Annotated in this window: 180 protein-coding genes, 4 tRNA genes and 3 pseudogenes; 108 read left to right on the top strand and 79 right to left on the bottom strand. The window is 70.6% G+C overall.

What is annotated here, in order from left to right; all coding sequences use genetic code 11:
• Nucleotides 1-311: 311 nt before the first annotated feature.
• Nucleotides 312-989, bottom strand: coding sequence for a response regulator (locus tag J2Z30_RS38810; protein WP_044572955.1), 678 nt, complete (start codon nt 987-989; stop codon nt 312-314).
• Nucleotides 990-2,171 carry a histidine kinase gene (locus tag J2Z30_RS38805; protein WP_044572953.1) on the bottom strand — a complete coding sequence of 394 codons (1,182 nt, stop codon included), beginning with the start codon at nt 2,169-2,171 and terminating at the stop codon, nt 990-992.
• Between the two features lie 154 nt (nt 2,172-2,325).
• Between J2Z30_RS38805 and J2Z30_RS38800 the strand changes: the two genes are divergently transcribed.
• From J2Z30_RS38800 to J2Z30_RS38785, 4 genes are all read left to right on the top strand, one after another.
• Nucleotides 2,326-2,637 carry a hypothetical protein gene (locus J2Z30_RS38800; protein ID WP_209469017.1) on the top strand — a complete coding sequence of 104 codons (312 nt, stop codon included), beginning with the start codon at nt 2,326-2,328 and terminating at the stop codon, nt 2,635-2,637.
• 119 nt (nt 2,638-2,756) lie between these two features.
• Nucleotides 2,757-4,334, top strand: coding sequence for an alpha/beta hydrolase (locus J2Z30_RS38795; RefSeq protein ID WP_044572947.1), 1,578 nt, complete (start codon nt 2,757-2,759; stop codon nt 4,332-4,334).
• Nucleotides 4,335-4,649: 315 nt separating this feature from the next.
• Nucleotides 4,650-5,849, top strand: coding sequence for an SMI1/KNR4 family protein (locus tag J2Z30_RS38790; protein ID WP_052701465.1), 1,200 nt, complete (start codon nt 4,650-4,652; stop codon nt 5,847-5,849).
• Nucleotides 5,850-6,124: 275 nt separating this feature from the next.
• Nucleotides 6,125-7,048, top strand: coding sequence for a CPBP family intramembrane glutamic endopeptidase (locus J2Z30_RS38785; protein WP_078956789.1), 924 nt, complete (start codon nt 6,125-6,127; stop codon nt 7,046-7,048).
• A gap of 159 nt (nt 7,049-7,207) precedes the next feature.
• Here J2Z30_RS38785 and J2Z30_RS38780 read toward each other — a convergent pair whose 3' ends face one another.
• Together J2Z30_RS38780 and J2Z30_RS38775 are read right to left on the bottom strand one after the other, a co-directional pair.
• Nucleotides 7,208-7,756: a potassium channel family protein gene (locus tag J2Z30_RS38780; protein WP_044581711.1), complete on the bottom strand. Its 549-nt coding sequence runs from the start codon at nt 7,754-7,756 to the stop codon at nt 7,208-7,210.
• A gap of 107 nt (nt 7,757-7,863) precedes the next feature.
• Nucleotides 7,864-9,249, bottom strand: coding sequence for a DUF6777 domain-containing protein (locus J2Z30_RS38775; RefSeq protein ID WP_044572940.1), 1,386 nt, complete (start codon nt 9,247-9,249; stop codon nt 7,864-7,866).
• 354 nt (nt 9,250-9,603) lie between these two features.
• Between J2Z30_RS38775 and J2Z30_RS38770 the strand changes: the two genes are divergently transcribed.
• Nucleotides 9,604-10,488 (top strand): universal stress protein, encoded by an 885-nt coding sequence (locus J2Z30_RS38770; protein ID WP_044572939.1) that lies wholly within the window; start codon nt 9,604-9,606, stop codon nt 10,486-10,488.
• 138 nt (nt 10,489-10,626) lie between these two features.
• Here J2Z30_RS38770 and J2Z30_RS38765 read toward each other — a convergent pair whose 3' ends face one another.
• Entirely contained in the window at nt 10,627-11,652 is a 1,026-nt protein-coding gene (locus tag J2Z30_RS38765; protein WP_044572937.1) for a 6-phosphofructokinase, read from the bottom strand.
• A gap of 230 nt (nt 11,653-11,882) precedes the next feature.
• Here J2Z30_RS38765 and J2Z30_RS38760 point away from each other — a divergent pair, with 230 nt between their 5' ends.
• The 4 genes from J2Z30_RS38760 to J2Z30_RS38745 all read left to right on the top strand — a co-directional run bounded on the left by J2Z30_RS38760 (nt 11,883) and on the right by J2Z30_RS38745 (nt 14,956).
• Entirely contained in the window at nt 11,883-12,047 is a 165-nt protein-coding gene (locus J2Z30_RS38760) for a hypothetical protein (protein ID WP_020870122.1), read from the top strand.
• Between the two features lie 162 nt (nt 12,048-12,209).
• Complete coding sequence (locus tag J2Z30_RS38755) at nt 12,210-13,043, top strand: RNA polymerase sigma factor SigF (protein ID WP_044572936.1); 834 nt, start codon at nt 12,210-12,212, stop codon at nt 13,041-13,043.
• Between the two features lie 188 nt (nt 13,044-13,231).
• Nucleotides 13,232-14,062 carry an RNA polymerase sigma factor SigF gene (locus J2Z30_RS38750; protein ID WP_044572934.1) on the top strand — a complete coding sequence of 277 codons (831 nt, stop codon included), beginning with the start codon at nt 13,232-13,234 and terminating at the stop codon, nt 14,060-14,062.
• 66 nt (nt 14,063-14,128) lie between these two features.
• Entirely contained in the window at nt 14,129-14,956 is an 828-nt protein-coding gene (locus J2Z30_RS38745; RefSeq protein ID WP_044572931.1) for a hypothetical protein, read from the top strand.
• An 88-nt stretch (nt 14,957-15,044) separates the two neighbouring features.
• On the opposite strand, the gene J2Z30_RS38740 is transcribed toward J2Z30_RS38745, so the two are convergent.
• Nucleotides 15,045-15,245, bottom strand: a complete 201-nt coding sequence (locus tag J2Z30_RS38740) for a hypothetical protein (RefSeq protein WP_044572929.1) — start codon at nt 15,243-15,245, stop codon at nt 15,045-15,047.
• 211 nt (nt 15,246-15,456) lie between these two features.
• Here J2Z30_RS38740 and J2Z30_RS38735 point away from each other — a divergent pair, with 211 nt between their 5' ends.
• Nucleotides 15,457-15,945, top strand: a complete 489-nt coding sequence (locus J2Z30_RS38735; protein ID WP_044572926.1) for a MarR family winged helix-turn-helix transcriptional regulator — start codon at nt 15,457-15,459, stop codon at nt 15,943-15,945.
• Nucleotides 15,946-16,073: 128 nt separating this feature from the next.
• Entirely contained in the window at nt 16,074-18,584 is a 2,511-nt protein-coding gene (locus J2Z30_RS38730) for an MFS transporter (RefSeq protein WP_459179198.1), read from the top strand.
• Between the two features lie 68 nt (nt 18,585-18,652).
• On the opposite strand, the gene J2Z30_RS38725 is transcribed toward J2Z30_RS38730, so the two are convergent.
• Nucleotides 18,653-18,883, bottom strand: a complete 231-nt coding sequence (locus tag J2Z30_RS38725; protein WP_044572921.1) for a hypothetical protein — start codon at nt 18,881-18,883, stop codon at nt 18,653-18,655.
• 30 nt (nt 18,884-18,913) lie between these two features.
• On the opposite strand from J2Z30_RS38725, the gene J2Z30_RS38720 reads away from it, so the two are divergent.
• Entirely contained in the window at nt 18,914-19,765 is an 852-nt protein-coding gene (locus J2Z30_RS38720; protein ID WP_044572920.1) for a YceI family protein, read from the top strand.
• 18 nt (nt 19,766-19,783) lie between these two features.
• Here the strand turns inward: J2Z30_RS38720 and J2Z30_RS38715 are convergent, their stop codons facing one another.
• The 6 genes from J2Z30_RS38715 to J2Z30_RS38690 all read right to left on the bottom strand — a co-directional run bounded on the left by J2Z30_RS38715 (nt 19,784) and on the right by J2Z30_RS38690 (nt 28,811).
• Entirely contained in the window at nt 19,784-20,602 is an 819-nt protein-coding gene (locus tag J2Z30_RS38715; protein ID WP_044572918.1) for a TetR/AcrR family transcriptional regulator, read from the bottom strand.
• An 81-nt stretch (nt 20,603-20,683) separates the two neighbouring features.
• A complete protein-coding gene (locus tag J2Z30_RS38710; protein ID WP_044572915.1) occupies nt 20,684-22,207 on the bottom strand; it encodes an MFS transporter in 1,524 nt (507 codons plus the stop codon).
• A 160-nt stretch (nt 22,208-22,367) separates the two neighbouring features.
• Entirely contained in the window at nt 22,368-24,680 is a 2,313-nt protein-coding gene (locus tag J2Z30_RS38705; RefSeq protein ID WP_044572913.1) for an ArnT family glycosyltransferase, read from the bottom strand.
• Entirely contained in the window at nt 24,677-25,975 is a 1,299-nt protein-coding gene (locus J2Z30_RS38700; protein WP_044581710.1) for a bifunctional glycosyltransferase family 2/GtrA family protein, read from the bottom strand. The genes J2Z30_RS38705 and J2Z30_RS38700 overlap by 4 nt, the downstream gene beginning before the upstream one ends.
• Before the next feature lie 26 nt (nt 25,976-26,001).
• Nucleotides 26,002-28,068, bottom strand: coding sequence for a sensor histidine kinase (locus J2Z30_RS38695; protein WP_052701464.1), 2,067 nt, complete (start codon nt 28,066-28,068; stop codon nt 26,002-26,004).
• A gap of 5 nt (nt 28,069-28,073) precedes the next feature.
• Nucleotides 28,074-28,811, bottom strand: coding sequence for a response regulator transcription factor (locus J2Z30_RS38690; RefSeq protein ID WP_044572909.1), 738 nt, complete (start codon nt 28,809-28,811; stop codon nt 28,074-28,076).
• A gap of 170 nt (nt 28,812-28,981) precedes the next feature.
• Between J2Z30_RS38690 and J2Z30_RS38685 the strand changes: the two genes are divergently transcribed.
• Nucleotides 28,982-29,854: an LLM class F420-dependent oxidoreductase gene (locus J2Z30_RS38685; protein ID WP_044572907.1), complete on the top strand. Its 873-nt coding sequence runs from the start codon at nt 28,982-28,984 to the stop codon at nt 29,852-29,854.
• A gap of 201 nt (nt 29,855-30,055) precedes the next feature.
• Here J2Z30_RS38685 and J2Z30_RS38680 read toward each other — a convergent pair whose 3' ends face one another.
• Complete coding sequence (locus J2Z30_RS38680; RefSeq protein WP_044581708.1) at nt 30,056-30,922, bottom strand: amidohydrolase family protein; 867 nt, start codon at nt 30,920-30,922, stop codon at nt 30,056-30,058.
• A gap of 158 nt (nt 30,923-31,080) precedes the next feature.
• On the opposite strand from J2Z30_RS38680, the gene J2Z30_RS38675 reads away from it, so the two are divergent.
• The gene (locus J2Z30_RS38675; RefSeq protein WP_308280228.1) at nt 31,081-31,791 is read left to right on the top strand and encodes a hypothetical protein; all 711 of its coding nucleotides are present in this window, start codon (nt 31,081-31,083) and stop codon (nt 31,789-31,791) included.
• 75 nt (nt 31,792-31,866) lie between these two features.
• On the opposite strand, the gene J2Z30_RS38670 is transcribed toward J2Z30_RS38675, so the two are convergent.
• Together J2Z30_RS38670 and J2Z30_RS38665 are read right to left on the bottom strand one after the other, a co-directional pair.
• Nucleotides 31,867-31,940: transfer RNA gene (locus tag J2Z30_RS38670), tRNA-Met, on the bottom strand.
• A 69-nt stretch (nt 31,941-32,009) separates the two neighbouring features.
• The gene (locus J2Z30_RS38665) at nt 32,010-32,543 is read right to left on the bottom strand and encodes a hypothetical protein (protein ID WP_044572900.1); all 534 of its coding nucleotides are present in this window, start codon (nt 32,541-32,543) and stop codon (nt 32,010-32,012) included.
• 207 nt (nt 32,544-32,750) lie between these two features.
• Here J2Z30_RS38665 and J2Z30_RS38660 point away from each other — a divergent pair, with 207 nt between their 5' ends.
• Nucleotides 32,751-33,230 (top strand): hypothetical protein, encoded by a 480-nt coding sequence (locus J2Z30_RS38660; RefSeq protein ID WP_044572897.1) that lies wholly within the window; start codon nt 32,751-32,753, stop codon nt 33,228-33,230.
• A 50-nt stretch (nt 33,231-33,280) separates the two neighbouring features.
• Here the strand turns inward: J2Z30_RS38660 and J2Z30_RS38655 are convergent, their stop codons facing one another.
• The 4 genes from J2Z30_RS38655 to J2Z30_RS38640 form a co-directional block, all read right to left on the bottom strand.
• The gene (locus J2Z30_RS38655) at nt 33,281-33,961 is read right to left on the bottom strand and encodes a response regulator transcription factor (protein WP_044572894.1); all 681 of its coding nucleotides are present in this window, start codon (nt 33,959-33,961) and stop codon (nt 33,281-33,283) included.
• Nucleotides 33,958-35,295 carry a sensor histidine kinase gene (locus J2Z30_RS38650; RefSeq protein ID WP_044572891.1) on the bottom strand — a complete coding sequence of 446 codons (1,338 nt, stop codon included), beginning with the start codon at nt 35,293-35,295 and terminating at the stop codon, nt 33,958-33,960. Before J2Z30_RS38650 ends, J2Z30_RS38655 begins: the two co-directional genes overlap by 4 nt.
• A gap of 206 nt (nt 35,296-35,501) precedes the next feature.
• The gene (locus tag J2Z30_RS38645) at nt 35,502-37,829 is read right to left on the bottom strand and encodes an MMPL family transporter (RefSeq protein ID WP_044572889.1); all 2,328 of its coding nucleotides are present in this window, start codon (nt 37,827-37,829) and stop codon (nt 35,502-35,504) included.
• A 716-nt stretch (nt 37,830-38,545) separates the two neighbouring features.
• Nucleotides 38,546-39,124: a hypothetical protein gene (locus tag J2Z30_RS38640; protein ID WP_044572887.1), complete on the bottom strand. Its 579-nt coding sequence runs from the start codon at nt 39,122-39,124 to the stop codon at nt 38,546-38,548.
• 325 nt (nt 39,125-39,449) lie between these two features.
• On the opposite strand from J2Z30_RS38640, the gene J2Z30_RS51155 reads away from it, so the two are divergent.
• Complete coding sequence (locus J2Z30_RS51155; RefSeq protein WP_281062803.1) at nt 39,450-39,581, top strand: hypothetical protein; 132 nt, start codon at nt 39,450-39,452, stop codon at nt 39,579-39,581.
• Nucleotides 39,582-39,657: 76 nt separating this feature from the next.
• The gene (locus J2Z30_RS38635) at nt 39,658-41,109 is read left to right on the top strand and encodes an amidase (protein ID WP_044572884.1); all 1,452 of its coding nucleotides are present in this window, start codon (nt 39,658-39,660) and stop codon (nt 41,107-41,109) included.
• A 170-nt stretch (nt 41,110-41,279) separates the two neighbouring features.
• Here J2Z30_RS38635 and J2Z30_RS50230 read toward each other — a convergent pair whose 3' ends face one another.
• A complete protein-coding gene (locus J2Z30_RS50230; protein ID WP_505011431.1) occupies nt 41,280-41,435 on the bottom strand; it encodes a hypothetical protein in 156 nt (51 codons plus the stop codon).
• Between the two features lie 606 nt (nt 41,436-42,041).
• Between J2Z30_RS50230 and J2Z30_RS38630 the strand changes: the two genes are divergently transcribed.
• Entirely contained in the window at nt 42,042-42,488 is a 447-nt protein-coding gene (locus J2Z30_RS38630) for a hypothetical protein (RefSeq protein WP_052701463.1), read from the top strand.
• On the opposite strand, the gene J2Z30_RS51915 is transcribed toward J2Z30_RS38630, so the two are convergent.
• The 4 genes from J2Z30_RS51915 to J2Z30_RS38610 form a co-directional block, all read right to left on the bottom strand.
• Complete coding sequence (locus J2Z30_RS51915; RefSeq protein ID WP_372453379.1) at nt 42,478-42,897, bottom strand: HIT family protein; 420 nt, start codon at nt 42,895-42,897, stop codon at nt 42,478-42,480. The genes J2Z30_RS38630 and J2Z30_RS51915 overlap by 11 nt on opposite strands.
• Before the next feature lie 2 nt (nt 42,898-42,899).
• Nucleotides 42,900-43,340, bottom strand: coding sequence for a TIR domain-containing protein (locus J2Z30_RS38620; protein ID WP_044572883.1), 441 nt, complete (start codon nt 43,338-43,340; stop codon nt 42,900-42,902).
• Between the two features lie 279 nt (nt 43,341-43,619).
• On the bottom strand, nt 43,620-44,504 hold the full coding sequence (gene ribD, locus J2Z30_RS38615) for a bifunctional diaminohydroxyphosphoribosylaminopyrimidine deaminase/5-amino-6-(5-phosphoribosylamino)uracil reductase RibD (RefSeq protein ID WP_052701462.1): 885 nt from the start codon (nt 44,502-44,504) through the stop codon (nt 43,620-43,622).
• Nucleotides 44,504-46,051 carry an NsdA family TPR-like regulatory protein gene (locus J2Z30_RS38610; protein WP_209469016.1) on the bottom strand — a complete coding sequence of 516 codons (1,548 nt, stop codon included), beginning with the start codon at nt 46,049-46,051 and terminating at the stop codon, nt 44,504-44,506. Before J2Z30_RS38610 ends, ribD begins: the two co-directional genes overlap by 1 nt.
• Before the next feature lie 135 nt (nt 46,052-46,186).
• Between J2Z30_RS38610 and J2Z30_RS38605 the strand changes: the two genes are divergently transcribed.
• The 5 genes from J2Z30_RS38605 (at nt 46,187) to J2Z30_RS38590 (ending at nt 49,089) form a co-directional block, all read left to right on the top strand.
• The gene (locus tag J2Z30_RS38605) at nt 46,187-46,648 is read left to right on the top strand and encodes an ATP-binding protein (RefSeq protein ID WP_063791103.1); all 462 of its coding nucleotides are present in this window, start codon (nt 46,187-46,189) and stop codon (nt 46,646-46,648) included.
• Complete coding sequence (locus J2Z30_RS52170) at nt 46,645-46,929, top strand: DUF7848 domain-containing protein (RefSeq protein ID WP_063790941.1); 285 nt, start codon at nt 46,645-46,647, stop codon at nt 46,927-46,929. The genes J2Z30_RS38605 and J2Z30_RS52170 overlap by 4 nt, the downstream gene beginning before the upstream one ends.
• 195 nt (nt 46,930-47,124) lie before the next feature.
• Nucleotides 47,125-47,523 (top strand): hypothetical protein, encoded by a 399-nt coding sequence (locus tag J2Z30_RS38600; RefSeq protein WP_044572875.1) that lies wholly within the window; start codon nt 47,125-47,127, stop codon nt 47,521-47,523.
• 310 nt (nt 47,524-47,833) lie between these two features.
• On the top strand, nt 47,834-48,307 hold the full coding sequence (locus tag J2Z30_RS38595) for a hypothetical protein (protein ID WP_044581704.1): 474 nt from the start codon (nt 47,834-47,836) through the stop codon (nt 48,305-48,307).
• A 122-nt stretch (nt 48,308-48,429) separates the two neighbouring features.
• On the top strand, nt 48,430-49,089 hold the full coding sequence (locus J2Z30_RS38590; protein ID WP_044581703.1) for an HAD family hydrolase: 660 nt from the start codon (nt 48,430-48,432) through the stop codon (nt 49,087-49,089).
• Here the strand turns inward: J2Z30_RS38590 and J2Z30_RS38585 are convergent.
• Nucleotides 49,070-50,353, bottom strand: coding sequence for a helix-turn-helix domain-containing protein (locus tag J2Z30_RS38585; RefSeq protein WP_044572873.1), 1,284 nt, complete (start codon nt 50,351-50,353; stop codon nt 49,070-49,072). The genes J2Z30_RS38590 and J2Z30_RS38585 overlap by 20 nt on opposite strands.
• A 204-nt stretch (nt 50,354-50,557) precedes the next feature.
• Here J2Z30_RS38585 and J2Z30_RS38580 point away from each other — a divergent pair, with 204 nt between their 5' ends.
• The gene (locus tag J2Z30_RS38580; RefSeq protein WP_044572870.1) at nt 50,558-50,929 is read left to right on the top strand and encodes a DUF6415 family natural product biosynthesis protein; all 372 of its coding nucleotides are present in this window, start codon (nt 50,558-50,560) and stop codon (nt 50,927-50,929) included.
• 1,206 nt (nt 50,930-52,135) lie between these two features.
• On the opposite strand, the gene J2Z30_RS38575 is transcribed toward J2Z30_RS38580, so the two are convergent.
• A complete protein-coding gene (locus J2Z30_RS38575; RefSeq protein ID WP_063790939.1) occupies nt 52,136-52,576 on the bottom strand; it encodes a GntR family transcriptional regulator in 441 nt (146 codons plus the stop codon).
• A 143-nt stretch (nt 52,577-52,719) separates the two neighbouring features.
• On the opposite strand from J2Z30_RS38575, the gene J2Z30_RS38570 reads away from it, so the two are divergent.
• The 8 genes from J2Z30_RS38570 to J2Z30_RS38535 all read left to right on the top strand — a co-directional run bounded on the left by J2Z30_RS38570 (nt 52,720) and on the right by J2Z30_RS38535 (nt 59,806).
• Nucleotides 52,720-53,058 carry an SCO3933 family regulatory protein gene (locus tag J2Z30_RS38570; RefSeq protein ID WP_014053770.1) on the top strand — a complete coding sequence of 113 codons (339 nt, stop codon included), beginning with the start codon at nt 52,720-52,722 and terminating at the stop codon, nt 53,056-53,058.
• On the top strand, nt 53,055-53,261 hold the full coding sequence (locus J2Z30_RS38565) for a hypothetical protein (RefSeq protein ID WP_052701461.1): 207 nt from the start codon (nt 53,055-53,057) through the stop codon (nt 53,259-53,261). The genes J2Z30_RS38570 and J2Z30_RS38565 overlap by 4 nt, the downstream gene beginning before the upstream one ends.
• On the top strand, nt 53,258-54,649 hold the full coding sequence (locus J2Z30_RS38560) for a zonular occludens toxin domain-containing protein (protein WP_044572856.1): 1,392 nt from the start codon (nt 53,258-53,260) through the stop codon (nt 54,647-54,649). Before J2Z30_RS38565 ends, J2Z30_RS38560 begins: the two co-directional genes overlap by 4 nt.
• Nucleotides 54,650-54,698: 49 nt before the next feature.
• Entirely contained in the window at nt 54,699-55,379 is a 681-nt protein-coding gene (locus tag J2Z30_RS38555) for a DUF2637 domain-containing protein (protein ID WP_044572853.1), read from the top strand.
• A 133-nt stretch (nt 55,380-55,512) separates the two neighbouring features.
• A complete protein-coding gene (locus tag J2Z30_RS38550; protein WP_044572850.1) occupies nt 55,513-56,976 on the top strand; it encodes a YuiA family protein in 1,464 nt (487 codons plus the stop codon).
• Nucleotides 56,967-57,155, top strand: a complete 189-nt coding sequence (locus tag J2Z30_RS38545; protein WP_372453377.1) for a helix-turn-helix domain-containing protein — start codon at nt 56,967-56,969, stop codon at nt 57,153-57,155. The genes J2Z30_RS38550 and J2Z30_RS38545 overlap by 10 nt, the downstream gene beginning before the upstream one ends.
• On the top strand, nt 57,155-58,429 hold the full coding sequence (locus tag J2Z30_RS38540) for a site-specific integrase (RefSeq protein WP_044572845.1): 1,275 nt from the start codon (nt 57,155-57,157) through the stop codon (nt 58,427-58,429). Before J2Z30_RS38545 ends, J2Z30_RS38540 begins: the two co-directional genes overlap by 1 nt.
• A 588-nt stretch (nt 58,430-59,017) precedes the next feature.
• A complete protein-coding gene (locus J2Z30_RS38535) occupies nt 59,018-59,806 on the top strand; it encodes an NUDIX domain-containing protein (protein WP_078956785.1) in 789 nt (262 codons plus the stop codon).
• On the opposite strand, the gene J2Z30_RS38530 is transcribed toward J2Z30_RS38535, so the two are convergent.
• A complete protein-coding gene (locus J2Z30_RS38530) occupies nt 59,790-60,920 on the bottom strand; it encodes a helix-turn-helix domain-containing protein (protein ID WP_209469015.1) in 1,131 nt (376 codons plus the stop codon). The genes J2Z30_RS38535 and J2Z30_RS38530 overlap by 17 nt on opposite strands.
• Nucleotides 60,921-61,437: 517 nt before the next feature.
• On the opposite strand from J2Z30_RS38530, the gene kilB reads away from it, so the two are divergent.
• From kilB to J2Z30_RS38445, 18 genes are all read left to right on the top strand, one after another.
• Nucleotides 61,438-61,896 carry a plasmid transfer protein KilB gene (gene kilB, locus J2Z30_RS38525; RefSeq protein ID WP_052701460.1) on the top strand — a complete coding sequence of 153 codons (459 nt, stop codon included), beginning with the start codon at nt 61,438-61,440 and terminating at the stop codon, nt 61,894-61,896.
• Nucleotides 61,897-61,987: 91 nt separating this feature from the next.
• On the top strand, nt 61,988-62,167 hold the full coding sequence (locus tag J2Z30_RS38520; protein WP_044572843.1) for a hypothetical protein: 180 nt from the start codon (nt 61,988-61,990) through the stop codon (nt 62,165-62,167).
• Between the two features lie 122 nt (nt 62,168-62,289).
• Nucleotides 62,290-62,496, top strand: coding sequence for a hypothetical protein (locus tag J2Z30_RS38515; protein ID WP_044572841.1), 207 nt, complete (start codon nt 62,290-62,292; stop codon nt 62,494-62,496).
• A 226-nt stretch (nt 62,497-62,722) separates the two neighbouring features.
• Nucleotides 62,723-62,860: a hypothetical protein gene (locus J2Z30_RS38510; protein WP_209469014.1), complete on the top strand. Its 138-nt coding sequence runs from the start codon at nt 62,723-62,725 to the stop codon at nt 62,858-62,860.
• A complete protein-coding gene (locus tag J2Z30_RS51150; protein ID WP_281062802.1) occupies nt 62,850-62,972 on the top strand; it encodes a hypothetical protein in 123 nt (40 codons plus the stop codon). The genes J2Z30_RS38510 and J2Z30_RS51150 overlap by 11 nt, the downstream gene beginning before the upstream one ends.
• Nucleotides 62,973-63,123: 151 nt before the next feature.
• The gene (locus J2Z30_RS38505; RefSeq protein ID WP_044572839.1) at nt 63,124-63,438 is read left to right on the top strand and encodes a hypothetical protein; all 315 of its coding nucleotides are present in this window, start codon (nt 63,124-63,126) and stop codon (nt 63,436-63,438) included.
• The gene (locus tag J2Z30_RS38500) at nt 63,435-64,319 is read left to right on the top strand and encodes a GGDEF domain-containing protein (protein WP_063790937.1); all 885 of its coding nucleotides are present in this window, start codon (nt 63,435-63,437) and stop codon (nt 64,317-64,319) included. The genes J2Z30_RS38505 and J2Z30_RS38500 overlap by 4 nt, the downstream gene beginning before the upstream one ends.
• Nucleotides 64,319-65,356, top strand: a complete 1,038-nt coding sequence (locus tag J2Z30_RS38495; protein ID WP_044572838.1) for a DUF2637 domain-containing protein — start codon at nt 64,319-64,321, stop codon at nt 65,354-65,356. The genes J2Z30_RS38500 and J2Z30_RS38495 overlap by 1 nt, the downstream gene beginning before the upstream one ends.
• Nucleotides 65,353-65,721, top strand: a complete 369-nt coding sequence (locus tag J2Z30_RS38490) for an RRQRL motif-containing zinc-binding protein (RefSeq protein WP_044572835.1) — start codon at nt 65,353-65,355, stop codon at nt 65,719-65,721. The genes J2Z30_RS38495 and J2Z30_RS38490 overlap by 4 nt, the downstream gene beginning before the upstream one ends.
• 81 nt (nt 65,722-65,802) lie before the next feature.
• Complete coding sequence (locus J2Z30_RS38485) at nt 65,803-68,085, top strand: cell division protein FtsK (protein ID WP_044572832.1); 2,283 nt, start codon at nt 65,803-65,805, stop codon at nt 68,083-68,085.
• 141 nt (nt 68,086-68,226) lie between these two features.
• Nucleotides 68,227-68,478 carry a hypothetical protein gene (locus J2Z30_RS38480; RefSeq protein ID WP_044572829.1) on the top strand — a complete coding sequence of 84 codons (252 nt, stop codon included), beginning with the start codon at nt 68,227-68,229 and terminating at the stop codon, nt 68,476-68,478.
• 28 nt (nt 68,479-68,506) lie between these two features.
• Entirely contained in the window at nt 68,507-68,701 is a 195-nt protein-coding gene (locus J2Z30_RS38475; protein ID WP_044572827.1) for a hypothetical protein, read from the top strand.
• Between the two features lie 20 nt (nt 68,702-68,721).
• Nucleotides 68,722-68,922 carry a hypothetical protein gene (locus J2Z30_RS38470; RefSeq protein ID WP_044572822.1) on the top strand — a complete coding sequence of 67 codons (201 nt, stop codon included), beginning with the start codon at nt 68,722-68,724 and terminating at the stop codon, nt 68,920-68,922.
• Nucleotides 68,919-69,176 (top strand): hypothetical protein, encoded by a 258-nt coding sequence (locus J2Z30_RS38465; RefSeq protein WP_044572821.1) that lies wholly within the window; start codon nt 68,919-68,921, stop codon nt 69,174-69,176. The genes J2Z30_RS38470 and J2Z30_RS38465 overlap by 4 nt, the downstream gene beginning before the upstream one ends.
• Before the next feature lie 109 nt (nt 69,177-69,285).
• On the top strand, nt 69,286-70,170 hold the full coding sequence (locus J2Z30_RS38460; protein ID WP_044572819.1) for a bifunctional DNA primase/polymerase: 885 nt from the start codon (nt 69,286-69,288) through the stop codon (nt 70,168-70,170).
• On the top strand, nt 70,167-71,327 hold the full coding sequence (locus tag J2Z30_RS38455; protein ID WP_044572818.1) for an AAA family ATPase: 1,161 nt from the start codon (nt 70,167-70,169) through the stop codon (nt 71,325-71,327). The genes J2Z30_RS38460 and J2Z30_RS38455 overlap by 4 nt, the downstream gene beginning before the upstream one ends.
• Nucleotides 71,324-71,539 (top strand): helix-turn-helix domain-containing protein, encoded by a 216-nt coding sequence (locus tag J2Z30_RS38450; protein ID WP_044572817.1) that lies wholly within the window; start codon nt 71,324-71,326, stop codon nt 71,537-71,539. Before J2Z30_RS38455 ends, J2Z30_RS38450 begins: the two co-directional genes overlap by 4 nt.
• Nucleotides 71,536-72,690 (top strand): site-specific integrase, encoded by a 1,155-nt coding sequence (locus J2Z30_RS38445; protein ID WP_044572816.1) that lies wholly within the window; start codon nt 71,536-71,538, stop codon nt 72,688-72,690. Before J2Z30_RS38450 ends, J2Z30_RS38445 begins: the two co-directional genes overlap by 4 nt.
• 81 nt (nt 72,691-72,771) lie before the next feature.
• Here J2Z30_RS38445 and J2Z30_RS38440 read toward each other — a convergent pair.
• A tRNA-Arg gene (locus tag J2Z30_RS38440) sits at nt 72,772-72,844 on the bottom strand.
• 327 nt (nt 72,845-73,171) lie between these two features.
• A tRNA-Ser gene (locus J2Z30_RS38435) sits at nt 73,172-73,262 on the bottom strand.
• A 286-nt stretch (nt 73,263-73,548) separates the two neighbouring features.
• On the opposite strand from J2Z30_RS38435, the gene J2Z30_RS38430 reads away from it, so the two are divergent.
• Nucleotides 73,549-73,998 carry an SSI family serine proteinase inhibitor gene (locus J2Z30_RS38430; RefSeq protein WP_078956784.1) on the top strand — a complete coding sequence of 150 codons (450 nt, stop codon included), beginning with the start codon at nt 73,549-73,551 and terminating at the stop codon, nt 73,996-73,998.
• 213 nt (nt 73,999-74,211) lie between these two features.
• On the top strand, nt 74,212-78,912 hold the full coding sequence (locus tag J2Z30_RS38425; protein ID WP_078956783.1) for a hybrid sensor histidine kinase/response regulator: 4,701 nt from the start codon (nt 74,212-74,214) through the stop codon (nt 78,910-78,912).
• A 322-nt stretch (nt 78,913-79,234) separates the two neighbouring features.
• Here the strand turns inward: J2Z30_RS38425 and J2Z30_RS38420 are convergent, their stop codons facing one another.
• The 6 genes from J2Z30_RS38420 to J2Z30_RS38395 form a co-directional block, all read right to left on the bottom strand.
• Nucleotides 79,235-80,890 carry a long-chain fatty acid--CoA ligase gene (locus J2Z30_RS38420; RefSeq protein ID WP_044581694.1) on the bottom strand — a complete coding sequence of 552 codons (1,656 nt, stop codon included), beginning with the start codon at nt 80,888-80,890 and terminating at the stop codon, nt 79,235-79,237.
• 206 nt (nt 80,891-81,096) lie between these two features.
• Nucleotides 81,097-81,627 carry a SigE family RNA polymerase sigma factor gene (locus J2Z30_RS38415; protein ID WP_044572814.1) on the bottom strand — a complete coding sequence of 177 codons (531 nt, stop codon included), beginning with the start codon at nt 81,625-81,627 and terminating at the stop codon, nt 81,097-81,099.
• Between the two features lie 156 nt (nt 81,628-81,783).
• Entirely contained in the window at nt 81,784-82,635 is an 852-nt protein-coding gene (locus J2Z30_RS38410; protein WP_044572812.1) for a DUF1906 domain-containing protein, read from the bottom strand.
• Between the two features lie 53 nt (nt 82,636-82,688).
• Nucleotides 82,689-83,855, bottom strand: coding sequence for a lipid-transfer protein (locus J2Z30_RS38405; RefSeq protein ID WP_044572810.1), 1,167 nt, complete (start codon nt 83,853-83,855; stop codon nt 82,689-82,691).
• Nucleotides 83,852-84,361 carry a MaoC family dehydratase gene (locus J2Z30_RS38400; protein ID WP_044572808.1) on the bottom strand — a complete coding sequence of 170 codons (510 nt, stop codon included), beginning with the start codon at nt 84,359-84,361 and terminating at the stop codon, nt 83,852-83,854. The genes J2Z30_RS38405 and J2Z30_RS38400 overlap by 4 nt, the downstream gene beginning before the upstream one ends.
• Nucleotides 84,362-84,426: 65 nt before the next feature.
• On the bottom strand, nt 84,427-85,431 hold the full coding sequence (locus J2Z30_RS38395; protein WP_044572804.1) for a bifunctional MaoC family dehydratase N-terminal/OB-fold nucleic acid binding domain-containing protein: 1,005 nt from the start codon (nt 85,429-85,431) through the stop codon (nt 84,427-84,429).
• 708 nt (nt 85,432-86,139) lie between these two features.
• Here J2Z30_RS38395 and J2Z30_RS38390 point away from each other — a divergent pair.
• A complete protein-coding gene (locus J2Z30_RS38390) occupies nt 86,140-87,300 on the top strand; it encodes a bifunctional DNA primase/polymerase (RefSeq protein ID WP_044572802.1) in 1,161 nt (386 codons plus the stop codon).
• A gap of 473 nt (nt 87,301-87,773) precedes the next feature.
• A complete protein-coding gene (locus tag J2Z30_RS38385) occupies nt 87,774-88,571 on the top strand; it encodes a hypothetical protein (protein ID WP_044572799.1) in 798 nt (265 codons plus the stop codon).
• A gap of 187 nt (nt 88,572-88,758) precedes the next feature.
• Here the strand turns inward: J2Z30_RS38385 and J2Z30_RS38380 are convergent, their stop codons facing one another.
• Complete coding sequence (locus J2Z30_RS38380; protein ID WP_044572797.1) at nt 88,759-89,085, bottom strand: helix-turn-helix domain-containing protein; 327 nt, start codon at nt 89,083-89,085, stop codon at nt 88,759-88,761.
• Between the two features lie 250 nt (nt 89,086-89,335).
• On the opposite strand from J2Z30_RS38380, the gene J2Z30_RS38375 reads away from it, so the two are divergent.
• From J2Z30_RS38375 to J2Z30_RS38365, 3 genes are all read left to right on the top strand, one after another.
• Complete coding sequence (locus J2Z30_RS38375; RefSeq protein WP_308280226.1) at nt 89,336-89,785, top strand: hypothetical protein; 450 nt, start codon at nt 89,336-89,338, stop codon at nt 89,783-89,785.
• 185 nt (nt 89,786-89,970) lie between these two features.
• Entirely contained in the window at nt 89,971-91,500 is a 1,530-nt protein-coding gene (locus J2Z30_RS38370; RefSeq protein WP_078956782.1) for an MFS transporter, read from the top strand.
• 85 nt (nt 91,501-91,585) lie between these two features.
• Entirely contained in the window at nt 91,586-91,876 is a 291-nt protein-coding gene (locus J2Z30_RS38365; protein ID WP_044572794.1) for a hypothetical protein, read from the top strand.
• Between the two features lie 89 nt (nt 91,877-91,965).
• On the opposite strand, the gene J2Z30_RS38360 is transcribed toward J2Z30_RS38365, so the two are convergent.
• From J2Z30_RS38360 to J2Z30_RS38350, 3 genes are all read right to left on the bottom strand, one after another.
• Entirely contained in the window at nt 91,966-92,475 is a 510-nt protein-coding gene (locus tag J2Z30_RS38360; protein WP_209469012.1) for an SRPBCC family protein, read from the bottom strand.
• Between the two features lie 152 nt (nt 92,476-92,627).
• Nucleotides 92,628-92,714 (bottom strand) — tRNA-Ser (locus J2Z30_RS38355).
• A 39-nt stretch (nt 92,715-92,753) separates the two neighbouring features.
• Nucleotides 92,754-94,364 (bottom strand): S1C family serine protease, encoded by a 1,611-nt coding sequence (locus J2Z30_RS38350; protein ID WP_044572790.1) that lies wholly within the window; start codon nt 94,362-94,364, stop codon nt 92,754-92,756.
• Nucleotides 94,365-94,595: 231 nt separating this feature from the next.
• Here J2Z30_RS38350 and J2Z30_RS38345 point away from each other — a divergent pair, with 231 nt between their 5' ends.
• The 3 genes from J2Z30_RS38345 (at nt 94,596) to J2Z30_RS38335 (ending at nt 97,415) form a co-directional block, all read left to right on the top strand.
• Entirely contained in the window at nt 94,596-95,429 is an 834-nt protein-coding gene (locus J2Z30_RS38345) for a glycerophosphodiester phosphodiesterase (RefSeq protein WP_044572787.1), read from the top strand.
• Nucleotides 95,430-95,569: 140 nt separating this feature from the next.
• Nucleotides 95,570-96,262: an ATP-binding protein gene (locus J2Z30_RS51910; protein WP_372453376.1), complete on the top strand. Its 693-nt coding sequence runs from the start codon at nt 95,570-95,572 to the stop codon at nt 96,260-96,262.
• Nucleotides 96,263-96,446: 184 nt separating this feature from the next.
• On the top strand, nt 96,447-97,415 hold the full coding sequence (locus tag J2Z30_RS38335; protein ID WP_044572783.1) for a DUF5926 family protein: 969 nt from the start codon (nt 96,447-96,449) through the stop codon (nt 97,413-97,415).
• Nucleotides 97,416-97,941: 526 nt separating this feature from the next.
• Here the strand turns inward: J2Z30_RS38335 and J2Z30_RS38330 are convergent.
• The gene (locus tag J2Z30_RS38330) at nt 97,942-98,616 is read right to left on the bottom strand and encodes a bifunctional DNA primase/polymerase (RefSeq protein ID WP_044572780.1); all 675 of its coding nucleotides are present in this window, start codon (nt 98,614-98,616) and stop codon (nt 97,942-97,944) included.
• 604 nt (nt 98,617-99,220) lie between these two features.
• Between J2Z30_RS38330 and J2Z30_RS38325 the strand changes: the two genes are divergently transcribed.
• A complete protein-coding gene (locus tag J2Z30_RS38325) occupies nt 99,221-100,837 on the top strand; it encodes a GAF domain-containing SpoIIE family protein phosphatase (protein WP_372453375.1) in 1,617 nt (538 codons plus the stop codon).
• Nucleotides 100,838-101,015: 178 nt separating this feature from the next.
• The gene (locus J2Z30_RS38320) at nt 101,016-102,512 is read left to right on the top strand and encodes an aminopeptidase P family protein (protein WP_044572779.1); all 1,497 of its coding nucleotides are present in this window, start codon (nt 101,016-101,018) and stop codon (nt 102,510-102,512) included.
• A 244-nt stretch (nt 102,513-102,756) separates the two neighbouring features.
• On the opposite strand, the pseudogene J2Z30_RS51905 reads toward J2Z30_RS38320, so the two are convergent.
• Nucleotides 102,757-103,074, bottom strand: a pseudogene (locus J2Z30_RS51905) (carboxymuconolactone decarboxylase family protein); the annotation flags it as partial.
• Between the two features lie 47 nt (nt 103,075-103,121).
• Here J2Z30_RS51905 and pdxR point away from each other — a divergent pair.
• On the top strand, nt 103,122-104,606 hold the full coding sequence (gene pdxR, locus J2Z30_RS38310; protein WP_044572777.1) for a MocR-like pyridoxine biosynthesis transcription factor PdxR: 1,485 nt from the start codon (nt 103,122-103,124) through the stop codon (nt 104,604-104,606).
• A 69-nt stretch (nt 104,607-104,675) separates the two neighbouring features.
• Here the strand turns inward: pdxR and J2Z30_RS38305 are convergent, their stop codons facing one another.
• Entirely contained in the window at nt 104,676-105,179 is a 504-nt protein-coding gene (locus J2Z30_RS38305) for an ATP-binding protein (protein ID WP_044572775.1), read from the bottom strand.
• A gap of 201 nt (nt 105,180-105,380) precedes the next feature.
• On the opposite strand from J2Z30_RS38305, the gene J2Z30_RS38300 reads away from it, so the two are divergent.
• The 9 genes from J2Z30_RS38300 to J2Z30_RS38260 all read left to right on the top strand — a co-directional run bounded on the left by J2Z30_RS38300 (nt 105,381) and on the right by J2Z30_RS38260 (nt 115,622).
• Entirely contained in the window at nt 105,381-106,199 is an 819-nt protein-coding gene (locus J2Z30_RS38300) for a hypothetical protein (protein ID WP_044572772.1), read from the top strand.
• A 96-nt stretch (nt 106,200-106,295) separates the two neighbouring features.
• Nucleotides 106,296-107,045: a YcnI family copper-binding membrane protein gene (locus tag J2Z30_RS38295; RefSeq protein WP_372453374.1), complete on the top strand. Its 750-nt coding sequence runs from the start codon at nt 106,296-106,298 to the stop codon at nt 107,043-107,045.
• Between the two features lie 143 nt (nt 107,046-107,188).
• Nucleotides 107,189-107,848: an SCO family protein gene (locus tag J2Z30_RS38290; RefSeq protein WP_044572769.1), complete on the top strand. Its 660-nt coding sequence runs from the start codon at nt 107,189-107,191 to the stop codon at nt 107,846-107,848.
• Nucleotides 107,848-108,345: a copper chaperone PCu(A)C gene (locus J2Z30_RS38285; RefSeq protein WP_052701458.1), complete on the top strand. Its 498-nt coding sequence runs from the start codon at nt 107,848-107,850 to the stop codon at nt 108,343-108,345. The genes J2Z30_RS38290 and J2Z30_RS38285 overlap by 1 nt, the downstream gene beginning before the upstream one ends.
• 6 nt (nt 108,346-108,351) lie before the next feature.
• Nucleotides 108,352-110,634, top strand: coding sequence for a copper resistance CopC/CopD family protein (locus tag J2Z30_RS38280; RefSeq protein WP_044572767.1), 2,283 nt, complete (start codon nt 108,352-108,354; stop codon nt 110,632-110,634).
• A complete protein-coding gene (gene efeB, locus J2Z30_RS38275) occupies nt 110,631-111,872 on the top strand; it encodes an iron uptake transporter deferrochelatase/peroxidase subunit (RefSeq protein ID WP_044572765.1) in 1,242 nt (413 codons plus the stop codon). The genes J2Z30_RS38280 and efeB overlap by 4 nt, the downstream gene beginning before the upstream one ends.
• Before the next feature lie 130 nt (nt 111,873-112,002).
• Nucleotides 112,003-112,938, top strand: a complete 936-nt coding sequence (gene pheA / locus J2Z30_RS38270; protein ID WP_044572763.1) for a prephenate dehydratase — start codon at nt 112,003-112,005, stop codon at nt 112,936-112,938.
• A 582-nt stretch (nt 112,939-113,520) separates the two neighbouring features.
• Nucleotides 113,521-114,798: a serine--tRNA ligase gene (gene serS, locus J2Z30_RS38265; protein WP_044572760.1), complete on the top strand. Its 1,278-nt coding sequence runs from the start codon at nt 113,521-113,523 to the stop codon at nt 114,796-114,798.
• Nucleotides 114,795-115,622, top strand: a complete 828-nt coding sequence (locus J2Z30_RS38260; protein ID WP_308280225.1) for an HAD family hydrolase — start codon at nt 114,795-114,797, stop codon at nt 115,620-115,622. The genes serS and J2Z30_RS38260 overlap by 4 nt, the downstream gene beginning before the upstream one ends.
• A 67-nt stretch (nt 115,623-115,689) precedes the next feature.
• Here J2Z30_RS38260 and J2Z30_RS38255 read toward each other — a convergent pair whose 3' ends face one another.
• On the bottom strand, nt 115,690-116,139 hold the full coding sequence (locus J2Z30_RS38255) for a phospholipase (protein WP_044572758.1): 450 nt from the start codon (nt 116,137-116,139) through the stop codon (nt 115,690-115,692).
• Between the two features lie 198 nt (nt 116,140-116,337).
• Nucleotides 116,338-117,342 carry an Lrp/AsnC family transcriptional regulator gene (locus tag J2Z30_RS38250; RefSeq protein WP_044572756.1) on the bottom strand — a complete coding sequence of 335 codons (1,005 nt, stop codon included), beginning with the start codon at nt 117,340-117,342 and terminating at the stop codon, nt 116,338-116,340.
• Between the two features lie 152 nt (nt 117,343-117,494).
• On the opposite strand from J2Z30_RS38250, the gene J2Z30_RS38245 reads away from it, so the two are divergent.
• From J2Z30_RS38245 to J2Z30_RS38230, 4 genes are all read left to right on the top strand, one after another.
• A complete protein-coding gene (locus tag J2Z30_RS38245; RefSeq protein WP_044572755.1) occupies nt 117,495-119,039 on the top strand; it encodes an MFS transporter in 1,545 nt (514 codons plus the stop codon).
• Between the two features lie 386 nt (nt 119,040-119,425).
• Nucleotides 119,426-120,175: a phage protein gene (locus tag J2Z30_RS38240; protein ID WP_044572753.1), complete on the top strand. Its 750-nt coding sequence runs from the start codon at nt 119,426-119,428 to the stop codon at nt 120,173-120,175.
• Between the two features lie 110 nt (nt 120,176-120,285).
• The gene (locus J2Z30_RS38235) at nt 120,286-120,996 is read left to right on the top strand and encodes a FadR/GntR family transcriptional regulator (RefSeq protein ID WP_044572750.1); all 711 of its coding nucleotides are present in this window, start codon (nt 120,286-120,288) and stop codon (nt 120,994-120,996) included.
• Between the two features lie 66 nt (nt 120,997-121,062).
• Nucleotides 121,063-122,391 carry a CynX/NimT family MFS transporter gene (locus J2Z30_RS38230; protein ID WP_044572749.1) on the top strand — a complete coding sequence of 443 codons (1,329 nt, stop codon included), beginning with the start codon at nt 121,063-121,065 and terminating at the stop codon, nt 122,389-122,391.
• A gap of 200 nt (nt 122,392-122,591) precedes the next feature.
• Here J2Z30_RS38230 and J2Z30_RS38225 read toward each other — a convergent pair whose 3' ends face one another.
• From J2Z30_RS38225 to J2Z30_RS38190, 8 genes are all read right to left on the bottom strand, one after another.
• Nucleotides 122,592-123,320 (bottom strand): ABC transporter permease subunit, encoded by a 729-nt coding sequence (locus J2Z30_RS38225; protein ID WP_044572747.1) that lies wholly within the window; start codon nt 123,318-123,320, stop codon nt 122,592-122,594.
• 15 nt (nt 123,321-123,335) lie between these two features.
• Entirely contained in the window at nt 123,336-124,262 is a 927-nt protein-coding gene (locus J2Z30_RS38220) for an ABC transporter ATP-binding protein (RefSeq protein ID WP_044572743.1), read from the bottom strand.
• Nucleotides 124,259-125,158: an ABC transporter permease gene (locus J2Z30_RS38215; RefSeq protein ID WP_044572740.1), complete on the bottom strand. Its 900-nt coding sequence runs from the start codon at nt 125,156-125,158 to the stop codon at nt 124,259-124,261. The genes J2Z30_RS38220 and J2Z30_RS38215 overlap by 4 nt, the downstream gene beginning before the upstream one ends.
• A complete protein-coding gene (locus tag J2Z30_RS38210; protein ID WP_078956781.1) occupies nt 125,148-126,242 on the bottom strand; it encodes an ABC transporter ATP-binding protein in 1,095 nt (364 codons plus the stop codon). The genes J2Z30_RS38215 and J2Z30_RS38210 overlap by 11 nt, the downstream gene beginning before the upstream one ends.
• 115 nt (nt 126,243-126,357) lie before the next feature.
• The gene (locus J2Z30_RS38205) at nt 126,358-126,921 is read right to left on the bottom strand and encodes a hypothetical protein (RefSeq protein ID WP_044572735.1); all 564 of its coding nucleotides are present in this window, start codon (nt 126,919-126,921) and stop codon (nt 126,358-126,360) included.
• 176 nt (nt 126,922-127,097) lie between these two features.
• Nucleotides 127,098-127,682, bottom strand: coding sequence for a PspA-associated protein PspAB (gene pspAB, locus J2Z30_RS38200; protein WP_044572731.1), 585 nt, complete (start codon nt 127,680-127,682; stop codon nt 127,098-127,100).
• A 3-nt stretch (nt 127,683-127,685) separates the two neighbouring features.
• Nucleotides 127,686-128,594, bottom strand: coding sequence for a zinc metalloprotease HtpX (gene htpX, locus J2Z30_RS38195; protein ID WP_044572729.1), 909 nt, complete (start codon nt 128,592-128,594; stop codon nt 127,686-127,688).
• A 125-nt stretch (nt 128,595-128,719) separates the two neighbouring features.
• Nucleotides 128,720-129,628, bottom strand: coding sequence for an LLM class flavin-dependent oxidoreductase (locus tag J2Z30_RS38190; protein ID WP_044572727.1), 909 nt, complete (start codon nt 129,626-129,628; stop codon nt 128,720-128,722).
• A 114-nt stretch (nt 129,629-129,742) separates the two neighbouring features.
• Between J2Z30_RS38190 and J2Z30_RS38185 the strand changes: the two genes are divergently transcribed.
• Nucleotides 129,743-130,624, top strand: a complete 882-nt coding sequence (locus J2Z30_RS38185; RefSeq protein ID WP_209469011.1) for an HAD hydrolase family protein — start codon at nt 129,743-129,745, stop codon at nt 130,622-130,624.
• Nucleotides 130,625-130,723: 99 nt separating this feature from the next.
• On the opposite strand, the gene J2Z30_RS51145 is transcribed toward J2Z30_RS38185, so the two are convergent.
• The 6 genes from J2Z30_RS51145 to hisC form a co-directional block, all read right to left on the bottom strand.
• Nucleotides 130,724-131,572, bottom strand: coding sequence for a hypothetical protein (locus J2Z30_RS51145; RefSeq protein WP_044572726.1), 849 nt, complete (start codon nt 131,570-131,572; stop codon nt 130,724-130,726).
• Between the two features lie 752 nt (nt 131,573-132,324).
• Nucleotides 132,325-134,067 carry a sensor histidine kinase gene (locus J2Z30_RS38170; RefSeq protein WP_078956780.1) on the bottom strand — a complete coding sequence of 581 codons (1,743 nt, stop codon included), beginning with the start codon at nt 134,065-134,067 and terminating at the stop codon, nt 132,325-132,327.
• A gap of 412 nt (nt 134,068-134,479) precedes the next feature.
• Entirely contained in the window at nt 134,480-138,469 is a 3,990-nt protein-coding gene (cydD, locus tag J2Z30_RS38165; RefSeq protein WP_044581684.1) for a thiol reductant ABC exporter subunit CydD, read from the bottom strand.
• 19 nt (nt 138,470-138,488) lie between these two features.
• Nucleotides 138,489-139,490 carry a cytochrome d ubiquinol oxidase subunit II gene (cydB, locus tag J2Z30_RS38160; RefSeq protein WP_044572725.1) on the bottom strand — a complete coding sequence of 334 codons (1,002 nt, stop codon included), beginning with the start codon at nt 139,488-139,490 and terminating at the stop codon, nt 138,489-138,491.
• Between the two features lie 28 nt (nt 139,491-139,518).
• Nucleotides 139,519-141,156: a cytochrome ubiquinol oxidase subunit I gene (locus J2Z30_RS38155; protein ID WP_044572723.1), complete on the bottom strand. Its 1,638-nt coding sequence runs from the start codon at nt 141,154-141,156 to the stop codon at nt 139,519-139,521.
• A gap of 306 nt (nt 141,157-141,462) precedes the next feature.
• Nucleotides 141,463-142,542, bottom strand: a complete 1,080-nt coding sequence (gene hisC / locus J2Z30_RS38150) for a histidinol-phosphate transaminase (RefSeq protein WP_044572720.1) — start codon at nt 142,540-142,542, stop codon at nt 141,463-141,465.
• A gap of 406 nt (nt 142,543-142,948) precedes the next feature.
• On the opposite strand from hisC, the gene J2Z30_RS38145 reads away from it, so the two are divergent.
• The 5 genes from J2Z30_RS38145 (at nt 142,949) to J2Z30_RS38125 (ending at nt 149,062) form a co-directional block, all read left to right on the top strand.
• Nucleotides 142,949-144,049, top strand: coding sequence for a LacI family DNA-binding transcriptional regulator (locus J2Z30_RS38145; protein ID WP_044572718.1), 1,101 nt, complete (start codon nt 142,949-142,951; stop codon nt 144,047-144,049).
• A gap of 231 nt (nt 144,050-144,280) precedes the next feature.
• Entirely contained in the window at nt 144,281-145,561 is a 1,281-nt protein-coding gene (locus J2Z30_RS38140; RefSeq protein WP_078956779.1) for a metallophosphoesterase, read from the top strand.
• 191 nt (nt 145,562-145,752) lie between these two features.
• Complete coding sequence (locus J2Z30_RS38135; RefSeq protein WP_044572716.1) at nt 145,753-146,601, top strand: hypothetical protein; 849 nt, start codon at nt 145,753-145,755, stop codon at nt 146,599-146,601.
• A 133-nt stretch (nt 146,602-146,734) separates the two neighbouring features.
• Nucleotides 146,735-147,889, top strand: coding sequence for a serine hydrolase domain-containing protein (locus tag J2Z30_RS38130; RefSeq protein ID WP_044572714.1), 1,155 nt, complete (start codon nt 146,735-146,737; stop codon nt 147,887-147,889).
• 300 nt (nt 147,890-148,189) lie between these two features.
• A complete protein-coding gene (locus J2Z30_RS38125) occupies nt 148,190-149,062 on the top strand; it encodes a BRO-N domain-containing protein (RefSeq protein ID WP_044572712.1) in 873 nt (290 codons plus the stop codon).
• Between the two features lie 202 nt (nt 149,063-149,264).
• Here J2Z30_RS38125 and J2Z30_RS38120 read toward each other — a convergent pair whose 3' ends face one another.
• Together J2Z30_RS38120 and thiC are read right to left on the bottom strand one after the other, a co-directional pair.
• A complete protein-coding gene (locus tag J2Z30_RS38120) occupies nt 149,265-149,735 on the bottom strand; it encodes a hypothetical protein (RefSeq protein ID WP_245388920.1) in 471 nt (156 codons plus the stop codon).
• A 110-nt stretch (nt 149,736-149,845) separates the two neighbouring features.
• Nucleotides 149,846-151,615: a phosphomethylpyrimidine synthase ThiC gene (gene thiC / locus J2Z30_RS38115; protein ID WP_044572706.1), complete on the bottom strand. Its 1,770-nt coding sequence runs from the start codon at nt 151,613-151,615 to the stop codon at nt 149,846-149,848.
• 181 nt (nt 151,616-151,796) lie between these two features.
• Here thiC and J2Z30_RS38110 point away from each other — a divergent pair, with 181 nt between their 5' ends.
• Complete coding sequence (locus J2Z30_RS38110; protein WP_044572703.1) at nt 151,797-153,278, top strand: YibE/F family protein; 1,482 nt, start codon at nt 151,797-151,799, stop codon at nt 153,276-153,278.
• 72 nt (nt 153,279-153,350) lie between these two features.
• Here the strand turns inward: J2Z30_RS38110 and J2Z30_RS38105 are convergent, their stop codons facing one another.
• The 3 genes from J2Z30_RS38105 to J2Z30_RS38095 form a co-directional block, all read right to left on the bottom strand.
• On the bottom strand, nt 153,351-153,788 hold the full coding sequence (locus J2Z30_RS38105) for an SsgA family sporulation/cell division regulator (protein ID WP_044572700.1): 438 nt from the start codon (nt 153,786-153,788) through the stop codon (nt 153,351-153,353).
• Between the two features lie 422 nt (nt 153,789-154,210).
• Nucleotides 154,211-154,405 carry a DUF5326 family protein gene (locus J2Z30_RS38100; protein ID WP_044572698.1) on the bottom strand — a complete coding sequence of 65 codons (195 nt, stop codon included), beginning with the start codon at nt 154,403-154,405 and terminating at the stop codon, nt 154,211-154,213.
• A gap of 227 nt (nt 154,406-154,632) precedes the next feature.
• Nucleotides 154,633-154,950, bottom strand: coding sequence for a cupin domain-containing protein (locus J2Z30_RS38095; protein WP_044572695.1), 318 nt, complete (start codon nt 154,948-154,950; stop codon nt 154,633-154,635).
• 77 nt (nt 154,951-155,027) lie between these two features.
• Here J2Z30_RS38095 and J2Z30_RS38090 point away from each other — a divergent pair, with 77 nt between their 5' ends.
• The 5 genes from J2Z30_RS38090 (at nt 155,028) to J2Z30_RS38070 (ending at nt 158,901) form a co-directional block, all read left to right on the top strand.
• Complete coding sequence (locus tag J2Z30_RS38090; protein ID WP_020870012.1) at nt 155,028-155,408, top strand: phage holin family protein; 381 nt, start codon at nt 155,028-155,030, stop codon at nt 155,406-155,408.
• A gap of 24 nt (nt 155,409-155,432) precedes the next feature.
• On the top strand, nt 155,433-156,017 hold the full coding sequence (locus tag J2Z30_RS38085; protein WP_044572692.1) for a low molecular weight protein-tyrosine-phosphatase: 585 nt from the start codon (nt 155,433-155,435) through the stop codon (nt 156,015-156,017).
• Nucleotides 156,014-157,228, top strand: a complete 1,215-nt coding sequence (locus J2Z30_RS38080; RefSeq protein WP_245388919.1) for a cystathionine gamma-lyase — start codon at nt 156,014-156,016, stop codon at nt 157,226-157,228. Before J2Z30_RS38085 ends, J2Z30_RS38080 begins: the two co-directional genes overlap by 4 nt.
• A gap of 197 nt (nt 157,229-157,425) precedes the next feature.
• Nucleotides 157,426-158,322 (top strand): LysR family transcriptional regulator, encoded by an 897-nt coding sequence (locus tag J2Z30_RS38075; protein ID WP_044572689.1) that lies wholly within the window; start codon nt 157,426-157,428, stop codon nt 158,320-158,322.
• A gap of 42 nt (nt 158,323-158,364) precedes the next feature.
• Nucleotides 158,365-158,901 carry an NUDIX domain-containing protein gene (locus J2Z30_RS38070; RefSeq protein WP_044581681.1) on the top strand — a complete coding sequence of 179 codons (537 nt, stop codon included), beginning with the start codon at nt 158,365-158,367 and terminating at the stop codon, nt 158,899-158,901.
• Between the two features lie 815 nt (nt 158,902-159,716).
• Here J2Z30_RS38070 and J2Z30_RS38065 read toward each other — a convergent pair.
• From J2Z30_RS38065 to J2Z30_RS38055, 3 genes and pseudogenes are all read right to left on the bottom strand, one after another.
• Nucleotides 159,717-160,418, bottom strand: a pseudogene (locus J2Z30_RS38065) (pyridoxamine 5'-phosphate oxidase family protein); the annotation flags it as partial.
• 91 nt (nt 160,419-160,509) lie between these two features.
• Nucleotides 160,510-162,060: a globin domain-containing protein gene (locus tag J2Z30_RS38060; protein ID WP_078956778.1), complete on the bottom strand. Its 1,551-nt coding sequence runs from the start codon at nt 162,058-162,060 to the stop codon at nt 160,510-160,512.
• A 351-nt stretch (nt 162,061-162,411) separates the two neighbouring features.
• Nucleotides 162,412-163,044 (bottom strand): HAD family hydrolase, encoded by a 633-nt coding sequence (locus J2Z30_RS38055; RefSeq protein WP_044572685.1) that lies wholly within the window; start codon nt 163,042-163,044, stop codon nt 162,412-162,414.
• A 162-nt stretch (nt 163,045-163,206) separates the two neighbouring features.
• Here J2Z30_RS38055 and J2Z30_RS38050 point away from each other — a divergent pair, with 162 nt between their 5' ends.
• The 3 genes from J2Z30_RS38050 (at nt 163,207) to J2Z30_RS38040 (ending at nt 164,831) form a co-directional block, all read left to right on the top strand.
• Nucleotides 163,207-163,713 (top strand): hypothetical protein, encoded by a 507-nt coding sequence (locus tag J2Z30_RS38050; protein ID WP_044572684.1) that lies wholly within the window; start codon nt 163,207-163,209, stop codon nt 163,711-163,713.
• Between the two features lie 67 nt (nt 163,714-163,780).
• Entirely contained in the window at nt 163,781-164,260 is a 480-nt protein-coding gene (locus J2Z30_RS38045) for a MarR family winged helix-turn-helix transcriptional regulator (protein ID WP_044572681.1), read from the top strand.
• 115 nt (nt 164,261-164,375) lie between these two features.
• Nucleotides 164,376-164,831, top strand: a complete 456-nt coding sequence (locus J2Z30_RS38040) for a GNAT family N-acetyltransferase (RefSeq protein WP_044572676.1) — start codon at nt 164,376-164,378, stop codon at nt 164,829-164,831.
• A gap of 32 nt (nt 164,832-164,863) precedes the next feature.
• On the opposite strand, the pseudogene J2Z30_RS51900 reads toward J2Z30_RS38040, so the two are convergent.
• Together J2Z30_RS51900 and J2Z30_RS38030 are read right to left on the bottom strand one after the other, a co-directional pair.
• Nucleotides 164,864-166,106 (bottom strand): annotated as a pseudogene (locus tag J2Z30_RS51900) (SGNH/GDSL hydrolase family protein).
• Nucleotides 166,107-166,499: 393 nt separating this feature from the next.
• On the bottom strand, nt 166,500-167,888 hold the full coding sequence (locus J2Z30_RS38030; protein WP_044572674.1) for a serine hydrolase domain-containing protein: 1,389 nt from the start codon (nt 167,886-167,888) through the stop codon (nt 166,500-166,502).
• 117 nt (nt 167,889-168,005) lie between these two features.
• Here J2Z30_RS38030 and J2Z30_RS38025 point away from each other — a divergent pair, with 117 nt between their 5' ends.
• The 3 genes from J2Z30_RS38025 (at nt 168,006) to def (ending at nt 169,626) form a co-directional block, all read left to right on the top strand.
• Nucleotides 168,006-168,437, top strand: coding sequence for a MerR family transcriptional regulator (locus J2Z30_RS38025; RefSeq protein ID WP_044572669.1), 432 nt, complete (start codon nt 168,006-168,008; stop codon nt 168,435-168,437).
• Nucleotides 168,438-168,495: 58 nt separating this feature from the next.
• Nucleotides 168,496-168,834, top strand: a complete 339-nt coding sequence (gene trxA / locus J2Z30_RS38020; protein ID WP_044572667.1) for a thioredoxin — start codon at nt 168,496-168,498, stop codon at nt 168,832-168,834.
• Nucleotides 168,835-168,987: 153 nt separating this feature from the next.
• Nucleotides 168,988-169,626, top strand: coding sequence for a peptide deformylase (gene def, locus J2Z30_RS38015; protein WP_107073324.1), 639 nt, complete (start codon nt 168,988-168,990; stop codon nt 169,624-169,626).
• A gap of 24 nt (nt 169,627-169,650) precedes the next feature.
• Here def and J2Z30_RS38010 read toward each other — a convergent pair whose 3' ends face one another.
• The gene (locus tag J2Z30_RS38010) at nt 169,651-170,262 is read right to left on the bottom strand and encodes a class I SAM-dependent methyltransferase (RefSeq protein ID WP_044572662.1); all 612 of its coding nucleotides are present in this window, start codon (nt 170,260-170,262) and stop codon (nt 169,651-169,653) included.
• Nucleotides 170,263-170,361: 99 nt separating this feature from the next.
• Nucleotides 170,362-171,840 (bottom strand): replicative DNA helicase, encoded by a 1,479-nt coding sequence (dnaB, locus tag J2Z30_RS38005; RefSeq protein ID WP_044572660.1) that lies wholly within the window; start codon nt 171,838-171,840, stop codon nt 170,362-170,364.
• A 460-nt stretch (nt 171,841-172,300) separates the two neighbouring features.
• Between dnaB and J2Z30_RS38000 the strand changes: the two genes are divergently transcribed.
• Nucleotides 172,301-173,641, top strand: a complete 1,341-nt coding sequence (locus J2Z30_RS38000) for an MATE family efflux transporter (protein ID WP_044572657.1) — start codon at nt 172,301-172,303, stop codon at nt 173,639-173,641.
• Between the two features lie 180 nt (nt 173,642-173,821).
• Here J2Z30_RS38000 and rplI read toward each other — a convergent pair whose 3' ends face one another.
• From rplI to rpsF, 4 genes are all read right to left on the bottom strand, one after another.
• Nucleotides 173,822-174,268 carry a 50S ribosomal protein L9 gene (gene rplI / locus J2Z30_RS37995; RefSeq protein WP_044572654.1) on the bottom strand — a complete coding sequence of 149 codons (447 nt, stop codon included), beginning with the start codon at nt 174,266-174,268 and terminating at the stop codon, nt 173,822-173,824.
• 18 nt (nt 174,269-174,286) lie between these two features.
• Nucleotides 174,287-174,523 carry a 30S ribosomal protein S18 gene (rpsR, locus tag J2Z30_RS37990; RefSeq protein WP_003978893.1) on the bottom strand — a complete coding sequence of 79 codons (237 nt, stop codon included), beginning with the start codon at nt 174,521-174,523 and terminating at the stop codon, nt 174,287-174,289.
• A gap of 85 nt (nt 174,524-174,608) precedes the next feature.
• Entirely contained in the window at nt 174,609-175,196 is a 588-nt protein-coding gene (locus tag J2Z30_RS37985) for a single-stranded DNA-binding protein (RefSeq protein ID WP_037954647.1), read from the bottom strand.
• 83 nt (nt 175,197-175,279) lie between these two features.
• Nucleotides 175,280-175,570, bottom strand: a complete 291-nt coding sequence (rpsF, locus tag J2Z30_RS37980; RefSeq protein ID WP_020869989.1) for a 30S ribosomal protein S6 — start codon at nt 175,568-175,570, stop codon at nt 175,280-175,282.
• Nucleotides 175,571-175,799: 229 nt separating this feature from the next.
• Here rpsF and J2Z30_RS37975 point away from each other — a divergent pair, with 229 nt between their 5' ends.
• From J2Z30_RS37975 to J2Z30_RS37965, 3 genes are all read left to right on the top strand, one after another.
• On the top strand, nt 175,800-176,117 hold the full coding sequence (locus J2Z30_RS37975; protein WP_044572649.1) for a hypothetical protein: 318 nt from the start codon (nt 175,800-175,802) through the stop codon (nt 176,115-176,117).
• Between the two features lie 118 nt (nt 176,118-176,235).
• Nucleotides 176,236-177,354: a lipid II:glycine glycyltransferase FemX gene (locus J2Z30_RS37970; RefSeq protein ID WP_044572646.1), complete on the top strand. Its 1,119-nt coding sequence runs from the start codon at nt 176,236-176,238 to the stop codon at nt 177,352-177,354.
• 66 nt (nt 177,355-177,420) lie between these two features.
• Nucleotides 177,421-178,452, top strand: a complete 1,032-nt coding sequence (locus J2Z30_RS37965) for an alanine racemase (protein WP_044572639.1) — start codon at nt 177,421-177,423, stop codon at nt 178,450-178,452.
• Between the two features lie 34 nt (nt 178,453-178,486).
• Here the strand turns inward: J2Z30_RS37965 and J2Z30_RS37960 are convergent, their stop codons facing one another.
• Nucleotides 178,487-179,971, bottom strand: a complete 1,485-nt coding sequence (locus tag J2Z30_RS37960) for a glycosyltransferase family 87 protein (RefSeq protein WP_044572636.1) — start codon at nt 179,969-179,971, stop codon at nt 178,487-178,489.
• Between the two features lie 213 nt (nt 179,972-180,184).
• Nucleotides 180,185-182,869 carry a transglycosylase domain-containing protein gene (locus tag J2Z30_RS37955; RefSeq protein ID WP_044572634.1) on the bottom strand — a complete coding sequence of 895 codons (2,685 nt, stop codon included), beginning with the start codon at nt 182,867-182,869 and terminating at the stop codon, nt 180,185-180,187.
• A gap of 357 nt (nt 182,870-183,226) precedes the next feature.
• Between J2Z30_RS37955 and J2Z30_RS37950 the strand changes: the two genes are divergently transcribed.
• The 3 genes from J2Z30_RS37950 (at nt 183,227) to J2Z30_RS37940 (ending at nt 186,492) form a co-directional block, all read left to right on the top strand.
• The gene (locus J2Z30_RS37950; RefSeq protein ID WP_044572631.1) at nt 183,227-183,937 is read left to right on the top strand and encodes a PadR family transcriptional regulator; all 711 of its coding nucleotides are present in this window, start codon (nt 183,227-183,229) and stop codon (nt 183,935-183,937) included.
• Between the two features lie 49 nt (nt 183,938-183,986).
• Nucleotides 183,987-185,069: an inositol-3-phosphate synthase gene (locus J2Z30_RS37945; RefSeq protein ID WP_044572628.1), complete on the top strand. Its 1,083-nt coding sequence runs from the start codon at nt 183,987-183,989 to the stop codon at nt 185,067-185,069.
• A gap of 85 nt (nt 185,070-185,154) precedes the next feature.
• Nucleotides 185,155-186,492 carry an MFS transporter gene (locus tag J2Z30_RS37940; protein ID WP_044572624.1) on the top strand — a complete coding sequence of 446 codons (1,338 nt, stop codon included), beginning with the start codon at nt 185,155-185,157 and terminating at the stop codon, nt 186,490-186,492.
• Nucleotides 186,493-186,498: 6 nt separating this feature from the next.
• Here J2Z30_RS37940 and J2Z30_RS37935 read toward each other — a convergent pair whose 3' ends face one another.
• Nucleotides 186,499-187,989: a CCA tRNA nucleotidyltransferase gene (locus tag J2Z30_RS37935; RefSeq protein ID WP_044572621.1), complete on the bottom strand. Its 1,491-nt coding sequence runs from the start codon at nt 187,987-187,989 to the stop codon at nt 186,499-186,501.
• 180 nt (nt 187,990-188,169) lie between these two features.
• Between J2Z30_RS37935 and J2Z30_RS37930 the strand changes: the two genes are divergently transcribed.
• The 7 genes from J2Z30_RS37930 (at nt 188,170) to trxA (J2Z30_RS37900) (ending at nt 197,961) form a co-directional block, all read left to right on the top strand.
• The gene (locus J2Z30_RS37930) at nt 188,170-190,527 is read left to right on the top strand and encodes a DUF6049 family protein (protein WP_044572618.1); all 2,358 of its coding nucleotides are present in this window, start codon (nt 188,170-188,172) and stop codon (nt 190,525-190,527) included.
• A 48-nt stretch (nt 190,528-190,575) separates the two neighbouring features.
• Nucleotides 190,576-192,954 (top strand): murein biosynthesis integral membrane protein MurJ, encoded by a 2,379-nt coding sequence (gene murJ, locus J2Z30_RS37925; protein ID WP_044572614.1) that lies wholly within the window; start codon nt 190,576-190,578, stop codon nt 192,952-192,954.
• A gap of 110 nt (nt 192,955-193,064) precedes the next feature.
• The gene (locus J2Z30_RS37920; RefSeq protein WP_044572612.1) at nt 193,065-194,780 is read left to right on the top strand and encodes a protein kinase family protein; all 1,716 of its coding nucleotides are present in this window, start codon (nt 193,065-193,067) and stop codon (nt 194,778-194,780) included.
• Between the two features lie 36 nt (nt 194,781-194,816).
• Nucleotides 194,817-195,506 (top strand): RNA polymerase sigma factor SigM, encoded by a 690-nt coding sequence (gene sigM, locus J2Z30_RS37915; protein ID WP_020869976.1) that lies wholly within the window; start codon nt 194,817-194,819, stop codon nt 195,504-195,506.
• A complete protein-coding gene (locus J2Z30_RS37910) occupies nt 195,503-196,486 on the top strand; it encodes an RsmA family anti-sigma factor (protein WP_044572610.1) in 984 nt (327 codons plus the stop codon). Before sigM ends, J2Z30_RS37910 begins: the two co-directional genes overlap by 4 nt.
• Nucleotides 196,487-196,638: 152 nt before the next feature.
• A complete protein-coding gene (gene trxB, locus J2Z30_RS37905) occupies nt 196,639-197,589 on the top strand; it encodes a thioredoxin-disulfide reductase (protein ID WP_020869974.1) in 951 nt (316 codons plus the stop codon).
• A gap of 42 nt (nt 197,590-197,631) precedes the next feature.
• Nucleotides 197,632-197,961: a thioredoxin gene (gene trxA, locus J2Z30_RS37900; protein WP_014061966.1), complete on the top strand. Its 330-nt coding sequence runs from the start codon at nt 197,632-197,634 to the stop codon at nt 197,959-197,961.
• A gap of 74 nt (nt 197,962-198,035) precedes the next feature.
• Here trxA (J2Z30_RS37900) and J2Z30_RS37895 read toward each other — a convergent pair whose 3' ends face one another.
• Entirely contained in the window at nt 198,036-198,653 is a 618-nt protein-coding gene (locus tag J2Z30_RS37895) for a GNAT family N-acetyltransferase (protein WP_037954609.1), read from the bottom strand.
• Nucleotides 198,654-199,017 lie beyond the last annotated feature (364 nt).

The raw sequence follows: 199,017 nt of genomic DNA, 5'->3' as shown, positions 1-199,017 counted from the left end.
TGGCCGTCTGTCTATCTGGGCCCTCACCCCGACGCCGAGGAAAACCCCCGGATCAGGCGGAACCCGGTACACCACTTCCAAAGACGCAACCCACTTTGTCCCGGTCTCCGGAAGAACCGCAGGTGAAACGGGTCACGCGGATAGGTTCAAATCCCACCGCTACCGCTCTCACACCCCTCTGGTCTGTGGAAACGCAGGGCAGGGGGTGTTTTGCGCGTGGACGTGCCCACCAGTCGTGTGGACACGTCACGGCAGCGGCTCCGCGACCCGCCCCCTCGGCGCGGCGTCGGCCTCCCGCTGCTCCCGGCTGGTCATTCCTCCGCGTCGCGGACCAGGAGTGCGATCTGCACCCGGTTGTCGACCGCCAGCTTGGCGAACAGGTTGCCTATGTGCGCCTTGACGGTCGCGACGCTGATGTGCAGCCGCGCGGCGATCTCCGGGTTGCCCAGTCCGTCCGCGATGGCCCGAGCGGTATCGAGTTCTCGTTCGGTCAGTGTGGACAGCTGTTTCCGTGCGGCTTCGCGGGATGAGTCGCGAGCGTGAGAGGAGTGCGGGCTGGTGGCTGCGGCGATCACCCGTGCCGTGGCCGCTGGAGAGAGCACGGGGTTGCCGTCCGCGACGGTCCGCACCGCGTCGAGGATCCGCAGCGGTTGGGTGTCCTTGAGGACGAACCCGAGTGCTCCGGCGTGCAGTGCGCCGAGCACCAGATCGTCGGAGTCGAATGTGGTCAGCATGAGCACCCGCGGCGGCGCCGGTCGGGTGAGGAGTTCCCGGGTCGTGCTGAGACCGTCGCGGCCGGGCATCCGCACGTCCATCAGGACGACGTCCGGCCGCTGCTCGTCCACCACGGTGATCGCGGCGTCCCCGTCGGCCGCTTCCGCGACGACGGTCAGGTCCGGTTCGCCGTCGATGACGAGCCGCAGCGCCATGCGCACCAGCTGGTCGTCGTCGACGATGACGACGCGCACCGGCTCCCGCTCGGTATCCACTCATGCTCTCTTTTCGTGGGTGGGGTTCGGCCAGGGTAGTCGCGCGGTGAGGAGGTATCCGCTGTCGGGTGTGGGGTGGTGGTCGAGTTCCCCGCCGGCGAGGGTGATGCGTTCGGTGAGGCCGAGCAGACCGAACCCCGATGCCGGTGGTGGTGCGGTTGCCCTGGTGGCCGGGGAGTTGTGGACGCTGACGTCGAGGTTGTCGCCCGCTGTTCCTTCGAGGGTGATGTGTACGTACGCGCCCGGGGCGTGTTTGGCGGCGTTGGTCAGGCCTTCCTGGACGATCCGGTAGCAGGTGCGTCCGGCGGCGTCGGACGGGGTTCCCGTCACGGTGGTGGTGAGCGTGACGTCCAGTCCGGATGTGCGCGCGTCGGCCACCAGGTCGGGGATGCGGTCGAGGGAGGGTTGGGGTGGTTCCGGGCGGCCCGGGTCGGCCCGGAGCACCCCGAGGACGTCCCGTAGTTCTTCCAGGGCCTGGTGGGAGCCGTCGGCGATGCCGCGGACCAGCACGCGGTTCTCCTCGGCTGTGAGGTCGCCGCGGTGGTCCAGCACTCCGGCCTGCATGGCGACCAGGGAGATCCGGTGCGCGAGTACGTCGTGCATCTCGCGGGCGATCCGGTTTCGTTCCAGGGCCCGCGCCTGCGCCGCTCGTGCGGTCTGTTCCCGTTCCGCGCTCTCCGCCCGGTCCCGCAAAGACCGCAATTCGACGCGCCGCGCCCCGATGGCCATGCCCATGGCCACCGCGATGCCCGCGGTCAGTGCCGGGAAGGTGAGTTCGAGCCACCACGAGTCGGACGAGCGCTGGAGCGGGTAGAGCCCACCGGAGAACTGTGACGCGGTCACCAAAGCCAGACCGACGACCCCGCTCTCCACCGGACGGCGACGCGTGGAGAGCGAGACCAGCGCCAGAAACGCGGCGCCGGTGGCGAGTGCCGACGCGGTCGAGGCGATCGCGACCGTCATGGCGACGGCGAGCGGGAACCGCCGCCGCCACAGAAGCGCCGTCAGACAGCCGAGAGCCACCAGCGGATCACCGATGAAGAACCACGAGCCCGTTTCGCCCGTCTGACCCCGCAGGGCCACACCGATGGAGAGCCAGAGCGGTATCCCCACTGTCGCGGCCGCCACCAGCCGCCATGTCTGCTGCCACCACCCGAGCCGTGGCGCGACGTCCGTGTTCACCTGGCCAGTATCGCGATTCCGTGCGGCCGGTGCGTCAGCCCCGGGGGCTGATGCGCCCTCGACCAGAGTCGCATCACCACCCCGTCTTCGGTCGGAGGCGATGCGAGCCGCCGGGCTGATGTGCCTGCTGGGCCGCCCGAACAGACTCGTGTCCGTGCCGAGACGACCGAACACCAGGCGGAGAAACGCGATGCGCAAGGGTGGCTATGTGGCCCTTGAGGCGGTCGGGATGGTGATCACGGTCCTGGCCACCCAAGCGATGATCCGCGCTTTGCTCAACCCGGACTCCGAGCCGCTGTGGGGCGCCCTCAACGGGGTCCCCGGCGGCCTCACCGGCCAGCTGATCCTCCTCGGATTCATCGCGCTCGTCGCCATGGTGTCCGGTGGCTGGGCACACACCCGCAAGGAACCGACCACCGAGCAGGCCGGTAATTCCGGGGGAATCCACGACCGCGGAACGACCTGACGCCCATCCGGACGACAGACCCGCACCTACGGCATGTGCGCCGACGCGCCCCGGCTGCCGCGGGCCCGCCCGTTCCGGCGCCCCCGTGTGCCCCCATGCGCCCCTCAGGAGAACATCAGATGCGTAGAAAAACCCTGTCCCTCACCCTCGCCGCGACCACGGTGGCGGCGACCGCGGTGGCGCTGACCGTGATTCCGGAAGTGTCGGTGGCGACGCCGGACACGGCGGCGACGACGCAGGACACCGTGCGGTGGGGCCCGTGCTCGGAGAAGGCCGACTCAGCCCGTAAGGCCGCCTCACCCAGCAAGGCCGCCTCAGCCGATAAGGCCGCCTCAGCCCGTAAGGCCGCCTCATCCCGTCTCGAGTGCTCGACACTCAAAGTCCCGCTGGACTACCGCGATCCCGGCGGCCGTCAGATCGAGATCGCGATCTCCCGGCTGGCGAGCGAGAAACCCTCGCAACGCCGCGGCGTGCTGCTGACCAATCCAGGCGGCCCCGGCATCACAGGACTCGGCTACCCGGCCGTTCTCGCCGCCTCGAAGCTGCCGCAGAAGGTGCTGGACTCCTACGACGTGATCGGCTTCGACCCGCGTGGCGTCGGCCGCAGCACGCAGGTGACCTGCGACCTGACGCCGGCACAGCGGAGCCGCGGCAACTTGCCGCCGTACGCCCACACCGCGGCCGATGTCACGCGGGCGGCGGGGAACGCGCGGACCATCGCCGAGCAGTGCGCCACCTCGCGGACGGCGTGGATGCTGCCGCACACCACCACCGCGAACACCGCGCGCGACATGGACCGGATCCGGACGGCGCTGGGCGAGCGGACCCTCTCCTACCTCGGCGGTTCCTACGGCTCCTACCTCGGTGCGGTGTACACGACGCTGTTCCCGGGGCGCAGCGACCGGATCGTGCTCGACAGCAATCTGAGCCCCGGCGGTTACGACGTCACGGCCACGCGGTCGCTCGCCCGTGGAATGGAGGACCGGTTCCCGGACTTCGCGGCGTTCGCGGCCGCGCACCCCGAGTACGGCCTGGGCACCACACCGCAGCAGGTGACCGCGAAATTCTTCGAGCTCGCGAAGCGGTTGGAGGCGAAGCCGGTCCGGGGCATCGACGCGACGTTGTTCCGCGGAATCACCTTTGACCGCCTCTACAGCGATGCGTCCATGCCCTCGGTGGCCGAGATGTGGCAGGCACTCGACAAGGATCGGCCGCTGCCGCCCGACACCCCGCCGTCGATGGAGAACATGGAGAACTTCATGTCCGCCCGTTTCGCTGTGACCTGTGGCGATTCGCGCTGGCCGGGGACGGTCCGGGAGTATCAGCGCAATGTCGCGGTCGACCGGCTGAGGTACCCGATGCTGGGCGGGTCCGCGGCAAGCATCGGACCGTGCGCGTTCTGGCCGGACGAGCGGGTCGAGCCGCCGGTGCGTATCGGTGACCGGGGCCCGTCGAACGTGCTCATGGTGCAGAACGAGCGCGACCCGGGGACACCGCTGGCCGGCGCCAAGAAGCTGCGGCGGGCATTCGGAAAGCGGGCCACGATGGTGACTGCCGACCAGGGCGGGCACGGCGTCTACCCCTTCGGCCTCAACATGTGCGCGAACGACGCGGTGACGGAATTCCTGACCACCGGGCAGCGCCCGGCGCGGGACCTTGCCTGCGCGGCGGAGCCTGACGCCAGCCCAACCACATGAGTTCTCAGAGGCCTATGGGAGGTACATCCATGCCACCTCCTCGGCGACCCCGGCCTCGAGTCGGCGGCCACGGCTGCGCCACCCCGATACCCTGGCCGATCCCGCACTGTTGGAACGAGCCGTCGCCGCCAACAGCGCGGGCGCGACGTCGAGGGCTGGACAGGTCAGGTCGGGGCGGGGCGGGGCGGGGCGGGGCGGACAAGAGCGGTACCGCCCCGTAGTCCGGTCGGACGCGTAACCGCGTAACCGCGTAACCGCGTAACACCGGGGAACAGCGACGATGTAGGTCCGACCATCCGATCCGGAGGACCACACGTGACCTTGGACATCGCCGCGTTCACCACCCCCGGCCCGGAACGGTCGCCCGCGTCGCTCCCCGTCGACTGGGCGGCGGTCGAGGCGTGGCTGGGGGTGGCGCTGCCGGACGACTACAAGCGGTTGGCCGACGCCTACGGGCCGCTGGACTTCGGCCAGTTCGTATGGATCCACGTGCCGTGCGTCCAGGCGGAACGCTTCGACTACGGGAACTGGCTGCGCGACACGCACCGCGAGGCCCGTATCGAGAGCCGCGAGCTGCCGGAGTCGGAGCGGCCGGCCTTCCACCCGGCCCCCGGCGGACTCCTCGCCTGGGGCGAAACCCGCGGGAGCGACGTGCTGTTCTGGGACACCTCCGTCTCAGAGGATCCCAACGAGTGGACCGTGGTCGTCCTCCACACGGGCCCCGTCCCCGGCAGCGGCCTCCTCCCCTGGCACCGGTACGACCTCACACTCACCGGCTATCTGCGGCACATGGTCCGTGAGACCTGGGAACTCCCCTCCCCGCCCGGCCCCTTGATGGGCCCGCTGCCCGGCACCGTCGCCCGCACCGCCTTTCTGCCGGAGGCCGGGCCCTGGACGCCGCCCGAGCCCACGGTTCCCCGCCTCACCGACGCCGAACGCCACGCCGCCCTGGAAACCGGCACCGGGCTGGATGCCCTGCGCCTGCTGTCCCCGCCCCCCGAAGCGCCGTACCTGGGCGGCGGCACCTGGGAGGGGCTCTTCGAGGAGCTGGGCACGCGGCTGCCACGGGAATACGTGGCCCTCCTGGACCTGTACGGCGCCGGGTGCTGGAGCGGCTGGCTGCGCTTCCACACTCCGCTGCGCCCGGCCGGACTGGGCTTCGCCCGGCACGTCGAGTCGACCCTGGACGGCTACGGGCAGCTCAAGGAGAAGTACCCGGAGGACTTTCCCCTCGCGAGGTGGCCCGAGCCCGGCGGCTTTCTGCCCTTCGCCAACTCCATCGACGGCGACTACCTGGGCTGGCTCACCGACGGCGACGACCCCGACGGCTGGCCCCTCATCGTCTGGCCCCGCCACGCCAGGCAGGACCGGCCGTGGGACCGCGGCCTCGTCGACGCGCTCCTCGCCTGGCAGCGCGGCACCTTCGCGACCGCGGGGCTGGCAGCGCTGGACGAGGACGACGACCCCGTCGAGTGCGCGGGGTTCGAGCCCTGGGACGACCGCGCCTACTGGTGAGCCACCCGTTCGCGGGATCAACGGTGTGCTCGTTTCCGAACAGCGCCGTGGAAGGCCCCCCTTGGGACGGACGTACGGCTCGACGTGTGCTCGCCCACGGGGTGGGCCCGGTCACCGCGCAGGGCTGAACCGTCCCGGCGCACCTGACCCGGTGTCCCCCGTACGAGCTACACGCGATTGTCCACCTCGGGGTCACGTTCCAGGGTGCCCCCTGCTCATAGCGTTCCCATCGATGCAGGGGCGGCCGGGCCGCTGGTCAACGAGGGAGAAATGTCATGTCGCTCTGGAACGCACGGGCAGCGCAGTGGGTGAAGCGCCAGTTCTCGCAGTCACCGTTCGAGCCAACGCGCCGGGTGTGGCCGACCGGGGTGCGGCTTGCGGTGATGGTGGTGCTGTTCATCCTGGTGACGGGGTTCGCTGCGGGGATGAGGGGCGTGGCGGGCGACAACCCGGTGCTGTCCCTGCTGTTCGGCGCGGCGGCCGTGGCGATCGCCCTGACGGTCTACGCGGCGGCGGTACGGTTCCTCGAACAGCGCCCCGCGTCCGACCTGGACACCACCGTGGCCGGGTCCGGCCTACGCATCGGCATCCCCATCGGCCTCGGGCTCTTCGTCGCGACGTTCGCGTTGATCGCCCTCTTCGGCGGATACAGCACGAAGGGCGGGGTGTCCGTCGGCGGCGCGGTGACCCTTTTCGGGATGATGGCGGGGGTCGCGGTCGTCGAGGAACTCCTCTTCCGCGGCACCGTCTTCCGTCTCGTCGAGAATCTCGCCGGTACGCGGGGTGCGTTGGCCATCTCGGGCCTGCTGTTCGGAGCGATTCACCTGGTCAACCCCGGTGCCACCGTGTGGGGCTCGCTGGCCATCGCCATCGAGGCCGGCCTGATGCTCGGCGCCGCCTACGCGGCCACCCGCACCCTGTGGCTGCCGATCGGCCTGCACTTCGCCTGGAACTTCGCCCAGAGTGGCATCTTCGGCATCACGGCCTCCGGCAACGAGGACATGCCCGGCGGCCTGGTCCACGGCGTGCTGTCCGGCCCCGACGTGATCAGCGGAGGCGGCTTCGGTCCGGACGCCAGTATCTTCGCCATCCTCGTCTGCGCCGTCCCCACGGTCGTATTCCTGAGCATGGCCAAGCGTCGAGGCCGCCTCTACACCCGCCGCCAGCTCCAGTCCGCGAGGACGCCCGCATTCTCCTGACCACCGCGGCCGTCGCGGCCACGGACCCCGGCCACCGACCCCGGCCACCGACCCCGGCCACCGATCCGAAGAGCGCCTACGGAAGATTTCCGTAGGCGCTCTTGCCTTGCGGTACGGCAACGACTTTCTGAGCGGTTCGCTTCGGCGGGGGCACGGGCCTCAGCTCTGCTCTCCCGGTCGGGGTTCCCCGTAGCCGCGTGTGAGATCGTCGCCGCCGCCGTGCCGTCCGCCGCGCGAGGCGATCATCCCCTCCAGGCGATCGAAGCGTGCGTACAGCGCCTCGGCGTCCGCCGAGAGCCGCCGCTCACCGCCGAGGAGGCGGTCATGGGCCGCCTGGGTCAAGCGGTGCTGCCGCTTCTGTTCGCGGCCGACGAACCAGGCGGCGATGGCCGCGGTGATCATGCCGTAGGCCGTGATGCCGACGAACATCACCACGCAGGCGATCAACCGCCCCCAGAGCGTGACCGGGTAGAAGTCGCCGTAGCCGACCGTGGTCGCGGTTTCGACCGACCACCACAGGGCCTTGGGGTAGCTGGTGAGGTTCGCCGAGGGGGCGCCGCGCTCGGCCGCCACGGCGGCGTACGAGCCGAGCAGCATGGTCACGCCGAGGACGAGCGTGGCCACGACGGCCGCCTGGGTGTGCAGCGGCCGGTCCGCGCGGCCGAGCAGCAGCCTGACCGTCCTGGTCAGGAACGCGGGCAGAACCATGGTCACCATGCTGCCGCCGGACGGTGCGCGGAGCGCGCCCGGCGTCCGTTCGGTTGCGCCGAACGGACGCCGTCACGGCCGGGCCGGGGCCGGGGTGGCCCCGGTGGTCAGGGGCCGGAGGGGGGCGGCTGCTGCGGAGGCTGTTGCTGGTTGGGGTCGGGCTGGGGCTGCTGGGGCGGGGGCTGGTTCGGGGGTGGTTGGTTGGGCGGGGGCTGGTTCGGAGGGGGCTGGGGCGGCGGAGGCGGGTTCGGCGGGGGCTGGTTCGGGGGCGGTTGGTTGGGCGGCGGCTGGTTCGGAGGGGGCTGCGGCTGCTGCTGCTGGCCCGGATCCGAGGGCTGGTCCTGGGGCTGCTGCTGCTGGCCGGGGTCCGAAGGCTGGTCCTGCGGTTGCTGCTGGCCCGGATCCGAGGGCTGATCCTGGGGCTGCTGCTGCCCCGGATCCGACGGCTGGTCCTGCGGCTGGTCCTGGGGTTGCTGCTGCCCCGGATCCGACGGCTGGTCCTGCGGCTGCTGCTGGCCGGGGTCCGACGGCTCGTCGGAGGGCTGCGACTGCTGCGAGGGGGTGCCGGACGGGCGCTCGGTCTCCAGTGGGGTGAACCGGTCCGACGGCTTCATGGTGACCTTCGGCGCCTCCCGCAGCCGCGGGGCGTGCTGCTCGCCCGGCATCGCCAGGAACGAGGGGTAGTCGGCGCGGGCCAGCACCGTGTCCCGCGGGTCGCCGCTGCCGTCGCCGTCGCCGAGTGGGCGCTTCAGCAGCTCGGCCTTGCCGATCCCCACCAGGACGAGGTGCTTGGCGTTCTTCGTGGCCGGCCGGATGACGGTCACCGTGCTCCGTGAGAAACCGTTCCACTCGGGCCCGGTGAAGGTCGGCTTGGCGTTGCGCGGCGGGGCCGAGACCTTTACGGGATTTCCGGAGTCGCACTTCACGACGGGCAGACCGCGCTCATCGACGAAAACCGCCGTTCCGGCCTGGAGAACGGCGGACACCGGCTTCACCCCACCGCGGTAGCCGTAGGTCTTCGCGTAGGTGTCGGAGCGCAGGGTGACGCTCGTGAGCCGGTTGACGAAACCGGGGATGCCGTCGGGCGAGATGTGCTGGACCTTGCTCCAGGCGGCGCCCTTCCGCTTGTCGGCGTCGAGGTCGTGGAGCAGCCCCTGCCGGTCACAGGGCTGCCGGTTCCGGACGCCGGCGTAGAGACCGGGGGTGTTGCCGCGGAAGGCACGGCCTCCGTTGGAGGGCGAGACCACGTGTTTGTGGTCCCGGCCGACGGAGGAGGTGAACGCGGGGACAGAGGTCTTTCCGACGGGTTCCCGCCGGTATTCGACCGTCGAGGCGTATCCGGCGGCTTCCCCCGGCACCTCTTTGGAGGCTTCCCCGGATGCCTTTCCGGAGGAGGAGACCATCCCAAGGACCACCACGACGGCGACCACGACGACGAAACCGACGACGAATGCTGAACGACGCGAGGTGAGGTGCCATGAGATCGAGCGCATTTCCGTCTCCTTCCCTTACCTCGCCCCCATCCTGCGCTCGCTCCGCACACCCCCGCTTCCCCCGAAACCTTGACATCTCACCCCACTTTCGGGGGGCTTGGGCCGTGTTTGCCCGTCGCCGCTCGCAGAACCGCCCCCGGTCCGGGGTGCACCCGGACCGGGGGCGGTCACTACCCCTCGCGGTCTGTGCGCGGCGAACCTCCGACCATGTCGGATCTTCGTCACGTATCTAGACTAAACGGACGCGCTCCATTTGGCAGCAGAACGGACAGGAGATACGGACCTGAGTGACGGATCCGACTGCCGGATTCGATTGACGGATCCGACTGACGGACGGCAGCCGAGGAGGACCCGATGAGCGGCCCTGTCGTGGCGGGGGTCGACGGCTCCCGGCGCAGCCTTACGGCGGCCGAGTGGGCCGCGCGGGAGGCGGCGCGGCGCGGAGTCGCGCTGCGCCTCGTGCACGCCTGTCCGCCGCTGCCGCGCAGGGTCTCGCCGGTGCCCGGGGTGGACGCCTGGCAGAACGTGGGCGAGCAGATGCTCGGGCAGACCGTGGCCGACTTCCGGGCGCGCCTTCCGGAGCTCGGGATCGACGGCGAGCACACCGACTCCGAACCGGCCGAGGCCCTGCTCACGGCCGCCGCGAGCGCCGGGCTGCTGGTGGTCGGGGCCCGGGGCTGGGGCGGCTTCGAGGGGCTGGCGGTGGGCTCCGTGGCACTGCGGGTGGCGGCGATGGCGGACTGCCCCGTCGTCACGGTGCCGGATGAGCGCCGTACGGGCGCCGGGTGGGACGGTACGGATGCGGACGAGGTGCAGCTCGGCTTCGACGCGCACGCCCCGGCGGAGGCGCCGGCCGCCTTCGCGTTCCGCGCCGCCCAGGAGCGGGGCGTCCCGCTGCGGGTGGTGCACGCCTGGGCGCTGCCCCCGGCCTCCCCGTCGGCCTGGATGCTCACGGTGCTGGAGGAGGACCGCGCGATGTGGGAGGACCAGGAGAGCCAGGTGGTCTCCGACGCCCTGCGGCCATGGCGGGAGGGCTGCCCCGAGGTCGCCGTGGTACCGGATGTCGTTCTGCTCAATCCGGCGGAGGCACTGGTCAGAGCCTCGGAGCGGGCCGGGCTGCTGGTGATCGGACGCCGTACGGCCACCCGGCCCACCCAGCTGCGGCTGGGGCCGGTGGCCCATGCGGTGCTGCACCACGCCCACTGCCCGGTGACGGTCGTACCGCACCCCGGGCCCTGAGACCGCCCCTCCCGCGCGCCGAGGCCTGAGCCCGCCCCTCCCGCACCCCGGAGGCTTGAGCCCACCCTCCCCGCGCGCCGGAGGCCTGAGCCTGCCCTCCCCGCGCGCCCGGAGCCCGCACCCCAGTCCCGCAGGCGCTCAGCCGAAGAACACCCCGAATTCCGAGTACAGCGCGGGATCGACGCCCTTGGTGCCCACCGTGGCCTCCGCGAGCGGTATCCGCACGATGTCCGTGCCGCGCAGCGCCACCATCGTGCCGAAGTCCCGGTCCTTGACCGTGTCGATCGCGCGCAGCCCGAAGCGGGTGGCCAGCCAGCGGTCGAACGCGCTGGGCGTCCCACCGCGCTGGATATGGCCCAGGACCGTGGTGCGGGCCTCCTTGCCGGTGTGATCGGCGATCTCATGGGACAGCCACTCGCCGATACCGGACAGCCGGACATGGCCGAACTCGTCCAGGCTGGAGTCCTTGACCACCATCTGGCCCTCCTTCGGCACGGCCCCCTCCGCCACCACCACGATCGGCGCGTATCTGATCGTGAAGCGGTTCTCCACCCAGGCGCAGACCTGGTCGATGTCGAAGGGCTGCTCGGGGATCAGGATGACGTTGGCACCGCCCGCGATGCCCGAGTGGAGGGCGATCCAGCCGGAGTGCCGCCCCATGACCTCGACGACCAGGGTGCGGGTGTGGGATTCGGCGGTGGTGTGCAGCCGGTCGATCGCCTCGGTGGCGATATTGACGGCGGTGTCGAAGCCGAAGGTGTAGTCGGTGCCCGCCACATCGTTGTCGATCGTCTTGGGCACCCCGACCACCTGGATGCCCTCGTCCGCCAGCGCCGCGGCGACCCCGAGCGTGTCCTCGCCGCCGATCGCGATGAGCGCGTCCACCTCGTACTCGGCGAGCGTCCGCCGCACCCGGTCGGCCCCGCCCTCGCCGGCCAGGGGGTTGGTCCGGGAGGAGCCGAGGATGGTGCCGCCGCGCGGCAGGATGCCGCGCACGGCCGGGACGTCCAGCGGCACGATGGCTCCTTCGAGCGCGCCGCGCCAGCCGTCCCGCACTCCGACGAACTCGAAGCCGTGGACCTCCACGCCCTTCCGGACGATGCCGCGGATCGCGGCGTTGAGCCCGGGGCAGTCACCGCCGCCGGTCAGCACACCGACACGCATTTCCGCTCCCTCCGCCGACGGCGCGAGCCGCTGCCGTCGCCGCTCCTTCCGGCGCCACTCTTGCCACCCCCCTTTCTCCAGAATCCACCCATATGTAGCGCGGTGCCCACAGCGGCGTAGGGGTGTCCCCACAACACCGGTCTGTTCATCCGACTGATACGACTGATGCGCCAGAGGTGTGGATAGACTCTCGCAACTGCACAAGGGCACAGCGGGGAGAGGCAGCACAGATGGCCCAGGCGAAGAAAATCGTGCTCTATATGCTGATCGTCTTCGTGCTGTACACGATCATCAAGACGCCGGCTCGGGCAGCCGACCTCGTCCAGGTCGGTTTCGAGGGCATATCGGACGCCGCCAAGAGCGTCGGCGAGTTCATGACGGAACTGACCAACTAGCCTCGCGCCCCTCCCGTTCCCGCCCTCGAACCCATGCCCTCATTGGTCCCTTATCGGGCGATTTCTCCACCAACACGTGGTAAAGCGGTGCTTGCACACAGTGCACATGTCTTGTGATGCTATGACCGCTTTTGCCGGGTGAGTACATCGTGAAGGGGTGGCGTGACCGTGTCGGCCCGTACCGCGCCCAGAACCCCGCCCCAGGGCGATGGCGGCAGCGAAAGCGGCAGAAGCCGCGGGGCTGACGCCAGAGCGCTCACCCAGGTGCTCTTCGCCGAGCTCTCTGACCTCACCCCCGGAACCCCCGAGCACGCCCGCGTGCGCGCCGCGCTCATCGAGGCCAATCTGCCGCTGGTCCGCTACGCCGCGGCCCGCTTCCGCAGCCGCAACGAGCCCATGGAGGACGTGATCCAGGTCGGCACCATCGGCCTGATCAACGCGATCGACCGATTCGACCCGGACCGCGGGGTGCAGTTCCCGACCTTCGCCATGCCGACCGTCGTGGGCGAGATCAAGCGCTACTTCCGCGACAACGTCCGCACCGTCCATGTCCCGCGCCGGTTGCACGAGCTATGGGTACAGGTCAACGGCGCGACCGAGGATCTGACCGTGCTGCACGGCCGCTCCCCTACGACGGCCGAGATCGCCGAACGGCTCAAGCTCGGCGAGGAGGAGGTGCTGGCCTGCATCGAGGCGGGCCGTTCGTATCACGCCACCTCCCTGGAGGCCGCCCAGGAGGGCGACGGACTGCCCGGTCTCGTCGACCGGCTCGGCTACGAGGATCCCGCGCTCGCCGGAGTCGAGCACCGCGATCTGGTGCGCCATCTGCTCGTACAACTGCCCGAGCGCGAGCAGCGTATCCTTTTGCTCCGTTACTACAGCAACTTGACGCAATCTCAGATCAGCGCCGAGCTCGGTGTCTCCCAGATGCATGTGTCCCGGCTGCTGTCCCGGAGCTTCGCCCGGCTGAGATCCGCGAACCGGATCGAGTCCTGATCCTTGCGAGGGACCTCCGCCCCGGGGCCTCAAGGCTGTAATGTCGACATGGCGCTACAGCGTGTTGCCGACATGTGACATTCTGCAGGAACCGCGTTTGGCGCGGCCCGACCTCCGGTATTCAGGGGGAGGCTGCGTCGGACGCGAACCGCGCAGCTGGGATCCGTCCGCGACCTCTAGGGGGTGGCATGTCCGTAGAACTGGGCAGCTCGAAGGTGCTCAACAACGACGCACCGCTCATGCCTGACGACTGCGACGCCATCGACACCCGCACCCTCTCCCGCTCCCTCTTCCTGCGGCTCGCCACACTCGACAAGGTCAGTGCGGAGGCCGGCTACGTCCGTGACACCCTCATCGAGCTCAACCTCCCGCTCGTCCGTTACGCGGCGGCCCGGTTCCGCAGCCGTAACGAGCCGATGGAGGACATCGTCCAGGTCGGCACCATCGGCCTGATCAAGGCGATCGACCGCTTCGACTGCGAACGCGGCGTGGAGTTCCCGACGTTCGCCATGCCGACCGTCGTGGGCGAGATCAAGCGGTTCTTCCGCGACACCAGCTGGTCGGTGCGGGTCCCGCGGCGGCTGCAGGAGCTGCGCCTGGCCCTCACCAAGGCCAGTGACGAGCTGTCGCAGAAGCTCGACCGCTCCCCGACCGTCACCGAGCTCGCCACGGCGCTGGGCGTCTCCGAGGAGGACGTGGTCGACGGGCTGGCGGTGGGCAACGCCTACACGGCCAGCTCGCTGGACTCCCCGTCCCCCGAGGACGACGGCGGCGAGGGGTCGCTCGCCGACCGGCTGGGGTACGAGGACAGCGCGCTGGAGGGGGTGGAGTATCGCGAGTCGCTCAAGCCCCTGCTGGCCAAACTGCCGCCGCGCGAGCGCCAGATCATCATGCTGCGCTTCTTCGCCAATATGACGCAGTCGCAAATCGGCGAAGAGGTCGGGATCTCCCAGATGCATGTCTCCCGGCTGCTCACCCGGACCCTGGCCCAGCTGCGTGAGGGCCTGATCTCGGACTGAGCCGCCACTGGCCGGTCCCCTGCCGGATCCCTGTACACCTGACGGGCCGTCAGCCACACTGGCCCGATGCGATACGCATGGAGCCGGACAACGGGCCGCCGAGGCACGGCAATCGCCTCCTCGGCGGCCGCGCTGTGCCTGGGGGCACTCCTCAGCGGCTGCGGCGGTGGCGGCGACGGCTATGTGGCCGCCGGTGCGGCCGGACCCGACGGCCAGCGGACCGCGAACGCCGTGCCGCCCAAGGGCGACGTCGACCTGGTGCCCCTGGACGAGGGCGGCACGGACAACGATCGCGACGGTAAGGACGGCACGGACGGGCAGCGCGATCGGGGCGCGGCCGGACCCACCGCCACCACGGACGGCAGAACGGACGGACCGGCCTCGCGGGCGCCCTCGGCATCCGCGAAGGCCCCCGACCGCGCGGACGGCCCGGACGGCCCGGACGGCGGGAAGAGCGGCTCCGGGGCCCCGGGACGTACGGACGACGGCCCCAAGGGCGGCGGCGGACCCAAGGGCGACGAACCCGGCAAGCCCTCGCCCTCCGGCTCCGGTTCGGACCCCTCCGGCACCCCCACGCCCACCGGACCGGCCGCCCTCAAGGTCGGCAAGCCGGAGCGCACGGCGACCGATGAGCGCTGGTGCGAGAAGGTGAAGGTCGAGTTCCGTAACACCGGGGGAGCGCCGGTCGCCTCAGGCACCGTCACCTTCGGGACGCATGTGATCGACGCGCTCGGCATCGACTGGGCCACGCTGGAGTCCAAGGAAGAGCTGCCCGCGCCGATCGGCGCGGGTCAGAAGAAGGAGAAGACCTGGACGGTGTGCGTGGACGACTGGCGGGTGCCGCTGGGCATGCATATCGAGACACAGGACATCTCGGTCAGCTGGAAGCCGTAAGGCCGGCCCGGCAGCCGTAAGGGGCGCGGGAGCTCAGGGCTCCCCGCGGGAGCTCAGACCCCCGCGGTAAGCGTCAGGGCTTCGTGGCTCAGCCCAGCGCCAGCCAGGCCACCGCCGCGACGATCACGACCGCCGCGATCACACCGACGATCAGGCCGACGCGCGAACCGCCGCCCGATCCGGTGGACGTCTGAGGCTGCCGGGTGCCCTCGTCGACGAAGGCGCGGAACATCTGGGTGGAGCCGGACGGGTCCTGGTTCCCGTTGGGGCTCTGGGGGTTGTTCGCCATGAGCCCCGACCCTAGCGAACGAGCGGATTCCGGGACACCCCCGGGTCTCAGCAGCCCCTTGCACCTCAGCCGCCCCGCTTGACCGACTCCAGGGCGACTCTTTAACGGCAATTTACCGCCCAGACCACCCTTTCATTTGCCTGTAGCAACTAACTTCTTCTATGGTTGCCTTAAGCAACTGACCATTCCGACCAATCCCACTGGGGGTGCCGTGGCCGCGCAGCGCCACTATGAGGAGCTGGCCCGGCAGCTCAGCGGCATCGGCACCGTCAAGCGCGGGCTCGGGCGCGTCCTGCCGGCCGACTGCCCGTCGGGCTCCGCCGTCGTCCTGATGCTCCTCGACCGCTACGGCGAGATGCGCATGAGCAAGCTCGCCGAGCTGCTCGACATCGACATGTCGGTGACCAGCCGGCATGTGGCGCATGTCGCGAACCGCGGCTGGGTGGACCGCACGCCCGACCCGCTCGACCGGCGGTCGCGGCTGCTGAGCATCAACCCCAGCGGTCGAACACTGCTCGGTCAGGTCTCCGAGCGCTACACAGACGCGCTCGCCAGCTGTCTGAGCGACTGGTCGGACGAGGACGTCGACCGCCTCAATGAACTTCTCGCCCGGTTGCGGTCGAGCTTCGGGGACACCCGTTCCCGGGCTCTGCCGCAACAGGCGGAGACCAGCATCACCCGTACACCTTCGCAACGTTAAGGAACTTCATGGCAACGACCACACCGGACGGCGGTGTGCGGGGACCCGCGGGGCACCCCGCCCACGCCAAGCACGGCGGAGGAGGCCACAGAGGCCAGCACGGCCACGACGCGGACGCATCGACGCCGATGACCCACCGGCAGATCATGGAGGCGCTCTCCGGGCTGCTGCTGGGGATGTTCGTCGCGATCCTGTCGTCGACGATCGTCTCCGCCGCACTGCCCAAGATCATCGCTGACCTCAACGGCAGCCAGTCCTCCTACACCTGGGTCGTCACCGCCACCCTGCTGGCCATGACGGCCACCACGCCGCTGTGGGGCAAGCTCGCCGACCTCTTCAGCAAGAAGCTGCTGGTCCAGATAGCCCTGGTGATCTACGTCGCGGGCTCCGTGGTGGCCGGTCTGTCGCAGAACCCCGGCATGCTGATCGCCTGCCGCGTGGTGCAGGGCGTCGGCGTCGGCGGTCTGTCCGCCCTCGCCCAGATCGTCATGGCCGCGATGATCTCCCCCCGGGAGCGCGGCCGGTACAGCGGCTACCTCGGCGCGACCTTCGCCGTCGCGACCGTCGGCGGTCCGCTGCTGGGCGGCGTGATCACCGACACCGAGTGGCTGGGCTGGCGCTGGTGCTTCTACGTCGGCGTGCCGTTCGCCGTCATCGCGCTGATCGTCCTTCAGAAGACCCTGAAGCTCCCCGTGGTGAAGCGGGACGTCAAGGTCGACTGGGGCGGCGCCTTCTTCATCAGCGCCGCGGTCTCGCTGCTGCTGATCTGGGTGACCTTCGCGGGCGACAAGTACGACTGGATCTCGTGGCAGACCTACGCGATGGTCGGCGGCTCGATCGCACTCGGTCTGATCTTCCTGCTGATCGAGTCCAAGGCGAGCGAGCCGATCATCCCGCTGCGGCTGTTCCGCAACAAGACGATCACCCTCGCCTCTCTGGCGTCGCTCTTCGTCGGTATCGCGATGTTCGCCGGAACCGTCTTCTTCAGCCAGTACTTCCAGCTGGCGCGCGGTAAGTCGCCCACCATGTCCGGCGTCATGACCATCCCGATGATCGGCGGCCTGTTCATCTCCTCGACCGTCTCCGGTCAGGTCATCACCAAGACCGGTCGCTGGAAGGCATGGCTGGTCTGCGGCGGTGTGCTGGTGACGGCGGGCCTCGGTCTGCTGGGCACCATCCGGTACGACACCCCGTACTGGCACATGGCGATCTACATGGCGCTCATGGGCCTCGGCATCGGCATGATGATGCAGAACCTGGTGCTGGCCGCCCAGAACCAGGTGGCCCCGCAGGATCTCGGCGCGGCCAGCTCCGTCGTCACCTTCTTCCGCTCCCTGGGCGGTGCGGTCGGCGTCTCGGCGCTCGGCGCGGTGCTCGCCAACCGGGTCACCCACTACGTCAAGGACGGCCTGGCGGAACTCGGCCCCAAGGGCGCCGCGCTGGGTCACGGCGGCACCGGCGGCGGTGGCATCCCCGACGTGCGGGCGCTGCCCGAGCCGATGCGCACGATCATGGAGAGCGCCTACGGGCATGGTGTCGCGGACGTCTTCCTCTTCGCCGCCCCGGCCGCGTTCCTCGCCTTCCTGCTGACCCTGTTCATCAAGGAGGTCGCCCTGAAGACCAACTCCGGCACCCAGCAGGCCGCCGGGGCCACCTCGGACACCCCGGCCGCCGACGCGGCCCCGGCCGACACGGTGGCGGCCACGGCCACCCTCGGGCAGGTCGCCGACCTCGAGCCCGCCCTCGTGGGCGCCCCGGCCGCCGAGCCGGACGCCGCCGGTGCCCTCGCGGCCACCGCCCCGCAGACGGCCACCGCTCCGCAGCGCCTTACGGCCTTCGCCTCCGCCGGGGGCGACGGCGCGGACCGTCAGCCCCGGCAGGGTGTGCACGGCTTCGTGCGGAACGCGGAGGGCGGCCCCGTCGCCCGCGCCGCGGTGACGCTGATCTCGCTCGCCGGGCGGCAGCTGGGCCGATCGGTGGCGCACCCCGACGGCTCGTACGCCCTGGACGCGCCGGGTTCCGGCTCGTACGTCCTGATCGCGGCGGCCGACGGCCACCAGCCGCAGGCGTCCACGGTCGTGGTCGGGGACGAGCCGCTCGGCTTCGACATCGTCCTGTCGGCCACCAGCGGTCTGGTGGGCAGCGTGCGCGGTGCCGCCGACGGCCGGCCGGTGGAAGCGGCGATGGTCGTGGTCACCGATGTCCGCGGTGAGGTGCTGGCCACCGGGAAGACCGGTGAACAGGGCGACTTCGGCTTCGAGGAACTGGTCTCCGGGACCTTCACGGTCGCGGTGAACGCGCCGGGCTACCGGCCCGCGGCCCTGCCCGTCGAGGTGGGGGCCCAGGGGCTGACCCGGGTGGAGATAGCGCTGCAGGCCGGCGCCCGGGTGCAGGGCATAGTCCGGGCCGGTGCCGACCGGCGGCCGCTGCCCGACGCGCGGGTCACCCTCGTGGACTCGGCCGGGAACGTGGTCGCCACCGCCACCACCGGTGAGGACGGCGCGTACGCCTTCACCGACCTGGACGCGGGCGACTACACGGTCATCGCGAGCGGCTACCCGCCGGTCGCGGGGGCGCTGACGGTCTCCGGGCCCGGCGTCGACGGCCACGACGTGGAGCTCGCCCACCCGGGCGAGTGACGGAACCCCGGGCCCGGGGCGCGCAAGAGCGGAGTCGCGCCCCGGCCCCGGTCCGGGCGGCGGATTTCTCAGCCGGACCCGGAACCCGGATCCCGGCGGCGGTGTAGTGAAGGCAGGGGACGGCCTGACACCGCCGCCCGGATCCGGCGCACAGACCCGACGAGTACCACCAGCACGGCAAGTACCACGAGCACGGCAAGCACGACCACCAGCACGGCAAGCACGACCAGCACCACGAGTACGAACAGCGCGACGCGCACGACCAGCGCGCCGGGCGACATGAGCGACACGAGCAACACGGCGACACCCGAGCGGGAGCGAAACGCGGCATGACGACCACAGGAGCAGGAGCAGGCGGGGGAGCGGGGCTGCGGGCCCGGATCCACACCCGCGACGGCTGGGCGGTCCAGCACGCGGTGCTGACCGTCACCGATATGACGGGTGCCCAGGTGCTGCGCGCGCAGGCCGACACGGACGGCGCCGTGCGGACCGACGGGCCGCTGCCGCCGGGGCCGTACACGATCATCGCCACCGCGGTCGGCTATGCCCCGGTCGCGTCCACGGCGATCGTCACGGCCTCCGGGCGGGCCGACGTGGGCACGGTGGTACTGGCGCGCCAGGGCGGGGTGGAGCTTCCGCCGCCCGGGGCGTGGACGATCGACCCGGCGCATTCGACGGTGGCCGCGGTCGCCCAGCACCTGGGGATCTCCAGCGTCCACGGCCGGTTCACCGAGTTCGGCGGGCGGATCGAGGTCGCCGAGGACATCGAGAAGTCGCGCGTCGAGGCGGTCATGCGGGCCGCCAGCATCGACACCGGCAACACGATGCGGGACGGCCATCTGAAGTCGCCCGACTTCCTCAATGTGGAGGAGTTCCCGGAGCTGACGTACCGAAGCACGCATCTGAGCGCGGCCGGGGCCGACCGCTGGACGGTCCATGGCGAGCTGTCGATGCACGGCGTGGTCCGGGACGTGGACCTGGACCTGACGTACCTGGGCACGGGCCCCGACCCCTGGGGCGGGGTGCGGGCGGCCTTCCGGGCCGTCGCCGAGCTGCGCCGCGAGGACTTCGCGATGAACTACAACCAGGTGGTCGCGGCGGGCATCGCGGCGATCGGCACCACCCTGCGGGTGGAGCTGGACATACAGGCGGTGCAGGGCGAGCAGCTCCCCACGGCCTGACCTGCCCGCCACCGCGCGCTATCGGTCCCTCAGGGCTTCGATACCGGCGATCGCGAGGTCCAGGGCGAAGGTGAAGTCGCGGTCCTGCATCTCCTGGACCGTGGTGCCGCCGCGAGCCTCCATGATCTTCCGCGCCTCGTCGAACTCCATACGGTCCTCGACCGTGCCCATCATCTCGTGGAACAGCTCGTCCTGGGTGACTCCCGCCGCCCGGCAGCGGGCGAAGAAGCGGCCCTCGATCGTGCCGAAGCCGTAGACGAACTGGTAGACGAGGGCCAGCGCGCTGGTGATCCTGTCGTCCGGCAGCCCGCTGTTGCGCATCACGGCCAGCGCGGCGTTGTTGAAGACCACCGCGTTGGGCCCGATGTTGAGGTACTCCCCCAGCAGCGCCGCCAGCCAGGGGTGGCGCACCAGCACCCGCCGGTACTCGGAGGCGACCTGGCGCAACTGCTCATGCCAGTCCCGCGGCTCGGCCGGGGCGTACTCAAGGCCTTCGATGGAGCCGACGGCCTCGACGGAGCCGACGGCCTCGACGGAGCTGACGGCCTCGATGGGCAGCGCTATCTCGCCCATGGCCGCGTCGAGGGCGAGTTCGAGCAGATGATCCTTGGTCTCCACGTACCAGTAGACCGACATGGCGGTCACCCCGAGCTCCGCCGCGAGCCGTCGCATCGAGAAGCCCGAAAGACCCTCGGCGTCCAGCAGCCGCATCGTCGCCGCGACGATCTTCAGATGGTCGAGCCCGACGGGCTGCTGGTCGCCCTTGCGCTTGGGGGTTTTACGCTCGGAGAGCCAGACGCTGGACCGTGGGGGAACGGTGCGGCTGCCGGTTGCCATGGCGGCGCCTCTCTTTCTCCGGTGCGCTGGCGCCACATATGACCCGGGACCGGGCACGCGGCACCTCACTACTTGAAGATGCTATGCCGCCGGGGCCTCCTGTGAAGATCGTTCAGCCCTGCTGAGCAGCAGTGCGGCCAGCACTCCACCCGCCAGCACGGCCGCCGCGCCGACCAGCTGGCTGGTCTCCACACCCGAGGCGAAGGCGTCCGCGACGGCCTCGCGGTCCTCGGGGGTACGGGCGGCGGCGAGAGCGGCCGGGAGCGAGCCCGCTCCGGTGGCGACGGCGGGCAGCAGCGAGCCGAAGCGGGAGTTGAGCACGGCGCCGAGGACCGCGACACCGAGCCCGTTGCCGCATTCGGTGAGCGTGCCGTTGACCCCCGCGCCCACCCCAGCCTTCTCCGGTGGGATGGCCGACATGATGGCGTTCGCCATCGCGGGCATGGCCAGCGCGATACCGGCCCCCATCACCACCAGCCCGAAGAGCATTCCGCCATAGCCATCCGCACCGAGCGTCGCGATGGCGGCGAGACCGGCCGAGAGCAGCACCATCCCACCGACGATGGTCACCGGGGTCCCGAGCTTGGGCAGCAGCCGCGCGCCGACACCGGTGAGATTGAGCACGACGATCACCAGCGCGAGCGGCGCGGTGCGCAGCCCCGCGTCCAGCGCGTCATAGCCGAGCACGAACTGCAGGTGCTGGGTGAGCAGGAAGAGCGAACCGCCCATCCCGAAGGCCACCAGGATGCCGCCCGCCACCGCGCCCACGAACCGGCGGTCGCGGAAGAAGTGCATATCCAGCATCGGATACGGAATATGACGCTCCCACAGCGCGAATCCGGTCATCACGGTGATGCCGATGAAGGCGGACAGCAGCACCCGGCTGGAGGTCCAGCCGTGCTCCGGCCCGGAGATGATCGCGAAGACGATGCCGGTCATGCCGACCGTGGACAGCAGCGCGCCGAGCAGATCGGGGCGGTCGCTGGTCGGCGCCTTCGACTCCGGCACCAGCCAGACCACGGCCACCAGCCCGAGCAGCGCCACCGGGATATTGATCAGGAAGATCGAACCCCACCAGAAGTGCTCCAGCAGCGCGCCGCCGATCAGCGGCCCCGCCGCGAAGCCGAGCGAGCCGACCGCACCCCACAGCCCGATGGCCTTGGCCCGTTCGCCCTCGTCGAAGACCTGCACCACGACGGCGAGCGTCGTGGTCATCAGCAGCGCCCCGCCGATGCCCATACCCGCGCGGGCGGCGATCAGCTGGCCGGGATCCTGCGCCATCGACGCCGCGAACGAGCCGATGCCGAACAGGGCGAGCCCGGCGGCCAGCAGCTTCTTCCGCCCATAGCGGTCGGCGGCGCTGCCCGCGGTGAGCAGCAGCCCCGACTGGACCAGCGAATAGGCATTGATCATCCACTGGATCTCGGCCGTGCGGGCATCCATCTCCCTGGCCAGCGAGGGGACCGCCACATTGAGGATCGTGTTGTCCAGCAACACGGTGAGCTGGGCCAGGCAGATCACGGCGAGGATCAGCCAGCGCTGAGGATGGCCACCCGGGGACTGATCGAGTGGCGCGGAGGCGGCGTCAGCGGTCGAGACCGTCATGGGGACTCCAGGCGGGCTTATACGGTGTATGACGATGAGCTGGGCCTTACACCGTACAAGTGGCGCTGTACGCTGTACAGCGAATTATGTGCGCGCGTCGCATACGCGTACGGGCCGGTGGCCGCGGGGTGAACCCGCGACCACCGGCCCGTACCTACGTCTACGCCTTCTGAGTCAGGTCATAGAGCGTGGAGCCGCCCACGGTGACCTTCTTGTAGGTGGCCTCGATCCAGGAGGTGATCTGGGACGAGGTCCCCTGGCCGCCACCCGGCCCGCCGCCCATGCCGGTGCCCGAGGAGATGAAGTAGTGGATCCTGCCCTGCTTCACATACTCCTTGAACTGGGCGAGCGTCGGGGACGGGTCGCTGCCGTTGAAGCCACCGATGGCCATCACGGGTTTCTCGGTGGCGAGTTGGTAGCTCGCGGCGTTCTGGGAGCCGATCGCCGCGGCCGCCCAGGTGTAATCGTCGGCGTTCTTCTCCAGCTTCGCCTCCACGTCGGCGTCGACCTGCTGACCGTCGAGCAGTCCGCCCATACCGCCGCCACGGCGACCGCCCTCGCCCATGCCGCCGCCGGGCAGCATGCCCGGCCGGCCGTTCTGCCCCTGGCCGCCCTGGGAGTTGCCCGTGCCGTTGCGCGGGGACTGGCCACCGCCCGGGAAGCCCCCGCCGGGGAAGCCGTTCTGGCCACCACCCGGCTGACCGCCACCGGTGCCACCGCCGGTGCCACCGCCCGGCATGCCCTGCGGACCGCCCTGGCCCTGACCCTGCTGGCCTTGTCCCTGCTGGCCCTGACCACCCTGGCTGCCCTGCCCCTGCTGGCCCGCGCCCTGGCGTCCGTTCTGCATCCCCGGCGGACCGCCCCGGCCGCCGCCCGGGAAGCCGCCACCGGGGCCGCCCATACCGCCCGCCACCGACGGACCGGCCGTCACGATGGAACCGTGCTTCGGGGTGTCCACCGTGTTGAGCGTGTACGCGACCGGCCCGGCCAGCCCCGCCGCGAGCCCGAGTCCCGCCGCGGCCAGCGCCGCCCTCCGGCCCAGGCGCGCCGTCAGCAGCAGCCCGGCCGCCGCCGCGAGCCCGCCGATCAGCACCGCCCAGCGCAGCCAGGGGTACCAGTCCGGCGACCGTCCCAGCAGGACGTACGACAGGTACGCGGTGACCGCGACCGTCACGGCCAGCACCGCCGAGGCCGCCGCCCCCGCCCGGCCGCCTTCGCTCCACCGCTCCCACAGCAGGGCCGCGCCCATGCCCACGAGCGCCGCGATATAGGGCGCCAGCGCGATGTTGTAGTACTGGTGGAAGATCCCGGACATGAAGCTGAAGGTGGCGAACGTCATCAGCAGCGCCCCGCCCCACACCAGGAAGGCCGCGCGCCGGGTGTCGGTGCGCTTCGCCCGCCAGGTCAGCCAGATCCCCGCCGCCAGCAGGATGAACGCCGCGGGCAGCAGCCAGGCGATCTGACCGCCCATGTCGGAGCCGAAGAGCCGGTCGATCCCGGTATCGCCCCACCGGCCGCCACCGCGACCGCCCGGACCGCCCGGACCGCCCCCGCCGACGCTGCCGGTCTCATCGCCGTTGATCCGGCCCAGACCGTTGTAGCCGAAGGTCAGCTCCAGGAAGCTGTTGTGCTGCGAACCGCCGATGTACGGGCGCGAGGACTCCGGCCACAGCTCGACGATCGCGACCCACCAGCCGCCGGAGACCACCATCGCGAGCCCCGCGAGCAGCAGCTGCCCGATCCGCCGGCCGAACTTCGCCGGGGCGCACACCGCGTACACCACCGCGAGCGGCGGCAGGATCAGCCACGCCTGAAGCGTCTTGGTGAGGAAGCCGAGGCCGAAGCAGACCCCGGCCAGCACCAGCCACTTGGTGCGCGCGTCCTCCAGGGCGCGCAGCACGCAGTAGACGGCCGAGACCATCAGCAGGCACAGCAGCGCGTCGGGGTTGTTGAAGCGGAACATCAGCGCCGCGACCGGGGTCACCGCGAGCGCCGCGCCCGCGATAAGCCCGGCGGCCGCGCCGAACCTGCGCCGTACGGCCGCGTACAGCACCCCGACCGTCGCGACGCCCATCAGCGCCTCGGGGGCGAGGACCGCCCAGGAGGAGAGGCCGAAGAGCCGCACCGACAGGGCCATCGGCCACAGCGCGGCCGGGGGCTTGTCGACGGTGATGGAGTTCGCGGCGTCGGAGGAGCCGAAGAAGAACGCCTTCCAGCTCTCGCCGCCCGCCTGCACGGCGGCCGAGTAGAACTGGTTGGCGTAGCCGGACGCGCCCAGGCTCCACAGATAGAGCACGGTGGTGGCGGCCAGCAGGGCCCACAGGGCGGGCCGCGCCCAGCGCGGGTCCTCCGGCCGTCCTCTCCAGGCCCGCGCCAGGCGCGAGCCACCGGGCACCCGCGGCCCCGGCCGGGGAGCGGCGGCGGGGGTCGGCGGCGGTCCGGCCTCGCGGGTGCCGTAGTCGTAGGTGGTCATCGATCGGTCCTCGGGTCGTGGGCGGTCGTGGCCCCGCTGTCCGACGGGAAGACCCAGGCCCGGAAGAGCAGGAAGCGCAGAACGGTGGCGGCGAGGTTCGCCGCGATCAGCACGGCCAGTTCGGTGCCGTGCGAGGCGGTGCCGGGGACGGCGTCCAGGGCGGCGAGGGAGCCGCTGGTCAGCACGAGGCCGATGCCGAAGACGACCAGCCCCTGGGCCTGGTGGCGCATCGCGCGGTCCCGGCCGCGTACGCCGAAGGTGAGTCTCCGGTTGGCCGCGGTGTTGCCGAGCGCCGACAGCAGCAGCGCCAGCGCGTTGGCCACCTGCGGGCCGGTGCCCATCCGGAAGAGGGAGTACAGCAGCAGATAGACCAGTGTGCTCAGCGCGCCGACCACACAGAACCCGACCAGCTGGCGGGCCAGGCCCTTCGGCACCCCGCTCAGCTCCCGGTCGCGCGGATCGTCGCCGAACGGACGGCGCACCCGGTCCAGCGGCAGCGCACCGGTGGCCAGCGCGCGCCCCACCCGCCACACACCCTTGAGGTCCTCGGCGGCCGTCTTCACGATGTGGACCGTGCTGTTGGGGTCGTCCACCCAGTCCACCGGCACCTCGTGGATGCGCAGCCCGGCCCGCTCGGCCAGCACCAGCATCTCGGTGTCGAAGAACCACCCGGTGTCCTCGACCAGTGGCAGCAGCCGCTCCGCGACGTCCTTACGGATGGCTTTGAATCCGCACTGGGCGTCGGAGAAGCGGGCGGCCAGGCTGCCCCGCAGAATCAGGTTGTACGCCCGTGAGATGAACTCCCGCTTGGGCCCGCGCACCACCCGTGAGCTGCGGGACAGCCGCGATCCGATCGCCAGGTCGGAGTGCCCGGAGATCAGCGGGGCCACCAGCGGCAGCAGCGCCTTGAGGTCCGTGGACAGATCGACGTCCATATAGGCGAGCACGGGCGCCTCGGACAGCGACCACACGGTGCGCAGCGCCCGCCCCCGCCCCTTCTGCTCCAGCCGGACCGCCGTCACCTCCTCGATGCTCTCGTCCAGGTAGGCCGCGAGGTCGGGCGTGCGGTCCGTACTGGCGTTGTCGGCGATGGTGATCCGGAAGCCGTACGGGAAAGTGCGGGCCAGATGGTCGTGCAGCCGTCGTACGCACCGCTCGAGGTCCGCTTCCTCGTTGTAGACGGGGATGACGACGTCCAGCACCGGACGGCCGCGGACGACCGTCACCGGCCCGCGCACGGGCAAGGTTTGGAGAGGTGTCTCGGGCGGAGCCCCGAGAGGGGTGTCGGTTCGCATGCGGTCGACGGTCGCGAGCCGCGCTGTCACGGCTGTGTGGTCAGCCTGTGGCCTGCCTGTGAGTCCGTTACGCCCCGGTGAACGACCCGGTGCACGGGCAGGTGGACGCCGAACACGGTGCGTCCTGGCACGCTGTCCACCGTCACCCGTCCGTCGTGCGCGGCCACGACCGCGTGCACGATGGCCAGGCCGAGCCCCGTACTGCCCGCGGCGCGGGAGCGCGAGGCGTCGCCGCGCGCGAACCGCTCGAAGACATGCGGCAGCAGCTCGGGCGGGATGCCAGGACCGTCGTCCTCGATCTCCAGCGAGACGTACGAGGGCGGCTGCGGCGGGCCGAAGGCCCCGGCGGCGCGGGCGGCCGCGTACGGGGAGCCGTAGGGCGGGGCGTAGGGCGGGACGTACGGCTCGGCGGACGCCTGGGCGTACGGCGAGCCGCGCCCCTTACGGTGCCCATGGGGCCCACCGGGCCCGGCGGCCCCAGGGGGAGGTCCGTAGGGCATCCCGGGGGACGCCCCTGAGGGCACCCGGTAGGAGACGCCGTAGGACAGGCCGTACGGCGCCGGATACGGCGAGGGGTACGGCGACGCCTGCGGCCCGCCCCACAGCACCCGCGCCGTGACCGTGGTACCGGCCGGGGTGTGCGTCCGCGCGTTGGCGAGGAGGTTCACCAGCACCTGGCGCAGCCGGGCGTCGTCGCCGAAGACGACCGCCGGTTCATCGGGCAGCTCCAGCCGCCACTCGTGGTCCGAGCCGACCGCCCGCGCGTCGCTGACCGCGTCCACGACCAGCGGGGACAGATCGACCTCCGCGCATTCCAGCGGCCGTCCCGCGTCCAGCCGGGCCAGCAGCAGCAGATCCTCGACCAGCCCGGTCATCCGCCCGGCCTCGGACTCGACCCGGCCGAGGGCATGCCGGGTGTCGGGCCCGATCTCCTCCCGGCCGCGCCGGGTCAGCTCGGCGTAGCCGCGGATCGAGGCGAGCGGCGTACGGAGCTCATGGCTGGCGTCGGCGACGAACTGCCGCACCCGCGTCTCGCTCTCCTGTCGGGCCGCGAGCGCCGACTCCACATGGCCGAGCATGCGGTTCAGCGCCGCCCCCACCTGGCCGACCTCGGTGCGCGGATCGGCCTCCGAGGCCGGGACGCGCTCGCGCAGCGCCACCTCGCCGCTGTGCAGGGGGAGTTCGGAGACCCGGGTCGCGGTCGCCGCCACCCGGCGCAGCGGGCGCAGCGAGATGCCGACCATCGCGGCCCCGGCGATCCCGGCCGCGACCAGCCCGGCCGCGGCCACACAGACCTCCACGAGGATGAGGGTGTTGACCGTCTCCTGCGTCTGGTCGAGCGGGAAGGCGAGGATGATGCCGCCATCCCGGTGGTCCGGCTGGGCCACCGCCCGATAGCCGCCGAGGCCGGGCAGATCGATGGTGTGCACGTCTCCGTCCAGGGGGACGGCGGCGATCGCCTTCTGCTGACCGCTGGTCAGGGGGTCCACCCGGCTCTCGGCGTCGATCTCGTTCGTCATGGGCGAGTCATTGCTCTTGCCCGACCTGGAGATCTCGCCGTCCTGGCCGAACCGCGCCCCGACCGTGCCGATGGGCTGACCGGGCGAGGCGACGAAGAGCACATCGTCCCGGGGGAGCTCGCGCTCCGGTCCCGGCTTGTTCAGGAACCGCCCGACGGACGCGCGCAGATCGTCGTCCACCTGGCCCTGGAGGTACGACTGCAGGGCGAGGGTCGTGACCGAGCCGATCACCGCGCAGACCACCGCGATCAGCGCGACGGCCGAGACGACCAGGCGGGTCCGCAGGGACCAGGGGCGGCGCCCGGCCCGCTGAGCGCGCCCGGCCCGCTGAGCGTTCCCCGCCCGCTGAGCGCGTCCCGACCGCTGAGCGCGTCCCGACCGCTGGGCGCGCCGGGCGTGCGCGCGCCCCCGCGCCGCTCCCGCGCCCTGGGGCGGCTGGGAGGCGCCGGGTACCCCGGGGGGACCGGCGGCACCGGGCATCCCGGAGGCGCCGGACGACTCGGGGACGTCAGGCATGCCGTCGGTGCCGGGCATGTCGGGGCCCCAGGGCGGCCGGGGCGGGGGATGCGCCACGGTGTCTACTCCCCAGGCTTGATCAGATACCCGGCGCCCCGCCGGGTGTGGATCATCGGGCTGCGCCCGGCGTCGATCTTGCGCCGCAGATACGAGATGTAGAGCTCGACCACGTTGGCCTGGCCGCCGAAGTCATAGCTCCAGACCCGGTCGAGGATCTGCGCCTTGCTGAGCACCCGGCGCGGATTGCGCATGAGATAGCGCAGCAGCTCGAACTCGGTCGCGGTGAGATGGATCTCCTGTCCACCGCGCGACACCTCGTGGCTGTCCTCGTCCAGGATCAGATCGCCGACGGCCAGCACCGACTCACTGCGCGCGGCCGCCGCCCCCGACCTGCGCAGCAGCCCGCGCAGCCGGGCGACGACCTCCTCCAGGCTGAACGGCTTGGTGACGTAGTCGTCGCCGCCCGCCGTCAGCCCCGCGATCCGGTCCTCCACCGCGTCCCGCGCGGTCAGGAACAGCACCGGGACATCGGGCAGTTCGCGGCGCAGCCGCCCCAGCACCGCGAGCCCGTCCATATCGGGCAGCATGATGTCCAGGAGCACCGCGTCCGGGCGCAGCTCTCGGGTGATCCGGATCGCCTCCGCGCCGTCACCAGCGGTGCGCACCTCCCACCCCTCGTAGCGCAGTGCCATCGACAACAGGTCGGCGAGCGCCGACTCGTCGTCCACAACCAGCACCCGGACGGGGCTCCCGTCGGGGCGCAGCAGCTCGGTACGCCCATGAGGCGAGGTCGGCATCATGACCTCCACCCTCGGATCGGGCCCTGAGAGGTCCCTTTCGGCCGCCTGTGAATTACCTGAGAATCCTGTGGAGGCGGGACGAGACCGGCCGGGAGGCGGAACAGCGGAAAACCGGGGAACAGCTGCGGGGGCCACGGAATAACCGGAAGGACTCTCCGGCTTCCCCCTGTATGACTTCTCGTCCCGCACTTGGCAAGATCGGCATCTGGACCGCGGCCCTGAAGCTGGATGTCGCCCCATCAGAGCAGGTCAGCGAGGCAGTGGCCGAGCTGGACGAGCTGGGGTACGGCGCCGTCTGGCTCGGTGGCAGTCCCAGCCCGGATCAGGCCGGAGTCCTGCTGGACGCCACCTCCCGGATCACCGTCGCGACCGGAATCCTGAGCATCTGGGACCACGAGGCGGCCTACGTCGCCGAGCGGCACACCGCGCTCAACGCCGCCCACGACGGCCGCTTCCTCCTCGGCCTCGGCGTGAGCCACAGCGCGCTCGCCGGTGAGCGCTACAAGCGCCCGTACACGGCGATGAAGGAGTACCTGACCGCGCTGGACTCCGCCCCCGCCCCCGTCCCCGCCGCCCAGCGGGTCCTGGCCGCGCTCGGCCCCAAGATGCTCGAGCTGTCCCGCGACCGCGCGGCCGGCGCGCATCCGTACCTCGTCACCCCGGAGCACACCGCCAAGGCCCGCGACGCCCTGGGCAAGGAGGCCGTGCTCGCGCCCGAGCTGAAGGTCGTCCTCGACACGGACCTCGAGCGCGCCCGCGCCACCGCCCGCGACTACCTCGGCCGCTACCTGGCGCTGCCCAACTACACCAACAACTTCAAGCGGCTGGGCTTCGAGGACGCGGACTTCGCGGACGGCGGCAGCGACCGTCTCCTCGCCGCCATGTACGCGCTCGGCGACGCGGAGACGATCCGGGCGCGCGTGGACGAGTTCCTGGCCGCGGGTGCGGACCACATCGCGATCCAGGTGGTGAGCGACGGCCAGGGCCTCCCCCGCGAGCAGTGGCGCACGCTGGCCGAGGCGCTGCCGCTGGACAAGAGCTGACCGATCCCAGCAGCCTCCTCGCCCGGCGCCGACGCGGGCACCGGGCGAGCCCCATATCCAGGACAGCCGCGCTCTGTCCACAAGGGGCGCATCAATGGGCGCGCCAATAGGCACATCAATAGGCGCATCAATAGGCGCATCAATGGGCGCATCCGGAGCAGCCACGACCCGTCATACACAACCCGTCATATACACAACCCGTCATATCCCGAACAGCCGCGCCGCGTTCCCGTAACACACCCCGCGCAGCCACTCCTCGCCCTGCCCGACCCGCGTCAGCGCGTCCAGCGCATGCCGGTATCCGTAGGGGATGTTGGGGAAGTCGCTCCCGAACAGCACCCGGTCCCCCAGAGCGGCCAGCCGCTCCCGCTCCGACCGCGGAAACGGCCATCGGCTCTCGGTGAAGTCGGTGAAGGCCATCGTGGTGTCCAGGTGGACCTCCTCGTACCGCTCCGCCAGCCCCAGGAAGTCCGCGTACTCCGGCAGCCCCATATGCGCGATGACCAGGCGCAGCCGAGGATGCCGGGCCAGCACCCGCCCCACCGGCTCCGGTCCGGTGTACTTGCCCGGGTGGGGCCCCGAGCCGCAGTGGATGACGGCGGGCGTCCCGCTCTCGGCGAGCATGCCCCACACCGGGTCGAGCAGCTGGTCGCCCGGGTCATACGCCCCCACCTGCACATGGGCCTTGAACACCCGCGCCCCGCCCTCGAGCGCCGTGCGCACGTACCCCTCCACCCCGGGCTCGGGGAAGAAGGTCGCGGTGTGCAGACAGTCGGGCGTACGGGCGGCGAAATCGGCCGCCCAGTCGTTCAGCCACCGCGCCATGTCGGGCTTGTGGGGGTAGAGCATCGAGGTGAAGGCCCGCACCCCGAACGCCCGTAGCACCGCGAGGCGTTCGTCCTCCTCCTCGCGGTAGGTGATGTGCCAGCGGGGCTCGACGGCGTCGAAGAAGGCCCAGACCTTGTCCAGTACGCGCTGGGGCATGAAGTGGGTGTGCACATCGATGAGTCCGGGCAGCCCGAGCTCCTGCCAGAACCGCTGCACCGACACCACGGCGGGATCGTCCATACGGATCACGGTAGTTGCCCCGGGCGTATTGCTACAGCCTCGTCCCAAGCTCGAGCCCCGAGTTGATCACAGCCTCGACCAGTGGTTTTGTCACGCCCATGATGATCTGCGGTAGCAAGATCACCACAAGGGGAACCGAGAGGGTGAACTGACGCTCCGTGACCGGCGTATCCATCTACGGCAGTCACCACCCGCTCGACGTCGTCACCGACCCACCATCACCAACCACCGGGGGACCGTCCATGCTCAACCGCCGCCCGCCTCGCGCCGCCGCCCGATCCGGGACCGCTCTCGTCTGCGCCCTCGGCGTCACCCTCCTCGCCCTCGCCACCGCCGGCTGCGAGGACGACACCGCCGCGTCCGGCCGACGGCAGCCCGCGACCCGCGCCGACATGGCGGCCGACAGCGACGGCGGCAAGACCCTCCGGCTCGGCGAGCCCACCTCGGTCACCTACAAGCGCGGCTCGGACCATATGCGCGGCGCCCTGCGGGTCACGGCGGTGAGCGTGCGCAAGGGCACCCGTGCCGAGCTGAGGACGGCGGGTGTGGAACCGTCCGACGTACGGACCACCCAGCCGTACTACGTCACCATGACCTTCGAGAACATCGGCGAGAGCTCCCTCCACTACCCCTTCCTCAACACCCCCACCGGGCTCGAGGACACAGGCGGTGTGGACGACCAGCCGCTCATCACCGGCGACACCGAGGTGACGGCCTGCCCGGGGAAGGACCCGGACGACTTCGCGGTGGGGGCGAAGATCTCCCTGTGCAAGGTGTTCCTGGTGCCCAACGGCATACGCCCGTCGGTGGTGACGTACAGCACAGGCGATGACACCAAGCGCCCGGTGGGCTGGAAGGCCACGCGCTGATGGCGGCGGGGCCCTCGGCGTGACCGAACGACCGAGGGCCCGGCACTGAAGAGTGCCGGGCCCTCGATACCTGAGTAGCGGGGACAGGATTTGAACCTGCGACCTCTGGGTTATGAGCCCAGCGAGCTACCGAGCTGCTCCACCCCGCGTCGGTAGACGTAACTGTACGTCGTTCTCCCCGCTAAGGGAAATCCATACCGCCGCCTCCGGCCGACCACTCAGAAAAGCGCCTCGACCAGGGCCGAAACAGCACCGACGACCGCCCCGTACCCAAGGACCGTCAGCAGCGGCCAGGGAACGGGACGGGGAACGAGCACCCGCCAGTGGAAGCCGTAGTCCCGGTACTCGGCCATGCCCTCCGTCCCGGGCAGCACCATGAACCGGGGCTGGACCGTGCAGAACAGCCACCAGTCCAGAACCACCAGGTCAAAGAGGATGAGGGCGAGCCAGATCAGACCCCCGAAGACGAACGCGCGCCAGAAGCCGAGCCCGCCGTCGGTCCGACCGTGCAGATCGACCATCCCGGCGACCGGCACAGCGATGAACACCACCGCGTTCAACGCCCCCATGACCCCGGCCGTCCGCTTCCCCCGCGCACTTTGCGCGCCATAGCGCTCCCGGATCGCGGTCGGATAGTCGTCGACCAGCGCGTCCCTGGCCACCAGCAGTCCGCCGACGATCACTGCGGCGAACAGCACCACCAGCACAAGAGCGCAGGAAAGACTCACCCCGACCAGCTGCCACCAGCTCATGGCACCGCAGCATAGGGCAGAAAATTAGGCTTGCCTAACCTAACCGCGGTCGGAAGCCACTCCGCAACCACTCCACTCCGACGGCCCGTCCGGGCATTAGCGGAGCGTTAGCCGTACGGCGGTGGATCAACAGCGGTGACCGACAGCCTTGTTCTCACGAGCCGGAACCACCACGTCGCGAGACACCATGCGAGAACGGGGAAGACCATGTCGCACCGCACCGCCCTCCGCCACAACCGCCACGCCCGCAAGGCCGCCGCCGCCATGATCATCGCGGTCGCCGCGCTCGGGCTCACGGCGTGCCAGGACGGCGAGACGGACTCCTCGTCCTCGTCCCCGTCCTCACCCTCCGCCTCGGCGAGCGCCCCGCAGTCCTCCGCACCCACGGCGAAGGACCAGGACCAGGCCAAGGACACCGCCAAGGGCACCCCCAGGAAGCCTGGCATGAGGTGCACGAACCAGATCGACTACGCCGGGGACTCCAGGGACAACGCCACGATCAACTCCATCGGCAACGACACCGGCTACTGCCCGCCGATCCAGAAGGAGGAATCCTCCAAGGGCACCCTCAGGAAGGGTGACATGAAGTGCACGGACCAGATCAACTACGCGGACGACCACAGGGACAACGCCACGATCAACTCCATCGGCAACGACACCGGCTACTGCCCGCCGATCGAGAAGTGAGCTCCTGCCGTGACGCCGGTCGGCGGCCACGGCCACCGTCACGGCCACGGTCACGGTGTGGGCGGAGTCGCCCGTACCAGGCCCGTCTGGTAGGCGATGACCACCAGTTGGGCGCGGTCGCGGGCGCCCAGTTTCGTCATCGCTCGGTGAACGTGGGTGCGCACGGTCAGCGGGCTGAGCGTGAGGACCTCGGCGATCTCGGTATTGGACCGGCCCTCGGCGGCCAGGCCCATCACCTCGCGCTCGCGGACGGTGAGCTCCGACAGGCGTTGCGGAGGCGCGAGGTGGGCGTCGGGGGCGGGAGACATGAGGAAGTTCGTGATGAGGGTGCGGGTCGCGGCGGGTGACAGCAGCGCCTCGCCGGAGGCGACGGTGCGCAGCCCGGCCAGCAGGGTGTCGGCGGTGACGTCCTTGCCGAGGAAGCCACTGGCACCGGCGCGCAGCGCCTGGGCGACGTAGTCCTCGGTCTCGAACGTCGTCAGGATGAGGACGCGGGTGGCGGCCAGCTCCGGGGCGGCGCAGATCGCGGAGGTGGCGGCGAGACCGTCCGTGCCCGGCATCCGGATGTCCATGAGGACGATGTCGGGGTGGTGGGCGCGGGTCAGCTCCAGCGCCTCCGCGCCGTCCGATGCCTCGCCGACCACCGTCATGTCCTCGCAGGAGTCGATCAGAATCCGGAAGGTGGCCCGCAGCAAGGTCTGGTCGTCGGCGAGCAGCACCCTGATGGTCATGACTTCTCTCCTCCCGCGGGAGCGTCCGTGGCGCCTACGGACGCTTCCGCCGCTTCGGACGCTTCAGGTGCTTCGGGCGCTTCGGATGCTTCGGATGCCGAGGGCTGGAGCGGCAGCGCGGTGGTGACCTCGAAGCCGCCTTCCGGGCGGGGTCCCGCGCAGAGTTCGCCGCCGATGGTGCGGGCGCGTTCACGCATGCCCATGACGCCGAAGCCCCGGCCCGGCACAGCCTTGGCGGCGTCGGCGGCATCGGCGGCATCGGCGGTGCCGTCGGTGTCCGGACCGTCATTGCTGACCGTGATCAGCAGGCGTGATCCGGAGTAGGCCAGACGTACCTGTGCGGAGTCCACGGCGGCGTGCTTGGAGACGTTGGTGAGCGCCTCCTGCACGATCCGGAACGCGGTCAGGTCCACCCCGGGGGAGAGCGGGCGGGGCTCCCCTGTCGTACTGACCGTGACGGCGAGTCCCGCGGACGCGCACGCCGAGACGAGCTCGGGCAGCCGAGCGAGGCCGGGAGACGGCTCCAGCGACGCGGAGGCCGGGTCGTCGCATCGGCGCAGCAGTCCCAGCGTGGCCTTCAGCTCGCGCAGCGCGGAGGACGTGGTGCCGGTCAGATCGGTGAGTATCTTCTTCGTCTGCTGCGGACTGGTGAGCGCGAGGTGAGCGGCCGTACCGGCCTGCGCGTTGGCCAGGGCCATGTGGTGGGCCACGACGTCGTGCAACTCGCGGGCGATGCGCATGCGCTCCTCGGTGACGCGCAGCCGTGCCTCCTCCTCCCGGGTGCGCTCGGCGTGTTCGGCGCGGGCCTGCACCGATGCCAGGTAGGCGCGCCGCAGCCGGGTCATGTTGCCGGCGGCGAGCGGCAGCAGCAGCCAGAAGAAGGGGCCGATCGTCCGGAGCACCAGGGACAGGCTGTCCATGGAGTCGGAGACCGCTGACGCGACCATCAGCGCCGCCATGCTGGTGACGCCGAAGACTCGTGTGGTCTTGCGGTCGGTGAGCGTGGCCAACCAGTAGAGCGCCGCCATGACGGGCCCCAGCAGCAGGGGGGTCAGCAGGTACCCCAGCGAGATCGCGATCACGGTGCAGACCGCGGTCACGACGACCGCGGTGCGCGGATGGCTGCGGTACTTCAGCAGGGCGAGGCAGGACACGCCCATGAGGGCGGTGGCGGTCCTGTCCTGGTCGGGTGGGTCGGCGCCGGGCAGGGTGAGGTTGCTGCCGAGGGCCGCACAGCCCATCAGCGACAGGACGAGCACCACGTCGATGACGTGGGGGTAGCGGTCGGCGTACTGCTCGAAACGGTCCGTATAACGCTCAAGGCTGGTGCTCATCGGCTGGGCTCTCCGCTCGCTGCTGTGGGCCATCGTGACCGATTCGGCGCTCTGTGGGCCACCATGACGGATTCGGCACTCCGTGAGACACCGTGACCGTTTCGGTGCTCCGTGGGCCACCGTGACCGTTCCCGCGCGGACCGCCGCCGGGGCCGCCCGTGTCGTTCGCCACGGGCGGCCCCGGTGGGGGCGGGGCGGGCGGTCGATCAGGTGCGGGCCACTTCCAGGCCGGTCGTCCCGGCCGGTTCCGATCCCGATCCCGATCCCGATCCCGATCCCGATCCCGACCCCGAATTCGGTCCCGACCCCGAATCCGATCCCGATCCCAAATCCGATCCGGATCCCGCCCCGCGGCCGAGCGCCTCGCCCTCCACATCGACCCTGGGCAGCAGCCGGTCCAGCCACTTCGGCAGCCACCAGGCCTTGTCGCCGAGCAGGGCGAGCACGGCGGGCACGATCGCCATCCGTACGACGAAGGCGTCGAACAGGACGGCGGAGGCGAGCCCGAACCCGATCATCTTGACCATGGAGTCGCTCTCGCCGACGAACCCGGCGAACACCGCGATCATGATCAGCGCGGCGGCCACCACCACGCGCGCGCTGTGCCGGAACCCGGATGTGATCGCCTGGCCGGGCCCCTCGCCGTGGACGTACGCCTCCCGCATCCGCGAGACGAGGAACACCTCGTAGTCCATGGCCAGGCCGAAGATGATGCCCACCAGGAAGATCGGCATCAGGCTCATGATCGGGCCGGTCTGCTCCACGCCCAGGAGTCCGGCGCCGTGGCCTTGTTGGAAGACGAGGACGACCACGCCGAGGGAGGCCAGCACCGACAGCAGGAAGCCGAGGGCCGCCTTCAGCGGGACGAACAGGGACCGGAAGACCACCAGCAGGAGCACGATCGCGAGGCCCACCACGACCACCAGGTAGGGGACCAGCGCGGCCTGCACCTTGTCGGAGACGTCGATGTTCAGCGCGGTGGTACCGGTGACCTCGAAGGTCGCCCCGGTCTCGGACTCGACCCCGGGCCGCTCACCCCGGATGGTCGTGACCAGGTCCTTGGTCCTTTCGTCGGTCGGCGCCGTGGACGGCACGACCTGGAAGACGGCCGTGTCACCGGCTTCGTTGAAGCGGGCCGGGGAGACGGAGACGACACCCTCGGTGCCGCCGATCTCCTTCGCGACCGCGTCGGCGGCGTCCTTCGGGTCGGTGTCCCCCTTCGCGTCCACGGCCTTCGCGTCCACTGCCTTCGCGTCCACGACGACGGTCAGCGGCCCGTTGAAGCCCGGCCCGAAGCCCTCGGCGAGCGCGTCGTAGGCCCGCCGCTCGGTGGTGGAGGTCGACTTGGCCTCGTCACCGGGCATGCCGAGCTGCAGATCCGTCATCGGCATCGCGAGGGCCCCGAGGCCCACCACGCCGAGCAGCAGCACGGGCAGCGGACGCCGCAGCACGAACCGTGCCCAGCGGCTGCCCCCGTTGTCCCGGGTGCCCTCCTCCTCGATCCGTCCGCTCCTGCGGGCCCGCCGCCGGAGCACGGCGTTCGGCCAGAGGCCGAGGAACGCCGGGACCAGCGTCAGCGCGACCAGTACGGCGACGACGACCGCGCCCGCCGCGGCCAGGCCCATCCTGGTGAGCATCGGGATGCCGACCACCGCGAGTCCGGCCAGCGCGATCACGACGGTGAGCCCGGCGAACACGACCGCGGAACCGGCCGTGCCGACCGCCAGACCGGCCGCCTCCTGCGGCACCCGGCCCTTGGCCCGCTCCTCGCGGTAGCGGGAGACGACGAACAGGGCGTAGTCGATGCCGACCGCGAGACCCAGCATCATCGCCAGGGTGCCGGTCGTCGTGGACAGGCCCAGCGCCTCGGACAGGGTCAGGATGGTGGCCATGCTCACGCCGACGCCGATGATGGCGGTCAGCAGCGGCAGCCCGGCGGCGGCCAGCGAACCGAAGGTGATCAGCAGCACGACGGCGGCTATCGCGACACCGATCACCTCGGCCGCACCGCCGGGCCCGCCGCCGTCGTCCATCGCGCTTCCACCGGCCTCGACGGTCAGCCCGGACTCCTGGGCCGTGTGAATGGCCCGTTCCAGCCGGCTCTTGCTGGCGTCGGTGAGGTCGTTGGCGGCGACCTTGTAGGTGACCGTCGCGTACGCCGTCGTGCCGTCCTTGCTGACGGCCTTCGCCTGGAACGGATCGACGGCGCTCGCGACCTGAGCCCCGTCGCCCAGGTTGGCCACGGCCTTCTCGACGGCCTGCCTGTTCTCGGTGGCGGTGACCTTCTCACCGCCCGGCGCGACGAAGACGACCCGGGCGGTCGCGCCGTCGGCGGAGGCTCCGGGGAAGCGCTGTTCCATCAGGTCGAACGCCTTCTGGGACTCGATGCCCGGCATCGAGAACTCCTCGTCGGAAGCCCCCGAGGCCTTGAGGGCGCCCAGCCCGACGGCGGCCAGGACGGCCGCCCAGACCAGGGCGACGTACCAGCGTCGCCGGAAGGCCAGACGGCCCACTTGGTAAAGGAATGTAGCCACGACAGGAGGTCTCCACATCTGGTGCCGACTGTCCGCATCTGGTGCCGACTGTCCGCCCAGGCTCTCCGGGAGCGGGCCGCCCTGTCGTCGTGCGCCTGCCGACATTTCGCGCTACTGAGAACGCAGTACCTACCGGCCGATCGGATCCACCGCTGGTACGACACACCCGCCCGGGTCCTCGCCGAATTCTGTTTCTCGCGGCCCTTCCAGGGGAATGATCTTTAACAGTGCGGGACTATTTCCGTGAGATGGGGGGCCTCTCATGAGCGGTACGTCACGGTCAGATCAGAACGGCACGGAGGCAGGGGACACCGCGCCTGAGCCGGAGCGTCCGAAGGTAAAACAGATCGCGCTCATACCGGCCTCGCAGGCGCCGTTGCCCGAGCGCGGCCGCGGGGGTTTCGGGGATGAGCAACGCGACCACTCCCACTCGCTGCAGGCCAAGATCGACAGGGGGGAGGAAATCCCCACTCCCGGAAGCAGGGCGGGCAGCGAAGAGCGCGATATCCATGAGGAGGAGTGGCGGGCACACGATCGCAGCGGCCCCTACGGACAAAGGCGTCGCCGCAGGAATTGACGCGGCCCGGCCGCGCCGCCAAGAACCGATACAGCATTTCCGGCGTGCGTGATCGCGCAGGCACGCGCGCCCGGCGGGCGGAGGCCTGCCGGGCGCGCGGAGTGCGGACTGCGGAGTGCGGAGTGCGGAGTTCCGTGGCTTACGGGTGGTACTTCTCCTCGACCGTCTCGGCAGCGCCGGACTTGGGGTTCATGGTGACGCGGACGGTCACGCTGTTGGTCTTCGCGGCCTTCTCCAACTGCTCCACGGTGCACTTGGAGGTGCCGTAGCCGTCGTCGCCGACGGACACGGTGCCGCCGTCGTCGGAGCAGATCGAGGCCGCGCCGAGGATCCGCGTGGCGTTGGAGACCAGGAACGCCTGCTCCATGCCGCCGCTCTCGGGCTTGATGGTCATCTTGCCGGGCGCGAGGTACTTCAGCGTGCCGACGTACATGCGGTGGTTCCCCGCGTTGGCGCCGCCGCCGTTGCCGCCGCCGTTGCCGCCGCCGTTGCCGTTGCCGCCGCCACCGTTGCCGCCGCCCTGGCCCTGCGAACCCGAGCCGTCCGAGGAGGAGCCGCTGGTGGGCTGGGCCGAGGCCGAGGAGCCGGAGGAGTCGGCCCCGGAGTCGTCCGGCCCGCAGGCCGTGGCTCCCAGACTCAGTGCCGCGGCCGCGACAAGGGCGGCGGCGATACGGCGGCCGGCGCGGCCGCGGAAGCGGTTGGTGGTGGTGGTGTTCATCGTGACCTCGCGTTGCTGTGTTCTGTCGTCTCGCTCCCGGACGACAATCAGCTTCGAAGATCGCGTTGGCGTTCTACTAAGATCGCGTTGGCGTTCTGCTAACGGACAACTAATACTGTTCAGCCGCCGCTCCTCCAGTGACCCCGAGGTCAGGACCCCACTGGGGTCTCATGCCGTGGCGTACCCGCGACAGGCGGGTGATCAGGGCCGCGTCACGGCCGACGGTGCAGCGGATACGAGGCCTTCCGGCGGTCACGGCCTTCGCGATCACCCACGCCGCGTCGTCGGCGGGCCTGCCAGGTTTTCACCGACCGGCGCCCCGGCCGTGATCCACGCGGCGGAACGCACCCAGGACGAGTTCCTCGCCATCGTCGGTGACCTGGTCGGCGAACAGCCCGCCGGCTGGCCGGGGGCGGCCGACGGTCGGGCGAATCGCCTGTGGCGCAGCGGAACATGATGAGCATTGAGGCATCCACCCCATTGTGCGAAGCGGCATTTTATGGCCTGTTCCAGAGGCCGATACGGTCGGATTCATGGAGTGGAATTTTCTGACGGCAGAAAAACTCACGGCTGCTTTGCGCGCCGGTGAAGTGACCTCGGCGGAACTGACCGACGAGGCGATCGCCCGTATCGAGCGGGACGACAAGGCGATCAACGCGATCTGTGTGCCGGACTTCGACCGTGCACGGTCCGCCGCGCGCGATGCCGACCAGGCGCGCGCCCGCGGTGAGGACCGGCCGCTGCTCGGCATTCCGGTGACGGTCAAGGAGTCCTACGACATCGCCGGACTGCCCACGACCTGGGGCATGCCGCCGCACCGGAACTACCTGCCGGCCGAGGACGCGGTACAGGTATCGCGCCTCAAGGCCGCGGGCGCCGTGGTGCTCGGTAAGACCAACGTGCCCATGGGGCTGCAAGATATACAGAGCTTCAACGAGATCTACGGCACCACTAATAACCCCTGGGATCACGGTCGTACGTCGGGCGGTTCCTCCGGCGGATCGGCGGCGGCCCTGGCGTCCGGATTCGGCGCGCTGTCCATCGGCTCCGATATCGCCGGTTCATTGCGCACCCCCGCACATTTCTGCGGTGTCTACGCACACAAGCCGACACTCGGACTGGCGGCGAGCCGCGGCATGGTCCCGCCGACCGCACCGGCCCTGCCGGCCGAACCCGACCTCGCCGTCGTCGGCCCGATGGCACGCACCGCCCGCGACCTCACACTCCTGCTCGACATCATGGCCGGACCGGACCCGCTGACGCTCGGTGTGGCGCACGAGGTGACACTGCCGCCCGCGCGCCACGAACGACTCCGCGACTTCCGAGTCCTGGTCCTCGACGACCATCCGCTCATTCCGACCAGCTCCGCTGTGCGGGCGGGCGTGCACCGGGTGGCCGACGCACTCACCGACGGCGGCGCCCGCATCGAACGCCACAGCCCGCTCCTGCCGGACCTGAGCGAAGCCGCGATCCTCTACACACAGTTGCTGTTCTCGGGCTTCAGCGGACGTTTCCCCCTCGAAGCGTACGAGCAGCTGCGGGCCCACGCCGCCGGACTGGACGCGGACGACCACAGTCTCGATGCGGCGCTGCTGCGCGGCATGGCGTTCAGCCACCGCGACTGGATCCAGGCGGACAGCCGTCGCGAGCTCCACCGCCACGGCTGGCGCCGGCTCTTCGCCGAGTTCGACGCCGTGGTGTGCCCCATCACGCCCACTCCCGCGTTCCCCCACGACCACAACCCCGACCTGAGGGCACGCCGGATCGACATCGACGGCACCGACTACCCGTACCTCGACCAGCTCGTCTGGGCCGGCCTGGCCACCATGCCCGGCCTACCCGCCACCGCCATACCAACGGGCGGGTCCCCCGAGGGCCTGCCGGTGGGAGTACAGCTCATCGGCCCGATGCACGAGGACCGCACCCCACTACGGCTGGCCGAACTCCTCGAGCAGAAGATAGGCGGCTTCCAGGCCCCGAGGTAGGGCGTAAGCAGGCCCTACGACCTGAGTGACCATCGAGAGCAAGGCGCAAGTCACGACGAGAGCCCCTTCCGATAACCGGAAGGGGCCTCTCCGAGCTGGTGCGCACTCGGCAGGCACTGACGTGCCAGTTGGACACGTCAATCCCTAGGAAGAGACCCGGTCCTTCCGGATCAGACTCCGGTGTAGCGGTAGACAGCTCCGACGGAGTTGACGTGCCACACGGTCCCATCAGCGGCAACACCGTTGTCAACCGCACTACCCGGGATGCCGATCCACGGGCTGGCGTCGTAGCCCGTGTAACGGTAGATCTGCCCCAGGGAGTTCACCCCCCACGCCAAGCAGAGCGAACGCGAGAAGGAACAGCCTCCTGGCACTGTTCCATCCCACCGCACCAGCAGAGTGATCACGCCGAGAGCTGATGTCACCGCATACACAAGAGGCCCCTTCCGATGATCGGAAGGGGCCTCTGAGCTGATGCGCGCTCGGCAGGATTCGAACCTGCAACCTCTTGATCCGTAGGTTCGGGCAGGGGGCTGGTGGGGCGCCGGGTGACCTCTCCGGCAGGGAGTCACGGCAAGCGGCTGACCGGTCGTGTGTGCCCTCGTTGATGTCAGCGTTGATGTCAACTGTCGCCGCCAGTGGCCCGAACTGCATGCAGCGCTTGCCGTTCAGAGATTGGCGTACGAACCAGTCCGAGCGATCCAATCTTCTCTGCCTCTTCAAGGCCTGCGCACGGCGTGGGCACACGCCGCCTCTGCGGCGCGGCCTGCTTCCTTACTTCCCTGGCTGGCCGCGCCCAGCGCGCGCCGCGTGCAGCGGGCTGAGCAGAAAACCCTCTCTGACTAGGGCCGATCGGCGTCCTTGTGCATCAAGCATTTCGTGAGCTATTTATTTAGGTCCGTAGCGTTGTCAGCACAGACCCAGGGGACTACGTGTCATCAGGAAGCTCGGGCGACCCTTCAATCACCCACGAAGAAATAAAGCATCTTGAGTTCATTCAGGCAATCGTTGCCCGGCTCGGTAACGGGTCATTCCTTATCAAAGGCTGGACAATGACGGTTGCGGGTGCATTCTTCGGAGTCTCGGCGACCAGTCCTAGCTGGAAGATTGCTGCGGCTGGGATGATTCCTATCGTGGGATTTTGGCTACTGGACAGCTACTTCCTGAGGCAAGAGCGGTTGTTCCGCAAGCTTTATGACGACGTTCGAAGGCCTACGGTCGCTGTCGAGTTTTTTTCAATGAATGTGCAGCCGTACCATGCCGCCGTGCCCTGGGGTCGGGTTATTAGCTCGCACACCATGGTCAACTTCTATGGAGCGATAGCGCTGGTCGACATCGCCTTTATTGTGGGTGGGATCGTTAGGTCCGCTAGCGGTTGAACTGGCGTCTCACTCTTTCGGCAATTTCTGCCTTAGCCTTTTCTGCCCAGGGCTCGCTCGGGGGCCATATGTCGCCGAAGCGATCACCAGTCCATCGGGGCACCAGATGGACGTGCACGTGGTAAACCGACTGCGAAGCAGCCTTGCCAGATGAATTGATCACGTTCATCCCATCTGGGTGTAGGGCTGCGCGTAGACCTCGACCTACTGTGGCTACTGCTCGCATCAAGCTAGACAGGGTCGGATCAGGCACCTCAAAGAGGTCGCCATAGTGGGTCTTCGGGATTACGAGAGTATGACCCACAACTGCAGGCCGGAGCGGGAAGAAAGCCATGTTGCCTTCGTCTTCCCAGACGATCGTTGCTGGCGCTCTCCCCGCTCCGATAGTGCAGAAATCACATTCCTGCACAGTCACCTCTGATCATAAGCCGCCTCTACCCACTTGCTCAGATTGTTGTACCCGTCATCGTTGACCCAGTCGTAGGTCGCATACTGCGGATCGAGCGGATTGGTGCCCTTGGTGTCTTTGTTGCCATACTGATCGCGGATGTTATGAATGTAGATCCCGAACAGGCCGTTTCCTCGCGCAATGCTCTGGGAAATCTCGTACTTCACCCAGCGTCTCTTGTGGGTCTCGGCCCCGATGAGTACGGCGGTGACTGTGGTTCCATACAGAGCGTCGTCGATTAGTTTGCGCAGTGCATCGTCACCTTTGAGCTTCGACTCCTCCCACAGGGAGGCATCGATGAACTCCGGAGCGATGTCCGTCTTGAGAGCGGCACTCTTCCGTACTACCGCCGAGCGCCAAACGTCGCGCTCGTAGTGGAAGCTGAAGAAAGTACGACGGGCCATGGCTCCCCCTTTCAATGCCGACGATCTGAACCAGTCGACTCCGGCTCGATCGCCTTACCTGGACCTTGGCGTAGCGTACTCCGACATCCGCGACCAACGGGGGCAAAACCAGAAACCTCTGAAACTTCGGCTTGGGGCTGACCGCCGCGCCAAGAAGTGATCACGACGACGGCCGAACGGCCACCTGGGTCGTCTCCGGGCCGTGCGGGTGGCCGACGATGACAAAGGGCACCCATGGGTAACTGACCTCGCACCGCTCTGGCCTGGGGCAACGGCTGTCTACTGATCTTGGGTGACCCGCTCTGCGGTTAGGCGCACATGAGAGCCAGAAGGCTTCACGTCAGTCAGCCAAAACCCGCCCGGGACGACCGATTCCGCTCCTGGATCCGTCAGACTGAACGACGGCTGAGTGCCGGGCACATCTATGATCAGACGGTCCACAGCGTCCGCCAACAATCGCGCTACTTTGTTTGAGCTACCTCCCATCAGCACTGTTCGCGCCCCCGCCTCCGCCAAAGCGATCAAAGCCTTCGCGGGCTCGCCGCCGAGTGGGCGAACCGGGACCCGGAAGGCATCTTCACCGTGACCGCCTGGCACGCCTTCCTCAATCCCCCCGTCTCGCCGTATCACCAGATCGTGCGTGCGGCGGAGCTCGGTCACGACCTGGTCGCCGTGGTCTTCATCGGCACCGGCGGTGTACGCCCAGGTGATGTGCGGCCTTCCCGTACGCAGTGAGTGCAGCCAGGGGCCGAGAACGAGCAGCGCTTCTTGCTCCAGGACGCCCCGCTCTACCTCGATGCCGGCCTGTTCCAGCATCACCGCGCCGCCCTCCCCGCGTGAGGTGGGGTCCATGACGGCCATCAGGACGCGGGACACCTTGGCGTCGATCAGGGCCTGTCGGCAGGGCGGGGTCCGGCCGTGGTGGTTGCAGGGCTCCAGGGTCACGACGGCCGTGCCGCCCTCGGCCCGCTCTCCCGCTGCGGTGAGCGCGTTCACCTCGGCGTGGTGGTCGCCCTTGCGGAGGTGGTAGCCCTCGCCGACCGGTACGCCGTCGCGGTCGAGGATCACGCACCCGACGGGCGGGTTGGGACTCGTGGTCCCGAGGCCCTGGGCAGAGATGGCGATTGCTCGCCGCAAGGCCGTCAGTTCGTTCGGCGTGGCCATCAGAACCCCGCATTCTCCTTGACTGCGTCGAGTAGCTCCCGCACAGCGGGAACATTACTCGCCGCCGCGAGAGCGTTGACCGCCGTGACGGCCTCTTGCAGAGTGCGGCCGGAACCGGAGCCGCGGGCCATGTCGAGAACGGCTGCGGCCTCGGCGGCGGCTTGCTCGTACTCCTGGATTCCGACGTAGGCCATGGCGAGTCGCGCCTGGGCGAATCCCCGGTCGCGCTGGTAGACGTCCGGGAGTTCGGCCAGCGCGGTTTGGAAGGTGGAGACTGCCCGATCGGGCCGGGAGAGGTTGAGCCAGCAATTCGCGCGCTGGATTTCGATGTAGCTGGACGTGCAGAAATCCCCGTGGCCGGATCGGGCGTCACCGGAGGATTCGGCAATGGCGGCGAACTCGTGGGCCTCGTCCAGCTTCCGATGACAGGCGATCTCATCCCCATCGAGCGCAAGGCCCTGCGCCTCCTGCTGGATGGCGGCCGCCTTCATCGGATGGGTGAGTGCTCGTTCGTGGCGCTGGACGGCCTGCGCGAGGCCGATTGCCTGGCCTGCGTTCTTCTTCCCGGCCGCGAGCTGGCTGCGACGGAACAGGGTCCACGAGAGCATGGCTTCGTCTCCGGCCTCCATGGCCCATTCCATGGCACGGCTCGTCCACGTCTCCGCGCCGGACACGTCCATGGAGTCTTCGTGGAGCCATGCGGCCGACTCGGCGTACTGGGCCGAAAGCTTCAGCAGCTCCTGCCGGTGCTCGCCCCTGCTGTCCTCCAGAAGACCTTGCAACATGTCGAGCTGCTGATGGACTCCCGCGAGGGCTTGACGCGGGCCAAAGAGGTTATCGGCCCTAACCAGGGTGTGCCACATGTCGCGGAAGTGCTCGATCGCTGCTTCACCTCGTCCGGCGGGGAGTCGGTGTGGTCTGGTGGGCTTGGGACTCACGGTCTCAGCGGAAGCGTTGACGGCACGGAGGGGTCCGCTTCCTTGCAGGGCGACACCAATTGCGTGCCCCAGAAGGGCTCGGCGATTTATCGGCACGATCTGCTCCCTTCCATCGACGTACACCGAAACCAGAACGATTTCGGGTAGCGCATCCGCGTCGGCCGAATTCGAGGGGTCCACGTGCACAATCGGCAGACCAGGAATCGCCCCCGCTGTGGGTAAGGACGGGGATTCGTTCGAGCCGTCTGGGCTACTGCGAGCGTAAGCCTGGTTCTGGGCAGTGGCGGCCGGTGACGGGGTACCCTCCCACGGCCGCTCGGGGAGGTCGAGCATGTGGCCAGGAATGCCCAGACCATCAGCGATGCGTTCCATGACGGCGACGCTGCGAATGCCCCGATCGCCTCGGATGACGTCGCCGACGCGCGCGCTGGTCATCTTGGTGACGGCGGCGGCGATTGCCGCGTAGCTCGCTGGGGCTCGTCTGTTGACGAGACGGAAGATCTCCCCGAAGTCCCGTCGCCTGCACGCCCGTTTCATGTCCTCGCTCAGGAGCAAGCGGTCCGGGATGGTGAGGGGGTATCCGCTGCGCCTGGCTTCACGTTCACTCATCGGCCGCTCACGAGGTGTAGGGACGTGCGTCAAGTCCAACGTAGAGCGCGCCGTGTTCTGGGGTACCCCATTTCACCGCACGGGGTACCCCGTTGGCTGTCCCGATGATGGCGTCTCACCTGCACGCTTATGGCCATGAAGCCAGAGCTGACAGGCCCGGATGGACGCGTGGTGGTGAGGCGCTGGACCCGCCACCCCCGTTGTGTCGCCCTGGCCCGAGCCGACTTGCGAAAGGCTCTGGCTGGTTGGGGGCTGGTCGCGGTCGAAGAGGTCGCGCTGTTGGTGCTGTCCGAATTGATAACGAACGCCGTGCGGCATGCGCGGGTGCCGGGGCGCCAGATCGAGACGCGCTATCTGCACCAGGGCGACAAGGTGCGGATCGAGGTTCACGACGCGGCCGACCAGTTGCCCAAGCTGAGGGCTCCGACCCCCGAATCAGTACGCGGCCGAGGGCTGGTCCTGGTGGAAACGCTCGCCGATCAGTGGGGCGTCACCCCACGGCCAGCGGTGGGCAAGGCGGTATGGGCGGTCCTCGCACTTCCTGCCGACGAACGGGCCTCACTGGCCGATGGAGAGCGTAGAGAGGGGCAGTCGTGACGACCGCCGGAGACTCCGTGATACGGCAGGGCGATTGGACCCTGAGCGCAGACGTCACCGGGAGTCCGCCGATCTTGGAGGCCGAATGCACGACGTGTGACAACTCATCCGGGGCGACTGAAGAGGCCAAGCAGCCGGAGGTGTGGTGCCTGCGTCACGCGAGCCAGACAGGCCACACGGGATTCCGGATGATCATCACGAGCTTCTTCCGCGCGTCCACGGCGAACGTGGGCTCTTCCGCGACGGCTGCGCGAGGCCGAACGGCGACGCCTGACGCGTAGCCCCTCAAGGCTGGGCGGGGGTCGCAGTCGTGGAGGGACCGGCGGCTCCCGCCCTCAACAACTTCGGACCTGAAGCCGGACCACCCCCAAAGTAGTCGGCAGTGGTGATCGCCAGGCCCCCTTCTGTGCACCTTCTGGTCCTCCTTGAGTATGGGTACTCAGGCATGCGAGGGCTGTGCTGTGCATGGTGAAGCCATGTTGAGCAACAGGTTGGGCCGCTGGGCAAAGGGCATCGTCGTCTCGGCGGCCGCGGCCCATGCGACGTACTGGGTCTGGGAATCCGCCGAGCGGTGGGGGTCGGAGGCGCAACAGGCCAATCCGGACGGGGGTATCGGCGCAGGGTTCATCGAAGGGGCGCTGGCCACACTCGCCTGGTTGACACTGGTGCCCCTGCTGCTGTGGACAGGGATGCGATTGCTGCGGGAGCGAGACAACCAGCTGCTGGTGGGCATGGGATCAGCGACCTGGATCATTCTCGGGACCCAGATGACCGAGGGCGGCGTCAGCAGGATCGAAACGGAGCTGTTCCTTCTCGCGTTCGCTCTGCTTGGCGGCTTCCTGGCACTGTTCCATCCCACCGCACCAGCAGAGTGATCACGCCGAGAGCTGATGTCACCGCATACGCAAGAGGCCCCTTCCGATGATCGGAAGGGGCCTCTGAGCTGCTGCGCGCTCGGCAGGATTCGAACCTGCAACCTCTTGATCCGTAGGTTCGGGCAGGGGCCTGGTGTGGACCTCGGCACCGGTCCGGCCTGGGGACCGTGGTGAGCCGTTGACGGGCGTCGTGCGCCGTCGTTGCCGTCAGCGTTGCCGTCACCATCCGCTGTCAGATCCGCCAGCCATCGGCGTAGCTCCTACGCTGTCTCCGGGACACGTGATCAGCCGGAGCCCTAGCATCTTCGCCATGGAGATCGGCGAGGCAAGAGGGCTTGTGGACGAAGCGCCATACGTAGCGCCATACGTACGGTTCCAGAGCACGGTCCGAAATGAGCGCGGATACTTCACCGGAGTGTTCGGACTGATCAATGGGCTGGCGCGGGACGGGAAGCTGACCGATGAGCGGGAGCGCTTCAGGCGGGCCAACAATGGCTGGTACAACATGGCCTATCCTGACCCCTCCTCCGTCGATCCGAAGGTCTACGACCGCGAGCTTCACCCCGGGGCAGCGGCCTGGTTCAAGTCCACGTCGCAGGACCTGATCAAGCGAGTGGACGGCTACTTGGAGATCCTTGCTGCTCACGAGATCGGGTGCCACATGATGCGATCGTCAGATCCAGGGAGGATCGTCTACGAGGACGAGTACCAAATCGTCGTCGTTCCGCATGAGGCGGGACCGGGCCAACCGAGTCCGGCGGCCATACGCGGCGGGAATGAGTAGCGAGCGTGCGGCTCGTAGACCCCGGCCCGCCGATTTTGCGTTGCCATCACCAAAGCTGCCGCATGATCGCCGCCGGGGTGCGCTGCAACATCGCGCGCTCCGATTGTCCTACCCTGCTCATCATGATCCGAGCTGTGGTTTTCGATGTCGGTGAGTGCCTGGTCGACGAGACGCGAGAGTACGGCACGTGGGCGGACTGGTTGGGAGTGCCCCGGCACACGTTCGCGGCGATGTTCGGCGCCGTGATCGCTCAGGGCCGGGACTACCGCGAGACGTTTCAAGTCCTCCGCCCCGGGTTCGATCTGTACGAGGAGCGGGAGAAGCGGGCTCAGGCGGGCCAGCCCGAGCACTTCGATGACAGCGATCTGTACGCGGATGTCCGTCCGACGCTGGCGGCGCTGCGGGACGCTGGTCTGTGGGTGGGCATCGCGGGCAACCAGACGGTACGGGCCGGGGGCATACTGCGTTCGCTCGACCTCCCGGCCGACTTCATCGCCACGTCCGATGACTGGGGCGTGTCCAAGCCCGATCCGGCGTTCTTCTCTCATGTGGCGGACGCGGCTCCCTGCCCGGCCGAGGAGATCCTTTACGTGGGTGATCGGCTGGACAACGACATCCGCCCGGCGGACAAGGTGGGCATGAAGACGGCGCTGATCCGGCGCGGGCCGTGGGCCACGATCCAGTGGGATGACCCGGAAGCCGTCGCGGTGCCCACCTTCCGTGTGCACAGCCTCGCCGAGTTGCCGGGGCTGGTCGCCAGTCTCAGCGCTGAAGAGCGCTGACGGTCGTTCCCCAGCCGTACATCCGGTCGTCCAGACTGCGCACGTACGGTTCGTCACGCCATGCGTGCAGCCGCTTACGGACGTCGCGTATCCGGTCCATGCCGACGGCGTACCAGGTCACGCTGAGCTGATCGAGCGCTTCGTTGGCCCATCGGCAGGCTTTTTCTGGCCTACCGGCTGCGGCCTCCACCGCGGCCAGGTCGCCGAGGATGATGGTCCGCTGCTTGCCGTCGTCGGCGGGTAGGTTGTCGAGGACTCCCATCAGCGTGGCCCGAGCCTGGGCCGTGTGTCCGGCTATCAGTTGGGTGTTGCCTTTGAACGCGGCGAGTCGGACGGGGCTGAACCAGTCCATCCACACCGGGCATGGCTCGTCCGTATCGCCCTCGGCCAGTACTCCTTCGGCGTGGGAGATCAGGCGCAGCGCCGTGCGGGTGTCGTTGCACCGCGTCATGCATTCGGCCTCGACGGCGTCAAGCCAAGCCAGCATCATCGCGGGGGCGTTGCCCCTGCGGGCGTACGCACGGGCGGCAGACATGCGCTCTTCGGCGTCTTCCCTATGGCCCTCCCAGCCTGGGATGAACGCTGTGTGAGCCAGGATCGCCGCCCCTAGCAGCGCGTCATCGGCTTCCCCGGCGGCCTGGAGGCCGCGCACAAACGCGTTGTTCGCGGCGTTGGGCTGCTGGAGGTCGAAGAAGTCGATACGTCCGGCAAGAAGGTAGGACTCAGCGAGTGCGGCAGCGAGGGCGGTACGGCAGCGGCCGGTTGTCTCACCGATGAGCGCTGTGCCCAGACGGGTGTGCTCCACCACGGTGGCGTGGAGTTGGGAGGGCTGCACGGACCAGTACATGCGTCGATGAGCAGCGGTGATCGCGGCGAAGTCGCTGCCTACCGTGGCTGGTTGCGTGGCATTGCTTGCGCTGGGAAATGGTCCGGGGACGGGGCCGATCGCGGGTGCTCCCGATGCTGCGACGGGCCGCCGACTGGAGCCATCCCGCGTCGAACTCGTCTCGCTCCACGGCGCGGTGAAGCCCAGTTCCTCGATGGACTGTCCCAGTAGATGCGTCAATACCCGCTGAACGTCAGGCTGCGGCCATGGCGGATTCGCTGACTCCCAGCGGCGGACTTGGCGCACGCTGATCTGCAACGACCGTATGCCGAGCTGAGGAGCGGTGTTGCGGACCGCCTCCGCCAACGCTTCCTGAGACGCGTATCCCGCCGCCTGCCGGGCGGCCTTGAGCCGAACGTTTCCCACGGGCCTGGGCACTGGACTTCCTCACAGTCTCGACGGGCTGGTCAGCTCAGCCCACGGTAGCTTTTGAGGGCCGGTTTGGGGACCCTCGCCTCCCTGACTCTGCCAGTAAGGCCCATGAAAGTCCTCTTTGAGTCCTCTAAGCGGCCTTCATTGGGACGTCCTGTGACCCCACCATGTCTAAGGCCGAACAGACAGCAAGCATGCGGGGTGAAGGCCATGAGCGCGGCGGTCCAACGCGCGGATGAGCAGCAAGACGAAGTTGACGTCGAGGAGATCAAGAAGGCGATCGTCAGCGCCTTAGTGACGCGGACGGTACTGCCGCCGTACGAAGAACTGTGCGACCTGCACAAGGCATTGCTGGGGCACATCCAGACGATGATGCCGCTGGCAGAGAAGCGGATCGACCGTCTGGACCGGGGCACTGTGGCCTGGTACTCGAAGCGCAGCAGGTTGAACACCATCCCGCATGAGGTGGCTCAAGGGCTCGGCCACGGCCTGCAATCAGCTGACTGGCACGTTCGGAGTCTGGGCTACACGTGTCAGTTCCTGCTCAACAACTCCGGTCTTGACCAGGAGCACGACCGGTGACCTAGAGACCGGGCGGGAGCTGCTGCCCATGGGAAGGACCCGCAGCTCCCGCCCTCCTACCTCCTGGGCGTGGTGACTGCGCGGCGGACATCGCCCCGTTCGCCTTGCGGATGTCACCCACCACGTCCAGGAGCGGCGGATCTGCACCATCCGCCGTCAGCGGTCCGGCTCCCCATGCCCGCGCCCAACAGACGATCCGCGAGGCCGGGAGTCGGACCGCACAGCACAACAACCGCATACGCAAAACCGGGCTACCCCTCAAAACCCTGGCAGGCCAAGGGGTAGCCCGGTGGGAAGTCCATGATCAGGACCCCGGTGCCGATGGTACCGGGGTGGTTGTCGTACTCGCTTCGACACCGCCCGTTCCCAGATGAGTTCAAGGAAAGGGAGGGTGACGAGTGCGAGGGAGTTGCGGGGTGGTGGGCCCGATGGTCGCGGACACCAGAGTCACAGCGCTTACGACACGCTGGTCAAACACCGTGATACGGAAACCGACGCGGAGCGACCACGACGGCCTGAGCCACCGCGCGGCAGCAGCTGCTCCCCGCCCGCCAGGACCGGGCAGTTCGGTCTGCTCACGCGCCCGCACCCGTGACGACGGCAGTACGGCGGCCGGCCATATCGGGCCGGGGCTGACGACCGACATGCCCCCGGCCGGGCACCCCTCCCCTCCCCGCTGGCCGTTGCTACGCGCACAACGACGATGGCCGCAGTCGGCAGATGGCCAGTCATGTAAACCGCTCTGCGTAGCCGTCCCTCGACGGCTGGCAGGTCGGGCCCATGGTCCTGGGCGTGCCGCTGCGTCGGCGGGTTCGCAGCGATCGTCAGGCGCTCCGCGGGAGCTGTTCCGAGTGCTGACTGCGGTCGGTGGGCTGCTGGTGTGGGGTGGCGCGCTGAGTGGCACGGGGGCGCCGCTGAGCGGGGCGGTAGACAGGAGTGGGCGGCGGCCACGGGCCGCCAGCGCGCGCGGCCCGCGCAAGCGGGCCGCCTTGATCCAGTAAGGAAACTCTGAACAGCGCACACCAGAAGATCGCCGGAGGATCGCAATGCAGGGTGCGCGCGACCAACGCGCAGACGACAAGGGGGAACTGGTGCTGACCGAGCAGGAGCAGGCGCTGTTGGCCGAGATCGCGGCTATGGCTGAGCGCCTGCGCGGTGAGCTGGAGGAGATTCGCGCGGAGGTGATGGAGATCCAGGAGGAGCGGGCTACGGGTGCTGCCGCGACTTCAGTTCGGCGACTTCCTGCTTGAGGGTCTGGACCTCCGCGTTCAAGGTGCGGAGCTGGTCCCGGACCTCTAGGAGTGCTTCGGTGATGGTCCCGGTGGGTTCTGTGCTCGCCGGGGCTTCGCTCGGTCCGGCCGTCGTCTGGGGAGGCGTGTAGCGCTTGGGCTCGATCAGCTCGCCGCCGGGGCCGATCACGTCGGCTACGTAGCTGCCGCGCCCCTGCACGGTGTAGATCAAGCCCTCTTCGCGGAGCACGCGCAGGGCGCTGCGGGCGGTCATGTTGGCGATGCCGAACCGCTCTTGCAGCTCGCGGTGCGAGGGGAGCTGTTCCCCCGGCTTGAGCTTGCCCGCCTTGATCTCGCTCCGGATGGCCTCGGCCGCCTGTTGATACGGCGGGCGGGCGTCGTGCGTCGACGGCGTCATGGTCCAAGGGTAGCCGGGTTAGCTCACCTAACACACCCGGACCCCTGAACTCCCACATCTAGCTCACTTGACCTAGCTAGCCTGGCTAGGTCATAGTGGTGGCCCGATCGCACAAGCGGTCGGCCACGAAAGGGAGTTCAACCATGGCTATGACCCGTATCCGCGTGGGGCTGCTGCCCTCCACTCAGTTCATCGCTGGCACCCTCCCGGTGCCGAAGGTGAAGGACCCCAACACGGGTGAGGTCGCCACCGACCGTGACACCGGGGAGACCCTGCACACCCTGACCGTCTTCCTCATGGAGGAGGGCCGGGCGGAGCAGATGAAGATCACCGTGCCGGAGAGCGGTCTGCCGGGTGGGCTCCAGCCGGGGATGCCGGTGCGGGTGGCGGAGCTGTTCGCCACTCCGTGGGCGCGGCTCTTCAACGGGCAGCTGTCCGATGGGGTGGCTTACCGGGCGGCGGCGCTGGAGCTGGTCAAGTGACCGCCCCGGCCGGACCGGACCCGGTGTATCCGGTGGCGCCGGAGAGTGGGGATGACGACTCGCGGTTCACGAACGGCCTGCTTTTCGACGTGGCCAAGGTGATCGAGTCGCACGGCTACCCCAAGCTCGCATCCGGCCGTGACCTGCTGGAACTGCGGATATCTCTCTACCGATTCCTCTACACGAACAAGGACGCGCTGTGACTGTGGGAGATATCTTTGGGTCTGCCCCGGCTGTTGCCGGGGCGGCCCTGGCCCTGATCGGCATATGGGCCCTGTGGTGGCTGGTGCGCTACGTGCGTGCCGACAAGATGACGCGGGCGAGCATGCGGCAGGCCATCGGCGTACGGCGTCGCTGGCGGCGGCTCGCTCCGATGGTCGGGCTGTCGGTGACCGACAAGACGCCTCCGGCCGTGATCGTGGCGCCGGACGGGAAGGTCCCCAAGCCACGGGTCCTGATCCCGAAGATCAGGGTCGCGGCCGACCGGTACGGGGTGCTGGTGCACGCGGTGTGCCTGCCGAAGGTGGGTCTGGCGGAGTTCCAGCGGGCGGCGCCGTATCTGGCTGATGCGTGGCGGTGCACGCGGGTTTCGGTGCTGCCGGACAAGCCGGGGCAGTTGGTGATCCGTGGGGTGCGGGTTGATCCGCTGATCGTCCCCACCGAGCACACCCCGACCGGGGCCGTGCCGGAGGATCTGGCGGTGTGGGATCTGGGCCTGGACGAGTACGCGCTGCCGGTGAGCGTCAGCCTGGCCAACGTGCCCGGCGTCACCGTGGCCGGGCTGCCCGGGTTCGGTAAGACGTCCCTGGTCAACCGGTTCATGTGCGATACGGCGCCGTCTGATGCGGTGCAGTACGCGGTGGCCGATGGGAAGGTGACCTCCTCCCATGAGGGTGACTACGCCGATCTGACAGAGCGGATCTTCGCGTTCGTCGGTGACGATCTCGAAGAGGCGAATGCGCTGTTCACGCGGTTGGTGAAGCTGCGGCGGGACCGGTCGGCGTCGATCCGGGCCCTGCTGGGCGTGAAGAACATGTGGCACGTCGGGCCCTCGGCCACCTGGCCGTTGGCCGTGCTCATCGTGGACGAAGCGCACACCTACTTCCGCGACTACAAGGGGTCGGACACGCGGACGAAGAAGCTCGCCGCGCTGGCGGCGGAGAACGCGCGGCTGGTGGAGGACCTGGTGAAGAAGGGCCGCAACGTCGGCATCCTGGTGATCATCGCGACGCAGAAGGCGACCGGGGACGCCATCCCCACCTTCATCCGGGACGTGTGCCCGGTGGGCCTGTCCTTCGCCCAGAAGACCGCCGAAGCGGCCGTCGTCGCGCTGGGGGAGGACATCCGGAACTGGCCGGACGCCAGCCCCACCGCTCTCCAGGACCCCGCCTACGTCGGCGTGGCCGCCATGGCTCACCAGGGCCGCCCCGGCTTCGCCCGCATCCGCACCCCCTACGTCGCCGATGCCGACGCGGCCCGCATCGCCACCGACACCGCGCACCTGACCCGCGACCCCGCCGAACTGCTCGAAGAGCTGGCTTCCTCGGCGATGCGGGTGGACGACCCGTTCACCAAGAGGGATGCGGCCTGACCCACTCCCGGCCCGCTCGTCACGAGATCTGGAAGGAGGTGAATCCCCTATGTCTGAGGATCGGATCACTCAGCGCACGGTGACCGTGGTCATGGGCATCATCGCGGCTCTGGCCTTCGTCTTCTCCTTCGGCAACGTCTGGGCTCTGGCCCTGCGCCTCGGCGTCCCCGGCCCCATCGCTCCCTTGATCGCGCCGATGGTGGACCTGTCCGTCGTCGGCCTCCTGGTGGCCTTGCGGTACCTGTCCCTGCGCGGTGTCCCGGCCGAGCAGATCAAGGGCGCCACTCGGCTGATGCACGTGTCCGGGCTGCTGACCCTGGCCCTCAACGTCGCCGAACCGATCGTGGCCGGGCACTACGGCCGGGCTGCCGTTGACGCGGTCGCCCCGCTCCTCCTCCTGGGCTGGGGAGCCGTCGGCCCGCAACTCCTGCGCCACTTCCACACCGTCGCCCACACCACCCCGGCACCGGCCGCGCCCGACCCTTCGGCTGAGAAGGCTCCGGCCCTCGCACCCGAGCCTGCTCCGACCGCCAAGCCGGTCTCGCCGCCGGTCGCGCTGAAGCCGGAGCCCTCTCCGGCGGTCGTGGTGCCCGTGCCGCTGCTGAACGCGGCCCGCGCCATCGCCGACACCTACCGGGCCGAGCACGGCGAGCCCATCACTCCGGCCCAGCTCCGGACGCGCCTCGGCGTCGCACTGCCGCTGGCCACCGCCGCGCACGCCCAGCTCTGACCACGTGCCGGCCGTCCCGGCAATCCAGAAACCCCCGCCCCTGACCGGGCCCGGATTCGCCATGCCCCGAGCAGCACCCGCACCCCTGGCCCAGTGCTGCCCGGGGCCCCTTCCTTGAAAGGATGCGCCACCCGTGAAATCCCCCCTGGACCTGCGCCACGTGGCGAGCCTGGCCCTGCGGGACCTCATCCACCTCGCCCACCACCCCGACTTCGACCGCGTCCAAGACCAGATCAGCCGAATCCGCGGTTGCACCCGACCGGTTCAGCTCGTCGGCTCCACCGAAACCCGCGACACAGCGACGGACACCATCGTCCGCTCGTACAGCACCGCCGACGAACCGACCGGGCGACTGCTGACGGCCTGCGGTAACCGCCGCTCCTCCCGCTGCCCGGCCTGCTCGCGCCTGTATGCCGCTGACACCTACCACCTGATCAAGGCCGGACTCTCCGGCGGCAAGAGCGTGCCGGAGACCGTACGCACACACCCGCGCCTGTTCGTCACCCTCACCGCTCCGTCGTTCGGGCCGGTCCACAACCGCCGCACCACCGACGCGGGCGAGAACCTGGCCTGCCGCTGCGGCACCCGCCACCCCGCCGATGACCCCGCCTTGGGCACCCCGCTGTCCCCGGCTACCTACGACTACACCGGCGCCGTGCTGTGGAACGCCCACGCGGGAGCTCTGTGGGCACGTTTCACCACCTACCTGCGCCGTGAGCTGGCCGCCCACCTCGGCATGACCCAGAAGGCGCTGAACGCGGCGCTGCGAGTCTCCTTCGCGAAGGTCGCCGAGTACCAGCGGCGCGGCCTGGTCCACTTCCATGCCGTAATCCGCCTCGACGGCCCCGAGGGCAGCAACGAGCCCCCGCCCCCGTGGGCCACCGCCGACGCCCTCACTCACGCGGTCACCGAGGCGGCCGAACGCGCCGTACTAACGGTCACCTCCGACGCCATCGGCGAACGCCGACTCACCTGGGGCTCTCAGCTCGACATCCGCGAGATCGCGGCCCTAGGCGACGGCGAACTGACCGATCAGAAGGTCGCCGCCTACGTCGCCAAGTACGCCACCAAGAGCGCCGAGGACTCCGGAACGGTAGACCGCTCCCTGCGCTGCCCCCACTGCACCGGACACGGCTACCAGCGCGGCCCCGACGGCTTCCGCGACCTGTGCGACCAGTGCGAGGGCACCGGCCAGTCCGAACCCATCGCGGACCTGCCCGTGCACAGCCACGTCCGGCAGATGATCCGCACCGCCTGGAACCTCGGCCACCTGCCCGAGTTCGCCGAACTCAAGCTCTGGAAGTGGGCCCACATGCTCGGCTTCCGAGGCCACTTCTCCAGCAAATCCCGCCGCTACTCCACCACCCTCAGCGCACTCCGCGACGTCCGCCGCACCTGGCGCACCGAGCAAGCCCGCACGGCAGACGACCGGCCCGAGGTGGACGAGGAAACCACCCTCGTCGTCTCCCACTGGCAATACCTGGCCTCCGGCTACAGCCCCGGCGAAGAACTCCTCGCCGCCCAGGTACGCCACGACATCGCCCAAGCACGCGACCACGCCGACCGCCGCAAGACAGAAGGGGACCTGTGGCTGTGACTCCGGGACTGCTCAACGTGGACCAGGTCGCCGCCCGGCTCCAGGTGAGCCGCTGGACGGTCTACAACCTCATCCGTTCCCGCGAGCTGGCCTCCCTGACCATCGGCCGCTGCCGACGCATCACCGAATCCGCACTGCACGACTACATCGCACGCCAGACCGAACGAGAGGCCGCCTGATGGGCAAGAAGAACGCGAACGGCGGAGGAAGCATCTACCAGCGCAAGGACGGGCGTTGGGAGGGCATCGCGTACGTCCTGACGACCGATGGCACGCACAAGCGGCGCAGCGTCTACGGGAAGACCTGGGATGACGCCCACGACAAGCTGACCAGGCTCAAGGCCGACTCCAACAACGGACTTCCCGTCGCCACGAGCAAACAGAGCCTGGGCGACTTCCTGACGTACTGGCTGGCCAACGTCGCACGCATCAAGGTCCGTCCGGCCACGTACGCCGCTTATGACTCCCTCGTGCGGAACTACCTCGCTCCCGGCCTCGGGAAGAAGAAGCTGACGCGGCTCACCGCACGGGACATCCGGGCCTTCCTCGCCGCGACGGCGCGTACGTGCCAGTGCTGCGCTCAGGGGAAGGACAAGGCGCGCCCGGAACGGAAACGCCGCTGCTGTGCGCTGGCCAAGTGCTGTAAGTCGTACCCGTCCGATCGGACCGTGCGGTTCCTCCTCGTGCTGCTGCGGGCCGCGCTGGAGCACGCGGTGCGGGAGGACGAGTTGCCGCGCAACGTGGCCAAGAACGTGGAGCTGGGCATGGGCACGAAGCGCGAGATAGAGCCGCTGACCGTGAAGGAAGGGCGTCAGCTCCTGACGGCGGCGCGAGGTAACCGGCTCTGGGCGGTGTACGAGCTGGCCGTACGGATCGGTCTGCGGCGCGGTGAGGTCCTGGGCCTCCGGTGGAAGGACGTGGACCTGGCCGACGGGACGGTCACTATCCGGCAGACGCTCCAGCGCGTTGGCGGTGAACTGCTGATCGCCGCCCCGAAGACTCAGAGGTCGGCCCGGCGGGTGGCGCTGCCCGCCGAGTGCGTGACGGCGCTCCGGGCGCGCCGTGCCCAGCAGCGCGGGGACCGGCTCGCGGCAGGAGACACCTGGAAGGGCAGCGGCAGCGATCTTGTCTTCACCACGAAGAAGGGGACACCGATCGAGCCGCGCAACCTCAACCGCGCCTTCACCCTCCTGTGCGACAAGGCCGAGGTCCGGCGCGTCCGCTTCCATGACCTCCGGCATACCTGCGCGTCGCTGCTCCACGAGCAGGGAGCCGACGCTCGGATGATCATGGAAGTGCTCGGGCACAGCTCGATCCGCGTCACGATGGACATCTACACCTTCGTCCGGCTGGACTCGCAGCGCTCCGCCTTCGACCGCGTCGGCGATGCCCTGCGTGACGGCGATGGCCCGGACGATGACAACGGCGCGGGTGGCGCCCTGGTCGCCGTCTGATCGAGGCGCGCGGCGGTTGCCGTCAACGACCGCCGTCAACGGGCAACGCAAGAGGCCCCTTCCATCACTGGAAGGGGCCTCTGAGCTGGTGCGCGCTCGGCAGGATTCGAACCTGCAACCTCTTGATCCGTAGGCAATTAAGAGCGCCGTTTGGCCAGCTCAGGCGCATGATCTGACCTGCGGTAGGAGTCCGCTGAAGTCCGTGGAAGTCCGTAGTCGTCCACCCCCGTTGTCACTCAGTTCGTCACTCACTGCGGGCCGCCTTGGGCGACGCGGCTGCAACATCCCCGTGTGTTGCAGCCGCATGTACCGCAACCTCGACGAGCGGGTACGGGACACCCGGACAGTAAGAGAGGGAAGAGCCTTGGAAACCGGACAGCCGGACAGCGCCGAAAACGGCTGTCCGGCTCGTTTCCGCAGGTGAGAGGCTTAACCGGACAGTCGGACAGCTGGGACATGTCCATACCGGCCCACCAGCCTTTCACTCTGCTGTGGCACTGCTCATTGATCAGACTCACGACTGGAGGAGGTGTGGCATCTGGCCGCTACGCTGGTACGCACCACCTCAGAATGGAGAGTGCGCCCCGGATGGGACCGAAGACGACCAAGGTCTACGAGACGATTCGTGAGTGGCTCGCGTCCGGCGAACTTGAGCCCGGAGAGAAGCTGCCGTCTGAGCGTGCTCTCGTGGAGCAACTCGGCATCGGCCGTACTGCGCTCCGGCAGGTGCTGGCGCGACTGGTGGCTGAGGGAGCCCTGGAGGTGCGCGGCCGAAGCTCGTACCGCGTCCCTGGCGGTGTGAGCGTGGAGACTCCCGAAGGGCCGGAGCCCTGGCGCATCCACGGTGAGCGGACCATCTATGACAACCGCTGGGTAAAACTCGACGTCTGGGACGTCGAGCCGCCCGGTGTGGAGCGCTTCGAGCATCACGTGGTGAAGCTGCACCACGTAGCCATCGTCGCTGTGCTAGACGACCAAGACCGCGTGCTCATGATGTGGCGGTACCGCTTCGTTCCCCAGCAGTTCGGATGGGAGCTCCCCGGCGGCATTGTGGACGAGGGCGAGAGCCCTGCCGCTACGGCGGTCCGGGAAGTCGAGGAGGAGACCGGCTGGCGCCCGAAGTCTGTGGAGCACGTCGTCACCTATCAGCCCATGGTGGGCATGGTCGACTCACCGCATGAGATCTTCGTGGCGCATGGAGCCGAACAGGTCGGCTCGCCCACGGACCTGGAAGAGGCAGGGCAAATCGAGTGGGTGCCATTGGCGGACATCCCCGCGCTGATGGCCCGCGGTGACCTCATGGGCTCCGGCACCCTTGTGGCCCTGCTCCACATCCTGGCGACCCGCCGGAAGCAGGGCGTTACAGCCTCGAACTGAGGAGATCGACGCGGCGACGCTGCCGCACGGACCCCGCACGGCTCGCCAGTAGTCGCGCCTGCCGCAAGTGCGTCTGCGCGTCGTCGTACTCGGCGCGGGCCAGGTGTGCCTTAACCAGATCGCAGTGCAGCCCTGCTTTGGCACGCACGAACGTCGGGTCTGCGGTACCGAGAGCCTCGTAAAGACTGCTCACTGCTTCGCCGTCGCCCAGCATGGCCAAGACGTTTCCGCGCCACCGCGTGAGGTGGGAGGTGTTCAGGAAGATGCTCAGCATGTCCGGGTCGCGGTCCTCCGGCCCGGACGGGATCGCTGCGTCAGCTACCTCAAGCGCGCGAAGGGCATCGTCAGGCAAGTCGGCATGGGCGCAGAGTTCCGCTTCTGCGGCATGCAGCCACGCCCGGAGCCTTGGCGAGCCAGCTTTTCCAAGGCTGCGCTGTGCGTCCCGAACGAGAGAGACGCCGAGTGCCGGCCGACCAGCCTCGCTCAGCACGTACGCCTGCTCCGCCATCGCATGGGCGAGGTACATCGGCGCGTCAGCGTCACGTGCGGCCCTCTTGGCAAGCTCGTAGTGCCTCCACGCGCGTTCGACCGCTCCTGAATCGAGCGCCTGCCACGCTGCGAGCGTGGAGGCCCCGGCCAGCGCGACGGCCACGGGCTGACGCGTGTCGGGCAACACAGTGAAGTTGAGGGCCTCTTCGAGGGAACTCAGGTGTTCCGCCATCTGGTCGATGAGGCGGCCAGCGCCCTTCTCCCGGTCCATCGTTCGGAACAACTCCGTCTGGTCATAGAACGCCTTGACCATGGACGGGCTGACGCTGCTCGCTGAGTCGATGCGAAGCAGGAGTTCGTCATACCCGTCGGCTACGGCCGGAGCGGCGGCGGTCGGGACGTCTCTCAGTTCTGAGTCCGTGATGCCGAGAAGCGGCCGCAGAATGGCCGCATAGCGGTCGGAAATGGCGCGCTTGCCGTTCTCCCACTCGGAGACGTAGACGCGAAGACTCGCTGTCGACGCGACATCAAGGATGTGCTCTCTGGCGTACCGCTCGATCTCGCGTATCAGGCGTTCTTGGGACCAGCCTCGGGCAGACCGCGCGCTTCGAAGTCCCGTGCTCACTGCTCACCGTCCGGCATGGGCAACTGACTGACCCTCACAGCATGCCTCACATTTCCGCAGGTCAACAGGGGTTAACAGTGCCGAAGTTAAGCCCTGTTGGCTACCGGATCACCCCCTTGGACCGGTCTTCTGGAGATGCACCACCGAGGGCGATCACCACCCGATTCGGCGAATGAGCTTGACTCTGGTGCGCACCAGATGTTGTCCTACTGGTGCGCACCAGATGGGCGGGAGTCGCTCCCCTCAGCGGTGCTGAACGGCGCCCGGAAGCCCTTCACAAGGGGGTTTAAGGAAGTGCTCGTTCCTTGAGAACTCAACAGCGGACCGAGGATCTACCGCCTGTCCTCAGCTCAAAGAAGGCGGCCCGCGCGGAGCACGACCCGCGCACTCTTCGACCCTTCCGCCGCGTGACTCGCGGCGGCCGGTTGCCTCCTCCGCCCGTCCGGGCCGCTGTATGCGGTGCCGTACGGGCGGGGTCGAGGGGAGCCGGACACCATCTCACCGCTTGGGAGATCACGTGATCACAACACTCATCGCTGTATTGGGCACGCTCGCCGGGGCCGTGGTCGCTGGGTTCATGCAGCACCTGACGGCCACGCGTACCGCCCGTTCTGCTGCCGCTGAGCGTCGTCGTCAGGCGCTCGCCGAAGCGATCCCGGCCTTGCTGGCCGGACTGGCCCGCCACCGTGAACAGCAGTACCTGAAGATCGTGGCGCGCCGTGAAGGGCAGCCCGATACCGCCGAGGCGCGGCAGACCCGCTATGCGGCACGGACGGCGGTCACCAGCGCCATGGACAGCTTGTTCATGGCCACGCAGGACCGTGCCCTGCTCGCGGTTGCGCAGGAGGCAGTTGACGCGGCGATGGCGCTCGGGGATGTCCCCGAGGCCGAGTTGGATGCGGCGGGTCTGCAGGCCCGGAAGGCACACACCGCGCTGCGGGAGTCTGCCGCTTCCTTCGTCTACGACTACCGCTGACCGCCCCGCTTCTGTCCCCCGTAGCGGCTGAGCGTCGCTACGGGGGGCGGTGGCCGGACAGTCCGGCTGAACGAATCGAGAGGACTCCGTCATGGCGTGGGACTTCCGCCGCAACGAACCGGTCAACCAGCAGAACACCCAAGAGGAGATCACCGCCCTGTCGCAGGTCGCACAGGCCGCTGAGAACCGGGGCGACACCCGGATGGCCAACCTCGTCCACTCCGAGATCAACCGAGAGCTCGACCAGCTCGGCGAACTCAGGAGCCCGTGACCCGCCCCGACTGACAACTGCCCGATCCGCCCGCCCGGGACGCTTCTGCGCGGTGCCGTATGGGCGGGGTCGAGGGGAGCCGGGACGGACCGTCTCGCACCACTAATCCGGGAGGAGCCCTGATGGGTGCACGTATCGACAGGCTGATTGGCACACGGGAGGCGCGTGCCGCACACCGCGCCGCGAGGCAGGAGCTGGCCGAGGTCAGTGACCGCGATCGTCGTGCCGGGCTGCACGACGAGACCGATGAGTTCGTGGCCGCCAACAGCAAGGTGAACGCCGCTGAGAAGCAGCTGCCCCGGTGGCGGCGCCTGCCTGACGCCCGCTGACGGTTGCCCGATCCGCCCATCTCGCACGGGCGGTGAGGGGAGCCGGGACCCCCCGACTTCAACGAAAAGCGGCCCCCGGGTGGCACCCCAGGGACCGCGACAGGCACCTGCATGAGAGGCAACCTGTGATCACCAGCATGACACGCGGCGTCCTCGCCGCGAACCCCGGCAACAGCGACCCGGACATGGACGAGGCCCCGCGGCTCGTCCGGGCGGGAGGCTCCCGATGAGCGAGATTGCCGAGCAGCAGGCCGCTGACGCGCTCGCCCAGCAGCGGATCGAGTCTGCCCGCCAGGCCGCCGCGGCGGCCGAAGCGGCGCGACGGGCCGCCGAAGCCATCCGGGGGCAGCGCCATGGCTCATAAGGAAAAGCCCCAGACGCCGCCTCCGCCGCTGCCGCGCCGTGACCCCGGTGCGACCAACCCGCCGACCCCGAAGAACGGGGCCTTCCAGGTCTTCAAGGGCGGCAAGAAGTAGTCCCCGCTTGTGTCAGGGCGGCCGCATTCCGCGAGCGGTGTGCGGCCGCCCTGCCACTTCCCTTGATGCCCGGGGCGGCTCGCCCTCTCGCCAAAGACCGCGACCGTCCCGGGTCCTACCCCCTGCCTGATCAGGCAGCAGGAGTTCCACGATGCGTACATACATAGGAGATCAAGAGGCTGTCACTGCCTCTGAGTTCGAGGAGTTGGCTTTCGGCTTCGATGAGGGGCCCGTTGGCCTGGACCGTGACTTGTTCGTCGGTCCGCCGCACCCGGAGTCGGCCAAGGACCGCCGGGCACGGCTGGCCGTGGCGCGGGAGGTCTTGCGCGACCTGCGTGAGGTTGCTGCCGCTGGCGATGAGATCGCCGGATGGGACGCGCTCTACGCCCAGGAGCTGACCAAGGCGGTCCCGCTGCTGCGGTCCACCGCACGCACCCGCCATTCCTCGAGGAAGGCGGCGGCATGAGCGCCCTGCACACCGTGGCCGCCGCCGCCCCGCTGGCCACCGGATGGGCCGCCCATGGGCTGTGGTTCCGCCGCAGCCTCGACCGGGCCCGCCGCGACCCGCTCACCGGCCTGCCCACCCGGGCCGCGTTCGAGAAGCACGCCGCGCAGCTGCTGCGCAAGGAGCGGTGCGCGGTGCTGCTCATCGATCTGGACGGCTTCAAGGCTCTGAACGACACGATGGGCCACGCGGCCGGGGACGCGACCATCCGCGCGGTCGGTGAGCGCCTGGGTGTCTGGGTGCACGTGCAGAACGGAGCCGTTGGCCGGTTGGGCGGGGATGAGTTCGCCGCCGTCGTCAGCATGCCGCACCCGTCGGATCTGCCCGTGGAGTTGTCAACGCTGCACCGGATGATCTGTGAGCCGGTGGAGCTCGACGGCCGCGTGATCCCGTTGCGTGCCTCGATCGGCGCCTACCACGGCCCCCATCCCGCCCCCGCCCTGTCCGTCGCGCTTCGCCGGGCGGATGAGGCGATGTACCAGGCCAAGCAGGCCGGTGGCGGCTGGGCCATCACCGACAACACCGCGCCCGTCTACCGCACGGTCAACGGCCGCCGCGACGGCCGCCCCGGCACCAGCAACGAGGACCCCATGAGCTCCCGCTACGACGGCTACGACCTCTTCGAAGAGGCCGACGACTACGACGACTTCGAAGACGAAGAGTTCGAGGACGCGCAGGAGTGGCAGCCGGACACCGGCCAGTGCGACCACTGCACGATGGCGCCGGGCGAGGTCATCGAGCCGCTTGGCTTGTGCTGCGCCTGCTCGATCGGCCAGGGCGCCGCCCCGGAGAACTGCGTCTGCGGCCCTGCCCCGGACAACGATGCGGAAGGGGCCTCGTGATGACCATCGCGGCCGAGACCGACCAGGCCACCGCTCCGCAGGTACCGCCGCTGTCCCGCATGGAAAGGATTCTGCTGCTCGTGGTCGGTGCTGCGGGCATCGGCGTGGGCGGACTGGGGTTCGCGGCATCGTTCGACGCGGTATCGGCGGCCGGGGCCCGCTGGGGCTTCCGGTATCCGTGGATGCTGCCGGTGGGCATCGACGCTGCCGTGCCGGTGTTCACCGTGGCGAACCTGCTGCTGATCCGGATGAACATGCCGCTCGCGTGGGTCCGCTTCGTGCCGTGGGCGCTGACGCTGGTCACCTGCTGGCTGAACATCGCGTCCGGGCACTCGCTCTCGGCCAAGGTCGCGCACGGGACGATGCCGTTGCTGTGGGTGGTGCTCTCCGAGGTGGCCGCGCATGTCTACGCGGTGCGGATCGGCGCGGCGATCGGCAGCCGCATGGAGCGGATCCGGCGTTCGCGCTGGCTGCTCGCTCCGCTGTCGACGTTCGCTCTGTGGCGCCGCATGACTCTGTGGGAGATCACCTCCTACGCCGACGCACTCGCCCGCGAGCGCGAGCGGCAGCTGGCCCGCGCCGAGCTGCGTGAACAGCACGGGTGGCGATGGCGCTCGAAGACCCCCCGCCGGGAACGCGTGCTGCTCAAGCTCGGCGACCAGGCCCCCGCCAGCGCAGCCGAGCCGGACCCGGTGCCGGCACCCCCGCCCCCGGAGGAGCCGAAGCAGAAGCAGCACCAGGCCGAGGAGCCCAAGGCCGAACCGAAGCCGCGACGGCGGCCGGGCAGGGCAGCCAAGCCCAGCCGGAAGGCCCGCGGTTTCGATGAGCTGCTCACCGAGGCCCGCAAGGTCACGGCCAACTGGCCCGAGGAGCGGCTGAAGGCCGAACCGATCCGCCAGGAGCTCCGCTGTAGCGCGAAGCACGCCCGCTCACTGCGCGACGCGCTGAAGGCCGAGCGTGCCTCTGGCGGGCGCCCGCTGCACGCCGTGGACGAGCCGGAGGAGGGGACCGGCCAGACCGAGGGTGAAGCCGCTTGAGGTTCTACGACCCGACCGGCAAGCGGTACGGCGTCCCGACCTACCCATGGCGTCTGGCCCCGGATGGCTTGGCCACCCGTCGGCAGCTGCGTGCCAGGGGGCTCCGGCCGGGCGGGCAGGAGATCGCTGCCCAACTCATGTGGCGCTCCCGCCGCTACGGCCGTCGGGTACGGACCGCGTACCTGTACCGCCTCGACCTCGCCAAGCCCGTGCGCCCGATGACAGCGGCGAAATGGGCCGCGCTGGCGAAGGCAAACGCGGCCCGCCGCTTCTGCCCGCAGTGCCGACGCGACGCGGGCTACACCCTCCCCACCTCACTCGGCGTGTGCACCACGTGCGCCGCCACTCAAGCACTCGCCGCATAACCCCACACGGGGCCCGGTCCTCAACCGACCAAAGCGATGCACCGGGCCCCGCCTATCCCTCCCGATTGGAAGGAACCTTCAGTGAACCACCCCGACGACGACAACGAATTCTTCGACCGGCTCGAAGCTGAGATAGCCGCCGACTTTTCGCCCGGCCCCGGGGGCGAGGTGGTCGACTTCAGCAAGGCCCGGTCCGCCCGTGCCGAGTCGGCCAACCCCACCACCCGACCCGACGCCGACGCGTCGCCCGACTCCGAGCCGACCGAGTCGACTCCTGCGGATGCCGACCGGTCGGACGACTCGGGAGACGGTGAGTCGGATGACGCGTCGGTCGTGATGGTCGACGGTCCGGCCCCGTCCGGTCCGGGTCTGATGGACCGACTCCGGGCCGGGCAGCGGCGCGAGGTGATCCCGGCCTGGGCGACATCCAAACCGGAGTTCGTCAACGCGATCGGCTGGCTCGGCGGCTACGCCTGGCACACCACCGCCTTCCACGCGGTGCGCCTGCCCTGGTACTCCGCCCGACTCGCCTTCCAGGCCCCGGCCGGGCTGGCGAAGTTCGTCGGCGGCACCCTGCGGTGGGTCGCCGACACCGAGGGGGAGCCGCTGCGGCAGGTCGCCGCCCGACGCGAGAACGTCGAGGAGTACCTGAAGCTGTCGCGGCAGCGCGACCACCGGGTCAAGCTGCGCGGCATCCTCATGCTGCTCGGCCTGATCGTCGGCCCGGTACTCGCCATCGTGCTGTTCGTGCTCGCCCCCACCTGGCTGGAGGTGCTGGTGCTGGCACTGCTGACAGCCGGATTCGGCTTCCTGGGCGCCCCCTCCGACAAGCCCGTCATCTCCCGCGCGGTCGTCACGACCGAAGTCGAGCGACTGACGAGCGGCATCGTGGAACGCGCTCTGGGCGCACTCGGCATCGCCGAGATCAACAAGGCACTCGCCAAGGGCGGGGAGGGCATCAGGTTTCCTGCCCCGATCACTCGCGACGGCCCCGGCTGGCGCGCGGATGTCGACCTGCCCTACGGCGTAACCGTGCCGGACATCCTCGACCGGCGCGAAAAGCTCGCGTCCGGCCTGCGCCGCCCGCTGGGTTGCGTGTGGCCCGAGCCGGTCACCGATGAGCACGCCGGACGGATGATGCTGTGGGTCGGCGACCGGCCGCTGAACAAGGTGCCCAAGCCCGCATGGCCGCTGGCCAGGACCGGGGCGGCATCGCTGTTCAGGCCGCTGCCGTTCGGCACCGACCAGCGCGGCCGGAACGTCGACATCACGCTGATGTACGACAACGTCCTCATCGGCGCCATGCCCGGCATGGGCAAGACGTTCAGCCTGCGTACCGCGCTGCTGGCCTCGGCCCTGGATGTGCTCGCTGAGCTGCTGGTGTGGGAGCTGAAGGGCACCGGCGACCTGGACCCGCTCAAGCGGGTGGCAGCCGACTACGGTTCCGGCGCGGACGACGAAACGGCCGCGGCAACTCTGGACTGCATCCGCTACGTCTACAAAGACCTGGAGCGCCGGGCCAAGGTCATCAGCTCCCTGCCCAAGGACAAGTGCCCGGAGAACAAGGTCACCCCGGAACTGGCCGCGAACCGCTCCCTCGGACTGCACCCCCTGGTGCTCGCCATCGACGAATGCCAGGAACTGTTCAGCCACGAGAAGTACGGCAAGGAAGCCGGGACCCTGTGCACCGGCATCATCAAGCGCGGCCGAGCGCTCGGGGTGATCCTGCTGCTGGCCACGCAGCGCCCGGACAAGGACTCTTTGCCCACCGCAATCAGCGCGAACGTGGGCACCCGCTTCTGCCTGCGAGTCATGGGCCAGCTGGAGAACGACATGATCCTGGGCACGTCGCTGTACAAGAGCGGCATCCGCGCCACCTCGTTCACCAGGTCCGACAAGGGCATCGGCTACCTGGTCGGCGCGGCCGACGAACCGCAGATCGTGCGCGGCTACTACATGGACAACGAGGAAGCTGACGCCATCTGCGAGCGCGCACGCAAGGCACGCGCCGACGCGGGCACGCTGCGCGGTATCGCCGCCGGTCAGACGCCGGAGCGGCGCGAGGTGGCGGATCCGCTGCTTGAGGACATCCTCGCCGTCGTCCCGGCGGATGAGGCCAAGCCGTGGAACGACGTCACCGTCGACCGCCTCGCCGAGCTGCGGCCGGAGAAATACGGCGCGTGGGGCGAGATGGCCCCGGCGGACAAGGCGCGGCAGCTGACCACCGCGCTCAAGCCGTACGGCGTGGCCACCGGACAGGTGGCCCGGCGGATCAACGGCAAGACCGTCAACCGGACCGGCTTCGAGCGCGCCCACATCGTCACCGCGATTGCGGAGCGTGACCGAAACCGCGACGCGGGCTGACTCGGATGGGTCTCTAGCGCTAGGGGGCCAACCCTCTAGCGCTAGAGACCCCGCTAGCGCCCCGTATAGGGGCTGATCAGGCTGCTAGCCGCTAGCGGCCCACCTGCGGAAACCCCTGAAACCCGCCCTCGGAGGCACTTCGTGACCCTGATCCTCCTCGCTATCGCCTGCCTGCTGGTCGTCACGCTCGGTTATGCATCGGTGTGTGCGGCGAGCCCGTTCGGAACCTGCCGCAGGTGCAATGGCTTCGGCTTCGCCACGACCACCGACCGCAAGGGACGTCCCAAGCGCGGCAAGGACTGCCGCCGCTGCAAGGGCCACGGCAAGCGCATACGCGCCGGTCGCTGGTTCTACAACCGCGCCGCTCGCATCCACCGCGACGGCACCCGCTGACCCTGCTCCCAGAAAGGGGCTCACGCCCATGACCGTCACCGTCTCCCTGGTGCTGCTGCTCGCCCTCGGCCTGGGTGCTCTGTTCAAGGGCGGGCACCTGCGCACCGGGGCCGCTGTCGTCGCCGTGCTGTTCGGCTTCTACCTCGCCAACACCGACGCGGCCCCGTCAGTGAACAAGACCGTCACCTCCATCACCGACGCCATCACCGGCATCGGCAACTGAGCTTCAGGGGGCCGGTCCACGTGAACGAGCGCATCACGCTCATGGCCGCTGGCGAACTCCGCGATGCGCTCGCTGCCCACCAGCGCGGCGATGTGCCCGCGACTCTCGGGGCGCTGATGAGTATCGATCCCGAGTCCTGGCAGGCCATCGAACGCCGCCTTGCCTCCCTCGGCGGCAACCTCCCCGACGTCCTCGCCGCTCTCCGAGGAGAAACCCCGTGACCCCCGAACTGATCACCGCCGCCGCGCTGCTGGCGCCCGGCGCGATCCTCGGCCCGGTGTGCCTCGCCGGACACCGCCGCGCCCGCCGCCGCGACGCCATCGAAGCCGCGGTATGCGCCGCCTACCGGCCCGGCCCGCCCGATGAGGCCCCCGAACCGCCGCCCAAGGGCCGCATGAAGGGCAAGCCCCAGACCACGCCCGCCCGCCTCGCCCAGGTCATCGACTTCCCCGCCAACCGCCGCAACGCGGCCTGACCACAACCCTCACCACCGCACTGCACCGGGGCGGTCGCCCTCTCGCCAAAGACCGCGACCGCCCCAGCCCTACCCCATCCGTCCGCAGACAGAACAGGAGACCCCAAGCATGCCGCAACCCGCACGACCCGCACAGATGGCGTCCGCGCTGGACGCCGCCGCTCGCGGCTGGCACGTCTTCCCTCTCATCCCCGGTGACAAGCGCCCGGCGGTCCGCGCGTGGGAGGAGCGCGCGACCACGGACCCCGAGCGCATCACGCACTGCTGGGCATCCGGCCCGTACAACATCGGCGTGGCCACCGGCCCGTCCGGGCTGGTCGTCCTCGACCTCGACACCCCCAAAGGCGAGCAGGACACCCCGCCGGCCGAGTGGGCTTCCCGGGGTATCTCCACCGGGGAGGACGTGCTGGGCGCGGTGTGCGAGCAGCACGCGCAGCCCTACCCGCACCAGACGCACACCGTCCGCACCGGACGCGGCGGCATTCATCTGTACCTGACCTCCCCGGCCGGGGAGGAGATGCGGAACACGGCGGGCAAACTCGGCTGGAAGGTCGACACCCGCGCGGCAGGCGGCTACGTCGTCGGCGCGGGCAGCATCGTCAACGGCCGCACCTACACCGTCATCCATGACGCCCCGGCAGCCCCGCTCCCGGGCTGGCTCGCGCAACTGCTCCGCCCGGCACCACTGCCCCCGCAACAACCCGTCACCGTCCCGCTGGCCACCGACCGGCACGGCGCCTACCTCCGCCGCGCGGTCAAGGACGAACTCGCCAGGGTCACCCGCTCCCCGGACGACGGCCACAACAACGCCCTGTACCTCGCGTCCGTCGCCCTCGGGCAGCTCGTTGCCGGAGGCGAGCTGGCGGAGCACGACGTGACCGAATGGCTCGCCGCTGCCGCCGCCCAGGTCGGCCAGAGCGACCGCGAGGCACGGCGCACCATCGCCTCCGGTCTGCGGGCCGGTGCCCGGCGCCCCCGGCAGGTGGCGGCATGACCAACCCCATCCCCCCGCTCCACCTGTACTCCGTCCCCCGCGAGCAGGACCCCGAGCAGCCGCCACCGCCGCCCCGGCCGCGCACCGCGTGGACGGCCGATCAGCTCATGGCCACCGAGTTTCCCGAACCCAAGTGGGCCGTGCCCGGACTCCTCTCCGAAGGCGTGAACCTACTCGCCGGACCGCCGAAGGTGGGCAAGTCCTGGATGTCCCTCGGCCTGGGGCTCGCGGTCGCGTCCGGGGGCAGGGCGTTCGACAGCGTGCCCGTGGACGGCGGCCCCGTGCTCTACCTCGCACTCGAGGACACCCCGCGCCGCCTCCAGAACCGCATGGGCAAGCTGCTGGGCGGTCAGCCCGCCCCGGCCGGGCTGACCCTGGTGACCGAGTGCCCGCCGCTGCCCCAGGGCGGGAACGAGGCGATCGCCGGATGGCTCGACCGCAACCCGGACGCCCGCATGGTCGTCATCGACGTGTTCGCCAAGATGCGCGGCCCCTCCCCGCAAGGTGCCTCCGCCTACGACGCCGACTACGCCGCTGTCGGACACGCCAAGCGGCTCGCCGACCACTACGGCGTGGCCGTCGTCCTGGTCCACCACGTCCGCAAGGCAGGCTCGGACGACTTCCTCACAGAGGTCTCCGGTACCAACGGTCTCGCGGGCGCCGCTGACGCCACGCTGGTGCTCAAGCGCTCCCGGGGGCAGGCGGACGGGGTTCTGCACGTCACCGGCCGCGACGTGGAGGAAGCCGAATACGCGCTCTCGCTCCACCAGGCGTCCGGCGCCTGGCAGATGCTGGACGGCCCGGTCACCGACCACACCATCGGCGACACCCGCGCCGCCATCCTCCGAGCCGTCCGCAACAACCCCGGTGCCAAGCCGAAGGACATCGTCCAGGCGCTCCCGGAGGTCGACGCCGACACCGTCCGCCGCACCTGCTCCCGTATGGCCGCAGACGGCCAGCTCACCAAGGGCAGCGCCGGACGGTACTTCCCACCGGAAAACCGGACACAGGACGAGGGCACCCCGGAGGTGTCCCAGCTGTCCGACTGTCCGGTTACCCCCGCTGACCAGCCAGAACTACCCGGACAGCCCGAAACCCGGGGTGTCCGACTGTCCGATTCCGACGGCCCCACCCACGCGAACCGGAGGACGTCATGACGCTGGCCATACCCGAACGCGACGCACCCCTTCTCTACCGCGTGCCGGACGCCATGAAGGTTCTCGGCATCAAATCGAAGAACACCATCTACGACCTGATGCGCACCGGTCGTCTGCGCTCCGTCAAGGAGGGGCGCGCACGCCTCATCCCCATGTCCGCCCTTCGCGAGTACGTCGCGCTCCTGGAGCGCGAGGCAGGAGAGCAGCAGTGACCAAGCGCCGCAGCAGGGGCGACGGTGGACTTCACTGGGACGACAAGCGACAGCGCTGGATCGCCACCGCCAGTCTCGGTTACGACCCCAGCGGCAAGCGGATCGTGAAGCGCGGCAGCGGCAAGACCAAGACCGAGGCCAAGAACAAGCTCAAGGAAGTCCTCCGCGACCATGAGGACGGTCTCGCCATCGCACCCACCGGCTACACCGTCGAAAAGGCCGTGACCGACTGGCTGACCTACGGCCTCACCGAGGTCGACGCGGCGACCGTGGCCAACTACACCAACCTCTGTGGGAAGCACGTGATACCGGCGCTGGGCGCCCGGAAGCTTCGCGACCTCAGCGCGGACGACGTGGACCGGTGGCTCACGTCCAAGGCACCGGAACTCAGCACCCGCACACTGCGACTGCTGCACTCACTCCTCAACCGCTCCATCCGGCGGGCCATGGCCCGGGACAAGGTGAAGCGCAACGTGGTGGAGCTGTGCTCCATCCCGAAGGGGCGGGAGGGCCGCCCGTCCAAGGCGCTCACCCTCGCCCAGGCCGAGGCGGTACTGAATGCGGCGGAGGACTCCCGGCTGCACGCCTACATCGTGGTCGCGCTGCTCACCGGCGCCCGTACCGAAGAGTTGCGGCCCCTCACGTGGGATCACGTGGACCTGGACGGATCACCGGACGCCGTTCCGGTGATCCCGCCGCACATCGCCGTATGGCGCTCCGTGCGGGCGGGAGGGGAGACCAAGACCCGGAAGTCCCGCAGAACGCTCGCTCTGCCCGGTCGGTGCGTCGCTGCCCTGGTGGAGCACCGGGAGCAGCAGGCACACCAGCGCAAGGCAGCGGGAGCGCGGTGGAAGGAACAGGGGCTGGTCTTCACGTCCGACGTCGGTACCGCGTTGGACGCGGCGAACGTCCGGCTCTACTTCCGGCGGGTCCTCGGCGAGGTGAAGGGGATGGCCCCTGAGGAGTGGACTCCGCGCGAGCTGCGGCACAGCTTCGTGTCGCTGCTGTCGGACAGCGGCGTACCGCTCGAAGAGATCTCCCGACTCGTCGGGCACTCCGGTACGGCCGTGACGGAAGAGGTCTACCGGAAGCAGATCCGCCCGGTGGTCCAGACCGGCGCCGTCGCCATGGATCGCATCTTCGAGGGGTAATCTCGGGCCCGTAGTCACGCAGTTAGTCACTCAGCAACGACAGAGGCCCCTTTCCATTAATGGAAAGGGGCCTCTGAGCTGCGCGCTCGGCAGGATTCGAACCTGCAACCTCTTGATCCGTAGTCAAGTGCTCTATCCGTTAAGCTACGAGCGCTTGGCTTCTCGGCGGTTTTTCTTGCCGGTCGGCGTTGCGGGGACAACATTACATGACCTGCGCCGTCAGGCGAAATCCGTTTCCCTCACCCCCACTGACCTGCGAAAACTCGATTTTCGGGGGCTCGCGGAGTCGCCCCTGCGAGGCCTCTGAGAACTCGTCTTCGCGTCGCGAGGTACTTGAGGAGCGGGGGTGGATACTACGGAAAGCCACTGGAGAGTCACTGTGTGCCACCTCCACCAGCGGTGCGGTTGCGTGATCATTCGCGGCGGGTCCGGGAACGACACAGGGGGCCCGCGCCTTAGGCGCGGGCCCCCTGTCGGAGAGCGGAGGCTGAGGGATTTGAACCCTCGATGGGCTTTAGGGCCCAAACCGCATTAGCAGTGCGGCGCCATAGACCAGACTAGGCGAAGCCTCCAACACACCGGTCGCTCGCGTGAGCGCGAGGTGGCGTGTGCAGATGATGTCACAGCCCAGCGGGATGTCACCAATCGCGGACTACGGTACTCGGCGGGCGGGGCCCATCGCAAAGCCCTAATAGGGGGCGGGGGAGCTCGGCCCGTACGGCGGAGCGCACTCCTTACGGCCGAGGGGAGCCCTTACGGCGAGCACAGCCCCTTACGGCGGAGCAACGCGCGCGGCGGCGGCGCGTTAGACGGGGCGGGGGCAGCGCGCCCCCGACTGATCACACCAGGAGTGCCCCCATGGCCCTGCTGCACCGCCTAGCCGTCACCGCCGCGCTGACGACCGCCGCCACCGCGGGCGCGCTGGCCCCCGCCGCGGCCACGCCGCTGCCGCTGCCCCTGCCGTTCGACGGGGAGAGCGCCGATCGGCTTGTGATCACCGTGAGTGAGACCGGTGAGGCCGACGACGCCGCGACCTTTCTGCTGAACTGCCACCCGACCGGCGGTACGCACCCCCGGGCGCGGGCCGCGTGTGCACAGCTGGACTCGCAGACCGTATGGGGCCGGGATCCGTTCGCGCCGGTGTCGCCGGACGCGATGTGCACCGGGCAGTACGGCGGGTCGGCCACGGCTCGGGTGACGGGCCACTGGGCGGGGCGTCCCGTCAACGCCTGGTTCAACCGCACCAACGGGTGTGAAATCGCCCGATGGAATCGGTTCTCCGTCGTTTTGCGCACGCCTGGGAGCTGACCTGGGGATTGGGCCGGGAGTGAGAGGAGAAGAGCTCGGTGAAGTTTGTCCGGGCGTGCGTCGAGACGCGTACGTCGCGCTGCGACCTCCCTCTCATCCGCCGTCGCGTCCGGCGCTGGTGCCCGTAGACTCCCCTAGAGACACTCCGCAGATGGGACGGCAGAATGACCGCGGGTGTCAGCAAGGTGCGGTAGTCAGGGAGGAAGCGTCGTCGTGAGCAGCAGGCCATCCCGAGGCGCTGCTCGCCTCGCGGCGATACTCGACGCCCTCCCGGACGCGCTGTTGCTGGTCAACTGCAACGGCACGATCGTCAACGCCAACCACCACGCGCTGGAGTCCTTCGAGGCTCCGGGCACCGCCCTGGTCGGCCGTGGTCTGCTCGATCTGCTCCCCTCCTTCGATCCCAATCGCATTCCCGGGTCGATGCGGCGCCCCGACGAGACGCAGGGGGACGGCAGCAAGCCGACCCGGATGATGGCCCGGCGCACCGACGGGGCGCAGTTCCCCGTCGAGGTGACCAGCGCGAATCTGGAGGACGGGCGGACTCCTTACGCCGATCAGTACAGCTACACCGGCGATGAGCTGCTGATGCTCATCGTGCGCGACCTGACCGGGACGCTCGACACCGAGGCCGAACTCGCCCGTCAGCAGCGCCAGACCGAGATGATCCTGCGCGCGGCGGCGGAAGGCGTGGTCGGCGTGGACACCGAGGGCAAGGTGGTCCTCGTCAACCCGTCCGCCGCGCAGATCCTCGGCTACCGGGCCAGCGACATGGGCGGTCAGGAGCTTCACTCTCTTGTACACCACTCGCACCCGGACGGTTCCCCCTTCCCCTACGAGGAATCGCCCCTCGCCGACACCCTGCGCTCCGGCCGCAAACACCGGGTGCGCGGCCAGGTGCTGTGGGCGAAGGACGGAAGCCAGGTCCCGGTCGATCTGACCACCGCGCCCGTCCGCGACGGCGACCAACTCGTGGGCGCCGTGCTGACCTTCACCGACCGGCGGGCCGAGAAGGCCATGGCGGCCAAGCACGCCGAGGAGGTCGAGAGCCTCACCTCCCGGCACACGGAGGAGGTCGAGAGCCTCACCACCCGGCACACGGAGAAGGTCGAGAGCCTCACCACCCAGCACGCCGAGGAGCTGGAGGGGCTCACCACCCAGCACACGAAGGCCCTGGAGGAGCTGCGGACGCAGCTCACCGAGGAGCGCGCGCGGTACGCGGCACAGCTGGAGTCCGCCACCGCCCGGAACAGCCAGCTGCTCGCCGTGCTGGACCAGTCCCTGCGCGGACCGCTGCTGCAGCTGCGCCATGAGCTCGGCGTGCTCGCCGACGACCCGGCCGGGCAGCTGTGGCCCGAGGCCAACCAGATCCTGCACCACCTCGCCGCCGGCTACACCCGGATGACCACGCTCGTCGACAACGTCCTGAGCTATCAGCGGCTCGACTCGAACGGCGAGGAGCTGGCCCGCCGTACGGTCTCGATGGACGAGGTCGTATCGGCAGGTGTCGAGGGCGCGGTCGAGCTGATCGGGCCGGGGCGCGCGCAGTTCGCCGTGCACGCTCCGCCGATCGACGCCGAGGTGGACGCGGAGCGGCTGGCCCAGGCGCTCGCCCATCTGATCGCGGACGTGGCCGGAGTCGACTCCACCGGCAACGCCGCCTCGGGCGTCGCGGCGAGCGACTCCACGATCGTGGTCGCGGCGGCGCAGCGCGGCGACGTCGTACGAATCGAGGTCCGCGGGCCGTACGCGGGCGGCGACCCGGTGCACGAGCCGATCGTGCGCGGGATCGTGCGCCTGCACGGGGGCGTGCTCCAGACCCATGAGATGCCGGGCATGGGCGGGCACGCCTATGTCCTGGAGGTGCCGATCTCGGCAGCGGCCGCCGCCGAGCAGGAGCGCATGGACGGTGGCGCCGCCGGACAGAGCGGCGGCACGCAGGGACAGGGCACCTCGGGCACGGGGGCCGGTACGGGTGCCGGTACGGGTACGGGTGTGGGCACGGCGGGCGGCAACGCCCCCGGCCAGACCCCGACCGGACGCCGCGCCCGGCACGGGGCGGGCCCCGGCGACGCACCGGGCGACACCAGCGGCGGCGGCACACAGGGGAACGGCACGCAGGGCGGCGGCACGCACGGCGACGGCACACAGGGCGGTACGCCTCCGCCCAGCCTCCGTAAGGCCGACCCGCGTACAGCCGACCCGCGTACAGCCGATCCCCGTACGGACGACCCCCGTAGGGTCGACCCGCGCACCGCCGCTCAGCAGGGCGCCCCGGGGGCGGCCCCTGGCGCGCCCGCGCCCGCCGCGCTGCCCGCGGTCGTCGGCGAGGACGCCGCGGCCCAGCAGCAGAACGCGGCCGAGCCCGCGAACGCGCCACGGCCCACCGGACGGCGCAGGGCGCGCCCCCACCCCGACGAGGACCCGGCGGCGGCCGCGGCCGCCAACCCCGGCCAGAACGCCGAGGGAGCCGCGACCGGCAGCCATCGCCACGCTCGTGGCGGCGCACCGGAAGCGGCCGGTCCGCAGCCGACGGGCCCCGCCGCCATGGGCGTTGTGCCGCCTCAGGGCATTCCCGCCCAGCAGCAGCCCCAGGGCCGCCGCGCCCGGCGCGGCGCCCCGGCGCAGGAGCAGGGCGGGCCTCAGGCCGCCGGTGCCCCCGCCCCCGCGCAAGGCGCGGGCGGCCGACCTGCCCTCGCCCTGCCCGCGGCCTCCTCCGACACGCCCCAGCAGCCCGCCCAGCCGGCCGCGTCGGGCCTGCCCGCGCTGCCCGCCGCCCGCACCCCCGAGGAGCAGCAGCCCAACTGGAGCCAGGACACAAGCGGCGGCCAGCCGCAGGAGGTCCCGCCCACCGGACGGCGCCGCGCCCGCCGCGCACTGGGCGAGGCGCCGGAGCAGCCGACGCCCGACCAGGCGCAGGCACAGTCCCCTGGCCGGCCGCAACCGCAACCTCAGCAGTCCCAGTCCGAGTCCGAGTCCCAGTCCCAGTCTCAGTCCCAGCCGCAGCCGCAGCCCGCGGCGGATCCCGGCCTCGTCCGCTCCCCCTTCGCGCTGCCCCCGGCCGCCGCCGACCGGGCGCAGCCCGGCGCACTGCCTCCCGAGCTCGGCCCGCCCGAGCTCGGCCCGGCCGGGCTCGTCCCCGCACAGCACGGGCCCCGCGAGGCGCGGGGCGGCGCGCCCCAGCCGCCGCAGGGCGGGGGGCTGGCCGTACGAGGTGAGCCCGTACCGCCCAACGGCGCGGCGCGGCCCGGTGGCTGGCCGTCCGACCCCGCGCAGGGGCAGGGCCAGGACCCGCGTCGGCCCCAGCCACAGGCCCAAGGCCCTCAGCCCGCCGCGTCGGGCCTGCCCGCGCTCCCCGCCGCCCGCACCCCCGAGGACCAGCAGTCCAACTGGAGCCAGGACACGAACGGCGGCCAGCCGCAGGAGGTCCCGCCCACCGGACGGCGCCGCGCCCGCCGCGCACTGGGCGAGGCGCCGGAGCAGCCCCAGGCCCAGACTGGTCCGCAGCCCGCGGAGACCAGCGGGCGCCCACCGGCCCAGCAGTCGGCCCAGCAGCCGGCGCAGCCCCCTGCGCAGTGGCCGGACGCGCCCGCGCAGCCGCGTCCGCAGCCGCTGCCCGCCGAGGCCCCGCCGAGCGCCGACACCACCCAGGGCCGCGCGATCAGCGTGCGCACTCTGGGCCAGGGGGTGCCGTTCGCCCAGCAGGTGGGGGAGCAGCCCCAGGGCCGGCCCGCACAAGGCCAGCCGCAGGGACGCCCGCCGCAGGGTCAGCCGCAGACGCCCTCCGGAGGCACGAGTACGGGGGGCGGCAGGCGGCGCAAGCTGGCCGCGCGGCCCGAGATGACGGACCAGGGCGCCTCGGCAGAGCTGCAGCCGGCCGGCAACCGGGCGCATCCGCACACCGGACCGCAGCCCCACACCGGGCAGCCCACGCACGGCGGCCAGCAGCCCCACACCGGACCGCAGCCGCACACCGGACCGCACACCGGACCGCAGACCGGCGCGCAGCCCCGCCCCCAGTCCGGGCCGGGGGCGCAGCCGCAGCGTGCGGTGGGCCCGTCGCAGGGCTCCGGCCGTACGTTCGCCATCGGCGCGCCGGACGAGGGCGCCGAGGGGCCGGAGCCGCTCGACGGGCCCAACGGCGCCGTCGAAATCGTCGACGACCGCACCCCGCCGCCCGACGACGAACTGCCGCCGGAGCCGCTGGACAACCCGCGCCGCCTCCTGGTGTGGCCCGCGCCGGACATGTCCACCCAGCAGGCGCTGAGCGACCGCGGCTACCGTCCGGTGATCGTGAACTCCCGTGAGGAGGTGGACGCGCAGATCGCCGCGTACCCGGCGGCGCTGTTCGTCGACCCGCTGACCGGGCCGATCACCCGGACCGCGCTGCAGTCGCTGCGTACGGCGGCGGTCGCGGCCGAGGTGCCGGTGCTGGTGACCGCGGGGCTCGGCCAGGCGACCCGCGAGGCGGCGTACGGCGCCGACCCGGCCGTCCTGCTCAAGGCGCTCGCGCCGCGCGACAGCGAGCAGCATCCGTCGCGCGTGCTGCTGATCGAGGAGCACGAGCCGATCGCGATGGCGCTGACGGCGACGCTCGAGCGGCGCGGCATGCAGGTCGCCCGCGCGGCGACGGACGCGGACGCGGTCTCGCTCGCGGCCCAGATGCGGCCGAACCTGGTGGTGATGGACCTGATGCAGGTACGCCGTCGCCGGGCCGGGATCGTCGACTGGCTGCGCGGCAACGGACTGCTCAACCGCACCCCGCTGGTCGTCTACACCTCCGCGGACATCGACCCGGCGAACTTGTCCCGGCTTGCCTCGGGCGAGACGGTGCTGTTCCTCGCGGAGCGTTCGACGAGCGCGGAGGTGCAGTCGCGGATCGTGGAGCTGTTGGCCAAGATCGGCACGAACTGACGCCCGCGGCCGCCCTTGCGGGCGTCGGCCGAGCCCCGGGGCCTCTTCCGGCCCCGGGGCTCGTCGGCGATGGGCACTCCAGGTATCAGCTCGTCAGCAGCCCTTCACCTGGTTGACCTTGGCGGGCCAGTTCCACCGGTAGTGCTCCCTGTGGCCCGTGCTGATCTTCTGGCACTCGAAGTCGGTCTGCGGGTCGAGGATCACCTTCACCTGCTTGGCCTTCTTGCATGTGCTGGTGATGTACAGGTGACCCGCGCCCCCGGAACCAGGCGTTCCTCAGCCCAGCGCGATCGCGTCCCTCAGCCCAGCGTGGTCGTGTTCCTCAGCCCAGCGTGGTCACGTCCAGCACCCCGTCCGCGTACTGCTTTCGGATGACCTTCTTGTCGAACTTCCCCACGCTCGTCTTCGGCACCGCCGGAATCACCGCCCAGTGCTCCGGCAGCTGCCAGCGCGCGACCCGTTCGGCGAGGAAGGCCCGCAGGCCCTCGTAGCCGATCGTGGCGCCGTCCGTCAGGACCACCGTGGCCAGCGGTCGCTCGCCCCACTTCTCGTCCGGCACGGCCACCACCGCCGCCTCGGCGACCTCCGGATGGCCCATCAGCTGGTTCTCCAGCTCGACCGAGGAGATCCACTCACCGCCGGACTTGATGACGTCCTTGGCCCGGTCCGTCAGCGTCAGATAGCAGTCTGGGCTGATGGTGCCGACGTCGCCGGTCTTCAGCCAGCCGTCCTCGGTGAACTTGTCCTCGGGGCGGAACGGCTCGCCGTCCGCCCCTCCGTAGTACGCGCCCGCGATCCACGGACCGCGTACCTCCAGCTCACCCGGCGTCTTCCCGTCCCACGGCACGAGTTCGCCGTCCGCCGAGATCAACCGGCACTCGACGGACGACGGGAAGCGGCCCTGCGTCAGCCGGTACGGCCAGGCGTCCTCCGCCGGGAGACCGCCCGGCGGATGGGCCACGGAGCCGAGCGGAGAGGTCTCCGTCATGCCCCAGGCGGTGACGACGTGGATGCCGTGGCGCTCCCCGTACGCCTTCATCAGGGAGGGCGGGCAGGCCGCGCCGCCGATGAAGACGCTCCGCAGACAGCTCATCTCCCGCGGCCTCGCGTCGAGCTCGGCGAGCAGCCCCTGCCAGACGGTGGGGACGGCGGCGGCGATGGTGGGACGCTCGCGTTCGATCATCTCGGCGAGCGGTTCGGGCTGGAGGAAGCGGTCGGGCATGAGTATCGAGGCGCCCGCCATGAAGGCGGCGTGCGGGGTGCCCCACGCGTTGGCGTGAAACATGGGCACCACCGGCAGCAGGATGTCGCCCCCGGACATCCCGAACGACTCGGCGGTGTTGACCTGCATCGAGTGCAGATAGATGGAGCGGTGGCTGTAGGCCACGCCCTTGGGGTGTCCGGTCGTCCCAGAGGTGTAGCAGAGCGCGGCGGCCTGGCGCTCGTCGATCTCCGGCCAGGCGTAACGCTGCGGCCGCCCCTCGATCAGCTCCTCGTACTCATGGACCCGGGCGGCGCAGCCGTCCAGGACGGAACGGTCGCCGGGGCCCGCGACCACGATGTGCTTCACGGTGGTGAGGGTGGGGAGGAGCGGGGCGAGCAGCGGCAGTACGGAGCCGTTGACGATGATCACGCGGTCGGCGGCGTGGTTCACGATCCAGCCGAGCTGATCGGCGGGCAGCCGGAGGTTGAGGGTGTGCAGTACCGCGCCCATGGAGGGGACCGCGAGATACGCCTCCAGATGCTCGCAGTTGTTCCACATCAGAGTGGCCACGGCCTGCCCCGGCTCGACCCCGAGCTCATCGCGCAGCGCGTTCGCCAACTGGGTCGACCGCACCCCCACCTCGTGGAAGCTGCGCCGCTGGGGCTCGCCCTCTCCGGTCCAGGTGGTCACATGGGCCGTGCGGCCGTGCACGAGGGTCCCGTGCACGAGGATGCGGGTCACGGTCAGCGGTACGTCCTGCATCGTGCTGAGCACCGGGGCCTCCAGGGGTTCCGGTTCGCGCGGGTAGAGGTTCCGCCGATTCTGCAACCGACCACCTGGTATGTCACTACCCCCGGACCCCGTCGGTCCCCCGTCGGTCCCCCGTCGCCCCCTGCCGTATCCCCAGCCGTATCCCCTGCCGTATCCTCAGTCGTTTCGCCGGTCAGCCCCCGTCGGCCGCCATCGCGCCGATCAGGCGATCATGCCGCGTGGCCGAGTTCCGGGTCCTCGCGGAGCTTGCCGAGGGCGCGCGAGACCGCGCTCTTGACGGTGCCGACGGACACCCCGAGCACCTCCGCCGTCTGCGCCTCGCTCAGATCCTCGTAGTACCTGAGGACGACCATCGCCCGCTGACGGTCCGGCAGCCGCAGTACGGCCCGCCACAGCGCGTCGCGGAGCACCTGCCGTTCGGCGGGGTCCGGCGCGGGCACCGTCTCGGGCTCGGGCAGCTCGTCGCAGACGAATTCGTCGATCTTGCGCTTGCGCCACTGCGAGGTCCGGGTGTTGACCAGGGCGCGCCGCACATAGCCGTCCAGCGCGTTGTGGTCCTCGATGCGCTCCCACGCCAGGTACGTCTTGGTCAGCGCGGTCTGCAGCAGATCCTCGGCGTCGCACGCGTTGGAGGTCAGCGAGCGGGCGGTGCGCAGCAGCACAGGCCCCCGCGCCCGTACGTACGAGGTGAACGACGGGAACGCGGCGGCGGATACGCCTGTGCACACGGTCGTGGTCATGGCTCAACGCTAGGAGCGAGCAGGTCGGAGCGGATCGGCCATAAGTGCCGAAGCGCAATCAGCCTCAGGTTGTACGGGTGGTGCCGGCACCACCTCCTGCGGGGGGAGGAGGCGGTCGGACGGTCAGGGTTCTTCCCGAGGGTGACCCACGGGTGCTCACTTGATGATCGCGACCGGTGCGTCCACCTTGTTGCGGTCGATGCGCAGCTTCCGGCCGCCGTGCGTCACATCGACGTTGCCCCGGTACTGGTGGATCCGGCGGTGCGGATTCCACGCGCTCTTGGCCAGCGTCGACTCCCCGTACAGCGACGGCTTCCCGTTCCAGCGCGCGAACCACATCACGGAGGGCAGGTCATGGACCCCGGCCCGGCGGGCCTGCTCCACATGGCGCACCCCGGACTCGGCGCTGCTGTAAAAGCCGGGGAAGAAGCCGCGCGAGCGGACCTCGCGGTTCCAGCCGCGGATGAAGGAGAGCGTCTTGGCGGCGCAGCTCGTCCGCTTCAGGTCGTACGCCTCCATGTCGAGGTAGAGCGCGCTGCGCTTCTTCAGGGAGAGCGCCTTGGCGCGCGCCACCGCGTCCTTGCCCTCCGCCTGCCCCTGGGAGAACGGCTTGCCGCCGATGGGCACGTGCTTCTTGTTGGTGTTGCGGACACAAGGCGACTGGGATCCGACGAAGATGGGCAGCACCTGCCACTTCATGCTCTTGACGCCGCGCATCCAGGAGACGGTGAGGTTGGGCTGGCTGGCGCAGGCCCGGCCGCGGCCCGCGTAGTAGACGCCGACGGCGCGGTAGCGGGAGCTGTTCCACGCGCGAAGGGTGGCGAGGGACGGCGCATGGCAGGTGTCGAGGGCCCAGCCCTTGAAGACCTTGGCGCCCAGGGGGCGGGGGTCGGGCAGGGCCGCCGCCGAGGCGGCGGGGGTGGCACCGGCGATCGCGGTGGTCAGGGCCGCGGCCAGACCGGTGGCCCAGCCAGTGATCTGCCATCTGCTCTGCTTACTTCGGGTCATATGACGAGTGAAGGTGGACCTCGGCGGCCCGATACCGCCGACACGCGCGCGAGTCAGCCGTCTGCGCCGAGGAGAAGCCCGGATGTCGGTACCCCGGTGCCCGCGGTGACCAGGGTGCGGGCGGCCCCCGGCACCTGGTTGACGGAGCTGCCGCGGATCTGGCGGACGGCCTCGGCGATCCCGTTCATCCCGTGCAGATACGCCTCACCGAGCTGACCGCCATGGGTATTGAGCGGCAGCGCGCCCTCGGCGACGAATCCGGCCGCCTCGCCGCGTCCGCAGAAGCCGAACTCCTCCAGCTGCATCAGCACGAACGGCGTGAAGTGGTCGTAGAGGACGGCCACGTCGATGTCGGCCGGGGTCAGCCCGCTGCCGCGCCACAGCTGACCGGCGACCACCCCCATCTCGGGGAGGCCGGTCAGATCGTCGCGGTAGAAGCTCGTCATCTGCTCCTGGCCGCGGCCCGCGCCCTGCGCCGCGGCCGTGATCACGGCGGGCGGACGTGGCAGGTCACGCGCCCGCCCCACGCTGGTGACCACGATCGCCTGGCCGCCGTCCGTCTCCTGACAGCAGTCGAGCAGCCGGAGCGGCTCGACGATCCATCGGGAGGCGGCGTGCTCGGCGAGGGTGATCGGCTTGCCGTGGAAGTACGCGGCCGGGTTGGTGGCCGCGTGGCGGCGGTCGGTGACGGCCACATGGCCGAAAACCTCGGGTGTCAGCCCATAGGCGTGGAGATAGCGCTGGGCGGCCATGGCGACCCACGAGGCCGGGGTCAGCAGCCCGAACGGCAGCGACCAGCCGAGCGCGGCACCCTCGGCGGACGGCTCGCGGTGCTGTACGCCGGAGCCGAAGCGACGCCCGGAGCGCTCGTTGAACGCGCGGTAGCAGACGACGACCTCGGCGACGCCGGTCGCGACGGCGAGCGCGGCCTGCTGCACGGTGGCGCAGGCCGCGCCCCCGCCGTAGTGCACACGCGAGAAGAAGGTGAGATCGCCGATGCCGCACGCCTGCGCCACGGTGATCTCGGGGCTGGTGTCCATCGTGAAGGTGACCAGCCCGTCCACGTCGGCCGGGGTGAGCCCGGCGTCGTCCAGGGCCGTCTGGACGGCCTCGACGGCCAGCTTCAGCTCGCTGCGGCCCGAGTCCTTGGAGAACTCGGTGGCACCGATGCCGACGATGGCGGCCCGGCCGCCCAGGGTGTCCGGCTTGCGGGCGCTCATCGGGGGGTGTCCGGGGTGGTGGTGAGGGCGGTGATGGGGTCGGGGATGGGGGCGGGGATGGGGGCAGTCCTGGGGGCGTCGGTGGTCCTCTTCGGGACCTCGCCGGTTCCCGGGGCGTCGCTGGGGAGCCGCACCGTGACCGTGCCGGTCACATGGTGGCCGATGCCGTTCCTACCGATGACGGCGACCTCCGCCGTGCCCTCCGCGACCGAGGTGACCTGGCCGGTCAGCACCATCTCGTCGCCCGGGTAGTTGGGCGCCCCGAGCCGGATCGCGACCTTACGGAGCCGGGCCCGCGGCCCGAAGTGATCGGTGATGTACCGGCCGACCAGCCCATTGGTGGTGAGGATGTTCATGAAGATGTCCGGAGAGCCCTTCTCCTTGGCCGCCTCGGCGTCGTGGTGCACATCCTGGTAGTCCCGGGATGCGAGGGCACCGGCGACGATCAGGGTCCGGGTGATCGGGATGCGCAGTGGGGGCAGCTCATCGCCCGTACGCACCGTCATACGACCGCCTCCTTCTCCGTACGGTCCGCGCCGCCAAGGCCACCAGGGGTTCCCTCGTCCATCCGTTACGCCTCCGCGCCCCGGAACACCGGCAGCTCCAGCTCCTCGTCCACGCGCAGGAACTCCAGCTCGACGGGCATGCCGATGCGCACCTTGTCGTAGGGCACGCCGGTGATGTCGCTGACCATCCGCACGCCCTCCGCGAGCTCGACCAGGGCGACCGCGTAGGGCGGGTCGAACGCCGGGTAGGGCGGATGGTGCATGACCACATAGCTGAACACCGTGCCGGCGCCGGACGCCTCGAACGCCTCCCACCGCTGGGAGCCGCACTCCCCGCACCCCGGCAGCCACGGGAAGCGCAGGGTGGCGCAGTCCAGACAGCGCTGGATGAGCAGCTGGTGCCGGGCGACGCCCTCCCAGAAACCGGCGTTGTCGCGGTTGATGACGGGCCGAGGGCGGCGGGGGCGGTCGGCCGTCGGCTCCGGCTTCCGCTCCGGCTCCGGCTCCGGCTTTCGCTTCGGCTCCGGCTTCCGCATCGGCTCCGGCCTCGCCGCATTCTTGGGCCGTGCGGGCGCGTACTTGAGAATGCGGAAGCGGTGGGTGCCGACCAGCTCCCCGTCCCCGGCGCGGACGTTCATCCGGGTGGTGACGAAGTACCCGGTGCCCAGCTTGGTGGTCTTGCGCGGTGACACCGACTCGATGACCGCGTCGAAGGTGACCCGGTCGCCGGGGCGCAGCGGCCGCAGGTACTCCTGCTCGCAGTCGGTGGCGACCACCGAGGTGCAGCCCGCGTCGTCCAGCAGCGCCAGCAGCTCGTCGTACGCCTCGGAGCGGGCCGAACCGCCGGGGTGCCCGGCCAGCCCGCCCATCGTCCACGCCTGGAGCATCGTGGGCGGGGCGACAGCCGGATAGGCGGGGTTGGTGTCGCCCATAGCCTCGCACCAGTGTCTGATCATGGGTTCGTTGACGGGGTCCCTGCCCGCGCCGCCGCTCGCGGCCGTCCGCCCCTCGTACGCCGTCAGCCGTCCGTACAGCTCTTCCGGGTCAACGTCCAGGTCATCACGTGTCATCGCTTCCCCTGCCGCATGTCCGCCGTAGAAAGCAATCTGACTATCCGTCAGATAAATCGACGCTGTCAAGGGCGAACGCCGAAGCACGGCACACGCGCGATCGCGCGATGGCGTTGATACGCCACCGCGCGACCGTACGACCTCACCCGTCCCGTTTCGCTCAATGAATCACCACAGCTCACTCAGATCGTTCGGACACCATGCCGCTTCCGCGTTCCCCGCGTATCCCGCGCTTCCCTTACGGGCGGTCGCGGCGGTCGCGGCGGTCGCGGGTGCTCACGATGGCGGCGACCTGCCCCCGTACGAGCGGGGCACATCCCAGGAGCCGCGCCCCACCCTGGCGGCGGAGCACGATGGCGCGGCGAGGGTGCGGCCGGGACCCGTCCGGATGTCCGCCATCTCGATTCCTCCGATCCTCCGGCTCTCGCGACCTCCCCGAGGCTCGGAAGGGTCGCGGAAGCAGAGTTGCCCACCGATTCCCGGACGATGCGCGTGGGCCGCTGGAATTACCACGCAAGCATGATGAACCTGTTTTAAACACCCCATGCACCCCCACTCCCCGCGTCACGCCGGTGCGCCCGGCGGGCCGCCCCCGCCCGGCCGTGGGCCGAGCCTTACGAGAGATTCCGTTCCGCATAATTTCGGCCATCCTCGGCGACTTGCCGGGCCCTCTTCCCATTACCGAACACTTGTCCGAAAATGGGTGACATGGCGAATCCCTCACTCGCCCATGCCCTTGTCCACGCCCTGACCGCCGCGGCCCACGGTTTCCGCGTGATCCCGCTGACCCGCGCGAAGCTGCCCGCCGTGCGCTCCCCTCACCACCACGACCCCGCGCCACTGCCGTGCCACGGCGAATGCGGTCGGCTGGGCCACGGCGTCCATGACGCCTCGGCGGACCCGGACGCGATCCGCGCCCTCTTCGCCGCCGCCCCCTGGGCCACCGGCTACGGCATCGCCTGCGGATGCGCCCCGTACCACCTCATCGGCGTCGACCTCGACCTCAGGGGCGTACAGCCCGATGAGCCGGGGGCGCCCGGCAGGCCCCAGGGATCCGGGGGAGCGGGCGACACGAACGGTCGGGCCGAAGGGACCGGGACGGCCGAGAGAACCGAGAGGCCCAGGGCCGGAACGGCCGAGGCGGCCGGAACGACCGGGGCGGCCGGAACGACCGGGGCGGCCGAGGCAGCCGGAACGATCGGGGCGGCCGAGGCAGCCGGAACGATCGGGGCGGCCGAGGCAGCCGGAAGTCCCGGTGCAAGCCGTAAGGACGGCACGGACGGTCTGGCCGCCCTCGCCCGGCTGGCCCGCGAGCACGCCTTCGCCATCCCCCGTACGGTCACCGTGCTCACCCCGAGCGGCGGCCGCCATCTGTGGCTATGCGGCCCGCCCGGCCTCGCCGTCCCCAACTCCGCCGGGCGCCTGGCCCCCGGCATCGACATCCGTGGACTGGGCGGCTATCTGGTCGGCCCCGGCTCCTACGCCTCGCACGGCAGCTATCGCCTCGCGCCCGGCTCCCCCGCCTGGGCCCCGGCCCCCGTACCGTCCGCCCTGTTGCGCCTGCTCACGCCACCGCGCCCGGCCCCGCCCCGCTCGTACCGCCCCGGCCCGCCGTTCCCCGAGCCGCATCCCGCGGCCCTGGAGGGGCTCGTACGGTTCGTCCGCGCCTCACGGGAGGGCCGGCGCAACGACCGGCTGTTCTGGGCGGCCTGCCGCGCCTACGAGGCGGGCGCGGGGCCGGAGTTGGCCCCCGCCCTGATCGAGGCCGCGCTCGACACCGGCCTGCCCCCGCACGAGGCCCGCGCCACCGTGGCCTCCGCGGCCCGCAGCGCCGCCCGCCACCTCCAGCCCCCGGACGCGTGCGCCTGACGCCCGGCCTGATGCCCGGCCTGATACCCGGTATGGCCCCTGGGCGGTATGAACGGAACAGAGGCGGCAGACGTATCGCAGGACACCAGAGGCGGCGCGATCCAGCGGTACACGGACGGTGACCCGTGCGCTACGGGGACGAAGAGCACTATCGTGACCACGCGACGAGGCGCTCCGTACAGGAGCCGGAAGGCGCGGCAACCGGAAGACGCGGCAACCGGAAGGCGCAGGGACCGAAACGCGTAGGAACCAGGCGGCGCGGGGACCGAACGGCGCAGGAACCACACGCCCATTCGCCGGTGCTTCCGCCCCTTGGGGCGGACAGTGAAGGGATTCCCGCTCTCCCCGCGATCGGTGCCCCGTGACCGGCGCTTGGGCACCGGCGCTTCGGCACCGGTGCTCCGTGACCGGCGCCCGGTGACCGGCCGACCGCCTCCGGCGCACCGGCACCAAGGCGCGACCAGGGGGGAGCATTGCACGAGCTCTACGCACAGGGGTGGTTCGCGGACATCGCGTTACCCATAGGCGTCTGCGCGCTGGTCACCTGGATCTCGCTGGTCCATCGTTTCGCCGACAAGGGCCGCCTGCTGGGGACCGTAAGGTCCGCGTCGCTGTGCTGCGGAATCATCGCCTGCACCTGCGCGGCGGCGCTGCTCACCATCGCCCTGCTGCTGCCGCACGCCGCCGATGTGCCGCCCGCCGTGGCCGCCGCCGCCGCGGGCGGGGCCCTGGCGCCTCGCGTCCGTCAGCAGCAGAACCAGCAGTCCACGCCGCCCTTCGTGGCCGTGATCACGCTGGGCATCGCGGTGCTGCTGAGCGAGCTGGAGCGGCGGCTGGTCCACGACATGTACCTCCACTGCCACCGCCTGGTCAGGGACTTCGAGAACGTGGCCCAGCTGCGCATGTTCGCCTTCGAGGCCCGCCTCCACCTGCGCGGCTGCACCCCCGCGACCAAGGACAGGACGACGATCAACACCCTGTACGAGGAGGTGGACCAGCTCCTGGACGACGCGGCCAAGGTCGAGGCCGACATCGAGGCGAAGTGCCGCCAGCGCGAGGTCCAGGAGTTCCCGCCGGAGCTGCACGCCCCGACCCGGGAGGAGGCGGAGGACCGCCGTCAGACCCTGGCTATGGCCATGGACGCCTGCGTACGCATGCTGGAGTTCGGCTACCGCACCGGGAAGCGGAGCGGCGACCGCGAGCTCATGCGGCTGCGGGACGAGGCGCTGGCGGTACGCCCCATCGCCACGACGGGCGCCTCGCACCCCTGATGTGACTCGCACCCCTGATGTGACTCGGGCCCCCGACGAGGCTCGCACCCGTGACGACGTGGCTCGGACCCCTGACGCGGCGCCGCACACCGCACACCACGGCGACGCCCGTCAGGGACGTACCCAGCGCGCCCGGCGCACCCCAGGCGCCCCGCGCACCCCACGCGCCCCGCGCACCCAGATGCCTTCAAGGAGCGTAGACAAAGGCATCGGACCCATCGCCCAGCCCACCCGGCCGCCGAGCCCCGTCCTCCTTGGGCTCCACAAAACTGATCTTGATGTCCAGCTCCAGCGCATCGGCCACGGCAGCGAGGCTGCGCAGCGTCAGATTCTCGTCACCGGAGAGGACTTGGCTCACTCGTCCCGGGCTGACGTCCATGAGCCGGGCGAGGTCAGTGCGGCTCATGCCACGCTTCCCCAGCAACCCGGCGACCTCCACGGTGGCCTGACGCGCCAACCGCGCCCCCGAGTGGTCGGCAGCCTCCGCCTTCGCACCCTTGCTCTTCCACGGCACGCTTCATCAACCTCCCAGCGCATGGTGCCGACGTCGGGCGTCGAACGCCCTCAGTCAAAGCTTCCCACCTTTAGCTACAACTAAAAGCCCACTTCCCGCCTTCCCACCCACCACCCACCCCCCAAACAGCCGATCCCTCGGCCCTGACCTGCACCAACACCCCACCCATACCTTTTCGGCCAGATCTGCCCACCGACCAGCCCCACCGAACGGACGACGTCCCCCGTCCCCCGTCTCTACCATCCGCACCGTGAAGATCGACGAAGCACGGGAACTCGTTGACGAAGCCCCCTACGTACGCTTCCAGAGCCCGGTCCGGAACGAACGCGGCTACTTCTCCGGGGTGTTCGGCCTGGTCAACGGCCTGGCGCGGAGCGGGAAGCTGAACGCTGAGCAGGAACGCTTCCGACGGGCCAACAATGACTGGTACAACGCGGCCTATCCAGACCCCTCGACCGTGGATCCGACGGTCTACGACCACGAGATCCACCCCGGCGCGGCGGCCTGGTTCAAGCCCACGTCCCAGGACCTGATCACGCGGGTGGACGGCTACCTGGAGATCCTTGCCACTCATGGCATCGAGTGCCGGATGATCCGGTCGTCGAATCCGGGGAGGATCGTCTACGAGGACGCGTACCAGATCGTCGTCGTGCCGTACGAGAGCGGAAGCGGGGCCGACGAAGAGCCCGACCAGATGTGAAGTCGCCGCACAGCCGTGCCAGGTAGCCCTTGTCCGGAAACCCTTGCCTGGAAGCCCTTGTCCGGAAGCCCTCATCTCGCCGAGCTTCAACCGGCGACTTGAGGGAAATCGGCTCATCGGCGCTGGTCCGGCGGCCAGAGGCGGTGAAAAGTCTCCGGGATCACTTCAACGAAACACTTGAAGTCATGAATCCCCGAGACACCGATCCGCCCGGGGCGGAGCCTGCCCTCGAGGCCCGCCACGACACAGGAGGAGCCGCCCCCGCGCGGCGGCAGTGGTCGACGCTGTCGGCGGTGAGCGCGGCCCAGCTCCTCGTCGTCCTGGACGGCACCATCGTGAACATCGCGCTGCCCTCCGCGCAGAGCGCGCTCGGCATGTCCGACGCGAGCCGGCAATGGGCGATCACCGCGTACGCCCTGGCCTTCGGCGGTCTGCTGCTGATCGGCGGCAGGGTCAGCGGCGCACTCGGCCATCGCCGTACGTTCATCATCGGCCTGGTCGGCTTCGCCGCTTCGTCCGCGCTGGGCGGTGCCGCCGTGACCCCCGAGACGCTCTTCGGGGCCCGTGCCCTGCAAGGCGTCTTCGCCGCCGTACTCGCGCCCGCCGGGCTGTCGCTGCTCAGTACGACGTTCACCGAGCCGCGCGAACGCGGCCGGGCTTTCGGCGTGTTCGCCGCGGTCGGTGCCTCCGGATCCGCCCTCGGCCTGGTCGCCGGGGGACTGCTGACCGAGTACGTCAGCTGGCGAGGCTGCCTGTACATCAACGTCCCTGTCGCACTGCTCGCCTTGTTCGGCGCGACACGCGTGCCACCGGACCACCCCGAACGCGGCGACGGGCGGCTTGACGTCGCGGGCGCCCTGCTCAGCGCCGCGGGCTTCGCCACCATGGTCTACGCCTTCAACGAGGCCGAACCCCTCGGCTGGGGCTCACCGAGGGTACTGACCCTGCTGACCGGCAGCGGCCTGCTGCTGGCCGCGTTCGCCGCCGTCGAGGCGCGAGCCCCCCGCCCGCTGCTGCCGATGCGCATGCTCCTGCACCGCGCCCGCGCCGGCGCACTCATCTCGATCGGCCTGATGTTCGTCGCCATGTTCGGCTTCTACCTGTTCATGAGCTACTACACCCAGACCGTCCTCGGCTACTCACCGGTCCAGGCGGGCCTGACGCTGATGATCAACGCCCTGGCCGCCCTGATCGGCTCCACGCTCATCGCCGGGAAGCTCTACGGACGCCTCACCCCCGCGGCGCTGATCCTGCCCGGCCTGATCATCGCGGCCTCCGGAATGCTCATCCTCACGCGCCTGACACCGCAGAGCGCACACGTCCTGCCGCTCTACCTGGCACCCGCCCTGGTACTCACCGGACTGGGCCTCGGTTGCGTCATCCCCCCGACCGCCGCCCTGGCCACCGCCGACACACTCCGAGACGACATCGGGGCCGCATCGGCCGCCTACAACGCCTCCCAGCAACTCGGAGCCGCCCTCGGCACCGCACTCCTCAACACCATCGCGGCCGGCGCGACGGCGTCCTCCCTGGCATCAGCACGCCACACCACGCCGAGCTCGGCATCCGTACACGGCTACACCACAGCCCTGACAGCCGCCTTCGGCATCCTCCTCGCCGCCGCGTGCATCGCCGCGCCACTGACCACGACCCGCCGCACCATACGAGGGCGCCCGAAGGGCCGCGCGAACGGCCACGGCTCACGCGAGCCGTGAGCGCCCGTCAAGCGACGGCCGCTAGCAATAGGTGAGGAGGGGCGGTCGGCGTCTCCTCCGGATCGTGTCTGAGCAGGAGGCAACGATGCGTCGTATCGGGCTTGTGGCGGCGTCGGTGACGGGTGCGGTGTCCCTCGCCCTGTCGCCGGCGGGACCGGCGATGGCCGCCGAGGGCACCCTGACTGTCGGCCTGGCCACCCACACCAACCCCAGTGGCTGTTACACGACGAACGTCTGGCCCATGTTCGTGGCCAACAACACCAACCAGGTCGCCACCGTCTTCGACCTCCCGAACTGCCAGGGCCACGCGATCAGCCAGGTCCGGCCGAACGCATCAGACATCTTCGAGTTCGGCACCAGCGTCGCCATCTCCTGACGCCCGGAGCACGACACGCAGAAGGGGTGCCCCCGAACCATGGGCACCCCTTCTGACCAGGTACGTCACGCGAGATCGCGGGCAGGTGCTCATATGCTCCGGCGTCGGATGTCGCGGGCCATCGCCTCGATCGTCGCTGTCATGTTGCGGCGTAGCTGGTCCAGCCGTCCTTGCAGGAGCGCCGCGGCGTTCTCAGGGTCGGCCCGCACCGCCGCGCGGGCTCCGCTGTCACCCGGTCCATGGATGAACGACTGACGGACCACCGTCTGACCCTGCCGCACGGCGGGCCGCAGCTCGTAGTGCCAGACGGCGAAGTGCTCCTCGGTTTCCGGGGAGCCCCCGAACACTCTCCAGCCGAACGAATACGGCCGGTCCGCCGCGACGACCATGCATACGACCTGCGTGACAAGCCCGTTGGGGAACCGGTTGCGAGCCTCGAAGCGCGCCCCGACCACTGGTTCGCTCCAGCCGTCCAGCCAACCCGCGTAGGTGCACTCCGGGCTCCAGTCACCGATCCGGGAGAGGTCCGTAATCGCCTCCCAGAGCTGGCCCACCGGTGCGTCGACGGATAGTTCGACCTCTGCACGGGCGCCAGTCACGCCGAAATCCTGATCCATACGAGGGCAGACCGACCAGACGACGAAAACTCATCGCAGCCCCTCCGGCTCAGAAACGTCTGAGACCACGGACATGCGGAAGGGGTGCCCCGAACCGGGGCACCCCTTCCGACCAGCTGTGTCGCTGACCTCGGCGGAGGCTGAGGGATTTGAACCCTCGGTGACATCGCTGCCACGACGGTTTTCAAGACCGTTCCCTTAGGCCGCTCGGGCAAGCCTCCCCGCGCCATTCGTGATGGCGCGGGGATCAGCCTAGCGCGTCAGCTGTCGCCCTTGCGCTTCCCCAAGGTGACGTCCGCCTTGGACACCTTGCCGCCGCGCTTGTAGGTGAGGGTGACCTTGTCGCCCGGCTGGTGTGTCCAGATCTCGCTGATGAGGGTCGGGCCGCTGTCGATGGCCGTGTCGTCCAGCTTGGTGATCACGTCGCCGGACTTGAGGCCGGCCTTGTCGGCCGGACCGCCGGGGACGACGGCGGGGCTGCCGCCGGTGCCGTTGGAGGCGATGGTGGCGCCGTTGGTGGAGTCCTTCGTGCTGACCGTGGCCTCGATCACCGGGTAGATGGGCTGGCCCGTCTTGATCAGCTGCTCGGCGACGTTCTTGGCCTGGTTGATCGGGATCGCGAAGCCGAGGCCGATGCTGCCGGACTGCTGGGACTCGCCGAGGCCGCTGCCGTTGCCGGCGGACTGGATGGCGGAGTTGATGCCGATGACGCCGCCGTCCGCGTTGAGCAGCGGGCCGCCGGAGTTGCCCGGGTTGATGGAGGCGTCGGTCTGGAGGGCGCTCATGTACGAGGAGTTGCCGCTGCCGCCGTCGCTGGAGGCGACCGGGCGGTTCTTGGCGCTCACGATGCCGGTGGTGACGGTGCCGGAGAGGCCGAAGGGGGCGCCGATCGCGACGGTGGCGTCGCCCACGGCGACCCGGTCGGAGTTGCCGAGGGGCAGCGGGTCGAGCTTGGCGCCCGCGGCGTTCTTGAGCTTGACCACGGCGACGTCGTAGCCCTGGGCGCGGCCGACGACCTGGGCGGTGTACCGCTTGCCGTTGGAGAAGGTGGCGGTCAGCTTGCCGTTGTCGGCGGCCGAGGCGACGACGTGGTTGTTGGTGAGGATGTGGCCCTGCTTGTCGTAGACGAAGCCGGTGCCGGTGCCGCTCTCGCCGTTGTTGCCCTGGGCCTCGATGGTGACGACGCTGGGCAGGGTCTTGTTGGCGATGCTCGACACCGAGCCGGGCGCGCGGCTCTCCGTCTTGGGGTTGCCGTAGGCGGAGACGGTGGTGGTGTCGCCGCCGTCGCTCTCCCGGTCGGCGGCCCAGAAGCCGATGCCGCCGCCGATGCCGCCCGCGACCAGGACGGCGGCCAGTACGGCGGCGACCAGCCCGCGGGGCTTGCGCTCGAAGGGGCCGGAGGACGGCGGCACGGGAGCGGTCCCCCACGGTCCGCCCGGTCCGCCCTGTCCGTCGCCCGGTCCGCCCTGTCCGTCGCCCTGCCCGCCGTGCGGCTGTCCGCCCTCGGCCGACCACCACGCGCCGGACTGCCCGGCGTCCGGGCCGGGGCCCGAACCGGGGCCCGGGGCGCCGGGCGCGCCGCCGCCTGACCCGTCGCCCGCGCCGGCCGACGCCGAGACGGCCGGGGGAGCGGCCGGTGACGCGGGCGGGGGCGTCGACGGGGGCTGGGCGGGGGGCGCCGACGGCGCGGGGCCGGGGGCTCCCGGTGACCCTGCGGCGTCGGGCGTGCCTATGGGCCCGTCCGGTGCGGCGCCCGCGGTGGGCTCGTAGTCCGGCGCGGGCGGCACCGCCGGGTTCGGGTGCGGCGCCGGAGGGGCCGGATGCGGTCCGGGCGCGGGCGGGACGGCAGAGCCCTCGTTCTCGGTGCTCACAGCTCTCTCCTCAGGTGCACGACAGTTTTCCTCGACGGCCTGCGTGTACGTCTTACCGTTACGTCTTACCGTCGTCAGCTTTTCCCACAGCGCGTCAGACCGCCGTAAGGAGCGACAGCCCCGCGGACTACCACCCTTTATCCCGGACAATTCGCCCTACCGCCATTCCGTGCGAACGAACGGATGGGGCCACGTCCACCGGCTCACACCGGGCGGTGGCACCATAACGCGGTGACCTATGCGCGCCCTGCCCGGGACGGCCGCCCCGGGCCGCACATCGTCTCCGTCGTCGCCCACCGCGGGGCCTCCGAGGATGCCCCGGAGCACACCCTGGCCGCCTACCGTAAGGCAATCGAGGACGGTGCCGACGCCCTGGAGTGCGATGTCCGGCTGACCGCCGACGGCCATCTCGTCTGTGTGCACGACCGCCGCATCGACCGCACCTCCAACGGCCGGGGCGCGGTCTCGGCGCTGGAGCTGGCCGATCTGGCGACCCTGGACTTCGGCTCCTGGAAGGGCCGGGCCACCGACAGGGAGGAGCCGGACCGCGACAGCCGGGACAGCGTCTCCGTCCTCACCCTGGAACGGCTCCTGGGGCTCGTCTCGGACGCCGGACGCCGGATCGAACTGGCGATCGAAACCAAGCATCCCACCCGGTGGGCGGGGCAGGTGGAGGACCGGCTGCTCGGACTGCTGCGCCGCTTCGGCCTGGACGCGCCGCCGCCCGGCGAACGTTCACCCATCCGTGTGATGAGCTTCTCAGCCCGCTCCCTGCACCGGATCCGCAGTGGGGCCCCCGCCATCCCCACCGTCTACCTGATGCAGTTCATACTGCCGCGCCACCGGGACGGACAGCTGCCGCCCGGGGTGCGGATCGCGGGGCCGAGCATCCGGATCGTACGGCACCACCCCGGCTATGTGGCGCGGCTGCAGCGCGAGGGGCACCGAGTGCACGTCTGGACCGTCGATGAACCGGAGGACGTCGAATTGTGCGTCCGCCTGGGCGTTGACGCGCTGATCACCAATCGCCCCAAACAGGTACTGTCCCAACTCGGACGCTCATAATGGGCATTACAAGGCGTGCACCGGCGCGTTCGGTACGTATTCGATCGTGACGAGTGCGTCACACGATGCCACTTGGCCGGTTTCCGCTCCAGCCCCGCGGGGCATTCATCCCGTGGCGTGGGGCTAAGGAGGTCTCGGGGGTGGCTTTGGTGGTGGCACGGCAGGTGCCGACGTCGTCGACCATGGCCGTACCCCATGGTCCTGCGGGTGTCCGCGCGGCAAGACAGCGGATGCGTATCGATTTGCGCAGGACTGGGGTATCGGATTCGGTCATAGACGACGCTGTATTGATCCTTTCAGAACTGCTCAGCAACGCATGGCGACATGGCCGCCCTTGGCGTTCCGACCATGGTGGCGGCACGGTTCGGGCTGCATGGACCGTCGATGAGGACGACCGGCTGACGGTCGAGGTGACGGATGGCGGCGGACCCACAAGGCCACTTCCGGCCAAACCGTCGGTGACCGCACGCGGCGGCCGCGGGCTGAACATCATCAGGTCGCTGGCCGAGGAATGGGGCGTGCGGGACGACATCGGTGAAGTCACCGTATGGGCCCTTCTCCCGCCCGACGACGAATTCGCCCGCCGCCTCACGATTCCCTCGGATCTCTCCCCCGAGCTGAATCCCCGCCTGGGTGGTGCGGAATTGGCCTCCGGGCTGCGTCCGGATCTCGACGCGCATCTCGAGGCCGGTCTCGACGCGAATCTCGGCTCGAACCTGGGCTCGAACCTCGACGCCGACCTGGGCCCCGGCCTCGGCTCGAATATCGAGGCGAACATCGACCCCGATTTCGATCGCGAGCTGGACTTCGCCGATCTGGACGAGCTCGCGTAGCCGACGCGGCTCAGGGAGCCGACGCGGTTCGGCCAAAGGGCTAGGCTCGCGCCCGTGAACCAGTCGTACGCGCCGTAAGAGAGCACCGCCGCGGCCGTACGCAGACCGTCACGGGCGCACGTACGCAGACCGTCACGGGCGTACGAGCAAGCCCTGAGCCGCACGATCGGGAGACAGCCTCACCATGGCCAAGAAGCGCCGCCCCCAGACGAAGGCCGCAGGCCCACGGGTCGCCAACGGCGAGATCCCTGTGGTGGGCGCGCGGGAGCCCTGCCCGTGCGGCTCGGGCCGTCGCTACAAAGCCTGTCACGGCAGGGAAGCCGCACACGCCGTCACCGAGCTGGTGCAGCGCCCCTTCGAGGGACTCCCCGGCGAATGCGACTGGGTGGCCCTGCGCGAGCTGGTGCCCGCCGCGACCGTCGGGCTGACCCTCGCCGAGGGGCTGCCCGAGGGGGTTCCGTCGGTCACCCTGGCGACCGTGCTGCCCATGGCGTGGCCCGCGCTGCGCCGCGACAACGGCACCGTGCTGCTCGGCCTCCAGAACGACACGCCCTCCGGGGACATCAGCCGCGACCTGGCCGACACCCTGCGCCGCGCGCTGACCGCCGAGCCGGGCACCCCGGTGGCCGCCGAGCGGGCTCCGGGCGACGGTCCGCGACTGCAGGATCTGCTCGACCCGAACGGCACTTTCTCGCCGACTCTGCACGAGGGGTTCGAGTTCTGGCTCGAGGACGCCGCGAACGCGTCCGGAGAGGTCGCCGCGTCCCTGGAACGGGCCAACGCGGCCGCGATCCCCACCGCCCGGCTCACCGGCGTGGAGGCGGCCTACTGGTGCGAGACGCCGGAGAAGAACCACCTGCGCTGGGTGATGTCCCACTCCGAGGAGAAGCTGCTGGACGCGCTCGCCCGGCTGCACGCCGCGGGTGCCTCCTCGCTCGGCGAGAACACCCGGCTGGTGGGCTCCTTCCGGGCCCATGGGCTCACGGTGCCGGTGTGGGATCTGCCACGCGGGATGAGCGCCGAGGACACCGAGAAGCCGGCCGTGGACCTCGCCGAACGGCTCGCGGAGGCGCTCGCCTCCGACGCCCCGCTGACGCCCGAGCAGCGGCGCGCCCGGGGCGGCCTCACCAACCGTCAGGTGACGCTGAGCTGACGTTCCCCGCACGGCCGGAGGGCGCCGCGAGGGCACGTGACGCTGCTCACAACTCACTGTTACGCCCTGCAAATCGACGTCCGGAAATCCGCGATCGAATTTGCTATCGGCCGATCTCTTGTTACGGTTCTAGAAGCCCGGTCGCTGGTGCATCCCCCGTCGCCAGCGACCGGGCGCTTCCATGTCCGCGTCCGGACGGCGGCGCGGGACGGTGGGTCAGGTACGGACCAACTGCCGTCGTCAGCGAGGGAGTTGCTCCCGGGGCCCGGTAAGGGGTCACTCCGGGGCTCACAGTGCACAGCGGGGCCCACGGTGCGCGGCGCCGACTCGCGCAGACAGCCCTCAGCGCCCTGCGCCCTGCGCCCTGCGCCCTGCGCCCACGAAAAACGCCGGGCCCGGAGCCAGGACGGGCCCGGAGCCCAGGAAGTCGCCTCCCCGGCCTCCGAGCCCTCACAAACCCGCGAGCGTCGCGCTCAGCGGTCCGCCGCGCTCAGCGACCCCCGAACCCCCGCACCCGGGGCCCGCCTCAGTAGGCGAGCCGGCTGCCTCCGTCGGGGGCGCTGGTGCTGGCCTCGACCAAGGCGTTCACCACCGTGGCCACCTGGGGCAGCCAGGGCCGCCCGGAGCGGCGCAGCGGCGGCCGCTCCCAGCGCACCCGCCCGGAGCCGGTCTGCGACGGCGGCAGCACCACATAGCCGCCCTCGCCGTGGAACCGCAGCGAGCTGGGCACCCAGTCCTGCTGGCTCAGCAGCTCGCCGAGGTCTTCGAGGGAGTACGGCTCCACCAGCAGCGACCAGCGGGTGGGCGTGGCGACCACCGGGCCGAGCCGCACACCCGCCCGGTCGAAGACCGCCAGCGCCCGCGCCGCGGCGACCGCGGGCAGGCTCACCGCGCAGGGCGCATGGCCGCCCGTGGCCAGCAGGAGGGGCGCGGAGGGTCGGTTGCCCCACCACCAGCGCACCATGCGCGCGTCCGTGGTGGCGGCGAGGAGAACAGGGTCGAACGGATGTCCACCCGGAACCGCACATTCCGGGTCGGGGCAGCCGCACACACGCGGCCGTCCGCCGCCGGACCGGAGTCCGACGCCGGGGACCACGGGCCACTGCCACTCGGTGGCGCAGGTGAGCGCCGCGCGCAGCAGCGGCGACCGCGCGCCGCGCCGCAGCGAGAACTTGCGTCGCCTTCCGAGGATCTCGCGCATGAGCGCTCGTTCCTTTCCGTTAACGCCGAGGGCTGTCCGTCGCACTACATCGCACTTCAGATGGCACTTCACTTGGACTTACGTGGCGCTGTCCGGCATCGTTCGGCCCGTCACAGCAGGTGGATCACAAGTCACTGCGCGTACAAGGCAGCGCATCACGCCGCGGGCCGAGCGTGGAACGTGGCGAGGGGTGGCGCGCGCATGGCGCTTGCCGTCCGGTTGGTGCCTTCCTCGCCACTCGGGGATGGGCGCGGCCGTTGTGGTCTATGACGCCTGGACCGGCCGCGGGGTTCCGGGGCGATCCGAACTGCCCCTGCCCCTCTCCGATGTGTACCCGCCGCGGTGGAGACGACGCGCTGTCGAACGACGTCAGTCGACCTCGAAGGGACAGCCTAACGACTTTTTTTCGGCCAAGTTCAATTCCCCCCAGACACCAACAAGACCACCGGGACAATGCTGGACATCGCATCTGCGCTCCGTGTACATCTGGAGACAGTAGCGGCACAGTAGCGGCGCAGCACGACAGGGGGTTTGCGATGCTATTGAGCGAGCCGGACCCGGCGGGCGAAGGCAGCGGGCCATGAACGCGCCTCACGCGCCGAAAGTGGCTGGAATCGATCCTCCCCTCCCCTCGCCCACTCAAACTGCCGACCCCGTCACACCGCCCCTGGCCGCGCCCGACTCCGGTGTCCAGGACCGGCTGGCGGGCTGGGTCTCGGACCTCACCACCCTTCATGAGCTCACCGAGCGGCTGGTCCGGACCGACACCCTCGACGAGGCGCTGCGCGAACTGCTGCGCGCGGGCGCGTCCCTGGTCGGCGCCCGGCGCGGACTGGTGGCGCTCGAACCGGCCGACGGGCCCGGCCCGGTGATCACCGTGGGACTCGGTCTCGGCCACGCCGACCTCGGCCAGATCGAGACCATCCCGCGCGGCTCCGCCTCCGCCGGCCATCTCCTGGACGGGCTGCCCGAGCCGGGCGGCGAGCGGCGCGCCGATGTGACCCACCCCGATATCGCCAGTGAGGCCGACCTCGACCCACGCCACCGCGAGGTGGCCGCGCGGCTCGGCTTCTCCGCGAGCTACGCCGTGCCGCTGGACCCGTTCCGCGCCGACCCCCGCGCCACGCCCGGCCTTTCCGCCATCCCCGCGCCCGCCCCCGGCGCGGACGGGTCCGGCACCGGCACAGGCTCCCCGGCGGGCGCGGGCGACCACCCGGCCCCCGGCGTCCCCGGAACGACGAGCGTCACCGACGCCCCGCGCCTCCCGGAAACCGGCCACGGGCACGATGCCGCACCTGCCGCCCCGCCTTCGCCCGGCCTTACGGCCGCCATGGGCGCCGGCGGCCCCTCCGGGCGGCTCGGCGGAGCCGCCTGGCTCTACGACGAGCCCGCCGAGCCCGCGGAACGTCAGCGCCATCTCGTGGGCCTGTACTGCCAGTACGCCGCCGCCCACATCGCCCGGCTGATCGAGCTCTCCCGCGCCCGCGCCGCCGTCGCGACCGTCCAGGAGGAGCTGCTGCCCACCCGGCTGCCCCGCGTCCCCGGGGTGCGCCTGGCCGTCCGCCACCACCCCGGTCCGCGCGGCGGCGGGGACTGGTACGACGCGCTGCCGCTGCCGGACGGGGCGCTCGGGCTGTCGGTGGGCGGGGTCTCCGGCTCCGGGCCGAGCGCCGTGGTCGCGATGGGGCGGCTGCGCGCCTCGCTGCGGGCGTACGCGGTGATGGAGGGCGAGGACCCGGTCGCCGTACTGTCCGACCTGGAGCTGCTGCTACGGCTCACCGAGCCCGCCCGCTCCGCGACTGCCCTCTTCGCCTACTGCGAGCCCGGGACGCGCAGGGTGGTGCTGGCCGGGGCCGGGCACTGCCCGCCGCTGCTCACCGGGGAGCGGCGCACCGAGTTCGTGGAGACCACCCTGTCCGCGCCGCTGGGGATGCTCTCCTGCTGGGAGGCGCCCAGCGTGGAGGTCGCACCGTCCTCCGGAGAGACCCTCCTCTTCTACAGCGACGGGCTGCTCCACCGCACCGGGGAGCCGATGGACCGGGCCTTCGCCCGGCTGCACACGGCCGCTGCGAGCGCTCCCAAGGGCGTCCGCGGCGACCCGGACGCCTTCGCCGACCATGTGCTCCGTACGGTTCTCCCCGACGGCCCGGCGGCCTCGGTGGGGCGGCCCTCGGAGGACGGCACCGAGGACCTCGTCCTGCTCGTGGCGCACTTCGACTGACGCGGGGCCGATGACGCGGGGCCCGCGTCGGCTGACGCGGGGCCCACATCGAGTGACGCGCGGCCCCCTTACGGGCGCGGCTCGAGTTACGGGCGCGGCTCGAGCGTGACCACGCCCCCGCTGGAGCCGTGGTCGCCCGGACCTCGATCCCTCCCGGCCGTCAAGCCCCGCACATACGATGGGAGGGGTCCAGTTCGAGGAGGAAGACGTGACCGAGGAGCCCACTTCCGAAGCCCCGGAGACCCCGGAAGGCGAGGAGCCCATCAAGCGGCGGAAGAACGGCCTGTACCCAGGCGTTTCCGACGAGCTCGCCGCGAGCATGAAGTCCGGCTGGGCGGACACCGAGCAGCACGACCTGGAGCCCCTCGCACAGGCTCCGCACACCGCCCGCCGCCGCGCCGCGCTCTCCGCGCGCTTCCCCGGCGACCGCCTGGTCGTCCCCGCGGGCAATCTCCGCACGCGCTCCAACGACACGGACTACAGCTTCCGCGCCTCGACCGAGTACGCGTACCTCACCGGCGATCAGACCGAGGACGGCGTGCTGGTGCTGGAACCCGAGGCGGGCGGCGGCCACACCGCGACGCTGTATCTGCTGCCGCGCTCCGACCGGGAGAACGGCGAGTTCTGGCTGGACGGCCAGGGCGAGCTGTGGGTCGGCCGCCGGTTCAGCCTTACGGAGGCCGAGAAGCGGCTGGGCCTGCCCGCCAGGGACGTCCGCAAGCTGGCCGACGAGCTCCGGGACGCCACCGGCCCGGTCCGCATCGTGCGCGGTCACGACGCCGGTCTTGAGGCCGCCCTGACCGACAAGGTCACCGGTGAGCGCGACGAGGAGCTGCGGGTCTTCCTCAGCGAGCAGCGCCTGGTCAAGGACGAGTTCGAGATCGGGCAGCTGCAGGCGGCGGTCGACTCGACGGTCCGCGGCTTCGAGGATGTCGTCAAGGTTCTGGACAAGGCGCGGGCGACGTCGGAACGCTATATCGAAGGAACGTTCTTCCTTCGGGCCCGGGTCGAGGGCAACGACGTCGGCTACGGCACCATCGCCGCCGCGGGCCCGCACGCCACCACCCTGCACTGGGTGCGCAACGACGGCCCGGTCCGCTCCGGCGAGCTGCTCCTGCTGGACGCGGGCGTGGAGACCACCACCCTCTACACCGCCGATGTGACCCGCACCCTGCCGGTGAACGGCACCTACAGCCCGCTGCAGCGCAAGGTCTACCAGGCGGTCCACGAGGCCCAGGAGGCGGGCATCGCCGCGGTCCGGCCGGGTGCCAAGTACCGCGACTTCCACGACGCCGCCCAGCACGTCCTCGCCACCAAGCTCGTCGAGTGGGGCCTGGTCGAGGGCCCTGTGGAGCGGGTGCTGGAGCTCGGGCTGCAGCGCCGCTGGACGCTGCACGGCACCGGCCACATGCTCGGAATGGACGTCCACGACTGCGCCGCGGCCCGCACCGAGACCTATGTGGACAGCACCCTGGAGCCCGGTATGTGCCTGACGGTCGAGCCGGGGCTGTACTTCCAGCCCGACGACCTGACCGTGCCGGAGGAGTACCGGGGCATCGGCGTCCGGATCGAGGACGACATCCTGGTGACGGAGGACGGCAACCGCGTGCTGTCGGCCGCGCTGCCGCGGACCGCCGATGACGTCGAGGCGTGGATGGCCCGCCTCACCGGCTGAGGCCCCGGCTCATAGCTTGATCACATGGTCCCGTGGGGAGTGGCGACGCCACTCCCCACGTCCGTTCTCAGTCCTGCCCCGGCACGCGTCGGTGGTGTGCATGTGACTCCGCTCCCCCACCTGAAGGAGGGGGAGCTTCCAACCCGAAGGTCGCGGTCCAGCCCGAACCGGTCCCTTCCGGGACAAGAGGAAGTTGTCACGGGCCGGGGAAGCGATTCCCCCACCAGCTGAAGCCGGTGGTCCCCTCGCTAGGAGACTGATGGAGGCAGTAGGCGCAGTGGTTGAGCTGGGAGGAGCGGATCTGCACCAGCTCCACCAGGGCCGGGTCCAGGCCCTCACGGGCGGCCGCGTCCAGGCTGATCAGCGCCTTGAACGCCGCGGGGGCGGCCTTCGCGAAGTTGACCCGCCCGGTCGTCCGCCGCGCCGCCGTCGCGGTCCGCGCCGCCGTCTGTGTCGGGGCCGCCGTCTGTGTCGGGGCCGCCGTCTGTGTCGGGGCCGCCGTCTGTGTCGGGGCCGGGGTCTGTGTCGGGGTCGCAGTCCGTGTCGTCGTCGAAGTCGTCATGGGAATGAAATCAGGCCGCTAAGCGACCCTCTGTAGGGTGCATTTCCATGGCGGATTCATGGGTCAATTCGGCGGAGATCCTCGGCAGTGACCTCCATCTGGAGCTGACCCGCGCGGGCAGCCGCAGGAACGCCCTGATGGCCGCGCTGCGCGAGGCCATCCGCGACGGACGGCTCGCCCCGGACACCCGGCTGCCGCCTTACCGTTCCCTCGCCGCCGACCTGGGCATCGCCCGGAACACGGTCGCCGACGCCTACGCCGAGCTGGTCGCCGAGGGCTGGCTCACCGCCCGCCAGGGCTCCGGGACCCGGGTGGCGCCCCGCCCCGCATCGCCCCCGCCCCGGACGGCCGCCCGCCGCGCGCCCGGCCGGGAGCGCGGCGGGCGGCCGTCCGGGGCGACCGGTGGCCGCCGCGGGCCGCGGCCCGCCCCACGCCCGGCGCACAACCTGCTCCAGGGCCAGCCGGACGCCGCCTCCTTCCCCCGCACCGCCTGGCTCGCCTCGGCCCGCCGTGCCCTGACCGCCGCGCCTCACGAGGCGTTCGGCCCCGGCGATCCGCGCGGCCGCCCGGAACTGCGCCGCGCCCTGGCCGACTACCTCGTCCGCGTCCGCGGCGTACGCACCGACCCCGAGCGGATCGTCGTCTGCGCGGGCTTCGCGCACGCGGTGCGGCTGCTGAGCGGAACCCGGCTGCTGCGGCCCCGGATGGCCGTCGAGTCCTACGGCCTGGCCTTCCACCGCTCGCTGCTGAGATCGGCCGGGATCCGTACGGTCCCGCTCCCGTTGGACGCCGATGGCGCCCTTACGGAGGGACTGGCCGAGCTCGACGGCGTACGGGCGGCCCTGCTCACCCCCGCCCACCAGTTCCCCACCGGCGGGCCGCTGCACCCCGAGCGGCGGGCGGCGGCCGTCGCCTGGGCGCGGGAGAACGGCGGTCTGGTGCTGGAGGACGACTACGACGGGGAGTTCCGCTACGACCGCCGTCCGGTGGGCGCCGTCCAGGGCCTCGACCCCGACCGGGTGCTCTACCTCGGCTCGGTCAGCAAGAGCCTCTCCCCGGCGCTGCGGCTGGGCTGGATGGTGCTGCCGGACCATCTGGTCGACGGCCTGCTGGCCACCAAGGGGGAGCGCGAGGGATGGACCGGCGTCCTCGACCAGCTGACCCTCGCGGACTTCATCGAATCGGGCGGCTACGACCGCCATGTGCGCCGTATGCGCCAGCAGTACCGCCGTCGGCGGGATCAGCTCGTCGCCGCCCTCGCCGAACGCGCGCCCCATATCCGCGTCTCGGGGATCGCCGCCGGTCTGCACGCGGTGCTGGAGCTGCCGTCCGGCACCGAGCGGTCCGCCCTGCGCGCCGCCGCCTGGCAGGGGCTGGCGCTCGACGGGCTCGGCGGCTACCGCCACCCGGACGCCACCACACCCCACCGCGACGGGCTCGTGGTGGGCTACGCGACCCCGCCCGAGCACTTGTTCGCAGGGGCGCTGGACGCGCTGTGCCGCGCCCTGCCGCCCGAACAGACGGCCACCTGACGTTGCGGCGGCTCCCCTGGCGTTGCGGCGGCCACCTGACGTTCAGGCGGCTCCCTGACGTTCAGGCGGCTATGACGCCCTGAGCAGCGCTCCTTCACGCCACTTGAGAATCTTGTCGAAGCTCACCACCACCCCGCCGCGACCCGGACGGTCGCGGTAGCGGACATGGTCGGTGAGGGCCTCGATGAGAAAGAGCCCCCGTCCGTGCTCCGCCTGTGGCGGGGCCGGACTGCGCGGCTGCTGTGGTCTCGGCGCGCCCGCCGGACGCCGCTCGTTCCGGGGGCGGGCCTCGCGGCGGACGGTGCCGCGTCCGGCGAAGCCGGGACCGGAGTCGGTGACCTCGATACGGCAGGTGTCGCCGTCGATATAGGCCGTGACTCGATAATCCCCGCCCGTGCCGTCGCGACCCCCGTGCTCCACCGCGTTCGCACACGCCTCGGAGAGGGCGACCGACAGATCGTAGGAGATCTCCGGATCCACTCCGGCCGTCTCCATGGTGCCGAGGAGCAGTCGTCGTGCGAGCGGAACGCTCGCCGCCTCGCGGGGCAAATGGAGTGACCACCAGATGCTCATGCTCCAGCCTCCCGGCCGCGGCTCGACATACCGTTACGTATTGCCTGGGTCCATGGTCCGTAAGCGTGTTATTGACGTGACTCCGCTCATTCAGCGGACGCGCTCGATGCGCGAACCGGTGTATGGGCCTGTCCTGGTGTGCGCCGGTACGCCCCACCCGCCGTAGGAAACGCGTTTACCCAGTGGGATGATGGCGCGGCCATGGCTTCCCCTGTCGCCCGTGCCGGCGCCGATCTGCGAATGCTGCGGGCCGCGGTCTTCACCGCGGTCTGCGTCGTGCTGTCCGCGGCGGGGCATGTGCTGGGCTCCTGCGCCACCGTGCCGCTGTGGACGCTGGGCGTGGGCTGCGCGGCGATGTTCACGGTGGCGCTGACGCTGGCCGGGCGGGAGCGGTCGCTGCCCGGGATCGCGGCCGTGCTGGCCGTCGGACAGCTGGCGCTGCACGCGCTCTTCGCGCTCGGGCAGGACCGGGTCGCGGCGGCCGGGGAGGCCGCCCATCGGGCCGACGCCGCCCAGGGCCATGTGATCGGCCTGGCCGCCAGGCTGCTGTGCGCTTCGGGCCCCGGACGGCTCGACGCCGCCGCGGCCCATCGGATCGTCGCCCACGCGGGCATCGACCCGTCCGCCGCGCACGGCGCCCCGCACGCCATGCCGGCGTCCACCGCCCCGGCGGGGCGGGCGGCCGGGATGGAGAGCCTGCTGCCGTCGCTGCCCATGGCCCTGGGCCATCTGCTCGCCGCGCTGGCCATCGGCTGGCTGCTGCGCCGGGGCGAGATGGCCGTATGGCGAGCGGTGCGGCTGTCGGTGGACGGGGCCCGAGGGGTCGCGGAGGCCGCGCTCGTACGGGCGCTGCGCGCCGCCCTGAGGCTCGTACGGGTGCTCCTGGCCCCTTCGCAGGCGCCTTACGGCGGGCCGTGCCGTCCGCGCGCGGCCGAGCGGGACGAGGGCGGGACGACGGCCCTCGTCCTCCAGCACAGCGTGATCAGGCGGGGACCGCCGGTTTGCGACCTCGCGGCCTGACCGACGCGACGCTCCTCCAGCGGGACCGGAGGGCGGCCGCGACGTCGCCGCACGCGCGCCCACCCATCTGATCATTCCTGTTCCTGGAGTGTTGACATGAACGCCATGCGTCTCCGCCGTCTGCCGGTCCTCGGAGCCCTTACCGCGGGCGGCCTGGTGCTGCTCACCGCGGGCCCAGCCTTCGCGCACGTGAGCGTGCAGCCGGGTCAGGCCGAGAAGGGCGGCTACAGCACCATCAACTTCAAGGTGCCCAACGAGCGCGACGACTCCTCCACCGTCAAGCTCGAGGTGACCCTCCCCGCCGACCACCCGCTCGCCTCGGTGATGCCCCAGCCGGTGCCCGGCTGGGACGTCAAGGTCACCAAGTCCAAGCTCCCCAAGCCCATGGAGATGCACGGCGAGAAGATCAGCGAGGCGGTCACCAAGGTCACCTGGACCGGCGGCAAGATCGAGCCGGGGATGTTCCAGCAGTTCCCGCTCTCGGTCGGCCAGCTGCCCGACGACGCCGACCAGCTCGCCTTCAAGGCCCTCCAGACGTACGACAACAAGGAGGTCGTGCGCTGGATCGAGGAGCCCAAGGAGGGCGCCGCGGAGCCTGAGAACCCGGCTCCGGTGCTCAAGCTGGTCGCCCCGGCCGAGGGCTCGGACGGCGATGGCGCCGCCGCGGCGTCCGGCCAGGACAAGGACTCCGAGAAGGCCGGAGCGGAGAATTCCGCCTCCAAGGACGCCTCGGACGACGAGGGCGGCAGCGACACCACCGCCCGGGTGCTGGGCATCGCGGGCATCGTCATCGGCGCCGCCGGTGCCGTCTTCGGCGTGGTCGCCAGCCGCCGCCGCTCAGCCTGACCGCCGACCACTCGACCGCATGCGCGTGACCGCCGGTGACCACGGGTCCTGAACCGGCCGCGTGCTCCCGGCGGGGGTGGCGGGCCCTCGTGCCCGCCGCCCCCGCGCGCCACCGATCCACCTCCTCTTGGGAGAACAGCTCCATGCGCACCAAAATCCTGGCCACCGCGTTCGCCGCCGCCGCCGCGCTCACCCTCAGCGCCTGCGGCGGCTCGGACGACGGGGGCAAGGGCGACAACGCCGCCGCCGAGGTCAAGGGCGGCCAGAGGTCGGGACAGGCCATCGTCCTCGACCAGGCGAAGACCAAGCCGGACCTCGTCCTCACCGGCACCGACGGCAAGAAATACGACCTGCTGAAGGAGACCGAGGGCCGGCCCACCCTGCTCTTCTTCGGCTACACCCACTGCCCGGACGTCTGCCCGCTGACCATGAGCAACGTCGGCATCGCCGTGAAGAAGCTCCCCAAGGCCGAGCGGGAGAAGCTGCGCGTCGTCTTCGTCAGCACCGACCCCGCCCGCGACACCCCCAAGCGGATCCGCTCCTGGCTGGACGCCCAGGGCGGCACCGACTTCGTCGGCCTGACCGGCGACTTCAACACCATCGAGGCCGCCGCGCGGCCGCTGGGCATCTACATCGAGAAGCCGAAGAAGGAGAAGGACGGCAGCATCACCGTCAGCCACGGCGCCGAGGTGATCGGCTTCTCGCCCAAGGACGACAAGGGCCACTGGATCTACACGACGGAGGCCACGGCGGATCGTTACGCCAAGGATCTGCCAAAGATCATCGAGGGGCGGAACCCGTGATGGCGACCGGCCCCGGCGTCCGTAAGGCGGCCGCCGTGGTCCTCACCGCCGGTCTGTCCGCCGCTCTCGCCGCCTGCGGGAGCCAGGACAGCGGCGGGGACAGCGGGGGCCACGCGGGCCACAAGGGCGCCCCGAAGCTGTCCGTGAGCGGTGCCTATGTCTCGCAGCCGCCCATGGACGACATGGCGGCGGGCTACCTGGCCGTACGGAACGCCGGTGGCGGCGCCGACGAGCTCACGTCCGTCACCACCCCGCTCGCCTCCGAAGTCACCCTGCACACCACCAAGGGCAACCGGATGAAGCAGGTGAGCTCGCTCGATGTCCCGGCCGACGGCCGGCTCGAGCTGACCAGCGGCGGAGATCATCTGATGCTGACAAATCTCACCCACCGGCCGAAGGTCGGTGAGAGGGTCAGCTTCACCCTCCACTTCGCCACCTCCGACCCCATCGAGATCAAAGTCCCGGTCGAGCCGACGACGTACCGCCCCAAGGACTGACGCCCGATGCCCTCGCTGACCTCCCTGGCCCCCGCCGGGCCCACCGCGACTCCCACCCGGACCACCGCGACCGCCCGGCGGCTGATGGCGATCTGCGGCACCCTGCTCGCCGCGCTGCTGTGCGCGCTGAGCGTGGGCGCGAGCTCCGCGTCCGCGCATGCCGCGCTCACCTCGACCGACCCCGCCGACGGCTCGGTGGTGCAGACCGCCCCCAGGGAGGTCACGCTGAACTTCTCGGAGGGCGTGCTGCTCTCCGGCGACTCGGTGCGCGTGCTCGACCCCAAGGGCAAGCGCGTGGACACCGGGAAGACCGCCCATGTCGACGGCAAGTCGTCCACCGCCGCCGCCGGGCTGCACTCCGGGCTGCCGGACGGCACCTACACGGTGGCGTGGAAGGCGGTCTCGGAGGACAGCCACCCGGTGAGCGGCGCGTTCACCTTCTCCATCGGCGCCCCGTCCAAGACCAAGGCGAAAGTGCCCACGGGCGAGGCGTCCGACTCCACCGTCAGCACGCTCTACGGGATCGGCCGGTACGCGGCCTACGGCGGTTTCGCGGCGCTCGTGGGCGGCTGTGTGTTCGCCGGGCTCTGCCGGTCCTCGCGCCCGGTGCGGAAGATCGCCGTGGGCGGCTGGGTGACGGTCTTCACGGCCAGCCTGCTGCTGTTGCTGCTGCGCGGGCCGTACACCGACGGCGAGGGGATCGGCGGGATCCTCGACCTCGGCAGGCTGGGCGATGTGCTGTCCACCAAGCCGGGCGCGGCGCTGCTGTCCCGGCTGCTGCTGCTCGGCGCGGCCGCGGTCTTCCTGGCCGTCCTCTTCGGCTCGTACACCCGGCGCACCGGGGAGGGGGAGGCGGACGCGCGGCGCCGCCAGGATCTCGCCTTCGGGCTCGGCTTCGGCGGCACGGTGATGGCGGTGGGTCTCGCCGCGACCTGGGCGATGGCCGAGCACGCCTCGGTGGGCCTGCAGCGGCAGCTGGCCATGCCGGTGGATGTGATCCATCTGATCGCGGTCGGGGTCTGGCTGGGCGGTCTGGCCTCGCTCGCGGTGACGCTCCGGGCGGGCGAACCGATTGAGCGGGCGGCCGTGCGCCGCTTCTCGCGGCTGGCCTTCGGCTCGGTCGTCGCCCTGGTGGTCACCGGGCTGTACCAGTCGTGGCGGCAGGTGGGCTCCTGGGGCGCGCTGACCGACACCGAGTACGGGCGATGGCTGCTGGTCAAGGTGGGCCTGGTGGCGGTGATGGTGGGCATCGCCGCCGTCTCGCGCCGCTGGACCGGGCGCCTTACGGATGTCACGGAGGCGGCAGAGGCGGAAGCAGACGCGGACGCGGAGGCCGCGGCGGGAAGCGATGCCGCGGCCGATGTCGGGACCGATGCCGATGCCGACGCCGATGCCGACGCCGGCGCCGACGCCGACGCCGACGCCGACGCCGATGCCGATGCCGAGACCAAAGCCGAGACCAAAGCCGAGACCAAAGCCGAGACCAAAGCCGAGACCAAAGCCGAGACCGATGTCGAAGCCACGGCCGACGCGTCCAGGGCCGGGGCCAAGGCCGCGGTGAAGGCCGCGCGGCCGGTCCGTACCGGTGCGGCCGACGCGGCGGTCGGCAACCCCGCCGACGCCCCCGCCCCCGCCGAAACCGACGCCGGGACCGAGTCCGGTGACGGGCCCGGCGACGACTCCGGTACCGGCGCCGCCGACGACGATCCCGTACGCACCGCCCAGCTCGCCCGACAGCGGGCCGCCACGGACAAGACCGCCACGCTGCGGGAGCGCGACGCCGACCGCGAGCGCAGCGGGCTGCGCCGCTCGGTGCTCGCCGAGACCATCGTGGCCGTCGTGCTCCTCGCGGTGGCCACCGTGCTCAGCGGCACCCAGCCCGGCCGGGCCGAGACCGAGCAGGCCGGCGCGCGGGCCACGAAACCCGTCGACCGGCTGAACGTCGACCCGGTGAGCGTGCTGATCCCCTACAACACGGGTCCCAAGAGCGGCCGCGGCAAGGCCGTGGTGATGATCGAACCCGCTCTGCCGGGTGACAACGCGCTGCACGTCTTCACCACCGACCTGGCCGACCGTCCCGTGGACGTGCCCGAGGTCAAGCTGTCGCTGACGCTCAAGGGCAAGGGGATCGGGCCGCTGCGCATCCCGCTCGAGCGCCTCTCGACCGGGCACTGGAGCGCCAAGACCGTCCAGCTCCCCATGGCGGGCACCTGGCAGCTCTCCCTGACCGTACGAACCTCCGACATCGACCAGGTGACGGAGACCAGGAACGTGAAAGTCGCTCAATGACCACAGAGCAAGCACCCTCGTCCGGCCTCTCCCGGCGGCGTCTGCTGGGCTCGGCGGGCGCCGCCGGAGCGGCCGGACTGGTCGCCGGCGGAGCCGCCGGAGCCTACGCGTCCGAGGCGACGCGGGAGGCCCCGGCACCCCTCAGCTCGCTGGGCGCGACCGCCGTGCCCTTCCACGGCAGGCGCCAGGCGGGCATCACCACCCCCCTCCAGGCACACGGCCATCTCCTCGCCTTCGACCTGGCGCCCGGTGCGAACCGTAAGGCGGCCGCCGCACTGCTGCGCCGCTGGTCGCGAACGGCCAAGGAGCTGATGGCGGGCGAGGCCCCACCGGATGACACCGGGATCGCGCTCGACGCCGGTCCCTCGTCCCTTACGGTCACCTTCGGCTTCGGCCGGACCTTCTTCGGCAAGGCGGGGGTCGAGGACCGGCTGCCGGAGGCGCTCGCCCCGCTCCCCGACTTCGTCTCGGACGCGCTCGACCCCAAGCGCAGCAACGGCGATCTGTGGATCCAGATCGCCGCCAATGACTCGCTGGTCGCCTTCCACGCGCTGCGCGCCCTGCAGCGCGAGGCCGCGGACACGGCCCGGCTGCGCTGGCAGATGACTGGCTTCAACCGTTCCCCCGGCGCCACCGGCCGCCCCATGACCACCCGCAACCTCATGGGCCAGATCGACGGCACCAACAACCCCAAGCAGACCGACGACGACTTCGAGCGGCGGATCTTCGTACCGGAGAGCGGCGAGCCCGCGTGGATGGCGGGCGGTTCCTACGCGGTCGTCCGGCGCGTCCGGATGCTGCTGGACTCCTGGGACCACCTCTCCCTGGAGCGGCAGGAGAAGGTGGTCGGCCGCCGCAAGTCCGACGGCGCCCCGCTGTCCGGCGGCACCGAGACCACCCCGGTTCAGCTCGACAAGGTCGACAGGAACGGTGCGCTGGCCATCGCGGGCGCCGCCCACGTACGGGTGGCGGCGCCCGCGTCCAACCAGGGCGCCGCGATGCTGCGCAGGCCCTTCTCGTACCACGACGGCTTCCGCGACGACGGGGCGCCGGACGCCGGGTTGCTTTTCATCGCCTGGCAGGCGGATCCGATGAAGGGGTTCGTTCCGGTGCAGCGGAAGCTGGACCTGGGCGACGATCTGTCGCGGTTCCTGCGGCACGAGGCCAGCGCGCTGTTCGCGGTGCCTCCGGGCTGTGCCCCGGGGGAGTACGTGGGTCAGGCACTCTTGGAGGGATAGGAAAAAGGGGACGAGCCGCCCCGGGGCATCGCGTCCACGGGGTGTCCATACGGGTGTCCACCATGCGGCCGGAGGCCCCGGCCGACGCGGGTATCGTGGCGGTCTCGTCTGATCGCAGGGAGCGACCGTGATGTCGGCCAGCCACTATGCCTACCTCGGCCCCGAGGGCACCTTCACCGAGGCCGCGCTGCGGTCCATGCCGGAGGCCGCCACCCGGGAGCTGGTGCCGATGGTCTCCGTGCCGGTGGCGCTCGACGCGGTGCGCTCCGGAGCCGCGGCGGCCGCCCTGGTGCCCATCGAGAACTCGGTCGAGGGCGGGGTCACCGCGACCCTCGACGAGCTCGCCACCGGCGAACCGCTGACGATCTACCGCGAGGTGCTGCTGTCGATCAGCTTCGCGCTGCTGGCGCGGCCGGGCACCGCGATCGCGGACATCAAGACGGTGACCGGGCATCCGGTGTCCCAGCCCCAGGTGCGCAACTGGCTGGCGGCGAACCTCCCGGACGCCGTGTGGGAGTCGGCCGCCTCGAACGGGGACGGCGCGCGGCTGGTGCAGGAGGGGCGGTACGACGCGGCGTTCGCGGGCGAGTTCGCGGCGTCCAGGTACGGTCTCGAGCCGCTGGTCACCGACATCCACGACGCGCAGAACGCGATGACCCGCTTCGTGCTGGCCGGACGCCCCGCCCGGCCCGCCGCCCGGACGGGCGCGGACAAGACCTCCGTGGTGATCTGGCTCGGTGACGACCACCCGGGCGCGCTGCTGGAGCTGCTCCAGGAGTTCTCCGCGCGCGGGGTCAACATGATGCGGATCGAGTCGCGCCCGACCGGCGAGGGCATCGGCCGCTACTGCTTCTCGGTGGACTGTGAGGGGCACATCACCGACCGGCGGGTGGGCTCGGCCCTGATGGGGCTGAAGCGGATCTGCCCGAAGGTGCGGTTCCTGGGCTCGTACCCCCGGGCGGGTGTGATGGCCGACGACTTGGCGCCGCTGCGGCACGGGACGTCGGACGAGGCGTTCACGGAGGCGGCGGAGTGGCTGGCCCGCTGCCAGGACGGCCGGGCCTGATCCGGGCCTGAGCGGGGCCCGCGCCTGAGCGGTCCCGGATCCACGCCGGCGCCCGTCAACACAATCGCTGCGGAAAAGTTATCCACAGGCTGATGCCGCACGCTGGGGATAAGTCGACATCCTCAATCCGGCACAGCGGACACATCGCGATGTTCCGCGCGTTTACCACCACCGCCAGACATCACTCGCTTGTCACCCCAATTCGCTCGACCAACTCTTTGGAGTGAGGGATTCCTCTCTTGTGGAGTGTGTGAACGCGGTTTGATAGGGGAATCCATCGCCGAGCATCTGGGCGGCCTTAGCGATCACTGCGACATCCACAGATCTCACACACAGCCTGTGGATAACTTCGTGGATTCCCCTCACGCCTGTGGACAACCAGCCTCCAACTCACCCTGCACACAAGGGAAGAAGGTCGACCTGGCGCCGCCTCTTTGCCCCTTTTCGGGGAATGCGGAAGCATTCCTTGACGGCGGCCGTCACAGGAATTCCCCGGTTTACCCACAGCCCCAAAAGGGGGCAAAACCGGACGCAAAGGAATATCGCGTCGAGCACCCGAGGTCACACCGGTAACCTGGGGGGGTGATTGACCTTCGCCTGCTCCGTGAGGACCCCGATCGTGTGCGCGCTTCCCAGCGCGCTCGTGGAGAGGACGTCGGCATCGTCGACGCGCTCCTGACCGCCGACGAGCGGCGCAGGTCCTCCAGTGTCCGCTTCGACGAGCTGCGCGCCGAGCAGAAGGCGCTCGGCAAGCTCATCCCCAAGGCCTCCGGTGACGAGAAGGCCGAGCTGCTGAAGAAGGCGGGCGAGCTCTCCGCCGCCGTCAAGGCGGCCGACGCCGAGCAGGACGTGGCCGCGGAGGAGACCCAGCGGCTCCTGCTCCGGCTGGGCAATCTGGTCCACTCCGAGGTCCCGGTCGGCGGCGAGGACGACTTCGCCGTCCTGGAGACCGTCGGCACCCCGCGCGACTTCGAGGCCGAGGGCTTCGCGCCCAAGGACCACCTGGAGCTCGGCGAGCTGCTCGGCGCGATCGACACCGAGCGCGGCGCCAAGGTCTCCGGCTCCCGCTTCTACTACCTGACCGGCGTCGGCGCCCTGCTGGAGTTCGCACTGGTGAACGCGGCGATGGCGCAGGCCACCGCGGCGGGCTTCACCCCAATGCTCACCCCGGCGCTGGTCAAGCCGAAGGCCATGGAGGGCACCGGCTTCCTCGGCCAGGCCGCCGAGGACGTCTACCACCTCGACAAGGACGACCTCTTCCTGGTGGGCACCTCCGAGGTGCCGCTGGCCGCGTACCACATGGACGAGATCCTGGAGGCGGACCAGCTGCCGCGGCGCTACGCCGGGTTCTCCTCCTGCTTCCGCCGTGAGGCCGGGTCGTACGGCAAGGACACCCGGGGCATCTTCCGGGTGCACCAGTTCGACAAGGTCGAGATGTTCGTCTACACGACGCCGGAGGAGGCCGAGGCCGAGCACCAGCGGCTGCTGGAGTGGGAGAAGCAGTGGCTGACCTCGCTGGAGCTGCCGTTCCGGGTGGTCGACCTGGCCTCGGGTGACCTGGGCTCGTCGGCGACGCGGAAGTTCGACTGCGAGGCGTGGATCCCGACGCAGGGCAAGTACCGCGAGCTGACCTCGACCTCCAACACCACCGAGTTCCAGTCGCGGCGGCTGTCGATCCGGATGCGCGAGGGCAAGCGGGTCCGTCCACTGGCCACGCTCAACGGCACGCTGTGCGCGATCACCCGGACCATCGTCGCGATCCTCGAGAACCACCAGCGGGCCGACGGCTCGGTGCGGGTGCCCGAGGCGCTGCGGCCATTCCTCGGCGGACGCGAGGTCCTGGAACCGGTCACACGGTGAGCGGCGGCGACGTCCTTCCGTACCGCCTGGTCGCGACCGATCTCGACGGGACGCTGCTGCGCCCCGACCACACCGTCTCGGCACGGACCCGTGACGCGCTCGCCGCGGCCACCGCGGCGGGCGCCGCGCACATCGTGGTCACCGGGCGGACCGTCCCGGTGGCCCGGCACATACTCGACGACCTCGGCTACGAGGGGCTCGCGGTGTGCGGCCAGGGCGCCCAGCTCTACCACGCGGGCGAGCACCGGCTGCTGACCTCCGTCACGCTGGACCGGCAGGTGGCGCTGCTGGCGCTGGAGAAGATCGAGGCGGAGATCGGCCCGCTGTTCCTGGCCGCGGCCCGCGACGGGCTGGACGGCGAGGTGCTGTTCGGCGAGGGGTACCGGATGGACCACGAGGGGATGTCCCTGGTGCCGTTCACCAAGCCTGCCGAGCTGTGGTCGGAGCCCATCAGCAAGCTCTACATCCAACACGCCGAGCTGGGCGACGACGCGCTCGCGGACGCCGCCCGGACGGCCGCCGGGGGCCTGGTCGGGGTGACGATGGCCGGCACCGGGCTGGTGGAGCTGCTGCCGCTGGGGCTGACGAAGGCCACGGGTCTGTCGATGGCCGCGCGCCGGCTGGGGATGACCGCGGAGGACGCGATCGCCTTCGGCGACATGCCCAATGACATCCCGATGTTCGGCTGGGCCGAGCACGCGGTCGCGATGGCGAACGCGCACCAGGACCTCAAGGCCGTCGCCGACGAGGTCACCGCGTCCAACACGGAGGACGGCATCGCGGTGGTGCTGGAGCGGCTCTTCCCGGCGGCGGCGGGCAGGTGAACCGGCCGGACGCCGGTGCGGCCGCCACGGCGGACCGCCCGGCATCCGGGCTCGGCGGCGGGGATGGTCAGCCGAAGACCTTGACCGCCTGGTAGTACGTCCAGGCCGTGCCGTCGCACGACGTCTTGGTGGCACCGCTGTAGGCGCTGCACACCCGCTTCAGGTCCTCGTAGAAGGCGCTGTCGATGCGCGCCTTGTTGGCGTCGAAGATGCCCATCGCCTTGTGGTTGCGGTAGCCGAAGTCATGCCGGGCGCAGGCGGTCTGGAAGGGGAAGCCGAACGGGTTGTCGGGGGAGCTGCTGCAGTAGTCGGTGGACCAGTCGAACTGGTAGGAGGCCCAGGCGCCCTGGTTGTTCCGCGCCGCGACCCAGGTGTTGTAGCTGCTGGCGCTGGTCTGGGTCCAGCCGGCGAGGACCTGCTGCTTGTCCGCGGGGACGGCCTGGGCGGGTGCGGCCAGGGCGATGGTGGCGGCCGCGGTGACGGCTGTGGCCGCGAGACTCGTGACGAGGCGACGCATTCGGGGTTCCCTCCGTTGTCACTCCTGACACCCCCTCAAAGGCTTTTGGCGGAGGGGGCGGCGCGGTGTGATCCAGCGCACGCCAAGAGTTCGCCAGGTCCCTGACAACCGTCAAGATCTACATCGACGTAGAGATGAACAGAGTTCGACCACCAGAGTTTCGGAGTTTCCTCCAACTACCGCTGCGGAGCGGGCCGTTCAGGAGGGCCGCCAGGGCACCCGGGAGGGAGGGGTGAGCAACGGCCCCGGGCCCTTGACCCGGCGGAGGATCGGGGTGGTCTCCATGTCCCGTACGGAGGTCAGCTCGGCGATACGGGTGGTCAGATAGGTGTAGAGGGCCGGGACATCGGCGCAGACCACGGTCGCCAGCAGATTCTTCGTTCCGGTGGTCGCACATGCGAACGCCACCTCGGGGTGGTTCGCGAGCGTCTGCCCGGTGGCGGCGAGCTCCGAAGGCCGTACCGACAGCCATATCGCGGAGGTGACGCCCTGGCTGAACAGCCGGTGGGAGTAGTCGACATCGAAGTACAGGGTGCCGTCGGCGAGCAGATCGGCCAGCCGGCGGCGCACCGTCGACTGCGACCAGCCGGTGGCCGCGGCCAGCTCGGCCAACGGCGCCCGCCCGTCCCCCGCGAGAACGTCCAGCAACTTGCGGTCCCCGGCGCTCACCGGTCCGCGCGGGCCCTTCGACCGGTCCGGGGCGGGTGTGCGCAGCCGCGCGATCTGCTCGGGTGTCAGCGCGTCGGACTTGTTGACCAGGCTCTGCTCCCCGCCGAAGTACTCATGCAGCACGCAGTGCGCGCTCACCCCCACCACCCGTGGGGTCTGCGGGAGTTTGCGCAGCAGCAGGGCGTCGCTGTCCTGGCCGGACGCCGCCCGTGTCGACGCGGCGACCTCGGTGCCGTCGGAGAGCACGTTCACCCAGGAGGTGTCGGGCCGCCGGGCCAGTGCCTCGGCCACCGGCAGGGCGGCGTCCGGCAGGCACCGCACCCGTACCATCCAGACCACATCGCCGACCGCCGCCGGGTCGGTGAGCCCCAGCACCCGCATCGCTCCGGTCGTCCGCAGCCGGGTGTAGCGGCGGGCCACGGTCTGGTCGGAGACGCCCAGCACCTCGGCGAGCCGGCTGAACGGGGCCCGGCCGTCGAGCTGGAGGGCGTGCACCAGCGCCCGGTCCAGGTCGTCGTACGCGTCGGATTCCACCGCACCAAGCTAGCGGCTGTCGGATACCGCCGCCGGGCGGGGCCCGACTGGGAGAACCGGCCGGGTCGGGGCGACCGTAAGAGCCGCGGGAACCGCCCTCGGGGCCGGCCCCGCCTCTCTTTGTCGGAATGTGCCGGATCCCGGAGTCAGTCATGCGCAGATCATGGTGGCCGCTCGCCGCCATCACCCTCGGCAACTTCATGCTGTTGATAGACGTCACGATCGTGAACACCGCGCTGCCCCAGGTGGCACGGGGGCTGGACGCGTCCTTCACCTCCCTCCAGTGGGTGATGGACATCTACGCGCTGGCGCTGGCCGCGCTGCTGATGGTGGCCGGATCGGCGGCGGACCTCTTCGGACGGCGGCGGCTGTATCTCGTCGGCCTCGCGGTGTTCGCGATCTCCTCCCTGGTCTGCGGTCTGGCACCGGACGCCGGGGTGCTGATCGCGGCCCGCGCCGTGCAGGGGGTGGGGGCCGCGGCCATGTTCGCCACCAACACCCCGCTGCTGATGGCGACGTACTCCGGCCGCGACCGCGGTATCGCCTTCGGCGTATGGGGCGGTACGAGCGGGGCGGCCGCGGCGGTCGGCCCGGTGCTGGGCGGGGTGCTGACCGAGTATGTCGACTGGCGCGCGATCTTCCTGGTCAATCTGCCGCTGACGGCGATCGCGGTGTGGATCACGGTCCGTTCCATCGAGGAGTCGCGCGGCACGGCGGGGGTGCGCATCGACTGGCCGGGCGCCGCCTCGTTCACGGTGTGCACCGGCGCGCTGACGTACGGGCTGATGCGCGGCGGCGAGGAGGGCTGGGCCGACACCGGCACGGTCACCGCGCTGGTGGCGGCCGCGGTCGCGCTGGTCGCCTTCGTCCTGCTGGAGCGCGGGAAGCGGCAGCCACTGCTGGACCTGGGGCTGATGCGCCGCCCGACGTTCGCGGTGCTCATGGCGGCGGCCCTGCTGCTCCAGGCGGCGGCCTTCCCGTACCTCACCTACGCCGGGCTGTGGCTGCAGTCGGTGCTGGGGATGAGCCCGGTGCAGGCGGGGCTCGCGGTGACGCCGATGGCGGGCGTCTCGCTGGTCGTCGGCGCGGCGGGCGGACGGCTGCTGGACCGGGTCGCCCCCGGGCGGGCACTCGGCGGCGGACTGCTGCTGGTGGGCGCGGGCGCGCTGGTCAACGCGGCGATGGTGACCCCGGACGCGGACTGGACCGCCTTCGTCCCCGGACTGGCCCTGGCCGGTGTGGGGATCGGCCTGGCCATGCCGGTGCTGGTCTCGGCCGCCCTCGGCTCCGCCCCGCCGGAGCGGGCGGGCATGGCCAGCGGCGCGGTGAACACCTTCCGGCAAATGGGCTACGCACTGGGGATCGCCGTCCTGGGCACGGTGTTCGCGACGCGGGTGCGGGACATGGTGGACGGCGGCGACACCGTCCCGGCCCGCGCCGCCGGGCAGGCCGCCGAGGCCATCAGCGGCGGCCACGCCGACGCCGTGATCGCCGCCGCGCCCCCCGCTCGGGCGGACGCGGCGCGCGCCCTGGTCCACGAGTCGTTCGCGGCCGGTCTCGACCGCATCTGCGTCATCGCGGGCATCGCGGCCCTGGCGGCGGGCCTCCTGGTCCTCGCCGTCGTCCGCGGCGGCCCCGGCGGCACGCCCCCGAAGCCGACCCCCGAGAAATCCCCGCCGGAGCCGGTCCGCGTCTGAGCGGTGGCCGACTCGGTACGACGCGGTACGACGCGGTACGACGCGGTACGACGCGGTACGACGCGGTACGACGCGGTACGACGCGGTACAACGAGGGGCGGGCGCCCGACTGCGCCCGCCCCTCGCGGCGTTGAGGCCGACGTCCGTCAACGCGGCGCGGTGCGAGTAACCCTCCCGCGATCGGATCGTTGTTCCATATACGCGTTATGCGCGGAGGCAACGCGAGCTGGAGCCTCGGCCGGGCGACGGATCGACGGGCAGCGATGTCACGGCGGTTGGGTCCGAAAGAGGTTGGCAGCCTCCGCTCCTGGTCCCTGGATACGGGCGGCCTGGCCCCTGGCTGGTGGGGCGTGACCACACTCGAATCCACACCGGAGGGCATACATATGCCACCTGAGATCGCACTACTGGAGTCGCGCGCGCTGCGCGACAGCGTCATCGAACGGACGGACGTCCTCGACAAGGTCAAGATCCTGACCATGCTGCCCGATGGGCTGCATATCACGACGCGCATGGTCGCGGAGTACTTCGAGGTTGGGGAAGAAGCCGTCAAGAGTCTGACCAAACGGCATCGGGAAGAGTTCCAGAACAGCGGGATGCATATCCTCCGAGGCTCTGAGCTGCAAGTCTTTGAAAGGTCCAACTTGGACCTTTCAGATTCGAGTTATCCACAGGGCCGCGCCCACCTCACCCTCTACCCCCGCCGCGCGGTACTCAATGTGGCGATGCTGCTACGGGACAGTGATATCGCCAGGCGGGTACGTACCTATCTCCTCGATGTCGAGGAGGCGGCCCGGAGCGGACCGGAGGCCGGGGCGGAGCAGCTTCCGCTCGAACAGATCCTCACCGAGCGGATGCTGGCCGGGCCGATGGGGACACGTCTCGAGGCCGTCGAGGCGTGTCTGGCGGATGTCGGCTCCACACTGCGGGAGCTGGCGCCATGGATGGCCAGGGTCTCCGCCCGGCTGGACGGCATGGACCGGCGGCTCGACGCGCACGGGCGGGTCATCTGCGCCATGAGCGAGCGACTCTGCGATCTCGGTGAGGACATGACCGAGGTCCGCAGGGACGTCGCCACGCTCAAGGCCGAGGCGGCTCAGCGGCGGGCGCGGCGCACCAAGCGGCGGCGCGCGTAGCGGACCGGAGGAGCCCGGTGGTCGGGGTGGCAACCCGCCCACCGGGCTTTTCGGGCGGAGTTGTAGGATGACTGGGCAACCGGGTGAATCGAGTGAGGGAGCCGAGAGGGATGGCGTTGCGGGCGGCGGGGCGGCGGTCGCTGGTCGACACCGTGGTGGAGCAGTTGCGCGCGCAGTTCACCGAGGGTGAGTGGCAGGTCGGGGACCGCGTGCCCACCGAGCATGCCCTCGCCGAGCAGCTCCAGGTCGGCCGCAACACGGTCCGCGAGGCGGTCCGCGTCCTCGTGCACGCGGGGATGCTGCAGTCCCGGCAGGGCGAGGGCACCTTCGTGGTCTCCACGACCGACCCTTCCGAGGTCATGCGGGATGTGCGGCGCGCCGGGGTCCGGGATGTGCTGGAGCTGCGGATCGCGCTGGAGGCGGAGGGCGCGCGGCTGGCCGCGCTCCGGCACAGCCCCGCCGATCTGCGGCGGATGCGGGCGGCGCTGGAGTCGCTCGAGGCGTTCGCGCGGGGCGGGGAGCGGCCCGTCGCCGGCCACCATGAGCTGCACGCCGCCCATGACGTCGAGTTCCACACCGCCGTGGTGGACGCCGCGCACAACGCCGCGCTGAGCGCGACCTACGGCTGGTTCAGCAGCTCGGTGCGGGACTCGCTGGTGGCCTCGCTCGGCGACCGCGAGGTGCCCAGCATCGTCCCCGCCGACCATCGTGCCCTGGTCGACGCGATCGCCTCCGGCGACGCGGCGGCCGCCGAGGCGGCGGCTCGGGCGCTGCTGGAGGCGCCAAAACGCGCCATCGAGGCACTGCTCGCCACCGGCTGAGGCCCCTCTTCGCGGGCTCGTAGCGCCCGGCCGCCTCACCTCATCACTACGTGAACGGAGTTCTTCTTGCCACGCCCGCACACCCCCGGCCCCGAGGCCGAGTCCCTGCTCGTGGACGCCGAGACGGATCTGCGGCCGACCCCCGAGGTGACCGCCGCGCGGCGGACCCTGCGGGCCCACCCCGCGCTTCTCCTGATCGGCATCGTGCTGGCGTCGCTCAACATGCGGGCCGCGCTCGCCGGGGTTTCCCCGCTCCTCGGCGAGATCAGCGGCCACTTCGGGCTGTCCGCGACCACGGGCAGCCTGGTCACCACCATTCCGCTGGTCTTCATGGGCCTTGCCTCACCCTTCGCGCCCCGGCTCGCCCGGCGCTGGGGCACCGAGGCGGTGCTGCTGAGCGCGCTGGTGCTGCTGCTCGGCGGCATACTGCTGCGGGTGGCGCCGCCCGTAATGGCGCTCTTCGCCGGGGGCGCCCTCGTCGGCAGCGGGATCGCGTTCCTCAATGTGCTGATGCCGGGCCTGGTCAAGCGGGACTTCCCGCACCGTGCCGCCGGGATGACCGCGCTCTACACCACCTCGATGATCGGCGGGGCGACGGTCTCCGCCGCCTCCGCCGTGCCCCTGGAGAACGCGCTCGGCGGCTGGCAGGGTTCGCTCGCCTCGTGGTCGCTGCTGGCGGCGGTCGCGGCGCTGGTGTGGATACCGCAGACGGTGCTCGCGCGGCGTGGCACGCACCACGGCGAGCCCGCGGCGACGCCCGTGACGCCCATGACGCCCGTGACACCCGTGACGCCCGTAAGGACGACGCCGGAGGCGGGGTCGCGGCTGGGCCGTTCCGCGCTGGCCTGGCAGGTCACGTTCTTCATGGGGCTGCAGTCGTCGATCGCGTACGTCTGCATCGCGTGGCTGCCGACGATCTTCACCGACCACGGCATGAGCAAGAGCGCGGCCGGGCTGGTGTTCGCCTTCAGCACGATGCTGCAGATGGTCGGTTCGTTCGTGGTGCCCACCCTCGCCGGGCGGATGCGCTCCCAGCGGACGCTGGCCGTCGCCGTCGCGGCGCTGATGGGCGCCGGTATCGCGGGCCTGCTGGTGGCTCCCGTCGCCGGGGCGTGGGTGTGGGCGGCGCTGATCGGCGTCGGCCAGGGCGGGTCCGTGGGGCTCGCGCTGACCATGATGGTGCTGCGGACCGGGGACGCCCACACCTCGGCGCGGCTGTCCGGCATGGCACAGACCTGGGGCTATCTACTGGCCGCGGTGGGCCCGCTGGCGCTCGGCGTGGTGCACCAGACCACCGGCGGCTGGGCGCTGCCGCTCACGCTGATGCTGGCGGTGTGCGGGGCGCTGGCGGTGCTGGGGCTGGGCGCGGGCCGCGACCGCAGGATCCGGGCCTGAGCGGTGGCCGACGCGGCCCCGGACATGCCGGTGGCGGCGGTCGTCATCCGACGACCACCGCCACCGCGGAGACGACCTGTGGCCGCTCCGCCGTTCCGCGGTTCCGGCGCGATGGCGACCGTAAGGCGTGCACCGCCCGCTGGGCGGCCGCCGCGGGCGGCCCCTGCGGGCGTCACCTCGCGCCGGTGGTCACTCCGTGGTCACTCCTCCCCCGCGAGGGTCAGCGTGCGCAGCTTGCGGCCCGCGTACCAGGTCGCGGCCACGGTCACGGCCAGCAGCAGGATGACGCCGGTCGCCAGGCCGACGTCCGACGTGATCACATCGCCGTCCGCGACCTTCTGCGCGAGCGCCAGCGCCCACTGCTGCACGCTGAGTTTGCGGGCCCCGGCCACCACGCTGCCGAAGAAGGTCTCCCAGACCAGGGCGTAGACCAGCCCGGCGATCACCGCGTGCCGGGTCACGGTGCCCAGCAGCAGGAAGACCGCGCTGTAGGCGACCGAGGCCACGGCGGCGGCGACGGCGTAGCCGACGGCCAGCTGGTTCGCGTTGCCGTTCAGCACGAAGCCCGCGAGCAGGGTGGGGATCGCGGAGAAGGCGACCGTGACGCCGATCGCCACGATCAGCTTGGTGACGATGATCGTCGGCCGCTTCACCGGCTTGGCCAGCAGATAGATGACCGAGCCGTCGTCGATCTCCGGGCCGATCGCGCCCGTACCGGCGATCACGCCGATCAGCGGGACCATGGTGGCCATCGCGAAGCCGCCGAGGATCGCGTCGGCCGTGTCGTCGTCGGCTCCGGTCAGCAGCCGTACGGCGAGCGAGATGATCAGCAGCAGACCGGGGAGGGTGAAGAGGATCAGCGCACGGCGGCGGCCGAGCAGGGCCCGGTAGGTGAGCCGCGCGACGGTGGGGTGGTAGAGCGAGGACATCGCTGTGGGCTCCTTTCAGGCCGCGACGAGGTAGGAGAAGACGCTCTCCAGGGACTCGTCGGAGGGCGAGACCGTGAGGAGTCGGATGCCCTGGTCACGGGCGACCCGGGGCAGTAGTTCGGTGAAGCGGGCGAAGTCCACCGCCTGGATGTGCAGCCCGCCGTCGACGCCGGTGCTCGCGTCGACCTCGATACCGGTGGTCGACGGGTCGGCGATCAGGGCGGCTGCGAGCGCGCGGTCGTCGCTGGACCGGACGAGATAGCGGTGCGGACGGTCCGTCATCAGCCGGCGGATCTTGCGGAAGTCGCCGGATGCGGCGTGCCGCCCCGCGACGATCACCTCGATGTGCGCCGCCAGCTGCTCGACCTCCTCGAGGATGTGCGAGGAGAACAGCACGGTGCGGCCCTCGGCGCCCATCCGCCGCAGCAGATCCATCAGCTGCATCCGCTGCCGGGGGTCCATGCCGTTGAACGGCTCGTCCAGGAGGAGCACCGACGGCTCGTGCACCAGCGCGGAGGCCATCTTCACGCGCTGGCGCATGCCCTTGCTGTACGTGGCGATCTTCCGGGAGCCCGCGTAGTCCATCTCGACGGTGTCGAGCGCCTTACGGGCGGCGCCACGCGGATCGGGCAGCCCGTGCAGCTCGGCGTTGGCGATCACGAACTCGCGGCCGGTGAGGAAGTCGTACATCGCCTCCCGCTCGGGGACGATCCCGATGTGGCGGTACGCCTGCTCATTGCGCCAGATCGGGGCACCGTCGAGGGTCACGGACCCGGTGGAAGGGGCCAGGAAGCCGCCCATCATGTTGATGAGGGTGGACTTGCCGGCGCCGTTGGGGCCGAGGAGCCCGGTGACACCTGGGCCGATGTCCATGGTCACGTCGTTGACGGCCACGACGTTCCCGAACCAGCGGGAGACGTTGTCGATGGCGATCGTGGTCACAGGCCGACCTTTCGGTAGCGGCGCATCAGCAGCCCGTACGAGCCGGCGATCAGGCCGAGGAGAACGAGGACGTAGACGAGCCCGGTCCCGGTGCCGGGGCCGACCCCGCCGGGGAAGGAGGAGGTGGCACCGAGGAACGCCGTCTGCACCCCGTCGATGATGGTGATCGGCGAGAACAGCCCGATCCAGCTCACCGGGCCGGTGTTGCCCTGGTCCCAGGCGATGGCCTGGACGGCGGACACCGCACCGTAGGAGATGGTCAGCAGGGCGATGACGGCGGCGACGCCGAAGCCGCGGCGCGGGGTGAGCGCGGCGACGACCAGGCTGATACCGGCGAAGAGGAGCGAGAGCAGAGCCACGGAGACCAGTCCTTGTGCGAAGCCCTTCGTCTGATCGGCGAAGTCCAGCTTGGCGAGCAGTGCCCCGGCGTAAAGGATCAGCAGGGGCGCGCCGGTGAGGATGAACAGCGCGGAGGCCATGGCGGCGAACTTGGCCACCACGTAGTCCATCGTTTCGATGGGCCGCGAGAAGTAGAGCGGGACCGTCTTGAAGCGGAGGTCCCGGGAGACGGACTGCGGCGCCTGGGCAGCGGTGTAGAGGCCGATGACGGCCTGCAGCATGATCGCGTAGCGGGTGTACTTGACGGGCAGCTCGTCCGCGCTGGTGGCGATGGCCACCGCGACGATGATCGCGGCGGGCATGCACATCACGGCCAACAGCAGCATCGGCGCGACCTTGGACTTGGCCGAGCGGCCGAGGCCGTAGGCACCGCGCAGGCTCTGGGAGAAGAGCGAGCGGCGGGCGTAGGCGCGGCCGAGGCGCGGGCCCTCGTAGTGGCGGTAGCCGATGTTGTGAATGACGTCGGCGCGCTGCTGGGTCACGGTCTCAGGCGGCATCGACGGCACCTCCGTTCCCGTGTGCGCTTGCGGCGGCCGGTCCGCCGGACGGCGTCGTGCCCTTCTGGGCAGCCGCGGCGGCGTCCACGGCCTCCGCGGCGTCCACGGCCTCGTCGTCGGACCGGAAGATCTCCGCGATGCGGTGGCGGCGCTGCTCCATGCGGACCAGGCCGAGGCCGAGGTCGGCGATGGTGTCGCGGACCGTGTCGTACGTCTCCTCGCCCGCGACGTCGACCAGCAGCACATGGTCGGAGCCGGGCGACCCGTCGGCGCCGCGGCCGGCCGGCTGGACGGTGAGCCCGGCCCGGTCGAGCGCGGTGCGCAGCGCCGTGGTGCCGTCCGGGTGATCGGCGGTATCGGTCACCTCGACCGCGATGGAGGCCGTGGCCTGGGTGAAGTCACTGGTGGAGCTGGAGCGGAGCAGCTTGCCGCCGTCGATGACCACGACGTGGTCGCAGGTGCGCTCCAGCTCGCCGAGCAGATGCGAGGTGACCAGGACCGAGATGCCGAAGTCGGTGTGCACGCGGCGGATCAGCCCGAGCATCTCGTCGCGGCCGACCGGGTCCAGTCCGTTGGTCGGCTCGTCCAGCAGCACCAGGCGCGGGTCGTGCACCAGGGCCTGGGCCAGCTTGACCCGCTGCTTCATGCCCGTGGAGTAGCCGCCCATGGGGCGGTACCGCTCCTCGTACAGCCCGACGTGGCGCAGGGTGTCGGCCGTGCGCTCGCGGGCCGCGGAGGGCGGCAGCCCGGACATGCGCGCCATGTGGACGACGAACTCGGTGGCCGAGACATCGGGCGGCAGACAGTCGTGCTCGGGCATGTAGCCGACGCTTTCGCGGATGGCGCTGCCGTCCTTCGCCACATCGAGGCCGAGCACGGAGGCGCGGCCCTCGCTGGCGGGGGACAACCCGAGCAGGATCTTGATCAGCGTGGACTTACCGGCGCCGTTGGCACCCACCAGGCCGGTGACCCCTGGTGCGATGTCGACGGACAGCCGGTCGAGCGCGGTGACGCGGGGGAACCGCTTGCTCAGACTTTCGGTGGCGATCACAGTCACGTGTTCGACGGTAGTGGTGTGAGACACAGGCGGCGTCACTCCAGACGGTGGGATTCACCTCGTCCTCGGGTCTGACGCGCCCGTAGGGGACAGACCCCGACCGGAGGGGATTACCGAGGGTATCCACAGCCGGTCCGGGGGCTTATGCCCGATGTGCCGCGGGGGCCGGCCGGGACCGCGCCCATCCTGGGTACCACGCGGTGAACAGGGCCGGAAGGACGAACCCGGCGAACTGCGCCGCCAGCGCCGCGACCACCCCCAGACCGGCGGAGACGACCACGACCATGGCCGCGGCGGAGAGGGTGAAGGCGATGGACCAGGCCCGGGTGATCACCACATTGATATGCCGGAACGCGTAGGTGTTCCACACCTCGGGCGGTGTCTGACGCCGCGCGATACCGGTGGTGAAGGGCCGCCCGACGGCGAGCGTCGTCCAGGCGGTGACGGCCAGCCAGCCCAGCGCCAGCGCGCCGACGTAGTCCTTGAGTCCACTGTCGGGGCGGGCGAAGGCGAAGATCGTCAGCGCGGTGAAGAAGGCCACCGTGCTGCACTCGAGGATGAGGGCGTCGGCGGCCAGGCCCGCCCGACGGGCCCGGATCAGCATCGCCGCGCCCAGCACCAGCCCGGCCAGGGCGCCCCACTGCCAGCCCAACGTGGACACGATCGCGAGGGCGATCCATGGCATGAATCCGCGCAAGTAACTCATTTGACCCTCCCCCGGGCGTCAGGTCACATTCCGTCGTGGGATGTCGAAGGTAGAACGTGCCCTGCGAGCCAAGTCCTATGCCTGATGCGCTGCCCGGCCCGTGGATTCCCCTTCGGGGAGGGGGAGTTACGAGAGCGACTCGCCGGAGTCGGAGCTTCCGGCCGGGAACGGGAACGTCAGAGACCCGGTGCGCCCCAGACCGGGAACCAGCGGCTCAGATCCTCCTCGATCCGCAGATCGTCCCCGAGCAGCGCCCGAATCTGGAGCTCCAGCGCGTTGTCCCGCTTCTCCGCGGCGCCCGACAGCGGCGCGAAGGGGTAGAAGGTGCCGCGCTTGTAGAGGTACACCAGCGCGAGCGAACGCCCCGCCGGGTCCTGGAAGCCGATCAGCGAGCACAGCAGCTGCGGGCCGAAGCCCCCGTCCTGGAGCAGCGAATTGACCGCGTGCAGATCGTTCACCAGCGAGGCCACATCGTCCGGCCGCTGCCGGGCCAGCAGCCAGGTGTAGCCGTACGCGTCCTGGCTGAACTCCACGGGCACCCCGCCCCGGTCCGTGTCCGCGTCCAGCAGCTCCCGCACATCCCGCTGGAGCTGGGAGAAGGCGCCGCCCTCCACGCTCGCGAAGCAGACCGAGCCCCGCCCGGTCGGGGTGAACCCGGCCCCCGCCTCCAGGCTGACCGCGGCCCCCGGGAGTCCGAAGAGCCGGTCGAGGTCGGGGCGCACCGGTTTGCTGCGGCCCAGGATGGCGTCCAGCAGCCTCATGCCTCAGCCCCTTCCCGCCTGGCCCAGCTGGGTGGAGATGCGGGCGAGCTGGTCGAGCCGCCGCTCCAGCGTCGGATGCGAGGAGAACAGCCGGCTGACGCTCTCGCCGGAGAGCGCGGGCGCGAAGAAGAACGCGTTGTACGGCTCGACCTTGCGCAGGTCCCGGGTCGGGATCCGGGCCATCTGCCCCGTCACCTTGGTGAGCGCGGCGGCGAGCGCCGAGGGCCGCCCGGTCAGCAGCGCGCCGGCGCGGTCGGCGGACAGCTCGCGATAGCGGGACAGCAGCCGGGTCAGCAGGAAGCTGATCGCGTAGACCACGGCACTGATCAGCGGGATGAGCAGCACCGCGATGCCCACGTTGTTGTTACGGCTGCCACGGCTGAGCCCGCCCCACAGCGCCGCGCGGGTCATGATGCCCGCCAGCACGCCGAGGAAGGAGGCGATGGTCATGACCGCCACATCGCGGTGGGCCACATGCGACAGCTCATGGGCGAGCACGCCCTCCAGCTCCTCCGGCTCCAGCCGCCGCAGCAGGCCCGTGGTGGCGCACACCAGCGCGTTGCGCTGGTTGCGGCCGGTGGCGAAGGCGTTCGGCACATCGGTGTCGGCGATGGCCACCCGGGGCTTGGGCATGTCCGCGAGCGCGCACAGCCGGTCCACCGCACCGTGCAGCTCGGGGGCCTGCTGCGGGGTGACCTCCCGGGCGCCCATGCTGAACGCCGCGATCCGGTCGCTGAACCAGAACTGCGCCACGAACAGCCCTCCCGCGATGATCACGATCAGCGGCCAGGCGCCCTTGAACAGGGCGAGCAGCACACCGATGAAGACCACATAGAGCAGCCCGATGAAGAACATCGTCGTGACCATGCGCGTGGTCAGCCCACGGTCCGGGGCATAGCGGGTATGCGGCATGGGATGCCTCCCCAGTGACGCGACGCCAAAGGCTCTATACCCGATTCTGCCGCTTATCGGGCGATCCGCGCCGCACGCCGGCGCCCTTTCTCCGGCGAGCCGCCGTGTCCGGCGGTCCGGACCGCTTACTCCGCTATCTGGGCCGCGCCCTCAGTGGCGATCTTCTCGAAGACCCCGAGGTCGGCCGCGAAGATCGAATCGGGGATCGGCCAGTGCAGCACGATCTCCTCGATGCCCAGCTCGGCATGGCGTCCGGCGAAGTCCACAAAGGCGTCCACCGAGCTCAGCGGCCCTGTGCCATCCGGGGTGAAGCCGGTGAGAAAGATCTTGTCGAGGTCCCCGGCGTCCCGCCCGGCCTCCGCGCACGCCTTGCCCAGCCGGTCGATCTGGCCGCCGATGGCGGCCAGCGAATCGGCCGGGGTGCCCGTCTCGGAGATCTTCGGATCACCCGTGGTCACCCACGCCCGGCCGTACCGCGCCGCGAGCCGCAGCCCGCGCGGACCGGTGGCGGCCACCGCGAACGGCAGCCGCGGCCGCTGCACACAGCCGGGGATGTCGCGCGCCTCGTGCGCGCTGTAGTGCGTGCCCTCGTACGTCACCGCGTCGTGCGTCAGCAGCCGGTCGAGCAGCTCGACGAACTCGCCGAACCGGTCCGCCCGCTCCCGGGGCGACCACGGCTCCTCGCCGCCGCGCAGCAGCGTCGTCGCGTCGAAGCCGGAGCCGCCCGCGCCGATGCCGAGGGTGATCCGCCCGCCGGACACGTCGTCCAGCGTGATCAGCTCCTTGGCCAGCGTCACCGGATGCCGGAAGTTCGGGGAGGTGACGAGGGTGCCCAGGCGCAGCCGCGAGGTCGCCGCGGCGGCCGCCGTCAGCGTGGGGACCGCCCCGAACCAGGGGCCGTCGCGGAAGCTGCGCCAGGACAGGTGGTCATAGGTGTACGCGGCGTGGAAACCCAGCTCCTCGGCGCGCTGCCATGTCTTCCGGCCGCCCTCGGACCAGCGGTGGATGGGCAGGATCACGGTGCTCACTCGCATACCGCGAGCCTAAGCGGTGGGTGTGACAACGCCGTACCGAGCCGTACCGACGGGACGTCCGGACGGGCCCACCCGAGCACCGTGCCCTCATCGCGGAATGGCATATGCGGGAGGATGGTTGCCGTGACTCCTGCGACCGACCGGCCGAACACCCCGGCCCCAGAGCGTTTCCGCCCCGCCCCGGCCCGGCCCCGGCTGATCGCCACCGACCTCGACGGCACCCTGCTGCGGGACGACAAGACGGTCTCCGACCGCACCGTGGCGGCGCTCGCGGCGGCCGAGCGGGCGGGCATCGAGGTGTTCTTCGTCACCGGCCGCCCGGCTCGCTGGATGGACGTCGTCAGCGCCCATGTGCACGGCCACGGCCTGGCGATCTGCGCCAACGGCGCCGCCGTGGTCGATCTGCACCAGGGCGGGCTGCCCGTCGAGGTCCGTCCACTCGCCACGGACCGGGCCCTCGCCATCGTGGAGGCGCTGCGCGAAGCCGCCCCGGGCACGTCCTTCGCGGTCGAGCGCAGCGGCGGAATCTTCTACGAACCGCAGTACCCGCCCTTCCACCTCGACCCGGGCGCGATCGTCGCCCCCGCCGAGAAACTGCTCCACGACGGATTCGCGCACGCCGGCATGCCGGTGCTCAAGCTGCTCGCCCACCACCCCGAGCTGGCGCCCGACGACTTCCTCCAGCTGGCCCGCTCGGTCGCCGGGGCCCACGGCGACTTCACCCGCTCCAGCCCGTCCGCCCTGCTGGAGGTCAGCGGACTCGGGGTCAGCAAGGCCAGCACCCTGGCCCGGTGCTGTGCCGAACGCGGGATCTCGGCCTCGGAGGTCGTGGCGTTCGGGGACATGCCCAACGACCTGGAGATGCTGATGTGGGCGGGCACCTCGTACGCGATGGCCAACGCCCATCCGGATGTGCTCGCCGCGACCACCCACCGCACCGGCGCCAACACCGAGGACGGCGTCGCCGTCGTCATCGAACGGATCCTGGCGGGTTAGGTACGCGCCCGCACCGCCGGGCACCACCCCGGGCACACCCTCAGGCACCGCCCCCCGGCACCGCGAAGGTCCGGGGAGCGGTTCGCCTGACCGGGAGTGTTACCAGAAGACGACCAGGTAGCCGTTGCCACCGGCGGTGCCGGGGGCACCGGCGGAGCCGGGGGTGTTACCACCGGGGCCGCCGACGCCACCGTCGCCGCCCACGCTGCTGTTCGTCGGGGGCAGCTCCACGATGCCGTCGACCGCGTCACCGCCCTCACCGCCCTGGGCGCCGCCTGCACCGTTCTCACCGCCGCGATTCACGACGGAGAAGCTGTTGCAGGAACCGTTGCCGCCGATGCCGCCGGTGCCCGGGATGCCCGGGGCAGCCGTGCCACCGCCACCGCCCGTGCCGCCGGTGCCGCCGGTGGCGGTGAGCTGGACGCCGGAGCCGGAGCTCAGCGTCGTGGCCGTGCCGGGTCCGGCGTTACCACCGTTCCCGCCCGGGTTGCCGCCCGCGGGGCCACCGCCGCCGGCGCCACCGGCGCCGCCACCCGAGCCCAGATCCACCGTGTAGGTGGCGAACGGCGTGACCGGGATGACACACCAGGTGAAGCCGCCGGATCCGCCGCCACCGCCGGTGCCGCCAGTGCCCATCAGCGTGGCGCTGGCACCACCGCCACCACCGCCGCCACCGCCGCCCGCTCCCCACGCCTGGATGTGCACCGAGGTGACACCCGCGGGAGGCGTGAAGGTGCCGTCCGCGGTGAACTCCTGGATCCCCTGGATGATGGTCGGCGGCTTCGGCGGCTTGGGACGGCCGTAGCCACCGCCCGTGGGGTCATCCGCCTGCGCCGCGGGAGACATGGTCAGCAGCTGGCTGGAGACGGCGGCGACTGCCGCGACGGAGGCGAACAAGACCCGGCGACGCGTCCGGGATCGCTTGGGAGTGGGACTCTGGCTGTTCACGTCATGACTTCCTTCCCCGCGGTCGGGCCACATCTGTCGCGGAGTGCGATGGGATACGAAGGACCGAACGGCCCGCGAGCCTCATCCCACCGTCGATGATCACGACCCGCACTCTGACGAAGCGCTAGTTGGCCCGCGTAGGTGAGCCGTTGGGCCGAGCGGGCGACAACCACCGCCCCACGACGCCCTGCCACCGGCCCAACACCCCGCCGAGCCCTCAGCCCGGCCACCGGCCGGTCAGGCCCCTGGCCGGTCAGACCCCGGGCCAGTCAGGCCCCCGGCCTGGCAGACCCTCGGCCTGACAGCGGCCCAGGCCTGGCAGCGGCCCCGGCCTGGCAGACCCCCGGCCTGACAGCGGCCCAGGCCTGGCAGCGGCCCCTCAGACACCTTCGCTCGGCAACAGCGCCCAGGCCCTCACCCGGCCACTCGGCCACTCGGCCATTCGGCAAAAGCGCCTCAGGCCCCCACCCGGCCAGCGGCCGTGAGAGCCCCGGCCCCGGCAGCGGCCCCTCAGGCTCCCCGCCCAGCAGCGGGCCCCATCCGACAGCCGCCCGCCAGGCGCCTTCACCCGGCAACGCCACTCCAGGCCCCGTGACCCGGTCGGCGCTGTCAGGCCCCTCCGCCCGACAGCGGCCAGTGAGGCTCCCTCATCCGGCAACGGCGCCTCAAGCCCCGGGCTTGAGGCGGGGCTTGAGGCGGGCTTGCCCCCGCTCGGCGGTTGACCTCGGACTCCGTCACCCGGCGGCAGCGTCTCAGGCGTCCTCGCTCGGCAGGGGTGCCTCCCACACCACTGCCGTGCCGCGGCCGTCCTCCCCGAGGCCGGGGCCGAAGGTGCTCGATCCGCCCAGCGCCTCGGCCCGCCGTGCCAGGTTGGCCAGCCCGCTGCGCCGCCCGTCCGCGGGCACCCCCACCCCGTCGTCCGCGACCGTCAGCCGGACCGCCGGCCGGCCGTCCGCGAGCCGGGCGGTGGCGTCCACGACCACCTCGATCCGCTCGGCCCGAGCATGCCGGAAGGCGTTGGACAGCGACTCGCGCAGTGCCGCGACGAGGTGGGCGCCGGTCACGGACACGACCAGGTCGTCCACCGGGCCCACGAAGGTCAGCGACGGCTGGAAGCCCAGCGGCACGGCGGCCGCCCTGACCTCCCGCAATACCCGGCCGCGCAACCCGGGCGGCGTCTCGGGCGGGGTCTGCTGCAGCGCGAAGACCGCCGTCCGTACCTCCTGGATGGTGGCGCCCAGCTCCTCGACGGCCCGTTCGATCCGCTCCCGCACCTCCGGCGCGTCCGACTGGCGCTCCGCGCTCTCCAGCAGCATCCCGGTCGCGAAGAGCCGTTGGACGACGAGGTCGTGGAGGTCGCGGGCGATCCGGTCGCGCTCCTCGAGGACCGCGAGCCGCTCCCGGTCGCGCTGCGCCTCGGCGAGCACCAGCGCGACCGCCGCCTGCGCCGCGAACTGGGCGGCCAGGGTGCGCTCGGTCGCGGTGAACGGCTCGGCGTCGCGCTCCCGCGCGGTGGCCAGCACGCCGAGCACCCGGTCCCCGCTGCTCAGCGGCACCATCATGTTCGGCCCGTAGCGCCCGGGGACGCCGGTGCCGAGCAGCGGGTCGGCGGCCGGGTCCTCGATGAGGACCGGCTGTCCGGCCAACAGCCTCGGCACGGCCGGGGAGCGGGCCGGAAGTACCGCGCCGAGCAGCCCGGACCGCTCATCGGCGGCCACCGCCACGGCCTTCAGCCCGTCACCGCCGTCCTCCGGCAGCAGCACGATGCCCACCGCCGCGTCCGCGAGCTCCCGGGCCTTCTCGGCGACCACGGCCGGTCCGTCCCCGGCGCCGCCGGACAGCACCGCCTGGGTCACGGCCACCGACCCCTCGATCCAGCGCTCACGCTGCCGGGTGGCCCCCTGGAGACGGGTGTGGCCGATGGCGATCCCCGCCTCGGTCGCCAGCACCTCGGCCAGATGCCGGTCGGAGTCGGTGAACGGACCACCGTCCCGCTTCTCGGCGAGACAGAGAACGCCGAAGATCTCCTCCCCGACGCGCAGCGGAACGGTGAGATACGCGCTCGACGGCTGGGGCGGACCCGACGGCCGGGGCGCGCTCGACGGCTGAGACGGGCCCGACGGCCGGGACGGGCCCGACGGCTCGGCGGCCGAGGGCGCTCCGGAGCGGCATACGTCGGCGAGCAGCTCCGCGCACCGCTCCCGGTCGGCCTCTGTCACGCCGTACGTGACCACATCGGCCAGGCCCTGGCCGGCGGCGGCGTCGCCCTCGGTGTGGTGCACCCCGATCGCGGCGCGGCGCGCGCCCACCAGCTCGGCCGCGGTACGGACGATCCGGTCGAGGACGGTGTGCGCGTCCGGCCCGGTGCCGAGCGAGCGCATCGCCTCCAGCAGCCGCGGCAGCCGCGCCGTGAGCTCGGTGGACAGCCCCCGCAGACCGCGGGTCGCCTCCGCGGCCACATCCAGGGGGTCGGGGGAGGGGGCAGCGGCCGCCATGCCTCGAGCCTAATGAATGCCGCAGGTAAACGCCCTGTTGTGAGCACTGGGCACCGTTTCCGCCGCTTCGGGGGTGCCGTAGGGCGGCCCACACGGGCCAGGGTCAACCATGCGGCAGCTCATGCCCCTCCCCGCGGCATCGACGCGGCTCCGCCACGTGGCAGGGGCCTCGCCCCCAGACCCGGGGGTCCCGCCCCCAGACCCCGGGGTCTGGGGGCGGAGCCAAAGTTTCGGGATGGGGAGGGGAGCAGCCCGCCGCAGGCGTCAAGATCCGTCCGACAAGCCCCAGCCACGCCGGAGCGCCCGTAGTCCAAGCCCGGCTGCCCAGCGCCCACCAGCACCCCACACGGGGCGCCGAACCAGACGTCCCGGCCCCGCAAGCTCCGCCGGACAAGCCCTGACCCACACCCGGCTACCCGGCACCCACCAGGGCTCCACCCTCCACCGCCTCGCGCTCCAGCATCCGGCGGAATGGGCCGTCGGCCGAGGCCAGTGCCGCGTACGTGCCGCGCTGGACGGCTCGGCCGCCATCGAGGACGATCACCTCGTCCACCGCGTCCAGGCCCGCCAGCCGGTGGGTGATCAGGACGGTTGTGCGCCCCTGGGTCGCCGACAGCAGGTCGGCCGTCAGGGCGTCGGCCGTGGGCAGGTCCAGGTGCTCGGCGGGCTCGTCCAGGACCAGCACGGGGAAGTCCGCCAGCAGCGCGCGGGCCAGTGCCAGCCGCTGCCGCTGGCCGCCGGAGAGCCGTGCGCCCTGCTCGCCGACGAGCGTGTCCAGGCCGTCCGGCAGCCCGTCCACCCAGTCCAGCAGCCGGGCCGCGGCCAGCGCCGCGCGCAGTTCGTCATCGCTCGCGCCGGGGCGCGCCAGCCGCAGGTTCTCGCGCAGCGAGCTGTCGAACACATGGGCGTCCTGGGCGCAGAGGCCGACCAGCCGCCGCACCGCGTCCCCGTCCAGGGCGGCGGCGTTCCGGCCCGCCAGGGTGTACGTGCCGCCCTCGGTGTCCAGGAAGCGGAGCAGCACCTGGGCGAGGGTGGTCTTGCCCGCCCCCGACGGGCCGACGACCGCGACCCGGCGGCCCGGACGCAGCTCCAGCCCGAACCCGTCCAGGGCGGGGACGGACTGCCCCGGGTGGCGGGCGGTGATCCCGCGCAGCACCAGCGGATACGGTGCGCTCGGCGCCTCCTCGCACCCCGCCTCGTCGGGCTCGCGCACCGGAATCGGCTCGTCCAGCACCTCGTACACCCGCTCCGCGGCCCGCCGCACCCGCTGCCGGTGCTGCACCGCGAGCGGCAGCCCCGCGACGGCCTCGAAGGCGGCGAGCGGGGTCAGCACCACGACCGCCAGCCACACCCCGTGGATGCGGCCGTCCGCCACGGCCGGGACCCCCACCCACGCCGCGGCCGCCACGGTCAGCCCGCAGACCAGTGCGGACAGCCCGGCGCCCGTACCGGCGGCGGCCGCCGTCCGCCGGGCGATCCGGGTGAGCACCCCGTCGGCCCGGCGCACCGCGTCCAGCCGGCGCGGCAGCGCGCCCGCGACGGTCAACTCGGCGGTCCCCGCGAGCAGGTCCACGACCTGCGCCGACAGGGCACCGCGCGCCGGTGCCAGCCGCCGCTCCGCGCGCCGCGCGAGCGCCCCGGACACGGCGGGCACCACGACCCCCGCCACCAGCAGCCCCGCCGCCAGCACGGCCCCGGCCTCGGGCAGCACCCAGGTGAGGAAGCCCACCGAGGCCGCGCCGGTGGTCAGCGCGGTGCCGACGGGCAGCAGCCAGCGCAGGAAGTAGTCCTGCACGGTGTCCACATCGGCCACCAGCCGGGAGAGCAGATCGCCGCGGCGCGTCCGGCCGAGCCCGGCGGGCGCCAGCCGCTCCAGCCTCCGGTAGACGGCGACCCGCAGCTCGGCCAGCACCCGCAGCACGGCGTCGTGCGAGACCAGACGCTCGGCGTAGCGGAAGACGGCCCGGCCGATCCCGAACGCCCGGGTCGCGGTGACCGCCACCATCAGATAGAGCACGGGCGGCTGCTGCGCGGCCCGCGAGATCAGCCATCCGGACACGGCCATCAGGCCGACCGCACTCAGCAGGGCGAGGCTCCCGAGCAACAACGCCAGCCCAAACCGTTTCCGCCCCCCACGCGCGGCCCCCCGCACCCGCGCCAAAGCGCCCCGACGGGGGCGCGGGGCCGAAGCGCGCGACACGGCCGCGCCATGCGACGCGGCCGAACCGCGCGACGTGGCCGCGCCGTGCGACGCCACTGGGCCACCCGACGCGCTCAGGCCCGTGCCGTCCGGCCGGTGCCGTACCTCGCCCAGACGTTCACCGGGTCCGGCGTCCGCCGTCGGCTCGTGCGCGCCCGCAGACGCCTCCGGCGCGGACTCCCGCGCCCCCGCGCGCGGGTGCCCGGCCGCGCGCGCGACATCCACCACCGACACGGGCAGATCCACGGGCAACGGGGACAGCCCCCCAGAACCGGCGGCCCCAGAACTGGCGGCCCCCGAACTGGCGGCGCCAGAACCGGCGGCTCCGGAGCCGGCGGCCCCGGAGCCGGGCCGCGCGTCCGCGTCCGCGTCCGGCGCGGATACGTGCGCCTCCGCGCACCGATCCCCGTCCGCATACGCGACGGACAGGCGGACGCCGTCCCCGCGAACGGCGGGCCGGAGAGAGACGGCCGGTCCCGGGCGTACGCCGCCCGCCGCCGACGCGCGCTCAACCGCGGGCAGAGCGGCCGGCCCACCAGGGGCAGCGGCCCCAGAGCCCCGGCCCGGCCCCGGCAACCGCAGCACCCGGTCCGCCAGCGGCAGCAGTGCCGGGCGGTGGACGACCAGGAGGACCATGCGGCCCTCGGCGAGCCGACGCACCGCCTCGACGACAGACGCCTCCGTCTCGCCGTCCAGGTTCGCCGTCGGCTCGTCCAGGAGCAGCACCGGGCGGTCGGCCAGGAAGGCACGGGCCAGGGCGATCCGTTGGCGTTGGCCCGCGGAGAGTCCGGCGCCCATCTCGCCCAGCCGGGTCTCGATCCCATCCGGCAGCGTGGAGACGAAACGCAGCGCGTTCGCGTCCCGCAGGGCGGCCCGTACCGCCTTGTCGTCGGCGTCCGGCCGGGCCAGCCGGACGTTCTCCGCGATCGTCCCGGCGAAGAGGTACGGGCGCTGGGGCACCCAGGCGATCTGGCGCCGCCAGCTCTCCGGATCCAGGGAGGCCAGGTCCCGGCCCCCGATCAGCACCCGGCCCTCGTGCGGCGCGGCGAAGCCCAGCACGGCGTTCAGCAGGGTCGACTTCCCGGCGCCGCTGGGGCCCACGACGGCGACCGTCTCCCCCGGGCGGATCTCGAACGAGGTCCGGGCGAGAGACGGTTCGGTGCGCCCGGGGTGGCGGACCACCAGCCCGTCCAGCGCCAGCGCGGCATCCCGGGCGTCGGGGGCGGGCGAGCCGCCCGCCCCCGAGGGCTCGCGCTCCAGCACCGCGAACACCTCGTCGGCCGCCGTCAGCCCCTCCGCCGCCGCGTGGTACTGCGCGCCCACCTGCCGCAGCGGCAGATATGCCTCGGGGGCGAGCACCAGCACCACCAGTCCGGTGAAAAGGTCCATCTCACCGTGCACCAGCCGCATTCCGATGTCGACCGCGACCAGCGCGACCGACACCGTGGACAGCAGCTCCAGGGCCAGGGAGGACAGAAAGGCCAGCCGCAGCGTCTTGAGCGTGGCCCGCCGGTAGTCGCCCGTGATCGCACGGATCGAGGCGGCCTGGGCCTTGGCCCGCCCGAAGACCTTCAGGGTGGGCAGCCCGGCCACGACATCGAGGAAGTGCCCGGACAGCCGGGACAGCAGCCGCCACTGACGGTCCATCCGGGACTGGGTGGCCCAGCCGATGAGCATCATGAACAGCGGAATCAGCGGCAGCGTGGCGACGATGATCAGCGCGGAGATCCAGTCCGCGGTGACGATCCGGGCGAGCACCGCCACCGGCACCACCACGGCCAGCCCCAATTGAGGCAGATAGCGCGCGAAGTAGTCGTCCAGCGCGTCGATGCCCCGGGTGGCGAGGGTGGTGAGTTCACCGGTCCGCTGGGAGTCCAGCCAGCTCGGCCCGAGCCGTACCGCCCGCTCCAGCAGCCGCAGCCGCAGTTCCGACTTGACCGCCGCACCGGCCCGATGGGCGGCCAGCTCGGTCAGCCAGGAGACGACCGCCCGGCCGACGGCGACCAGCGCCAGCAGCCCCAGCGGAAGCGTCAGCGCCGTCACGTCGTCACCCCGCTGGAAGGCGCCCACCACGATCTCGGCGATCAGCATCGCCTGCGCGATGACCAGTCCCGCTCCGGCCAGGCCCAGCGCCACGGAGCCGGCGAGGAAGAAGCGGGTGGCCCGTGCGTACCGCAGCAGCCGGGGGTCGATTGGTTTCACGTGAAACACCGCACCCGCGTCAGTGGGCGGCGGGGATGTGCCGGGTGCCGATGCGCTTACGGAAGACCCAGTACGTCCACGCCTGGTAGGCCATGATCAGCGGCAGCATGATGACGCCCACCCACGTCATGATCTTGAGCGGGTAGGGGCTGGAGGCAGCGTTCGCCGCCGTCAGGCTCCACGCCGGGTCCAGCGAGGAGGGCATGACCTCGGGGAAGAGCGCCAGGAAGAGCATCGCGACGGCCGCCGTGACGGCCACCCCGGACAGCCCGAACGCCCATCCCTCACGCCCCCGCTGGTTCATGATCAGCGCCGTGGCCAGCGCCAGAACGGCGATGACGACCGCCACCAGGCTGCGGGCGTTCCCGCTGTCGCCCTGCGTCCAGACGAGGAACGGCACCGCGACGGCGACGGTGGCCAGCCCGAGCCGGGCCGCGTACCGCCGCGCCCTGGTCCGGATGTCCCCGTCCGTCTTGAGCGCGGCGAAGACCGCGCCATGGAAGGTGAACAGCACCAGCGTGACCACCCCGCCCAGCAGGGCGTACGGCGTGATCAGATCCGACAGACCGCCCGCGTAGTTCCCATCCCGGCCGATCGGAACCCCGTGCACCAGATTGGCGAAGATCGCTCCCCAGAGGAACGCGGGCAGCAGCGAGCACCAGAAGATCGCGTGCTCCCAGCTGCGCTGCCAGCGGTCCTCGGGGCGCTTGTGCCGGTACTCGAAGGCGACACCGCGCAGGATCAGGCAGACCAGGATGGCCAGCAGGGGCAGATAGAAGCCGCTGAAGAGCGTCGCGTACCAGTCGGGGAAGGCGGCGAAGGTCGCCCCTGCCGCCGTGATCAGCCAGACCTCGTTGCCGTCCCACACCGGCCCGATCGTGTTGATCAGGACCCGGCGCTCGGTGCGGTCGCGGGCGAGCAGCTTGGTCAGCACGCCGATGCCGAAGTCGAAGCCCTCCAGGAAGAAGTAGCCCGTCCACAGGAAGGCGATCAGCAGGAACCAGAAGTCGTGAAGGTGCATGATCCTCTCCGGTGATCCTCTCCGGCCGTCAGTACGCGAAGGTCAGCGGCTTGTCGGCGTCCTCGTCCACGTCCACGTCCTCGGCGGAGGCCCCGCCGTCCGGGTTGCCAGGACCACCCGGACCGCCCCGGCCCCCCGGGCCGCTCGACGGCAGCCGCAGCTTCGGGTCCTTGGCGGGCGGCTTCTCGTCGGTGTCCGGTCCGGCCTTGGCGTACTTGGTCAGCAGCCGCACCTCGATCACCGCGAGCACCCCGTACAGCAGCGTGAAGACGCCGAGCGAGATCAGCACCTCGGTCCGGCTGACGCCGGGGGAGACCGCGTCGGCGGTCTTCATCAGTCCGTAGACCGCCCAGGGCTGCCGGCCCATCTCGGTGAAGATCCATCCGAAGGAGTTGGCGATCAGCGGAAAGCCCATGGTGAGGATCCCGATCCGCCAGGACCAAGTGGACAGCAGCGGGCTCAGCTCGCGCTTCTTGGTGAGCATGAGCCGGGGCACCTCGTCCTCCCCGGTGCGGAAGGCAGGCGCCAGCCACCGCTTGCGGCGGGTCGTCCACAGCCCGATCAGCCCGGCGACGAACGAGGTCATCCCGAAGCCGATCATCAACCGGAAGCCCCAGAAGGTCATGAAGATGCTGGGGATGTAGTCATCGGGCTGACCGCCGTAGGCGTCGGCCTCCCGCTGGGCGATGTCGTTGATACCGGGGACGGAGTCGGTGAAGTTGCTGTGCGCCAGGAAGGAGAGCACCCCGGGGACCTCCAGCTCGACGCTGTTGTGCCCCTTGCTGACATCGCCGACGGCGAAGACCGAGAAGGGCGCGGGCGTCTGGGTCTCCCAGAGGGCCTCGGCCGCCGCCATCTTCATCGGCTGCTGCTCGAACATCACCTTGCCGAGCTGGTCACCGCTGATCGCCGTGCCAAGCCCCGCGATGACCGCGACGACCAGGCCCACCCGCAGCGAGGTCCGCATCGCCCCGATCTGCTTCTTCCGCTGCTCGCCCAGCTCCTCGCCGCGCTCCCGGCGGCGCTTGGCCCGCAGCAGATGGAAGGAGGAGATCCCGATGATGAAGGCGGCGCCGGTGAGGAAGGCGGCGGTCAGCGTGTGGAAGACCACGACCAGGGTGGTGTTCTGGGTCAGCACCGCCCAGATGTCGGTGAGCCGGGCCTTTCCGGTGGCCTTGTCGATGGTGTAGCCGGTCGGGTGCTGCATCCAGGAGTTGGCGGCCAGGATGAAGTACGACGAGAGGATCGTGCCGAGCGCGACGATCCAGATGCAGGCGCAGTGGATCTTCTTGGGCAGCTTGTCCCAGCCGAAGATCCACAGACCTATGAAGGTGGACTCGAAGAAGAAGGCCAGCAGGGCCTCCATCGCGAGCGGGGCGCCGAAGACATCACCGACGAAGCGCGAGTAGTCCGACCAGTTCATGCCGAACTGGAACTCCTGCACGATGCCGGTGACCACACCCATCGCGATGTTGATCAGGAAGAGCTTCCCCCAGAACTTGGTGGCGTGGAAGTAATTCTCCTTGCCGGTGCGGACCCAGGCGGTCTCCAGACCGGCCGTGATCGCGGCGAGAGAGATCGTCAGCGGCACGAAGAGGAAGTGGTAGACCGTCGTGATGCCGAACTGCCATCGGGCCAGCGTCTCCGGCGCCAGAGCCAGATTCACCTGAATCTCTCCTTACGGTCGTGCCTGCCCGCGGAGCGAGCTTGTGAACGTATTCACATTCACAAGCAATGATACGCACACGACTTCGCCCCCTCCCACCGGGGGTGGTAGGGGGCGAATGGGACACGTATGGGTATGCTGCGCACCTCTCGGAAGGGCCGTTGGGCCCCTTGCGAGGCCGTCGCCGACGGGCCCTCGACGGCTCCGAAGGCGGTGCCCCGCCCAGCGGGCGTTCCGCCCGGCGGCGTGCCGCGCGATGGCCCTTCCGCCCGGCGGCCGTTCCGCACGATGGACGACCCGCCCGGCTCAGAGCTCCTTGCGGTACTCCTCCGCCGTCCGCAGGAAGATCTCGTTCGCCTCGCGCTCGCCGATGGTCACCCGCACCCCCTCACCCGGGAACGGACGGATTACCACGCCCGCCGCCTCGCACGTCGCTCCGAAGTCGGCCGTGCGCTCCCCCAGCCGCAGCCAGACGAAGTTCGCCTGGGAGTCCGGGACCGTCCACCCCTGGGCGGTCAGCGCCTCCCACACCCGGCCCCGCTCGGTGACCAGCGCGTCCACCCGCTCCCGCAGCGCGTCCTCGCTGCGCAGCGAGGCCACCGCCGCGTCCTGGGCGAGCTGGCTGACGCCGAACGGCACCGCGGTCTTGCGCAGCGCCGCCGCCACCGGCTCATGGGCGATCGCGAAGCCGACCCGCAGCCCGGCCAGGCCGTACGCCTTGGAGAAGGTGCGCAGCACGCACACATTCGGCCGGTCCCGGTAGAGATCGATCCCGTTGGGGACCCGCTCGTCCCGGATGAACTCGATGTACGCCTCGTCCAGCACCACCAGCACATCGGACGGCACCCGATCCAGGAACCGCTCCAGCTGGGCCCGGCGCACCACGGTGCTGGTCGGGTTGTTGGGGTTACAGACGAAAATCAGCCGGGTGCGGTCGGTGATGGCGTCCGCCATCGCCTCCAGATCGTGCTCCTCGGCGTCGTTCAGAGGGACCCGCACCGATGTCGCCCCGGCGATCTGAGTGATGATCGGATATGCCTCGAAGGACCGCCAGGCGTAGATCACCTCATCGCCCGGTCCCGCCGTGGACTGGACCAGCTGCTGGGCCACGCCGACCGAGCCGGTCCCGGCGGCCAGATGCTCCAGCGGTACGTCGAAGCGGCTCGCCAGCTCGGCGATCAGCGCGGTGCAGGCGAGGTCCGGGTAGCGGTTGAAGGAGGCGGCGGCGTTCGCGGCGGTCTCCAGCACCCCGGCCAGCGGCGGATAGGGGTTCTCGTTGGAGGAGAGCTTGAAGGCCAGGGGGCCGCCCGCGGCGGCCGGCTTGCCGGGCTTGTACGTCGGAATGCCGTCCAGCGCGGCGCGCAGCTTGGGGCTCTTCTCGGTCACCGACAGTCCTCCTCGACCCATCCTGTCTCGAACCGTGCACAGCGTTCGCACACGGCAATACTGCACACCTTATGAGGATTCCCCCGTCTCGCGTACCCGCCGGGGCGCCGCCGCGTATCCGCCCCCGGCGCCCGCGTACCCACCGGGGGGAGCGCCCCGCTTTTTCACGCGCGCCGGTGGCGAGCGCCGTGGCGCGCATCACCCGTGCAGGTGAGTTGAGACCTCTTCGAGACATGTATCAATCACCAGGCATGGATATGCCAGGGGCGATCAGAGGCCCGGTGGAACCCCCAACTGGCTTCACTTCCAAGGGAATTGGGGAAGGCGCTCATGCAGAAACGTGCCTTCCGAATACCGATGGCGGAATCGCGCAACCCGCCCACCCGCGCCCTACTATCGGCTGGCCATGACAGCAGCAGGGAAGCACCAGGTGAGCCGGTCGGCCGGCCGCCGGTTAGGGCGGGCGGGCATCCGGGACGTGGCCGCCGCCGCCGGGGTCTCCATCACGACCGTCTCCGACGCGCTCAACGGCAAGGGCCGGCTCCCGGAGGCCACCCGCCGCCATGTCCGCGAGGTCGCCGAGCGGCTGGGCTATCGCCCGTCCGCAGCGGCCCGCACGCTCCGTACCGGCAAGTCCGGCCTCATCGGCCTGACCGTGACCACGTACGGGGATGAACCTTTCACCTTCACCGAGTTCGCCTACTTCGCCGAGATGGCGCGAGCTGCCACCTCCGCCGCGCTGGCCCGCGGCTACGCCCTCGTCATCCTCCCCGCCACCTCCCGCCACGACGTGTGGTCCAACGTCGCCCTCGACGGCACCGTGGTGATCGACCCCTCCGACCACGATCCGGTCGTCACCGAGCTCTTACGCCAGGACATCCCCGTCGTCAGCGACGGCCGCCCCGCCGGCGCCCTCCCCGTCACCGCCTGGGTCGACAACGACCACGAGGCGGCGGTGCTGGGACTGCTCGACCATCTCGCCGAGGCCGGCGCCCGCCGGATCGGACTGCTCACCGGGACCTCCACCGACACCTACACCCGGCTGTCCACCACGGCGTACCTGCAGTGGTGCGAACGGGTGGGACAGGATCCGGTCTATGAGGCGTACCCGGCCCACGACCCTTGTGCCGGTGCCGTCGCCGCCGACCGGCTGCTCGCGCGCCCGGACCGCCCCGACGCGGTCTACGGCCTCTTCGACCCCAACGGCACCGATCTGCTCGCCGCCGCCCGCCGCTACGGGCTGCGGGTCCCCGACGATCTGCTGCTGGTGTGCTGCAGCGAATCGACCGTCTACCGCACCACCGAGCCGCCCATCACGACCCTCTCACTCAAACCCCGCCGGATCGGCACGGCGGTCGTTCAGTTGCTCATCGACGCCATCGAGGGCCTTGACACCGGCCACCCCGTTGAACAGGTCATACCCACCGAATTGATGGTGCGGACGTCCTCACAGCGCCGTCCGCCGCGTACGACGGTCAGCGCCCCGCGCAGCCGTGCTGGAGGCTGACCTGAGGGTGACTCAAGGATTACCCGAGGAGGACCTGGGGCCAATGGGCTTCCCCTACTGGGCCAATCCGGGATAAAAGTCCGACGAAGCAGGAGCGAGCAGCGATTGACGGCACCCTGGTGCGTCACAAGCCCTCACGGTCATTCCTATGATGGGCGGACGACACCGCGGACCGCCGTCGACCAGGCAAGGTCCACAAGGTGGCACGGCGGCGTGATGGTGGAGGGGTCGATGACTCAGGGGGCCGGTCTGGAAGCCACGGCAGGGACCACGGCTGCGATCCCTCCTGTGCTCGCGTACGGGGCGCACACCCCGCCCGGCATGGTCGCGCCCGGAGCCGTGCCGCCCGGGTCCGCGCCCGCCGGGCCGGGCACCGCCGCGCCCGTGCCGCGGCCCGCGCCCGCGCCCGAGGAGCCCGAGCCTGGCGCACCCGCCCCGGACGTACCGACCCCTGGCGAACCGGCCCCGGGCGCGCCCGCTCCCGGCGCACCGGCGCCCGGGGCGCCCGCGCCGGACACGCCCACGCCGCTGCCCCTGCCCGCCGAGTACACCCCGACCGAGCGGCTCCCGATCCTGGGCCCGGGGTACACCATCAAGGACACCCAGCTCGTTCCGCCGCAGGATCGCCCCACCGTGGCGCTCACCCCGGTGCCCGAGCCCGAGGACGGCCCGCTGGCCCAGGACGAGGGCCCCGGCCCGCTGTACGTCGTGGGCGACGTCCACGGCTACCACGAGGAGCTGCGCGAGGCGCTCGCCGCCGAGGGCCTGATCGACGCCAAGGGCAACTGGTCCGCGGGGAAGGCCCGGTTGTGGTTCCTCGGCGACTTCACCGACCGCGGCCCGGACGGCATCGGCGTCATCGACCTGGTCATGCAGCTCTCCGCCGAGGCCGCCGCCGCGGGCGGCTACTGCAAGGCGCTGATGGGCAATCATGAGCTGCTGCTGATCGGCGCCAAGCGGTTCGGCGACACACCGGTCAACTCCGGTGCCGGAACGGCCTCCTTCCAGGCGGCCTGGCTGCTCAACGGCGGCCAGCGCACCGATATGGAGCGGCTCGAGGACCACCACCTCCAGTGGATGTCCCGGCTGGACGCGATGGCGGAGGAGGACGGCCATCTGCTGGTCCACTCCGACACCACCGCCTATCTGGAGTACGGCGACTCGATCGAGGCCGTCAACGACACCGTCACCGAGACGCTGCAGCGCAGCGACGCCGACGAGTGCTGGGACCTGTTCCGCAAATTCACCAAGCGGTTCGCCTTCCGCGACGAGGACGCCGGGCCCACGGCGGCTCGCGAATTGCTCGACACCTACGGCGGGGAGCGCATCGTCCACGGCCACAGCCCCATCCCGTATCTGCTCGGCGAGGTGGGCTCCGAGGACGGCGAGGACAGCGGCACGCCCGCGGTCGAGGGCCCGCATGTCTACGCGGACAATCTCGCGGTGGCCATGGACGGCGGCATCACGATGGCCGGAAAACTGCTGGTCGTGCAACTTCCCCTGGCGAACTGAGGATTCAGCGGACGCTGTCCGGGGCAGATAGAGGGTTTCACCGGCGCGGGAGCAATTCGGGAAACTTGCTGTCACCAAGCGCCGGATCGGCTCTACCATCGGCTTATCCGTCGCAGGCTCTCCTCCGTTTCCGCCCGACTGCCCGGCGAAAGCCGGTCGTCACGGCCCTACGGAGCATCGGGGGATGCACCATGAAAAGCGCTCCGCACCTGCTGACCGAGGACCGCCCGGAGTTCGAGCGGGTTCTCGACGAGGCACTGCGCACCGCGGACCGTCGCCCGGACCTCAGCGGTATCGGGCAGCGGCTCACTGCCGAGCAGCTGCGCACGATGGCGCTCGGGGCATCGACCGCGATAGCGGCATGCGCGGCCGACGAGTACCAGACCTACCGCGAGACTCGCGCCAAACTGCGCGAGCCCGCCCCGCTCTTCCCGCTCGCCGGGGACGTGGGCGAGCGCGAGCAGCCGGACGGCACGGTCGGACTCGCCGGCGCGATGCAGGACGCCGCGGGGGCGGGGCTCGTGGCCATGCTCGCGGTACTGGCCCCGGTGCTCGCCGGCACCGCCGCGATCATCTTCCTCATCGTCGGCTACGTCCTCAACGTCCTCGACCCGGCCCCGTCCATCGCCCAGCCGATGGTGACCGCGGGCTGGTTCTTCGCCGCGCTGACCGCCGCGGCCATCCTGATCGCCGCCGTCGGACTGCTCCTGACCGCGCTGCGCAACGGCTCCAGCGCGATCCGCGGCGAGGCGCGCAGCGAGCGGCTGGAGGAGGTGGACCGCGCCCGAGAGATCTGGCGGGATGCCCTGCTGGAGCGCGGCATCGTGCCGTTCCTCCGCGAGGCCCTGGCCAACCCCTCGGCCCCGTCCCCCTCCGCGTACGTCCCGATCAACCCCGAGGCGGTCAGCCGCACCCCGCACCTCGGCTACAGCCGCCCCGGCTTCAGCACCGACGGCGAAGGCCCCAAGGCCCGCCCCCGCTACAGCAGCCCGGACTACACCAGCCCCGACTACGGCGGACCGGAGCACCAGCCGGACTAGGGCCCTTCTGACGGGTCCTAGCCCCGGATCCGGGACGCGGTCCGAGCGCGGGTACGGCTCCGGGTGCGGTCCGGGTCTGGGTGCGGGTCATCCCGGATGGCCGGGCGCGGCGGCTTCGGCAGCATGGCTGACCATGACTTCCTTGACCCGACGTACTCTCATGGGCGGTTGCGCGGCCGGGACACTGCTGGCCGTGGCCGGGAGCACCGGCGCCCGCGCGGCGACGAGCACCACCGCATCGACCACCGCGTCCGACAACGCCGCCCTCCAGGCCGCGATCAGCGATCTCGCCCACCCGCCCGCCATCTCGGCCCAACTGCGCGTCGACCGCCGGGGAGACCGCTGGTACGGCACGGCGGGGGTGGCGGACATCGCGAGCGGACGGGCCGTGCGCCCGGACGACCGGTTCCGCGCCGGCAGCGTCACCAAGGCGTTCGTGGCCACCGTGGTCCTTCAACTGTGGACCGAGCGCCGAGTGGAGCTCGATGCCCCCATCGGGCGCTACCTCCCGGACCTGCTTCCCTCCGCCTTCGCCCGCCGCATCACCGTGGCCCAGCTGCTCAACCACACCAGTGGGCTCCCCGACCACCGGGGAATTCCGGACGACAGCACGCCGGAAGCGGTCCTGCAGCAGCGATGGGACCGGTGGACACCGCGGGAGTGGGTCGAGACGGTGACGCACGATCCGCTCAAGTTCACCCCGGGCAGCAAGCAGGAGTACCGGGGCATCAACTATGTGCTGCTCGCCCTGCTCATCGAAAAGCTGACCGCCCGCCCCTACGGCCAGGAGATCCAGACCCGCGTCCTGCGCCCGCTGGGCCCGACCCGAACCCTGCTTCCGGGCCAGGACCCCCGCCTGCACGGCCCGCATGTACACGGCTATCTACGGATGACCGACGGCTCGCTGCGCGATGTCACGGTGTACAACCAGTCCTCCGCCTGGGGCGAAGGCGAGCTGGTCTCGACCGTCGACGACCTGTTCCGCTTCCAGCAGGCCCTGTTCTCCGGCGCGTTGCTGCCGCCCCACGCCCTGGACAAGCTCTTCACCCTGCCCCCGGACTCCGTACGCATGCTGGACGGCGGCCCCGCCCGCTACAGCCTGGGGCTCCAGACGGCCACCGTGAACGGCGTGACGTTCTGGGGCAAGACCGGCGAGACCGAGGGCTACCGCACCCGCATGTTCGCCACCCGCGACCTGAGCCTCCGCTTCGTCCTGTCGTACACCCCGACGCCGCTCACCACGCAGGAGGAGATGACCAACCGAGTCGTCGCCGCACTCACCGCATGAATCCACCCCCGCCCCTGCTCCGGGCCGACCCAGGCAAGCCGCACTCGACGGGACGTTTCACGTGAAACATGGCCGAAGCTCAAAATCCCCGGTCCGTGCTGCGCTACCAACTGGCGAAATCTGGCGAAGCCGCCGAACTCAGGATCCGAGGTCCGGCGGCCCCGAGCATCAGCCGGACTAGCACTGATGGGCGGTTCGCCATTGGATTGACCGATTACCCACCGATCGAGCGAACTTCCGCCTATTCGGGGGAATTGATGGGCGGTGATGTTTAGCGTCCATCGGTGGAGGTGATGCGCGATGCGCAAACACAACACACCGCCGGGCCCATCCGCCCGGCACGACGCCATGGACGTCAACGACTTCGTCTACGCGGCCACGGGGGTCCGGCTTCGTCGGCTGACCATGCCGGACGGCGAACACTGGTTCCCGACGGTCGACGTCTGTGCGGAACTCGGTCACACCAACCCGCGAAAGGCGTTGGCAGATCATGTACAGGCTGGCGGAAAGTCTACGCTCGAGAACGTAACCTCACGTTACGGTCTCAGCATTCCCGCAGGTAGGGAGTGGCGCCGAGACTTGCATCTGGTGAATCTGCAAGGGCTGATTCAGCTGGTGAACGGCTGCACCAAACCCGCGTGCCTGCCCTTCAAACAGTGGGTGTCCAGGGTGATCGCCACCGTCCAACGCGAGGGCTCATACGCGCTGGAGGTCTCCGAGGTCTCCCGCCCCACTCCACCGAGCGAGCTCATGGACGCGATCGTCCGGCTGGAGACGCGGACCGAACGCTTCCATACGGAGGTGCTGGATTCCCTGCACCGGTCCGAGCAGGCGTGGTCACAGATCCTCGACGCTCTGGGCTGCCGACCGGGCGCGGAGCCCGAGGCCGACAAGCGGGAGTTGAGGCTCAGGACGGAGAACCTGTTCGCACAGTGGAAGGACCGGCTGAGCATCACCGAGGATGTGTGGGCGGTGGCCGTCTACATCCTCCCCACGCTGGCCGAAGCCGGACGGATCGGCCATTCGCTGGAGACGCTCTCGGCCAAGACGGGGCTCACTCGGCAGCGGGTGCACGACTGTCTGCGTTTTCTCCAGAAGCACCGCTGCATCCGTCAGAACGGGCTGACGGACAACGGCAACCCGGTCTACGTGGCTGAGCTTCCGCCCGCGTAGCGGCATGGAGAGGGTCCGAAGTCGCAAATCCAAGTTGCGGCTTCGGACCCATCCCGCAGCATATCGCCTGGTTCAATCCAAAGGCGCTACTTTGCCGAGCTCCACCCGCGTTTTCGAACTCCTTGGACTTCTGGGCCATACCGGCCCCGCCTCCGCCTCCGCCGCGTCCATCGCGCCGCCGTGCTCACCCGGCAGGAAGTCGTCACCTGTCCCGTCCCGCAACCCGACTGATCTCCACTTTCTGCGGAGCGTCACGCGGAAAGGTCCACACCTGGCCGTTGGTGCTGACTGCCGTCAGGCAGGCGTCGTCGAGAGCCACCTCGGCGAACGGGTTCGACTCGGAACACACCGCGAGCCATTCCAAGGTCCGCTGTCGGTCGTCCCGTGTCAGGGCGACCCAGCCGATGCTGCCATGGGCTGCGGATTCGCCTCCGTAAGCACGGTATCCGGCATATCTGCACGATGCCATCACCATGTCGACGTCCAGCCAGTGGCGGGCGGTCCACTCCGTGGCTCGAAGGACCTCCTCTGCCCGCGACCAGCATTCGGTGGTCCAGAACCGCATCACCGACAACTGACCGTCCCCGAAGACGATCACGTCACCGTCGGGCGCCTGCCCTTCGCGCCACCAGCGTTGAACATGTTCCGCCATCGGCTTCGCGTCGGTTCCCATGCCTCGCATACTGCTTTGCCGAGCGGCACGGGCGCCATCTGACGGAGCCGCCGGACCCCGGACCCCGAGTCCGGGGTCCGGGGTCCGGCGGTCAGATTCCGCGATCCGTGTCAGTCCGCGAGCGGCAGGTAGACGCGGTTGCCCGCGGCCGCGAACTCCTTGGACTTCTGGAGCATCCCCGCCTCGATCTCCTCGGGCGTCGCATCGGCGTCGCCGCCGAACTGCTCTGTGATGCTTCTGCTGATTTTCATCGAGCAGAACTTCGGCCCGCACATCGAGCAGAAGTGTGCCGTCTTGGCCGGTTCCGCCGGGAGCGTCGCGTCGTGGAAGGAGCGGGCCGTGTCCGGGTCGAGGGCCAGGTTGAACTGGTCCTCCCAGCGGAATTCGAAGCGCGCGTCGGAGAGCGCGTCGTCCCATGCCTGGGCGTCCGGATGGCCCTTGGCCAGGTCGGCCGCGTGGGCGGCGATCTTGTAGGTGATGACGCCGGTCTTGACGTCATCGCGGTCCGGCAGCCCCAAGTGCTCCTTGGGGGTGACGTAGCAGAGCATCGCCGTGCCCCACCAGGCGATCATCGCGGCGCCGATGCCCGAGGTGATGTGGTCGTAGGCGGGGGCGATGTCGGTGGTGAGGGGGCCCAGGGTGTAGAAGGGGGCCTCCTCGCAGATCTCCTGCTGGAGGTCGACGTTCTCCTTGATCTTGTGCATCGGGACATGGCCCGGCCCCTCGATCATCGTCTGGACGCCGTGCTCCTTGGCGATGCGGTTGAGCTCGCCGAGGGTGCGCAACTCCGCGAACTGGGCCTCGTCGTTGGCGTCGGCGATCGATCCCGGGCGCAGTCCGTCGCCCAGCGAGTAGGTGACGTCGTACGCCGCGAGGATCTCGCACAGCTCCTCGAAGTGGGTGTAGAGGAAGGACTCCTGGTGGTGGGCGAGGCACCACGCCGCCATGATGGAGCCGCCGCGGGAGACGATGCCGGTCTTGCGGCGGGCGGTCAGGGGGACGTACGGCAGCCGGACGCCGGCGTGGACGGTCATGTAGTCGACGCCCTGCTCGGCCTGTTCGATGACCGTGTCCTTGTAGATCTCCCAGGTCAGCTCCTCGGCCTTGCCGTCGACCTTCTCCAGCGCCTGATAGAGCGGCACGGTGCCGATGGGAACCGGGGAGTTGCGCAGCACCCATTCGCGGGTGGTGTGGATGTTGCGGCCGGTCGAGAGGTCCATGACCGTGTCGGCGCCCCAGCGGGTCGCCCAGGTCATCTTCTCGACCTCCTCCTCGATGGAGGAGGTGACGGCGGAGTTGCCGATGTTGGCGTTGACCTTCACCAGGAATCGCTTGCCGATGATCATCGGTTCGATCTCCGGATGGTTCACATTGGCCGGGAGGACGGCGCGGCCCGCCGCGATCTCCTCCCTGACCACCTCGGGGGAGACGTTCTCGCGGATCGCCACGTACTCCATCTCCGCCGTGATCTCGCCCCGCCGCGCATAGGCGAGTTGGGTCACGGGGGCGCCCGTGCGGCCGCGCCGCGGCTGGCGCGGACGGCCGGGGAAGACCGCGTCGAGGTTGCGCAGCCCCCCGCGTGGCGAGGTGTGCTTGAGCCCGTCGTCCTCGGGGCGGGCGGGACGGCCCGCGTACTCCTCGGTGTCGCCGCGGGCGATGATCCAGTTCTGCCGCAGCGGCGCCAGGCCGCGGCGGACATCCGTTTCGATAGTGGGGTCGGTGTACGGGCCGGAGGTGTCGTACAGCGTCACGTCCTGGCCGTTGGTGAGGTGCACGCGGCGGACCGGGACCTGGAGGTCCGGGCGCGAACCCGTGACATACCCCTTATGCCAGCCGAATTCGGCCGTCTCGGCACGCGATGATGCATCCTGCTGAGTCATGAGACCCACTCCCTACGCCGGCATTACCCGGTAACAGGTTCAGCGGTCGGCGCAGCTGTCAGCGTCAGCGCCCTCTCAGCCCGGTGCTCCGAGCTCCCGCGATTGCAAAGGTTCGTCACCACGCTAACGGTTTATCCACAGCGCTGAACAGGGGGCCCACGTCTCTTGCGATGATGCGACCGTGACCGCGATCCAGCAGGACCACCCGCCCGAGCAGCCCCACCCCTCCGATCAGGCGCATGGCCACGGCCACGGACATTCCCATGGCCACTCCCACGGCCATGGCCCCGCCACCCCTGTCTCCGCGCGCCTCCGCAAGATCATCGCGGCGGTGCTCATCCCCTTCACCGTCGCCGTCGTGGCCGGTCTGATCGTGCTCTGGCCGGGCGGCACACCGGACCACAAGGCGCACGGCCGCAGCGGTCTCGGCTTCGACCAGACGACCGTGGCCGGGCGGGTGGTGAAGGTCGAGGAGGTGAACTGCGCCGATGTGAACGCCCAGCCGCAGGCGCCCACCGAGCCCGGCCAGGACGGCGCCGCCCAGAACGGCGCTCCAGGGCAAAGCGGGGGCCCGGGGCAGGGCGGGAAGAAGAGCGTCTGCGAGAAGGCCACGATCGAGGTCACCTCGGGCAAGGACAAGGGCCGCACGTTCCCCGAAATCGTCCAGCCCAACGCCTCGCGTCACTTCAGCGCCGGGCAGGAGCTGAAGCTGGCGTACGCCCCCAAGGCGCCCAAGGAACTGCAGTACTCCGTGTCCGATGTCGACCGGTCGATGCCGATGGCGCTGCTGGCGGGGCTGTTCGCGCTCGCGGTCGTGGCGGTGGGACGGCTGCGCGGGGTGTTCGCGCTGGTGGCGCTGGCGATCAGCTTCGGGGTGCTGACGCTGTTCATCCTCCCGGCGATACTCCAGGGTTCCAATCCGCTGGTGGTCGCGGTCGTCGGGGGCAGCGCGATCATGCTTCTCGCGCTGTACATGTGCCATGGACTGACGGCGCGTACGTCGGTCGCCGTGCTCGGCACACTGGTGTCACTGCTGCTGATCGGGGTGCTGGGCTCGCTGTTCATCGGCTGGGCGAGCCTGACCGGCAACACGGACGACCAGACCGGACTGGTGCACGGCCTCTATCCGAACATCGAGATACAGGGGCTGCTGCTGGCGGGTGTGATCATCGGCTCGCTGGGCGTGCTGGACGATGTGACGGTCACCCAGACCTCGGCGGTGTGGGAGCTGAGGGAGGCGGATCCGACCACGTCCCGGCGCAAGCTCTACGGGGCGGCGATGCGGATCGGGCGGGACCACATCGCCTCCGTCGTGAACACCCTGGTGCTGGCGTACGCGGGCGCTTCGCTTCCGCTGCTGCTGCTGTTCTCCATCGCGGACAGCGGGGTGGGCACGGTCGCCACGAGCGAGATCGTCGCGGAGGAGATCGTACGGACGCTGGTGGGCAGCATCGGGCTCGTCGCCTCGGTGCCGGTGACCACCGCGCTGGCCGTGCTCGTGGTCTCCGCGGACCGCGCCCCGGCGGCGGACGGCGGCGCGGAGCGAGTGGCCGACGCGGGCGGCGCCCAGGCGGCCCAGACGACCCAGACGACCCAGTCGGCCCAGGCGGCCCGGACCGGCCGGGGCGGACGCGGGCGGCGCCGCCGGGCGAAGGGACGCTGAGGCGATGGGCACGCCGCCCGTCAGCTCGGCCACGGCACAGCACCGGCCCTCGGCCCGCCGCGCGTCCGGCTCTCAGCCCGCGTACCGGTCCTCGGCCAGGATGCGGTGGAGTTCGGCATCGAGATCGCCGACCGGGTCGCAGGCCGCCGGCTCCTGGCCGAAAGGCACCACCCGGTCCGTCCGGTCGAGGAAGGCCACCAGCGGAGCGGCCCCGGCCCGGAACAGGGCCCGTTCACAACCCACTTGGAGTCTGATGAAGACGTCCGAAAGCCCCTCGGGGGAGGCGGGGGCGATACGCACATCCCCCTCGCCGGTGGGTTTGCTCAACCCGTCCAGCAGCAGCTCCCGCGCGAAGGCCCAGCTCACCGGCGCGTCACCGGGCAAATGGAAGGTGATCTCGACGGCATAGGGGTCGCCGCTGTCGTAGGACAGCTCGACCGGGATCCGGAAGGAGAGATCCTGCGAGACCAGGAAGGTCATCGTCACTTCCGCCTGAACTGTGTCACGCATCTCACGCATCGTTCGCCGCCCCGGGTTGTTTGCGCTTCGCCGACTCTGGAGCGTAGCGACTCGATTGCGGTGCGGAGTCGGTTTGCCTCGTGTGAGGGAACGAAAATGGCCAGTGTTGCCGTGAGGAGACCCGCGGGGCCGGGCGGCGCGGACAGCGCGGGCCAGGTGGGCGGGAGATCGGGGCCGGCGCACCGGCCGTATCGAAGATCGCTGTCGTCAACAGGCACCCCCGGGGTGTTGTTGCGAGGCAGACGCCGAAGGAAGAACGCCGAGGACTCGCACTGTAACGGCAGGGGTGGCGCCAGGCGGTGCTCCCGCCCCGGCGGTATCCCTCGCGCGGCGTATCCGCGCGCAGCGGGGGCCGTCAGGGCCTGTGGGGACGCGTCAGGGCCTGGGCGACGCGGCGGGCGCCGCGCGGCGGGTCAGGAAGTGAACTTCCGTACGACGTAGATCAGCCCGGCGATCAGCACCACCAGCAGCAGCGCCTTGAAGACGAGGCTCACCACGAACCCGATCACACTCATGATCAGGCCGCCGAACACGGCGAGGACGAGGACCGGTATCGCGATCCAGGTCACCCACCACGGCAAGCCCCGGAATATCCCCTTCGTGGTCACGTGACTCCCTGCTTTCTCTCCAAGCCGTGGATCCGGACGCCGACGGCCGGTCTTCCCTGCCGTCGATGCTAGGACGGGACGGAGGCGCGCGGGCGGCCCGCGCCCCCCGTCCTCCCCTGACCGGACCCCTACGGGACCGGCCGGCCACACATCGGCTCCGCGATGGACAACCCCCGGACCGGGATCAGGTCGCCGACACCGGCGCGGCCTCGAACCCCGGGACGGCCTCAGCTCTCCGGCGGCGAGAACACCACCAGCACCCGCAGATCCTCGGTGATGTGGTGGAACTTGTGCGCCGTGCCCGCCGGGACGTACACCACACTGCCCCGCCCCACCTGTGTCGTCTCCATCCCCACCGTGACCGACGCCCGGCCGCTCATCACGACGTACACCTCGTCCTGGCCGTGCGGCGACTGCGGGTCGGCCTGGCCCGCGTTCAGCGCGTACAGCCCCACGGACATGTTCCGCTCCCGCAGGAACTGCAGATACGCGCCGTCGTTCGCGGCCCGCTCCGCCTCCAGCTCATCCAGCCGGAACGCCTTCATTCGCCTCTCCACCCCTGCCTGACCCATGCCTACGGTGCCCCTGCCTGCGCCGGGGCCTGTCTGCGACGATCTCAACCATGAAGAATTTTCTCGTCAAGACGATCGCGAACGCCGGCGCCCTCGGCGTCGCCATCTGGCTGCTCAAGGACATCACGCTGACCGGTGACAACACCGGCCGCCAAGCGCTCACCCTCATTCTCGTGGCGCTGGTCTTCGGCGTGGTGAACGTGGTGGTCAAGCCGATCGTCAAGTTGCTGGCCTTCCCGCTGTTCATCCTGACCCTCGGGTTGATCACGCTGGTGATCAACGCCCTGATGCTGTTGTTGACCTCCTGGCTGGCCGGAAAGCTGGACCTGAGCTTCGACGTCGACGGCTTCGGCACGGCGGTGCTCGGTGGCCTGATCGTCTCCATAGTCGCGTGGGCCCTGCATGTCGTGCTGCCCGATGACAAGGACTGATCACGGCCGGAGAGGATGGAAGGCATGAGAGACCCGTCGCCCTACCGTGTCTGCTTTGTCTGCACCGGCAACATATGCCGCTCGCCGATGGCCGAATCCGTCTTCCGCGCCCATGCCGTGGAGGCCGGGTTGGACGGCCTGCTCGAGGTGGACAGCGCGGGCACCGGGCCCTGGCACGAGGGCGACGGGGCCGACCGCCGCGCCATCGACGTACTGACCGCCCATGGCTATGAGCAGGATCACATCGCACGCCAGTTCCGGGCCGAGTGGTTCGATCGCCTCGATCTGGTGATCGCCCTGGACAGCGGCCATCTGCACGAGCTGCGCGCGCTCGCGCCGACCCCGCACGACGCCGCCAAGGTGCGGCTGCTGCGGAGCTATGACCCGGACGCGGACCACGACGCGCTGGGCGGCCTCGACGTACCGGACCCGTACTTCGGCGGGCTGGACGACTTCGAGGAGTGCCTGGGGATGGTCGAGGCCGCGAGCGGCGGGCTGCTGGACGCGGTCGGCGAGGCCATCGACGCCGCGGAGAAGGGCGCGGCGAGCGCCACCGTCGAGCACGCGTCGGCCGCCGACGGCCCGGACGCGGGGAAGGAGTCCGCATGACCGGCGACGGAACCCGCACCGTACGGGCCGGACTGCCCGAGGCCCAGGCGTACGAGCCGACGCTGCCGGGTCCGGTCTTCGCCGCCCACTACCACCTCCCCGGCGACGCCGTCGGCCCCTACACCTACGGCCGGGATGCCAACCCCACCTGGTCCCTGCTGGAGCGGGCGATCAGCGAGCTGGAGTCGCCGGGCACCGACGCCGAGACGGTCGTCTTCTCCTCCGGTATGGGCGCGATCTCGGCCGTACTGCTCTCGCAGCTGCGCCAGGGCGACGCGGCCGTCCTGCCGTCCGACGGCTACCAGCTGCTCCCGGCGCTGATCGAGCGGCTGGCGGGCTACGGGGTCACCGTGCGCACCGCCCCGACCGGCGAGGACGCCCAGCTGGCCGCCCTGGAGGCACTGGGCGACCGGACGAAGCTGCTGTGGCTGGAAACCCCGTCCAATCCCGGACTGGACGTCTGCGACATCCGCCGGCTCGCCGAGGCGGCGCACGCCCGGGGCGCGCTGGTCGCCGTCGACAACACCCTCGCCACCCCGCTCGGCCAGCGCCCGCTGGAGCTCGGCGCGGACTTCGCCGTGGCGAGCGGCACCAAGGCGCTCACCGGCCATGGCGATGTGCTGCTCGGCTATGTGACCTGCCGCGATCCACGGCTCGCCGCGGAGGTGCGGGCCTGGCGCAAGACGGTGGGCGCGATCCCCGGCCCCATGGAGGCATGGCTCGCCCACCGCTCCCTGGCCACCCTCCAGCTGCGCGTCGACCGCCAGGCGGCGACCGCGCTGACCCTCGCCGAGGCGCTGCGCGACCGCCCCGAGATCACCGGGCTGCGCCACCCCGGACTGCCGACCGATCCCTCCCACCGGGTGGCGGCCGGGCAGATGCGCGGCGGGCGCTTCGGCTGTGTGGTCTCCTTCACCCTGCCGGACAAGGAACACGCGGAGCGCTTTCTGACCGCGCTGCGGCTGGTGGACGACGCCACCAGCTTCGGCGGGGTGCGCTCCACGGCGGAACGGCGCGGACGGTGGGGCGGCGACGCGGTGCCCGAGGGTTTCATCCGGTTCTCGGTGGGCGCGGAGGACGCGGAGGATCTGATCGCCGATGTGCTGCGGGCGCTCGATACGGCATCCGACACGGACACGGCGTCGGGCACGACATCGGGGACAGCATCGGGCACGACATCGGGCACGACGAGCACCCGGGCGGGTGGCTGAAAGCGGGCGGGTATGCCTGTGCGGGCGTCTCAAGCCTCCCCCCTCGTGGCTTGAGACGCCCCGGTTCTTCTCGTGGAGAACCGCTCGAACAAGGCTAGTTGACTCAGCGTCAGTGTCCAATCACAGTAGCGCCATGGGCCTATCGGCATATTTATAGTTGGCATGCGTGCGGGGCGCGACGAGGCGAGGGGAACCGCATGGATCTGGCCCTCTTACGCACGTTTGTCGCGGTTCACCGCGCCGGGTCCTTCACCCGCGCCGCCGGGCTGCTCGGGCTCTCCCAGCCCGCCGTCACCGGTCAGATACGCACCCTGGAGCGGCAGCTCGGCCGCCCCCTGTTCCTCCGTACGGCGCGCGGCGTCGTCCCCACCACCGTCGGGGACGAACTCGCCCACAAGACCGCGCCGCATCTCGACGCCCTCGTGGAGATCACCGAGGCGGGTCTGGACGACCGCTCGCCGCTGCGCACCCTGCATCTCGCGGGCCCTCCGGAGTTCACCGCGCTGCGCGCCCTGCCCGCGCTGACCACCCTGGTCACCCAGGGGCTGGCGGTGCGCTGCGCCTTCGGCAGCGCCGAGGAGCTGTTCGAGGGGCTAGGTGTCGGCCATCACGACCTGGCCATCACCACCGCCCGGCCACGGGGGCGGCTGCTGACCGCCACGCCGCTGTGCGACGAGGAGCATGTGCTGGTCGCGGCGCCGCGCTGGGCCGCCCGGCTCGGCGGCCCAGCGGTGCTCCAGGTCAAGGGCGTACGGGCGCTGGAGGCACTGCCCGTCGTCGAGGTGCATGAGAGCCTGCCGCTGATCAGCCGCTACTGGTCGGCCGTCTTCGACACCCGGCCGGTCACCGCCGGCACGATCATCGCGCCCGATCTGCGCGCGGTGCTCGCCTGCGTCGCGCAGGGCGCGGGGCTCGGCGTCCTGCCGCGCTATCTGTGCATGGACGCGCTGGACGCCGGGGAGGTGGTGGCGCTGCTCAACCCGCCGGTGCCGCCGCTGCGCACCTATTTCCTGGTGGTACGGACGGGGGCACTCGCGCTGCCGCATATCGCGCGGGCGCACGAGTGGCTGTTGCGCGCGGCTGTCGATTGGTGAGTAAGTGGTTTCGCGGGACCAAGGGTGCGGCAGATGTCCTGCATGACCGAACGACCCGTGGTCAAGCGCACCGCCCGTGCCATTCTCCTCGAGGGCGACACCGCGCCCCGCATGATCCTGATCAAGCGCACCAAGCCCGGCCAGGCGCCGTACTGGATCACTCCGGGCGGCGGAATGGAGCCCGAGGACGCGACCGTCGTCGAGGCCCTGTACCGCGAGGTGGACGAGGAGCTGGGCGCGAAGGTGACGGACGTGGTGCCCGCCTTCGTCGACACCGTCCCGCATCCCGATGAGGGCGCAGAGGGGGCAGAAGGCGCAGAAGGCGCAGAGGGCTCTCAGGGTGTGGGCGCGGCCGGTGTGAAGGTGCAGCACTTCTTCGTCTGCAGACTCGCCTCGATGGACCTCACCCGGCGGCACGGCCCGGAGGTGGACGAGCCGTGCGGGGAGTACGACGTGGTGAGCGTCCCGTTCACCCGCGAGGGGATCGCCTCGGTCGAGGTGGTGCCGCCCTCGCTGCGGGCCTATCTCGACGCCAACATCGAGGGCGTGCTGGCCCTGCTCGCGGACGACCTCGGCTGAGCGAAGCGAAACCCTGCCGGTCGGATCTTCGCGAACGGGACCAGCAGGGCTGGGCTCTATCGGGGCAGAACCTAACGGAACCAGCCGCTGAACGGCTGCTGGGTCTTCCGGGCCGCCCGCTGACGCGCCTCGGCCAGCACCCGCTCGGCCTCCTCCCGCCAGTCCTCGGGCCCCGCGTCGGGACGGACCGGCCGCCGGATGGCCGGGCTGAGATCACGCACCGCGGAGGGCTCCACGGCCCGCCGAGCGGGGTCGGCCGCTTCGGGCTGCGCGGCCAGTTCTGGTTGCGCGATCGGGTGGGGCTGCGCGGTCGGCTGGGGCTGCGCTATCGGTCCGGGCTGTGCCGCCGGTCCGGCGGCCGGAACCTGAGGGCCCAGGGCGCCCTGAGCAGCCGGGCCCGTAGGGACTGTCGGGACCGTAGGGACTGTCGGGGCGGTCTGGGGAGGCAGGCCCACCGGCCACGAGACCGGTGACGTGGGTGGGGCCGGAGGGATGACCAGGACCTGAGTGTCCGAGTCTGTCAGGGGCTGAGGGTCCGGGTCAGCCGGTGCGGCTGGTGCCTGGGGGACCGAGGCCCCCAGCTCGGCCTGAGCAGCCGGAACAGGCCGGGCGGCCTGGCCCGGCAGGTCCACCGCCCACGAGGGCCGTGAGACGGGCGGAGCAGGCGGAACGGGCCGGGCAGGAGGGGCGAGCGGAGCAGCCTGGGCAGGAGGGACGGACGGAGCAGTCTGCGCAGGAGGGGCGGACGGAGCAGTCTGCGCAGGAGGGGCGGACGGAGCAGGAGGGGCAGGCGGCTCAGGCGGGACCCTGCGGCCCTCGCGGACCGCGGCCGCGGCGCCGAAGAAGTCGCCCCCCTTCCGCTTGACGTCGTCCGTCCCCCAGTCCCGCTCCCGGTCGTGCTCGAGGGCCTGGTCACCGGAGGGCCCCCGGCGCCGGGCGGCGTCGCCGCCGCCGGTGCGCCGCTGCGCCGGGACCTTCTGGAGGTGCGGAATGTGCTTGGCGCAGTGGATGTACGCCTCTTCGACGGTCACCTCGACCCACACCACCGCGCGCCGCCCCGGCACCGGGTCCACCGGCAGCCCGGAGTGCGCCTCGCGCATCTCGGCGTCCTCCACCACCCGGGCCCGGCCGTTCACATGCAGCCCGATCCGGTCCCGGAAGAAGTCGACCATGAGAATGCCCAGGTGGGGGTTCTCCTGGATATTGCCGAGGCTGGCCAGTACGCCGTTCCCCCGGTATTCGGGATAGGCCAGCGTGCGCGTGTCGAGCACTCTCAGAAAGCCGGGCGGACCGGCCCGGAAGGTGCTGTCGCACTCCCCGTGCCGGTCGGAGGTGGCCAGGAAGAACATTTCCTGGCGCCCGATGAACTCCCGCATCCGGACGTTCAGATGATCCAGCACCTGGTCGTCGTAGAAGCGGTCGGCGCGGTCGACGGTGCCCAGTCGCCGCTGCAGATGGTGTTCGCCGTCGCTCCCGGGACGCCACGCGCGGTCGTCCAGGTGCTCCGCACTGTCCACGGTTCTCGTCCCCGTCCTGATTCGCCGTCCGGAATCGCCGGAATGCCTGCCTAGTGTCGGTGTTTCGCCGTGTGGCGTCCGTGCCCGCGTCCTATTCCGCGGCCGCGGCGAGCTCCTCGATGGAGTCGTGCCGGATGCGGTGCGACGGAATGCCGATGCCCATCAGGGCGTCGACGCCGCTGCGGATCATCCCGGGCGGCCCGGAGAGATAGGCGTCGAACGCGTTCCACGGGCCGTACTGCCGCACGGCGTCGGGCAGCCGACCGCTGAGGCCGTTGGTCGGGCCGTCGGAGACGACGGGACGGACCGCGAGCCACGGATGCTTCTGGGCCAGCCGCAGCATGGTGTCGATGTCGTACAGATCGTGATCGTTACGGGCGCCGTAGAAGACCTCGACCGGACGGTTGCGGCCGTGGTCGGCGACGTCCTCCACCAGCGCCTTGATCGGCGCGATACCGGTGCCGCCACCGAGGCAGAGCAGCCCGTTGTCGCTGGCGTGGTCGACCGTCATGGAACCGGCGGGGGGCCCGAGGCGGATCACATCGCCGGGGCGGGCCCGGTGGACCAGCGCGGAGGACACCCATCCGGCCGGGACGGCCTTCACATGGAAGGAGAGCAGCCCGTCGGAGCGCGGCGCCGCGGCGAAGGAATAGTGCCGCCAGACCCGCGGCCACCAGGGCGTTTCCAGTGAGGTGTACTGGCCCGCCAGAAAGGGGTACGGCTGGTCCGGGCGGACGGTGATCACGGCGATGTCGTGGGTGCGCGGCTCATGCCCGACCACCTCGGCCTGCCACCACGCGGGGGCGATCAGCTCGTCCTCGGCGGCCGAGTCGATCATGATCTGGGAGATCGCGGTGTAGGCCCGCACCCAGGCGGCCTCGGCCTCGTCGCTCCAGGTGGTGACGGCGTAGCGGGTGAGCGCGCCGATCAGGCATTCGCCGACGGCGGGGTAGTGCTCGGGCTGGGTGCCGTACTTGCGGTGGCCGCGGCCGAGCCGGGAGAGGAACTCGGTGAGGATGTCGAGGTCGTCGATGAGCCGGGCGGCGGTGAGGATCGCCTTGAACAGCCGGTCGCGCTGGGCGTCCATCGCGGCGGGGAAGAGCGGCCGCAGCTCGGGGTGCTGGACGAAGAGCAGCGCGTAGAAGTACGAGGTGACCTTGTCGCTGATGGGCTCGACCTCGGCCATGGTGCGGCGCAGCAGGATCGCGTCGGGCGAGGCGGTCTCGGGGACGGCGAACGGCGAGTCGGGGCCGGGCCGGACGTCCTGCGGGACCGGCGGCACCTCGTCGGGGCGCTGATGCTCCTCGCGCCCGCGGGCCGCGGGGCCGGGGTCGGGGTCGGCGGGGCCGTACCCCGCGGGGCCGGGGGCCCGGCGGTCGTCCGGGCGGCGGTCGCCGGTGCGGCGGTCGCCCGCTCCCGGACCGGGCGCGGGGGCCGGCTCCGCGGGCATACGGCGGTCGGCCTCGGTGCCGACCGGCCGTATCGGGTTCACCGGGCGGCTGGGCGCGCGCTCATCGCTCTGCTGGTCCGGGGCCCTGTGGTCCTCGGCCGGTTTCCTGCTCGGGGTGAACCAGCCCCAGTCGCCACTGTTTCCGCCGGAGCCGTCGCTGCCGGCCGACGATGTGGTGGTCGGAGCGTCCATGGGTGCCTCGCCTCGAACATCTTTCTGTCGGTCTTCGCACTTCCGCTGCCGGAATGTGCCCGCAATTCCCCGTCCTGGTGCACTGGTTCAAGCGAGAATGGTCGTGCCGACCCTCTCCGTAACTCTCTTCCGGGCAGCATGCCATGCTCGTTCCCCGTCCCGGGCGCATAGCCCGAAGTCCGGGAAATGGGGGCTGCGTTCCCGTTATGCTGGTTGGCCTGGGATGCCCGTTCTGCCCCCGTTACAGCACGCCGCACGGAACCGGACCTGACCCTACCGGCCCCGGATGAATTCACAAGCCCCAAGTGCCCCACATCTGTTACACCCACCAACTCACGTAATTACCGATAGTTACGTGTGGTTACCCATCAATTCGTAAGCCTCTCGGAGATCACGACCGGTATAGGCGTGGGATGCGATTTCGCTCACATGGTGGTCGGCGTTCACGGCGACCGAGACCGGAACCACCGTGAACAGTTCGGCGTCCGAGAGGGAATCCCCGTAGGCCACGCAGTGATGCCTGGTCAAGCCGAACTTCGCACAGAGTTCATCGGCGATCCGGACCTTCGCGGCCGGGGTCAGGATCCCCTCGGGATCCACCGGCTCCCGGAACGGCACGGCGGGCCACGCCGAGCCGTACGTGGCGTCCGCGCCCCACTCCAGCAGCCGCGACACGAAGAAGCCCGGCGAGAGCGAAATCACCGCACAGCGCTCACCCCGCACCCGGATGTCCGCCCACACCTCACGGATCCCGGCCAGCCACGGCGCCCCCTCGAACGCCGCCGCCACATGCTCCTCCGTCAGCGCCTCCCACAACGCACAGGCCCGCTCCGCGAACTGGGCCGTCGTCAGCTCCCCGCCCGCGAACGCCCGCTCCAGCGCGGCGATCTCCCGCTCCAGACCGAGCTGTCGGGAGATCTCGATCGCGGCGGCCGAGCCGTGGATGAGCGTCCCGTCCAGATCGAACAGATGCAGTCTGGTCATATCAACCGAGCGTAGATGCACCCGCCGGTCCCCACCGCCCCGGCCCGGCACCAACGTCCCGGCCGGACGCCAACAATCCGGTTCGCCCCCGCCACCGGGAGTACGCACGGATACTCCCGGCGTCAGACGCCCCGGGCGCCGCCGCGCCGCCACGGTGGGGGCATGCGGCAACTCACCCGCCCCGTGCGCCGGGGCCTCCTCGTCGTTCATGTCGTCGTCTCCGTCGGATGGCTCGGGCTGACCCTCGGGGTGCTGGCCCTGGGGATCACCGGGGCCATGGCCGGTTCGGCCGAAGAGGCCGGGGCGGCGTACCGGTCCATGAATGTGCTGGGCGACTGGTTGCTGATTCCGATCAGCCTGCTGTCGCTGGTCAGCGGGATCGTGCTGTCGCTGGGGACGCCCTGGGGGCTGGCGCGCCACCGGTGGGTGTATGTGAAGTTCTGGCTGACGATGATCACCACCGCCGCCACGGCGTTCGCACTGCGCGCCCGGATCGACTCCGCGATGGCCGATGTCGTGGCGGGGCGGGCGGTCGGGGCGACCACGGATCTGATCCTGGCGCCCTCGGTCAGCCTGGGCGTCTATACCTTCCTCACCGCGATCTCGGTGATCAAGCCCTGGGGGCTGACCGCCCGGGGGCGGCGGCTGCGGGCGACAAAGCGCCGATAATTGCATACGCGGTCTATTTCATCCCTGGACTATCCTGGAATCCGCTCACCCACCTAGGAGGGGTTTCATGCCGGACGAACCGCACGGCGCCGTCGCCCCGTCCGCAGGACAGGCCCTGGCCCAGGGCTGGTGCGCCCTGTCCTCCCTGCACGGCCGGATAGAGACGCACATCGAGCGTGCGCTGCAGGCCAGGCACGATCTGAGCGTCCGCGAATTCTCCGTGCTCAACGTACTCAGCGGGCAGCACGACGGCGACGGCGGACATCTGCAGATGAAGCAGCTCGCCGACTCCGTCGTCCTCAGCCAGAGCGCCACGACCCGGCTGGTCACCCGGCTGGAGGACCGCGGTCTGCTCGCCCGCTACATCTGCCCCGGCGACCGCCGCGGCATCTACACCGACGTCAGCGACGAGGGTCTGAAGCTCCTGGAGGAGGCGCGGCCGACGCATGACACCGCGCTGCGCGAGGCCCTCGCCGAGGCCGCCCGGCGGCCGGAACTGGCGCCGCTCGTCGCCGCTGTGGAGGGTCTGACCGGCACCACGTGCTGATGGGCCGGACGTGCTGATGCCGGGACGCGCTGATGCCGGGACATCCGATCCCCCCATGGCCGTGGGTCCGTCGCCGCCGTCGGGGGCTCGCGGGCCCCGGCGTAGGCTCCACCGCATGAGCGACTTCGAGATACGGCGCGCGACCGCCGATGACATCCCGGCGATCGTGGCCATGCTGGCGGACGACCCGCTCGGCGCCCGCCGGGAGTCCCCGGACGACCTGGCCCCGTACCGCGCCGCCTTCGAGCGGCTGGACTCGGATCCCCAGCAGCGGCTGGTCGTCGCGGTCCGGGAGGGCCGCACCGTCGGCACCCTCCAGCTGACCATGATCCCCGGGCTGTCGCGGCGCGCCGCCACACGCTCGATCATCGAAGGCGTCCGGATCCACTCCGAGGAGCGCGGCGGCGGGCTCGGCACCCAGCTGATCGAATGGGCCGTCGAGGAGTCGCGCCGCGAGGGGTGTGTGCTGGTGCAGCTCACCTCGGACACGACTCGTATCGACGCCCACCGCTTCTACGAGCGGCTCGGCTTCGAGGCCAGCCACATCGGCTTCAAGCTGCCACTGGCCTGAACCGACCTGATCTCACTTCCCCGCCGGCGGCCTCACAGCGTCGCGAGGTCGACGGCCTCGGCCATCCGCCGGTAGCCCGCGTCGTTCGGGTGCTTGAAGTCGCCCGAGTCGTACACCGGGTTCAGCCGCAGCGGATCGGACGGCGCGGCCATGACCCCCGCGAAGTCGACGACCGCGTCGAAGGCGCCCGAGGTGCGGATCCAGTCGTTGACCGCGGCGCGCTTCGCCTCGGCGCGCGGGGTGTGGTACTCGGCGCCCTTGAAGGGGAGGATCGTCCCGCCGATGACCTTGATCCCGCGGGCGTGGGCGAGAGCGATCAGCTCCCGGTAACCGGCGATCACCTCATCGGCCGACACCTGCGGATTGGGCTTGTAGGTGGGCAGCTCGACCTCGCTGAAGCCGATGTCGTTGAGCCCCTCGAGCAGGATCACCGACCGTACGCCCGGCTTGTCCAGGACATCGCGCCGGAAGCGGGCACCCGCCCGGTCGCCGTACCAGGCCGAGTCGTGCAGCAGCAGATTGCCGCCGATCCCGGAGTTGAGGACGGGGCGCGGGGTGCCCATGGCCGCGAGTCGCTCGGCCAGCAGATCCGGCCATCGGTGGTCGGCGTCGTAGGTCGAACCGAAGCCGTCGGTGATCGAGTCGCCGAAGGCCACCACCGTGCCGGGCTGCCGGGGGCCGCCGGTGACCTCGACATCGGAGAGGTAGTACACAGGAGTTGGTGGTCTCGGTGAAGGCTGTCCCGGCGCGGTCGGCACGGTGGTCGCCGTCCGCGCGGAAGCTGCGGGCGTACGCCTGGGCGTGGAAGGTGGCGGGGCCGGTCGGGCGGGCGAAGTACAGCGTGACCGTGACCGGCTGACGGGCCGCCACCCGCATCGGAGCCGCGTCGCTCACCGTCTCCCCGCCCGCCGGGATCTCCACCGATCGCCGGTTCCCGAAGGTCAGCGCGCGCAGGCTCGCGCCGTGGACGGAGGCGCCGTGCGCGGTACGGGCGATGGTCGCGCCCGCGATCCTCAGCGGCGCGGTGCCATAGCGGTTCGACAGCCTGATCCGGGCCGCCATGCCGCCGCCGGTGACCCTGACGACCTGACGCAGGGTCTGGGCGGTACGCCCGGCGAAGCCGCTCTCGGCCCAGTTCTTCTCGAAGCCGGAGCTGGGGCGCTGGACGGGGGCGGCCCACCCGGCCGACCAGACGGCCCCCGGCCGGTCGCGGCCGACCGCCGAGCCGCCGGACCGGGCGGTGGCCGTCCCGGAGGCGACCATGGATGCGGCCATGACGGTGCTGAGGGCGAGCAGGGAGGCGCTGAGACGAAGCGTGGACGAGCGCACGGCGGGGCTCCTGGGGGAGGGGAGGGTGACAGGTCGGATCAGGCCGCTCCCGCACGGAGATACGAGGTACGGGGGTACGGGGACACATGAGCCCCGACGCACCGACGCACCGACGCACCGAAGTCCCGGCGTACCGGCTGAACCGGCAGACCGGCGTACCGAACCCACCGGCGTACCCGCGAACCGACGTACGGGAGAACCGGAGACCAACCTGCCGCCCGCCGCACCGCCGACCCAGCCCCCAGCCGTGCGTACCACCGGCGGGGTCAGGCTACGGCCGCCGGATCCTCGACAACCCGCCGGAACGCGGCACTCCGCTCCCGCCCCGCCGCCTCCCCCTCAGAGCGCGCGCCAGCCCTCCGGGTCGACCCCGCCGGGCACCACGTCACCCGGGGCATAGGGCTCCCGGGTGAATACGAAGGTGCCCAGGTCCAGATGGGCCGGGGCGCCGCCCTCCCCCTCGACCACCCGCAGCGTCTCCCCCGCGTAATAGCCGTCGAGCCCCGTCCAGGTGCCGTCCGGCTCGGCCCTGAAGCGGGAGGCCCGGCCTCCCCCGGTGGCCGGGGACAGCTCCAGTCCGCGGTCCGCGCGCAGCCGCAGGTGGTGGGCGCGGGGGCCCCAGTACCAGGGGCCGGTCAGCGCCAGCAGCGCCGGATCGACCTCGGTCAGCGGCCGCCACGGCTCGGGGATGCGGGGCTCGCGCTCCGCCACGATCCGTATGAGGTCGGCGGCGATGGTGCCGATCGCGGGCCCCGAGGTGGTGTTGGCCAGCGCGATCCCGGCCAGCCGGTCCTCGGCGCTCACCCACAGCGAGGCCAGGAAGCCGGGCATGGAGCCGGTGTGGCCGTGGAGGAACCGCCCGCCGTGACGGACGAGCTGTGTCCCCAGGCCATAGCCGCCGTCCCAGTCCCCCTCCTCGGGGGCGACGGCGGGCGCCCGCATCTCGGCGAGCGACTCCGCGCCGAGCACCCGGTCGTCCCCGTCCAGCAGGAAGGCGGCGAAGCGGGCCAGATCCCCGGCGGTCGACCAGAGCTGCCCGGCCGGGCCCATCCGCCCGGTGTCCTCGGCCGGTTCGGGCAGCAGCACATCCGCCCAGGGGTGCACGGCCCATCCCCCGGCGTGCGGCGCCCGCGGCTCGAGCGACGTACGCCCCATCCCCAGCGGCTCCAGCACCTCATGCGCGAGCACCTCGCCCCAGGGTGCTCCGCCCAGCCGCTCGACCAGCGCGCCGAGCAGCGCGAAACCGGGGTTGGAGTAGTGGTGACGGCGGCCCGCGGGGTGGATCAGCGGGCGCTCGCCGAAGACATCGGCGGTCCCGGGCCGCAGCGCCCCGGGCGTGCGCTCCCACCAGGGGCCGCGGGCCTCGGCCGCGAGACCCGAGGTGTGGGAGAGGAGCTGGGCCACGGTCGCGCCCTCGGCCTCCGGCACGTCCAGATGCTTGGCCAGCGGATCGCCGAGGTCCAGCAGCCCCTCGTCGCGCAGCCGCATCACCAGCACCGCCACAAAGGTCTTGGTCAAGGAGCCGATGCGGTACTGGGTGTCGGTGTCCGGTGCGGATCCGTCCACAGAGCTGCGCGAACCCGTCCACACCAGCCGCCCCTCCCGCACCACGGCCCCGACCAGGGACGGGGCACGGCCCTCGACCTGGCCGCGGGCGAGGCGCCGCAGCAGGGCACGGCGGGTGGCGGCCAGCGGCTCGGCGAACTCATCCACGTCGGGTGTGGTCATATCGGCACTCTACGGCGATGGTCTGACACCGGTCAGTCATCGGTCGGCGGCCGGGTACCACCCAGCCCCGCACCGCGCTCTGGCCTTGACGCCGGGGTCAAGGTCTACCGTCAAGTCATGCGGATCGGAGAGCTGGCCGAACGGGCGGGTACGACCACCCGCACCCTGCGCTATTACGAGTCGCTCGGGCTGCTGCCCGCGCGCCGCACCGGCAATGGTTACCGGTCGTACGACGAGGAGGACCTGCGGCTGCTCCAGCAGATCCGCACGCTGCGGGACTTCGGCTTCGAGCTGGAGGAGACGCGTCCGTTCGTCGAGTGCCTGCGCTCCGGCCATCCGGCCGGTGACTCCTGCCCCGCCTCGCTGGACGTCTACCGGCGCAAGCTCGCCGAGCTGGACGAGTGCATCGCCCGGCTGAGCGCGATCCGGGAGGGGGTCGGGACACAGCTCGTCCAGGCGGAGCGGGCCCGTGCGGAGCTGGAGGCCGCGGCGACGGCGCCCGAAGGAGCCCCGGAGCCGCGCTGCGAGCTGACACCACCCGGCCCGTGAGTCCGCCGTAACCACAACAGCTCCACCCGCACGACGAAGACTCCAAGGGAGATATGACATGTCACTGACACACACCGGGGGAGTGGCCACGGTCACGGACGCCACCTTCGCCGAGGAGGTGCTGGCGGCCGAGCTGCCGGTGCTGGTGAAGTTCACCGCCTCGTGGTGCCCGCCGTGCCGGATGATCGCGCCGGTGCTGGCGGAGATCGCGCAGGAGGAGGGTCACCGGCTGAAGGTGGTGTCCCTGGACGTGGACGAGAACCCGTCCACCACCAACGCGTACGGGGTGCTCTCGATGCCGACCCTGATGCTGTTCCGGGCGGGCGAGCCGGTGCGGTCGCTGGTCGGGGCCCGCAGCAAGCGGCGGCTGCTGGAGGAGCTCGGCGAAGCGCTCTGACCCCGTACCTGACGCGATCTGACGCGCGCCGGAGCCGTGGCCGAACCGCCCCTGCTACGTTGGCCGGACATGACCATCAGCGGGGGCGGCCGTCAGCGGCCGTGAGCGGCCATCAGGCGGCCGGCAGTGGGGGCGGAAAAGGTGAGGTCAGCGTTGCGCGTCCTGGTGCAGGGGAAACCCGTCGACTCCTATCCGGCGCTGCCTCCCGAGGCCGAGCGCGGTTCCCCGCGCCGGATCACCGAGGTGGGCGAGGAGGTGCTCCGCCGCTCCTGCCGCGAGGTGACCGAGTTCGGCACACCCGAGCTGAGCGCCCTCATCGACGACATGTTCCTCACCATGTACATCGCCGACGGCGCCGGGCTGGCCGCCAATCAGGTCGACGTCGATCTGCGGCTGTTCGTCTACGACTGCCCGGACGACCACGGCGTACGGCACATCGGCCACATCATCAACCCCGTCCTGGACCAGCCCGACCCGGCCCATCGGCTGCTCATCGAGGAGGGCGAGGGCTGTCTGTCCGTACCGGGCGCGCGGATGGACGTACCGCGCACCGACCGCACCGTGGTCCGCGGCGCCGACAAGGACGGCAACCCACTGGTGATCGAGGGCACCGGCTACTTCGCCCGGTGTCTGCAGCACGAGGCCGACCACCTCTCGGGGCACCTCTACATCGACCGGCTCTCCAAGCGCGACCGCAAGGACGCGCTGCGGCAGATGGCGGACCGTCATGAGGAGGTCCTCGCCCGCCGCGTGGAGAAGGCGACGGCCCTGGGCCACCAGCTCCAGCCCTGACCGGTCCCGGTTACCGCTTACCGCTTACCGCAGCCGTCGCGCTCGCAGCACGGTGTCATGGGTGTGGTGGGTGCCGGCGGGGGCGGGAGCGGTGCGCGGACGGGTCTCGTTGACCACAACCTCCCAGTCGTCGTCGAGCACCCCGGCGACGTCGTCGGGCTGGTAGTAGTCCCCGGGGTCGAAGCCCTGCTCCGGGCGCGGGGTCAGATCGGCGAGGTCATGCGTGGCGAACAGCAGCGTGCCCCCGGGCGCGACGGCGGCCAGCAGGCCACGCAGCGCGCCGTGGTCCGGCTGACGCCTGAGCGGAAAGTACTGGACCGACACCAGGTCGAACGCCGCGGCCGGGAGCGGCGTACTGCTCAGATCGGCCCGCGTCCACGCCACCCGGCCCTCGATGTCCGCGGCGGCCGCAGCAGCCGCGGCGGCACGCTCCAGGGCGACCCGGGAGATGTCCACCGCGGTCACCTGCCAGCCGCGCCGAGCCAGCCAGACCGCGTCGCCACCCTCCCCACATCCCACGTCAAGCGCCTGCCCCGGCGGCATCTCGGCGACCTCGCTGACGAGCACCCCGTTGGGCGCCCCACTGAAGAGCTGGTCACGACTGCCGTACATGTCGTCCCAGAACTGTTTGTCCATGCCCACCAACCTGCCCCCGCCCAGGACAACCTGACAAAGTTCTTTGCGGGAACAGCAAAACGCGCGCCAGGCAGCAACTGTCAGGTCGGGCAATGACTGTCAGGTCTGGGCCATGTCCACGAAGCGGGAGTAGTGGCCCTGGAAGGCGACCGTGATCGTGGCCGTCGGGCCGTTACGGTGCTTGGCCACGATCAGGTCCGCCTCGCCCGCGCGCGGCGACTCCTTCTCGTAGGCGTCCTCGCGGTGGAGCAGGATGACCATGTCGGCATCCTGCTCGATGGATCCACTCTCTCGGAGGTCCGAGACCATCGGCTTCTTGTCCGTGCGCTGCTCGGGGCCTCGGTTCAGCTGGGAGAGCGCGATGACCGGTACTTCCAGCTCCTTGGCCAGCAGCTTCAGGTTTCGCGACATGTCCGAGACCTCCTGCTGACGGCTCTCGGGGCGCCGGGCGCCGCCGGACTGCATCAGCTGGAGGTAGTCGATGATGACCAGTTGGAGGTCATTGCGCTGCTTGAGGCGGCGACACTTGGCGCGGATCTCCATCATCGACAGGTTCGGGGAGTCGTCGATGAAGAGCGGGGCCTGGGAGACGTCCGGCATCCGGCGGGCCAGCCGGGTCCAGTCCTCGTCGGTCATGCTGCCGGAGCGCATGTGGTGGAGCGCCACCCGGGCCTCGGCGGAGAGCAGACGCATCGCGATCTCGTTGCGGCCCATCTCCAGGGAGAAGATGACGCTCGGCATGGCGTGCTTGATGGAGCAGGCGCGCGCGAAGTCGAGGGCCAGGGTGGACTTACCCATGGCGGGGCGGGCGGCAATGACGATCATCTGGCCCGGATGCAGCCCGTTCGTCAGGGAGTCCAGGTCGGTGAAGCCGGTGGGCACGCCGGACATCTGTCCGCTGCGCGAGCCGATCGCCTCGATCTCGTCGAGTGCGCCCTCCATGATGTCGCCGAGCGGCAGATAGTCCTCGCTGGTGCGCTGCTCGGTGACGGCGTAGATCTCAGCCTGGGCGTTGTTGACGATCTCGTCGACGTCCCCGTCCGCCGCGTATCCCATCTGGGTGATGCGGGTGCCGGCCTCGACGAGGCGTCGCAGCACGGCGCGCTCGTGGACGATCTCCGCGTAGTACTCGGCGTTGGCGGCGGTGGGGACCGACTGGACGAGAGTGTGGAGATACGAGGCGCCGCCGACCCGGGCGATCTCGCCGCGCTTGGTCAGCTCCGCGGCGACGGTGATCGGGTCGGCCGGCTCGCCCTTGGCGTAGAGGTCCAGGATGGCCTGGTAGACGGTCTCATGAGCGGGCCGGTAGAAGTCATTGCCCTTGAGGACCTCGACCACATCGGCGATGGCGTCCTTGGAGAGCAGCATGCCGCCGAGGACGGACTGCTCGGCGTCGAGATCCTGGGGCGGAACGCGCTCGAAGCCGGAGCCCTCCCAGGCGGAGCCGCCGCCTCCGTCGCGGTCCTGTCCATCGCGGCCCCGGCCGCCGCCCTCACCGCGGCGGAAGCGGGGGGACGGGAACCGATCGGACGGGCCGGAGTCCGCCCATGGGTCGTCCATGGGCTCGGGCACGCTCACCCCGCCACCTCCTCCCGTCCGCGAAGCGAACCTCGCCGTGCCCGTCCTTCTTACGGCACGGCTATGACACAACTGAGCGGCCGGCTTTCCGGACACGGCGCATCGGAGGCCGGGGCTTCCAGGACCGGATCGGGTGGCGGGCGCCGGACCACGGTAGGCCCGTCGGGACCGCCAGCCAACTTGGTTATCCACAGGGCATGTGGATGATGGGATCCATCCTGTGGGTAAGTCGCGCGAACCTGTGCACGGGCCGGGGGACAGTGCTGTGGACAAACACACAATCACCCCGAGAGCCCAAGCCTGACCTGCGGTTTCTCTATCCAGTGGCTGTGCAGAAGAAAAACTTCCGCCCCCAGCGCAAGATCACGACAAAGGGCGCAGAGAAGATCGTCCCGTGCGCCGCCTTGTAAGGACCGGGGGCAGCTTGTGTCTCTTACCTGTGGACGATTACATTGCCCTCATGACACAGGCCCCCACGAGCGCGCGGAGCACCCCGCGCCACCATGACCGCGAGATCATCGCACTCGCGCTTCCCGCCTTCGGCGCGCTCGTGGCGGAACCCCTCTTCGTCATGGTCGACAGTGCCGTCGTCGGCCATCTGGGCACCGCCCAGCTGGCCGGTCTGGGGGTCGCCGCGGCCCTGCTCGCCACCGCAGTCAACATCTTCGTCTTCCTCGCCTACGCCACCACCGCGGCGGTGGCCCGCCGGGTCGGCGCGGGCGACCTCGCCGGGGCGATACGGCAGGGCATGGACGGCATCTGGCTGGCCCTGCTGCTCGGCGCCGCCGTCATCGCCGTCGCCCTTCCCACCGCCCCCGCCCTGGTCGACCTCTTCGGCGCCTCGGACACCGCCACGCCCTACGCCATCACCTATCTGCGGATCAGCACCCTCGGCATCCCTGCGATGCTGATGGTGCTCGCCGCCACCGGTGTGCTGCGCGGTCTCCAGGACACCCGGACCCCGCTGTATGTCGCCATCGGCGGCTTCGGGGCCAACGCCGCGCTGAACGCCGTCCTGGTCTATGGGGCCGGGCTGGGCATCGCGGGCTCGGCCTGGGGCACGGTGATCGCCCAGAACGCCATGGCCGCCGTCTACCTCGCCGTCGTCATCCGGGGTGCGAGGCGCCATGGCACCTCGCTGCGGCCCGATGCCGCGGGCATCAGGGCCTGTGCCCACGCCGGGGCACCGCTGCTGATCCGTACGCTCTCGCTGCGCGCCGTGATGCTGATCGCGACGGCTGTGGCGGCTCGCCTCGGCGACACCGATATCGCCGCCCATCAGATCGTGCTCACCCTGTGGAGCCTGCTGGCGTTCGCCCTGGACGCCATCGCCATCGCGGGCCAGGCGATCATCGGACGCCATCTGGGGGCCGGCGACGAGGAGGGGGCACGGGCCGCCTGCCGTCGCATGGTGCAGTGGGGTATCGCCTCGGGCGTGACGCTGGGCCTGCTGGTGGTGGCTTCCCGGCCGCTGTTCATTCCCCTGTTCACCACCGATTCCGCGGTGCGGGACGCCCTGCTGCCCGCCCTGCTGGTCACGGCCCTCATCCAGCCGGTCTCGGGTGTGGTCTTCGTCCTCGACGGCGTGCTGATGGGCGCGGGCGACGGGCCGTATCTGGCCTGGGCGATGATCGCCACGCTGGCCGTCTTCGCCCCGGTGGCGCTGCTGGTGCCCTCGCTCGGCGGGGGCCTGACCGCGCTGTGGTGCACCATGGCGCTGATGATGTCGGTCCGGATGGCGACCCTGTGGCTGCGCACCCGCTCCGGCCGCTGGATCGTCACCGGCGCGGTACGAGGCTGAGCCCACGTCCCACCAGCCGGCCCCCGGCTCGGCGGAGAGCAGCACAGCGGAGGGCCGGCACGGCGGAGGGCTGGCCCGGCCACGGCAGAAGGCCGACACAGCGGAGGGCCGCACCCACAACAGGGGTGCGGCCCTCCGGTGCACTGTGCACGGTGCCGACGGCGACCGTCACGGCCGTCGTCAGTCGGCGACGACCTCGACGCCGACCTTGGCGGCAACCTCGGCGTGCAGACGGACCGAGACCTGGTGCGCGCCCAGGGTCTTGATCGGGGCCTGCACCTCGATGCGGCGCTTGTCGACCTCCGGGCCACCCGCGTCCTTGATCGCCGAAGCGATGTCGGCCGGGGTGACGGAGCCGAACAGCCGACCGGCGTCGCCGGCACGGGTCTTCAGGCGCACCTTGACGCCCTCGAGCCGAGCCTTGACCTCATTGGCCTGCTCGATCGTGGCGATCTCGCGGATGCGACGACCGCGGCGGATCTGCTCGACATCCTTCTCGCCGCCCTTGGTCCAGCGGAGCGCCAGGCCACGCGGAACCAGGTAGTTACGGGCGTAACCGTCCTTGACGTCCACGACGTCACCGGCGGTGCCGAGGCCGGAGACCTCGTGGGTGAGGATGATCTTCATGAGTCAGTCACCCTTCCCTTATCGCGCGGTGGAGGTGTAGGGCAGCAGCGCCATCTCACGGCTGTTCTTCACGGCCGTGGCGACGTCACGCTGGTGCTGGGTGCAGTTGCCGGTGACCCGGCGGGCACGGATCTTGCCGCGGTCGGAGATGAACTTCCGCAGCAGGTTCGTGTCCTTGTAGTCGACGTAGGAGATCTTCTCCTTGCAGAACACGCAAACCTTCTTCTTAGGCTTGCGAGCAGGCGGCTTCGCCATTGTCTCTCTCCAGTGTGATCAAGAAGTGTGTGCTGGTCGCCCTGACCAGACCGCGCGCTGTTTCACGTGAAACAACGCCTCGGGTCTAGAAGGGCGGCTCGTCCGAGTAGCCCCCGGAGTTGCCGGAGCCGCCGCCCCAGCCACCACCACCGCCGCCCTGGCCACCGGCCGGAGCGCCGGTCGCCCACGGGTCGTCGGCCGGAGCGCCGCCGCCCTGCTGCTGGCCGCCGCCGCTGGGGCCACCGCCCCAGCCACCGCCGCCCTGGCCGCCACCGCCACCGCCGCCGTAACCACCCTGACCACCGCGACCGGTGGTCTTGGTGACCTTGGCTGTGGCGTTGCGCAGGCTGGCGCCGACCTCGTCGACATCCAGCTCATAGACCGTGCGCTTGATCCCCTCGCGGTCCTCATAGGACCGCTGCTTCAGACGGCCCTGCACGATGACGCGCATGCCGCGCTGAAGGGACTCGGCCACGTTCTCCGCGGCCTGCCGCCACACCGAGCACGTGAGAAAGAGGCTCTCGCCGTCCTTCCACTCGTTGGTCTGCCGGTCGAAGGTACGGGGAGTGGACGCGACGCGGAACTTCGCGACCGCCGCACCGGACGGGGTGAAACGCAGCTCGGGGTCGTCGACGAGATTGCCGACGACCGTGATGACGGTCTCGCCTGCCATTGGGGGAACCTCTCGGCGGGTACTGCTGGGCTGCTTGCTACTCGTTGCGATTCGGCCCCGATGACCGCTGAACGCTTACGCGGTCAGTGGGTCTCGGGACGGAGGACCTTGGTCCGGAGGACCGACTCGTTCAGGTTCAGCTGGCGGTCGAGCTCCTTGACGACCGCGGGCTCGGCCTGCAGGTCGATGACCGAGTAGATGCCCTCGGGCTTCTTCTTGATCTCGTACGAGAGACGACGACGGCCCCAGGTGTCGACCTTCTCGACCTTGCCGTCGCCTTCACGGACGACGGAAAGGAAGTTCTCGATCAGCGGGGAGACAGCGCGCTCCTCGAGATCGGGGTCGAGGATGACCATCACCTCGTAGTGACGCATGTGGAACCCACCTCCTTTGGACTCAGCGGCCACGGTCGTTCCGTGGCAGGAGGGTCGTGATGCGTATCCGCTTCGGCGTCAGTACAGACACCACCGCGGACGGTACACAGTACCCGGCTCCGGCCGCCCGCTTGAAATCCGGGCGTCTTGGCCCGCAATCTGTACACATCGGGTGTGAGCGGCGTAACAGTTCGCCGCCTTGCTCTATGTGCCTACCTGGAGGTGCCCCATGGCACAGGCAGCACGGTCCCACCACGGCTTGTTCACCTTCCTGGACACCGACGGCAAGTCGCATCCCGTAGAGAACACGGTCGCCGTGGCGACCGTGGTGATCGGCGTGATCGCCTTTGTCACGGCTCATTTCCCCCACCTCCACCTGGTCAGCTCATGGGTCGGACTGATCGGGATGATCAGCGGTGCCTGGGGCCAGCTGAGGTCCGTGACCACCGGTGAGCGGTTCCTGCTGATCATCGGGCTCGGTGCCGCCGGGGTCGGCTTCTATCTCGGCATGGCACATGGCGGGCTCTTCGGCGGCGTGCTGGGCTGAGCGCGCCCGGAGCCCGGTTGTCCCCGGGCCCGAACGGGGCGTGTCCCGGTCGCAGTAGGCTTCGGCGCGAGAGCCGGAGCCCCGACCCTGGGGACAAACCTGCCGAGGAGCGCCCCACATGAGCCTGACCCTGAGGACGATCAGCCGAGAGCAGCATCTGGCGTACATCCAGAGCCTGTCGGCGGCAAGCCACATGCAGGTGCCTGCATGGGCTGACGTCAAGTCGGAGTGGCGCTCGGAGAACCTCGGCTGGTTCGACGCCACGGGTCAGCTCGTCGGCGCCGGTCTCGTCCTCTACCGTCAGCTGCCCAAGATCAAGCGCTATCTCGCCTATCTTCCCGAGGGCCCGGTCATCAACTGGTACGCGCCCAACCTGGAGGACTGGCTGCGTCCGATGCTCGCGCATCTGAAGCATCAGGGCGCCTTCACCGTGAAGATGGGCCCGCCGGTCATCATCCGCCGCTGGGATTCCGCCGCGATCAAGTCCGGCATCCAGAACCCCGACGTCAAGCGGCTGCGTGATGTCGAGGCCACCTTCATCGAGCCGCGCGCCTTCGAGGTGGCCGAGCGACTGCGGCGCATGGGCTGGCAGCAGGGCGAGGACGGCGGGGCCGGCTTCGGTGACGTCCAGCCGCGGTACGTCTTCCAGGTGCCGCTGGAGAACCGCTCCCTCGAGGATGTCCACAAGGGCTTCAACCAGCTGTGGCGCCGCAACATCAAGAAGGCCGAGAAGGCCGGTGTCGAGGTTGTCCAGGGCGGCTACGAGCATCTGCCCGAGTGGCAGCGGCTCTACGAGATCACCGCGGAGCGCGACCACTTCCGGCCCCGCCCGCTCAGCTACTTCCAGCGCATGTGGACGGCCCTCAACACCGAGGACCCCAACCGGATGCGGCTGTACTTCGCGATGCACGAGAACGAGGCCGTGGCCGCCGCCACGATGCTGATCGTCGGCGGCCATGTCTGGTACTCCTACGGCGCCTCCGCCAACCACAAGCGCGAGGTCCGGCCCTCGAACGCGATGCAGTGGCGGATGCTCCGCGACGCCTACGCGCTGGGCGCGACCGTCTATGACCTGCGCGGCATCAGCGACTCCCTCGATGAGACGGATCATCTCTTCGGCCTGATCCAGTTCAAGGTGGGCACCGGTGGGCAGGCTGCCGAATACCTCGGCGAGTGGGACTTCCCGCTCAACAAGCTCCTGCACAAGGCGCTCGACATCTACATGTCGCGCCGCTGACCACGATTCGCTGTCTCCCATACCTCCAATACACCGCGGCTACGAGAAAGGTTCCGGGACCGGTCAATGGCGCTCACCCTCTACGTCGACACCGCTCGCTGGCGGGCGCATCAGCAAACGGTGATCCAGCAGTTCCCGGGGATAGTCCCGGTCTGCAAAGGCAACGGCTACGGCTTCGGCCATGAGCGGCTGGCCGAGGAAGCCGCCCGCTTCGGCAGCGACATCCTCGCGGTCGGAACCACGTACGAGGCCGCCCGGATGAAGGACTTCTTCAGCGGTGACCTGCTCGTGCTCACCCCCTTCCGCCGCGGTGAGGAACCGGTGCCGCTGCCGGACCGGGTGATCCGCTCGGTCTCGTCGGTCGACGGCGTCTACGGCCTGGTGAACGCGCGTGTGGTCATCGAAGTCATGAGCAGCATGAAGCGGCACGGCGTCACCGAGGAGGACCTGCCCAAGCTGCACGCCGCGATAGAGAACGTCCGGCTGGAGGGGTTCGCCATCCACCTCCCGCTCGACCGCACCGACGGCCTGGACGCGGTCGAGGAGGTCATCGCCTGGATGGACCGGCTGCGTGCGGCGCGGCTGCCGCTGCACACCATGTTCGTCAGCCACCTCAAGGCCGAGGAACTGGCCCGGCTGCAGCAGCAGTTCCCGCAGACCCGCTTCCGGGCGCGCATCGGCACCCGGCTGTGGCTGGGCGACCACGACTCGACGGAGTACCGGGGCTCGGTGCTCGACGTCACCCGGGTCGCGAAGGGCGACCGCTTCGGCTACCGCCAGCAGAAGGCCGCATCCGACGGCCATCTGGTCGTGGTCGCGGGCGGCACCTCCCACGGTGTCGGTCTGGAGGCGCCCAAGGCGCTGCACGGGGTGATGCCCCGCGCCAAGGGGGTCGCCCGCGCAGGTCTGGCGACGGTCAACCGCAACCTCTCGCCGTTCGTGTGGGCGGGCAAGCAGCGGTGGTTCGCCGAGCCGCCGCACATGCAGGTGTCCATCCTGTTCGTGCCCAGCGATGTCCAGGCGCCCCAGGTGGGGGATGAGCTGGTGGCGCATCTGCGGCACACCACCACGCAGTTCGACCGGCTGTTCGACCGCTGACCCCACGCCGCCGGGAGGGGCTCCGGTCCGGGGCTCACTCCCGGTGGACGCCCCAGTCCACCAGCGCCGCGCCCTCATAGCGGGACGCGCGCCGCGCCTCTCCCAGCACGAACGCGTCCGGGGCCCGGTCCAGCACGCCTCCCCCGGGGTCGTCCGACCCGTCCTGGCGCACCGGGTCCCGCTCAGGCACCAGCGCGTCCCGGATGATCAGGGCACACAGATAGAGCGTCCCCAGCAGATGTACGGCGATCGCCAGCTGATAGCCCTCCGCCGGCAGCCCCCGGTGCTGGTCGCCGCTGCCCGTGTACGCGAGGTACATCCAGATCCCCAGGAAGTACATGACCTCGCACGCCTGCCAGACCAGGAAGTCCCGCCAGCGCGGCCTGGCCAGTGCGGCCAGCGGGATCAGCCACAGCACGTACTGCGGTGAGTAGACCTTGTTGGTGAGCACGAACGCGGCGACGATCAGGAAGGACAGCTGGGCCAGGCGCGGACGGCGCGGGGCGCACAGGGCGAGCGCCGCCACTCCGAGGCAGGCCAGGGCCATCAGCACGGTCCCGTAGGTGTTGACGTCCTCCAGGGAGTTCCCGGTGCGCTGGGAGATGATCAGCCACACGGAGCCGAAGTCCACGGGGCGCTCCTGGCTGAAGGTGTAGAACGTCTTCCAGCCGTCGCGGATGTGCAGTCCACCCTGCGTGCTGACCATCACGGGGAGGTTCACCACGAGCCAGGCGGCCAGGGCTCCGCCCGCGGCCGTCCAGAAGGCCCGCAGCCGCCCCGCCCGCAGACAGAGCACCAGCAGCGCACCGAGCAGCAGCCCGGGGTAGAGCTTGGCGGCCGTCGCGAGCCCCAGCAGCACACCGGCGGCCAGCGGACGGCTGCGGGACCACATCAGCAGGGCGGCGGCCGTAAGGGCGACGGCGAACAGGTCCCAGTTGATGGTGGCCGTGAGCGCGAAGGCGGGGGCGAGGGCGACCAGCAGCGCGTCCCAGGGGCGGCGGCGGTGCGTCCGGGCCACACAGACCGCGATGACCGCGGTGCAGACCATCAGCATGCCCGCGTTGACCAGCCAGTAGATCTGCTCCCGGTCCTGGATGGAGCCGCCGTGCGGGGTCATCCAGGAGGCGACCTCCATGAAGAGGCCGGTGAGGACCGGATACTCCAGGTACTGCATCCCGCCCGAGACGTTGTCCGGTATCCGGTCGAAGTACGGGACGAGGTCGAGGGCGAAGCCGCGGCCGTTGTAGAGGTGCGGTATGTCGGAGTAGCAGGCGTGGGTGTACTGGGCGGTGGCCCCGTAGAACCAGCCGCCGTCGTAGCACGGCAGCTTCTGCACCATGCCCAGGGCGAACATGCCGATGGCGACGATTGCCACGATCCGCACGGGGGTCCACCAGCTCGTGCCAAGCAGGGCCCGGCGCCCGGTCGGCCCACCGATCAGCTCGCTGCCGGCCGCGGCCACCGGGTCCTCGGAGGTCGGCCTGACGGGCTGGGCCTGTGGGTCCTCGCGCACGCTCATGGCCCCCATCCTGCCGTACGAGCCCCTCCGGAGGAGTCAGGACCGCCCCAGCGGCCGCTGAGCGCGCCGCGGACGCCGGGCGGGGCTCCGGAGTCGGGGAGAGGTGGACCAGAGGCGCAGAGAGCCGTCCAGGGCCTGGAACGGCGTCGGCCGCGCCGGAGCGGGTTCGCTCCGGCGCGGCCGAGAGGTGAACGGGTCGTACGGGACTGCGGGCTATTCCTCCCTGCGGGCCCCGGACGGGCCACCGAATATGCCACCGGAGCCGCCCGGGTCCTCCGTGGTCGGCGACGTGGACGGACCTCCCGGACCGCCGTTCGCGCCGCCGTTCTGGTTGCCGCCGTTGCCGTTACCGCCGTTGTCCTGGCAGTCCAGGTCCAGCGGGTCGCAGGTGCCCGTCGGGGTCGGGCTGCCGGACGGCGACTCCGAGGGGGACTCCGACGGGGATTCCGAAGGCGACTCCGACGGGGACTCGGACGGCTTGTCCGTCGTCGGGGTCGGGCTCGGGCTGGCGTCCTCGCCGAAGACCTTCTGGCCGATCGGGGTGGCCGCGGGGAAGTCCTTGGCCGGCACGCCCTTCAGGGCACCGCGCATGTAGTCGGCCCAGATCTCCGCCGGGAACGACGCTCCGTGGATCGTCTTCTGGCCGCCCACACCACGCATGGACAGGAACTTCTGGCTCTTGGCCTGGTCGTCCACCCGCCACATGCCGATCGCCGTGGACAGCTGCGGGGTGTAGCCGGAGAACCAGGCCGACTTGTTCTCGTCGGTGGTTCCGGTCTTGCCCGCGACCGGACGGCCGATCTTGGCCGAGGTGCCGGTGCCGTGCTGGACCACGTTCTCCAGGACGTCGGTGACGTTGTTCGCCACGTTCGAGTCGAACGCCCGCTTGACCTCGGCTTCCTGCTTGTGGTCGTAGACGGTGCCGTTCTTGTCCTCGACCCGCTCCACCGAGTAGGGCTCGGCCTGCTGACCGCTGGCCGCGAAGGTGGCGTACGCCCCGGCGAGCCGGATGGCACTGGGCGCGGAGGTGCCGAGCGAGAACGTCGGCGTGATCGAGGCCAGCTGCTCCTTGTTGAGCCCCGCGGCCAGGGCCGCGTCCCGCACCTTGTCGGTGCCGACGTCCATGCCCAGCTGGATGAACGGGGTGTTCACCGAGAACTGCATGGCGGTGCGCAGGCTGATCGGGCCCTTGTCCTCGTCACCGTCGTTCCGCTGGTGCCACTCCTTGCCGTCCTTGTCGTGCCAGACGGTTCCGTCGTAGTCCCGCAGGGTCAACTTGTTGTCGCCGTTGTAGACACTGCTCGGCGAGACCAGGGTGCGCTCGGAATCGGGTTGCTCCCGTTGGCCCTTCGGATCGCGGGCACCATTGGTCATCGCGGCCGCCATCACGAAGGGCTTGAAGGTCGAGCCCACCTGGACACCGGTGTAGTCGGCGTTGTTGCGGTAGTGCTCCAGCGCGTTCTTACCGCCGTAGATGGCCAGGATCTTGCCCGTCTTGGGCTGCACCGAGGCGCCGCCGAACTGGACGTGCTTGTCCACCTCGCGCTCCTTCGGCTTGATGCTCTCCTTGGAGACCTTCTCGACCGCCCGGGTCAGCTCACCGATCTTCTTCCGGTCGAAGGTGGTGTGGATCTGATAGCCACCCTTGTCCAGTTTTGACTTGCTGATGCCGGTTTGCGCGATGATGTAGTTGTCGGCGAGGTCGGTGAGGTAGCCGATCTGGCCCTGCTTGTTCGTGGCCACCTTCGGGTTCTGCGGCATCGGGAAGCCCTTGCCGATCCACTTCTGGGCCTCGGTCCTGCTCATCCTGTGCACAGCGACCTCACGCCGCAGGGTCCACTCCCAGCGCTGCTTGGCGCGCTTGGTGTTGGCCTCCTTGGTGGCGGCGGCGCCATAGCCGCCGTTGGGGTCGTAGAGGTTGGGGCCGTTGAGCGTCGAGGCCAGGAAGGCACTCTGGCTGGGCGTCAGCTTCGAGCAGTCCCGGTCGAAGTAGGCGCGGGCGGCCGCCTGGCAGCCGTAGGCACCGCGTCCGTAGTACGCGGTGTTCAGATAGCTCCCGAGGATGTAGTCCTTGTCCTTGGTCGCGCCCACCTTTATGGAGATGAACAGCTCCTTGACCTTACGCGTGAGCGTCTGTGACTGGTCGAGGTAGGTGTTCTTCACGAACTGCTGGGTGATGGTCGAACCACTCTGGGTCGCTCCACCCTTCGCCATGTTGACGACCGCGCGGGCGATACCCATCGGGTCGACGCCGCTGTCGTCGTAGAAGCTGGCGTTCTCCGCGGAGATCACCGCGTTCTGCATGGACTTGGGGATTTTGCTGAGGGGGACGATCTGGCGGTTGAGGTCACCACCGCCGGAGACCACCATCTGCTTGCCGTCCGCCCAGTAGTAGACGTTCTTCTGGGTCTGGGAGGCGGCCTGGGCGGTCGGCACCTCCACCAGCCACAGCCCTATGCCGACGGCGCCGAGCAGCACCGCGAAGAAGAAGATGAAGGTTCCCGTCACCAGCCTCCAGGACGGTACCCAGCGCCGGAACCCCGACCGCCCGCCGCGCGGGTAGTCGATAAAGCGTTTCTTGCCGGGGGGCCCATCACCCCCCGGGCCACGTCCGCGGCCACCGCCGGTCCCCCGCCGGCCGCCTCCGCGACCGCCGGGGCCCGCGCCGGCCGCGCTCGCCTCGGTTCCTCGTCTACGGCCACCGCTGCGTTGGGCGGCCCGGCGGGCCGCCGCGCGGCCACCGTAAGGGCGCTCTTCCCCCTGCGGGGTGGCGCCCGACCCGGCTGCGGCGTTGTGCGTCGGTGCTGCGCGGCGGCCGGACGACTGCTGTCCGGCTCGCCGGGCCGCTGCTCGTCCGCCGCCTTGGGGTTGCGGCGGCTTGCGACGGTGCTCGCTCATGGAACGACTTCTCCTCGGGCAGGCGCTATCGCCTGAAAGCGGCAGATGGCTTCCGGTCCCCCCAATGTGCGATCCGGTCGCACCAGGCAACCGGACGCACTGCATCCGGGACGAGGACGCATCGCGGCGTCACTTGGTTCCCATAGGTCTGCATGGCGAACAGAGTACGCACGGTCAAAACCCGCCCAGCCGCCACCTTCGCTCCATAACCGTCAGATTGAGTGTCTCGAATTGGTGATGTGACGGCGTTCACCGTGGTCCCTCTTGTCCCTTCCCGCACACAGTTCTATCGTCTTGATGTATCGAGTCGATACATCAGCTCGACATAGCGGGCCCGGAGGAGAGGAGAGGCGGGGAATGAGCAGACGCTCAGGCGTCCTGGAGTTCGCCGTTCTCGGCCTGCTGCGCGAGTCACCGATGCACGGATACGAGCTGCGGAAGCGGCTCAACACCTCACTCGGGGTGTTCCGCGCGTTCAGCTACGGCAGCCTCTATCCCTGCCTCAAGACGCTGGTCGGCAACGGCTGGTTGATCGAGGAGTCCGGCAGCACCTCCCCGGACGCTCTCGCGGCGCCGCTCTCCGGCCGCCGGGCGAAGATCGTCTACCGGCTCACGGCGGCGGGGAAGGAGCGGTTCGAGGAGCTGCTCTCCCACACCGGGCCGGACGCCTGGGAGGACGAGCACTTCGGCGTCCGGTTCGCCTTCTTCGGCCAGACGTCACGAGACGTTCGGATGCGGGTGCTGGAGGGGCGGCGCAGCCGCCTGGAGGAGCGCCTGGACAAGATGCGCGCCGCCATGGCCCGTACCCGCGAGCGCCTGGACGACTACACCCTTGAGCTGCAGCGACACGGTATGGAGTCGGTGGAGCGCGAGGTGCGCTGGCTGAACGAGCTGATCGAGAGTGAGCGGGCCGGGCGCAATCGGCGCGACGGCACCGCCGGGCAGGTCCGGACGACCGAGCGGGACGAGGACCGGCCGCCACAGCAGGACCAGTCAGAAGATGCGGACGGCCCGCCCCGGCACCGGGGTGGTTCCCGGCCGGATCCGTCCGATGACACCGCCAAGTGAGGCCCGGCATCCGCGGGGCCTCGTCCAGTACACACAGGGAGCAACCGGAATGGGTTCGGTTCGTGTAGCCATCGTCGGTGTGGGCAACTGCGCCGCCTCGCTGGTGCAGGGCGTCGAGTACTACAAGGACGCCGACCCGGACACCCGCGTGCCGGGTCTGATGCACGTGCAGTTCGGCGACTACCACGTGAAGGACGTGGAGTTCGTGGCCGCCTTCGACGTGGACGCGAAGAAGGTCGGCCTGGACCTCGCGGACGCCATCGGCGCCAGCGAGAACAACACCATCAAGATCTGCGACGTGCCGACGGCCGGTGTCACGGTCCAGCGCGGCCACACGCTCGACGGACTCGGCAAGTACTACCGCGAGACCATCGACGAGTCCGACGAGGCCCCGGTCGACGTCGTCCAGGTCCTCAAGGACAAGCAGGTCGACGTTCTGGTCTGCTACCTCCCGGTCGGCTCCGAGGACGCCGCCAAGTACTACGCCCAGTGCGCCATCGACGCGAAGGTCGCCTTCGTCAACGCGCTCCCGGTCTTCATCGCCGGCACCAAGGAGTGGGCGGACAAGTTCACCGAGGCCGGGGTGCCGATCGTCGGTGACGACATCAAGTCGCAGGTCGGCGCGACCATCACGCACCGTGTGATGGCCAAGCTGTTCGAGGACCGGGGCGTCATCCTGGACCGCACCATGCAGCTGAACGTCGGCGGCAACATGGACTTCAAGAACATGCTCGAGCGGGAGCGCCTGGAGTCCAAGAAGATCTCCAAGACCCAGGCCGTCACCTCGCAGATCCCCGACCGCGACCTGGGCGCCGACAACGTCCACATCGGCCCCTCGGACTTCGTGGCCTGGCTGGACGACCGCAAGTGGGCCTATGTCCGCCTGGAGGGCCGCGCGTTCGGCGATGTCCCGCTGAACCTGGAGTACAAGCTCGAGGTGTGGGACTCCCCGAACTCCGCGGGTGTCATCATCGACGCGCTGCGCGCCGCGAAGATCGCCAAGGACCGCGGCATCGGCGGCCCGATCCTCTCGGCCTCCTCGTACTTCATGAAGTCGCCTCCGGTGCAGTACTTCGACAACGAGGCGCAGGAGAACGTCGAGAAGTTCATCAGGGGCGAGGTCGAGCGCTGAAGCACCATGCGCTGATTCCCGCCGCGTGATCACGGGCCTCCGGGTAATACACCCGGAGGCCCGTGCGGTGTGTGAGGCTGACGCCATGCCTGTTGTGCGTGATCTCCGCGTACTGCTGCAACTGCGGGACTTCCGCCGCCTGCTGGCCATCCGGCTGCTGTCCCAATCGGCCGACGGCGTCTACCAGGTGGCGCTCGCCACCTATGTGGTCTTCTCCCCGGAGAAGGAGACCTCCGCCGCGGCCATCGCCTCCGCCATGGCCGTCCTGCTGCTCCCCTACTCCCTGCTCGGGCCCTTCGCCGGGGTGCTGCTGGACCGCTGGCGCCGGCGGCAGGTGCTGCTCTACGGAAATCTGCTGCGCTCGGGGCTGGCCGCCGGAACCGCCGTGCTGGTGCTTGGCCAGGTGCCGGAGTGGCTCTTCTATGTCTCGGCCCTGTCGGTGACGGCCGTCAACCGCTTTGTGCTGGCCGGTCTTTCGGCGGCCCTGCCCCGGGTCGTGGACAGCCAGGAGCGCCTGGTCATGGCCAACTCCCTCTCGCCCACGGCCGGAACGCTCGCCGCCACGGCCGGGGGCAGCCTCGCCTTCATCGTCCGACTGTCGGGTCCGGGAGGCACCTCCTCGGACGCGCTGGTCGTCCTGGTGGGCGCCGCGCTCTACCTCATCGCCGGGCTCACGGCCCTGCTGATGGCACCGGGTCTGCTGGGGCCGGACCCCGCGGCCCTTCAGCCCCGCCTCTCCGCGGCCCTGATGAGCACCGCGCGGGGCTTGGTCGCGGGCGTACGCCATCTGCTGGAGCGCCGGGATCCCACCGTGGCGCTGACCGCGATGACACTGATGCGCTTCTGCTACGGCGCGCTCACGGTGACGGTGCTGATGCTCTGCCGCTACGCATGGGCCGACACCGAGTCCCAGGGGCTCGCGCTTCTGGGACTGGCCGTCGGCGTCTCCGGCGCGGGCTTCTTCGCGGCAGCGGTGATCACGCCATGGGCGGTGGGCCGGCTCGCGGCCCGTTCACCCTCCCAGCCGGACGGACGGCTCTCCTGGGTGATGGTGTGCGCGGGGAGCGCGGCTCTCCTGGAGCCGGGGCTCGGACTGCCCTTCGAACCCGCTCCCATGCTGATCGCCGCGTTTGTCCTCGGACTGATCACCCAGGGCGCGAAGATCGCCACCGACACCGTGGTGCAGTCCGCCATCGCCGATGACTTCCGCGGGCGGATCTTCTCCCTCTACGACGTGTTGTTCAATGTCGCCTTCGTGGGAGCCGCGGCGGTCGCCGCGGTGATACTGCCGCCGGACGGCAGATCGGCCGCACTGCTGATCTGTGTGGCACTGCTCTACGCGGTCACCGCGCTCCTGGTGAGGTTTCACGTGAAACATGACCGGCAGAGCGCCAAGCGGGTCGATGTTTCACGTGAAACATGAGTGGGCTCAGCCTTCCGGCTGGGCTTCCCACCACTCCTGGAGCGCGGAGATCGCGGCGTCCCGTTCCATCGGACCATGCTCCAGCCGCAGCTCCAGCAGATGCTTGTACGCCTTGCCGACCTGCGGACCCGGGGGGATGCCGAGAATCTTCATGATCTCGTTGCCATCCAGATCCGGGCGGATCGCATCCAGTTCTTCCTGCTCCTGCAGCCGGGCGATGCGCTCCTCGAGACCGTCGTACGCGCGCGAGAGCGCCGTCGCCTTCCGCCGATTGCGCGTGGTGCAGTCCGAGCGGGTCAGCTTGTGCAGCCGGTCCAGCAGTGGCCCGGCGTCACGGACATAGCGGCGGACCGCGGAGTCGGTCCATTCCCCCGTGCCATAGCCGTGGAAGCGCAGATGCAGCTCGACCAGGCGTGAGACATCCTTGATCAGCTCATTGGAGTACTTGAGCCTCATCATCCGGTACTTGGTCATCTTGGCCCCCACCACCTCGTGGTGGTGGAAGGAGACCCGGCCGTCCTTCTCGAAGCGGCGCGTCTTGGGCTTGCCGATGTCATGCAGCAGCGCGGCCAGCCGCAGCGTCAGATCGGGGCCCTCGGTCTCCAGGTCGATGGCCTGGTCCAGCACCGTCAGCGAGTGCTCGTAGACATCCTTGTGGCGGTGGTGCTCATCGCGCTCCAGGCGCAGCGCCGGAAGCTCCGGCAGGACGCGGTCGGCGAGCCCTGTCTCCACCAGCAGCCGCAGCCCCTCGCGGGGGTGATCGGCCAGGACGAGCTTGTTGAGCTCATCACGCACCCGCTCCGCCGAAACGATGTCGATGCGCTCGGCCATCGCCGTCATCGCGGCGACGACCTCGGGGGCCACCTCGAAGTCCAGCTGCGCGGCGAAGCGCGCGGCACGCATCATCCGCAGTGGATCGTCGGAGAAGGACTCCTCGGGCGTCCCCGGAGTGCGCAGCACCCGGGCGGCGAGATCCTCCAGACCGTGGTGCGGGTCGATGAACTCCTTCTGCGGAAGCGCCACCGCCATCGCGTTGACCGTGAAGTCCCGACGGACCAGGTCCTCCTCGATGGAGTCGCCGTAGGACACCTCGGGCTTCCGAGATGTCCGGTCATAGGCTTCTGACCGGTAAGTCGTGATTTCGATCTGGAAGCTCTGGTCCGACCCGCTTCCTGGCGACATGCCCTTCCGGCAGCCAACCGTACCGAAGGCGATGCCGACGTCCCAGACCGCGTCCGCCCAGGGCCGTACGATCTTCAGTACCTCGTCCGGGCGTGCGTCCGTCGTGAAATCCAGATCGTTACCGAGCCGGCCGAGCAGCGCGTCCCGTACCGAGCCGCCAACCAGGGCCAGGCGGAAACCGGCCTGCTGGAAACGGCGGGCAAGATCGTCGGCAACGGGAGAGACCCGCAGGAGTTCGCCCACGGCGCGGCGCTGCACCTGGCTGAGCTCGTTGGTCGACTGCGGGGATCGGCTGTCATTGTTGGCGTTCGGCACAACAGAACAGGGTACGTGGCCGTGCGCCCCCGAGACTCCACCCCCGATGGGGCCACCACTGCGTAACGATCTTGTGGAGCCCTCCACAGCACTTCGTCACAGCGGGCATCGTTACCATTTCGTGGACGCACATTGCGACGACCACTGACGACCTACTGACGACAAGGGACGGGCGAGCGCGTGGCCGATGCGGCAGACCTCCGGGGGACAACTTCCGTTCGTGCCCGGCGATGGTTGCGGCGCACGGCGGCCCTGCTGGCCGCGGCGCCGATGCTCGCGGGCCTGGCACAGATTCCGGCGGCACCCGCCGCCCACGCCGAGAGCAAGGCCACCGGCTCGCGATCGGTGGATGTCTCCATCACCTCACTGACTCCCACCGCGCCGAAGAAGAGCGACACCCTCACCGTCAGCGGCACCGTCACCAACGACACCAAGGGCACGGTCTCGGACGCCCGTGTGGGCCTCCGCGTGGGCCCGACCATGAGCGGCCGCAGCGCGATCGACACCACGGCCCACCGCACCGGCTATACGGAGGGGCTCGACGGCACCGAGATCGACGGCAAATACGCCAAGAAGATCGGCAAGCTGGCGGCCGGCACCAGCCGCGACTTCTCCCTCTCCATACCGGTGGATCAGTTGCACCTGGGCGAGAACGGCGTCTACCAGCTCGGCGTCTCGCTCACCGGTGACACCTCCCATCAGCCCTGGCCGCAGGTGCTGGGCATCGAGCGGACCTTCCTGCCCTGGCAGTCGGGCCCGTCCCAGAAGAAGTCCCAGCTCACCTATCTGTGGCCGCTGATCTCCGCCACCCATGTGACCGCCCGCACGGACAACGACGAGGACCGCACCCCGATCTTCCGGGACGACCGCCTGGCCAAGGAGCTGGCCCCGGGCGGCCGGCTGCAGCAGATGGTCGCCCTGGGGAAGAACCTCCCCATCACCTGGGTGGTCGACCCGGACCTGCTCGCCACGGTCGACGCGATGACCAAGAAGTACGAGGTCCAGAACCCCTCGGGCAACGGGACCAGGGCGGGCCGCGGCCAGACCGTCGCCAAGCAGTGGCTGGACGCCCTCCAGAAGGCCGTGGACGGCAAGCAGGTGGTCGCGCTGCCGTTCGCCGACCCCGACCTCGCCTCGCTCGCCCACCGCGGTAAGAACGTCACCGGCGCTCTCAGCCACCTCCAGGGCGCCACCGAGCTCGCCTCGACGACCGTGGAGACCATCACCGGGGTGAGGCCGCGTACGGACTTCGCCTGGCCGGTGGACGGCGCGGTCGACTCCTCGATCGTGGACGTCGCCACCTCCGCGGGTGCCCACAACGTGATCGCCCGCAGCGACAGCCTGCGCGAGACCGGCGGGCTCTCCTACACCCCCACCGCGGCCCGCCAGATCGGCGGCGGCAATACGGCGGTGGTCGCCGACGCGCGGCTGTCGACGGCCTTCACCGGCGACATGTCCAAGGCCGAGAACTCCACCCTCGCCATCCAGCGGTTCCTGGCCCAGAGCCAGATGATCAATCTGCAGGCGCCGGACAGGCAGCGCAGTATCGTGGTCGCCCCCCAGCGGACGCCCACCACCAGCCAGGCGCAGTCGATGGCGGCGGCCATGGAGGGCCTCTCCGGGCAGTGGACTCAGCCAATGAGCCTAGGGCAGGCCGCGAAGGCCAAGCCCGACCCGAGCGCCACCCAGCGGGTGCCGAGCACCCGCTCCTACCCCCGCTCGCTGCGCGCGCGGGAACTGCCCACCGAGGCGTTCGACCGGATCCAGGAGACCCAGAAGACCCTGGACAATTTCGAGCCGATCCTGACCGCCAAGTACCGGGTGGTCACCCCCTTCGGGAACGCGATCAGGCGCGAGATGTCGACCTCGTGGCGCAGCGAGGCGCAGAACGCGACCGGCTTCCGGCACGATGTGCAGACCTATCTCTCCGGGCTCACCAAGAAGGTGCGCCTGGTCCCGAAGACGGACATGACTCTCTCCGGGCGCAGCGCGACCGTCCCGGTAACCGTCCAGAACAACCTGGTGCAGAGCGTCGAGCTGCGGCTCGTCCTGCGCTCCCAGCAAGGCAACAGGCTGGAGGTCAGCGACCCCCAGCTGGTCAATGTGGAGGGCGGCCACAGCCAGTCCGTGAAGTTCGGGACCACGGCCAACGCGAACGGCCCGGTGTGGGTCTCGGCGCGGCTCTACACCCCGGACGGGCAGCCGTACGGCGACGAGATGCTGTTCGAGGTGAATGTCACCGAGATCACGTCGACCGTGATTCTCGTGATCGCCGGCGGTGTGCTGCTGCTGGTCCTCGCCGGTGTCCGGATCTATGTGCAGCGCAAGCGCGCGGCCGCCAGGAGTGGTGAGGACGGCGGGGACGGGGAAGACGCCGAGGAGGCGCACGGGCAGGATGAGGACGACAGCGAGGCCCCGGAGAACGACCGGTGTGACTCCGCACACGCCCTTGTGCCCGAGCAGCCGAGTGACCCGGCATCGGACACCGGATCGCAAAGCGCTGGCCCGTCCGGCTCGGGTGAGAAAGTGGACCATTGAGCAATGCCGGGGCCGGTGGGCCGCAGTGGACGATGAGGTGGGGTAGCGATGAACGCGCCGTATGACGGTGATGGCCGAGTGCCACCGCCGCCACAGCCGTCCCCTCACGGCCCCCACGACCCTTACGGACAGGAACCGCACCAGCAGGATCCGTATCTGGGCGACGCCCACCAGGCGCCTCCGGCCGATCCGCGCCAGTCGTACGGCCAGCAGTACTACGCACCGGATCCGTATCTGGACGACTCGTACGCGACGGGCAGCTTCACGCCCTACCCGTATCCGACGCAGGATCGGTACGCCCACGATCCGCTGACGGACCCCCTGTACGACCGGCGCTCCTCCCACGCCTCGCAGCAGGACGGCTACCAGCAGCAGTACTACCAGCAGCCCCCCACACCGCAGGGCCCCGACCCGCGCGCCTGGTCCCCCCAGGCCGCCGCCGGCCCCCAGGGCGCCGTACAGCAGCCGTACACCGCCGATCAGGCGGGCCAGGGCTATCCGGGAGCCGGTGACGGCTACGGGGCGGGGGAGCAGCCGCAGCGGGACGCCTTCGCACATCTCTACCGCGATCAGCAGCCCTATGACCCCCGGCCCGGCCAGGGCCAGGGCTACCCGCAGGGCCCGGAGAACTACCCCCAGGGCCAGGCGCCCGCTCAGGGGCAGGCGCCGTTCCCCGGACCGCCCAGATCCGAGTTCGCCGGCGCGACAGCCGCCGCCCCCACGGTGGCCGCCCCGGTGGTGACCGCCCCCGCGACCGAGCCCGAGCCGAAGAAGCCCTCAGGGGGCAAGGGACGCGCGTCCAGCGTGCTCCAGTCCAGCGCGCTGATGGCGGCGGGCACCCTGGTCTCCCGGCTCACCGGCTTCGTCCGGCAGATGGTGGTCCTCGCGGGCCTGGGCGCGGCCACCCTCGGCTCCACCTACGCCCTCGCCTACACGCTGCCGACGATGGTCTACATCCTCACCATCGGCGGGGGTCTGAACTCCGTCTTCGTCCCGCAGCTCGTGCGCGCGATGAAGGAGGACGACGACGGCGGCGAGGCATTCGCCAACCGGCTGCTCACCCTGGTGATGGTGGTGCTCGGCCTCCTGGTCGCGGTGACCGTGCTCGCCGCGCCGGTGCTGATCCGCGTGATGTCGCCGACCATCGCGGACAACCCCGCCGACAACGAGGTCGCGGTCACCTTCGCCCGCTACTGCCTGCCCACCATCTTCTTCATGGGCATTCACGTGGTGGTCGGCCAAATCCTCAACGCCCGGGGCCGGTTCGGGGCGATGATGTGGACCCCCGTACTGAACAACATCGTCATAATCTTCACCTTCGGCCTGTTCATCTGGGTGTTCGGCACCGCCGGCAGCTCCAAGATGGACACCACGACCATCACCGCCGAAGGCATCCGGCTGCTGGGCATGGGCACCCTGCTGGGGCTCGTCGTCCAGTCCCTGGCGATGTTCCCCTATCTGCGTGCCACCGGCTTCCGCTTCCGGCCGCGCTTCGACTGGCGCGGCCACGGCCTCGGCAAGGCCGCCAAGCTGGCCAAGTGGACGGTTCTGTTCGTCCTCGCCAACCAGGCGGGCGTGCTGGTCGTGACCCAGCTGTCCACCGCGGCCGGTGCCGAGGCCGAGAACCAGAACGCACCGGGCATGAGCTTCGTCGGTTACTCCAGCGCCCAGCTCATCTGGGGCATGCCGCAGGCGATCATCACCGTCTCCGTCATGGCCTCGCTGCTGCCCCGGATCTCCCGGGCGGCCCACGACGGGGACGCCGGAGCGGTCCGCGACGACATCTCGCAGGGCCTGCGCACCTCCGCGGTCGCCATCGTCCCGCTCGCCTTCGGCTTCATCGCCCTGGGCATCCCCATGTGCACCCTGCTGTTCGGCGCCTCCGGCACCGATGCGGCCGTCTCCATGGGCTACATCCTCATGGCGTTCAGCCTGGGTCTGATCCCCTTCTCCGTGCAGTACGTCGTCCTCCGCGGCTTCTATGCCTACGAGGACACCCGCACCCCCTTCTACAACACGGTGATCATCGCCGCCGTCAACGCCGCCGGATCCGGGCTCGCCTATCTCCTGCTCCCCGCCCGCTGGGCCGTCGCCGGTATGGCGGCCGCCTACGGCCTGGCCTACGCCATCGGCGTGGGTGTGGCCTGGAAGCGGCTGCGCAACCGGCTGGGCGGCGATCTGGACGGCCCCCGCGTCGTGCGCACCTACACCCGCCTCGTCGGCGCCAGCATCCCCGCCGCCCTCCTGGGCGGCGGCTCGGCCTACACCATCATGCAAACCCTCGGAATGGGCGTCGTCGGCTCCGTAGCGGCTTTGCTGGGTGGCGGTCTCGTTCTTATCGCGGTCTTCTACATTGCTGCGAAACGGATGCGCGTTGATGAGCTGACGGCCATGGTCGGTATGGTGCGCGGACGACTCGGACGCTGATCATTGAGCACAACCATCGTCCGCCACCGTGTGTCGTGCATAGCGGCGGACTGTGGGCACAATTGTCTTGGCTCGGAGTAGGCGCAACGGATGGGGAGGCAGGAACGACGGTGGCGGAACGGAGCACGGCTGCCGTCGACGTGGCCGACAGCGGTGGAGAGGAGCCGCTGACCGCCGAGGCGGGTAAGGCCACGGCCGACGGGGCGGGGACGAAACAGAAGGTCGGCAAGGGTACAGAGGCCGCGGTCACCGACGATACGGGCGCCGCGGCCGAAGCGAACCCGCTCGAACTGCACAGCGGTCACAAGCTGGCCAGACGCTACCGTCTGGAGGAGTGCGTCACCCGTCTGGACGGATTCAGCAGTTGGCGTGCCGTGGACGAGAAACTGCGGCGTGCCGTCGGGGTGCATGTCGTGCCCGCGGACCATCCGCGCGCCAGGTCGGTGCTCGCAGCCGCCCGTTCGGCGGCCCTGCTGGGCGATCCCCGCTTCGTCCAGGTCCTCGACGCCGTCGAGGAGAACGATCTTGTCTATGTCGTCCATGAGTGGCTTCCCGACGCCACCGAGCTCACGGCGGTGCTGGCCGCCGGGCCGCTCGAGCCGCACGACGCGTACCAACTGGTCAGCCAGGTCTCCCAGGCCATGGCCGCCGCCCACCGCGAGGGCCTGGCCCATCTGCGGCTGAACCCCGGCTCCGTGCTGCGCACCGAGTCCGGCCAGTACCGTATCCGCGGACTGGCCGTCATGGCCGCCCTGCGTGGTATCAGCGTCGACCACCCCCAGCGCACCGACACCGAGGCGATCGGCGCGCTGCTGTACGCGGCGCTCACTCAGCGCTGGCCGTACGAGGCCGACGCCTACGGCCTCTCCGGGCTGCCCAAGGGCGTGGGCCTGATCGCTCCCGACCAGGTCCGCGCCGGAGTTCACCGCGGTCTGTCCGAGCTCGCGATGCGCGCGCTGGTCAACGACGGGGCCACCGCCTCCCGTCAGGACCAGCCCTGCACCACCCCCGAGGAGCTGGCCAAGGCCGTCGCGGCCACGCCGCGTATCCGGCCGCCGGAGCCCGCCTTCACCCCTTCCCCGGCGTACCAGCGCACGACGTACCAACAGGGTGTGTACGGCCAGCAGCCGAACCGCGGCGGCACCGCGCACACGGCCCGTCCGGTCGCTCCCGTGCCGCCTCCGCCGCCGCTGCAGAGCCGCACGGGCAAGGCCCTCAAGTGGACCGTCTCCGCCCTTCTGATCGCCGCTCTCGGCCTCGGCAGCTGGCAGCTCGCGGACACCCTCCTCAAGGAGGAGAACAAGTCCAGTCCGGGCAAGTCCACCGGTGAGAAGGACGACGGCAAGGGCCTGAAGCCGGTGGGCAAGCCGCTCAGCATCGATAGCGCCACGGAGTTCTCGCCGCTGGACGCGCCCTTCGCGCCGGACAAGGTCGATGGCGCCGTCGACGGCGATACGGACACCGCCTGGGTGACCAAGTTGTTCTACAACTACCCGAACTTCGGTAATCTGCCCGGTCGCAAGCAGGGCAGTGGCATCATCGTCGACCTCGGCAGCGCCAAAAGCGTCTCGAGCCTCGACATCGACTTCTACAGCGCCGGCCAGAAGGTGGAAGTCCTCGCCGCCGATCCCTCCGCCTCCGACCCCACCTCACTCAGCGCCTTCTCCAAGCACCTCACCGATCTGAAGAGCGTCGGGAAGAAGCTGTCCACCGTTCTCGACAAGCCGGTACGGACGCGATACGTCCTGGTCCACATCACGGAGCTTCCGGCCAGCACCCCCGATCGCTACCGTGGCGGCATCTCGGAGATCAAGGTCAAGGGCTGACCCTCTACGGTCGGCCGAGAGGGGAGGGGCTCAACGTTGGACGACGCCACCATCGGCGGAGCGAGCGACGGCGAGCTCCTCGCCCGGCACGTCGACGGCGACCCGGACGCCTTCAGCGAAATAGTGCGGCGCCACCGCGACAGACTCTGGGCGGTGGCGCTGCGCACCCTCGGCGACCGTGAGGAAGCGGCCGACGCGGTCCAGGACGCGCTCGTCTCCGCCTACCGCGCCGCCCACACGTTCCGGGGCCAGTCCGCCGTGACCACCTGGCTCCACCGCATCACGGTCAACGCCTGCCTGGACCGGGCCCGCAAGGCCGCCTCCCGTCGCACCTCCCCCGTCGACGACACCGAGCGGCTCGAGCAGCTCCTGGAACCCCATGAGTCGGCCGCCGCCCCCGCCGAGCGCGGTGATCTCCACCGCGAACTCCTCCAGGCGCTGCGCACCCTCCCTCCCGAACAGCGCGCGGCCCTGGTGCTGGTCGATATGCAGGGCTACCCCGTCGCGGAGGCGGCGAAGGTGCTGGACGTTCCCACCGGCACCGTCAAGAGCCGCTGCGCCCGGGGCCGCGCACGACTGCTGCCCCTCCTCTCACATCTCCACCCCAGTGGGAGGGGTAGCTCACCCTCGAGCATGGGAAGGAACCGGACGCAGGGGACGTCCGTCCCACCGACGGCAGGACCGAACGACACAGATGCCGTGAAGGGCGGAGGTGGGCGAGCGTGACATCCTCGACGGACACGGAAGAGCACCCTGAAGTCGCGGAGATCTCCGCACTCACCGAGGGTCTGCTCTCTCCGTCCCGCGCCGTCGATGTGCGCACTCACCTCACGAGCTGCGTGCTGTGTACGGACGTACGGGAGTCCCTGGACGAGATTCGCGCTCTGCTCGGGACCCTCCCGGGGCCGGTGCGGATGCCCGCCGATGTCGCGGGCCGCATCGACGCGGCGCTGGCCGCCGAAGCGCTTCTCGACGCGACCACCCCCGAGCGCGTGGCCGATGTTTCACGTGAAACTCCGGATCCGGACGCCGCGCACCCGCCTGTTTCACGTGAAACGGCGCCCGATGACGCCTCCAGCGACCCCGGATCCGACACCGTGGAGCCCACGGCCAAGCCGTCCATCGCGGCGGACCGGCCCGCCGGGCGCCCGCGTGGGGCCACCGGTCCTGGACGGGGAACCACCGGACCCGGCACCCGCCCCGGCCGCGCCCGCCGCTGGCGCAAGGCGGTCCTCGGCGGCGCATGCGCCGCGGCGGTGATCGGCATCGGATCCTTCTTCCTCCAGAGCGGCTCCTCCGGCGATAACAGCGACAGCGACACCCAGGCGCACGCCAGCCAGAGCCCCACCGGGAAGTCCACCCTCTCCTCGGGCACACTCAAGGACCGCGTGCACGAACTGCTCGCCGACCGGAAGTCCACCGCGTCGGACGGCGTCACCGGGCAGGGCAACTCACCCGATGTGCCGCTGCGCGCCGATGACGACCCTGAGGTGCCCTCCTGCGTACAGAGCGGCACCGGCCGCAAGGAGCCGGCTCTCGCGGCACAGCAGGACACCTACGACGGCCAGAGCGCCTATATCGTCGTCCTCCCGCACCCCTCCGACAGCTCGCGCGTCGATGCCTTTGTGATCGACGCGTCCTGCGTCTCGGCGTCCCCGACGGCTCCCGGGGAGCTCCTGGTGACCCGGACCTACCCGCGGCGCTGAGGCACACCGCACACCGGGGCCCTGCCTGACAGCGCTCGGGAATGCCTGACCCGTAGGATCCGTTGGGTGGGGTGGCAGCGGAATTCCGGGGGAACCCGGAGCCGCCCGCCCAGTCAGCAGTCCGGCAGTCGGCAGAGACAAGGAAGACATCCGTGAGCGACGTCCGCAACGTGATCATCATCGGTTCCGGGCCCGCGGGCTATACGGCCGCGCTCTACACCGCCCGCGCTTCCTTGAAGCCGCTGGTCTTCGAAGGCTCCGTGACCGCGGGTGGCGCCCTGATGAACACCACCGATGTGGAGAACTTCCCGGGCTTCCGGGACGGGATCATGGGCCCCGACCTGATGGACAACATGCGGGCCCAGGCCGAGCGCTTCGGCGCCGAGCTCATTCCGGACGACGTGGCCGCGGTCGACCTCAGTGAGCAGATCAAGACCGTCACCGACTCCGCCGGCACGGTCCACCGTGCCAAGACCGTCATCGTGGCCACCGGCTCCCAGCACCGCAAGCTGGGGCTGCCGCGTGAGGACGAGCTCTCCGGCCGCGGTGTCTCCTGGTGTGCCACCTGTGACGGGTTCTTCTTCAAGGACCAGGACATCGCGGTCATCGGCGGCGGCGACACGGCCCTGGAGGAGGCGACCTTCCTGTCGCGGTTCGCCAAGTCGGTCACCGTGGTCCACCGCCGGGACACCCTGCGCGCCAGCAAGGCGATGCAGGAGCGGGCCTTCGCCGACCCGAAGATCTCATTCATCTGGGACAGCCTGGTCGAGGAGATCCACGGCGACGGCAAGCTCTCCGGTCTCACGATCCGCGACGTCAAGAAGGACGAGACCTCCGAGCTGCCGGTCACCGGACTGTTCATCGCGATCGGCCACGACCCGCGCACCGAGCTGTTCAAGGGCCAGCTGGGCCTGGACGACGACGGGTACCTGAAGGTGGACGCGCCCACCACCCGGACCAACCTGCCCGGTGTCTTCGCCGCCGGCGATGTCGTGGACCACACCTACCGTCAGGCGATCACCGCGGCCGGCACCGGTTGCTCTGCGGCACTGGACGCCGAGCGGTACCTCGCCTCGCTCGGCCAGGGCGACGCCACCGTCTGACTCCGCTTCCCACCTCTGCACCAACTCACTAAGGAGATTGCCATGGCCGGTGCCACGGTCACCGTGACGGACGCCGACTTCGAGGAGAAGGTCCTCAAGAGCGACAAGCCGGTACTCGTCGACTTCTGGGCCGCCTGGTGCGGTCCGTGCCGCCAGATCGCCCCCTCCCTGGAGGCCATCGCGGCCGAGCACCCCGACAAGATCGTCATCGCCAAGCTCAACATCGACGAGAACCCGGCGACGGCCGCCAAGTACGGCGTGATGTCCATCCCGACGCTCAATGTCTACCAGGGCGGCGAGGTCGCCAAGACCATCGTCGGCGCCAAGCCCAAGGCCGCCATCGAGCGCGACCTGGCCGACTTCATCGGCTGAGCGCACCACGCGTCGCCCTCATACACGAAGGGGCTGCCCATCGGGCAGCCCCTTCGTGTTTCACGTGGAACCCGCTACAGCGGCCGAAGCGCGGGCTCCTTCTGGACGGCGCCGAGCAGCCGGTCCAGCGCCAGCTCGACATCCTCCTTCCAGGAGATCGTCGTCCTCAGCTCCAGCCTCAGCCGGGGGTAGCGCGGATGCGGCCGTACGGTCTTGAAGCCCACGGCCAGCAGATGATCGGCGGGCAGCACACACGCCGGTTCCTTCCACGTGGCGTCCCCGAACGCCTCCACCGCCTTGAAGCCCCGGCGGATCAGATCCTTGGCGACGGTCTGCACCATCACCCGGCCCAGCCCCTGCCCCTGGTACCCGGGCATCAGCCATGCCGTCATCAGCTGGACGGCATCCGCAGCGACCGGACTCGTCGGAAAGGCCGTGGAGCGCGGCACATACGCCGGAGGCGCGTACAGCACAAAACCCACCGGGACCTCATCGACATAGACCACCCGACCGCAGGATCCCCACTCCAGCAGAACGGCGGAGATCCATGCCTCCTTCTCCAGCTCCGGCCGGCCGGCCCTTACGGCTGCTTCGCCGCTGACCGGATCGAGCTCCCAGAAGACACAGGCGCGGCAGCGCTTGGGGATGTCCGGGAGGTTGTCCAGCGTGAGCGGTACGAGCCGACGCCCCATGAAGCCAGTCCTTCACTTCCGTGGCCAGCCGCGCCACGGGCGGCTGACAGCGCACTACGCTCCCTGAGCAGACTGCCGACGAAACCGCCGACAGCTCCCAGGCCCAATCCTGTGGCCAACAGTCCGGTGCGGCTCACCGATCGCATGGCCCTGCCCTCCACATGCGGCGCCTCCACATGGATCCGCCCTACCTGACCGCATCGTATCCGTGCCGAGATTGCACCGATACCGTCCTTGGGCAAACAGCGGGTCGCGGGGGGGGCCCGGGGGGACCCCCCCCCCCCCCCGCGGGCCCCGGGGGGCCCCCCCCCCCGCCGGCGCGCCCCCCGGGTCCGCGCGGGGGGGGCGGGGCTCGGCCCGGCGG

Source organism: Streptomyces iranensis (assembly GCF_017874715.1).
GTDB classification, from domain to species: domain Bacteria; phylum Actinomycetota; class Actinomycetes; order Streptomycetales; family Streptomycetaceae; genus Streptomyces; species Streptomyces iranensis.
The sequence above is the reverse complement of the archived record's forward strand: the minus strand, read 5'-3'. Positions and strand labels throughout refer to the sequence as shown.

What these genes read in the sequence shown, in the direction of transcription:
- J2Z30_RS38450 (WP_044572817.1), top strand. Translation starts at nt 71,324, where the DNA reads ATGACGCTGGCCATACCCGAACGCGACGCACCCCTTCTCTACCGCGTG.
- J2Z30_RS37985 (WP_037954647.1), bottom strand. Translation starts at nt 175,196, where the DNA reads ATGGCAGGCGAGACCGTCATCACGGTCGTCGGCAATCTCGTCGACGAC.
- J2Z30_RS38510 (WP_209469014.1), top strand. Translation starts at nt 62,723, where the DNA reads ATGAGCGAGATTGCCGAGCAGCAGGCCGCTGACGCGCTCGCCCAGCAG.
- J2Z30_RS37965 (WP_044572639.1), top strand. Translation starts at nt 177,421, where the DNA reads ATGGCGCTCACCCTCTACGTCGACACCGCTCGCTGGCGGGCGCATCAG.
- J2Z30_RS38225 (WP_044572747.1), bottom strand. Translation starts at nt 123,320, where the DNA reads ATGTCCTCGCTCTACCACCCCACCGTCGCGCGGCTCACCTACCGGGCC.
- J2Z30_RS38095 (WP_044572695.1), bottom strand. Translation starts at nt 154,950, where the DNA reads ATGAAGGCGTTCCGGCTGGATGAGCTGGAGGCGGAGCGGGCCGCGAAC.
- J2Z30_RS38170 (WP_078956780.1), bottom strand. Translation starts at nt 134,067, where the DNA reads ATGGCGGCCGCTGCCCCCTCCCCCGACCCCCTGGATGTGGCCGCGGAG.
- J2Z30_RS38635 (WP_044572884.1), top strand. Translation starts at nt 39,658, where the DNA reads ATGGAGTGGAATTTTCTGACGGCAGAAAAACTCACGGCTGCTTTGCGC.
- J2Z30_RS38475 (WP_044572827.1), top strand. Translation starts at nt 68,507, where the DNA reads ATGACCGTCACCGTCTCCCTGGTGCTGCTGCTCGCCCTCGGCCTGGGT.
- J2Z30_RS38090 (WP_020870012.1), top strand. Translation starts at nt 155,028, where the DNA reads ATGAAGAATTTTCTCGTCAAGACGATCGCGAACGCCGGCGCCCTCGGC.
- J2Z30_RS38785 (WP_078956789.1), top strand. Translation starts at nt 6,125, where the DNA reads ATGTCGCTCTGGAACGCACGGGCAGCGCAGTGGGTGAAGCGCCAGTTC.
- J2Z30_RS37960 (WP_044572636.1), bottom strand. Translation starts at nt 179,971, where the DNA reads ATGAGCGTGCGCGAGGACCCACAGGCCCAGCCCGTCAGGCCGACCTCC.
- rpsR (WP_003978893.1), bottom strand. Translation starts at nt 174,523, where the DNA reads ATGGCGAAGCCGCCTGCTCGCAAGCCTAAGAAGAAGGTTTGCGTGTTC.
- J2Z30_RS38605 (WP_063791103.1), top strand. Translation starts at nt 46,187, where the DNA reads ATGAAGCCAGAGCTGACAGGCCCGGATGGACGCGTGGTGGTGAGGCGC.
- J2Z30_RS38715 (WP_044572918.1), bottom strand. Translation starts at nt 20,602, where the DNA reads ATGGCAACCGGCAGCCGCACCGTTCCCCCACGGTCCAGCGTCTGGCTC.
- J2Z30_RS38130 (WP_044572714.1), top strand. Translation starts at nt 146,735, where the DNA reads ATGACTTCCTTGACCCGACGTACTCTCATGGGCGGTTGCGCGGCCGGG.
- J2Z30_RS38730 (WP_459179198.1), top strand. Translation starts at nt 16,074, where the DNA reads ATGACCCACCGGCAGATCATGGAGGCGCTCTCCGGGCTGCTGCTGGGG.
- trxA (WP_044572667.1), top strand. Translation starts at nt 168,496, where the DNA reads ATGTCACTGACACACACCGGGGGAGTGGCCACGGTCACGGACGCCACC.
- J2Z30_RS38045 (WP_044572681.1), top strand. Translation starts at nt 163,781, where the DNA reads ATGCCGGACGAACCGCACGGCGCCGTCGCCCCGTCCGCAGGACAGGCC.
- J2Z30_RS38455 (WP_044572818.1), top strand. Translation starts at nt 70,167, where the DNA reads ATGACCAACCCCATCCCCCCGCTCCACCTGTACTCCGTCCCCCGCGAG.
- J2Z30_RS38010 (WP_044572662.1), bottom strand. Translation starts at nt 170,262, where the DNA reads ATGGACAAACAGTTCTGGGACGACATGTACGGCAGTCGTGACCAGCTC.
- J2Z30_RS38500 (WP_063790937.1), top strand. Translation starts at nt 63,435, where the DNA reads ATGAGCGCCCTGCACACCGTGGCCGCCGCCGCCCCGCTGGCCACCGGA.
- J2Z30_RS38690 (WP_044572909.1), bottom strand. Translation starts at nt 28,811, where the DNA reads ATGATGCCGACCTCGCCTCATGGGCGTACCGAGCTGCTGCGCCCCGAC.
- J2Z30_RS38710 (WP_044572915.1), bottom strand. Translation starts at nt 22,207, where the DNA reads ATGACGGTCTCGACCGCTGACGCCGCCTCCGCGCCACTCGATCAGTCC.
- J2Z30_RS38255 (WP_044572758.1), bottom strand. Translation starts at nt 116,139, where the DNA reads ATGCGTCGCCTCGTCACGAGTCTCGCGGCCACAGCCGTCACCGCGGCC.
- J2Z30_RS38395 (WP_044572804.1), bottom strand. Translation starts at nt 85,431, where the DNA reads ATGACACGTGATGACCTGGACGTTGACCCGGAAGAGCTGTACGGACGG.
- J2Z30_RS38405 (WP_044572810.1), bottom strand. Translation starts at nt 83,855, where the DNA reads ATGAGCGCCCGCAAGCCGGACACCCTGGGCGGCCGGGCCGCCATCGTC.
- J2Z30_RS38330 (WP_044572780.1), bottom strand. Translation starts at nt 98,616, where the DNA reads ATGCGCGAGATCCTCGGAAGGCGACGCAAGTTCTCGCTGCGGCGCGGC.
- J2Z30_RS37940 (WP_044572624.1), top strand. Translation starts at nt 185,155, where the DNA reads ATGCCTGTTGTGCGTGATCTCCGCGTACTGCTGCAACTGCGGGACTTC.
- rpsF (WP_020869989.1), bottom strand. Translation starts at nt 175,570, where the DNA reads ATGCGTCACTACGAGGTGATGGTCATCCTCGACCCCGATCTCGAGGAG.
- J2Z30_RS38295 (WP_372453374.1), top strand. Translation starts at nt 106,296, where the DNA reads ATGAACGCCATGCGTCTCCGCCGTCTGCCGGTCCTCGGAGCCCTTACC.
- J2Z30_RS38750 (WP_044572934.1), top strand. Translation starts at nt 13,232, where the DNA reads ATGTCCGTAGAACTGGGCAGCTCGAAGGTGCTCAACAACGACGCACCG.
- ribD (WP_052701462.1), bottom strand. Translation starts at nt 44,504, where the DNA reads ATGGCCACGCCGAACGAACTGACGGCCTTGCGGCGAGCAATCGCCATC.
- J2Z30_RS38365 (WP_044572794.1), top strand. Translation starts at nt 91,586, where the DNA reads ATGCGTCGTATCGGGCTTGTGGCGGCGTCGGTGACGGGTGCGGTGTCC.
- J2Z30_RS38780 (WP_044581711.1), bottom strand. Translation starts at nt 7,756, where the DNA reads ATGGTTCTGCCCGCGTTCCTGACCAGGACGGTCAGGCTGCTGCTCGGC.
- J2Z30_RS38570 (WP_014053770.1), top strand. Translation starts at nt 52,720, where the DNA reads ATGGCTATGACCCGTATCCGCGTGGGGCTGCTGCCCTCCACTCAGTTC.
- J2Z30_RS38705 (WP_044572913.1), bottom strand. Translation starts at nt 24,680, where the DNA reads ATGACCACCTACGACTACGGCACCCGCGAGGCCGGACCGCCGCCGACC.
- J2Z30_RS38145 (WP_044572718.1), top strand. Translation starts at nt 142,949, where the DNA reads ATGACAGCAGCAGGGAAGCACCAGGTGAGCCGGTCGGCCGGCCGCCGG.
- J2Z30_RS38070 (WP_044581681.1), top strand. Translation starts at nt 158,365, where the DNA reads ATGACCGAACGACCCGTGGTCAAGCGCACCGCCCGTGCCATTCTCCTC.
- J2Z30_RS38080 (WP_245388919.1), top strand. Translation starts at nt 156,014, where the DNA reads ATGACCGGCGACGGAACCCGCACCGTACGGGCCGGACTGCCCGAGGCC.
- J2Z30_RS38720 (WP_044572920.1), top strand. Translation starts at nt 18,914, where the DNA reads ATGACGACCACAGGAGCAGGAGCAGGCGGGGGAGCGGGGCTGCGGGCC.
- J2Z30_RS38740 (WP_044572929.1), bottom strand. Translation starts at nt 15,245, where the DNA reads ATGGCGAACAACCCCCAGAGCCCCAACGGGAACCAGGACCCGTCCGGC.
- J2Z30_RS38085 (WP_044572692.1), top strand. Translation starts at nt 155,433, where the DNA reads ATGAGAGACCCGTCGCCCTACCGTGTCTGCTTTGTCTGCACCGGCAAC.
- J2Z30_RS38620 (WP_044572883.1), bottom strand. Translation starts at nt 43,340, where the DNA reads ATGGCCCGTCGTACTTTCTTCAGCTTCCACTACGAGCGCGACGTTTGG.
- J2Z30_RS38000 (WP_044572657.1), top strand. Translation starts at nt 172,301, where the DNA reads ATGACACAGGCCCCCACGAGCGCGCGGAGCACCCCGCGCCACCATGAC.
- J2Z30_RS37975 (WP_044572649.1), top strand. Translation starts at nt 175,800, where the DNA reads ATGGCACAGGCAGCACGGTCCCACCACGGCTTGTTCACCTTCCTGGAC.
- J2Z30_RS38285 (WP_052701458.1), top strand. Translation starts at nt 107,848, where the DNA reads ATGGCGACCGGCCCCGGCGTCCGTAAGGCGGCCGCCGTGGTCCTCACC.
- J2Z30_RS38575 (WP_063790939.1), bottom strand. Translation starts at nt 52,576, where the DNA reads ATGACGCCGTCGACGCACGACGCCCGCCCGCCGTATCAACAGGCGGCC.
- murJ (WP_044572614.1), top strand. Translation starts at nt 190,576, where the DNA reads ATGAACGCGCCGTATGACGGTGATGGCCGAGTGCCACCGCCGCCACAG.
- J2Z30_RS38505 (WP_044572839.1), top strand. Translation starts at nt 63,124, where the DNA reads ATGCGTACATACATAGGAGATCAAGAGGCTGTCACTGCCTCTGAGTTC.
- J2Z30_RS38685 (WP_044572907.1), top strand. Translation starts at nt 28,982, where the DNA reads ATGACTTCTCGTCCCGCACTTGGCAAGATCGGCATCTGGACCGCGGCC.
- J2Z30_RS38335 (WP_044572783.1), top strand. Translation starts at nt 96,447, where the DNA reads ATGGCCAAGAAGCGCCGCCCCCAGACGAAGGCCGCAGGCCCACGGGTC.
- J2Z30_RS37950 (WP_044572631.1), top strand. Translation starts at nt 183,227, where the DNA reads ATGAGCAGACGCTCAGGCGTCCTGGAGTTCGCCGTTCTCGGCCTGCTG.
- J2Z30_RS38430 (WP_078956784.1), top strand. Translation starts at nt 73,549, where the DNA reads ATGGCCCTGCTGCACCGCCTAGCCGTCACCGCCGCGCTGACGACCGCC.
- J2Z30_RS38050 (WP_044572684.1), top strand. Translation starts at nt 163,207, where the DNA reads ATGCGGCAACTCACCCGCCCCGTGCGCCGGGGCCTCCTCGTCGTTCAT.
- J2Z30_RS38060 (WP_078956778.1), bottom strand. Translation starts at nt 162,060, where the DNA reads ATGGACGCTCCGACCACCACATCGTCGGCCGGCAGCGACGGCTCCGGC.
- J2Z30_RS38595 (WP_044581704.1), top strand. Translation starts at nt 47,834, where the DNA reads ATGGAGATCGGCGAGGCAAGAGGGCTTGTGGACGAAGCGCCATACGTA.
- J2Z30_RS38125 (WP_044572712.1), top strand. Translation starts at nt 148,190, where the DNA reads ATGCGCAAACACAACACACCGCCGGGCCCATCCGCCCGGCACGACGCC.
- J2Z30_RS38040 (WP_044572676.1), top strand. Translation starts at nt 164,376, where the DNA reads ATGAGCGACTTCGAGATACGGCGCGCGACCGCCGATGACATCCCGGCG.
- J2Z30_RS37945 (WP_044572628.1), top strand. Translation starts at nt 183,987, where the DNA reads ATGGGTTCGGTTCGTGTAGCCATCGTCGGTGTGGGCAACTGCGCCGCC.
- J2Z30_RS38580 (WP_044572870.1), top strand. Translation starts at nt 50,558, where the DNA reads ATGAGCGCGGCGGTCCAACGCGCGGATGAGCAGCAAGACGAAGTTGAC.
- htpX (WP_044572729.1), bottom strand. Translation starts at nt 128,594, where the DNA reads ATGCCGCATACCCGCTATGCCCCGGACCGTGGGCTGACCACGCGCATG.
- J2Z30_RS38600 (WP_044572875.1), top strand. Translation starts at nt 47,125, where the DNA reads ATGTTGAGCAACAGGTTGGGCCGCTGGGCAAAGGGCATCGTCGTCTCG.
- J2Z30_RS38370 (WP_078956782.1), top strand. Translation starts at nt 89,971, where the DNA reads ATGAATCCCCGAGACACCGATCCGCCCGGGGCGGAGCCTGCCCTCGAG.
- J2Z30_RS38765 (WP_044572937.1), bottom strand. Translation starts at nt 11,652, where the DNA reads ATGCGTGTCGGTGTGCTGACCGGCGGCGGTGACTGCCCCGGGCTCAAC.
- J2Z30_RS38745 (WP_044572931.1), top strand. Translation starts at nt 14,129, where the DNA reads ATGCGATACGCATGGAGCCGGACAACGGGCCGCCGAGGCACGGCAATC.
- J2Z30_RS38770 (WP_044572939.1), top strand. Translation starts at nt 9,604, where the DNA reads ATGAGCGGCCCTGTCGTGGCGGGGGTCGACGGCTCCCGGCGCAGCCTT.
- J2Z30_RS38300 (WP_044572772.1), top strand. Translation starts at nt 105,381, where the DNA reads ATGGCTTCCCCTGTCGCCCGTGCCGGCGCCGATCTGCGAATGCTGCGG.
- J2Z30_RS38135 (WP_044572716.1), top strand. Translation starts at nt 145,753, where the DNA reads ATGAAAAGCGCTCCGCACCTGCTGACCGAGGACCGCCCGGAGTTCGAG.
- trxA (WP_014061966.1), top strand. Translation starts at nt 197,632, where the DNA reads ATGGCCGGTGCCACGGTCACCGTGACGGACGCCGACTTCGAGGAGAAG.
- J2Z30_RS38105 (WP_044572700.1), bottom strand. Translation starts at nt 153,788, where the DNA reads ATGCGTGACACAGTTCAGGCGGAAGTGACGATGACCTTCCTGGTCTCG.
- efeB (WP_044572765.1), top strand. Translation starts at nt 110,631, where the DNA reads ATGACCACAGAGCAAGCACCCTCGTCCGGCCTCTCCCGGCGGCGTCTG.
- J2Z30_RS38495 (WP_044572838.1), top strand. Translation starts at nt 64,319, where the DNA reads ATGACCATCGCGGCCGAGACCGACCAGGCCACCGCTCCGCAGGTACCG.
- J2Z30_RS51150 (WP_281062802.1), top strand. Translation starts at nt 62,850, where the DNA reads ATGGCTCATAAGGAAAAGCCCCAGACGCCGCCTCCGCCGCTGCCGCGC.
- J2Z30_RS38025 (WP_044572669.1), top strand. Translation starts at nt 168,006, where the DNA reads ATGCGGATCGGAGAGCTGGCCGAACGGGCGGGTACGACCACCCGCACC.
- J2Z30_RS38535 (WP_078956785.1), top strand. Translation starts at nt 59,018, where the DNA reads ATGGGACCGAAGACGACCAAGGTCTACGAGACGATTCGTGAGTGGCTC.
- J2Z30_RS37970 (WP_044572646.1), top strand. Translation starts at nt 176,236, where the DNA reads ATGAGCCTGACCCTGAGGACGATCAGCCGAGAGCAGCATCTGGCGTAC.
- J2Z30_RS38190 (WP_044572727.1), bottom strand. Translation starts at nt 129,628, where the DNA reads ATGCGAGTGAGCACCGTGATCCTGCCCATCCACCGCTGGTCCGAGGGC.
- pdxR (WP_044572777.1), top strand. Translation starts at nt 103,122, where the DNA reads ATGGCGGATTCATGGGTCAATTCGGCGGAGATCCTCGGCAGTGACCTC.
- J2Z30_RS38140 (WP_078956779.1), top strand. Translation starts at nt 144,281, where the DNA reads ATGACTCAGGGGGCCGGTCTGGAAGCCACGGCAGGGACCACGGCTGCG.
- J2Z30_RS38390 (WP_044572802.1), top strand. Translation starts at nt 86,140, where the DNA reads ATGGCGAATCCCTCACTCGCCCATGCCCTTGTCCACGCCCTGACCGCC.
- J2Z30_RS38680 (WP_044581708.1), bottom strand. Translation starts at nt 30,922, where the DNA reads ATGGACGATCCCGCCGTGGTGTCGGTGCAGCGGTTCTGGCAGGAGCTC.
- J2Z30_RS38030 (WP_044572674.1), bottom strand. Translation starts at nt 167,888, where the DNA reads ATGACCACACCCGACGTGGATGAGTTCGCCGAGCCGCTGGCCGCCACC.
- pspAB (WP_044572731.1), bottom strand. Translation starts at nt 127,682, where the DNA reads ATGAGGCTGCTGGACGCCATCCTGGGCCGCAGCAAACCGGTGCGCCCC.
- J2Z30_RS38555 (WP_044572853.1), top strand. Translation starts at nt 54,699, where the DNA reads ATGTCTGAGGATCGGATCACTCAGCGCACGGTGACCGTGGTCATGGGC.
- J2Z30_RS38760 (WP_020870122.1), top strand. Translation starts at nt 11,883, where the DNA reads ATGGCCCAGGCGAAGAAAATCGTGCTCTATATGCTGATCGTCTTCGTG.
- J2Z30_RS38305 (WP_044572775.1), bottom strand. Translation starts at nt 105,179, where the DNA reads ATGAGCATCTGGTGGTCACTCCATTTGCCCCGCGAGGCGGCGAGCGTT.
- J2Z30_RS38400 (WP_044572808.1), bottom strand. Translation starts at nt 84,361, where the DNA reads ATGACGGTGCGTACGGGCGATGAGCTGCCCCCACTGCGCATCCCGATC.
- J2Z30_RS38185 (WP_209469011.1), top strand. Translation starts at nt 129,743, where the DNA reads ATGGTTGCCGTGACTCCTGCGACCGACCGGCCGAACACCCCGGCCCCA.
- J2Z30_RS38215 (WP_044572740.1), bottom strand. Translation starts at nt 125,158, where the DNA reads ATGCCGCCTGAGACCGTGACCCAGCAGCGCGCCGACGTCATTCACAAC.
- J2Z30_RS38410 (WP_044572812.1), bottom strand. Translation starts at nt 82,635, where the DNA reads ATGACCCGAAGTAAGCAGAGCAGATGGCAGATCACTGGCTGGGCCACC.
- J2Z30_RS38640 (WP_044572887.1), bottom strand. Translation starts at nt 39,124, where the DNA reads ATGAACACCACCACCACCAACCGCTTCCGCGGCCGCGCCGGCCGCCGT.
- J2Z30_RS38075 (WP_044572689.1), top strand. Translation starts at nt 157,426, where the DNA reads ATGGATCTGGCCCTCTTACGCACGTTTGTCGCGGTTCACCGCGCCGGG.
- J2Z30_RS38205 (WP_044572735.1), bottom strand. Translation starts at nt 126,921, where the DNA reads ATGAGTTACTTGCGCGGATTCATGCCATGGATCGCCCTCGCGATCGTG.
- J2Z30_RS38540 (WP_044572845.1), top strand. Translation starts at nt 57,155, where the DNA reads ATGGGCAAGAAGAACGCGAACGGCGGAGGAAGCATCTACCAGCGCAAG.
- J2Z30_RS38590 (WP_044581703.1), top strand. Translation starts at nt 48,430, where the DNA reads ATGATCCGAGCTGTGGTTTTCGATGTCGGTGAGTGCCTGGTCGACGAG.
- J2Z30_RS38795 (WP_044572947.1), top strand. Translation starts at nt 2,757, where the DNA reads ATGCGTAGAAAAACCCTGTCCCTCACCCTCGCCGCGACCACGGTGGCG.
- J2Z30_RS38775 (WP_044572940.1), bottom strand. Translation starts at nt 9,249, where the DNA reads ATGCGCTCGATCTCATGGCACCTCACCTCGCGTCGTTCAGCATTCGTC.
- J2Z30_RS38415 (WP_044572814.1), bottom strand. Translation starts at nt 81,627, where the DNA reads ATGACCACGACCGTGTGCACAGGCGTATCCGCCGCCGCGTTCCCGTCG.
- cydB (WP_044572725.1), bottom strand. Translation starts at nt 139,490, where the DNA reads ATGCACCTTCACGACTTCTGGTTCCTGCTGATCGCCTTCCTGTGGACG.
- J2Z30_RS38120 (WP_245388920.1), bottom strand. Translation starts at nt 149,735, where the DNA reads ATGGGAACCGACGCGAAGCCGATGGCGGAACATGTTCAACGCTGGTGG.
- J2Z30_RS38280 (WP_044572767.1), top strand. Translation starts at nt 108,352, where the DNA reads ATGCCCTCGCTGACCTCCCTGGCCCCCGCCGGGCCCACCGCGACTCCC.
- J2Z30_RS38700 (WP_044581710.1), bottom strand. Translation starts at nt 25,975, where the DNA reads ATGCGAACCGACACCCCTCTCGGGGCTCCGCCCGAGACACCTCTCCAA.
- J2Z30_RS38460 (WP_044572819.1), top strand. Translation starts at nt 69,286, where the DNA reads ATGCCGCAACCCGCACGACCCGCACAGATGGCGTCCGCGCTGGACGCC.
- J2Z30_RS38650 (WP_044572891.1), bottom strand. Translation starts at nt 35,295, where the DNA reads ATGAGCACCAGCCTTGAGCGTTATACGGACCGTTTCGAGCAGTACGCC.
- J2Z30_RS38515 (WP_044572841.1), top strand. Translation starts at nt 62,290, where the DNA reads ATGGGTGCACGTATCGACAGGCTGATTGGCACACGGGAGGCGCGTGCC.
- J2Z30_RS37895 (WP_037954609.1), bottom strand. Translation starts at nt 198,653, where the DNA reads ATGGGGCGTCGGCTCGTACCGCTCACGCTGGACAACCTCCCGGACATC.
- J2Z30_RS38245 (WP_044572755.1), top strand. Translation starts at nt 117,495, where the DNA reads ATGCGCAGATCATGGTGGCCGCTCGCCGCCATCACCCTCGGCAACTTC.
- J2Z30_RS38055 (WP_044572685.1), bottom strand. Translation starts at nt 163,044, where the DNA reads ATGACCAGACTGCATCTGTTCGATCTGGACGGGACGCTCATCCACGGC.
- J2Z30_RS38660 (WP_044572897.1), top strand. Translation starts at nt 32,751, where the DNA reads ATGTCGCACCGCACCGCCCTCCGCCACAACCGCCACGCCCGCAAGGCC.
- J2Z30_RS38235 (WP_044572750.1), top strand. Translation starts at nt 120,286, where the DNA reads ATGGCGTTGCGGGCGGCGGGGCGGCGGTCGCTGGTCGACACCGTGGTG.
- thiC (WP_044572706.1), bottom strand. Translation starts at nt 151,615, where the DNA reads ATGACTCAGCAGGATGCATCATCGCGTGCCGAGACGGCCGAATTCGGC.
- pheA (WP_044572763.1), top strand. Translation starts at nt 112,003, where the DNA reads ATGTCGGCCAGCCACTATGCCTACCTCGGCCCCGAGGGCACCTTCACC.
- J2Z30_RS38290 (WP_044572769.1), top strand. Translation starts at nt 107,189, where the DNA reads ATGCGCACCAAAATCCTGGCCACCGCGTTCGCCGCCGCCGCCGCGCTC.
- rplI (WP_044572654.1), bottom strand. Translation starts at nt 174,268, where the DNA reads ATGAAGATCATCCTCACCCACGAGGTCTCCGGCCTCGGCACCGCCGGT.
- J2Z30_RS38240 (WP_044572753.1), top strand. Translation starts at nt 119,426, where the DNA reads ATGCCACCTGAGATCGCACTACTGGAGTCGCGCGCGCTGCGCGACAGC.
- J2Z30_RS38520 (WP_044572843.1), top strand. Translation starts at nt 61,988, where the DNA reads ATGGCGTGGGACTTCCGCCGCAACGAACCGGTCAACCAGCAGAACACC.
- J2Z30_RS37955 (WP_044572634.1), bottom strand. Translation starts at nt 182,869, where the DNA reads ATGAGCGAGCACCGTCGCAAGCCGCCGCAACCCCAAGGCGGCGGACGA.
- J2Z30_RS38320 (WP_044572779.1), top strand. Translation starts at nt 101,016, where the DNA reads ATGGGAGGGGTCCAGTTCGAGGAGGAAGACGTGACCGAGGAGCCCACT.
- J2Z30_RS38665 (WP_044572900.1), bottom strand. Translation starts at nt 32,543, where the DNA reads ATGAGCTGGTGGCAGCTGGTCGGGGTGAGTCTTTCCTGCGCTCTTGTG.
- J2Z30_RS38655 (WP_044572894.1), bottom strand. Translation starts at nt 33,961, where the DNA reads ATGACCATCAGGGTGCTGCTCGCCGACGACCAGACCTTGCTGCGGGCC.
- J2Z30_RS38610 (WP_209469016.1), bottom strand. Translation starts at nt 46,051, where the DNA reads ATGAGTGAACGTGAAGCCAGGCGCAGCGGATACCCCCTCACCATCCCG.